This is a genomic window from Hymenobacter negativus, from assembly GCF_017571495.1.
Taxonomy (GTDB): domain Bacteria; phylum Bacteroidota; class Bacteroidia; order Cytophagales; family Hymenobacteraceae; genus Hymenobacter; species Hymenobacter negativus.
Map to the genome: position 1 here is coordinate 57,173 of NZ_JAGETZ010000011.1, position 187,022 is coordinate 244,194.

The 187,022-nt window shown below is 57.9% G+C and carries 161 protein-coding genes (1 of these 161 cut by a window edge); 97 read left to right on the top strand and 64 right to left on the bottom strand.

Annotated features, from left to right (window positions below):
* From J4E00_RS20200 to J4E00_RS20215, 4 genes are all read right to left on the bottom strand, one after another.
* Nucleotides 1-181, bottom strand: partial view of a DUF4266 domain-containing protein gene (locus J4E00_RS20200; protein WP_208177239.1) — the 5' portion only. Its footprint begins 2 nt before the window's first position; only the first 181 of its 183 coding nucleotides appear in the window; it begins with the start codon at nucleotides 179-181; its stop codon straddles the left edge of the window (only 1 of its three bases is visible, at nucleotide 1).
* A gap of 79 nt (nucleotides 182-260) precedes the next feature.
* On the bottom strand, nucleotides 261-1,313 hold the full coding sequence (locus J4E00_RS20205) for an FAD:protein FMN transferase (protein WP_208177082.1): 1,053 nt from the start codon (nucleotides 1,311-1,313) through the stop codon (nucleotides 261-263).
* 52 nt (nucleotides 1,314-1,365) lie between these two features.
* Nucleotides 1,366-1,992: a thioredoxin family protein gene (locus J4E00_RS20210; RefSeq protein ID WP_208177083.1), complete on the bottom strand. Its 627-nt coding sequence runs from the start codon at nucleotides 1,990-1,992 to the stop codon at nucleotides 1,366-1,368.
* Nucleotides 1,993-2,191: 199 nt separating this feature from the next.
* The gene (locus tag J4E00_RS20215) at nucleotides 2,192-2,500 is read right to left on the bottom strand and encodes a lipocalin family protein (protein ID WP_236049979.1); all 309 of its coding nucleotides are present in this window, start codon (nucleotides 2,498-2,500) and stop codon (nucleotides 2,192-2,194) included.
* Nucleotides 2,501-2,744: 244 nt separating this feature from the next.
* Between J4E00_RS20215 and J4E00_RS20220 the strand changes: the two genes are divergently transcribed.
* The 4 genes from J4E00_RS20220 (at nucleotide 2,745) to J4E00_RS20235 (ending at nucleotide 8,441) form a co-directional block, all read left to right on the top strand.
* Nucleotides 2,745-4,481 carry a helix-hairpin-helix domain-containing protein gene (locus J4E00_RS20220; RefSeq protein ID WP_208177085.1) on the top strand — a complete coding sequence of 579 codons (1,737 nt, stop codon included), beginning with the start codon at nucleotides 2,745-2,747 and terminating at the stop codon, nucleotides 4,479-4,481.
* A gap of 111 nt (nucleotides 4,482-4,592) precedes the next feature.
* Nucleotides 4,593-5,576, top strand: a complete 984-nt coding sequence (locus J4E00_RS20225; RefSeq protein WP_208177086.1) for a glycosyltransferase family 9 protein — start codon at nucleotides 4,593-4,595, stop codon at nucleotides 5,574-5,576.
* A gap of 568 nt (nucleotides 5,577-6,144) precedes the next feature.
* The gene (locus J4E00_RS20230) at nucleotides 6,145-8,025 is read left to right on the top strand and encodes a serine hydrolase domain-containing protein (RefSeq protein WP_208177087.1); all 1,881 of its coding nucleotides are present in this window, start codon (nucleotides 6,145-6,147) and stop codon (nucleotides 8,023-8,025) included.
* 149 nt (nucleotides 8,026-8,174) lie between these two features.
* A complete protein-coding gene (locus J4E00_RS20235; RefSeq protein ID WP_208177088.1) occupies nucleotides 8,175-8,441 on the top strand; it encodes a UBP-type zinc finger domain-containing protein in 267 nt (88 codons plus the stop codon).
* Nucleotides 8,442-8,618: 177 nt separating this feature from the next.
* On the opposite strand, the gene serS is transcribed toward J4E00_RS20235, so the two are convergent.
* Nucleotides 8,619-9,890 (bottom strand): serine--tRNA ligase, encoded by a 1,272-nt coding sequence (gene serS, locus J4E00_RS20240; protein ID WP_208177089.1) that lies wholly within the window; start codon nucleotides 9,888-9,890, stop codon nucleotides 8,619-8,621.
* A gap of 445 nt (nucleotides 9,891-10,335) precedes the next feature.
* Between serS and rho the strand changes: the two genes are divergently transcribed.
* On the top strand, nucleotides 10,336-12,576 hold the full coding sequence (gene rho / locus J4E00_RS20245) for a transcription termination factor Rho (RefSeq protein ID WP_208177090.1): 2,241 nt from the start codon (nucleotides 10,336-10,338) through the stop codon (nucleotides 12,574-12,576).
* Between the two features lie 219 nt (nucleotides 12,577-12,795).
* Complete coding sequence (locus J4E00_RS20250) at nucleotides 12,796-13,461, top strand: DsbA family protein (RefSeq protein WP_208177091.1); 666 nt, start codon at nucleotides 12,796-12,798, stop codon at nucleotides 13,459-13,461.
* A gap of 18 nt (nucleotides 13,462-13,479) precedes the next feature.
* Here the strand turns inward: J4E00_RS20250 and J4E00_RS20255 are convergent, their stop codons facing one another.
* From J4E00_RS20255 to J4E00_RS20270, 4 genes are all read right to left on the bottom strand, one after another.
* Nucleotides 13,480-14,109, bottom strand: a complete 630-nt coding sequence (locus tag J4E00_RS20255) for a hypothetical protein (protein ID WP_208177092.1) — start codon at nucleotides 14,107-14,109, stop codon at nucleotides 13,480-13,482.
* An 83-nt stretch (nucleotides 14,110-14,192) separates the two neighbouring features.
* Nucleotides 14,193-15,068, bottom strand: a complete 876-nt coding sequence (locus J4E00_RS20260) for a UbiA family prenyltransferase (protein WP_236049981.1) — start codon at nucleotides 15,066-15,068, stop codon at nucleotides 14,193-14,195.
* Nucleotides 15,069-15,125: 57 nt separating this feature from the next.
* Complete coding sequence (locus J4E00_RS20265) at nucleotides 15,126-15,929, bottom strand: class I SAM-dependent methyltransferase (protein WP_208177093.1); 804 nt, start codon at nucleotides 15,927-15,929, stop codon at nucleotides 15,126-15,128.
* Between the two features lie 69 nt (nucleotides 15,930-15,998).
* Entirely contained in the window at nucleotides 15,999-16,478 is a 480-nt protein-coding gene (locus tag J4E00_RS20270) for a hypothetical protein (protein ID WP_208177094.1), read from the bottom strand.
* A 708-nt stretch (nucleotides 16,479-17,186) separates the two neighbouring features.
* Here J4E00_RS20270 and J4E00_RS20275 point away from each other — a divergent pair.
* From J4E00_RS20275 to J4E00_RS20320, 11 genes are all read left to right on the top strand, one after another.
* Nucleotides 17,187-17,849, top strand: a complete 663-nt coding sequence (locus tag J4E00_RS20275; RefSeq protein WP_208177095.1) for a hypothetical protein — start codon at nucleotides 17,187-17,189, stop codon at nucleotides 17,847-17,849.
* A 17-nt stretch (nucleotides 17,850-17,866) separates the two neighbouring features.
* Nucleotides 17,867-18,160 carry a winged helix-turn-helix domain-containing protein gene (locus J4E00_RS20280; RefSeq protein WP_208177096.1) on the top strand — a complete coding sequence of 98 codons (294 nt, stop codon included), beginning with the start codon at nucleotides 17,867-17,869 and terminating at the stop codon, nucleotides 18,158-18,160.
* Between the two features lie 40 nt (nucleotides 18,161-18,200).
* Nucleotides 18,201-18,860, top strand: coding sequence for a hypothetical protein (locus tag J4E00_RS20285; protein ID WP_208177097.1), 660 nt, complete (start codon nucleotides 18,201-18,203; stop codon nucleotides 18,858-18,860).
* A 179-nt stretch (nucleotides 18,861-19,039) separates the two neighbouring features.
* On the top strand, nucleotides 19,040-20,659 hold the full coding sequence (locus tag J4E00_RS20290; RefSeq protein WP_208177098.1) for a DUF4173 domain-containing protein: 1,620 nt from the start codon (nucleotides 19,040-19,042) through the stop codon (nucleotides 20,657-20,659).
* A 93-nt stretch (nucleotides 20,660-20,752) separates the two neighbouring features.
* Nucleotides 20,753-21,022: a hypothetical protein gene (locus tag J4E00_RS20295; protein ID WP_208177099.1), complete on the top strand. Its 270-nt coding sequence runs from the start codon at nucleotides 20,753-20,755 to the stop codon at nucleotides 21,020-21,022.
* Between the two features lie 45 nt (nucleotides 21,023-21,067).
* Nucleotides 21,068-21,289 carry a hypothetical protein gene (locus J4E00_RS20300; RefSeq protein WP_208177100.1) on the top strand — a complete coding sequence of 74 codons (222 nt, stop codon included), beginning with the start codon at nucleotides 21,068-21,070 and terminating at the stop codon, nucleotides 21,287-21,289.
* Nucleotides 21,290-21,321: 32 nt separating this feature from the next.
* Complete coding sequence (locus J4E00_RS20305; protein WP_208177101.1) at nucleotides 21,322-21,762, top strand: hypothetical protein; 441 nt, start codon at nucleotides 21,322-21,324, stop codon at nucleotides 21,760-21,762.
* Between the two features lie 80 nt (nucleotides 21,763-21,842).
* Nucleotides 21,843-21,971: a hypothetical protein gene (locus J4E00_RS29875; protein WP_262898444.1), complete on the top strand. Its 129-nt coding sequence runs from the start codon at nucleotides 21,843-21,845 to the stop codon at nucleotides 21,969-21,971.
* Between the two features lie 412 nt (nucleotides 21,972-22,383).
* Entirely contained in the window at nucleotides 22,384-22,776 is a 393-nt protein-coding gene (locus J4E00_RS20310) for a hypothetical protein (RefSeq protein ID WP_208177102.1), read from the top strand.
* 54 nt (nucleotides 22,777-22,830) lie between these two features.
* Nucleotides 22,831-23,301 (top strand): hypothetical protein, encoded by a 471-nt coding sequence (locus J4E00_RS20315; RefSeq protein ID WP_208177103.1) that lies wholly within the window; start codon nucleotides 22,831-22,833, stop codon nucleotides 23,299-23,301.
* Between the two features lie 127 nt (nucleotides 23,302-23,428).
* Entirely contained in the window at nucleotides 23,429-25,828 is a 2,400-nt protein-coding gene (locus J4E00_RS20320; RefSeq protein WP_208177104.1) for a transglycosylase domain-containing protein, read from the top strand.
* Nucleotides 25,829-26,076: 248 nt separating this feature from the next.
* Here J4E00_RS20320 and J4E00_RS20325 read toward each other — a convergent pair whose 3' ends face one another.
* The 4 genes from J4E00_RS20325 to J4E00_RS20340 form a co-directional block, all read right to left on the bottom strand.
* Nucleotides 26,077-26,415: a DUF4274 domain-containing protein gene (locus J4E00_RS20325; RefSeq protein WP_208177105.1), complete on the bottom strand. Its 339-nt coding sequence runs from the start codon at nucleotides 26,413-26,415 to the stop codon at nucleotides 26,077-26,079.
* A gap of 379 nt (nucleotides 26,416-26,794) precedes the next feature.
* On the bottom strand, nucleotides 26,795-27,709 hold the full coding sequence (locus tag J4E00_RS20330; RefSeq protein ID WP_208177106.1) for a TIGR01777 family oxidoreductase: 915 nt from the start codon (nucleotides 27,707-27,709) through the stop codon (nucleotides 26,795-26,797).
* Nucleotides 27,710-27,806: 97 nt separating this feature from the next.
* On the bottom strand, nucleotides 27,807-28,466 hold the full coding sequence (gene folE, locus J4E00_RS20335; protein WP_208177107.1) for a GTP cyclohydrolase I FolE: 660 nt from the start codon (nucleotides 28,464-28,466) through the stop codon (nucleotides 27,807-27,809).
* Complete coding sequence (locus J4E00_RS20340; protein ID WP_208177108.1) at nucleotides 28,459-28,866, bottom strand: 6-pyruvoyl trahydropterin synthase family protein; 408 nt, start codon at nucleotides 28,864-28,866, stop codon at nucleotides 28,459-28,461. The genes folE and J4E00_RS20340 overlap by 8 nt, the downstream gene beginning before the upstream one ends.
* Before the next feature lie 268 nt (nucleotides 28,867-29,134).
* Here J4E00_RS20340 and J4E00_RS20345 point away from each other — a divergent pair, with 268 nt between their 5' ends.
* Together J4E00_RS20345 and J4E00_RS20350 are read left to right on the top strand one after the other, a co-directional pair.
* Complete coding sequence (locus J4E00_RS20345) at nucleotides 29,135-29,842, top strand: DNA repair ATPase (protein ID WP_208177109.1); 708 nt, start codon at nucleotides 29,135-29,137, stop codon at nucleotides 29,840-29,842.
* Nucleotides 29,843-29,987: 145 nt separating this feature from the next.
* Nucleotides 29,988-30,398, top strand: coding sequence for a hypothetical protein (locus J4E00_RS20350; protein WP_208177110.1), 411 nt, complete (start codon nucleotides 29,988-29,990; stop codon nucleotides 30,396-30,398).
* Nucleotides 30,399-30,501: 103 nt separating this feature from the next.
* Here the strand turns inward: J4E00_RS20350 and rplS are convergent, their stop codons facing one another.
* From rplS to J4E00_RS20370, 4 genes are all read right to left on the bottom strand, one after another.
* Nucleotides 30,502-30,882 (bottom strand): 50S ribosomal protein L19, encoded by a 381-nt coding sequence (rplS, locus tag J4E00_RS20355; RefSeq protein ID WP_208177111.1) that lies wholly within the window; start codon nucleotides 30,880-30,882, stop codon nucleotides 30,502-30,504.
* Nucleotides 30,883-31,050: 168 nt separating this feature from the next.
* Nucleotides 31,051-31,725, bottom strand: a complete 675-nt coding sequence (trmD, locus tag J4E00_RS20360) for a tRNA (guanosine(37)-N1)-methyltransferase TrmD (protein ID WP_208177112.1) — start codon at nucleotides 31,723-31,725, stop codon at nucleotides 31,051-31,053.
* Nucleotides 31,726-31,817: 92 nt separating this feature from the next.
* Entirely contained in the window at nucleotides 31,818-32,390 is a 573-nt protein-coding gene (gene rimM / locus J4E00_RS20365; RefSeq protein ID WP_208177113.1) for a ribosome maturation factor RimM, read from the bottom strand.
* A 91-nt stretch (nucleotides 32,391-32,481) separates the two neighbouring features.
* A complete protein-coding gene (locus tag J4E00_RS20370) occupies nucleotides 32,482-33,024 on the bottom strand; it encodes a 30S ribosomal protein S16 (protein ID WP_208177114.1) in 543 nt (180 codons plus the stop codon).
* Nucleotides 33,025-33,295: 271 nt separating this feature from the next.
* Here J4E00_RS20370 and J4E00_RS20375 point away from each other — a divergent pair, with 271 nt between their 5' ends.
* A complete protein-coding gene (locus J4E00_RS20375) occupies nucleotides 33,296-34,357 on the top strand; it encodes a T9SS type A sorting domain-containing protein (RefSeq protein ID WP_208177115.1) in 1,062 nt (353 codons plus the stop codon).
* A gap of 76 nt (nucleotides 34,358-34,433) precedes the next feature.
* Here J4E00_RS20375 and J4E00_RS20380 read toward each other — a convergent pair whose 3' ends face one another.
* The 5 genes from J4E00_RS20380 to J4E00_RS20400 all read right to left on the bottom strand — a co-directional run bounded on the left by J4E00_RS20380 (nucleotide 34,434) and on the right by J4E00_RS20400 (nucleotide 42,450).
* Nucleotides 34,434-35,222, bottom strand: coding sequence for an acyl-CoA desaturase (locus J4E00_RS20380; RefSeq protein WP_208177116.1), 789 nt, complete (start codon nucleotides 35,220-35,222; stop codon nucleotides 34,434-34,436).
* A 247-nt stretch (nucleotides 35,223-35,469) separates the two neighbouring features.
* A complete protein-coding gene (locus J4E00_RS20385; protein WP_208177117.1) occupies nucleotides 35,470-36,180 on the bottom strand; it encodes an RluA family pseudouridine synthase in 711 nt (236 codons plus the stop codon).
* A gap of 172 nt (nucleotides 36,181-36,352) precedes the next feature.
* The gene (gene creD, locus J4E00_RS20390) at nucleotides 36,353-37,831 is read right to left on the bottom strand and encodes a cell envelope integrity protein CreD (RefSeq protein ID WP_208177118.1); all 1,479 of its coding nucleotides are present in this window, start codon (nucleotides 37,829-37,831) and stop codon (nucleotides 36,353-36,355) included.
* A 156-nt stretch (nucleotides 37,832-37,987) separates the two neighbouring features.
* The gene (panB, locus tag J4E00_RS20395) at nucleotides 37,988-38,803 is read right to left on the bottom strand and encodes a 3-methyl-2-oxobutanoate hydroxymethyltransferase (protein WP_208177119.1); all 816 of its coding nucleotides are present in this window, start codon (nucleotides 38,801-38,803) and stop codon (nucleotides 37,988-37,990) included.
* 449 nt (nucleotides 38,804-39,252) lie between these two features.
* The gene (locus tag J4E00_RS20400; protein ID WP_208177120.1) at nucleotides 39,253-42,450 is read right to left on the bottom strand and encodes a putative LPS assembly protein LptD; all 3,198 of its coding nucleotides are present in this window, start codon (nucleotides 42,448-42,450) and stop codon (nucleotides 39,253-39,255) included.
* Between the two features lie 226 nt (nucleotides 42,451-42,676).
* Here J4E00_RS20400 and J4E00_RS20405 point away from each other — a divergent pair, with 226 nt between their 5' ends.
* The 18 genes from J4E00_RS20405 (at nucleotide 42,677) to J4E00_RS20490 (ending at nucleotide 59,039) form a co-directional block, all read left to right on the top strand.
* Entirely contained in the window at nucleotides 42,677-43,369 is a 693-nt protein-coding gene (locus J4E00_RS20405; protein WP_236049987.1) for an N-acetylmuramoyl-L-alanine amidase, read from the top strand.
* A gap of 117 nt (nucleotides 43,370-43,486) precedes the next feature.
* The gene (locus tag J4E00_RS20410; protein WP_208177121.1) at nucleotides 43,487-44,491 is read left to right on the top strand and encodes an MlaD family protein; all 1,005 of its coding nucleotides are present in this window, start codon (nucleotides 43,487-43,489) and stop codon (nucleotides 44,489-44,491) included.
* A 149-nt stretch (nucleotides 44,492-44,640) separates the two neighbouring features.
* Complete coding sequence (locus J4E00_RS20415; RefSeq protein WP_208177122.1) at nucleotides 44,641-46,269, top strand: acyl-CoA carboxylase subunit beta; 1,629 nt, start codon at nucleotides 44,641-44,643, stop codon at nucleotides 46,267-46,269.
* A gap of 3 nt (nucleotides 46,270-46,272) precedes the next feature.
* Nucleotides 46,273-46,836 (top strand): hypothetical protein, encoded by a 564-nt coding sequence (locus J4E00_RS20420; protein WP_208177123.1) that lies wholly within the window; start codon nucleotides 46,273-46,275, stop codon nucleotides 46,834-46,836.
* Nucleotides 46,837-46,974: 138 nt separating this feature from the next.
* On the top strand, nucleotides 46,975-47,676 hold the full coding sequence (locus tag J4E00_RS20425) for a hypothetical protein (protein WP_208177124.1): 702 nt from the start codon (nucleotides 46,975-46,977) through the stop codon (nucleotides 47,674-47,676).
* A gap of 52 nt (nucleotides 47,677-47,728) precedes the next feature.
* Entirely contained in the window at nucleotides 47,729-48,199 is a 471-nt protein-coding gene (locus J4E00_RS20430; RefSeq protein ID WP_208177125.1) for a hypothetical protein, read from the top strand.
* Between the two features lie 238 nt (nucleotides 48,200-48,437).
* A complete protein-coding gene (locus J4E00_RS20435) occupies nucleotides 48,438-49,769 on the top strand; it encodes a hypothetical protein (RefSeq protein WP_208177126.1) in 1,332 nt (443 codons plus the stop codon).
* Nucleotides 49,770-49,930: 161 nt separating this feature from the next.
* Nucleotides 49,931-50,842 carry a helix-turn-helix domain-containing protein gene (locus J4E00_RS20440; protein ID WP_208177127.1) on the top strand — a complete coding sequence of 304 codons (912 nt, stop codon included), beginning with the start codon at nucleotides 49,931-49,933 and terminating at the stop codon, nucleotides 50,840-50,842.
* A gap of 70 nt (nucleotides 50,843-50,912) precedes the next feature.
* Nucleotides 50,913-51,374: a hypothetical protein gene (locus J4E00_RS20445; RefSeq protein ID WP_208177128.1), complete on the top strand. Its 462-nt coding sequence runs from the start codon at nucleotides 50,913-50,915 to the stop codon at nucleotides 51,372-51,374.
* 3 nt (nucleotides 51,375-51,377) lie between these two features.
* The gene (locus J4E00_RS20450; protein ID WP_208177129.1) at nucleotides 51,378-51,692 is read left to right on the top strand and encodes a DUF3817 domain-containing protein; all 315 of its coding nucleotides are present in this window, start codon (nucleotides 51,378-51,380) and stop codon (nucleotides 51,690-51,692) included.
* 167 nt (nucleotides 51,693-51,859) lie between these two features.
* A complete protein-coding gene (locus J4E00_RS20455) occupies nucleotides 51,860-52,717 on the top strand; it encodes an ATP-binding cassette domain-containing protein (protein ID WP_208177130.1) in 858 nt (285 codons plus the stop codon).
* The gene (locus J4E00_RS20460) at nucleotides 52,701-53,480 is read left to right on the top strand and encodes a hypothetical protein (RefSeq protein ID WP_208177131.1); all 780 of its coding nucleotides are present in this window, start codon (nucleotides 52,701-52,703) and stop codon (nucleotides 53,478-53,480) included. The genes J4E00_RS20455 and J4E00_RS20460 overlap by 17 nt, the downstream gene beginning before the upstream one ends.
* Nucleotides 53,481-53,495: 15 nt before the next feature.
* On the top strand, nucleotides 53,496-53,879 hold the full coding sequence (locus tag J4E00_RS20465) for a GntR family transcriptional regulator (RefSeq protein WP_208177132.1): 384 nt from the start codon (nucleotides 53,496-53,498) through the stop codon (nucleotides 53,877-53,879).
* Nucleotides 53,879-54,595 (top strand): hypothetical protein, encoded by a 717-nt coding sequence (locus J4E00_RS20470; protein WP_208177133.1) that lies wholly within the window; start codon nucleotides 53,879-53,881, stop codon nucleotides 54,593-54,595. Before J4E00_RS20465 ends, J4E00_RS20470 begins: the two co-directional genes overlap by 1 nt.
* Before the next feature lie 97 nt (nucleotides 54,596-54,692).
* The gene (locus J4E00_RS20475; RefSeq protein WP_208177134.1) at nucleotides 54,693-55,316 is read left to right on the top strand and encodes a hypothetical protein; all 624 of its coding nucleotides are present in this window, start codon (nucleotides 54,693-54,695) and stop codon (nucleotides 55,314-55,316) included.
* Between the two features lie 106 nt (nucleotides 55,317-55,422).
* Nucleotides 55,423-56,214, top strand: a complete 792-nt coding sequence (locus J4E00_RS20480; RefSeq protein WP_208177135.1) for a DUF2490 domain-containing protein — start codon at nucleotides 55,423-55,425, stop codon at nucleotides 56,212-56,214.
* A 102-nt stretch (nucleotides 56,215-56,316) separates the two neighbouring features.
* A complete protein-coding gene (gene poxB, locus J4E00_RS20485; RefSeq protein ID WP_208177136.1) occupies nucleotides 56,317-58,044 on the top strand; it encodes a ubiquinone-dependent pyruvate dehydrogenase in 1,728 nt (575 codons plus the stop codon).
* 161 nt (nucleotides 58,045-58,205) lie between these two features.
* Nucleotides 58,206-59,039 (top strand): transglutaminase-like domain-containing protein, encoded by an 834-nt coding sequence (locus J4E00_RS20490; protein ID WP_208177137.1) that lies wholly within the window; start codon nucleotides 58,206-58,208, stop codon nucleotides 59,037-59,039.
* 53 nt (nucleotides 59,040-59,092) lie between these two features.
* On the opposite strand, the gene J4E00_RS20495 is transcribed toward J4E00_RS20490, so the two are convergent.
* Both J4E00_RS20495 and J4E00_RS20500 read right to left on the bottom strand, forming a co-directional pair.
* Entirely contained in the window at nucleotides 59,093-59,674 is a 582-nt protein-coding gene (locus tag J4E00_RS20495) for a redoxin domain-containing protein (protein ID WP_208177138.1), read from the bottom strand.
* Nucleotides 59,675-59,713: 39 nt separating this feature from the next.
* Entirely contained in the window at nucleotides 59,714-60,391 is a 678-nt protein-coding gene (locus tag J4E00_RS20500) for a 4'-phosphopantetheinyl transferase superfamily protein (protein WP_208177139.1), read from the bottom strand.
* 168 nt (nucleotides 60,392-60,559) lie between these two features.
* On the opposite strand from J4E00_RS20500, the gene J4E00_RS20505 reads away from it, so the two are divergent.
* The 5 genes from J4E00_RS20505 (at nucleotide 60,560) to J4E00_RS20525 (ending at nucleotide 65,771) form a co-directional block, all read left to right on the top strand.
* Nucleotides 60,560-61,486, top strand: coding sequence for a WD40 repeat domain-containing protein (locus tag J4E00_RS20505; RefSeq protein ID WP_208177140.1), 927 nt, complete (start codon nucleotides 60,560-60,562; stop codon nucleotides 61,484-61,486).
* A gap of 95 nt (nucleotides 61,487-61,581) precedes the next feature.
* On the top strand, nucleotides 61,582-62,649 hold the full coding sequence (locus J4E00_RS20510) for a DivIVA domain-containing protein (RefSeq protein ID WP_208177141.1): 1,068 nt from the start codon (nucleotides 61,582-61,584) through the stop codon (nucleotides 62,647-62,649).
* A gap of 187 nt (nucleotides 62,650-62,836) precedes the next feature.
* Nucleotides 62,837-63,820: an aldo/keto reductase gene (locus J4E00_RS20515; RefSeq protein WP_208177142.1), complete on the top strand. Its 984-nt coding sequence runs from the start codon at nucleotides 62,837-62,839 to the stop codon at nucleotides 63,818-63,820.
* An 80-nt stretch (nucleotides 63,821-63,900) separates the two neighbouring features.
* On the top strand, nucleotides 63,901-64,833 hold the full coding sequence (locus tag J4E00_RS20520; RefSeq protein WP_208177143.1) for a helix-turn-helix domain-containing protein: 933 nt from the start codon (nucleotides 63,901-63,903) through the stop codon (nucleotides 64,831-64,833).
* Nucleotides 64,834-64,895: 62 nt separating this feature from the next.
* Nucleotides 64,896-65,771: an alpha/beta hydrolase family protein gene (locus tag J4E00_RS20525; RefSeq protein WP_208177144.1), complete on the top strand. Its 876-nt coding sequence runs from the start codon at nucleotides 64,896-64,898 to the stop codon at nucleotides 65,769-65,771.
* 32 nt (nucleotides 65,772-65,803) lie between these two features.
* On the opposite strand, the gene J4E00_RS20530 is transcribed toward J4E00_RS20525, so the two are convergent.
* Nucleotides 65,804-66,853 (bottom strand): aldo/keto reductase, encoded by a 1,050-nt coding sequence (locus J4E00_RS20530; protein ID WP_208177145.1) that lies wholly within the window; start codon nucleotides 66,851-66,853, stop codon nucleotides 65,804-65,806.
* A 194-nt stretch (nucleotides 66,854-67,047) separates the two neighbouring features.
* Here J4E00_RS20530 and folB point away from each other — a divergent pair, with 194 nt between their 5' ends.
* The 4 genes from folB (at nucleotide 67,048) to J4E00_RS20550 (ending at nucleotide 73,866) form a co-directional block, all read left to right on the top strand.
* On the top strand, nucleotides 67,048-67,419 hold the full coding sequence (gene folB, locus J4E00_RS20535) for a dihydroneopterin aldolase (protein WP_208177146.1): 372 nt from the start codon (nucleotides 67,048-67,050) through the stop codon (nucleotides 67,417-67,419).
* Between the two features lie 185 nt (nucleotides 67,420-67,604).
* Nucleotides 67,605-68,030, top strand: a complete 426-nt coding sequence (locus J4E00_RS20540) for a BlaI/MecI/CopY family transcriptional regulator (RefSeq protein WP_208177147.1) — start codon at nucleotides 67,605-67,607, stop codon at nucleotides 68,028-68,030.
* A complete protein-coding gene (locus tag J4E00_RS29880) occupies nucleotides 68,017-70,959 on the top strand; it encodes a M56 family metallopeptidase (RefSeq protein ID WP_208177148.1) in 2,943 nt (980 codons plus the stop codon). Before J4E00_RS20540 ends, J4E00_RS29880 begins: the two co-directional genes overlap by 14 nt.
* A 306-nt stretch (nucleotides 70,960-71,265) precedes the next feature.
* Complete coding sequence (locus tag J4E00_RS20550) at nucleotides 71,266-73,866, top strand: DUF5916 domain-containing protein (RefSeq protein ID WP_208177149.1); 2,601 nt, start codon at nucleotides 71,266-71,268, stop codon at nucleotides 73,864-73,866.
* 6 nt (nucleotides 73,867-73,872) lie between these two features.
* On the opposite strand, the gene J4E00_RS20555 is transcribed toward J4E00_RS20550, so the two are convergent.
* Together J4E00_RS20555 and J4E00_RS20560 are read right to left on the bottom strand one after the other, a co-directional pair.
* A complete protein-coding gene (locus J4E00_RS20555; RefSeq protein ID WP_208177150.1) occupies nucleotides 73,873-74,484 on the bottom strand; it encodes a S1 RNA-binding domain-containing protein in 612 nt (203 codons plus the stop codon).
* Between the two features lie 28 nt (nucleotides 74,485-74,512).
* Nucleotides 74,513-75,106 (bottom strand): YdeI/OmpD-associated family protein, encoded by a 594-nt coding sequence (locus J4E00_RS20560; RefSeq protein WP_208177151.1) that lies wholly within the window; start codon nucleotides 75,104-75,106, stop codon nucleotides 74,513-74,515.
* 246 nt (nucleotides 75,107-75,352) lie between these two features.
* Here J4E00_RS20560 and J4E00_RS20565 point away from each other — a divergent pair, with 246 nt between their 5' ends.
* A complete protein-coding gene (locus J4E00_RS20565) occupies nucleotides 75,353-75,784 on the top strand; it encodes a hypothetical protein (protein WP_208177152.1) in 432 nt (143 codons plus the stop codon).
* An 86-nt stretch (nucleotides 75,785-75,870) separates the two neighbouring features.
* On the top strand, nucleotides 75,871-77,265 hold the full coding sequence (locus J4E00_RS20570) for a chloride channel protein (protein WP_208177153.1): 1,395 nt from the start codon (nucleotides 75,871-75,873) through the stop codon (nucleotides 77,263-77,265).
* A 162-nt stretch (nucleotides 77,266-77,427) separates the two neighbouring features.
* On the opposite strand, the gene J4E00_RS20575 is transcribed toward J4E00_RS20570, so the two are convergent.
* Nucleotides 77,428-79,041, bottom strand: coding sequence for a S8 family serine peptidase (locus tag J4E00_RS20575; RefSeq protein ID WP_208177154.1), 1,614 nt, complete (start codon nucleotides 79,039-79,041; stop codon nucleotides 77,428-77,430).
* 363 nt (nucleotides 79,042-79,404) lie between these two features.
* Here J4E00_RS20575 and J4E00_RS20580 point away from each other — a divergent pair, with 363 nt between their 5' ends.
* The 5 genes from J4E00_RS20580 to J4E00_RS20600 all read left to right on the top strand — a co-directional run bounded on the left by J4E00_RS20580 (nucleotide 79,405) and on the right by J4E00_RS20600 (nucleotide 82,915).
* Entirely contained in the window at nucleotides 79,405-79,872 is a 468-nt protein-coding gene (locus tag J4E00_RS20580) for a hypothetical protein (RefSeq protein WP_208177155.1), read from the top strand.
* 204 nt (nucleotides 79,873-80,076) lie between these two features.
* Entirely contained in the window at nucleotides 80,077-80,298 is a 222-nt protein-coding gene (locus tag J4E00_RS20585) for a hypothetical protein (protein WP_208177156.1), read from the top strand.
* Between the two features lie 71 nt (nucleotides 80,299-80,369).
* On the top strand, nucleotides 80,370-81,386 hold the full coding sequence (locus J4E00_RS20590) for an NAD-dependent epimerase/dehydratase family protein (protein ID WP_208177157.1): 1,017 nt from the start codon (nucleotides 80,370-80,372) through the stop codon (nucleotides 81,384-81,386).
* Nucleotides 81,387-81,393: 7 nt separating this feature from the next.
* Nucleotides 81,394-82,212 (top strand): XrtA system polysaccharide deacetylase, encoded by an 819-nt coding sequence (locus tag J4E00_RS20595; protein WP_208177158.1) that lies wholly within the window; start codon nucleotides 81,394-81,396, stop codon nucleotides 82,210-82,212.
* Nucleotides 82,196-82,915: a sugar transferase gene (locus J4E00_RS20600; protein ID WP_208177159.1), complete on the top strand. Its 720-nt coding sequence runs from the start codon at nucleotides 82,196-82,198 to the stop codon at nucleotides 82,913-82,915. Before J4E00_RS20595 ends, J4E00_RS20600 begins: the two co-directional genes overlap by 17 nt.
* A 37-nt stretch (nucleotides 82,916-82,952) precedes the next feature.
* On the opposite strand, the gene meaB is transcribed toward J4E00_RS20600, so the two are convergent.
* On the bottom strand, nucleotides 82,953-83,936 hold the full coding sequence (gene meaB, locus J4E00_RS20605; RefSeq protein WP_208177160.1) for a methylmalonyl Co-A mutase-associated GTPase MeaB: 984 nt from the start codon (nucleotides 83,934-83,936) through the stop codon (nucleotides 82,953-82,955).
* 199 nt (nucleotides 83,937-84,135) lie between these two features.
* Between meaB and J4E00_RS20610 the strand changes: the two genes are divergently transcribed.
* Nucleotides 84,136-85,569 carry a DUF5723 family protein gene (locus J4E00_RS20610; RefSeq protein ID WP_208177161.1) on the top strand — a complete coding sequence of 478 codons (1,434 nt, stop codon included), beginning with the start codon at nucleotides 84,136-84,138 and terminating at the stop codon, nucleotides 85,567-85,569.
* A 186-nt stretch (nucleotides 85,570-85,755) separates the two neighbouring features.
* Here the strand turns inward: J4E00_RS20610 and J4E00_RS20615 are convergent, their stop codons facing one another.
* From J4E00_RS20615 to J4E00_RS20625, 3 genes are all read right to left on the bottom strand, one after another.
* A complete protein-coding gene (locus J4E00_RS20615; protein WP_208177162.1) occupies nucleotides 85,756-86,850 on the bottom strand; it encodes a PD40 domain-containing protein in 1,095 nt (364 codons plus the stop codon).
* Between the two features lie 105 nt (nucleotides 86,851-86,955).
* The gene (locus J4E00_RS20620) at nucleotides 86,956-88,206 is read right to left on the bottom strand and encodes a glycosyltransferase family 87 protein (RefSeq protein ID WP_208177163.1); all 1,251 of its coding nucleotides are present in this window, start codon (nucleotides 88,204-88,206) and stop codon (nucleotides 86,956-86,958) included.
* A gap of 81 nt (nucleotides 88,207-88,287) precedes the next feature.
* Nucleotides 88,288-89,037, bottom strand: a complete 750-nt coding sequence (locus J4E00_RS20625; protein WP_208177164.1) for a murein L,D-transpeptidase family protein — start codon at nucleotides 89,035-89,037, stop codon at nucleotides 88,288-88,290.
* A 178-nt stretch (nucleotides 89,038-89,215) separates the two neighbouring features.
* Here J4E00_RS20625 and J4E00_RS20630 point away from each other — a divergent pair, with 178 nt between their 5' ends.
* The 4 genes from J4E00_RS20630 (at nucleotide 89,216) to J4E00_RS20645 (ending at nucleotide 94,352) form a co-directional block, all read left to right on the top strand.
* Nucleotides 89,216-91,693, top strand: a complete 2,478-nt coding sequence (locus J4E00_RS20630; protein WP_208177165.1) for a bifunctional YncE family protein/alkaline phosphatase family protein — start codon at nucleotides 89,216-89,218, stop codon at nucleotides 91,691-91,693.
* A 239-nt stretch (nucleotides 91,694-91,932) separates the two neighbouring features.
* Nucleotides 91,933-92,895: a zinc-binding alcohol dehydrogenase family protein gene (locus J4E00_RS20635; RefSeq protein ID WP_208177166.1), complete on the top strand. Its 963-nt coding sequence runs from the start codon at nucleotides 91,933-91,935 to the stop codon at nucleotides 92,893-92,895.
* Nucleotides 92,896-93,045: 150 nt separating this feature from the next.
* On the top strand, nucleotides 93,046-93,603 hold the full coding sequence (locus J4E00_RS20640) for a Crp/Fnr family transcriptional regulator (RefSeq protein WP_208177167.1): 558 nt from the start codon (nucleotides 93,046-93,048) through the stop codon (nucleotides 93,601-93,603).
* An 83-nt stretch (nucleotides 93,604-93,686) separates the two neighbouring features.
* The gene (locus J4E00_RS20645; protein ID WP_208177168.1) at nucleotides 93,687-94,352 is read left to right on the top strand and encodes a DUF2461 domain-containing protein; all 666 of its coding nucleotides are present in this window, start codon (nucleotides 93,687-93,689) and stop codon (nucleotides 94,350-94,352) included.
* A gap of 37 nt (nucleotides 94,353-94,389) precedes the next feature.
* Here J4E00_RS20645 and J4E00_RS20650 read toward each other — a convergent pair whose 3' ends face one another.
* From J4E00_RS20650 to J4E00_RS20675, 6 genes are all read right to left on the bottom strand, one after another.
* Nucleotides 94,390-94,893, bottom strand: coding sequence for a DUF6702 family protein (locus J4E00_RS20650; protein ID WP_208177169.1), 504 nt, complete (start codon nucleotides 94,891-94,893; stop codon nucleotides 94,390-94,392).
* A 165-nt stretch (nucleotides 94,894-95,058) separates the two neighbouring features.
* Nucleotides 95,059-96,399 carry an RIP metalloprotease RseP gene (gene rseP / locus J4E00_RS20655; protein WP_236049982.1) on the bottom strand — a complete coding sequence of 447 codons (1,341 nt, stop codon included), beginning with the start codon at nucleotides 96,397-96,399 and terminating at the stop codon, nucleotides 95,059-95,061.
* A gap of 131 nt (nucleotides 96,400-96,530) precedes the next feature.
* Entirely contained in the window at nucleotides 96,531-97,697 is a 1,167-nt protein-coding gene (locus J4E00_RS20660; protein WP_208177170.1) for a 1-deoxy-D-xylulose-5-phosphate reductoisomerase, read from the bottom strand.
* A gap of 48 nt (nucleotides 97,698-97,745) precedes the next feature.
* Complete coding sequence (locus tag J4E00_RS20665; RefSeq protein WP_208177171.1) at nucleotides 97,746-98,456, bottom strand: GAF domain-containing protein; 711 nt, start codon at nucleotides 98,454-98,456, stop codon at nucleotides 97,746-97,748.
* Nucleotides 98,457-98,676: 220 nt separating this feature from the next.
* Nucleotides 98,677-99,393, bottom strand: a complete 717-nt coding sequence (locus J4E00_RS20670; RefSeq protein ID WP_208177172.1) for a GAF domain-containing protein — start codon at nucleotides 99,391-99,393, stop codon at nucleotides 98,677-98,679.
* Between the two features lie 188 nt (nucleotides 99,394-99,581).
* Nucleotides 99,582-101,795, bottom strand: a complete 2,214-nt coding sequence (locus tag J4E00_RS20675; protein WP_208177173.1) for a glycoside hydrolase family 44 protein — start codon at nucleotides 101,793-101,795, stop codon at nucleotides 99,582-99,584.
* 313 nt (nucleotides 101,796-102,108) lie between these two features.
* Here J4E00_RS20675 and J4E00_RS20680 point away from each other — a divergent pair, with 313 nt between their 5' ends.
* From J4E00_RS20680 to J4E00_RS20705, 6 genes are all read left to right on the top strand, one after another.
* Nucleotides 102,109-103,263: a geranylgeranyl reductase family protein gene (locus tag J4E00_RS20680; protein WP_208177174.1), complete on the top strand. Its 1,155-nt coding sequence runs from the start codon at nucleotides 102,109-102,111 to the stop codon at nucleotides 103,261-103,263.
* Between the two features lie 24 nt (nucleotides 103,264-103,287).
* The gene (locus J4E00_RS20685; RefSeq protein WP_208177175.1) at nucleotides 103,288-104,046 is read left to right on the top strand and encodes a helix-turn-helix domain-containing protein; all 759 of its coding nucleotides are present in this window, start codon (nucleotides 103,288-103,290) and stop codon (nucleotides 104,044-104,046) included.
* Between the two features lie 32 nt (nucleotides 104,047-104,078).
* Nucleotides 104,079-105,251, top strand: coding sequence for an FAD-dependent oxidoreductase (locus J4E00_RS20690; RefSeq protein ID WP_208177176.1), 1,173 nt, complete (start codon nucleotides 104,079-104,081; stop codon nucleotides 105,249-105,251).
* Nucleotides 105,252-105,586: 335 nt separating this feature from the next.
* Nucleotides 105,587-106,600 (top strand): SMP-30/gluconolactonase/LRE family protein, encoded by a 1,014-nt coding sequence (locus tag J4E00_RS20695; protein ID WP_208177177.1) that lies wholly within the window; start codon nucleotides 105,587-105,589, stop codon nucleotides 106,598-106,600.
* Nucleotides 106,601-106,870: 270 nt separating this feature from the next.
* Nucleotides 106,871-108,415 carry a SulP family inorganic anion transporter gene (locus tag J4E00_RS20700; protein ID WP_208177178.1) on the top strand — a complete coding sequence of 515 codons (1,545 nt, stop codon included), beginning with the start codon at nucleotides 106,871-106,873 and terminating at the stop codon, nucleotides 108,413-108,415.
* Between the two features lie 67 nt (nucleotides 108,416-108,482).
* Nucleotides 108,483-109,043, top strand: coding sequence for a hypothetical protein (locus J4E00_RS20705; protein ID WP_208177179.1), 561 nt, complete (start codon nucleotides 108,483-108,485; stop codon nucleotides 109,041-109,043).
* A gap of 56 nt (nucleotides 109,044-109,099) precedes the next feature.
* Here the strand turns inward: J4E00_RS20705 and J4E00_RS20710 are convergent, their stop codons facing one another.
* Complete coding sequence (locus J4E00_RS20710) at nucleotides 109,100-110,569, bottom strand: glutamate synthase subunit beta (protein ID WP_208177180.1); 1,470 nt, start codon at nucleotides 110,567-110,569, stop codon at nucleotides 109,100-109,102.
* A gap of 157 nt (nucleotides 110,570-110,726) precedes the next feature.
* Nucleotides 110,727-115,268, bottom strand: coding sequence for a glutamate synthase large subunit (gltB, locus tag J4E00_RS20715; RefSeq protein WP_208177181.1), 4,542 nt, complete (start codon nucleotides 115,266-115,268; stop codon nucleotides 110,727-110,729).
* A gap of 644 nt (nucleotides 115,269-115,912) precedes the next feature.
* Here gltB and J4E00_RS20720 point away from each other — a divergent pair.
* The 6 genes from J4E00_RS20720 (at nucleotide 115,913) to ureG (ending at nucleotide 121,322) form a co-directional block, all read left to right on the top strand.
* Nucleotides 115,913-116,443, top strand: coding sequence for an urease accessory protein (locus J4E00_RS20720; RefSeq protein ID WP_208177182.1), 531 nt, complete (start codon nucleotides 115,913-115,915; stop codon nucleotides 116,441-116,443).
* 201 nt (nucleotides 116,444-116,644) lie between these two features.
* Nucleotides 116,645-117,379: an urease subunit beta gene (locus J4E00_RS20725; protein WP_208177183.1), complete on the top strand. Its 735-nt coding sequence runs from the start codon at nucleotides 116,645-116,647 to the stop codon at nucleotides 117,377-117,379.
* A 44-nt stretch (nucleotides 117,380-117,423) separates the two neighbouring features.
* Nucleotides 117,424-117,945 (top strand): hypothetical protein, encoded by a 522-nt coding sequence (locus J4E00_RS20730; RefSeq protein WP_208177184.1) that lies wholly within the window; start codon nucleotides 117,424-117,426, stop codon nucleotides 117,943-117,945.
* A gap of 51 nt (nucleotides 117,946-117,996) precedes the next feature.
* Complete coding sequence (ureC, locus tag J4E00_RS20735) at nucleotides 117,997-119,712, top strand: urease subunit alpha (RefSeq protein WP_208177185.1); 1,716 nt, start codon at nucleotides 117,997-117,999, stop codon at nucleotides 119,710-119,712.
* Between the two features lie 106 nt (nucleotides 119,713-119,818).
* Nucleotides 119,819-120,490, top strand: a complete 672-nt coding sequence (locus tag J4E00_RS20740) for an urease accessory protein UreF (RefSeq protein ID WP_208177186.1) — start codon at nucleotides 119,819-119,821, stop codon at nucleotides 120,488-120,490.
* 79 nt (nucleotides 120,491-120,569) lie between these two features.
* A complete protein-coding gene (ureG, locus tag J4E00_RS20745) occupies nucleotides 120,570-121,322 on the top strand; it encodes an urease accessory protein UreG (RefSeq protein WP_208177187.1) in 753 nt (250 codons plus the stop codon).
* A 31-nt stretch (nucleotides 121,323-121,353) separates the two neighbouring features.
* Here ureG and J4E00_RS20750 read toward each other — a convergent pair whose 3' ends face one another.
* Both J4E00_RS20750 and J4E00_RS20755 read right to left on the bottom strand, forming a co-directional pair.
* Nucleotides 121,354-122,100, bottom strand: coding sequence for a LytR/AlgR family response regulator transcription factor (locus J4E00_RS20750; RefSeq protein ID WP_208177188.1), 747 nt, complete (start codon nucleotides 122,098-122,100; stop codon nucleotides 121,354-121,356).
* A 118-nt stretch (nucleotides 122,101-122,218) separates the two neighbouring features.
* A complete protein-coding gene (locus J4E00_RS20755) occupies nucleotides 122,219-123,244 on the bottom strand; it encodes a sensor histidine kinase (protein WP_208177189.1) in 1,026 nt (341 codons plus the stop codon).
* Between the two features lie 209 nt (nucleotides 123,245-123,453).
* On the opposite strand from J4E00_RS20755, the gene J4E00_RS20760 reads away from it, so the two are divergent.
* The 4 genes from J4E00_RS20760 to J4E00_RS20775 all read left to right on the top strand — a co-directional run bounded on the left by J4E00_RS20760 (nucleotide 123,454) and on the right by J4E00_RS20775 (nucleotide 127,830).
* The gene (locus J4E00_RS20760; RefSeq protein WP_208177190.1) at nucleotides 123,454-125,871 is read left to right on the top strand and encodes a TonB-dependent receptor domain-containing protein; all 2,418 of its coding nucleotides are present in this window, start codon (nucleotides 123,454-123,456) and stop codon (nucleotides 125,869-125,871) included.
* A gap of 153 nt (nucleotides 125,872-126,024) precedes the next feature.
* Nucleotides 126,025-126,468 carry a helix-turn-helix domain-containing protein gene (locus J4E00_RS20765; RefSeq protein ID WP_208177191.1) on the top strand — a complete coding sequence of 148 codons (444 nt, stop codon included), beginning with the start codon at nucleotides 126,025-126,027 and terminating at the stop codon, nucleotides 126,466-126,468.
* 199 nt (nucleotides 126,469-126,667) lie between these two features.
* Complete coding sequence (locus J4E00_RS20770; protein ID WP_208177192.1) at nucleotides 126,668-127,120, top strand: ester cyclase; 453 nt, start codon at nucleotides 126,668-126,670, stop codon at nucleotides 127,118-127,120.
* 47 nt (nucleotides 127,121-127,167) lie between these two features.
* On the top strand, nucleotides 127,168-127,830 hold the full coding sequence (locus J4E00_RS20775) for an SDR family NAD(P)-dependent oxidoreductase (protein ID WP_208177193.1): 663 nt from the start codon (nucleotides 127,168-127,170) through the stop codon (nucleotides 127,828-127,830).
* An 82-nt stretch (nucleotides 127,831-127,912) separates the two neighbouring features.
* Here J4E00_RS20775 and J4E00_RS20780 read toward each other — a convergent pair whose 3' ends face one another.
* On the bottom strand, nucleotides 127,913-128,815 hold the full coding sequence (locus tag J4E00_RS20780; protein ID WP_208177194.1) for an urease accessory protein UreD: 903 nt from the start codon (nucleotides 128,813-128,815) through the stop codon (nucleotides 127,913-127,915).
* Between the two features lie 166 nt (nucleotides 128,816-128,981).
* Between J4E00_RS20780 and J4E00_RS20785 the strand changes: the two genes are divergently transcribed.
* Nucleotides 128,982-129,734, top strand: a complete 753-nt coding sequence (locus J4E00_RS20785; RefSeq protein ID WP_208177195.1) for a J domain-containing protein — start codon at nucleotides 128,982-128,984, stop codon at nucleotides 129,732-129,734.
* Between the two features lie 101 nt (nucleotides 129,735-129,835).
* Nucleotides 129,836-130,330 (top strand): ankyrin repeat domain-containing protein, encoded by a 495-nt coding sequence (locus J4E00_RS20790; protein ID WP_208177196.1) that lies wholly within the window; start codon nucleotides 129,836-129,838, stop codon nucleotides 130,328-130,330.
* Nucleotides 130,331-130,407: 77 nt separating this feature from the next.
* On the opposite strand, the gene ygiD is transcribed toward J4E00_RS20790, so the two are convergent.
* A complete protein-coding gene (ygiD, locus tag J4E00_RS20795) occupies nucleotides 130,408-131,295 on the bottom strand; it encodes a 4,5-DOPA dioxygenase extradiol (RefSeq protein ID WP_208177197.1) in 888 nt (295 codons plus the stop codon).
* 186 nt (nucleotides 131,296-131,481) lie between these two features.
* Between ygiD and J4E00_RS20800 the strand changes: the two genes are divergently transcribed.
* Nucleotides 131,482-132,078, top strand: coding sequence for a Crp/Fnr family transcriptional regulator (locus tag J4E00_RS20800; RefSeq protein ID WP_208177198.1), 597 nt, complete (start codon nucleotides 131,482-131,484; stop codon nucleotides 132,076-132,078).
* A gap of 96 nt (nucleotides 132,079-132,174) precedes the next feature.
* On the opposite strand, the gene J4E00_RS20805 is transcribed toward J4E00_RS20800, so the two are convergent.
* The gene (locus J4E00_RS20805; RefSeq protein WP_208177199.1) at nucleotides 132,175-132,966 is read right to left on the bottom strand and encodes an SDR family NAD(P)-dependent oxidoreductase; all 792 of its coding nucleotides are present in this window, start codon (nucleotides 132,964-132,966) and stop codon (nucleotides 132,175-132,177) included.
* 536 nt (nucleotides 132,967-133,502) lie between these two features.
* Between J4E00_RS20805 and J4E00_RS20810 the strand changes: the two genes are divergently transcribed.
* Nucleotides 133,503-134,231 (top strand): TonB family protein, encoded by a 729-nt coding sequence (locus tag J4E00_RS20810; protein ID WP_208177200.1) that lies wholly within the window; start codon nucleotides 133,503-133,505, stop codon nucleotides 134,229-134,231.
* Between the two features lie 183 nt (nucleotides 134,232-134,414).
* Here J4E00_RS20810 and J4E00_RS20815 read toward each other — a convergent pair whose 3' ends face one another.
* Genes J4E00_RS20815 through J4E00_RS20825 form a run of 3 tightly spaced genes read right to left on the bottom strand, consistent with a single transcriptional unit; the run spans nucleotide 134,415 to nucleotide 136,565 of the window.
* Nucleotides 134,415-134,819 (bottom strand): hypothetical protein, encoded by a 405-nt coding sequence (locus J4E00_RS20815; RefSeq protein WP_208177201.1) that lies wholly within the window; start codon nucleotides 134,817-134,819, stop codon nucleotides 134,415-134,417.
* A 36-nt stretch (nucleotides 134,820-134,855) separates the two neighbouring features.
* Nucleotides 134,856-135,218, bottom strand: a complete 363-nt coding sequence (locus tag J4E00_RS20820) for a DUF1304 domain-containing protein (RefSeq protein WP_208177202.1) — start codon at nucleotides 135,216-135,218, stop codon at nucleotides 134,856-134,858.
* Between the two features lie 9 nt (nucleotides 135,219-135,227).
* On the bottom strand, nucleotides 135,228-136,565 hold the full coding sequence (locus J4E00_RS20825) for a Fic family protein (protein ID WP_208177203.1): 1,338 nt from the start codon (nucleotides 136,563-136,565) through the stop codon (nucleotides 135,228-135,230).
* Between the two features lie 186 nt (nucleotides 136,566-136,751).
* Between J4E00_RS20825 and J4E00_RS20830 the strand changes: the two genes are divergently transcribed.
* From J4E00_RS20830 to J4E00_RS20840, 3 genes are all read left to right on the top strand, one after another.
* Nucleotides 136,752-138,326, top strand: coding sequence for a hypothetical protein (locus tag J4E00_RS20830; protein WP_208177204.1), 1,575 nt, complete (start codon nucleotides 136,752-136,754; stop codon nucleotides 138,324-138,326).
* Nucleotides 138,327-138,500: 174 nt separating this feature from the next.
* Complete coding sequence (locus J4E00_RS20835; protein WP_208177205.1) at nucleotides 138,501-140,171, top strand: hypothetical protein; 1,671 nt, start codon at nucleotides 138,501-138,503, stop codon at nucleotides 140,169-140,171.
* 57 nt (nucleotides 140,172-140,228) lie between these two features.
* Nucleotides 140,229-140,657, top strand: coding sequence for a nuclear transport factor 2 family protein (locus tag J4E00_RS20840; RefSeq protein ID WP_208177206.1), 429 nt, complete (start codon nucleotides 140,229-140,231; stop codon nucleotides 140,655-140,657).
* 90 nt (nucleotides 140,658-140,747) lie between these two features.
* Here J4E00_RS20840 and J4E00_RS20845 read toward each other — a convergent pair whose 3' ends face one another.
* Together J4E00_RS20845 and J4E00_RS20850 are read right to left on the bottom strand one after the other, a co-directional pair.
* The gene (locus J4E00_RS20845; protein WP_208177207.1) at nucleotides 140,748-141,719 is read right to left on the bottom strand and encodes a hypothetical protein; all 972 of its coding nucleotides are present in this window, start codon (nucleotides 141,717-141,719) and stop codon (nucleotides 140,748-140,750) included.
* A 296-nt stretch (nucleotides 141,720-142,015) separates the two neighbouring features.
* Nucleotides 142,016-143,380, bottom strand: a complete 1,365-nt coding sequence (locus tag J4E00_RS20850) for a Fic family protein (RefSeq protein WP_208177208.1) — start codon at nucleotides 143,378-143,380, stop codon at nucleotides 142,016-142,018.
* 531 nt (nucleotides 143,381-143,911) lie between these two features.
* Between J4E00_RS20850 and J4E00_RS20855 the strand changes: the two genes are divergently transcribed.
* Nucleotides 143,912-145,015 (top strand): polysaccharide lyase family 7 protein, encoded by a 1,104-nt coding sequence (locus J4E00_RS20855; RefSeq protein ID WP_208177209.1) that lies wholly within the window; start codon nucleotides 143,912-143,914, stop codon nucleotides 145,013-145,015.
* 122 nt (nucleotides 145,016-145,137) lie between these two features.
* Here the strand turns inward: J4E00_RS20855 and J4E00_RS20860 are convergent, their stop codons facing one another.
* The 3 genes from J4E00_RS20860 to J4E00_RS20870 all read right to left on the bottom strand — a co-directional run bounded on the left by J4E00_RS20860 (nucleotide 145,138) and on the right by J4E00_RS20870 (nucleotide 149,764).
* Nucleotides 145,138-145,551, bottom strand: a complete 414-nt coding sequence (locus J4E00_RS20860) for a hypothetical protein (RefSeq protein ID WP_208177210.1) — start codon at nucleotides 145,549-145,551, stop codon at nucleotides 145,138-145,140.
* Between the two features lie 45 nt (nucleotides 145,552-145,596).
* Nucleotides 145,597-147,756: a methylmalonyl-CoA mutase gene (gene scpA, locus J4E00_RS20865; RefSeq protein ID WP_208177211.1), complete on the bottom strand. Its 2,160-nt coding sequence runs from the start codon at nucleotides 147,754-147,756 to the stop codon at nucleotides 145,597-145,599.
* 226 nt (nucleotides 147,757-147,982) lie between these two features.
* Nucleotides 147,983-149,764 (bottom strand): methylmalonyl-CoA mutase family protein, encoded by a 1,782-nt coding sequence (locus J4E00_RS20870; RefSeq protein WP_208177212.1) that lies wholly within the window; start codon nucleotides 149,762-149,764, stop codon nucleotides 147,983-147,985.
* Between the two features lie 191 nt (nucleotides 149,765-149,955).
* Between J4E00_RS20870 and J4E00_RS20875 the strand changes: the two genes are divergently transcribed.
* The 4 genes from J4E00_RS20875 to J4E00_RS20890 all read left to right on the top strand — a co-directional run bounded on the left by J4E00_RS20875 (nucleotide 149,956) and on the right by J4E00_RS20890 (nucleotide 154,185).
* Nucleotides 149,956-150,723 carry a 5'-nucleotidase C-terminal domain-containing protein gene (locus J4E00_RS20875; RefSeq protein ID WP_208177213.1) on the top strand — a complete coding sequence of 256 codons (768 nt, stop codon included), beginning with the start codon at nucleotides 149,956-149,958 and terminating at the stop codon, nucleotides 150,721-150,723.
* 87 nt (nucleotides 150,724-150,810) lie between these two features.
* Nucleotides 150,811-151,749 (top strand): bifunctional metallophosphatase/5'-nucleotidase, encoded by a 939-nt coding sequence (locus tag J4E00_RS20880; RefSeq protein ID WP_208177214.1) that lies wholly within the window; start codon nucleotides 150,811-150,813, stop codon nucleotides 151,747-151,749.
* Between the two features lie 343 nt (nucleotides 151,750-152,092).
* Nucleotides 152,093-153,658 (top strand): chromosomal replication initiator protein DnaA, encoded by a 1,566-nt coding sequence (gene dnaA / locus J4E00_RS20885; RefSeq protein WP_208177215.1) that lies wholly within the window; start codon nucleotides 152,093-152,095, stop codon nucleotides 153,656-153,658.
* A 71-nt stretch (nucleotides 153,659-153,729) separates the two neighbouring features.
* Nucleotides 153,730-154,185 (top strand): Uma2 family endonuclease, encoded by a 456-nt coding sequence (locus J4E00_RS20890; RefSeq protein ID WP_317196654.1) that lies wholly within the window; start codon nucleotides 153,730-153,732, stop codon nucleotides 154,183-154,185.
* A 2-nt stretch (nucleotides 154,186-154,187) separates the two neighbouring features.
* Here the strand turns inward: J4E00_RS20890 and J4E00_RS20895 are convergent, their stop codons facing one another.
* Together J4E00_RS20895 and J4E00_RS20900 are read right to left on the bottom strand one after the other, a co-directional pair.
* Nucleotides 154,188-154,682 carry a hypothetical protein gene (locus tag J4E00_RS20895; RefSeq protein ID WP_208177216.1) on the bottom strand — a complete coding sequence of 165 codons (495 nt, stop codon included), beginning with the start codon at nucleotides 154,680-154,682 and terminating at the stop codon, nucleotides 154,188-154,190.
* A gap of 129 nt (nucleotides 154,683-154,811) precedes the next feature.
* Nucleotides 154,812-155,246 (bottom strand): OsmC family peroxiredoxin, encoded by a 435-nt coding sequence (locus J4E00_RS20900; RefSeq protein WP_208177217.1) that lies wholly within the window; start codon nucleotides 155,244-155,246, stop codon nucleotides 154,812-154,814.
* Between the two features lie 135 nt (nucleotides 155,247-155,381).
* On the opposite strand from J4E00_RS20900, the gene J4E00_RS20905 reads away from it, so the two are divergent.
* Genes J4E00_RS20905 through J4E00_RS20925 form a run of 5 tightly spaced genes read left to right on the top strand, consistent with a single transcriptional unit; the run spans nucleotide 155,382 to nucleotide 158,551 of the window.
* The gene (locus J4E00_RS20905) at nucleotides 155,382-156,890 is read left to right on the top strand and encodes a GH3 auxin-responsive promoter family protein (protein ID WP_208177218.1); all 1,509 of its coding nucleotides are present in this window, start codon (nucleotides 155,382-155,384) and stop codon (nucleotides 156,888-156,890) included.
* Nucleotides 156,891-156,894: 4 nt separating this feature from the next.
* On the top strand, nucleotides 156,895-157,209 hold the full coding sequence (locus tag J4E00_RS20910; protein WP_208177219.1) for a hypothetical protein: 315 nt from the start codon (nucleotides 156,895-156,897) through the stop codon (nucleotides 157,207-157,209).
* A 3-nt stretch (nucleotides 157,210-157,212) separates the two neighbouring features.
* Nucleotides 157,213-157,767 carry a hypothetical protein gene (locus J4E00_RS20915; protein ID WP_208177220.1) on the top strand — a complete coding sequence of 185 codons (555 nt, stop codon included), beginning with the start codon at nucleotides 157,213-157,215 and terminating at the stop codon, nucleotides 157,765-157,767.
* A 29-nt stretch (nucleotides 157,768-157,796) separates the two neighbouring features.
* Nucleotides 157,797-158,111, top strand: coding sequence for a hypothetical protein (locus J4E00_RS20920; protein ID WP_208177221.1), 315 nt, complete (start codon nucleotides 157,797-157,799; stop codon nucleotides 158,109-158,111).
* A complete protein-coding gene (locus J4E00_RS20925; RefSeq protein ID WP_208177222.1) occupies nucleotides 158,096-158,551 on the top strand; it encodes a 3-oxoacyl-ACP synthase in 456 nt (151 codons plus the stop codon). Before J4E00_RS20920 ends, J4E00_RS20925 begins: the two co-directional genes overlap by 16 nt.
* 528 nt (nucleotides 158,552-159,079) lie before the next feature.
* On the opposite strand, the gene J4E00_RS20930 is transcribed toward J4E00_RS20925, so the two are convergent.
* Both J4E00_RS20930 and J4E00_RS20935 read right to left on the bottom strand, forming a co-directional pair.
* Nucleotides 159,080-159,304: a hypothetical protein gene (locus J4E00_RS20930; RefSeq protein ID WP_208177223.1), complete on the bottom strand. Its 225-nt coding sequence runs from the start codon at nucleotides 159,302-159,304 to the stop codon at nucleotides 159,080-159,082.
* 12 nt (nucleotides 159,305-159,316) lie between these two features.
* Nucleotides 159,317-161,461 carry an OmpA family protein gene (locus J4E00_RS20935; RefSeq protein WP_208177224.1) on the bottom strand — a complete coding sequence of 715 codons (2,145 nt, stop codon included), beginning with the start codon at nucleotides 161,459-161,461 and terminating at the stop codon, nucleotides 159,317-159,319.
* 275 nt (nucleotides 161,462-161,736) lie between these two features.
* Between J4E00_RS20935 and lon the strand changes: the two genes are divergently transcribed.
* From lon to hslU, 3 genes are all read left to right on the top strand, one after another.
* On the top strand, nucleotides 161,737-164,199 hold the full coding sequence (gene lon / locus J4E00_RS20940; RefSeq protein WP_208177225.1) for an endopeptidase La: 2,463 nt from the start codon (nucleotides 161,737-161,739) through the stop codon (nucleotides 164,197-164,199).
* A 279-nt stretch (nucleotides 164,200-164,478) separates the two neighbouring features.
* Nucleotides 164,479-165,546, top strand: a complete 1,068-nt coding sequence (gene porQ / locus J4E00_RS20945) for a type IX secretion system protein PorQ (protein ID WP_236049983.1) — start codon at nucleotides 164,479-164,481, stop codon at nucleotides 165,544-165,546.
* A 123-nt stretch (nucleotides 165,547-165,669) separates the two neighbouring features.
* A complete protein-coding gene (gene hslU, locus J4E00_RS20950; RefSeq protein ID WP_208177226.1) occupies nucleotides 165,670-167,073 on the top strand; it encodes an ATP-dependent protease ATPase subunit HslU in 1,404 nt (467 codons plus the stop codon).
* Nucleotides 167,074-167,162: 89 nt separating this feature from the next.
* On the opposite strand, the gene J4E00_RS20955 is transcribed toward hslU, so the two are convergent.
* From J4E00_RS20955 to J4E00_RS20980, 6 genes are all read right to left on the bottom strand, one after another.
* Nucleotides 167,163-168,236: a fasciclin domain-containing protein gene (locus tag J4E00_RS20955; RefSeq protein ID WP_208177227.1), complete on the bottom strand. Its 1,074-nt coding sequence runs from the start codon at nucleotides 168,234-168,236 to the stop codon at nucleotides 167,163-167,165.
* A gap of 72 nt (nucleotides 168,237-168,308) precedes the next feature.
* On the bottom strand, nucleotides 168,309-169,763 hold the full coding sequence (locus tag J4E00_RS20960; protein ID WP_208177228.1) for a RagB/SusD family nutrient uptake outer membrane protein: 1,455 nt from the start codon (nucleotides 169,761-169,763) through the stop codon (nucleotides 168,309-168,311).
* A gap of 19 nt (nucleotides 169,764-169,782) precedes the next feature.
* Entirely contained in the window at nucleotides 169,783-172,998 is a 3,216-nt protein-coding gene (locus tag J4E00_RS20965) for a SusC/RagA family TonB-linked outer membrane protein (protein WP_208177229.1), read from the bottom strand.
* Nucleotides 172,999-173,348: 350 nt separating this feature from the next.
* Nucleotides 173,349-173,975, bottom strand: a complete 627-nt coding sequence (locus J4E00_RS20970; protein WP_208177230.1) for a hypothetical protein — start codon at nucleotides 173,973-173,975, stop codon at nucleotides 173,349-173,351.
* Between the two features lie 44 nt (nucleotides 173,976-174,019).
* Complete coding sequence (locus tag J4E00_RS20975) at nucleotides 174,020-175,648, bottom strand: SusD/RagB family nutrient-binding outer membrane lipoprotein (RefSeq protein WP_208177231.1); 1,629 nt, start codon at nucleotides 175,646-175,648, stop codon at nucleotides 174,020-174,022.
* 35 nt (nucleotides 175,649-175,683) lie between these two features.
* Complete coding sequence (locus J4E00_RS20980) at nucleotides 175,684-178,938, bottom strand: SusC/RagA family TonB-linked outer membrane protein (protein WP_208177232.1); 3,255 nt, start codon at nucleotides 178,936-178,938, stop codon at nucleotides 175,684-175,686.
* Nucleotides 178,939-180,701: 1,763 nt separating this feature from the next.
* Here J4E00_RS20980 and J4E00_RS20985 point away from each other — a divergent pair.
* Complete coding sequence (locus J4E00_RS20985; protein ID WP_208177233.1) at nucleotides 180,702-183,980, top strand: SusC/RagA family TonB-linked outer membrane protein; 3,279 nt, start codon at nucleotides 180,702-180,704, stop codon at nucleotides 183,978-183,980.
* 13 nt (nucleotides 183,981-183,993) lie between these two features.
* Entirely contained in the window at nucleotides 183,994-185,670 is a 1,677-nt protein-coding gene (locus J4E00_RS20990; RefSeq protein WP_208177234.1) for a SusD/RagB family nutrient-binding outer membrane lipoprotein, read from the top strand.
* 80 nt (nucleotides 185,671-185,750) lie between these two features.
* Here the strand turns inward: J4E00_RS20990 and prfB are convergent.
* Nucleotides 185,751-186,828, bottom strand: a protein-coding gene (gene prfB, locus J4E00_RS20995; protein ID WP_208177235.1) for a peptide chain release factor 2 whose coding sequence is annotated in 2 segments (ribosomal slippage) — nucleotides 185,751-186,767 and nucleotides 186,769-186,828 — 1,077 coding nt in all. Because the reading frame shifts where the segments join, the coding sequence is not laid out codon by codon here.
* Nucleotides 186,829-187,022: the final 194 nt, after the last annotated feature.

The following is a 187,022-nucleotide window of genomic DNA, read 5'->3' on the forward strand; positions in this document are numbered from 1 at the left end:
AATTACACCCGCAGCCGCCGCCCACTTTGCCACCGTTGGCGCCGCCGGCACCTTCGCGGTAGCTCTCAAAATTGGTTTCGGGCGTTTCCACTGGCTTGCTGGCCAGTTTCATATCCTCATCGTTGAGGTATACTTTCTGGTAAGCTTTCACCGACACGCAGCTGGGCAAGGCGGCGGACATGGGCAGCAGCAGCAGCGCCAGCACGAGACGGGAGTGGATGGATAATGGGAGCTTTCTCACAATAATCGGTTACGGAAAATCAGGGGTGGGTGGTCGGGGCGGGGCCGTGGTAATAGTTCAGCGTCATGCCCCGGGAAGTCAGCGTTTTATTGTCGTCGGTTATCAGTGTGCAATCCACCCCTTTCAGGCTGTTGATGAAGGCCAGGCCGGCAGTTGGGCCTTTCACAAATACGACTTCATCCAGGCCATCGGCCAGTTCCACATCAGGGCAAAGGATGGTGACCGAGCGCAGGCCAATGGACGGGTAGCCGGTGTGCGGGTTGATGATATGCCCGTACACCTGCTGGCCCACCGTGAAGTACTGCTCATAGTTGCCGGCCGTCACCACGGCCATATCTGTTATGTCGACCCAGGCGGCCACGCTGTTTGGGTGGTCGGGGTCGCCGATGGCCACGCGCCAGAGCGAGCCGTCGGCCTGTCGGCCCCAGCAGTAGATGTCGCCCGAACCGTTCATCAGCCCGCCTTTGATGCCCAACTGGTCGAGTACCAGTTTGGCCCGGCGCAGGCCGTAGCCTTGCAGAATGCCCGCCAAGTTGATGCGCATGCCCTTTTCGGGCAGGAAAACCGTGTGCGCGGCGGCATCCAGCTTAATTTTTTGCCAGCCGATGCGGCGCACAGAAGCCCGGATGGCGGCCGAGTCGGGCAGGTTGGCGTGGGACTGACGGTCAAATTTATACAGCTTGTCGGCGCTGGCGAATGTTATGTCAAAGGCGCCGTCGCTGAGTTTGGAAAGGCGCAGGGTGCGGCTTATCAAATCAAACGTTTCGGCCGATACAGCCACCGGCTGCATGCCTGCCATGCGGTTGATGCGCACCACTTCGGAAGTTGAATCCCAGAACGACATCAGTCGGTCGATGCGCCTCACTTCGCCCAGCCCGGCCCGCAGGGCACGCTGCCCGGCCGAGTCATTATCGGCTACCACCGTGAAGGTGAAGTGTGAGCCCATGAGGTGGGCACTGCGCGTGAAAGTGTGGCGCTGTGCTAGTGGGGCCTGGGCTTGAGCCAGCCCCGCTGTCAGCAGTGCCAGCAACAGCCACAGGCTTAACCCAGATTTCCAACTCTTTCGCGTCATGCTCCTACTGTCCAAAAACCAAGCAAGGCTACTGCCCAATTCTAAAGATTTTCTAGAGGCTGGGGACCACCTTTTTCAAATAAGCTTCAAAGGCAGCAGGACCGCCGGCGATGTAGCCAGTCTTGGCCAGTACCTTGCCATCGGGGGCAATAACGACGGCCAGCGGGAAGTCGCCCTCGCGGTTGAGTTGGGCCGCAGCGGCTTCGTTCAGCTTTAGCTGGGCCGCGCTGGGCTGATTTTTTTTCAAGCGCGGAAAGTCGAAATGGGCCAGCACCAGCTTATCCTTGGCATACTCAGCAAACTCGGGCTTGGCGAAAACTTCCTGCTCGTACATAATGCAGGGCTTGCACCAGTCTGAACCAGAAAAAACAGCCACAATGGGCCGGTTGGCAGCTTTGGCCTGGGCTTGCGCCGCGCCAAGGTCGGTAAGCCAGCCAGTCAGGCCCTCGGCCGGAACAACGCCGGGCGTAGCATCCATAATGACCTGTGGAGCGGACGCCACCGGCGAAACCGGCTGCGGCTCGTTGGAAACCGCTACGGCTTTGTCCTTGGCCACCGCCGTGCTGCTGGTGGCGGTCGTTTTGGTTTTGGCCTTCTCACTTTTGACGTTGGCGGCCTTTTGAGCCCGCGCCGGACCGAAGCAGGTAATCGTAAGGCCCAGCAGGATAAAAGCCCGCAAAAGGCGTGGTAATGAGGAAAAATGCATGGCTTGGGAAAAGACTGATGTGAAGAACTGTGACAACAGCACCGCTGGCGGCGGGAGTTCTACGGCGGTCACCGGCAGGGGTTAAAACAACCAGTGAAGCCGGTAAAAGAATTGTTTCAGAGGCCTCGCCAATACATGAACTACGGTGCTAATCCACTGGCCTGCGAAAACCTTATCGGCGGCGTAGCTGCAGAACCTTTTTTTTGAGGGAAATGATTTCGAGGGTGTAATTGGGCATTTGGCCGTCGGCAAGGTGGATGAGCAGGCGCGACGAGTTGCCATCGGCCGTCCAGGTGCCTTCGCGGCCAGTCAGACCATCGGTGGGGGCGATGTCGAACTGCTCGAACCGCCCGAAAGGCTTGATGGCGAAACCGGTGCGGCCCCGCGCCGGTGGAAACTTGTAAGTATTGGGCCGGTACACCAGCGTGTCGCCGTGGTCTTCCTCCCGCGAAGAAAGCCAGGTGCCTTCCAGTTGCTTCATAGAAGCTGGGGAAGACGTAACCACGGCCGGCTTATTAGGCTGACAAGCAGCAGCCAGCAGGAGCGAGAACGGCAGGAGCCGTAAAAAAAAAGAGGGTTTTAGCATCAGGTTTAACAAAATGAGCGGTTAATAAAGGGTAGCCGATGACCTATTTACAGAGTTTGGAACAGGCCCGGCCGCTGGGAGCCAAGCCACGTAAGCACTTGGGTAAGCTACATTCGTGCCCACAAAAAAACGTTGACCCGTGGATAATCGCGCCCTCACCCGTGCCTTCAAGCTGGCTGCCCAGCTGATGGAGCTGCACGACGAAAATCCCTTTAAAATTCGTGCCATCGAAGGCACGGCCAATGCCCTCGATTCACTCAGCTTCCCCGTGTCGGAAGTGGAGCGCGCCGGCCTGCCCGACCGCACCGGCCTGAGCAAAACGGCCGCCGCCAAAGTAGCCGAGCTGCTCGATACCGGCACGTTTTCGGACTTACAGCGCCTGCTGGATATCACACCGCCCGGCGTGGTTGAGATGCTGGGCATCAAAGGCATTGGTCCCAAAAAAATACGTGCCCTGTGGCGCGAGTTGGGCATTGAAAGCACTGAGCAACTGCGCGAAGCCGCCGAAAGTGACCAGGTGAGCAAGCTGAAGGGCTTCGGTAAGAAGACCCAGGAATCCATTCTGGAATCCTTGGAATTTTCCGGCCAGAGCAAGGGCAAGCTGCTCTACCCGCAGGCCGAACAACTGGCCGAAGACCTCGCCCGACACCTGCGCGAAACCCTCAACACTGAGCAGGTAGCTGTAGCCGGTGAAATCCGCCGCCGCCTCGAAACCGTGGAAACCGTGCGCTTGGTAGCGGCCACCGACAAGCCGGCGCAGGCCCACCAGCTGCTCAACGGTATGGCCGGCCTCACACCCGACCCGCGCCGTTCCGGTCCTTTCGCCTGGCGCGGTAAGGCTACAGAATCGGGCGTGCAGGTAGAAGTGTTGCTGACGTCCACTGAAGATTTTGTGACGGAAGTTTTCCTGAATTCCGCTGCCGAAAGCCATTTGGCAGAGACCCTGGCTACTTCGGGGACGCTACGTCAGTGGGCACGTCGCGAGAAATTTCAGCAGGAAGAAGCGCTGTATGAAAAAGCCGGCCTGCAATTCATCGTGCCCGAGTTGCGAGAGGGCCTGGGCGAAATTGCCCTCGCTGCCGAAAAAAAACTGCCGCACCTGCTCGAAGACGGCGACCTACGAGGCTCCCTGCACAACCACAGCACCTGGTCCGACGGCAACCACAGCATTCGCGAGATGGCCACCTGGCTGCGCGACCATAATTACCAATACCTCGGCCTATGCGACCACAGCCAGGCCGCGCACTATGCCAATGGCCTCAGCGTGGAGCGCGTGCGCCAGCAGCACAAGGAAATCGACCAGTTGAATGCAGAGCTGGCTCCGTTCCGCATCTTCAAAGGCATCGAAAGCGACATCCTCAGCGACGGCTCGCTTGACTATCCCAGTGAGGTGCTGGCCAGCTTCGATTTCATCGTAGCCAGCATCCATTCCAACCTGAAAATGGACGAGCGCAAAGCCACCGACCGCCTGCTGCGCGCTATTGAAAACCCTTACACCACCATGCTGGGCCACCCCACCGGCCGCCTGCTGCTGCGCCGCCAGGGCTACCCCATCGACTACAAAGCCGTTATCGATGCCTGTGCCAAGCACCAGGTCATCATCGAAATCAATGCCAACCCCTGGCGGCTCGACCTTGACTGGCGCTGGGTGCGCTATGCCCTGGACCAGGGCGTGATGCTCAGCATCAACCCCGACGCCCATCACACCAACGGCTACGAAGACATGCGCTACGGCGTGCTGATGGGCCGCAAGGGATTGTTGACCAAAGAAATGACCTTCAACGCGAAGACGGCAGACGAAGTAGCAGCCTATTTTGAAGCCCGCAAGGCCAACATCACCCCGCCTTTGGAATATAAGAAGTCGTTGTTCGAGTAACGCGAAATTTCATTTCGCCACGCGCGTAGCGAATTCGTTGCCGTGGCGGTTTTTATGCTGTTCCATTACTCGCTACGCTTGTGGCGAAATGAAATTTCGCGGTACACGTTCATGAAAATCCTCGTTCTCCGCTTTTCCTCTATCGGCGACATTGTGCTGACTACGCCCGTGTTGCGGGCGCTGGCGCAGCAGGTGCCGGGCGCGGAGGTGCACGTTGCCACCAAGCCCGGCTACCGCGGCCTGCTGGAACCCAACCCTTACGTTGCCAAAGTGCACTGCCTGACCGGCAACTTGGGCGAGCTTGTGCAGCAGCTGCAGGCTGAGCGGTTCGATTACATCATCGACCTGCACAACAACCTGCGCACCCGCCTCATCAAGCTGCGGCTGGGTGTGAAGTCAAGCAGCTTCGACAAGCTGAACTGGCAGAAGTGGCTGCTGGTCAACTTCAAAATCAATAGGCTGCCCGACGTGCACATCGTGCAGCGCTACCTGGCTGCCGCCGCGCCATTGGGCGTGAAAGACGACGGCCAGGGCCTCGATTATTTCATTCCCGCAGGCCAGGAAGTGGCCCTGAATACGCTGCCGCAAGCTTTTCAGCGTGGTTACGTGGCCGTGGCCATTGGCGCGCAGCACGCTACCAAGCGCCTGCCATTGGAAAAGCTGGTGGAGCTGTGTCAGCACCTGGCCCCGCGACCCGTTATGCTGCTAGGTGGCCCGGAAGATGCCCCCGTGGCCGAGGCCATTATTAGCGCGCTAGCACAAGCAGTCAATAAGTTACTCATTGAAAACGGCTGTGGGCGCTACTCACTGCATCAATCGGCTTCGTTGCTGCGCCAGTCCGCTTTTGTGGTGAGCCACGACACCGGGCTGATGCACATCGCGGCGGCTTTCGGCAAGCAAATTTTCAGCGTGTGGGGCAACACCGTGCCGGAGTTTGGGATGTATCCCTACCGGACGGAATTTAAAAAGCTGGAAGTGAACGGGCTGAGCTGCCGACCATGCTCCAAAATTGGCTACGCCAAATGCCCGCAAGGCCATTTCAAGTGCATGCGCGAGCAGGTGCTGGAATTAGATTATATGGGGGTACCGGACTAACAGCTTATTATCCTCGCCCTCTGGGGCGTGCGCGTGCAGTTTGGTGCCATAAGTGGCGTACTGCAGGAACCTTTGAGCCGCCCGCTGCCTCTCGTAAACCAGCTTTGGATTGATTGAGTGCTCCCATGGCGGCTTGCACTGGAAGCCAGTCGTGAGCTACGCGCAGGGTCCTTTTCACCGCGCCATGTGCGCGCAGCAGCGTCCACTTACTAGCTCGAGCTCAACCGCGTTGAAATCCTCTGGCCGCTCCTCAAGCGCTAGCTGGCTAACCCTACCCGATTACCATTCCCTCAGCGCTTTGTACCAAGAGTTGCAATATATACTCGGTTGAATAGGTGATGTCTACGCAATTGATTGTGAATCAATATTTAATATTTTGTAAATCTGGCTGGTAACCTGTAGCTATGGGTGTGCTTGGATACAGCGGAACGGGCAAGCAGTGCCATCATAAGTGTGCTTGGATACAGTGGAACAAGACTGGAAACGAGGGGCGAGATATTTATTGCTCCGCTTGCAACTGCTGCTGTAAGGCGCTTCATATCTTTCACTTAGCTGTTGTTTTACACCCATGCACAGCCGCCTGAGTCTGCTTCTGTTAGTTTGGCTATTCAGTAATTTCCCTGCATCAGCCCAGCTACGTCACTCCTCCGTCAAACTGCCAACCCTACTTGCTGAAATCAAAAAGGTAATGCAGCAGGAACATATGCCGGGACTGATGCTGTCCGTTGTCGCCGGGGACTCAATTATATTTTCGGGTGGTCTGGGGGTTGCCAATGTGAAAACCGGGCAAAAAATAGATGGAAAAACGCTATTTCATTTGAATTCTATCACCAAGATGTTTATCGCCCTGGGCATCCTCAAACTGGTGGCGGAGCACAAGCTGCATCTGGAGGATAAGCTGAGTGACATTGCGCCAGAAGTGAAGTACCAAAACCCTTGGGAGAGCTCGCATCCCGTGCGGGTGATACACCTGTTGGAGCACTCAACCGGATTTGACGACGTGCACCTGAACATGGTTTGCAATGCCACCTCCACCGATTTGACCGGGGTGGCGGCGGTTCAGTTTTATCAAACCTGTCTGGTAGCCAGGTGGCAACCCGGTCTGGCCAGTTCGTACGCTAGTCCTAACTACACCATTCTGGGGTACATCATAGAGAAATCCACGCGCATGCCCTGGAGTCAGTACCTTCAACAGGCACTACTTGGCCCATTGGGCATGCGGTATTCTGATTTTGACCTGCGAATCAAAGGGGACCAGCGGTATGCCCGTGGGTACCGACTGGCAAATGGTGCGTACATCCCATTCCCGTTCTTTGTGCCGACCGGCAACGGGGCGCCCGGGGCGTTGCACTCCTGTGCCGATGACATGAGCTGTTATCTGCGCTTTTTTCTCAACAACTGGAAGATTGATGGCCAGCCGTGGGTCGATTCCTCCTACCTAACCACAATGGAGACCATCCATAGCACTGCGGCGGCCAAAGGCGGCCTGCAGATGGGATATGCTCTGGGCAACCTGACATTCTTCCATCATGCAAAAGCTGATTTCAGAGGGCATGCTGGCTTGGGCGATGGGTTTGCTTCGCTAATCAATTATGACCGTCGCCGCCGCGTTGGGTATGCCATTTCGAACAATAGTGGTCAAGGCATGTGGCGCGTATCCGAGCTGATTGAAGACTTTCTGACCCAAGAGCTGCCGCCGATTACTCCCGCAACAGCCCGCCAGGTACCACTGTCAATGCTGGAAGCTTATCAGGGGTACTACAAGCCGGTGAATGTTTGGAACGAGCAATGGGACTTCCTCCAACGCATTACTGGGGGCCTCCACGTTACCCAATACCAGGGCAAGCTTATTCTCAAGCCCCTGTTTGGACGGGCAGATACTGTCAGTTGGTTTGCAGAGGGATTATTTCGCCAAGCCAAGAAACACCACGCTTCGGTCGTGCTTGGAAAATTGGAAGATGGCACTAGCTTTTTGCAGGCCCACAACACCCATCAGCTCTATAAAAAGACTGCCTATTGGCCGGTGTTGCTCCAGCAGCTCGGCCTGGGCTTATCGGTACTGGCAATGGGACTATCCTTACTATGGGCATTGGTCTGGTCGCTTTTAGCGGTGTTTAACAGCGCAATACGGCAGCGGTTGCTCGTCGGCTTACTGCCTGGGCTGGCGGTTTGCAGCGGCCTCATGGCGCTTCGGGTTATGACGATTACAGACTCTGAAAACAAAATTGCTTTCAATTCCATCAACCCGACTTCGCTGGCGATATTCTTTGCTTCGTTATTCTTTGGCGTATTCGCCATGGCAGGCGTTATGCTGCTGGTCCGGCAGTGGTCCCAGTTGAGCCCGGCCTGGGCCAGGGGCGTGATGGCTTTTAATGCGTTGTTTCTGAATTGCCTGGTTGTTTTGCTGTGGGCGCACGGCTGGGTTGGGCTTCGGACCTGGGCACTGTAAATCCACCAAGCAGAGGGCTGGAATTAAGGCTAGCTGATAGATTTGCGTTGACCATTGCGCCGTTGAAACCATGAAAAAGTGGTAACAAGCTTTTTTTGCCTTTCGCGACTACTCGTCGATTATTCCCCGGCCGTTCTTACTTTCAACCCATGTCCGAACCTTGCCAACACCTCCGCGCCCTCACCGACCTCAAAACCGCTCCTCAGCACATTTGCCCCGAATGCACCGCGCTCGGCGATACGTGGGTGCACCTGCGCGTCTGCCAGGATTGCGGTCATGTGGGCTGCTGCGACCAGTCTAAGAACAAGCACGCCACCAAGCACTTCCACGCCACGCAGCACTCCGTCATCTCCTCCGCAGAGCGCGGTGAGCGGTGGCTCTGGTGCTACGTGCACGAGGAAATGGCAGAGTATTAAGTTCACTTGCCTAGCATTGCGAGCATAGCAAAGCAATCCGTCCTCTCATGGGACCAACCTTTTATAATAACACAAAGCCCCGACTCTAGGGAGAGCCGGGGCTTTGTTACAGTAAGTTAAGATGTAAGATGGTTGCTATGAAGATGGATTGCTTCGGTGCGCTCGCAATGACAGGCGTTACCCAATCTTGCTGAATCCGCAGTAGCTGTGCAGCACCTCCGGCAGCTCGATGCCATCGGCTGTCTGGTTGTTTTCCAGCAGGGCGGCCACGATGCGTGGTAATGCCAGGGCCGAGCCGTTGAGCGTGTGCAGGAGTTGGGTTTTGCCTTCTACTTTATAGCGGCACTTGAGGCGGTTGGCTTGGTAGGTTTCGAAGTTCGAGGCCGAGCTCACTTCCAGCCAGCGGCCCTGAGCGGCGCTCCATACTTCGAGGTCGTAGGTGAGGGCGCTGGTGAAGCCCATGTCGCCGCCGCAGAGGCGCAGCACGCGGTAGGGGAGGCCCAGCTTTTGAAGCAGGTTTTCGATGTGGGCCACCATGGTGTCGAGGGCGGCGTAGCTGTGTTCCGGTTCCGTGATTTGCACGATTTCCACCTTGTCGAACTGGTGCAAACGGTTGAGGCCGCGCACGTCGGCGCCCCAGGAGCCAGCCTCGCGGCGGAAGCAGGGGGTATGGCCGGTGATGCGGATGGGCAGTTTGTCCGTTGGAATAATCTCGTCGCGGTAGATGTTAGTCAGCGGCACTTCGGCCGTGGGGATGAGGTACAAGTCATCCTTGGCATCGTGGTACATCTGGCCTTCCTTGTCGGGCAGCTGGCCGGTGCCGTAGCCGCTGGCCTCGTTCACCAGAATGGGCGGCTGCATTTCGGTGTAGCCGGCCGCCCGGGCCTCATCAAGGAAAAAGTTGATAAGCGCCCGCTGGAGCCGGGCGCCTTGGCCTTTATACACCGGAAAGCCCGCACCGGTGATTTTATTGCCCAGCTCGAAGTCAATGATGTCGTACTTCTTAATCAGGTCCCAGTGCGGCTGCGCATTGGCGCCCAACTCGGGCTTGGCGCCGTGTTCGCGCACCACTTCGTTGTCGGCGGCCGAGCGGCCTTCGGGCACGCTGGCGTGGGGCAGGTTGGGCAGCTTGTAGAGCAACTGCTTTTGGCCTTCTTCCACCTGGGCCAGCTCGGCGGCGGCGGCCTGGGTGTGCTGCTTCAGCTCAGCGGTGCGGAGCTTCAGGGTTTCGGCGCCGGCTTTATCACCGGATTTCATCAGGGCGCCGATTTGGCGGGCCAGTTCGTTGGCTTCGGCTTGGGAGGCGTCGTGGCTGGTTTGGAGGGCGCGGCGGCGCTGGTCGAGGTCGAGGATGGCGGCCACGTCGGCTTCGGCGGTGGCGTAGCGTTTTTTGGCGAGGCCGGCCAGCACAAGGTCGGTCTGGTCGCGGAGAACGGAAAGTTGCAGCATAGAGCAGGTTGGGGGATGCCGGGCAAAGGTCGTAAGTAAAAACGACCGGCACCACAAGCGGCCGAAATGGCTTTCTGTGGCCGGCACGCAACTTAATTACAGCCCTGCGGTGTTTAAACCTCAACTAGCCTGTATCCGATTTGGCAGTTTGTTCGTAATGCGCTAACATTGCGCTAGCAACCGGCCGCCGTGGCTGGGTCAGCGGGTCGTAGTGCCCGCCTCCGGCCCGTCTTTGCTGATTCTCCAGCGGCCCCATTCTGCACCTCATTTTCCTGATTGTTCATTACGCGCCGCGTTGCTATTGCTGATAGCCCGCGCCTTCTGCGAATGTTATTCCTGCGGCCTTGCCGCCCTCTTCCCATAGCTGGCTTTTCGAACCCCTTCCGGGCCAGTATGGGCATTTAGCCTCACGCATCCCGCCAGATATTTCCCACTAACTCCCTCTATGCACACCCTCAACGAGTTGAAGGACCGGCTGCTGTCCGACCTCAAAGAAATTGCCGAGCAACTGAACGTCGGCAACTTTAAACGGCTCAGCAAGCAGGATTTGATTTACAAAATCCTCGACCAGCAGGCCCTCAACCCCGGCCCGACCGAGCCCGCTGCACCCGCCCCAGCTCCCACTGCCGCCGCACCCGCAGCCCCAGCTGCTCCCGCCGCAAAACCAGCGGCCGCCCCGCGCACTCCCAAAGCTGCTACTCGACGCCCGGCCCCCAGCACGGCCGAGCAGCCATTCTCCGACGTAGCACCGCCCGCCAAGCCGCAGAACAGCCGCCCGCCCCGCGAGCCGCGCCGCGAAGCCGTTGTGGCCGTAGCTACTCCACCGGCCGCCGCCACAGCCACGGCCCCAGCTCCCACCGATACCGTTGAGATTCTCGACCCACTCGAAGGCCTCGCTTTGGTGCCAGCCAGTGAAGCCAGCGGTGCGGTCCTGGCCGATGCTCCTGCCGCTGAGGCAGTGCCCGCTACAGATGGTGCCAATCCAGAAGCTGCTGCTCCTGCAACTGAAACGCCTGCTGCCGATACTAGCAACACTACCCGCCCCGAGCGGCCACGCCGTGAGCGTGTGGACCGGGCCGGCCGCCCCATCACCGAGGAGCGCGCTGCGGAAATGGCTGCCCAAAAAGCTGCCGAAGCTGCCGCTGCCGCCGAAGCTGCGGCCAAACCCGCTGAAAACGGCACCGATAATCGTGAGGGCAGCCGCGACAACCGCCGCGAATTTGGCGGAAATGGGTTTGCCGACCGCCGCGAAAACCGGGCCGACCGTTTCGAGCGCGACAACCGGGAAGTACGGGACAACCGCGACCAGCGCCCCGCCCGCGACAACCAGCAGCCGCGCAACGACCAGCCCCGCGAAAACCGCAACGACCAGCCCCGCGATGGCCAGCCCCGTGATAACAACAACCGCAACCTGACCCGCGAGGAGCGCTACGCCCTGCGCGACCAGCAGCGCCAACAGCGCCAGCAAAACCCTGACGGTACGCCTCGTCCCGAGCAGGCCCAGGGCCAGAACCAAGGACAAAACCAAAATCAAAACCAGCAACAGCAGCGCCCCCCGCGTCAGGACTTGGATTTGGTGGTGCCCGGTGGTGGCACGTTTGAGCTGATGCCCGACGGTGGCTACGGCTTCCTGCGCTCGCCATACTACAATTACCTATCCTCGCCCGACGACATTTATGTGTCGCCGCAGCAGGTGAAGCAATTTGCCATGAAGCCCGGCGACACGGTGGTGTGCACCATCCGGCCGCCGCGCGAGGGCGAGAAATACTTCGCCTTGGTAGGCGTGGAGAGCATGAATGGCCGCACCATTGAGGAAGTCCGCGACCGGGTACCTTTTAGCCACCTCACCCCACTTTTCGCCGATTCCAAATTCAAGCTGAGCACCAAGCCTTCGCAAATCAGCACCCGCGTGCTTGATTTGTTTGCGCCCATCGGCAAGGGCCAGCGTGGCCTGATTGTGGCCCAGCCCAAGACTGGTAAGACTGTTCTGCTCCAGGAGGTAGCCAATTCCATCGCCGAAAACCACCCCGAGGTGTACCTCATGGTGCTGCTCATCGACGAGCGCCCCGAGGAAGTGACCGACATGGCCCGCACCGTGAAAGCCGAAGTGCTCAGCTCAACCTTCGACGAAACCGCCGACCGCCACGTGAAAATCGCCGAAATGGCCCTCGACAAAGCCCGGCGCCTGGTCGAGTGTGGCCACGATGTGGTGATTCTGCTTGACTCCATCACCCGCTTGGCCCGGGCCTACAACACGGTGCAACCCAGCTCATCGCGCATCCTATCGGGTGGTATCGATGCGGGCGCGCTGCAAAAGCCTAAGCGCTTCTTCGGTGCAGCCCGCAACGTGGAGGGCGGCGGCTCGCTCACCATCATCGCCACGGCCCTGATTGAAACCGGCTCGAAGATGGACGAAGTAATTTTCGAAGAATTCAAAGGCACCGGCAACATGGAACTGCAGTTGGACCGCAAGCTGGCCAACAAGCGCGTGTTCCCGGCCATCGACATCCCGGCTTCCGGTACCCGCCGCGAAGACCTGCTAATGAGCAAGGACGAACTGAACCGCGTGTGGGTACTCCGCAAATTCATGTCGGACATGACCGCCACCGAAGCCATGGAGTTTCTCAAGGACCGCATCAAAGGCACCAAGGACAACGAAGAATTCCTGCTGGCCATGAACGGCTAAGCGTTATAATAGAAACGAAAAAGGCCCGCTGCAGCATTGCAGCGGGCCTTTTTTATATAATACAACTACCTCAGAATAGCAATCGGATAACCTAGCACTGAGCAAACCAGTGGACTGGCAGATTAATTCATGCCCAGCCAAAAAAGTAGGCCCAATGGAAACAACAGTGCCTCCATCGCTGTCAGAGCTACTTTTACAACCAGCTTCCTATCAGAATTTATGACGCCCACGCCCGCCGCCAACCTGCCCGAACTGCTCTACATCCAAGACCCACTCTGCGGCTGGAGCTATGGCATGAGTCCGGTTATCAACCGTATTCAGCAGGAGTTTGCAGGGCGGGTTGAGGTATCAGTATTGTGCGGTGGCATGGTGAAGGGCGAGGACGTAGAGCCAATTTCCGATACTTGGGAATACCTGGTACAGTCGTTGGCCGAAGTTGAAAAAGTAACTGGTGTGCAGTTCGGCGAGGCTTTTACTGCCCTGGGCGAGGCCGGCGAATACCGCTACGATTCTGAGCCACCCAGCCGGGCTATTGCCACTTTTCGCCAGATAACCCAAGACCCGGCGCGTGCCGTAGCCTTCGCCCACGCCGTGCAAGCAGCGCTGTTTCGTGATGGCCACGACCTGAACGACCCAACGACCTACAATGCACTGCTCGCCCCATTTGGGGTGGATGTGGTTGATTTCCAGCAGCGCTTTGCCACCCCTGAAACGGCACGGGCAACGCAACAGGAGTTTGCCGCCGTGGCCCGTATTGGCGTAGAGGGCTTCCCCACGACCATAGTGCGAATTGGCGAACAGGGCTACGTATTGGCGCGGGGCTACCAGGCCTATGAGCAACTGCGGACAGGGTTGGAGCAACTGCTGGAGCAGGAGGGCGCCTAAAACCGCAGACAGGCAGTTCTACATCACCCGGACCACTTGCTTTTTGAGGGGCGACCAGGTGACACCACGATGGTCTTCCTTGCCTTTCAGATAGTCGAAGCGGATGGCGTCAGGGCGCTGTTGCAGGTCGGTCCAAGTGGCTTGGTCCAGGTTTTCGATGTTGGTTGGGAAAGCGGATTTTTTGTCTACTGCGGGCGTATGAAACTGCGACGACTGGAAAAACTGGTCGATGCGCTTTAATACGAAGGCTTCGCGCTCGGCCCGGGTAGCAGTAGGATTTTTCATTTCGTACACCAAAGAGGCTTCGAGGTCGGGCTCAGTTAGCATTTCGCGGAAGATGACCTGCCCGCTGGCATCGGTGATGGTAAATTCTCCGGTGCCTTCGAGTACGGATGGCCCGCGAAAAACCAGCTTGAATGCATCGGCCGGACCTTTGGGGCTGCTGAAATTGTGTCTGGCGCGTGCTACCCGCAGGGTATCGCTCACGGCCGAGACGGCTTTGGTGTGCGAGGTGTCGGGTGCAGGCAGGGCAGAAGTATCGGGTGTGGAGCGGTCGGTCATACCCGAAACCGTTCCTTCGTTCACAGCGGAAGGGGTGGAGTTGCAGGCCGCTAACAGCGGCAACAGGGCAAGCCAGAAAAGGCGCATCAGCAGGGAGAGTTAGAGAGTGAATACCTTGCTACTACGCGCCTCATGGCCTGGTAAGTTGTCGCAACCGCCCGCTAGCTGCTTCAGTGCCACAGAAGCATGGCAATAAAGGCGGCGCTTAAGCACAGCGAGGACACCTGGTTCATGCGCATGGTGTGCTCAAAGTCAGCGGCCGCCTCGTCGTGCCATACCGCCCAGGCCCAGCGGCTGAATAGCGCCACGACTGGTCCGGTTGCGACCAAAAAAATCAGCAGCGGCCGGATTTCCTGCCGTAGCCAGTAGGCCAGGCCCAGAGCCGCTGCGCCCGTCAGCAGGCCAATGGCCGCAAAAATAAATGTGCCCCGAATGCCGAGCCGCAAGCTCAGGGTGCGGTCGCCGCGCCGGGCATCTTCTTCGTGCTGGTACACCTGCGTGAGGGGGTAGGAGCCGCACAAAAACAAGGTGCTGACCAGCGCCAGCAGCAAGTTGGTCTTCTCAAAAAGCTGCTCTGGAGTAGCACCCACGCCCACCTGTGTCATCAGCAGCGTGAAAGCGCCCTGAAAAATCACCACCACCAGCGTGCTCAGCAGCGGGTATTTCTTCAGACGTATACCCTCGTAGCTGTAGGCCTTCGATACCAGCAGATACACCACCACCAAGACTGCGAACGGCCGCGAAAGCAGGACCGCGCCGACTACGGCCAACGCATCGAACAGCCACACCAGATGCAACAGCTCGGGCGTCACCTTGGGGGGGACTTTCAGGCCGCCGATGCTGCCTTCATCCTTATCGTAATAAGAGTTATAGCCATTGGAAGCCGGGTAGGCCAGCAAATGCAGCACCACAAACACCCCCGCCGCTCGCCAGCTACTCCAAGGACCACGCAAGGCGCTCAGCCCAAACCAGAATACCGGCATGAGGTACACAGAAAACGGAATGCGCAGCAGCGGCAGTGCCCGGCGATAATTATCAATTATCAATGAAGGATGAGGAATGAAGGATGAGGAATCGTGACAAATGTCGGTTAAGTAAATTCCTCATCCCTCACTAAGCGAAGTGTCAGGCCAGCCAATCAGATAAGTTACTTCCGGCCCCCACCAATGTCGCTCTTTGCCGACATGCCAGACAAACCGGCGTTCCGGGTCGGCGGCGTGGGCCAGAGCCAGGAGTTCGGTGGTGGAGTACATGCGCAGCAGCGAAACTGAGCCATCCCAGATAGTGCACAGGGGGATGAGCGGAATGAGGTAAGTGAACACCAGTCGGCTCAGCCGAAAGGGCCGAAAAAACGGTGTGAGTAGTAGCTGTGCCACCGGCAGCACCGTCCAGGCTAGCAGCAGTTCGGCCCAATGCTTGCCCGCGCCCTCAAATACGCCAATGCCGGTATTGGCCCGCACAGCGTCGCGCAGCATGGCTTCGGCTGCTGCGGGAGGGAAATGATGAAATGCTGAAAAGATGGCACGGAAGCCGGGCAGATGCGCAGGCACGGCCAGCGCATTCACTGAAGTGGGCTCGTAGCCGATGGCACCTTGGGTTTGCCGGGCAATGTCGGCCCAGGCGGCGGGTTGCGGGTAGAGGTCGGTAAGGGTGATGGTGGTGTCGGGCTGGCCATGCGTACGGAGCGTTGCCAGCACGGTTTCGGTGCCGCCACCCGCGCCGGCGCCCAGCTCCAGCACGCGGGTTTGGCCGGTGCGGGCAAGACCCTCGGCCAGGAGCGGCGTAATGGGTCGATAGGTGCCCAAGGTCGAAATCATGAACCGCAGGTAGTCCATCATCCCGGCTCGAATGATGGCCGGAAACCACGGCAAATCCTCAAACTCGAACAACCGGAGGCGAAGGCGCATGCCCGTTTCTTACGCACCAATGCCAAGGACGGTCAGAAGGAAGCGTAAAAACTGGCGGAATGCCCAAGCTTAATAGTTCATGCCAGAGAGCTTGATGGGCACACGCCGGGTGACGTGAGCAGACTGGGGCGGCCAAGCCAGCGACTGTTTGGCAGCTGGCCGGGGGCGATACACCCACATTACGGCCAACACTGTTGCCACCAAGTAGGGCTTTGATATGCTTAATAGGCTGCTGACCGGACCGATAGGCAGCATATTAATCAGTAGATAATTGCCAATAGCAAAGCTCAGTAGCACCACCACCAGCGCCGTGAGCCGGCAGCGCCAGCCTGTGCAATAGGCCTGCGCTAGCGCAAAGAAGGGAATGGCTAATGGTACGCCTATCAGCGAAATGATGGCTGCTACCAGGCCAATAATGAGAGGGACCGCAGCGTCGGTGGGGGATTCGCGGCAAAAATCTATCACCAGCCAAGTAGTGCCGCCCAAGTTGGTCAGGAACCAGATGGCAAGCGTGCGGGCTGTAGCCGAAGTTCGAGTAGCAGTTGACATACACTAAAGGGGTTACGATGTGGCGTCCCTCTCGATTACGCTGGAGTTGCTGTCCTCCGCGCAATCAACAGAACTTGACCGAGCTACGAAGCATTGTAAATGAATGGTTTGTGAGAGCTGTGATTATATTTCTGGGAAATTTGGTCTCAAATTGGTACTGCGAATTAGTCTATGCACCATCTGGTTAGCCAGTTGATTTTGAAGGGGCTTTAAATTGAAAATGTCTGGATGAAATATTCTATTACGCACTTCCTGTCTTGGTTTGAGACGAACAGAAGGCGTATAGATTGACCAAATTCAGCAGATTCTTATGTATTATCCCAGCCATGAGTAGCGCTGCTAGGCTTCAGGGCCGGCTGCTACCCGACTTCAGCTACTTCTCAGGTTCGTCATCCTGGATAGCGCTAGTGTGCCGCTCAGAAGTTGCAGCTAGCGAATCCACGCCCACCAAGCCAGTGCACTGCTGGCCAAAACCTGGAGCAATAACCTATTCGAGTTTGCAAATAGACCTGATATAGTGTTCGAATAAATCAGTATGCCAAACCACAAAATGGCCCCGAGTGAATTGGTGTAAAGCCATATGTTCTAGTACTTGAGGTTCCAAGTTCGTTGGATGAATTTTTGGACCGTCATAAGATTTCTGGATAATGCATGGCAAGCATACCAATCTTTTTTCTCAACTTTGCACCACAAAGCACTTCGATACCTATGAAGCCCGCCGCCGCTCCCGACCCGCTCGCCCAGCTCACCGAAATCCGCGCTATCATGGAGCGTAGCTCGCGCTTTTTGTCGCTCTCGGGCCTGAGCGGGGTGGGAGCAGGCGTGGTAGCGCTGCTGGGCTCGGCCGCCGGGCATTTCTACCTGCAAAGCGAATTTCCCGACGGCTACCTGCGCCTGATGAAGGCGTCAGAGGCCGAGCGGCAGGCGGCGCTGCCATTTCTGCTGCTGCTGGCCGGCGGCATGATTGGTGCGGCGCTGTTGGTGGCATTTTTCTTCACACGTCGGCGCACCCACCGCGCCGGCCAAACGCTGTGGAGCAGCCCAGCCCGGCGCTTGGCCGTGGCCCTGGCCGTGCCGCTGGTGGCGGGCGGTCTGTTTTGCCTGCGCCTGTACCTGGGCGGCGATGCCGGCATGGTAGTACCTGGCCTACTGGTGTTTTATGGCCTCGCGCTGCTCAACGCCAGTAAGTACACACTGGACGAAATCCGCTGGCTGGGCCTTACCCAGATTGTACTGGGGCTGCTGGCCATGCTGCAACCCGGCTGGGGCTTGATTTACTTTGCACTCGGCTTTGGCCTGGGCCACATCGGCTACGGCTTGCTGATGTATAACCGCTACGAGCGGCCGGGCGCGGCTGGTGCGTCGGCCTAACCCCGCAGTAACTCGTCGTGAAGCACCTCATCCACACCCTCAACAAAGCCTTCGACCATCGTGTGCGCCTCGGCGTGATGGCCGTGCTGCTGGCTAACGAGTCGGTGAGCTTCAATGACCTCAAAGAAGCCCTCGACCTCACCGATGGCAACCTCGCCAGCCACGTCGCCGCTCTTGAAAAGGCCGAATATGTGCTGGTTAGTAAGCAATTCATTGGTAAAAAGCCCAATACTACTTACACTGCCACCGCCGCTGGCAAAGTCGCATTCCAGCAGCACTTAGAAACCCTGGAGAAACTGCTGCGAGGGTAGGGCAGCTACTGTTTTGTATTCAATAGCGCTTATTGCAATTATGTCGCTGCTCGCTCACTTTCCTCATCGTTCGCGCCGCTGGTTACGCTGGTTGGCCGGCCTGATGATGACTGTGCTGGTCACCGGGGGCGTGCTGTTTGTAGTGGGCGACTTTGGAATTGTGCAGCGGCTGTTGAATGGCGTTGAAAGTCGGGCCATTATGGGCCGGTCTACCCGCGCTGACCGGTGGGGGCTGCAACTGCTCTACAGTATCCTCCAGTTGGGCGGCCGGGTGGCATATCCACGAGCCGCGGAAATGCTGGATTATTACTGCGCTGGCCTCGGCGATACGCTGCGTTTCGATGCGCAACCCTTGTTGCGGCACCCGGAGGTTAAGCAGGCCCTGCGGTTGCACAAGCCGGGCATTACGTTCCGGCATCAGGCAAGTGCAGGACCGTTTTACATTGTCCAGCATACCGATTGGGACCTTTATTATGCGTTTGATTTGCTGTACATCCGTTGGGAGCCTAGTGGAGTAGTGTTTCATGATAACTACTTTTTTCAGCCCCTTGCGCGCCACTCTTACACCCGCTTTCACTTTGGCCGCATGCGGTGCAAGCTCAACGACGGCCTTATTAGAGTAGCATACCCGAAGGCTAAGGCATTCATTGCTTATAGTAAAGTGTCAGCGCCGCTAGAAATCCATCCCATTCCTGATTAAAGCAACTGTTTTCTCCATATTCTCTTTTTTTACGTATTAACTTTGAATTACAAAGTTCTTTATATTGATGTTGGGTGCTAGGATGGCGGCTGGCAATAAGAACAATTAATAAGTCGAATAGGCTCTTTTTTTGGTTATCCACTTTGAAAAAAAAAGTACTTTAATAAATTAACAAAATCATGAATCCTACTGCCGAATCTGCGGAGCAGTGGCCCCTGAACCACGCCGCCTTTGCCCAACCTGCACTCACGCCCCTCACAGCGGCTCAAAAGCTGCTGCTGCCGCTGGGCGTGGTCCTGTTCGACTGGCTGTTCTGGCGCGAGAATGGGGGCGTCAACATATTGGTGTTTACCATTTTCATCATTGGGTCGCAGCTGCTGATGCTGCCGCGGCACGCGCCCGCCCGCCGTTCGGGCTACCTCTGGCTGATGGTAGGAGGGAGCCTGTTTGCCGGCATGATGATGGCCGTCTACGGCTCTGGGGTAGCTGCGCTGGCCTGCACGGTATCCCTGCTGCTGATGCTGGGCTACATCAATCAGCCGCATTTGAAGCTGGTGCTCTATGCCTTGCTCACGGCTGCCAACAGTGTGGCGCAGGCCTGGCTGCGGGTACTGCGCAACGTGCGGGCCCCGCGTAATACCGGCGCAGGCGCCCGCCGCAGCTGGTTCTACGGCCGCTTGCTGCTGGTGCCGCTAGTGATTCTGGGTGCGTTTCACCTGCTGTTTGCAGTGGCCAACCCGCGCTATGAGGAGCTGAGCAGCCGGGCGCTGGCAGCGTTGGGCAACTGGCTGGCGATGCTGCTGCCGGACATCTCCTTCGCGCACTTCCTGTTTTTCCTGCTGGGTTTTGTGGTCACGGCCGGAGCCATCGTGACGGTGCCGGTGTACGTGTTTGCCGACCACGAATCGCGCTTTGGTGAGTTCATCCGGCGGCAGCGCGACCGGTTAGCATCATTCGGAGTGCGCCGGCCGGACTTCCGCTGGAAAAACACGCGTACACTCGATTTGCGCAAGGAGTTTCTGGCTGCCGCCGCCGTTTTCGGGCTGGTAAACGTGCTGCTGCTGGCCGTTAACGCCATCGACATCAACTGGCTGTGGTTCGGCTTCGTGCCGGCGAAAGGGTTCGACCTGGCTCAATTTGTACACGAAGGCACGTATGTGCTCATCTTCAGCATCCTGCTGGCCATGGGCATTGTGCTGTGGTTCTTCCGCCGCAACCTCAATTTCTACCAGCCCGGCCTGCCCTGGCTGCGCTGGGGCGCCACGGTGTGGGTGCTGCAAAACGCCATCCTGGCCGTGTCGGTGGGCCTGCGCAACTACTACTACATCCTCAACAGCGGCATTGCCTACAAGCGGATTGGCGTGTGCTTTTTCCTGTTGCTTACTTTCTTCGGCTTGGTCACGGTGCTCCTCAAAATCTGGCAGCGCCGTTCGGCCTATAGCCTCATCCGGCTCAATGCGCTGGCTGTGTACGCGGTGCTGCTCATGCTGGCCGCCGGCAATTGGGAGGTCTGGATGGCCCGCTACAACCTCCAGCCACGCTTTCGCAACATCGATATCGGCTTTCTACTCGCTATGCCCGGCCGTGTGCTGCCCGAGCTGGTGGCTCATCGTGCCCAACTGGCCCAAGTTCCTAGCCTCACCATTGAGGACGAATACGGACAGGCTAAATCCATTGCGGCCTTTGATGCCCAGGCCCGCATTGATGCAGCCGTGGCAGCCTGGAAAATCCAGTATTCTATCAATTCCGACTGGCAGGGCCTCACTTATGCCGACTGGGAAACTTACCAGGAGCTGTAAGCACAACGCGCCCTGATGGAAGCTACACAATTAGCTAGGGAGATACGTGCCAGCGTTTCATGGTTCGCCGGCTTATTAGCCGGCTGCTCGGCAATGGTCTGGCTCATCCTCGACACCTGGCCGGACGATGCGGAGCTGCTTTGGCTGGTGCGGGGCCTTGTATTGGGTACGCACTTGCTCATCTGGCAGCATTCGGTGAGCCCGCTGCACGACGTGCCCTCCACCGGCAAGCTGCCCGGCTGGCTGGTCACGGCCCACACGACTTGGTTTGGCCTGCTGCTGCTGTTTCAGGCCGCCTGCATATTCTGCCTGCCCATCATCGATATTCTGGGTTCGCTGATACGGGAAACTGATTTCCACTAACGCTTTCAAAAAGCCTTCAATCCACTCCATTTACCTTTTTTAGCCATGACTGGACTTCCCCAATTCGCGCTCACTTTCCTCGGCATTCTGTTCTGCATCGGCGATGTGGCTGCGCTGGGCCTGCTACTCACCTGGCAGGAGCGGGCCCCGTCGCCCGACGTGCGCTGGCGGCGGCTGGTGCGCGGCGTGCTGCCGGCCACGGCCATTTTGCTGGGCCTGCTGCTACTGGCCTTTACCCAGATTATGCTGCTATGGGCTCAGCAATAATTTGCCGTTTTCGTCTCAAACATAAGCGCATCATGCATTTAACCAAAGAGGGCCCGACCCAGGAAATCGCCCCTCCAGACCAAACCTCCGTCGAAGCCAGTAGCCAGTCTCAGCGCTGGCTGGCTATTGCTCAACAAGTGAAGGACAGCATTACCATCGTGCTGATGTTATCAACGGGCATGCTCATTTTCGGCGTCTTGTTCGGAATTGCTATTCCAGGTTTGGCGCTCTACTGCCTGCGCTGGAAGCTGGTGCCCGAAGGTGCCCGTCAGGTCAGCAGCGGCTGGCTCTGGCTGCTCACGCTGGTGCACGAGCTTATTTGTGCTGTGGGTTTCTACAGCCTTGGTCCACCCGAAGATGATTTCATCGTCGGCCATTTGGACATTGGCTACGGGCTGGGAGCGTTGGTGAGCTTGTTTGCGCTGCGCAGTTCGGGCTGGCTTACTCCGGGCAAACCACAATGGCGCGCATGAGTGGTAACGCATCCCTGCGCTGGAAACTGCCGTGGCCAGTGGTACCACCCCGACTCTGGGGCACGGCCGCTGCTACTGCCATGGCCATCACCAGCCTGATTTTCAACCAGGAACTTTGGCCGCATCATCCGCAAGCCCGGCAATGGAGTTGGATATTACTGGCCATGCTGCTCCAAGCAGGCGCGTTTCAGTTAATTCTGGTTTTATAGGAGTGGCCCAGCGCTTTTTCCGGTCCTAGCTGGGTGCGGTGGTTGCTGCACCTCATGGTAGTATCTGCCATTGCCTGCATTGGGTTGGGGCAGGTATGCCTGTTTGCCATCAGCTACTTTATGGTAGTCAGTAGCTAACTGCAATAGTGCAGAGTAGAATTGGGACAGAGCAACTCCTTTTAGGTAGCAGTTATTTTTCAATATAAAACTAGATTATTTTAATTAGTGTGATATCGATGCCAAGAGCTATTTTAAGTCAAATAGCATTCTGTATCAGTATGTAAAAGGTGCTGAACCATAATAGTGTATTACAGAAAATGATGGATTATCAAGTTAATTGTTTAGTTTGGTGCCCCATAAGGCTTCCCAGATATGGAAAAGCCTGTGACAATCTATTAATTGCTTGTCCCGCATGGCTCGTACGCTACTCCTGGTTGTGCTTTTCATTGCCCTGCTCCTCGAGTTAGTGCTTACGGGTGGTGCGTTTTTCGCCCCAGTCCTTACCCTCACCCAGTTTGGGGTGAAATACGGCCCAGACACGGTTTTTCTAACGTACATCATGGGCTGGCTGCTGGGTTTTGTGTCACTGGTTGCGTTGGTGGCCCTGCTGCAGGTGTGGCAGCGGCAGCGCGGCTACATGGCCTGGTGCTACCTATTGGGAGTATGGTGGATAGGTATCGGCATTGGCATCTACTACACCTTTGGCAAACCCGACAACCTGCTGCTCGATTCCGTAAAAGGACTCCTCATTGTGGTGCTCACCTGGCGCTGTCAGGCCACCCGCGTGATGGCGCGCCGTTACTAGCCATTCCGTCAGTATCTTGGCGCTTCCTGGATTCCCACCGCTTCTGCCTGCGCTATGCCGACTTCGCACCTGCACCCTCTCCCCGTCATTCCAAAAATCTCGCGCTTTGGCCGGGCCCTGGCCGCCGTGCAGGTACTCAAGGAAACGCTGAGCATTATTTTTCTGGGGTTGCCGTTGGTGCAGGAGCTGGCGCAGGAGGCTCCCCTGATTTTGCTGTCGGCTTTGCCCGGCGTGGTGCTCTACCTCCTGCATTGGCAGTTGGCGCTGGGCCGTGTGGGGCGTATATTTGCGGCGGTAGTGTGGGGCATCACGTTGCTCGATGAGCTCTGGGGCTGGCTGCTGTTTCGGGAGTTGGAAGCGCCTACCCACGGGCAGGTACTGATGCTGCGCTGGAGCTATTTTCTGGGGTTGGGCTTTATCCTGCTGGCCCTGGGCGAACTGGCCTGGCGCTGGCAGCGCCGCCACGCCAAAGGCCAGCGCAACGTGCACCACAAGGCTATACTGGCGGGCCGGCAGCGGCAGTAGGGTACGGGTAAGCGGTGTAGCCTTTTGGTATAGCGGGCTGCGGAGCTGCCTTTTTGGGCGGTAGGCTTGGTATATTTGCCGTTCTTCGTGCTGGGGCAAAGGCCCTGCTTTCTCCTTGCTGCCTCGCATGGCCGACCTCAAAACGACTCCTTCTGCCCCTTCTTCCGGCTCAAAACCAAAAGCGTCGCGTCGTCGCTGGCCCGTGCGGCTAGCCAGTTGGGCCTGGGTACTGTTCGGCTTCGTGGTCATTCTGTTTTTGGTATACCCGTTTCTGGTGAGCACCAACTTCATGTTCCTGTTTGGCAAGTCGCCTAGCTTGTCCGACCTGGAGAACCCCAAAGTGGAGCAAGCCTCGGAAATCTATACTTCCGACGGCGTGCTCATCGGCAAGTACTTCCGCGAAAACCGCTCGCCGGTGCCGCTCAGCAAGATGTCGCCCGTACTCATCAAGGCCCTCATTGCCACCGAGGACGTGCGTTTCTACGAGCACTCTGGCATCGACCTGCAAGCTGTGATTGGCGGGGTCTTCTCGTCGGTGCGCGGCGAAAAGCGCGGCGGCTCCACCATCACCCAGCAGCTGGCCAAAAACCTTTACAAAATCCGCCGGCAGCAGAGCCGCGGCGCGCTGGGCTACATTCCGGTGGTGAGCACCATCGTGGCCAAAACCAAGGAGTGGCTCACGGCCGTGGACCTGGAAAAGCGCTACACCAAGGAAGAAATTCTGCGGATGTACCTCAACACCGTGGAGTATGGTTCCAGCGCCTTTGGCATCAAGGTAGCGGCCAAAACCTTCTTCAACACCTCGCCCGACAGCCTCCGTCCCGAGCAGGCAGCTGTGCTGGTGGGCGTGCTCAACAACCCCACAGCTTACAACCCTAAGTTCCACCCCGCTGCCGCCCTGCGCCGCCGCAACGTGGTGCTCGACCGCATGGCCCAGGCCAAGGTGCTTCCCGCCGCCGAAATAAAAGCCCTCAAAGCCACGCCTATTGTGCTCGACTACCACGTCGAAAAGCACATTGACGGTCCCGATACCTATTTCCGCAGCGCTATTAGCCAGTACGTGGATGCTTGGTGCGACAGCACTGGCCACGACATGTACCGCGACGGCCTCAAAATCTACCTCACCATCGACTCGCGTATGCAGGCCCACGCCGAACAGGCCCTGCACGAGCGCATGAAAGCGCTTCAGCGTAGCTTCGACAACTTCTGGCGCAACAAGGGCAAAAACCCCTGGGTGGACGAGCACGGCGATGAAATTCCTGACTTCATTCTGACCCAAATGAAGCGCACCGAGAGCTACAAAAGCCTCGCCAACCACTATAAAAACCAGCCCCAGCGCCTCGACTCCGCCCTGAATGCCAAGCGAGCCATGAAAGTCTTTACCTGGAAGCACGACGACAACGACACCACGCTCGTGATGTCGCCACTCGATTCGCTGGCCTACTACAAGCACTTCCTGCAGTCGGGCATGATGACAATGGACCCCTTCACCGGCCAGATTAAGGCCTGGGTGGGCGGGCTCGACTATCGTTTCTTCAAGTACGACCATGTGAAGCAGGGCAAGCGCCAGGCCGGCTCCACCTTCAAGCCCTTCGTGTACCTCACGGCCCTCGACAACGGCTACACGCCCTGCGACCGCATCCGCGACCAGCGCGTGACCATCAACTACGTCGAAAATGGCAAGCCCATGGAGTGGAAGCCCGACAACGTGACCCGCGAATACACCGGCATCAACATGACGCTGCGCCACGCCATGGCCCGCTCCGTCAATTCCGTGACTGCCCAGCTGACCGAGAAAGTAGGCTGGGAAAACGTGGCCAAATACGCCCACAAGGTCGGCATCACCTCGCCCTTGCTGCCGGTGCCCAGTATCGGCCTCGGCTCGGCCGGCGACGTGAGCGTGTACGAAATGGTGGACGCCTACAGCACCTTCATGAACTCCGGCTTTCGCTCCGACCCACGCCTCGTCACCCGCATTGAGGACCGTAACGGCAACGTCATCCAGCAGTTTGACCCTGTACAGCACCGCGCCATCCCGGCCGAAACCGCCTGGCTCATGACCTACATGCTGCGCGGCGGTATGGAAGAGCCGGGCGGCACCTCCCAGGCCCTCTGGGACTACCCCGACCTCTGGCACAACGACAACCAAATCGGCGGCAAAACCGGGACCACCTCCAACTATTCCGACGGCTGGTATATGGGCATGACCAAGGACCTGATGACCGGCGTGTGGGTGGGCGGCGAAGACCGCAGCATCCACTTCACCGGCTCGCAGCAGGGCGAAGGCGGCCGCACGGCCCTGCCCATCTTCGGCAAATTCATGGAAAAGGTGTATAAGGACAAAGACCTCGGTTACACCTACGGCCATTTCCCGCAGCCTGCCAACAAAATCAGCAAGAAGTATAGCTGCATTTCGGAATCAGAGCCGCGCCGCCGCGCCGAAGCCGTCGATACCATTGCCGCCGACAACCTGCTGGAGCAGATGAACAGCGGCGGCAAGGTGCCCGATAGCCTGCGCGGGCGTTAATTCAAGGGAAAGGGTTTGCCGGGGGTTGGCTTAATCAGATAAGCGGGAATTGGCCATTTGCGCCTGGGGTTGTGCTCATAAAGGGCTTCAGCCCCAGGGTCCTCGTTGCGGTCGTAGGCAATCTGGGCGCGCCGATAAAAGCCTTGCTGCCAGTGCTGCATAATACGCTGGAGCAGCGGGAGCACGCCGTCTGGTGAGTCCATTTTGGACTCTTCGTTGTACTGCGTGTAAAAATCGGGCTGGGAGCGCTAGAATATCATCGCCGACGTCCCCCGGTCACAATAAGGGCTATCAATTATCCACCCCAGCACTTCCGGTCCATCGTCCCAATTGTAGATGTGAGCCATATAATGCAGCTCAGTCGGGCTGGTGATGGTGTCGAATAATGTCCGGTCAGGCTCTCTTTCTTCAAAGCTGAATTGAAAAAAGTTGGCTTCAAGGAAATTAGCGCGTTCCTGGGAAATAGCGTGCGCCATATTGAGTTGCTGAGCTAGGTTGGTTTTTAAACGAAAGGCAACATAAACAGCTGCTTGGACTGCGTTGCGTAGCCACCGTTTGAGCTTTCGTAACCATCTCTTGTACCTCATGGGTACGAATTAACAGGAATACGCAGTAGTACAAGCGCATCATGCATCTGCTCTGAACTTACTCAAGACCATCAGACGCCCTTCTAGGGGTATCGGACGTGCTTCCGAAGCCAGCGGCTGACTCGCAGAGCCGTTGGAACGATTTTCAGAGCCATTGGCTGACTTGCGGAGCCATTGGAATGATTTCCGGAATCATTGGACGCACTTCCGGGTGCGTTGACTGCCTTGCGGAACCATTGGAATGGTTTCCGGACGCGTTGGAAGCCATTCCGGAGCCGTTGACTGACTTGCGGAACCATTGGACGCACTTCCGGACGCGTTGAATGAGTTGCGGACCCGTTGAATGGCCTTCCGGACGCGTTGAACGACTGCAACCGGGCTACCCCGCCCCGTACAGCGCCTCCAGCGCCCCGCGCAGCTGCGGGTACTCAAACGCAAAGCCCTGCGCCAGCACCTTCTTGGCACTCACATTCTGCGAAGCCAGCACAATGTCGCTCATCTCTCCCATGGCCAGCTTCAGACCGAAAGCGGGCACTTTAGGCAGAATCAGCGGCCGGTGCAGCACTTCGGCCAGCACCTCGGTGAATGCCTGGTTGGTGACCGGATAAGGCGCCACCGCATTGTAGGTGCCCCGCCAGGCTGGGTCTTCCAGCATGGCGATGAATAAGCGGCATAAGTCGTCCAAGTGAATCCAGGACATGTATTGCTTGCCGCTGCCCAGCGCCGCGCCCGCGCCCAGCTTCACCGGCTTAGCAATCTGGGGCAGTGCCCCACCCGCCGTGCTCAGCACCACACCAATGCGCGGAATCACCGTTCGAATGCCCAGCGCCGCAATGGGTGCCGCTGCCAGTTCCCACTGGTGCGATACATCGGCCAGAAAGTCGTGGGTCGGTAGCGCCGGCGGCGTTTCCTCATCCACTAGCTTCTCGCCAGCATCGCCATAAATCCCCACTGCCGAAGCCGAAATGACTGCTTGCACATGGTGGCCCGGCTTGGCCAGTTCGCGGCTCAGCAGCGCCAGGCCGCCCAGCCGGCTGGTCATAATGTCACGCTTGCGCTCATCGGTCCATTTGCCATCGGCCACGCTCGCCCCGGCCAGGCTCACAATGTAATCGGCATAGGGAATGGCCGCCTCATCAATCGTGCCCGCCTTCGGGTCCCAGCGAAAGCTCTGAAAATGGCCACTCTTGGCTGGTTCCCGGCTTAGCAGCGCCACTTCGTAGCCACTATCAATCAGCATTTCGGCCAGGCGTGTACCAATAAGACCAGTGCCACCGGTGATGAGAACCTTCATATCTTTTAGCTAGTAGCTAACAGCCATTAGCTGTTAGCCTTTCAGTTGAAATATCAGGCTGCTAAAAAACTATCAGCTATTAGCTAACAGCTAAAAACTATTTGCCAATTTGGCGCAAAAACTCGCGCCGCAGCGCTTCATCCGTTGCAAACCGTCCGCTGTATTCGCTGGTCAGCGTCGAACTGCTGGTATCATTCACCCCACGGCTCATCACGCACAAGTGGTCGGCTTCGATAAGTACCGCCACATCATCGGTGCCGAGGCTCTGCTTCAGCTCCTCCGATACTTGGCGGGTGAGTCGTTCCTGCACCTGCGGGCGGCGAGCATAGTACTGCACCACCCGGTTCAGTTTGCTCAGGCCCACCACGTGGCTGCCCGGCAAATACGCCACATGCGCCTTCCCAATAATGGGCACGAAGTGGTGCTCGCAGCACGAAAACAGCGTAATGTCGCGCTCCACCAGCAGCTGGTGGTAATCATACCGATTCTCAAACAGGCGCACATCGGGCCGGTTCTTCGGGTCCAGGCCCTTAAACCATTCCTGCACATACATCTTGGCCACGCGGCGTGGCGTGCCTGCCAGACTGTCGTCCGTCAGGTCAAGCCCCAGCTCACGCATAATGGCCTCAAAGTGGCCACTGATGGCCGTTATTTTTTCCTCATCGCTACGCAGGAATGCATCGCTCCGAAGAGGCGTGCGCAAGCCCGCAGGCAAGTGAGCATCGGTACCCGTAGCCGGGCCGGAAGGGTTATCCATGGTATTCTACAAAGTTGCGGTCCGTCTCATATAACGTAACCGAAAGAGCAAGGCCAGCATCCAGGTGTGGGCGCAGGCGCCGCCAAATTACCACGGCAATATTTTCGGCCGTGGGGTTGAGGTTTTGAAAATCCTCGGTGTCCAGATTCAGGTTGCGATGGTCGTAGCGGTCCAGCACCTCACGCTTGATAAGGTCACTCAATCGTTTGAGGTCGTACACATACCCGGTTTCAGGCTGAATTTCCCCTGTCAGGCGTACAGTCAAATTATAATTATGACCGTGGTAGTTCAGATTATTGCACTTGCCAAACACGCGTTGGTTTTCTGCATCGTCCCAGGCAGGGTTGTGCAAACGGTGGGCGGCATTAAAGTGCTCGACACGGCAAACTGTTACTTGCATAGGCGGCTACAACCTGTTCTGTGGCTGCTTTGTTGCGTTCAACAGTACAAAAGACTGAATCACTATAATCAGCCGATAAAAAATTTGTGGAACTTAAAAATGGGATAATTGGACTAAATCAACAAAAATGGGGTTATTCCGAAAAAAAATTAGTAGAGGCAGAAGTTGGATAGAATAAAGGTCCTAAATTTGAAAAGCCGGACAGCAGGAGCCTTTCCAACGGCATCTCATACGCATTCTCTTAAAGTTCTCATTAGTTGTTATTACCATGAAACGTAGTTTACTCATCCTACTTCTAGTATGCCTGGCATCCTTGGGCGTCTATGCACAGAAATCGCCTGTTGATGAGGCGGATAAGTCCATCAACAGCATACCCCGTAAAGGGCAGCAAGTGAGCATGCAGCTCGATAACCGCAAGGTGGAAACCGCTTGGCTGAAGATGCTCGGCGACAAGTTTGGCAGCAAGCTGAAGAATAACAAAGGCGTAGTGACTCTAGACGGGGTTGTCATTGAAGAAATTGCACCTAACCCTATCCGCGTCATCAGCAAAGTAGATGCTACCCCCACCGGTACCACCGTATGGTGGAGCATCGACCTTGGCAACGCCTACCTCGGTAAGGATGCCACCCCCGTGCAGTGGAAATCAGCTGAGAAGTACCTCAAAGACTTCGCTCGTATGATGTACCGCGAAGACTTGGTATCACAGATTTCCGAAGCTGAGCGTGCCTTGGTAGCCTCGCAAAACAACCACATGGCGGTTATCGAAAAAGCCAACAACATCAAGAAGGACATTGAAAAGAACAAGGCGCGCAAAATCGAAATTCAGCAGATGCTGGCCGCCAACGCTGCTGAACTGCAGCAGTTCAATAACCTCGTCGACCTTAACCTGAAGGAGCAGGAAGCTGCTCGCGGCGACATTGTGAACATGCGCGTGGCCCTGGAGGCCGTAAAAGACCGTATGAACAAAATTGAGTAGTCGAACCCAGTTCGGTTGAAAACAAAAAGCTCCACCTAAACAGGTGGGGCTTTTTGTTTGGTCTTTGGTGCCAACCCAATGAGGTGAAACTACGTTGGCTAGAGCGACGGCAAACACAACCGCCATTAGCTAATAAAACCCACCCATGGAAAAGAAAGAAACCCAGCACCAAGTGCACCTCGATAGCGCTATTGGCCTGCTCACCGGCGACCTTACTCAACTGACCGAACGCGCTGGTCTCGACAATCAGCTTCAGCGTTGGATTGAGGACTTGAAAGATGCCAATAACCCCGCGTTCCATCAGTCAATTGTGGACCTGCAAGCACTGAAAGCGCACTTCGGCAGCGGAGCCCTTGATTTGAACGTGATTGCACCCCTCCTGGCCCGCTTGGGTACGCAAACTACCCAAGCTGCCAACTTTGCTGAAAACGTAAATACGGCCACGCGCGTGACCAAACTGGGCGAAGTGCTCACCGCTGTTGCGCAACAACTGCAAGGTGGTGGCACAGTAGAAGTTGACGGCAGTCTGCCGCAGGACTTTTCATCGCACAGCTAGGCTCCTAACATAGCGCTACTTAGCCAGCGCACAAACCTAAAAAAGCCGGCTCCACATGTGGAGCCGGCTTTTTCTATAAGCAACCGTAAGGCTGCGGCAGTTATTAAGCGGTAGCCTTGGCTACCTGGTTCAAGCGACGCTCTTTGATACGAGCTTGCTTGCCCGACAGGCCGCGCAGGTAGAACAGACGAGCACGACGCACTTTACCACGACGGATTACCTCGATTTTGTCGATGTTAGGCGACAGGAGGGGGAAGATACGCTCGGTGCCGATTTGGTTAGAAATCTTGCGGACGGTGAAGGTTTCGCCGTTCGAGCTAGGGTTGCGGCGCTGCAGCACTACACCCTGGAATTGCTGAATGCGCTCCTTATTGCCCTCGCGGATTTTCACGTGCACGTTAATGGTGTCGCCGGCGGCAAAGTCGGGGAAGCTGGCGCGGCGCTCCTGCGATTCGGCCTGGATAAAGTCAAGTAGTACGCTCATGGCTGAGAAATTGCGAAAGACGGCGCCGCCGTCGGGAATTAGTATTTTGTCGAAACGGAGCGCAAAGATAGCGCTTTCCGCCGAGGTTAGCAAGTGATTTGCAGAACATATGTTAGCTTGTTCACTGATTTGCTGTTAATTCGAAGCAGGAACAGGCGGAAACATGTTTTAGAGGAGCAAATCGGGTCGCCGCTGTTGGGTACGGGCCAATGCCTGCTCGTGCCGCCACTCCTCAATTTTGGGCGTATTGCCGGACAACAGAACCGCTGGTACGGCCTGCCCGCGCCATTCGGCGGGACGCGTGTACACGGGTGGAGCCAGCAAGTCGTCCTGAAAAGAATCAGACAATGCCGATTCCTCATTGCCCAGCACGCCAGGCAGCAGTCGTACCACGGCATCGACCAAGATGGCTGCGCCCAACTCGCCACCGCTCAACACGTAGTCGCCCACACTGATTTCGTGGGTAATGTAAGTTTGACGAATGCGCTCGTCGATGCCCTTGTAGTGGCCGCAGAGCATGATGATGTTCTGGAACAGCGATAGACGGTTGGCCAGTGGCTGGCGCAGGGTTTCGCCGTCAGGGGTGAGGTAAATGACGGCGTCGTACTCCCGTTCGGCCTGCAAGGTGTCCATCCAGGCGGCGATGGGCTCCACCCGCAGCACCATTCCCGCGCCGCCGCCAAACACATAGTCGTCAATCTGACCATGCTTGTTGACGGCGTGCTTGCGAAGGTCGTGCACATGAATTTCGGCTAAACCCTTGTCCTGCGCCCGCTTCACAATGGAGTGCGCGAAAGGACTGACCAGCAACTCCGGCAAGCAAGTGAGGATATCGATGCGCATGTTCTAACTGTTAGCTAAGAGCTTAGGGCTAGTAGCTTGTTATTGATTCTCTGAATGCCCTAGCCGCTCAGCTGGTGGCCAGCCGCTGATTTTTACGCTTCGTCAGCTTCGTCCTCCTGGCGGGTACTAGGCTTGAGGTACACATCGAGCAGGCCGTCGGGCAGATTCACGTAAATCTCTTTTTTCTCCTGATTGGCGTGGCTCACCAGCTCATCAACCACCGGAATCAGGACTTCCTGGCCTTCGTAGCGCATGGCCAGCATGTCCTGCTGGGGTAGCTCGTAGAAGTTCTCTACGGTACCCAACGGGCCCAGATTTTCATCAACCACCGTGAAGCCGATGACATCGTGGAAGTAGAACTGGTCGTCTTCCAGCTCCGGCAGTTGGGCCAGGGGCAGGTGGAGTTGAGAACCTCGCAGAGGCTCAGCCTCCTCAATGCGGTCGATGCCGTGTAGCTTGAGCAGCACGCGGGCCCCAGGCTGGGGCTGCACTTTTTCAATTTTGTGCTCCACCAGCTTGGCAGGAGTGCCGGGCAGGGCCAGATACACTGTTTTAAGCTTGAGGTAAGCGGCAGTGTCGTCCACATCGAAATGAGCTACGACATGGCCGCGCAGGCCGTGCGTCTTGAGGATGTAGCCGAGCTGATAAGTTTCGTCGAGGGTCATAGCAGGAGGAAGGAACGAAAAAGAGTTTGAGGGTTGCCAGCCGGTCCGGCTCACAACTCCCAAACTCTTTCGATTTTTAGGTGCCTGAAAACTACTCGGCAGCAGCTTCGGTAGCTTCTTCGGCGGGAGCCTCAGTAGCTACCTCAGTAGGAGCGGGAGCGTTGGCAGCCAGCAGCGCAGCAGCTTTCTGACGCTGGGCTTCGGCGCGGGCTTCTTTTACCTTGGTTTCAGCATCGAAAGCAGCTTTCTTGGCGGTTGCCTTAGCATCATCGAGGCCGGTACGCTTGCCTTCGATTTTGGCGTCCTTCTCTTCTTTCCAAGCGCTGAAACGCTGGTCTGCAACTTCCTGGGTGATTGCACCCTTATCAACACCCAACTGGAGGTGACGACGGTAGAGCACGCCGCGGTAGCTGAGCATGGCCCGAACAGTGTCGGTCGGCTGTGCACCGGTCATCATCCAGTAGAACGCACGGTCGGCGTCGTAGTTGATGGTGGCGGGGTTGGTTTGGGGGTTGTAGGTACCGAGCTTCTCGATGAAACGGCCGTCGCGGGGAGCGCGGGCGTCAGCTACTACGATGTCGTAAGTCGCGGCCTTTTTGCGGCCACGGCGGGCGAGGCGGATTTTAACTGCCATAAACCGGTGGGGTTGTGTGACGGAACTCGTCCGTCGGGTGAGGGTTTCCCGAAATTGGGAGTGCAAAGGTAAGGACTCTTCGGGCAGTATCCAAGCAGTGACTACCTTAAAAACAAGGTGATTGGCCGTGGGCAAGGACTCTATCAAACAAGCCATTTATGGCCGTAAGATTAATTGTTCAGGGTGTGTAAGGTACGCAGTTGCTGCTCGTCTGTGAGGAAGAAAACAGGGCCGTCGGACAGTCTGAATGCCTTAGTTGCCGCTCAACCCAATGAAAATACGCCGACTCCCTTCTTCGCCTAGCATTTTTAGTAGCTTAACAAGTACGCGGGCCGGGGTACTCGGCACGTTGGCGAGCCTGCTGGGTACCATAGCGCAGGCTCAGCAAGTACCCAAAACGGTGCTGGTTGAGCATTTCACCAACACCGTGTGCAGTATTTGTGCAAGCCGAAATCCGGGGTTTTACCTCAACCTGCGGCAGCAGGTGGGAACGTTGCACATTGCCTACCATCCCAGCTCACCGTACCGGGCCTGCATGTTTAGCCAGCAAAACGTGGGGGAAAATGATGCCAGAACCAACTTTTATGGTGTGTATGGCGGCACCCCACGCCTCGTGCTCAACGGCAGCGTACTGCCGGCCGGACAAGACTATGCTGCCCCGTCCCTGTTTATTCCTTATCAGGCGCAAACCAGCCCTTTTGCCGTCGCAGTTGCTATCCGGCCCTCAGGCACCGACTCCCTGACGGCCACTGTGCGGCTAACCACACAGGCAGCGCACAGCTACAGCGGGCTGACGCTTTATGTAGCGCTGGTGCAGGATACGGTTTTTTACGCTGCGCCAAATGGGGAGCAACGGCACTACGACGTATTTCGCAAGTCGTTCACGGGTGCAAATGCGCTGGCTGTGGTTCCGGCTGCAGCTGTGGGCGGGAGCGTGATGATGGTAAAAACGGTATATAAAGACCCGAGTTGGACAGCTAGCCGGCTTTATGCTGTGGCCATTGTGCAGGATGCAGCCCGTCAAGTGGTGCAAGCCAGCGCTTCACAACACTTTGGCAGCATAGTAACCGGGGTGCGTACCACGGTGGGCAGCCCAGCCTTAAGGGCCTACCCAAATCCAACATCCGGCAAGCTGCAGTTGGATGTAGATGCCGCGTTACGAGGTAAAAGTGTGTTGATTTACAACGGGGTGGGTCAAATAGTGCGGCAGCAAATAATGCGCGAGCCCACGGAGTCCCTCGACGTGAGTACGCTGCCAACCGGGACTTACCTTGTGCGCATTGCCAAGGATGATGGCCAGCAAGCATCGGCGCGTTTTGTGAAGGCTGACTGATATGCTACCCTGACGCAAAAGAGTCCCACGTCGATGTCGGCGCGGGACTCTTTTGCGTCAGGGTAACGACGAATTTCTATGCCGCCATGGCTTCGCGCTTGGGCTTGGCCTGCTTGGAAATCGTGTTCAGGTTCATGTTTTTACGCTTCACCTTGATGATGCCTACTTTGTCGAGGCCCCAGATGGCGACGTAGGTTGGGTCGAATTCCCACCACTTCACACCGAAGTTGACACGCATGGGCAGCTTGTGGTGATTGTTCTGAAACAGCTCGCCAAAAGCCAGAAAATCAAGGGCCAGCGTGTTACGGGATTTGTCGCGGTTGTCGAAGTTCTGGTAGCCGTACTTGTGGCCGCCCCAGTTCACGATAGCGCCGTGGATGGGACCCATCAGGAAGTGGATGGGCAGCAGCAGGTATTGCCACCAGGCCGTGGCGAAGTTGATGTAGAACAGCACGTAGGCCGTGCCCCAGGCCAGCCGCGAATACACGGTGCCACCGAATTTATCGAGCCAGCTCCACTCCGGAATGTCGCCCTCAAAACGCTTCGCGCCCTCGTGGTTGTTATTAACCACATCGTTGTAAATCACCTTCGTCTTCCACATCATGTCGAACGCGTTGTTCGAAAAGTGCGGCGAGTGCGGGTCCAGCTCGGTATCGGAATAAGCGTGGTGCATGCGGTGCAACAGCGCATAGGCCCGGGGCGAAAGGAAGCTGCTACCCTGGCAGATATAGGTGAAGAGGAAGAAGAATTTCTCCCAAAACTTGTTCATTGTAAACATTTTGTGCGCCGCATAGCGGTGCAGGTAAAACGTCTGTGTGAACAGCGATAAGTAATAATGGGCAACGAAGAAAACGAGAATAGCCATAAAGGGTGCTTAGCCTGAACTGACCGCACAAGCAAAACGCCGACGCTTAGGTTCAGTGGAGTTAACGCAAAATTACGGCCAGCAAGAAGGCAGGAGGATATTCAGTATCAGAAGGCCAAAATCTTGCACATGGCTCGAGTACTGTGCAACTGCGCTTCAGCCCGCGTTTAGTTCTCACACTAAAGAATGAGTTACTTGCGCTGACGTGAGGCAAGACAGCGCTTCGCGTTACCCGAGCCTGACGGCGCTATTTGGAATACTCGCGGGCAGTATCCCAGTGCGGGGCATCGGGCAGGGGCGCGGTAAAGGTCATGGCCTCCTTGGTGACGGGGTGCTGCAATTCCAACTGGCGGGCGTGCAGGGCAATGCTCACATCGGGCAGCGGGGCGATAAAGCCGTACTTCACGTCGCCCACGATGGGCGTGTTGAGGCCGGTAGCCAACTGGGTGCGAATCTGGTGCGGGCGGCCCGTCACGGGGTTCACCTGGAGCAGGTAGCGGTTGCCGGCGGGGCCCAACAACTCGTACTTCAACTCGGAGCGCAGGCCCTGGCCGTGGGCCGTGGGGTAGGCTTTGGTGACGTTGCGCACGGTGTCCTTCACCAGCCAGTGTATTAGGGTGCCGGTTTCCGGGACGGGCGGCTTGCCGGTAAGGGCCCAGTAGGTTTTATGAATCTTGTCGTCGCGAAACATCTCGTTCAGCCGGCTCAGCGCTTTGCTGGTTTTGGCCAGAATGACGATGCCCGAAACCGGCCGGTCGATGCGGTGGCACACGCCTACGAAGGCCTCGCCGGGCTTCTTATACTTGAAGCGCAGGTACTCGGCGGCTTTTTTGGAGAGAGGCTCGTCGCCGGTGGCGTCGCCCTGCACGAGGATGCCAGCGGGCTTGTTGATGACGAGAAGGTGGTTGTCTTCAAACAGAATTTCTCTGCCTTCGGACCACAGATTGGGACGATTCACGCGAAAATGCGGGCGGGGTTGAGTGTCAGCAAGAGCGGGCCAGGGCCCACTCGGGGGCTACCGCACGTCATCAGACCACACTCACCGGGTGCTCCGCTCTTGCCATTGTGGAAGCGAAGATACGAACCCGCGCGGGAGCGTAATCAGACTGCCGCCTGGGCTTACCTGGGGCCTAGGCCGCTGCTGGCTCCTGCGGCAGCTCGGGGGCGGGGTTATACCAATCCACGTTGCGCGAGAGGAACATCACCGTACCCAACACAAACACCAGCCCGAGGCTGCCCACCAGCAACGCATAGTCCTGCAGCTGGAGTACCACAAACAGGAAGCCGTAGACCAGCGAGAGCACACCGGCCGTCACCAGCGTGAGGCGGCGGTGCCGGAAGCTGGCCGCGGCATAGGCCGTCACCAGCCCCACGATAACCAGCGCCGAGAGTGCATACGCTGCATTGAACGGCATCTGCTCGGCCAGTGCCAGCAGCAGAACGTAGAAAATGACCAGCGCTAATCCCACCAAAATGTACTGGAATGGATGGAAGCGCCGCCGGTTGAGCACCTCCACGAAAAAGAAAATGAGGAAGGTAAGCGTGAGCGGCAGCAGAGCATATTTGGCGGCGCGCATGGTTTTCTGGTACTCGTTCACCGGCACCAGCAGGCGCACGCCAAAGGTGGATTCATCCACGGCGGGGCGGTCGGTGTCGCTGCGCCAGTGCTGCGGGAAGTTGCGGTTGAGGTGGAGTACCTGCCAGTCGGCGGTGAACTGCTGGGCGCTGAGGTTGCGGCGCACGGGTAAGAAGGCCCCGATAAAGCTGGGGTCGGCCCAGGGCGCGCTCAGGTGCAGGGTGGTTTGGCGACCGAGGGGAGCCAGCAGCAGCCCGGTGCTGCCGTTGAGGGTAAGGTCAAAGGAAAAGGTGTGACGGCGGCGAAGCGCGTCTTCATCGGGCATCGGGATGGCCACGCTGAGGCCATTGGTCGATTGCCCTTGGCTTTGGTCATCGTCACCGTCGCCCATGTATTTCGAGTAACGTCGGCGCTCGTTCAGCACCGTGTTGAACTGCGTGGTGACTGTCGGCGCGGTGCCGGAAGGCAGTACTTCGGCGCTGGGTACACCGGGCTCGAACGGATGGCTCCGGCCGTCCCAATTCAGAGCCAAGCCGTTGCGTATGCCTTTCATATCAGAAATGCCCACAGATACAAAGGCTTCGGACCAGCGTACCGCCTCGTTTGGCACGCCCAGGTCGGCGAGTGGCGGGGCCTGAAACGCCCCCTGCACGTGAAGGCCCGCTTGGTACACCACCGCCTCGTAGATGCCGCGGTGTCGACGCTCGGGGGCCAGCGTGCCGGTGGTGGCCAGCGTATCGGGCAAGAGACTGAGGTAGCGGGTTACTTCGCTGACTTCGCCTTTTTCGCCTACTGTTCGGGCTGTGTAGGGTAATACCAGTACGGGGCCTAGCACCAGTTGAGGCCCACCCCACTGGCTGCTGATTTCAGCCGTGGCAGCGTCGCGGTTTTCGGCCCGCTCCGTAATGAGGCCCTCCACCATGCTAGACGGAATGAGCAGGAGCCCCAACAGCACCGCAATGATGATGAGCTTGATGGTAATCGACCAACTCACCGAGGAAGTGAGGCGCGAAGCGGGGGTGGAAGGACCCATAAGGAAGGCATTGAAGCACGTTGCGGGGCGAAGCTAGTGAGGCAGCCCGCAAAGCGGATACGCCTTCGTTCAGAAAAAATAAATCAGGCCGGGCCTCGGGCACGCTTCTGCGCCCGAGGCCCGGCCTGTAGGTAATGGCCAGCGCCTGATGCGGTGCTAGTAGCCTTCCTCTTTGCTGGGAAACTCGCGGCTTTTTACATCGGACACGTAGTGCTGCACGGCCTCGGTCATGATGTCGTGCAGCTCGGCGTAGCGACGCAGGAAGCGCGGCTTAAACTCTTTGGTGATGCCCAGCAGGTCGTGCACCACCAGCACCTGGCCATCCACGTCGGGACCGGCCCCGATGCCAATGACGGGGATGGTCAGCTCCTCGGCCACCTGCTTGGCCAGCGAGGCGGGAATCTTTTCCAGCACCAGGGCAAAACAGCCGATGTCCTGCAGAATGCGGGCGTCTTCGAGCAGCTTCTGGGCTTCGGCTTCTTCCTTGGCGCGCACGCTGTAGGTGCCGAACTTGTAGATGGATTGGGGCGTGAGGCCCAGGTGGCCCATCACCGGAATGCCGGCGGTGAGGATGCGCGTCACGCTGTCCTTAATTTCGGCACCGCCTTCTACTTTAATGCCGTGCCCACCCGATTCTTTCATGATGCGGATGGCCGAGCGCAGGGCCTCGCTGGAGTTGCCCTGGTAGGAGCCAAACGGCAAATCGACCACCACGAAGGCGCGCTTCACGGCGCGCACCACGCTTTGGGCGTGGTAAATCATCTGGTCGAGGGTGATGGGCAGGGTGGTTTCGTGGCCGGCCATGACGTTGGACGCCGAGTCGCCCACGAGCAGCACGTCGACGCCCGCGCCGTCCAGAATCTGGGCCATCGAGTAGTCGTAAGCCGTGAGCATGGAAATTTTTTCCCCCCGCTGCTTCATGGCCAGCATCTGGTGGGTGGTAACGAGTTTGACTTCCTTGTGCTGGGACATGGGGCGGGGGAGCAGGTTTGCAGATGGAGGTGCCGTTTGGCAGGGCAAAGCTGGCAACAATTTCGTTATCCAGCGGTGCCGGCCTTCTGGCAGAGGCCGCAAAAAGCCCCTGGCCGAAGCGCAGGGGCTTTTTTTATACAGGTAACATTCGCCCAAAATCGGTTCGAAATCAGCCGCCGCAGTAAGTTTTGCCGGGCACGCCCCTATGGCACTTTGGGCCTTACCTATGGCACAACATGCCGTAGGTAAGAGCTAAACCGTCTTAGGTAAGGCCCAAATCGTCTTAGGAAAGAGCTAAACCGTCTTAAGTAAGGCCCAAAGAGGCCTAGGTAAGAGCAAAAATGCCGTAGGTAAGGCCCAACATGCTATAGGTATGCCCCAAAGTGCCATAGGTAAGGTCCAAGGCCCGGTAGGTAGGCCGCCCGATGACGCCCCGGTCCGCAATTACCCTATTGGTACTGGGCGTAGCGGTTGCGATTCAGCTTCAGGTCCTGGAGCAGGCTGCTCTTGGCCGCGATGGTGAAATTGTAGCCCTTGGTGATGCCAAACGGAATCCAAGTCGCATTCACCTGCCAGCAGTGCAGGTCGCGGAAAATGCTGAGGTTGGGATAGGTGACAGTCTGCGATACGAAGTCGTAGCCCAGATTATAGGTCAGGCGCAGGTTGTCGGTGAGTTTTACTGAGCCGGTGGCGCCCACGGTGTTGAGGGCCAGCAGTGGAACTGGCGCATCGCCAGGCTTGCGGGGCACGGTGGCGGTGGTATAGCCCGCCGCGTATGTCAGCGAAAGCTCCCAGGGAATATCGAAATCCACGTAGTCGGCGTAGTAGTTAGGGCCACCCACGGTGCCCAGGGTGGGGTCGTTGCTGGGAGCTACGGCGCGCTTCACCACGCTTTTCTTCTTACCAGTAGTGGGGTTGAAGGCATAAGTAGCGCCGAAGCTGGCATTGGCTAGGCGCAGGAACTTGCGCGGGTCTGCCTCAAACAAATATTTATTGATGATGCGGCCAGTGGCATCGCGCTGGTAGGGTTCGAAGCTAGCGGTGCTGTTGAGGTTGAGCTTGCGGGCTACCTGGGTACGGAAGTTGACTCCGAGTGGCGAGAGGCGTAGCGATTCGGCCGCGAAGTTGTAGCCGATATTGAAATCGAGGCCATCAATCAGGCTGGATTTTTTGAATGGATTAAGGCCCGTGGTGTCCTGCGAGTCGCGGATTTTCATCTCCACCGAGTTTTGCAGGCTGAACGAAATCTGGCTCTGCTTGGCTCCACCGGGCGCGCCGTAAATGAAGTTATTGTAGCTGTTGAAGGCGTAGCGGTTAAGAATGGCGGCGTCAGCAGCTGTAACTCTGCCCTCACTATCGCGAATAACTCCGATGGGTATGCCGAACTGGTCATTCAGGCCCGGGAGGATGTCTTGGCCCTGCGGGTATACATCGGCTCGTTTGGTAAAATCGGGCGAAACGCTGTAGGTAAGGCTAGGCGTGACCTTGTGCCGAATGGCCTGAATCTTATGCACGCCCTTGCGCACCACCGTGCCGTAGAAGGCGGTATTCACACTCACCGCCGCCGCGTAGCTGCTGATGCTGTTGAAGCCGTAGGTAGTATCAATGCGCACGGCTTGGGCTGCGGGACTGAAGCGGTAGTCCAGCCGCTTTGCATACAGCACATTGCTATACGAAACCGAAGGATTGATTTTGAAATGCTGCGCCAGGGTGTAAGAGCCCAGCCCGATACCAAACTGATTCTGAATGCCGTTCCGAGAATTGCGCAGCAACTGACCAATGTTGCTGAAGTTGAAAGGAATGCGAACCTGGTCGGTAGTGCCGCCGAGCAGCGGCAGGCCATTGCTTAGGGAGCGGGGCGCAATCACATTCGACAGTTCGTTGCGGGCCGTGAGGTTATAGCTGATGGTGAACTGCTCGTAGGTGCTGGCTCCCAGCTTGCCACCCGCGCCCGGCTGAATGCCGAACCACTGATAGGGGTACTGCCGCGCCACGCCCACGCTGATGTCGGGCAGCACAAACGTCATGGTACCATCGGTGCCCTGGCTCTGGCTAACCTTGATGTCGTAGTTGATGGGCGAGTTGCGAATCTGCTTCGAGTAGCCAATGCTGGAGCTGAACTGTGTGGACAGGTAGCGCCGGGCATCGAGGCTGTTGATTTTGTTGTAGCTGCTGGTACCAGCGTTCACGCTGGCCGTGAAGCGGCCACCGCCGGGCTTGGCCACGGGCGTGTGGTTCCAGGTTACCCAGAAGGAGTTCTGGTCGGGTGGCTGAATGGAGGGTACGCCCACGCCCACGGATTCACCGTTGTAGGTGGGGCTAACGGGGCGGTTAGTGAAGCGGAAGTTGAAATTACCCTGGAAAGTGTAGCGCTTCAGGTAGGTGACGTCGGCCGTGGCGCCAAAACCGCCGAATTTCTGGGCATTGCCGGCGTAGACGTCGCCCGTGAGGCGCACGCCGATGTAGTCGTTGGGCGCAAAGTAGTAGCCGCCATTGGTGAGGTAGTAGCCGCGGTCGGCCGCCTGTCCAAAGGTCGGAATCAGGATGCCCGAGCCCCGGCTCCGGGTGGGCATCGGGAAGAAGCCGAACAGGAAACCCAGCGGCGTCGGAATGTCGCCAATAACCAGGTTGAACGGCCCCGTTACCACTTTCTCGCCCGGAATCACCTTCATTTTCTTCGACTGAATGTAGAAGTGTGGGTGTTCCAGGTTGCAGGTCGTATAGCGGCCGTATAAGCCATTAATTTCGCCACTAGGCAGCCGCTTGATGACGTTGGCCCCCACGTAGGCGTCGCCCTGAGTGGTTACGGCATCGGTTACCTTGGCTTTTTTGCTCTTGAAATTGTAGGCAATGCTGCCGGCCTCATAGGTGGAGCCTTTGTCAACCAGCACCGGCCGTCCTATCACTTTATGCTTCACCGAATCGGTTCGGCTGTTGGCCTGCATGGTGTTGTTGCCATAGTTCACCGTGATGAGGGCCGCTTTTAGGTCGGTATCACCGTATTTCACGGCGGCATTCTCATAGAGGCGCGCCACCTTTTGCGTCACATCGAACTGGATGGAATCCTTGGCCGCGTAGGTAATAGTGGTCGTAATCTGGCCCTTGGGTTTGGCCGCTATCTGCAAGGAGTCCTTCGAGCCGCTCACACCATTTACCAGGCCAGTGGTATCAACGGCAAGGTTGCCCGACGGGCCGGCGGGAGCCAGGGTGTCGGGTACAGCCTTGCGCGAGGCCCCGGGAATGCGCGACTGGCCGGTGTTGCGCACACCGGGCGGGGGCGGTCCCACGGGGTCGCGCGGGTCTGGCGAGATGTTGCGGACCGGTGGGGTGGGGGCGCTGCCGGCGCGTTGGCCGGGCTTGGCCACCGGTATCGGCTGGGCAGGTCTGGTAACGGAAGCCGTGTCGGGCCGGGTGGGCACCGCCCGGATGGCCTTCGCCCGCGCTTTGCGGGCCGCAACTTTGGCCTTGCGGGTGGTTTTAGCTTTGGGCGCAGGCGTCACAGTCTGGCCCCAGGCCGCATTTGCTGCGCTGAAAAGCAGTAGAAAAACGAAGAGCGCCGGCAGGCCGGAGCAAGCCCCCGTCCGTTTCGGGCGGGGCGTTCGGGGCCGGAACCCGGCTTCGGAACGAAGGCCAAACCAAACAGGCAAAGTATAGTAGCAGTTAAATCGTTTACTTTTGGGGCTTCTACAAAGGTAGCAGGTCGCTACCGCCCCTTCAACGAACAACGTGCGGATTATTGTCACCTGGGCCAGTGTGGCCTTGCTTTTGTTGGGCGCCGGCAGCGGAAAGCGCGACGCGGCGGCCCAAACTGCGAACGATTCCACTCAGCTCAGTGCCGATTCGGCCGGTACGGCGTCGCCGTATCGCTACCATTTGCGCACCGTGGTACTCGACGCCGGCCACGGCGGCAAGGACCGAGGCTGCTCCGGCGCCAAGGCCCGCGAGGCCGACGTAGCACTGGCCCTCATTCTGGCCCTCGGCAAGCAGATTAAGGAGAACATGCCCGACGTGAAGGTGATTTACACTCGCAAAACCGACGTGTTTGTGGAACTGGATGAACGGGCCGCCATTGCCAATCGCAACCACGCCGACCTGTTTATCTCTATTCATTGCAACGCGGGCCCCAGCCAAAGCCACGGCACCGAAGTGTGGACCATGGGCCTGCACAAAACCACCGCCAACCTAGGCGTGGCACAGCGCGAAAACTCGGTAATCCTGCAGGAAAAGGACTATCAGAAGCGCTACGACGGTTTCGACCCCCGCTCGCCTCAAAGCCATATTCTGTTTTCGCTGTTTCAGTCGGCTTACATCACCAACAGCCTGCGCTTTGCCCAACGCGTCGACAAGCAGCTACGCACCAGCGTGAGCCGCCCCAGCCGCGGTGTAAAACAAGCGGGCTTCATTGTGCTTTGGAAGTCTACCATGCCCTCCGTACTCATTGAATCCGGCTTCCTCACCAACCCCAAGGAAGAAAAGTACCTCAACGATAAAGCCAATCAATCGTATATGGCCGCAGGTATCTACCGTGCCTTCCGCGAGTATAAGCGCGAGCTGGAGGGCGGCTAACTGCTAATTATCTAGCTGTTTCAGCTGCTGGGCGACTATCTTCCGCTCTTTTCTCGTAAGCTCTGTTCTGTATCCTTCGCTCCGCAGGCTCCATTCAAATTCCAATCTCCCATTCTCGTGTCTAAAGAAATAAAAGTTGCGCTACTGGCCATCGTAGCCATCGCCTCGCTCATTATTGGCTACAATTTCCTGCGCGGCAGCAACGTCCTGTCCTCTGACCATACTTACTACGCTACCTACCCTCGGGTCGATGGCCTGAACGTGGGTGCTCTCGTGGCCCTCAACGGCATTAAAGTGGGGCAGGTAAAGAGCATGGAATTGCAGCCCGAAAAAGGCAACAGCGTGCGCGTAGCCCTGGAACTCGACAAGAACGTGGTGGTTGGCGACTCCACCACAGCCAGCTTAGGCGGTTCGCTGCTAGGCTCGAAAGCCATCACCCTCACGCTGGGCCGAAATTCGAAGAACTATAGCGGCGGCGAGGAAATTCGCACCGTGACGCCGTCCAGCATTGCCGATGCCTTCCAGGCCAAGGCCCTACCCGTGCTCGACACGGTGAGCGCCACGCTAGCCCACATCAACGGCTTCCTGAACAAGGATGCCCAGACCAACATTCAGGGCACGCTGGTGGGGGCACGCCAGAGCACCGAAGCCTTGCAAAAGCTCATTGTGGCCAACCAGGCCAACATCGCCCTCATTACCCGTAACCTAGCTCAGATGAGTTCTGCCTTAAATAAGACTACCGGCAAGCTCGATAAAATTGCGGTGAACTTTGGCCAGCTGTCCGACTCGCTGAAGTCGGCCCCAGTAGGCCCAGCCCTGCGCCGCCTCAACGCCACCTTGGCCGATGCCCAGGTGACTGTTCAAAGCTTCAATACTGCCCTCAGCGACCAGAAAGGCTCAATGGGCAAGCTGCTACACGATTCTACGCTATATAACAACTTGGCCGCTACCACGGCGAGCTCCAACGAATTGCTCACCGACCTTAAGGCTAACCCCAAGCGCTACGTGCACTTCTCGGTATTTGGCGGCGGAGGCAGCAAGAAGAAAACCGAGGTAGAAACCACCACGACCAAGCCTAACGGCAGCGTAGTGGAAACGGAAAAGAAAACGACGATTAAGTAGCGCGAACTTTTAGTTCGCGTCCTCCGAGCCGTTATAATCCTTCGGGGACGCGAACTAAAAGTTCGCGCTACAATCGCCGTACCTTTGAAATCCGCCCCCGGGCGGATTTTTTTGTGCCCATCCCACCAAAATCCCACCCCGCATTTCTTATGAACGTCGAGTTCAACCGCAACGAAGACCAACTCAAGCAACTCAGCTTCAACCTCACCCAAAAGCTCCAACGCGTGGCCCTCGGCGGTGGACAGAAGCGCATTGAAGCCCATAAGGCCAAGGGCAAGCTCACCGCCCGCGAGCGGATAGCCTACCTGCTGGATAAAGGCGCGGCCCAAGTGGAAATCGGGGCCTTTGCGGGCGAAGGGATGTACAAAGAGGAAGGCGGCTGCCCAGGCGGCGGCGTGGTCGTCGTCATCGGCTACGTGGCTGGGCGGCAGTGCGTAGTAGTAGCCAACGACGCCACCGTGAAGGCGGGTGCCTGGTTTCCCATCACGGCTAAAAAGAACCTGCGGGCTCAGGAAATCAGCATCGAGAACAAGCTGCCGATTATCTACCTCGTGGACTCGGCGGGGGTGTACTTGCCTATGCAGGACGAGATTTTCCCGGATAAGGAGCACTTCGGTCGCATCTTCCGCAACAATGCGGTGATGAGTAGCATGGGCATCGTGCAGATTTCAGCCATTATGGGCCCCTGCGTGGCGGGTGGTGCCTATTTGCCCATTATGTCCGACGAGGCCATGATTGTGAACGGCACCGGTTCGGTGTTCCTGGCCGGCTCGTATCTGGTGAAGTCTGCCATTGGCGAAACCATCGACAACGAGGCACTGGGCGGCGCGAGCATGCACTCCGAAATCTCGGGTGTGACGGACTACAAGTTCGACACCGACGAGGAGTGTCTGGAGCACATCCGCAACATTTTCGACAAGATGGGCGGACAGGCCACGGCCGGTTTCAGCCGCGCAGCCCCCGCCAAGCCGGCGCAGGACGAGCAGGAAATATACGGCCTGCTGCCATCGGACCGAGTGAAGCCTTACGACATGATGGACATCATCAACCGCCTAGTCGACAACTCGGAATTTGAGCCCTACAAGGACCTGTACGGTCAAACGCTCATCTGCGGGCTGGCGCGCATTGATGGCTGGGCGGTAGGCATCGTGGCCAACCAGCGCAAAATCGTGAAGAGCAAGAAAACCGGCATGCAGATGGGCGGCGTCATCTACTCCGACTCAGCCGACAAGGCGGCGCGCTTCATCATGAACTGCAACCAGAAGCGCATTCCGCTGGTGTTTCTGCACGACGTGTCGGGCTTCATGGTGGGCAGCCAGAGCGAGCAGGGCGGCATTATTAAGGACGGCGCTAAGATGGTAAATGCCATGAGCAACTCGGTGGTGCCCAAGTTCACGGTCATCGTGGGCAATAGCTACGGTGCCGGCAACTACGCCATGTGTGGCAAGGCCTACGACCCGCGCCTCATCGTGGCCTGGCCCACGGCCCAGCTGGCCGTCATGAGCGGTGCCGCAGCTGCCAACACCCTGCTGCAAATCCAGGTTGCCTCCCTCAAAGCCAAGGGCGAAGTCATTACCCCCGAAGCTGAAAAAGAGCTGCTCGACCGCATCAAGGCTCGTTACGAGGAGCAGCTTTCGCCCTATTACGCCGCCGCTCGCCTCTGGGTCGATGCCGTGATTGACCCACTGGAAACCCGCAAGGTGATTTCCGAAGGCATCGCAGCGGCCAACCACGCGCCGATTGAGAAGGCGTACAACGTGGGGGTTATTCAAGTGTGAGGTATGAACTATAACTTCTTAGCGACTGGAATTGATAAAATTCAGGTCTTTGAGTTCATTTTTGAGCACACGGACTTGCAGGTTTTCGACTTGTCGTCTGAATTTGGTCAGGAGGCATGTTGGTACAAAAAAGCCTCTGAAATAGCTGCGAAATTTGATTTAGAGAACGGTGGGCAGTTTGCCATAACGCTGCAATTATGGAGTCCTCGTTTTGGCGGGGCAGTCGCTTTTAGAAGAATTAATTTGAACCCAGAGCGTTGCGGAGGCCATACTTTTCGCTATGCAACAGGCGGATGGGGACTGATTCAATTATACTTGGGTGGGTGCCAAAGAAATAACCTTCATCATTCTAACATTGGCCACTTCAATGAAAGGGGGGCCTTAGGAAGAGCAGATGATGATAAAGAGTTGGCAGAGGTGAAACGTTGGAACTGGAAAGAAATAGTATCAACTCCTGGACGATTGAGACGACAGATTAGTAAAATGGCCGTCAGGAAGTTTGATGGTATGGATGTGTTGCCCGGAGCTGATGCTTTGAGTAAAAGCGGAGTAGCATTACGATACTAAGTCCGTAAAACCATTTATCTCCTGCTCACCAATAACGGCGCGGGTAAAACCACCCACCTACGTCCTGCTGCCCAACCGCGGCGAGTTCGCGAATGTCGCCCAAACCTCGTTCGTGCTTAACTTATCATAACTGCAGTCATGTTAAGGACCCTTGTGCTTTTTGCCTTATTGTTTGGTTTTGGTTTTGCGCACGGGCAACAGCTTCTGCGCCAAGAGTACAGTTTCATTGGGAGGGGGCTGGGTGTGACGAAGCTGCGCCAAAGTCACGACACCCTCTATTTTTTTCAAGCCTATCCGGCTGGGTTGACGGGGCCTGGCATCGCGAAAGCGAAAGCCCTTCGAGTAGGCGACCATTTTAAAATCATTGCCGCTTCCAGAACAGGCAAATTTGATGTGTTAAAAGTTGAGAAACTGGATACCCTTAAACTTACTTCTACGCCTTATCCCGAAACCAGGTACTTGCTCGTCATCCTAAACCGCCAGAGCGATAATGCCATCGGCTTTCTACCCCAACGGCTTGGCTCGACCAAAGCCCAGATTGACACTGCGAAAGTCAGCGATGAAGTGATGCGCAAAAGCTTTTATTTCACGTACTTCAGCGATGCTTACATGAAAAAGCTGGCAGAATTGAAACGGGTTTCAACCAAAGAACAGGCTCAGCAGATTTTGGATGAAATGAAAAGTGCCGAATGGAAGGTTGTGATAGAAAAATACCAGAAGACAAATCCACCAGACTTTTATGGCTCGGGCTTTATCTCGGAGTTCATTAATCTGACTTGCATCAAGAGTGGCTATAGCCCAATAGGGGCCCAGATGGCAATCAATGCCCTGCTGAAATGAATGCACTGCCACCGGTCACCCGTAAGCTGGCGAAATAGCCGCGCCCGCACTCATGACCACCGCCGAACTCTCCCGCCGCCTGTTGGCCGAAGGCTGCAACCCCAGCAACTACGCCATCAACACGCGCAGCTACGACGGCTTCTGCCTGATGCAGCAGGGGCAGCAGTGGACTGTGTTTTACTCCGAGCGTGGCGACGACCAGGCCCCTGTTTTCACCTCGATAGATGAGGCAGTGGCCTGCCAGTACTTCTTCGACTTCGTGATGAAGATGGAGCACCGGCACCTGGTGGGCGTGCTACGGAGCGAGCCGGCGGCGCAGGCCCTGCGGGCGCGGCTGGAATCTCAAGGCATTGCCACGCACGCCTACCGGCTACATTACGCCCAAAACGATTACCGTCAGGTCATCAGCGTGGTGGGGAAGGATGTGTTCCGGGCTCGGGCGCTGCTGGGCAAGTTGCCACTGGAAGACGACCAAGACGGCAGCTCCGGTTTCTGGGCGCGGCTGTGGCAGCATTTCGCCTGATGCGAAACGCCTGTGTGCGCTGTTTTTATTGATGGTGGCATATCTGCCTGATGCTTCGTCATACTCTGCTTGCCGTATAGTTTAATTGCCTAGACTTTCTAAACAGCCTGTGCTCAAAAGAACCCTTGGTGCCTTACCAAGGGCTCTTTTTATTTCATCAGGCGCAAGTCGGCGCCGCAGCTGGAAAAACCGATGGAGCGCGCCGGGTCATCTTTGCATTTATTTCCGTCGCAATTCTATGAAGTTGAAAAATTACCACCTGCCTTATGCCTTGATACTGGCCGCTCTACCAGTCTTGGCTTCTGCCCAAACGTTGAAAGATGGCAAGCTGACGCTGAACCCCGACGGCAGCCACTATGTCAAATTCACGCTCTTTAACCAGGTGTGGGCGCGTTACAACCAAAGCAACCCTGGCACGCTGGTGAACGGCTACGCCAAGCCCAACACCTTCGACGTGGGCATTCGGCGGTTCCGCATTCAGTTCTTTGGCCAGCTGACGGACCGCGTGTTCGTCTACTCGCAGATTGGCATCAACAATTTCGGCTATGACTCGGCGCCGAAAACCGGCTTTTTCCTGCACGATGCCGTGGGCGAATACGCCGTCGTGAAAAAGCACCTCTCGCTGGGCGCCGGCCTGGGGGCCTGGAACGGCCTTTCGCGCCTCACGGCCTCGTCGGTGGGCAGCATCATGGGCATCGACCTGCCGCTGGTGGCCGAAACCACTAACGACGTGAACGACCAGTTTGGCCGCAAGCTGAGCCTCTACGCCAAGGGCAAGCTGGGCCAACTCGACTACCGTGTGGCCCTGTCCGACCCGCTGCTGGTGGCCAATGCCCCCATCAACACCTTCGCCACGTTTTCGGGCCGCCCGCCCAAGGCCCAATACCAGGGCTATTTCATGTACCAGTTCAAAGACCAGGAGAGCAACCTCACGGCCTACAACGCCGGCACCTACCTGGGCCAGAAAAACGTGCTGAATGTGGGTGCCGGCTTCATTGTACAGCCCGAGGCCATGTGGTACCGCAACACCGGTAGCCCCGACACCCTTACTCAGGCCATGAAGCAGGTGGCCGTCGACTTGTTCTACGACGCTCCCCTCGACACGGCCAAAGGTGCGGCCAGCATCAGCTTCTACGCCGTCGCCATGCACCTCGACTACGGCCCGGGCTACCTCCGCTACACCGGCCCCATGAATCCCGCCAACGGTATCAGTACCAAAGCGGCTAGCACGCAGGTGCCCGGCGCGGGCAATACCTTCGGCAATGCCGTGCCACTCTTCGGTACCGGCAACGTCCTCTACGGGCAGCTGGGCTACAAATTCCGGGAAAACCTACTGGGCAGCACCACCTTCATGCCCTATGTGAGCTACCAGTACGCCTCCTACAAACGCCTCGCCGACAACATGCACTACTTCGACGCCGGCGTGAACTGGTTGCTCAACGGCCAAGGCTCCAAGCTCACCGTCAGCTACCAGAACCGCCCCGTATACAGCTTCCACGCCGACGGCACCAACCGCGTCGATACTCGCAACAGCGCCGTGGTTGTGCAGTACCAGGTATTTTTCAATTAGCTATTATGCCGTAGAGACGTAATGTTTTGCGTCTCGTTAGCCGAGCCGTTTGGCTGTTATGCGGGCTTCATTTGTCGGGCCCTTCAACGAAGAGACGCAAAACATTACGTCTCTATACCGTCTGAGCCACCTGAAAATCTGGCTTAGATTACTTTTAAAACATGCTGCCGTCCATTCCAACGCGCGATACTAAGGCCTTCCACCGCGCCCATGTGCGGCCCGAGCCGGCCTTACAAGCACTGCTACGGACGGGTTTTGAGCAGTTTTTTGTGGTGCGGCTGGAAGAAATGTACCGGCTGATGCGGCTGCCGGTGCCGCCTACGCGCACCAGTTCGCACCTGCTGGTGATGCTGACCGAAGGCGCAGGCCGCATGAGTGTGGGCAGCGAAAACTACCCGCTGGCGCCCGGCGACTGCCTGCTGGTGCCAGCCGGGCAAGTGTTTGCCTTTGGTGAAGCTAGCCCGCATCGGGGCTACCTATGCAGCTTCCACCCCAGCTTTTTTCAGGGCCGCGTGGTGAACAGTGCCCTGGCGCTGGAATTCGATTTTCTGCGCATCTGGGGCATGCCTTTCTTTCCCCACAAGGCAGGCGTGGCCGAATTTGTCCGAATGCTGCTGGAGCGGCTGCGGATGGAGTATGCGGCCACTGGCCTAGCCTCGCGGGGCCTGCTGCAAGCCTACCTGGCAGCATTGCTTTGCGAGCTGAACCAAGCATATCAGCCGGCTGCCGTTGGGCACAGCGGGCGAGCTACGCAGCTGGCCAATAAGTTTCGGGAGCTACTGCTAGCACACTTCAAAACCCAGCAGCTTGTGGCTGATTATGCGACTCAGTTGTGCGTGTCGCCCAACCACCTCAACAAAGCGGTGAAGGCCGCTACCGGGAAGTCGCCCACCAAATGGATAGCCGAAGCTATTGTACTCGAAGCCAAAGTGCTGCTGCACCAAAGCGGGTTGCCGGTGGGGGAGGTGGCCGCCGAAGTAGGCCTGACCGACGCTTCCTACTTCAGCCGGCTCTTCAAAAAGCACCAAGGCCTCACGCCGCTGGAATTTCGCCGCCGGATTGAAAAGTCCTGAAACCGGCCGTATCCATCCTAGCCGGCACACTGTCCGTGCCCTGACCTTTGCTTCATCCATTTTTACAACGATGTACGCAACGGTTCTCACGCTTCATTCGGCCTTCCGCTGGCTGGTGTTGGGTAGCTTGTGTTATGCCCTTTTGCGGGCGTACCTGGGATATACTTCCAACCAATCTTTCACCAAAACCGATGATGCCGTGCGGCACTGGACGGCCACTATTGCCCACGTGCAGCTATTGTTGGGCATGGGGCTCTACTTCAGCAGCCCCGTGGTAAAGGCCGGTTTTGCTAGCCTCCGGCAAACGGGCTTCGCGCTGAACGAAGCCTTTTTTACCGTGCTGCACCCGCTGCTCATGCTGGTTTCGGTGGTGTTCATCACCATCGGCTCGGCGCTGGCCAAGCGGCGGCCCAACGCCCGGGAGCAGTTTCACACCATGCTGTGGTGGTACGGCGCAGCCTTGCTGAATATCTTCTTATTCATCCCCTGGCCATTTTCACCGCTGGCGAGCCGGGCCTTTTTTCGTTTCTGATATATGGCAAGTTTTTTCCAAGACAACGTGCGCCAGCTGCGCCTTATAGGCCTGCTGGAGGGCATTTCGTTGCTGATGCTACTCGGCGTGGCCACTCCCCTGAAGCACTTTTACGGCAACCCTGCGCTGGTTCGCATTTTGGGCCCCATTCACGGCTTGCTTTTCCTACTGTTCGTTATCAAGGCGTTGAGCGTAGGCGTAGAGCAGCGCTGGAAGTTCAGCGAAACCACTTGGAAGGTGCTGCTGGCCTGTCTGGTGCCGTTTGGCACCTTTTACGTCGATAGCCGAATTTTGAGCAAGATTCCGCCACTAGTGTAAAGACGCGGAGTGTCGTGCCTCTAGACCGTTCAAGAGCCTTAAAGCCGTCCATATGGGCGGCTTTTTTCGTGTCCAAAAAATAAATTTTCCAACCTGCATACAACCAATAAAAACCTGGCTTACGTTTGTGGTGTACTAGAACAATAATACACTAGAGCAACACGCAAATGGTCCGCATCCGTAACCTCCACTTTGGGTACTCCCGCAAGCGCCCACTCTTCCAAAACCTCGACCTGACGCTGGAGCGCGGGCATATCTACGGTCTGCTGGGTAAGAACGGCGCGGGCAAGTCCACGCTGCTCAAGAACATTGTAGGGCTGGCGTTTCCGCAGGCAGGCACCTGTGAGGTGCTGGGGCAGCCGGCTGCCAAACGCTTGCCGGCCGTGCTCGCCGACCTATTCTTCCTACCCGAAGAAGTTCACGTGCCGACCGTGACGGCGGCAAAATTTGTGGCGCACACGGCTGGCTTCTACCCCAAGTTCGACCACGACGCGCTGGCCCATTACCTCAGCGAGTTTGAGGTGCCAGCCGAGGCGGTGCTCACGTCCCTCAGCTACGGGCAGCAGAAAAAGTTCATGATTGCCTTCGCGCTGGCCGCCAATACCAGCCTGCTGGTGATGGACGAACCCACCAACGGCCTCGACATTCCAAGCAAGGCGCAGTTTCGCAAACTCCTGGCCTCGTCGCTCACCGACGAGCGTTGCCTTATCATCTCCACCCACCAGGTGCGCGATTTGGAAAGCCTGATTGATACCGTGCTGGTGGTGCATGACCGACGCATCGTGCTCAATGCCGACCTGGGCGAACTGGCCGAGCGCCTGACTTTCGCCACCGTAGCCGAACCCGACGGCCTGGACCTCTACACCGAAGAGTCATTGCGCGGCGCGCAGGTCATCCGGCCCAACCGCAACGGCGTGCCGGGCCGCGTCGACCTCGAATTGCTCTTTAACGCCTTGGTGGGCCAGGCGCCTGCCCTCACTCAATACCTCGCCAACAACCAGCCCACTCATGAGCCAGCACTTTAGTCTTTCGCGTTTCGCACGCTTGTTTAGCAAGCACACGGCCGAGTACGGCGGCGGCTACCTGCTAGCCACTGGCGTGCTGATTGGGGGCATCGCGTTGGTGCTTGGCTTCATCGCCTTCATGGGCGGCGGGCCGTTGGTACCCGATGTTCAAGGCGTCATTTTTGTGATGGGCCTGCTGGCGGCGGGAGCATTTTTCACCAGCACGGTGTTTGCTCCGCTCGGCGACAAGCGCCAAGCCACGGCCGCGCTTATGTTGCCTGCCTCGCACTGGGAGAAGTACGTGGTGGGCTGGCTATACGCGGTGCCCATTTACCTGGCGGTGTACATTGGTTGCTTTTTCCTGGTGGATGCATTGGTGCTGCAGGTGGAAGGGAAGTTTGGGCCAAAGGCGCCACTGGTGGTGCTATTCTCGAACGAAACACACCTCTATTTTTCGCTGCTGGTGTATTTGGTGGTGAGTGCGGTGTTTTTGTGGGGCAGTATCTTCTTCGTGAAGCAGCAGTTTGTGCGCACCGCATTTGCCGTGCTGATAATAGTGGTGGCGCTGGCGGTGCTGAATATGCAGCTAGTGCAGACGTTGCTCGGGCGCGAGGTAAGCAACGCGGTGCCATTGAGTGGCATGAGTTTTCAGGACGGCCAGAACTGGTATTCCGTCAACCTATCGCCGGCCCAGAATAGCTTGTTTATGGAGATAATGCTGGGCGGCTTGCTGCTGTTGGGCTGGGTGGGGGCCTACGTGCGCCTCACCGAAAAAGAAGTTTAATCGGGACGTATACCTATGGAATTCAAAGACAACGAAGCCATCTACCTGCAAATAGCCGGGTACGTGAGCGAGCTGATACTGCGCGGCAAGTGGCCGCCCGATAGCAAGATTCCGTCGGTGCGCGAGCTGGCCGGCGACTTGCAGGTGAACCCCAACACGGTGATGCGCACCTACGAGTTGCTGCAAAGCCAGGAGGTGCTGTATAACAAGCGCGGCATCGGCTTTTTTGTGGGGCCGGCCGCCGTGCAGCAGGTGCAGGCCGCCCGCCGCGAGCGGTTTCTGAGCCAGGAGCTGCCGGAGGTATTCGGCACCATGCTGCTGCTCGGCATCGGGCTGCCCGAAGTGCAGCGCCGCTACGAAGAATTTAAAACTGCCCAACCCATTCCCGTCGTTTCCTGATGAAAACCAGCAATAAACTTCTCGTGGCCGCCCTGGCCCTCGTGCTCGGCACTGTGGCCAGCTACGACGTGGCCCTGCGCGCCGAGTACCTCACCGGCCGCTACAAAGACCCTTTGCAGAACTACACCAAGCAGCCCAACACTGGTTTCGATGCGGTGGAAGTGCCCGCCGGGCTCTATTTCAAAGTCAGGATTGAGGCCGGGCCGGCCGGCGTGTGGGTGAATAAAGATGCGGCCGAATACGTGCGCTTCCGCCAAAACGGCCGCACGCTGGCCGTAACGCTGGCCCAGCCTGAGGAAGAACATTTCTTGGGTGGCCGGGAGGCCGTGGTCATCCACTGCCCGCAGCTGCAGCAGCTTACCACGGATTCGCCCTACTCAGCGGCTCGGCGCAAAGCGCACCAGGGCCAGCCCAGCGGTGAAGTGCTGGTGCGCAATTTCAACCAGGACAGCCTGCGTGTGGACCAGCGCTGGGCCGGCACCGTGAAGCTGGAAAGCAACAACCTACGACAGCTTCGCGCCGTGGCCGGTGCCTCTGTTGGTAGCGCGCCCGCACTGGAAGTGGCGGGCAGTAATAACATCCAGGGTGCTGACCTGGCCATCAACCACCAAAGCCGCCTCGACTTGAAAACCCAGATTCCGCAGCTGCGCTACCACTTCTCAGACAGCGCCACGGTCACTTTCGGCGGGACCGCCGCATCAGCCCTGACGCGTTAGAGACGCATAATTGCATCTCGTCGTTGAACGATAGTGACCCCAAATGACGCATACAACGAGACGCAAATAGGCGCCTTCATATCCTCCCCAATTCACTATGACCCGCCAATCCCTAAAACAGTCGCTGCTGTTGCAGCTAGCCGTCATCTACACCCGATACCTGATTGGCGGTGCCTTCGTCTTCGCTAGCCTGATTAAAATCAAGGGCCAGCGCTTCACGCAGATACCCGACGATGGCGGGCATAGCGTCGGTCATTTTTTCGAGATGATGTACCAGTCGGGGCTGTACTGGCAGTTTTTGGGTTGGGCGCAACTGGTAGCGGGGTTGCTGCTGCTCACGCAACGCTACGCCATGTTGGGCGCGGTGATGTTTGCGGGCATTATTGGCAACATCTTCGTTATCACCCTGTCCTATGATTTTGGCTACACGCCCATCATCACCGGGCTGATGTTACTGGCCACGGTGGCGCTACTGCTCTGGGACTGGAACCGGCTGCGGGTGATGCTGAACCTGCCGCCCCGGGAGGAAGCTACCTCGTCGCTGTTCGAGAGCCCACTGTGGGCGGTGGTGGGCGCGGTGCTATTCGCTTTCACTGCCGGCTACCGTCTATTCATCGACCAGTATAACTTTCTGCTGTGGGCCGGTGGGTGCGTAGGAGTGGGGGTAATGGCCCTGCTGGTAGCCTGGCGGCAAAGTAGAGTCTTAAGAATGGAGCGATAGGAGCTTCGCTATGTTACCATTGTGTTAAGCCAAAGTTACCTAACTGCCAGTGAGGGTAACTTTGGGGCAACGGCTGACTACATAAGTCGGGCCCTCGGCTTACCGAATGAACAAGCATCTTCTGGCTGGCGCGCTGCTGGCTACTGCGATGGGTGCGGCGCCTGCCGCCCACGCCCAAACCCCTCTCAACCCTGTGCAGCCCTGGGGCTCCTGGTTTATCGCCACGGTGCAGCTGCCAGGCAGTGCCGAGCACAAATGGGGCGGGTTTGCCGAGATTCAGGCCCGCACCAACGGTCTGTTCAAAGAGTACTTCTACAACGAGTTGAAGGCTGGGGTGAGCTATGACCTCGACCCCAATTTTACGGTGGCCGTGGCCGGTGGGCGCTACTCTACCTCCGACTACAAGGACCTCGAAGCCGGCCCGCTAAATACCGAAAAGCGCCTTTGGGAACAGCTGATTCTTACCCAATATTCGCACCGCCTCAAGCTGGAACATCGCTACCGCATTGAGCAGCGCTGGTTTAGTTTTCGCGATGATAGCACGGCGTTTCGCCAGCGTTACCGCTACCGCCTCAACGCCTTTTTTCCGCTTAATAAGAACACCATCACGGCCGGCACGATTTTCCTGGCGGCCTACGATGAAATTTTTCTCAACCCCAAAGGCCCCGTGTTCGAGCGCAACCGGGTGTATGGCGGCGTAGGCTACCAGCTCAACAAGCACTTTGTAGTGCAGGTGGGCTACGTCAACCAAGCCAACTACAACTACACGGCCCAGCAGGGCCAGTTCGTGCTGCAAAATACGGCGGCCAAGAATAACGTAGTCATGGCCTTTACCTACAAGTTCTCGCACCGCGCCGTGCCGGCGGGCCAGGAGCAGCTGCCCACGCAGCAGGACTGATTAAGTTGCACATCAACACCCTTTTCTGCAAACAAAGGCCCGGCAACCATTGCCGGGCCTTTTGTTTTCGCGTACACCCCCTCGACTCTAACCTATGAAAGCATGTCCAAAAAATCCGTAGCTGAAATCATTGTCGATACCCTCGTCGCAGCCGGCGTCAAGCGGGTCTTCGGCGTGGTCGGTGATTCCCTGAATGGCATTACCGACAACATTCGCACCCGCGACAACATCGAATTCATTGCTGTGCGACACGAGGAAGGCGGAGCCTTTGCCGCCGGGGCTGAAGCTCACCTCACCGGCGATTTGGCCGTGTGCGCCGGCTCGTGCGGGCCCGGCAACACCCACCTCATCAACGGCCTGTTCGACTGCCACCGCAGCCGCGTGCCGGTGTTGGCCCTGGCCGCCCAGATTCCCAGCGTGGAAATCGGGACCGGCTACTTTCAGGAAACCCACCCCGAGCGTCTATTCCAGGACTGCAGCCACTTCTGCGAGCTGGTTTCAACCCCCGAACAGGCCGTACGGACCATCGAAAGCGCCGTGGCCGCCGCCTTGGGCCAGCGCGGCGTGGCTGTGGTCGTAATACCCGGCGACGTGGCCTACCTCGAAGCCGAAGCGCCCAAAGTCCTGCTTCCCACTCGCGGCCGCCGTAGTACCCTGCGCCCCGCCGATGCCGACATCCGCCAGGCCGCCGAGGTGCTGAACAACGGCACCAAAGTCACCATTCTGGCTGGCATTGGTTGCGCCGAAGCCCACGCCGAACTGCTGCAAGTGGCGGAGCTGCTACAATCCCCCGTGGTGCACGCCCTGCGCGGCAAGGAGTACGTAGAACCCAACAACCCCTACGACGTGGGCCTGACCGGCCTGCTGGGCATGCCCGCCGCCTACCACGCCGTGATGGATGCCGACGTGCTTCTGATGCTGGGCACCGACTTTCCCTACCGCCAGTTTTACCCCGAAGATGCCCGCGTAATTCAGGTCGACGTCCGGCCCGAACACATCGGCCGGCGCACCCGGGTCGAAATCGGGTTGGTGGGTGATGTGGCTGAAACCCTGCGCCAGCTGCTGCAATACCTCGTGGCCCATCCCGATTCATCTCACCTCGAAGCCGCCCAGGAGCGCCACCGCGACGACGACGCCCACCTCGCCGAACTGGCTACCGGTGACGCTGGCGACACCAGCCTGCACCCTCAGCACGTGGCCCGTTTGCTGGACGAAATGGCGGCCGAAAACGCTATTTTCACTTGCGACGTGGGCACGCCTACCATCTGGGCCGCCCGCTATTTGCACATGAATGGCCAGCGCCGGCTCATCGGCTCCTTCGTGCACGGCAGCATGGCCAATGCCGTATCGCAGGCCTACGGTGCGGCGCTGGTCGAGCCCGGCCGCCAGGTCATCGCCATGTGCGGGGACGGCGGCCTAGCCATGCTCCTGAGCGAGCTACTAACCATTCGCCAGCACAAAATCCCGGTCAAAATCATCGTCTTCAACAACTCCGCCCTCAGCTTTGTGGAGCTGGAAATGAAGGCCGCCGGCATCATCGAGTACGGCACCGAGCTGGACAATCCCGATTTTGGCGCTGTAGCCGAAGCCGCTGGCTTGAAAGGGTTCCGCGTGAGCGACCCCGCCAATCTGGAAAGCGTGCTGCGCGAAGCCCTGGCCCACGACGGACCCGCGCTGGTCGACGCTGTGGTGAAGCGTCAGGAGTTGAGCATGCCGCCCAGCATTGAGCTGAAGCAGGCCCAGGGCTTCGGCCTATATGCGTTGAAAGCGCTAATGAATGGCAAAGGCAGCGAGCTGCTGGAGCTGGCGAAGACGAACCTATTTCGGTAGAATAGTAGCGCCGACTTTGTAGGCCGCGTCTCCGCGCTGGTCGCAGTTGTTCGGATTTCCATCGGGGACGCGAACTACAAAGTCCGCGCTACAGAAACCCAAAAGGCCTTTCCGCGTGTTAAATTCGGCCCCGCAACCCTTGCGGCGGCCGTTTCGCATCCATGACCAACAAAGAAATCAAAGCCCTTATCTCGCTGCTCGATGACCCGGAAATCGCGCCGCAAATCCAGGACAAAATTCAGAATCTGGGCGAAAGCATCATTCCCTTTCTGGAAGAATCCTGGGAAGAGACCCTCGACGGCCAGCAGCAGCAGCGGCTCGAAGACCTCATTCACCACCTGCAGTTTGAGGGGCTTCAGCAGCGCCTTAAAGTATGGCGCGAAGCCGGAGCCACCGACCTGCTCGAGGGAATGTGGCTGCTCAATACCTACCAATACCCCGATGCCGACTACCAGGCTCTGAACCGCGCCATCGAGCAGCTCCGCTTTGAAGCCTGGACCGCCCTGCGCCCCGAAATGCACCCCGCCGACCAGGTGCAAACCCTGAACTATGTGATGTTCAAACAGCACAAGTTCGCGGCCAACACCCAGCATTTCCACTCGCCGGCCAACTCCATGCTCCAGCGCGTGATTGAAACCAAGCGCGGCAACCCGCTCACACTCTGCGTGATTTACCTGCTGGTTTCCCAGCGCCTGAACCTCCCTGTTTTTGGTGTGAACCTGCCCAATCTGTTCGTGCTCACCTTTCGCCCCGAGCTGCGAGGTGCCGAGCCGTTCTACATCAACTGCTACAACCGCGGCCTCGTCCTCTCCCGCACCGATATTGAGCATTACGTTTCGCAGCTCAACATCAATTCCAACCCTATTTTTTACGAGCCCTGCTCTAACCTCGACATCGTGCGCCGTGCCATGCGCAACCTGCAGCTTAGCTTCGAGAAGCTGCAAGAGCCCGTGAAAGCTGCGGAAGTGGCGCTGCTGCTAAGCATTTTGGAGTAGCAGGATGGCAGGCAGTACCCCCGAACCTTCATTTCGGAGGTACTGCCTGCCATCTATCTTTTAATCAAACAGCCAGCGGCGCGTTTATCGGCCACGCCGGCCGGGCGGCCAGCCAGTACATTGTCCAGCACCTGTTTTAGGTACGGCTGCTGCACGCTGCTGGCCACTTGGGGGTTGTCGTCGATGGCGCCACGGTAGCGGATGGCAAAGCCACCAGCTGCTGGCTCTAGGACCACGGCTTCGGCGGTTTTGCTTACGCCCAGCATCCCGGCCACTTGCTGGCTGGCATCGGTGAGGGTGGGCAATTCGACTTCGCCGGGAGCAGCAGTACCGGGCGCGTCGAGGTTAATAGGCACGTTGACGAACAGAAACTGCACGCCCCGGCCCCGGTAGGTGCTGCTGAGCGAAGCCAGTCGCTCCTGGTAGAGCCGCGAGAAAGCGCAGGCAGGGTTTAAGAATACCACCACCACGGCTTTGTTGCCGGCGTAGCTTTTTAGGGCTACATCGGCATTGGCGGCTGTTTTGAGAGTGAAATCGGTGACGGTGCCACCGCCTTGGGCGCGGGCCACACCCACGGCCAGCGTGAGGGCCAGCAGCGCAACGGCGGCAACAATGGAGATGCGGCGGAATGACATGGCAGGAAGGTAAGGGAAAAGTAACGAAAGCATCATCGGCTAAGCGGCTGGTTCGTGGCAGTAAGTGAGGACGTAGCCGGGTGCCGGCTGAGAATAGCAAATGCAGTGCCGCGTCTTAATACCTTCCAGGACCAACGTAGCCGGGATTTCGCCGGATTGCTGCGGGACAAAGGAACCCAATAAAAGCTGGGTTTTGAAGATGATGCCGCGCTGAGCCGCCAGCTTGTACAGCGTTTCTTTGGCGCTCCAGAGCAAGCTGTAGTGGGTGTGGCTATCGGCGGCGGCCGCTTGGGCAGCGGCCCACTCATCGGCGGCCAGAAACTTGCTGGCCAGCCGCTGAGCTTTGTCACGGATGATTTCGATATCTACTCCAACCTGGCCGCCTTGGCTCAGCACCGCTGCTGCCCAAGCGCCGGAATGCGACAGCGATACGGTGAGATTATGCGCTGTACCCGGCAGCCAGGGCCGCCCGGTGGCATCGTTGTGCACCACCAGATTGGTGGGTGGGACGGCCATTATTTCCAGCGAAAGTGCATGGATGAGCACCCGCCCGGCCAGCCACTGTGCCTGGCGGACGGCATCGGCCGTGGCCGGCATCAGGGGCAGGTAGGCCTCTTGCCAGGGCAGCAGGCGCCACAGCTCCTCCGGCGTTTCGCTGAGGTGCCAAAGGCCCAGCACGGCGGTAGGGGAGAGGCGCTGGATGGAGTGCAACGGCATGTTTTTTAGTGATTAACGGTTGGTGGTTAACGGGGAATGAACGTTGGGGCGGGTTTGCACCGAGGGCTACTTTATGGTTGGAAATGCCCCGTCGGGTTGTATCGGGCCATTAATCATTAACTGCTAATCATTAACCATTAAACACGAAGCTACCTTTGCGGCGTTACTATGTCTGAAATTTTCCGCCCGCCCGTTACCCGAATTGCCACCCTCGCCGGCCACCGCGACGCAGTATATGCCATGACGGGTGGCGCGGACGACACCATTTATTCCGGCAGTGCCGATGGTATGGTGGTGAGCTGGAACGCCGCCGAGCCAGGCCGTGATGGCGAGCTGCTGGCCCGCGTCGAGAACTCGGTATATGCCCTGCGACATTTGCCAGCACTGGATATGCTGGTGCTGGGGCACAATTTTCAGGGTATTCAGGCCATTGATTTGGCGAAGCGCCAGCTGGCCCACGCCACAGCGTTGCCCCCGGTGGCCATCTTCGAAATAGTGGTTTCGCAGAGTCGGCAGCGGCTGTACGTGGCGCTGGGCGACGGTACGCTGGCCGTGCTGACGCTGCCCGATTTCCGGCTGGAGAAGCTCCTGCGCCTCGCCGATAAAAGCCTGCGCTGCCTTGCGCTGCACGAAGACCGCCACGAACTGGCCGTGGGCAGTTCCGACACCTTCACGCGCATCCTCGACCTGGATTCGCTGACCACAAAATACACGCTGGGCGAAAGCACGAACTCGGTGTTTTCGGTGGCGTATTCGCCCGATGGCACGCGCCTGCTCACGGCTGGGCGCGATGCCCAGGTTAGGACCTGGGACGTGCCTGCAGGCTACTCATTGGCTGGTACCGTGCCGGCTCACATGTACACCATCAACAACCTGGCCTTTAGCCCCGATGGGCAATACCTGGCCTCGTGCAGCCTCGATAAAAGCATCAAGCTCTGGGACGCGGCCACGCTTACGCTGCTGCGCGTGCTCGACCGCGCCCGCGCCGCTGGCCATGGCACGTCGGTGAACCGGCTGGTTTGGCCGGGCAACCAAAACCGGCTAGTTTCGTGTAGCGACGACCGTAGCCTGGCCGTATGGCAAATAGAAGCATAGTTGTCAGCTGTTCGCTATCAGTTTTCAGGGAAAAACCTGCCTGATTTCCATCTGCGACCCGAACAACTGGCAACAAACAACTGACAACTAAAAAAATGAAACTCACCGCCCTCGATATCCGCCAGAAAACGTTTGAAAAATCCTTTCGGGGGGTTGATAAAGACGAGGTGCAGGCTTTCCTGACCACAATTTCGCAGCAGTGGGAGCGTATGGGCGACGAAAACCGCGAGCTGCGCCTCAAGCTCGAACACGCCCAGCACGATGTGCAAAAGATGCGCGAAGTGGAAAGCAGCCTCTACCGCACCCTGAAAACCGCCGAAGACACTGGCAATAACATCACCGAGCAAGCCCAGCGCGATGCGGACCTGCGCATCCGCGAAGCCCAGTTTCAGGCCGAAAGCATCATCAGCGAAGCCCGGCAGCGAGCCCGCGAAGTGATGGATGGCGCCTACCAGCAGGCCGAAAAAACCGTGACTGATATGCAGCGCGAAGTATCCGGCCTCGGCCAGGAATGCCAGCGCCTGGAGCAGCAGCTCGATACGCTGGTGCGCGACCTGCACCACCTCGCCTCCGATGCTCTCGACAAGGTGGAGAAAGCCCGCAACCGGCCCAAGGGCGGCACGGCAGCCATCCTTTCCCGCGCCGCCCGCGTACAGGTAGAACGGCCGAAAGAACCGGTCGTGGAACCCATCCCCGAGCCCATGCAAGTCACTGCCACTTCCGCTGTTTCGTCCGTAGCTGCCGTAGCCGCCGCCACGCCGACTTCTTTCCACCAATCGGCCCGCGCCCGTTCAGAAGAACAGTTAGAGCGCACCCTCGAAACTACCGGCTACAACCCCAAGCCCGGCCAGCAACCCGACCCCGGAGCGCCCGCCGAAGCCCCTCGCCCCGACATTGAGCGCCCCGGCGCCCCGGCCGAAAACCCTGGTATTTCGCCCGCGCCCCACATCGACCCACCTGCTCCCTCCCAGGTGCCCGAGCCGAACCCGCCTTATGTGCAGCCCGCTGCACCTGATATTCAGCCGGTAAGCCCCAACCATCCCGAAATTAACCAGCCCTCACCGGTCACGCATCCCGGCCAGCCGGGCATGGCTGCCGCGGCGGCCTTCGTTGCGCCCGCTGAAGCAGCGGTCAGCGAGAAATCGTTTTTTGACGAAATCTAAACCACAGATTAGTCGGATTCTGTAGCCGGCATTTTGAGAAAGCCTGCCTTTTGGCGGGCTTTCTTGTTTTATGGATTAGGCAGCGTTTTGTATTGCAGAAGGTGCATTTTGTATAAAGGGGAGCGGCCGGGGTGGCGGGACCTTTGTGACGTAAATCAAGTGATTTACTTTACTTCACAAATTGAGAATGAGCACCATCAAAAAAGTAGCCTTGGGCAGCCAGGGCCTGGAAGTACCCATCGAAGGATTGGGCTGCATGGGCATGACGACCCTGGCCGGCATGAGCGTGTATGGTACCGCCGACGAAACCGAAAGCATTGCCACCATCCACCGCGCCTTGGAGCTGGGTGTGAACCTGCTGGATACCGCCGACCTCTACGGCCCGCTGCTGAACGAGCGGCTGGTGGGCAAGGCCATTGCCGGCCAGCGCGATAAGTATTTAATCGCCACTAAATTTGGCTTCGAAGTCGATGATAACGAGGCGCTGACCTGGGGCTACAATGGCAAGCCCGAGTATGTGCGCAAGGCCATCGAACGCTCGCTCCAAAACCTGGGCACCGATTATGTGGACCTCTACTACCTGCATCGCCTCGACCCCAACACGCCCATCGAGGAAACCGTAGGTGCCATGAGCCGGCTGGTGGAAGAAGGCAAAGTCCGCTACATTGGCCTGTCCGAAGTCTCGGCCGAAATCATTCGCCGGGCGCACCAGGTGCATCCCATTACGGCCCTGCAAACCGAATATTCGCTCTTTGACCGGGGTGTGGAAGAGGATGGGGTACTGCAGGCCACGCGCGATATGGGCATTGGTTTTGTGGGTTATTCGCCGCTGGGACGGGGCTTTTTATCGGGCGATATTACGAAGTTTGAGGACTTTGAAGCCACCGATATCCGGCGCAACCTGCCGCGCTATCAGGGCGAGAATTTTACCAAAAACCTGGCTTTGGTAGAGAAAGTGAAAGCCCTGGCCACGGCTAAAGGTATTTCGGCTTCGCAGCTGGCGCTGGCCTGGGTGCTGGCGCAGGGCGTGGTGGCCATTCCTGGCACCAAGCGCCGCAAATACCTGGAAGAGAACGTGGCCGCCGCCAGCTTCCAGTTGAGTCCAGCCGAGCTGACCGAACTGGAAGCCGTTATGCCCGTGGGCAGCGCTGCCGGTGCGGCTTATGCGTAAGCTCTGAAGTTTATGAATGATAAAAGCCATGCTGCTCGCAGCATGGCTTTTATCGGATAATATATCTGCTGCCCCAACCCATGAAAAATGCCTCCAAGGATTTCCACGTACTAAACACCGTGACGGACTACACGCGGTTTTTCGGACTGCCCGCGCCCGCGCATCCGCTGCTCACTATTATCGATTTGGCAGAGGCCTGTGGCTGGGCCCGCGACCATAATATTCCTCCGGTGACGACGCCCGTGGTGCAGCAGTTCTACACCATTGCGCTGAAACGTGGGCTGAAAGGAGAGCTTTATTACGGGCACCAGTCTTACGATTTTAGCGACGGAGTGCTGTTTTTTCTGGCTCCGGGCCAGGTTTTTGCCGCCGATGCCTCGCTGGATACTTCGGAGGTGAGCGGCTGGCTGCTGGTATTCCATCCCGACCTGCTGCACAAATATCCGCTGGGCCAGAAAATAGCCACCTACGGTTTCTTTTCCTACGAAGTGCACGAAGCCCTGCATCTGTCCGAGCGGGAAGAAGGTGTGCTCAATGGCCTGATGCAGACCATCCAGGACGAGTACGAACGGCCCATCGATGCTTTCAGCCAGGATGTGCTGATTTCCCAGCTCGAAGTGTTGCTCAACTACGCCAACCGCTTCTACCATCGCCAGTTCCTTACCCGCCGTACGGCCGAACACGACCTGCTGAGCCGTTTCGAAGCCCTGCTCAACGCCTACTTCACCGAGGCTGCTGAAAAGCCGCTGCCCACCGTGCAGTATTTCGCCGATGCCCTGCACGTTTCGCCAGCCTATCTCAGCGACATGCTGCGTACCCTCACCGGCCAGAATACCCAGCAGCACATTCACCACGCCCTTATTGAGAAGGCCAAAAGCTTGCTGCTCAGTACCTCACTTACCATCAATGAAACGGCGTTTCGGCTGGGGTTTGAGTACCCGCAGTATTTCACGCGCCTTTTCAAAAGCAAGACTGGGCAAACGCCCGCGGCCTTCCGCTTCTCGGCGCATTGAGAGGGCGCGGGTTCGGCTTATTCTTGCTGCGGTACGTTCTTGCGCCTTGAAACCGGAACCCGATGTATGACTTTGCCGGCTACCACGAGGTAGTTCTGACCGACCATGAACTGGGCGTGAGCTTTCCGCTGGTGGTTTTTTACCCAACCCAAGCCATCGGACAGGATGATGCCGTGGGCCCTTACCAGTTGGTGGTGGCGCGGGATGCGCCGGTGGCCGAGGGCATATTTCCGCTGGTGGTTATTTCGCACGGGCGGGGGAGCTCGCCATTTGTGTACCGCACGCTGGCCCATTATTTGGCGCGGCAGGGGTTCGTCGTGGGCTTGCCGGAGCACCCGGGCAACAACCGCCGCGACAACACCTGGGAAGGTACCACCCAAAACCTCGTGGCCCGGCCGTCTCACCTGCGGTTAGCCATTCAGCAGCTCTTCAAGAATCAGCTGTTTGCCCGCGTGCTAAAGCCAGATGGGATAGGGGTTATCGGCCATTCTATGGGTGGCTACACTGCGCTGGCGCTGGCTGGCGGTACACCCACTGCGTTTCCGCACGAAACAGTAGATGGGCAGGAGCAGCTTATTGCAGTAGTGGCCGATACCCGCATCAAGGCGCTGGTGCTGCTGGCACCCGCTACAGTTTGGTTCAGGGCGCAGGGGGCCCTGCACGGGGTCGACGTGCCCATGCTGCTGCTGACTGCAGAGAAGGACGAGTACACGCCTTTCTTCCACTCGCAAATTGTGCTGGAAGGCGTGGCCGATAAGCACAAAATTGAACATCGAATTATTGAAAACGCGGGGCACTATTCTTTTCTAAGCCCGTTTCCAGCTTCGATGCAGAGCCCCACCTTTCTGCCTTCGCAAGAGCCGCCAGGATTCAACCGAGTACGGTTTCAGGAAGGCTTGCACGCTGAAATAGCCGCTTTCCTGCGCCAGAAACTGTAGCATTTGGGTAATGCTGCATCGCGCCAACGCCGCTATAGCCATCCCTGTACCGAATGACCGCCAAAAATTCCCCGGTTGACTCCTGGCGTGAAGATGCCGTAAGGGAAGGCTGGCTCAAGCGCGCTGGCTTCGTCCAGCCGTTGGAGTTGTTCTGGGACGAGGCGTAGCTCCAGCGCGGCCAGGTTGTCGTGCAGCTGCGCTGTTTTGCTGACCCCAATGATAGGTGATGTCACGCCCGGCTGCGCCAGCACCCAGGCCAGTGCCACCTGCGACAGGGGCCGCCCGACTTGTTCAGCCACGCCCCGGAGCGCGTCGAGAATGCGCCAGTTGCGGTCCGTGAACAGCGTATCGCCGAATGGGTTGGGGCCGCTCAATCGGCCTTCGCCACTGGCTCCGCCCTCGGCGCGCTGGTACTTACCGGCCAGGAAGCCCGCCGCCAATGGGCTCCACGGTGTGACGCCCAGGCCACACTCGCGGGCTGCTGGCATGTGTTCGCGCTCAATGCTGCGCTCCACCAGCGAATAGGCCACCTGCATGGCAATAGGGCCAGGTGCGGCGTGGGTCTGAGCCAGTGTGGCGGCTTTGGCGGTGTACCAGGCAGGCATGTCAGAAAAGCCGAAATAGCGGATTTTGCCGGCTCGCACGAGGTCACCCAGCGTTTGGAGCACCTCTTCCACGGGCGTCACCATATCCCAGACGTGCAGCCAGTACATGTCCACATAATCGGTTTTGAGGCGTCGGAGAGAGCCTTCGAGGGCACGGTGAATATTTTTGCGGCCATTGCCGCCGCCATTAGGGTTACCGGTCTGGCCGCTGAACCCAAATTTGGTGGCCAGCACCAGCTTATCGCGCAGGCGGCTGGCGGCAATGTATTGGCCTACCAACTCTTCACTCCGTCCGCCGGCGTACACGTCGGCCGTGTCAATAAAATTGCCGCCCGCATCTACGTAGGCATTGAAAATGGCCTCTGATACGTCGTCGGGTGAGCCCCAGCGTGGGGTGCCGAAGGTCATGGCACCCAGGGCGAGTGGGCTAACGATGAGGCCGGAGCGGCCGAGGGTGCGAAAGGCGGTGAGCGACATAAAAGGGCGGATTGAGCAGGTGTTTTTGATGGGTTTGGTGCAACAGTATTACCCTGCAAAGGTCCTGGCCGACACAGCGGGGTGAGCTATACAAACCGCCGCTTTTGCAACACAAAACCGGTGCGGCCTGCCGTCACATGGTTTTCGCCTACTTTTGTTCGGCTATCCCTTTCACTTATTCAACACCCCGTCGCATGGGCCAAATTGCACTCGAAGGACTAGAGTTTTTCGCCTTCCATGGCTACTACGACGAAGAGCAGAAAATCGGGAATAAGTACGGCGTCGACTTGTATATCAAAACCGACCTGCTGGCGGCCGGCGAATCGGATAAGCTCACGCAGACGGTAAACTACGAAATCCTCTACCGACTGGTAGCCGAGGAAATGCGCGCTCCCGCCCGGCTACTGGAGCATGTGGCCCACCGCGTGCTGGACCGTATCATGGCCGAGCTGCCGCACGTGCGCAAGGTGCGCATCAGCGTCAGCAAGTTCAACCCGCCGCTGGGCGGCATCTGTCAGCGGGCGCGGGTGACGCTGGTGAAGCGCCGGCAGCTGGAAGCTGCTTAGAAAAGCAGTAATCACAGGAATATAGCCGTTAGGCTAAAAATATACCATTGTAAGATAGCGGGTTATGCGCAAAATGGTGCTTTATACGAAGCAATTCGTAGTTATGACTTGCAACTACGAATTGCTTCGTAGCATCTTTGCCATATCCTACGAAATAATTCGTAGTAACCTCACGTTTTCGCAGCATGAGCAAAGCACCGCCCCCCAAACCTACGGATTCCGAACTGGAAATCCTGCACGTGCTCTGGCAGCACGGGCCCGCCACCGTGCGGGCCATCAACGACCACCTAAGCCAGCGCCGACAGGCGGAGGTAGGCTACACTACCACGCTCAAAATATGTCAGCTGATGCTGGAGAAGGGGCTGGTGCGGCGTGATGATGCCGACCGCAGCCACGTGTACCGGGCCGCAGTGCGCGAGCAGGAAACCCAGAACCTGCTCCTCGACAAGTTCGTGGATGCCACCTTCGGCGGTTCGGCCCTGAAGCTGGTGATGCAGGCCCTGGGCAGCCGCCAGACGTCGGCCGACGAGCTGGCGCAAATTCGCCGCCTGCTCAATGACATTGAAATCCAAAACTCCACTTCAACTTCCGACGACGATGACCACGCTTGAGAACTTCGTTTCGCCCGCCCTAACGCGGGCTTTGGGTTGGACCTTGTTGCACTCGCTGTGGCAGGGCGCACTGGTGGCGGCCGTGCTGGCTGGCGCGTTGCTGCTGCTGCGCCGGCAGCGGGCTGAGGTGCGCTACGTGGCGTCGGCCGGGGCGCTGGGCATGGTGGTGGCGTTGGCCGGCATCACGTTCGGGCTGTACTTCAATTCGACGGCTGAAAAAGCGCCACGGCTGGGTTCTGGAGCGGTACTGACCGAGCAGTCGGGCGGGCTGAAGCAGGCCGATGCAGCTAAAACCAGCACTGCAACGGTTGCGAAGAAAGCGGTGGTCGTAACTGCATCACAGGCCAACACCCTGCCCCAAAGCCACGCCGTGGCAGCTTCTCCGGCGGCCCCGGCCACCCAGAAAGCAGCGCTGAATTGGTTGACCGCTGGCCTACAGTATTTCGACAAGCACCTGCCGCTGCTGGTGGTGGCCTGGCTTTTGGGGCTGCTGGCCATGAGCCTGCGCATGCTGGGCGGCCTGCTGTATGTACAGCGCCTGCGCAACTACCGCGTGCGGCCCCTCAGTGCCGCCTGGCAGGAGCGCCTGGCTGCGCTGGCCGCGCGGAGTGGTGTGCGCCGGCCGGTGGCGCTGTTGGAGTCGGCGCTGGTGCAGGTGCCGCTGGTGGTGGGCCATTGGCGGCCCGTAATTCTGCTGCCGCTGGGCACGGTGGCCGGCCTTACGCCGGCGTACCTGGAAGCCATTCTGGCGCATGAACTGGCGCACGTGCTGCGCCGCGACTACCTCGTGAACCTGCTCCAAACGGTAGCTGAGGTGCTGTTTTTCTATCACCCTGCCGTGTGGTTTGTGGCTAACTGCGTGCGCACCGAGCGCGAAAACTGCTGCGACGATACCGCTACGGCCCTTGTAGGCGGCGACTCCATGCGCCTGGCCCGCGCCCTCACCGCCCTGGCCGAGTGGAGCCACAGCGCGGTGGTGCCTACTGCCCCGCGCCTGGCCCTGGCGGCCATGGGCAAGCGTGGCGCTTTGCTAAACCGGGTGCGCCGCCTGGTGCAGCGTCGCCCGGCCGCACCCACGCTGGCCGAAGGCATTATGGCCAGTGCGCTGGTGCTGGGTGGGCTGGGCCTGCTGGGTGGCAGCGTGGCATTGGCCGGGCCGCTCCAGGTGCCGGCTACGGAAAAGCCGGCGGCATTTGACTGGCAAACCGGACCGGCGCAGACGGCTTCAAAACCAACTGCTTCTGACACTACTAAGCGCGCAACCAACAGTAAACCAGTTACAACAACCTCGGCGGCCCCAATGCCTGCCTTACCATCCCCGCCTGCACCACCCGAGCCGCCGCAGGAAATCAGCCGTGAAGGAGTGGTGAAAGAAGGCACGAACATGGACGATAACCCCAGCCAAGACCAGCCTCGTCCGACGCATAAGATGCGCCGTGTTATCGTCAATGGCCGCGAAATGGAGCCGGGTAATTTCCCTGGCAACCCTGGCACAGTGGTTATCACGAAGGATAAAAAAGGCCGCGTGACCGACCTCGTGGTAAATGGCCAGCGCGTAGAGACGGAAACCCGCAAGGGCAAGCTCAAAATCAAGGACAAAGGCAAAAAAGACAAGGACGACCAGCAGGTCGAAATCATCCAGGTGATGCCCCAGATGGCACCTGATGCGCGCACTTTCGTGTACCGCAGCGATGGCCTGAAACAGCGGGAAATTGAGCGAGACGTACGCCGCGAAGTTGAGCGCGAGCTTCGGCGCAATTCCAATAGCAACTTCGATTTTCAATCCGATTTCCCGAACCAGAACCTGCGCATAGCTCAGGGGTTCCGGGTTTCGCCGAAGTTACAGCTAGGGCGGAGCTACCAACTGCAACGGCTCACCGTCGACCCCAACCTCAACACCCACAGAGCAGACCTGGACGCCTTGCGCGGAGCCGAGCGAGGCTTGCGTACCGCTGCTTCGGCCAAGGGCCTGAGCACCGAGCAACGCAAGCGCATCAACAAAGAACTGGAGAATGTGCGCACCCAGCTGCACAAGGCCGAAAGCGAAGCATCGTCGCTGCATAAGCTGCGCAACGGCGGCGAGATGGACGACGAACTGCGCGACCGCCAACAGGAGCTGCGCGACCGCCAACAGGAGTTGCTGGACCGCCGCCAGGAACTGCAGGAACGCATTCGCGAGTCGCAGCAGGAGTTGCGGGACCTGGAGCAAGGCCGGGCCACCCGCGACCGCGAGCAAGCCGACCGTGACCGTGCGCAAGCCGACCGCGACCGTGCGCAAGCCGACCGCGACCGGGAACAGGCCAACCGCGACCGCCAGCGCGCTGACCGTGACCGGGAGCGTGCCGACCTTGACCGCAAACGGGCCGACCGCGACCGGGAGCAGCACGAAGCACTGGTAAACCAGCTGCAAAAAGATGGCCTGATACAGGACCGCGACAACTTTCAGCTCAAGCTTACGGCCAAAAGCCTGACGGTGAACGGCAAGGAGCAACCAGCCAAAACGCACCAGAAATACCTGAAGCTGTACGAAGCCAACAGCGGCCGCAAAATGAGCTCCAGCGGCGCAATGGTTATCAGCCGCAATGGCAGCACCAGCACAAACATCAGCCGGAGCGATATGCCTGAGCCGCCGCGTCCGCCCCGGGCTCCGCGCGCGCCGCTAGCACCCATGATGGACGCGCCGATGTCGCCGGTGGCCCCGCCTGCTCCGCCCACGCCGCCCCAAATTGACACGGAAAGCCTGCGCGATGAGCTGCGCAAAGACGGCGTGATTGGCGCTGGCGAGAAGGAGTTTCAGTTCCAGCTCAACAGCTCGGGTCTGACGGTGAACGGTAAGAAGCAGTCGGAAGAGCTGGCGCAGAAGTACCGCAAGATGACCGGTCACGACAACGGCAAGAAGTTTAATGTGACGATTTCGACCCAGGAATAGCAACGGGTACCAACGAGCGAAGGCCGGTTTTCTTAATAGGAAACCGGCCTTTTTCGTGGCGAAGCCGCTGTTCGACGCTGCCAGCAGTGGCCTAGGAGCGCTTTGCCCCGGTAGCCAGTTGGCGAAAATAAAGTTTTTGCCTTCGGTAACGAATGAGCAGTAGCGCGGTATTCCTCACCGAGAATATTTGGTTCGCTCACGACCGGCCGTTTAAAATCTGTGAAATCACCCCAGCCCACGCAACGGTTGGGTGCCCGCTCGCATCTCTTGGCCCCTCCGAAAGCCTTATTTATTCGGACAAACACTATGCGTCGATTTCTACTGCTTGGTTGGCTGATTCTATATACCGGGGCGGCCTGGGGCCAGGCGCCGGCTACGGTGTCGGCGGCGGCCGATGCCGCCAAGGTGGCGCCCAAGCGCAAGCTGCAGGCCACGCGCATCAGCACGCCCCTCAAGCTCGACGGCGCGCTTGATGAAGCTGCCTGGCAGGCCGCGCCCATTGCCACGCAGTTTTATGAATACGAGCCCACGCCGGGTCCCATCGAAAAGCACCCGACGGAGGTGCGCGTGCTCTACGACGACAACGCCATTTACATCGGGGCCATCATGCACGATGTGTCGCAGGATTCCATTTTGCGCGAGCTGAGTGCCCGCGACAATATTGGCAATTCGGACTGGTTTGGGGTGTTTTTCGATACCTACAACGACCACCTGAACGCCTATGAGTTCATCGTGACCTCGGGTGGCGTGCAGTTCGACGCCCGGCAGTCGCCCACCAACGGCGAGGACGGCAACTGGAACGCCGTGTGGGACTCGCACACCGCCCTGCGCGGCACCGATTGGGTGGCCGAAATCCGGATTCCTTACTCCGCCATTCGCTTCAGCAAGGCCACGGAGCAGGTGTGGGGGCTAAACTTCGGGCGGCAGCGGCGCAGCTCGCGCCAGAAGTTTTTCTGGAACGAGGTGAAGCCCGCCGTGTCGGGCTTTGTGAACCAGTGGGGCGAACTAACGGGCCTGAAAGACCTGCAGCCACCGCTGCGCCTCTCGCTCACGCCCTACGTCTCGGCCTACGTCAACCACTACCCCTACAACGAGCAGGGCAAGCAGAACATGACCACCAGCTTCAACGGCGGGGCCGACGTGAAATGGGGCATCAACGAAAGCTTTACGCTGGATGCCACACTGGTACCCGATTTTGGGCAGGTGCAGAGCGACAACCAAGTGCTCAACCTTTCGCCCTTTGAGGTGCAGTACAACGAAAACCGGCAGTTTTTCACCGAGGGCACCGAGCTATTCAACAAGGGCGGCCTGTTCTATTCGCGCCGGGTGGGGGCCACCCCGCTGGGTTTTGGCGGAGTGGAAGACCAACTGCGCGCCGGTTACCAGAACGACGACGGCAGCCGCCACCGGGGCGAATTCATCGTGCAAAACCCTGGCGTGACGCGCCTGCTAAATGCCACCAAAGTATCGGGCCGCACCAGCAAGGGCCTGGGCATCGGCGTATTTAACGCCATCAGCAACGACGTGTACGCCACCGTGCAGGACAGCACCAGCGGGGCCCGCCGCGACGTGCTGACCCAGCCGCTGAGCAACTACAACATCGTGGTGCTCGACCAGAGCCTGAAGAACAACTCCTACGTCTCGCTCATTAACACCAACGTAACCCGCGCCGGCTCTACCTACGACGCCAACGTGACCGGCGGCCTCTTCCGCTTCGCCAACAAGGCCAACTCCTACGCCCTCGACGGCCGCGTGGTGTACTCTAACCGGCGCGGCAAAGCCTTTGGGAAAGAGGACGACGTAACGGACCAGGACGGCTACAAGTATTACCTGTCCTTCAACAAAATATCAGGCAAATTCACCTGGGGCGTCGACCACGGCATCGAGTCGCATAGCTACAATCCCAACGACCTGGGCCTGCTCTTCGCTAACAACAACATCTCGCAGAGCCTCTACGCCAACTACAACATTTACAAGCCTTTTTGGAAACTCAATAAGCTCAGTACCTACGCCAGTCTCTCGTACTCGCTGCTAGAGCAGCCGCGGCTCTACCAGGACCTGGGCTTCTACACGGGCGGCAACACCACCATCACCAAAAACTTTCTCACCGTTGGGTTCGACTACTCGCTCATTCCCGTCACCCGCGACTACTTCGACCCGCGCCGGACGCCCCTGGGCAAGTACTACGTGCGCAAGCCCGCCAACACCGGCCTGAGCGGCTTTATTTCCTCCGACTACCGCAAGAAATTCGCCTACGACCTCAACGGCGGCGTCCGGCTATTTGCGGCTGATGGCGACCGCACCGGCCGCACTTCCGCCTCACTCTCCATCAGCCCACGCTACCGCGTCAGCAACCAGCTCAGCTTCGTGTATGCGCTGAGCGTGGAGCGCAACCAGAACCAGATTGGCTACGCCGGTGGCCTCGACAGCAGCTTGCCCTACGACAACGGCTTTCTCACCAGCTTCGGCGGCGACGAGGGCGACGTGCTCCTAGGCCGCCGCAACGTCACCACCTTCACCAACACGACTACGGCCACCTACACCTTCACCAACCGCATGTCGTTCAACATCCGGCTGCGGCACTATGTGAGCAACGTGCACTACCGCGACTTCTCGCGCCTGCATCCCAACGGCATCGAAACCCCCGAACCGGCCTATGAGCGCAACCGCGACAACACCTTCAACGCCTTCAACATCGACGCTGTATACTCGTGGTGGTTCGCGCCCGGCTCGCAGGTCAGCATTGTCTGGAAAAACGCCGGTTCTTCCTTTTTCGAAGCCAACGCCGCCACCCCGCTCTACTTCGACAACCTTAGCAACACCATCAACACCCCGCACAATAACAACGTGTCGATAAAGGTGCTGTATTACCTGGATTATCTGGCGTTGCGGCCCCGGCGGGGGTAGGAAGAATTACAGTCCATTTTTGCTGCTTGCATAACTACTATCTGACAGCCAGTTCAGTGCGATTTGCTTTTCATGAAATCGGAACCCAAGGATTTTGCAAGTAATAATATCTCCTGCTTGAGGCCAAGCTGAATTATCATAGGGCAGTTTCTCGCACTCTTCAGCAGTAGGGTAGCCTATGTCTATCAACCCACAAATACCCTGTGGGAGCTTTACGAAAACCCCGAACGGTACCACTTTAGCTACTTTGCCGGTTATGACTGTGCCTTCATTTAGGCTTTCTACTATTTCGTAGAATTCCACAAAGCCAGCTATTCGGGTTGGTGTTATATCATTTGGTGATGCACTCAAATAGAGGGTGCCATCAACATAATTCATGATTACCATCTCAATGCTAACGCCTGATGCTGGTATTAATGATTCATCGAAAGTAGTAAAATCATAGTTGTCAAATAAATTATGGTAAGGAAGTATTGACTTAAACACCGATTCGGTTTGCATCTGAATATCACACGATATAAAGCCGGGAGCATGATTATATATTTTATGCCCAGTCACGATGCCTGAGATAGGGTGTCCTACTTTATGGGTGTTTTTTAGAACTTCGTATTGGTCCATTTTAGGCCTTTAAAATCTGATAAACTTATTACTCGTTCAGCCCCTTGCCACTCAAAATATGCGGCATCCATTTCTCAACTCGGGCCTCCCGGGTTTTGGCTTGCTTAGGGCTGGAAAAATGGAGCAAATATCCCCGTTGCCGGCCCGGCGTCAGAGCTTCGAAAGCGGCTTGTAGGGCTGGGTTTTCGTTTAGCTTGCGCTGAAATTCTGCTGAAACAGCGAATTCGGAGGTGGACTTGAGTCGAACTTGCAAGCCGAGGTTTTCTATCTCGATAGCTTCGTAGAGGTAGGCTCTCAACGTAGGTTCCAACGCCACTATTTCTGACATGCTGGCAAAGCGGATTTGACGTTGGGCCTGCGTATTCTCCGTTTGCTGCACCAAAATACCGCTGGCGTCCTGCAGCAAGACGCCTTTCAGAAACAGCAAGGCACAGTACTGTTTCATCGCGTGGATGAGCACCACGTTGCCCTGCTGAATATTGTAGCACGGTACCCCCCATTTCAATTCCTCAATCAGCCCGCAGTCGAGGACTAGTCGGCGTAGGGCAAGCTGCTCCTTCTGCCATTTTTCGGCTTTGTCGAAATAAAAATCGACGTCAGGATTAGGGGTATACTGGTTCATTGCAGGCGGCTGTGGAGTTTAGGGTGGTCGTTGGGCAGGGTTACCACCAACTTGTGCTGCTGCTGGAAAGCTAGGCAAATAGCACCAGAAACATGAGCCTGACCTAGGGCCTATGCTAAACTATTCCAAGGTTCTGTTTTCGGCCGTAGCGCAAGGCCTTACGTTAAAGAAGCTCCGAAACCGGCTCAACCGCTCCCTAGCCGAATCCACTGGCCGAGGGGCGCTGCTGATTATTAGTTTGTTTTCATGCTTTCCACCCAATATTATTTCTCCAACGCCGTGGGCTCGGTGCTGTTTGTGCCCGACTCTTTTGTGTACCTGCATTTTACGGGCGAGCCCATGAGCAGCATCGAGTTGCGTGCCCTCTACGTGCATGCCGCCAACCTGCTGGCGCGCTACTCGCTGGGAGGCATCCTCGCCGACCACCGCGCCATGCCCGCCGCTTTTGCTAAGGAAGACCAGGACTGGCTGCTGACCCACTGGCTGCCCCAAACCGTCAGCCCGCCTCCGCCGCCTGTCTTCTATGCTGTGCTGCCCAACTCACACCCGGCTCGCCGCCTGCACACCGACGACGTGCTCCAAGATTTGCGCCGCCACGTAACCGTGGGTGTATTTGAAGAGCTGGAGCACGCCGCCGACTGGTTGAAAAGGCAGGAAAGCGGCCCCGTTGCCGACTAGTGGCCCGGCGGGCTCATTTCCGCTATTCACCAAAACCACAGGCTGCCGGCCCGACCTTGCAGACAATTTCCACCTAATCCTTCCTGATGCCCGAAGCCCCGTCCGTTTACGAACAAACCCTTGCCTGGCTCGACCAGCACCTCATTCGCAAATTCTACACGGAGCAGGTGCGGCGGGTTATTCTGCAAAGCCTGCCGTTCTGGCTGGCTTCGTTTCTGGTGGGGGTGATGGCGGTGGGCTACGAAAAACTATTCGGCTGGGCCGAGCAGATGAGCTTCGCGTGGCTGCGGCAAAATCCATTGCTGGCCTTCGTGCTCACTCCAGTGGCCTTCCTGCTGGCCTGGATAGTAGTGCGGCAGCTGGCCCCCGCCGCCCGAGGCAGCGGCATCCCGCAAGTCATGGCCGGCATCGAGCTTTCCAACCCCGTGCATCATACCCGAACAGTGCACCTGTTGGGCCTGCGCGTGGCTGCCGTCAAGGTTTTTAGCAGTGTGGTGCTGCTATTGGGTGGTGGCGTTATCGGCCGGGAAGGGCCTACCATTCAGATTTCGGCGGCCATTTTTCGAGCCATCAACCGCTTGCAGCCCAAGGGTTGGCCCCAGCTTTCACGCCAGATTGCGCTGGTGACCGGCGGCGCGGCCGGCTTGGCGGCGGCCTTCAATACGCCGCTCGGCGGCATCGTGTTCGTGGTAGAGGAGCTGACTCAGATTCACCTCAGCCGGTTCCGTATGGCTGTTTTCACAGCTGTCATCATCGCGGGGCTCACGGCGCAGGAATTCCTAGGGCCTTACCTCTACTTGGGCTACCCCAAAATCACGTCGCCGGGCGGCTGGTTCACGGCCACCATCATGCTGGTGGCCATCATTTGCGGGCTGGCCGGGGCATTTTTTGCCAAAACACTGCTCTTGCTCAATGCTTTCCGCAAGCGTTTCACCACGCTGCCCGCGCAAGCGGCTTGGGTATTAGGCTGCGGCCTGCTGATGGCTGCGCTGGCCTACGCCGTGGGCACGGAAGGCGTAGGCACCGGCAAGCCCATCATCAACCGCTTGCTATTTCAGAACGATGGCCTTACGCCGTGGTATCTCTTCCCGGTGCGCTTTGTGGGCATGGCCCTGAGCTACAGCAGCGGCGCGGCGGGTGGCGTATTCGCCACCTCGCTCAGCGCGGGCGCCTTGCTCGGCGACGGCTTGGCCCAGCTCGCCAACGTGCCCGTAGCCGACCGCAACCTGCTCATCCTGGTCAGCATGGTGAGCTTTCTCACCGGAGTGGTGCGATCACCCTTTACGGCGGCAATTCTGGTGCTCGAAATGACGGACCGCCACGGTGCAATCTTCCAACTGCTACTCAGTGGCCTGCTGGCCCAGGGCATTGCCGCGTTGGTTGATAAGCACTCGCTCTATGAGCACCTCAAGGCCGGCTTCGTCCGCGAGACGCTGGAGCAGCGCCGGGAGCCAGCTACTTCGGTGTTCTACGAGATTTGAGTAGCTGGAACCTCACGTCCTGACCCTCGCTTCGCTTAATGCACGAAGCCTTAAGGGAAAGCGGAGCACTGGTTATGCTTTGCTTAACCCTAAACTGACGTGTAGTTCCTCCTGTCATGAGAGAAGGGCCGGAAGTGAGGCCCCGCGTGGGCCAAGAAAAACCTACTTCGCTGCCATCTGCTGGTCGGCCAGCTTCATGGCTTCATATAGATTCACGATGCCGCCGGACCGGGACAGCGTGGTGAAATCAACCAGCTTCTTCGTGCCCGGTTTCTGCACACTCAGGTGGTACTTCACCGCCGATTGCATGATAATCTGCTTCATCTGAGCCGGGGTGAGTTGCGGGTAATACGATTTGAGGACTGCCGCCACGCCCGCTACCACCGGCGCGGCCATGCTGGTGCCGCTGTAAGTGGCGTAGGTATTGCCCGGCGTGGCCGAATAGATATCGACGCCGGGCGCAAATACATCCACCGTTTGCTGGCCGTAGTTTGAGAACGTGGCCACCAGTTCTGCTGTGTTGAGGCGGCTGCTGGCTCCTACCGTAATCTGGTTCGGAATGTCCTGGCCGTTGAGGTAGCGGGCCGAGGGGTAATTCTCTTCTTTGTCGGTGTCGAGGGCGCTGTTGCCGGCGGCGTGTACCAGCAGCACGCCCTTCTGGTCGGCGTACTGCATGGCGGCATCCACCACGGCCTTGTCCGGCGAGAAGTCTTTGCCAAAGCTCATGCTGATAATCTGAGCACCGTTGTCGACGGCGTAGCGAATGGCGTTGGCCACGTCCTTGTCGCGCTCGTCGCCGCTGGGCGTAGAGCGCACGCTCATGATGCGCACGGTAGGCCCGGCCACGCCATCGGCTCCGAGCTGGTTGCCCCGCACTCCCGCGATAATGCCCGCACAGTGGGTGCCGTGGTGGGCATCGGGGCCCTGTGAGTCAGGGTTGCCGTAGCCGGTTTCGGCGAGATTGGCCAGGTCGTCGCCCACGATGGTGCGCGGGTTGTAGGCCGGGTTGAAGCTTTTTTCCACCCGGTCACGCGAGTGGGCGATGGCTTCATCCAGGGCCTTCAGTTCATCATCGGTGGTGCTAAAATGGGTGCGCTTCAGGTACGCGTATAGGGAAGAGGCGCTTGTCACATCCGGCCGCGAAATCATGGCCTGCCGCAGTATGGCCGTGTCGAGTACGGTCACATTTAGTGCCTGCTTCACCCGCCCAAACGAGGCAGAATTGCTGGCGTAGGCCTCTTTCAGGTAAGCCAGCTGCCTGTTTTCCTCGTCCACGCCTTTTTCAAATACCTTCCTCGCCCGCTCGTACATATCAAACGTAGCCTGGTCGGCTGCCGGCAGCTTCTTGCGCTTCACGCCTTCAAACCGAGAGCGGTACTGGGAGCTGATGCGAGTTTGCTCCAGGGTTTCCACGGCAATGTTCCGGCCATTCTTGCCGCCCAGGAAATTCCAGCCAATAACGTCATCCACGTAGCCATTGTGGTCGTCATCGAGGCCATTACCAGGGATTTCGGTGGTCTTGCGCCACAGCACAGGCTTCAGGTCAACATGGGCGGAGTCTATACCCGAATCGAGTACTGCCACCAGCACGGGCGTAGCCTTACGGCCAGCCAGCAGTTCACGGTACGCCTTATCAGCGCTGATGCCGGGCACGCCGTCGGCTTTCAGGTCGAGGTGCTGCCAGCGGCGCACGGCAGCAGGCGAGGTTTGAGCACCAGCGGTGAGGGAAGCAAAAGCCAGGAGCCCCAGTAAAGCCAGGCGCGTAGAAATCAGCATAAAAGCAGCGGAAAGGAAGTGTAAAAGAAAACGGGTTGAAATGAAGGGACGAAGCTATTTAAAAGATACGAATCCGGCCAACCCTGCCACAGATGCAACGATAGAGCGGATTCGGGCTGGTAGCTGCGGGCATACGCCACTTGGCCAACCACAACCGGACAGTTGCCCAAAATTGAACATCTTTTTAGGCAGGAGATTATTTGGTTTTAGTTATAAATGTCTGTTGAATAACATATTATAAGAATGGCACGCTAATGGAGCCACTCCCTACAGCCCCACTGTGCAATCGGCCAATTCCGGACACGAGCCGCACTAGGCCTTGCTGCAAAAACCTGTTTTCCATCCTTTTTTTCTGTTACACCCATGAAAACCATTTTCAACACCTGCCTCGCTCAAGGCTCGTCGCAACCAGCCGATGCCTCCCAACATGCCCGCCCCGTGCTGCTGAGCGCCCTGGCACTGCTTGCAAGCGCCTTTGCGCTGCCCGCTCAGGCCCAGCAGCCCCAGCCCGTGCAAATGACCCAGCCCGATGCCAGCAGTCTGCGCCTGCGCTTCAACAACCCCACCCAGCGCCCTGCTCTCCTTACCGTGCTCGATATTACGCGTAGCTACACACTTCTCAATGAATCTCACCGCGAGCCCGCCTACGGCACTCTGTTGAAATTTAACACGCTGCCTAGCGGGCGCTATGTGGTGGCCCTGCACATCGGTGCCAACCGCTACCGCTACACCGTGCAGGTCGATGCCAAAGCACCCGGCGGCACTACCATTGCCGTGCGCGAAACCACCACCCACCGCGTAGAAAGCGGTTTGGCGACAGCCGCACTGTAGCCACTGCTCCCGCATTCAACTGCAACTACTAGTGCTGAACGATTTTGATGCTGTCAATAATCGGACTTACATAGTCGACTAAGCGCAAGGTGTTGATGGTTAGGTATTAACATCAGGAAAAAATAAGTCAACGCCACAATGCGGCGGCACTTTTCATCAGCGAAAGTGCCGCCGCATTGTGGCGTTGACTTATTAATTAACTATATGAAATTCAATAATACTCATGGCTTTTGTCAGCCGGGTGATAACTCAGATGAGTTGCAGGATTTTCCCCGGCCACGGAAGCGAAATCAGATGAAAGCCTTTGTGGCAGCCGATAATGCGATTGGAGAGGTATTCGGGGTGCAATATGCTGATAAAGAGCAGTTAGTATTCGCGCCTAACCGGCTAGGTATTTTATTTTTGAATATTCTTCTATCAAAATGAGTTTTGGATAGTGATGATGCAATTTAAAGTAGCCATATTGACATTATAATTGCATCATTCAGCTATTTTTTATGATTGTTAACATACATTCAAACGGAAAACATGCACTCAGACAGCGCTATTTTGTGACCGGTGGTGCTGGTTTCATCGGCTCGAATGTGGTGGATGCTTTGCTGAGACAAGGGCACGAGGTCTATACGATTGACGACTTGAGCACAGGCTCTTTTGAGAACCTGACGGCCGCTAATCGGAGCAGGTATCATTATTTCTTTGAGCAAAACGTGCTCGATTTTGACTGGGACGGCTACCTGAAAGCCGGCGACCACATCATTCACCTAGCCGCTGCTGTGGGGGTCGACTACGTAGCGAAGGACTCGCTATTCACCTCGCACAACAACTTAAACGTAACGCAGCACGTGCTGGAGAAATGCCGGCAGTACCGCTGCAGTCTGCTGTTTACCAGCACTTCGGAGGTTTATGGTAATCACGACCGGCATTTTTCTTCGGAAGACGACCATTTGTGTATGCACGTTACCCATGGCGGCCGAAGTGCATATACATTATCTAAATTATATGGGGAATTCCTGTGTCAGGAATATGCTCAAAAATATCATTTGCAGATAACAGTATTGCGGCTTTTTAATACGATAGGAAGCCGGCAGAGCAATAGTTTTGGCATGGTTGTGCCCCGCTTTATTCAGCATGCACTCCGAAATGAGTGCATTGCCGTGTACGGTGCGGGTGACCAGACCCGTTCTTTCTGCCATGTGTCGGATACAGTGCGGGCCATTTGCGAATTAAGCAAATCCAGCAGCAGCCGGGGCGAAATTTACAATGTGGGCAATGACGTATCCATTACGGTACTGGAGTTAGCGCAGTATATCAAGGACATTACAAACAGTTCTTCTGAAATTAAACTGAGCCCATTTCCCGAAGCAAGGCAAGGCGATAAGGATATCAAAAACCGTAAGCCGGATATTTCTAAAATTCTGAAGGATTTTGGCTGGCAGCCCGAGGTGAGTTGGCAGGAGGCAATATTCGAAATAGTAGAAAGTATGAAACAGCAAAACGTTATGAAATTTGCTTAATAATTTTATGCACGCTTTCACAATCGACCTGGAAGAATGGTTCTGCACCCATAATTTTCAGGGAATTATTGCCTATGAAGATTGGGATAAGTTGGAATCAAGAATAGGTGGTCAAACCGAACAGCTTCTGGAACTGCTGGATAAATACCATGTAAAAGCAACTTTCTTTGTGTTGGGCTGGGTAGCTGAAAGGCATCCGGAGCTACTGCAAAGTATTACCCGCGCCGGTCATGAAATTGGCTCGCACGGTTTCAGCCACCAACTTACCTGGCAGCACTCGCGGGAAAGCTTTAAGCAAGACCTAGCGCTTTCTACGGCAGCCATCCAAGCTGTTCTCGGTAGCCGGCCCACTGCTTTTCGGGCGCCTGCCTTTTCGGTTATTAAGCAGACGGATTGGGCAATTGATGTGCTAAAAGAGTCAGGATATGAAACAGATAGCTCTGTGTATCCGGTGTCGGTGCATCCGGAATATGGAATTGGGGATGCGCCGCTAGCTCCCTATCGGTGGGCCAACGGAATGGCGGAAATACCACTTTCCTGTGTGCAGTATTATAATAAACGGATTCCCATCAGCGGCGGCGCTTACTTCCGCTTTATGGCTTACCCACTGTACCGTAAGCTGGTAAAGCAACTGGAAAAGGAAGCGCGAAAATTAAATTTTTATATACATCCGTGGGAAATAGATGGCGACATTCCCAAAGTAAAAGGGTTGTCTTATCAGCGGCGTTTGCGGCACTACACGGGTTTAGCGCAGGTAAAACCCAAGCTGGAGAGAATCCTTGGTGATTTTGAGTTTACAACCTTGAGCAATGCTTTCCAATCCTGATAGGTCCATCGTGTTAACGTCTGCGCAGCAACGCTATCTGGTGTATAAAAACCTGTATGACGTTGGATTAGCTCTCGTGGTATTAGTACTATGCGCGCCATTACTACTGGTGCTAATGGCTTGGGTTAAACTGGATAGCAGGGGAGGAGTATTTTATCTGCAAAAAAGACCGGGAAGAAATAACCGACTTTTTACGTTGATTAAATTCCGCAGCATGACGGTTCCTGAAGAAGGCGATGCATTTTTACTTACGCAAGCAAATGATGCCCGCCTGACAACAGCCGGGAAATGGTTGAGAAAACTGCATATGGATGAATTGCCACAGCTTATTAATGTTTTGCTGGGCCATATGAGCCTGGTTGGACCTCGCCCATTGCCTGAACCACTTTACGCAGCATATCAACAAGCTATTCCTGATTATAACCTGCGCCATGTTATAAAGCCAGGGATAACGGGGTTTGCGCAAATTTGGCAGGGCTATACCAATACAATGGAAGAAGAAACGCTAAAATGGAAATACGATATGTATTATATCCAGCGTATTTCTCTGAAAAACGATTTAATGATTTTGAGAGAAACTATCTTCGGTAAGCGTTCCAGAAATATTGCCGAGCGGGAAGCGCAGCGAAAAATAGTTATTGCGAATAACAGTCCGGAAATAACAGCGCAAAGCCAGCGCATAAAAATTACGGCCCTTGGCTGATTGTGGTGAGTTGAACCGCCCGAACGCCCTCAAGTGCCTAGGCTAAGCCAAGCAGCTGAGCGGCGGCGGCAAAGGGCGTAAGCTGCCCCGCTGCTACTGCCTGCTGCATTGCCGGCAGCTGCTGACGTACTGTTCCGGTGGTGTAGAAACGGCTTTCCAAGGCCTGCACGATGCTTTGGTGCAGCCATTGAAGCTGTTGCTGTCGGCGGCGCTGCTCAAAATAGCCGTTCTGGCGCGTGGCAGCGGCGTAGTTTTCGATGACCTCCCACACTTCGGCCAGGCCGGTGCCGGCCACGGCGGAGGTGAGCAGCACCGGAGTGGTTTGCCCCGAGGGTGAGGCCGGAAACAGGTGCAGCGCGTTCTGATAGTCGACGCGGGCGCGCCGGGCGGCCTGCTCGTTGCCGTGGTCGGCCTTGGTGATGCACAGGGCGTCAGCCATTTCCATGATGCCGCGTTTCATGCCTTGGAGTTCGTCGCCGGCTCCGGCCAGCATCAGCAGCAGAAAGAAGTCTACCATGCCGTGTACGGTGGTTTCGGACTGGCCAACGCCCACAGTTTCCACAAAAATGACATCGTGGCCCGCTGCTTCACATAAAAGTAATGCCTCGCGCGTGGCCCGCGCTACCCCGCCCAGGCTGTTGCCGGCGGGGGAAGGGCGGATGAAGGCCGCCGGGTGGGCCGAGAGCCAAGGCATCCGGGTTTTGTCGCCGAGGATGCTGCCGCCGCCGCGCTGGCTGCTAGGGTCCACGGCCAGCACTGCCAGCCGATGGCCCTTTTCTTCGACCAAAAAACGTCCCAGTGCTTCAATAAAGGTGCTTTTGCCCACGCCGGGTACTCCCGTGATGCCTACGCGCAGGCTGTGCCCGGTGTGGGGCAGCACGGCCTGCAATACTTCCTGGGCCAGGGCCTGGTCGGTGGGCAGAGTGCTTTCGACCAGCGTGATGGCGCGGCCCAGCACCGTGCGGGATCCGGCCCGGATGCCGGCAGTGTACTCTTGGACGGAAAGACGTTTGGGAGGCAATATATTGATGCGGCGGCGTTAGCTTGCGGGTGCAAAGAACGGGCGTTTTGGATACGGACGCCATCTGCAGGCAAAAAATGGTCGTGGCAAACGCGCCATTGGGCGACTGCGGCTGGTACGGGCGGCCGGGGCGGGGTTCTTTGCTTCCCATCTTCCCCTCCCACCCACTATCCATCCGTTCACCCATTATTACTGCTGCATGAAAGCACCATTTTACCCCTTAATGCTGGCCACGGGGTTGGCGCTGCCCACCGTTGCGCTCGCCCAAAACGAGCTGAGTAACTTCTCCGCTACCGGCCGGGGCGGCGTTATCAATACGTTTGCCTCCGATTATCAAGCCATTGGCATCAATCCGGCCAACCTAGGTCGGACTACCAACTTCAAGGTGGCCTTCACCATTGGGGAAGTTGGGGCGGGTATTGGCTCGCAATCGCTCAGCAAAACCACGTTCAAGCACATCTTTTACGATGGCAAACAGAGCATTGGCGCGGCTGAGAAAGCGACGCTGGTCAGCCAGCTATCGGGCGACAACGTGCTGAACCTGAACGTCGATACCAACCTGTTTGGCCTGGCCGTAACGCTGCCCAACGGCCTGGGCGGCATTGCCTTCAGCAGCCGGCAACGCATTGCCGGCCACCTGGCCATGAACCGCAACGCGGCCGACATCATCATCAACGGGCAAAATGCCGACATTATCCGGCAGTATTACCCTACGCCCAACAACACGGGCATGCCGACGCCAACTAACCCGAGTGCGCCGATGATTTCGACGGTACTCGATGGCACTAGCATTCAGGCGGCCGTTACGAATGAATTCAACATTGCCTACGGGGTGCAGGTGCTCGACAAAACGGGGTTCAAGCTGTCGGCGGGACTGGGCTACCGCTACATTCAGGGCATTGGCATTGCCGACATCCGGGCCACGGGTGGCAACCTGACGGCCTACACGTCACTCGCGCCGGTGTTTGATGTGAACTACGGTGCACTGGTCAGCAGCCCCACGTTCAACTACGAGTCGGGCTCCGACCTAAAACCGGTGGGCAAGGGCAATGGCTTTGATTTCGGGCTATCAGCGGAAGTGGGCAAAATGGTCCGCCTCGGCGCTTCGGTTACTGATGTGGGCTCGATGACTTGGACTGGCAACGTGCTGGAAGCTAGCGACCAAAAGCTCCAGCAAACATCATCGAACGGGGTGTCAACCTACGACGTGCTCACCGAAATAAGCAAGCAGTTCGACACCGACAACAAAAACCTGTTCACTTATACTACGGCTAAAGAGCGTAAGGCCGACCTGCCCACTAAGCTGCGCTTGGGGGGAGGCGTGCGCATCAGCAAGTTTTTCGAGGCTGGCCTCGACGTGACCATGCCGCTCAACAAAGTGGCCGGCAACCTCACCACCACCTTCGTGGGCGTGGGCGTCGATTACCGCCCCATCAACTGGCTGAAGCTGAGCAGCGGCTTCACCGGTGGGGCAGGCTACGGCAAAAGCCTGCCTCTCGGCCTCACGTTCGTTACGCCCCTGTGGGAGGCCGGCATCAGCACCCGCGACGTAGTGGGTCTGTTCAATGAAAGCTCGCCTTATAGCTCGGTGGCCTTCGGCCTGCTGCGCTTCAAGATTGGCAGCAGCGAGTAAAAGGTTGTCATTGCGAGGCCCAGCCGCAGCAATCCGTCCTGTTCTCAGCAACTAACCCGATAATGTGAAAAGCCCCGGCACTGTGCAGTGCCGGGGCTTTTCTGTAAAGGTCTTGTCACTTCTCAAGGCTGATGGCGTTGGGAGGCCGCAGTGCTTGGGCTGCGCCTCACAATGGCAGCCGTCCCGCTATTCTGGCACTACCACAAACATGGGAAGGCCCAGCTTGCTGCGACGGCCGCCCAGCTTCAGGCCTTCGTCTACGTATTTGCAGTCTTTGCCCAGGGTGTTGGGATTTTCGATGATGCCGAGGTTGGGGTTGTCTTCGCGGGCCACGTAAATACGGCCATCGGGGCCGAGCTGAAGGGCACCGATTTTGCGGTTGGCCGACTTGCCCACCAGCACCGGGGCACTGGCTTTTTTGGCGAGGTCGAACTGCCAGATTTGGGTTTCGCCGCCGCCCACTCCATTGCAGGTGCCGTAGAGCTTGGTGCCATCGGGTGAGAATTCTACTCCGTAGGCTTCGGCGTAAGGCCCAAAGCTGCGCGGGTTGCTCACTTTGCCGGTGCTGCGGTCGAAATCGTAGATTTCAAACTTATTGGTTTCGCGCCAGAGCGCCGCCGCCAGGTGCTTGCCATCGGGCGAGAACTTGAGGGCCCCGATGGCGTTGCGACCGGGTCCGGCGTTCATGCTGCCTACGTTGCTCATGATGGGCTTGCCGGCCACGCCATCGGCCGTGACGAGGTAGCTCACAAAGGCGTTGGAATTCCAGCGGTGGGCCAGCACCCACACGTCGTGGCCGTTGGCGTGGCGCACGGCGGCCAGCTTTTCGGCCACCGGCTGAATGAGCAGCGCGTTCACGCGGGGCAGGTCGCCGAGGCCGTCGGCGCGGGTCATGTCCACGGTGGAGTAGCGCAGGCCCTGAGGCGTGCCCTGGGGCGCGACGGTGAAAATGTAGAAAATATTGCCCGAACCGGGGTCGGGCACGATGAGGGCCGATTGGGTGCTGCTGCCGCTGCCCATCAGCTTGGTGCCGTTGGGCATGGGCTTGTGCTCGCGGTTCCATACGGTTTCGCCGTTGGTGTAGAAGAGTAGCTCGCCGCGGGAGGTGGTGGCCACGGCGCTGCCCTCGTAGGTGCTCATTTTGCCATCGTTCAGGGGCTTGGGCGTGCCATCGGCGAAGCTGAGGCCCGCTTGCTGACCGAAGTACCAGATGTCGTTGGTGTGCTGGGCATGGGCTGCGAAAGTCAGCAGCGGGAACAGCGCAAGAAAAAGACGTTTCATGGATAAAAAAGCAGTTGTTTGAGCAGCTTAACGAAAAAACCGTGCCGGGTGGCTCGCGCAGGCTTTCGCAAGGTTAAGAGTGATTTCGTCATGCCTACTTTAACGTCAACCTTGCGAAACCTTATGCTCTGGGCCTTTGCTGCTGTCGGCCAGCAACATTCCCAGCACTCCCAGCAAAGCCAGCGGCATCAGAAAATATAGCCCGTGCAGCGCTGCCGGATTCCCCAGCGCCAGCGCGAAGCCATTGAGCGGCAATAGCAACGGCAGCACCAGCGCCGCCAGTAGCCATCGCTGCCGCCCTGCCGCCTGGTACCCAAAAGCCAGCAGCGGCAACAGCAATACCGCATCGTAGTACAGATGATACGTGGTGAGCAGCGTAAGCGTGCTCACCACCAGAAACAGATGCCAATCGGCCAGTGGCCCGTATTGCCAACGCCGCCACCACAACCGAAGGCTCGCCGCCAGCCATAGCGCGCCGTGCAGGAGCATATGCCACCGGCTGCTGCCGGGCCACAACCACTCCAGCACATTGCCCAACTCAAGCCGCAACGTCATGCCTTGGGTAAGGGGATAGTCGGGGTCAGTAGGGTCGAAAGACTGGGCTCGCACCTGGGCCACCAACTGTTGGTAAGTGGGCAGCAAGTTGTGCGGGAATGCAGCCCAACTCCACGCCACCGCGCTGAGCAGCCCTACCGTAGCGGCCGCCACAGCCAGCGGTAGCCACTGTTTTTTCCACAGAAACCACGCAGCAAACGGCAGCAGCAGCGTCACCTTGAACGCGGCCAGTCCCAGCAGCACACCCGCCAGCACTTGCCTCACAGGGCGCTGGTCCGAATTATGGCTCACAGCCAGCGCCCCCACACCCAACGCCAGCGCCGCAAATGTCGGCTGACCCGTGAGCAAGGCCGGTACGGTACCTTTCAGGGCCACAGCTAGCAGCAGAAACTGCCACCACGGCACGGAAGTGCAGCGAGCTAATATCCTTGCCCACAGCCACGCCACCGCCGCTAGGCTCAGCACGGCCAGCACATACCACAGGGGCCAGGCTACGGCATACGGCACCCGGCCCACTGTGAGGCCAAAGAGCGCCGCCGCCCACGGCGGATACAGAAATGGCAGGTTGGGCAAGCCCGGCTGGGTACGGCTATTGAAACCTTCGTGCTGAATAATGTGCTGCCAGCCAGCTTTTAGGGTGGCGTCGTCGTAGGGTGTTTGGCCCTGACGCAGCACGGCTTGGCCCACGTAGCAGGTTCGGAAATCCATGGGCCGGTCGGCGTCGGGGCGGGGCTCCCGCACGATGCGGCTGAGGTTGAAAAGGGCGATGAGCGCCAGGAAAAGCAGGAGAAAACGCGGCACGGCCGCAAAGTAGCGCGAACTTTTAGTTCGTAGCCCCGCGCCGTTTGACTGCCCTCCTAGGCCGCGAACTAAAAGTTCGCGCTATTTCGCCGTCAGCTGGACTGGTTCCATCACTTCATGCTGCTTTTCGAAGTAGGCATAGCCCGGCATCAGGCCCCGCCAAAAAGCTTGGTGTGGGCTGTTGAGGTGTTTGGCCAGTTCCGGTTCAGTGAGGGGAAAGGGAAAGATATGCACCGGGATAACGGTCTGTCCGGCAGCCCGCGCCATCACGGCCAGCAGGTACACTTCCTCAATGCCCGCATCGGTGATGGGCAGGCAGCCGATGGAGGCCGCGCCGCCGTGGATGAAAATGTCGCCGCCGGGGTCAGGCTCGCCCAGGGCGCGGTCGGCGGTGTTGGGGTAGTTGAGGCCCAGTGAGAGGTGGAAGTTGCTGTTGGGGTTGAAGCGGTCGATTTCGTAGAAGCCCTCTGGCACCTGGTAGTCGCCGGCGCGGCGTTTGGGACCCAGGCTTCCCGACTTAGCCGACAGCGGGTAGGAGTGGAGCAACTCAAAAGGGCCGCCGTTTTGGTTGCGGGCCCACACCTCCACCTCAGCGCTGGTTTTAATCATTCGGATGAAAATTTCCAGTCGGTTCGGGTCGAGGACTTTGGTGTGCAAACGGTTGGCTACCACTGGGCCCGTGTTTGCCTCGGCCGCCCGTACCCGCGGGAACTGGCGCTGCTGCTGCCAGAATGCCGCCTGGCTCGAATCTTTCGGCGTGGTGCAGCTCTGGGCCAGCAGCTGGCAAACGGGCAATAGGAACAGGACGCAGCAGGACAACCGACGCAGCATAAATAACAGACAAAATAAAGACGAATGTAGCCACAACGGCATTCAGTATTTTCTATTTTATGTCGGCTATAAAAAACGCAGCTCTTGCATCGGTAACACCTGCATAATGCCCGCTACCACACTCAAGAGCTACCTTCGCGGCAGTCGGCGGGTGGTTACTGCTCCCGTCTGCCTGCCTATGAATCCCTGCTTTCTCCTCTACCGCTTGGGCCCTGCACTGCCGCTGCTGGCGCTGCTGAGCTGCTCCGGCAACCCCAGCACCAAGGCGACCCCCGAGGCGCCCGGTGTACTGCCCGGCCCCATTGCGGGCACCAGCCAAACCCAGCTTTCCAACGGCTGGAAGCTCAGCCCCGCTGGTACCGCTACCCCGCTCGGCGACCTGCCCCTGAACCTGCAAATCAGTCCCGATGGCCGCCTGGCCGCCGTCATAAATGCCGGTTGGGGCAAAAATTCGGTACAGCTCCTGGACGTGGCCACCGGCCAGGTGCTCGATACCAAGGTGGTGCCCGCCGCTTGGGCCGGCCTGGCTTTCGCACCCGATGGGCGTACCATTTATGCCTCTGGTGGCCAGCACAACCGCATTCACAGCTTCCGCGTCGAAGGCCAGGAGCTGCAGCCCGACAGTGCCTTTGTATTGGGTGCGAAGTGGCCCAAGCAAAAAATCGGCGTGGCCGGCGTGGCCGTCGATGGCCCGCGCCAGCAGCTCTACGCCGTGACGCGCGAGGACAATTCGCTCTACACCTTCGAACTGAAAACGCACCGCGTCCTGCGTATCCTCAAGCTGCCCGCTGAAGCCTATGGCGTCGTGCTCAGCTCCGACGGTGCCCGGCTCTACATCAGCCTCTGGGGCGGCCACGCCGTGGCGGTGGTCGATGCGGAGAAGCAGCAATTGCTGAACAGTATCACTGTAGAAAGCCACCCCAACGACTTGGTGCTGACGCGAGACGGCCGCCGTCTGTTTGTGGCCAATGCCAACAGCAATTCCGTGTCCATCATCGATACCCGCCTCGGGCAGGTGACGGAAACGCTCAATACGGCCCTGTTTCCCGCCTCGCCGGCCGGCAGCACGCCCGACGGTGTGGCCTTGAGCAATGACGAATCTCAACTCTTTATTGCCAACGCCGACAACAACTGCCTGGCCGTGTTCGATGTGCGCGAGCCGCGGGCGAGCAAGCCGCTGGGTTTCGTGCCGACTGGCTGGTACCCCACGGCCGTGCGCATAGCTGGCAATCAGCTGCTGGTGCTCAACGGCAAAGGCAGCACCTCCAAGCCCAACCCCAACGGTCCCAACCCCGTGCGCGATGAGGGCGAGAAGGGCGCCGGCTACATAGGGGGGCTGCTGACGGGCTCGCTCTCGCGCCTGCCCGTGCCCGATGAGAAGGCCCTGGCTGCTTTCTCGGCCCAGGTGTACGCCAACACGCCCTTCACCAAAAACCGAGAAGCCAGTCCGGACGTGCCGGTCGGCAGCCCCGTGCCCCGGCACGTGGGCGACGCCTCGCCCATCAAGCACGTCTTCTATATCATCAAGGAAAACCGCACCTACGACCAGGTGCTTGGCGACTTGCCCGCCGGCAACGGCGACGCCAGCCTCTGCCTCTTCCCCGAAAAGGTGACGCCCAACCACCACGCCCTCACCCGGGAGTTTGTGCTGCTCGATAATTTTTACGTGGATGCCGAGGTGAGCGCCGACGGCCACAACTGGAGTACGGCTGCCTACGCTACCGATTTTGTGGAGAAAAGCTGGCCCAGCAACTACAGCGGCCGGGGCGGCGAGTACGATTTTGAGGGCCGCCGTGGCGAAGTGGCCGAGCCCAAAGACGGCTTCCTGTGGGACTACTGTCGACGCGCCGGCCGCAGCTACCGCTCCTACGGCGAGTTCGTGTACAAGGGCAAAGCCAGCGTGCCAGCCATCGAAGGCCACTTTTGCGAGACTTACCCCAGCTTCGACCTCAAGGTAAAGGACGTAGACCGCGAAAAAGTATGGGAGCAGGATTTCGACCGCCTCGTGGCCGCCGGCCAGCTGCCTGACCTCAGCATCATCCGCCTGCCCAATGACCACACCTACGGCGCCCGCAAAGGCGAGCTCAGCCCGCTGAGCTACGCCGCCGACAACGACCTGGCCCTCGGCCGACTCATCGAGCACCTCTCGCACAGCCCCGTCTGGAAGGAGTCAGTGGTGATGATAGTGGAAGACGATGCCCAAAACGGCCCCGACCACATTGATGCGCACCGCTCCACCGCCTACCTCGTGGGGCCCTACATCCGGCGCAATGCCGTGGTGCACACCGCCTACACTACCTCCGGCATGCTGCGCACGCTGGAGCTCATCCTTGGCCTGCCGCCCATGAGCCAGTACGATGCCGCCGCGCCGCCGCTCTGGGCCTGCTTCACGGCCCGGCCCAACTTCAAGCCCTACACTCTGCGCCCCGCCACTACCCCGCAGGACGTGCGCAACACGGCATTCAACGGTCCCGCCCGCCGCTCCCTCCAGTTCGACATGAGCCGCGAAGACGCCGCGCCCGACCTGGCTTTCAATGAAAATATCTGGCAAGCCATCCGCGGCGAGCACAGCGTGATGCCGGCCCCGCGCCGCGCTGCTTTTCTGCGCGAAGCAAAAACGGAGCATGAGGAAGAAGAGGAGGGCGACGACGACTGAAAACAAAGGAACAGTTAGGGCCGTCATGCCGAGCGCAGCCGAGGCGTCTCGCGTGCAGCAGTAAATTATTCAAGTGCATTGCTACCCGCGCGAGATGCCCTCAACAGCACCTGACATGGCGGTCTAGCTGTTCGTTATGGTGCCCGAAGCACCGCTGTGCTTTTCATAACAAATGTTATCGTCTGACGCTGGAGCAGGTGCCCAATTTTGCAGCGTCAACCACACGAAACCATTTGATTATGAAAGCCGCCATCATGCATCCGCAGAGGAAATTGCCACAGTATGCCGACGTGCCCGAGCCCGTAGCCCAAGCCCCCGACCAGCTCCTGCTCACCGTGCACGCCGCTGCCATTAAGCAGCTCGACCGAAGCCAGGCGAGGGGCACCCATTATTCCTCCGCCGGGCAGGAGGCCCGTATGATTGGGGGCGATGCCGTGGGCACGCTGCCCAATGGCATCCGGGTGTATGCCGTGGGGAGCGGCACCCTGGCCGAGCGCACACTTATCGACCCGCGGCGCATGGTAGCCCTGCCCACCGGCCTCGACGATGCTACGGCTGCCGCCCTGCCCAATGCCGTGATTGGCGCAGGCATGGCCCTACGGTTCCGGGCAGCCCTGCAACCCGGCGAAACAGTGCTCATCAACGGCGCTACCGGGGTCACGGGGCGCGTGGCCGTGCAATTGGCTAAGCGCTACGGCGCTGGCCGGGTCATCGCCACGGGCCGCAACGCCGAGTCGCTGCAAGACCTGCTAGCCCTCGGGGCCGATGAGGTAATCCACTTGCAGCAAGCCGATGAGGTGCTGATGGAGCAACTGCGGGTGCTACACGCCGCCACGCCCATCGATGTAATTGTGGACTACCTCTGGGGCCCTTCGGCCGAGCTGCTGCTACGGACCCTGCGCGGCACCGGCGGGTTCACTCACCGGGTACGTTTTGTGTCAGTCGGGACGATGGCGGGCGATGACGTGCGGCTTTCCGGGGCCACGCTGCGTAGCGTCGATTTGCAGCTCTCGGGTTCAGGGCTAGGCAGTTGGCCGCGCGAGCAGGTGGCGCACATCGTCTCCGATATGCTGCCAGAAGCTTTCCAATGGGCCGTTGAGGGCCACCTGCACGTTGAGACGGTGACCATTAATCTGTCCGACATCGAGCGCGTCTGGGACCTGAACGTGCCCGCCGGCAAGCGGCTGGTTGCGTTGGTTTGAGGCCATTGATTTTCCGCAGTACCATGCGCCTCACCAAGCAGCCCACCGCCGTGGTCTACTGGCTAGCCACTGGCCAGCTGGCCCTGACTGACGCGAAGAAGCTGCCCTGACGTACTTTGCGGGGCGTTTTCATCGATATTTCAAGCGCTTATGCTGGAATGGCTGCGTGCCCAGTTTTCTCTCAGCGCCGAGCAGTGGCAGCGGTATGCTCCCGGCTTCACCCGCCTCGAAGTGCCGGCCCGTACCCTGCTGCTGCGTGAAAACGATATCGCCAAGCGGGCCTTTTTCATCGAAAAGGGCTGCCTGCGGGTGTGGTTCAATAACCAAGGCAAGGACACCACGTTCCAGTTTTTCTTTGAACACCAATCGGTGTCGTCCTTCGAGAGCTTCCGCCAGCATACCCCAAGCCTGTTTTCCATCGAAACCATTGAGCCCTGCGTGGTGTGGTGGCTGGCTCGGGAAGACGCCTACCGTCTGCTGGCTGAGTTGAGTGAGTTGCCCGAGATGCGCGAAAAGCTGGCCGGGATGATGTTCGACCGAATTCGGCATTATTCCGAGCATTGCCTGTCCTTCATTCGCGACACGCCCAAGCAGCGCTACCAGCAACTGCTTGCCAAGAATCCGCAAGTGGTGCTGCGGGTGCCCCAGCACTACATTGCGTCGTATCTGGGCATCAGCACCGTGCACCTCAGCCGCATCAAAAGGTAGCATTGGGAGCTGCGTAATGGGCTATTGAAAGTCCGGCTTCCTTATAATCGGGCTATTTTTGCTTGACGATTCTTCTCCGCCTCATGCAGCTCAAACCCCTTTTCACCTTTCTCACCGCGCTCACCAAGAACAACGACCGGTCCTGGTTCCAGGAGCGCAAGGCCACCTACGACCAACTCCGCAAGCAGTTTGAGGAAGACGCCGAATTCTGGTTTCAGGAGCTGAAGCAGCTCGACCCCACCATAGCCGGGCCCGAAGGCCGCAAGAGCATCTTCCGCATCTACCGCGACGTGCGCTTCAGCAACAACAAGGACCCGTACAAGACGCACTTCTCATCCTACTTCACCGCCAGCGGCAAGGACATTGAAACGCCCGGCTACTACGTCCAGATTGGCCCGAATGGCAACACGCTCATCGGCGGGGGGCTCTACATGCCCGAGAAGAACCAGCTGGCTGCCATCCGGCAGGAAATCGATTACAACGCCGACCAGCTAAAAGCCATTATCGCCGCGCCCGATTTCCAGCGCCACTTCGGCGGCATGGGCGGCGAGAAGCTCAAAAAATCTCCCGCCGCCTACTCCGTCGACCACCCCGAAATCGAGCTGCTCAAGCACAAGTCCTTCATCGCCTCGCACCAGATGACCGACGCCGAAGTGCTGAGCCATCAGGATTTCCGGACCCACGTAGTGGAAGTATTCCGGGCCATGGTCCCGTTCAGCCACTTCCTACGCGGAGCCCTGGAGGCCTAGCACGGGTACCGCAAAATTTCATTTCGCGGTACCCGTGCTACCAATTCACTACTTCCTGCTCGTGGCCGGCACGGAACAAGGCACTCTGTTTCTTGCCGTTGGCTTCGATGTTCACAATGTTCATCTGGTCGGGAAAGGCATCGAGCAGCACGGTTTGGCGCAGTTTAACGCCGGTTACCGGGCCGGGGAGTGCCACCTTGCAGTAAAACCAATAGCCGTCGTTTTCGGCCTGCATGCCCAGGAGCTGCAACGGCAGCCGCGTTCCGGCCGTGGTGCTGATTTGCAGCGTGCGCTGGAAGTAAGCGTCGGCCGTCACCAGCGGACGCGGGCCGGTTTCCGTCAGGCTCACCGGCTTGGGCTGGCCCTGCGAAAGAGCCTTTTCGAAGTCATCGGTGAACACTTTCACCGATAGCTCCAGCTGCTTTTTGGTCGCGTTGTAGCGCAGCTCCGTGATGGTGGAGTGGTAGGCGTGCAGCGCCGGGCCTGCCCCAACCAATGGCAGCAGCAGTAGTACAGTAGCAAAAGCAGCGAGCAAGCGCATAGGAGTTGGGGTAAGTGGGAAGGAAGTAAATAACAACGTCATGCTGAACGGAGCCGAAGCATCCCGCGTGCCATAGTAACTCCATCGATTGGCTTACTACAACACGCGGGATGCTTCGGCTCCGCTCAGCATGACGTTATCTGCTGATTTGGCAATAAGCCAGCTTTAAAACAGCTTCATCACCTGCTTGATGACGATGACGTAGGCCATCAACGCCAGAATCAGGACTGTGCCTACACGCTGGGCGCCTTCCAGGAAAGCATCCGATGGCTTGCGACGCATAATCATCTCATAAAGCAGGAACACCACGTGGCCACCATCGAGGGCAGGCACGGGCAGCAGGTTCATGAAGGCCAGCACCATGCTCAGAATGCCGGCCAGGCTCCAGAAGTGCTGCCAGTCCCAGATGCCGCCGAACTGCTGCGCAATTTCCACCGGGCCACCCAGGTTTTTGGCCGAAGCCTTGCCGGTGAAGATTTTGCCAAAGGCGCGGGCCTGCACCCACACAATGGAAAAGGCCTTTTTGGTGCCCACGGGCAGGGCTTCGGCCAGTGAGTAGTGGCGCGTCCCGAACGTAAGCGTCGATTTGCGCTCGAAGCCGATGTGGCCGTCGGCATCCACGGCTACGTTCAGCGTTGTGGGTTGGCCGGCGCGCTCCACGTCGATGGGTACGGTTTTGCCCTTGTTGGCCAGCAAAGTGCCTTGCAGCTCATCAAAGAACTGAACCGGCCGGCCAGCTACGGTCTTAATAACGTCGCCTACTTTCAGGCCGGCTTTGGCGGCGTTGCCGCCGGGCGTCACACGCTCCACGGCAAAGGTTTCGCGGGGGCGCAGCAGCACGCTGTCTTCGGTTTGCTTGCCCGAAAGGTCGAGGAAGTTGGCGGGCAGTTTCACATCAGCGAGCTGGCCGTTGCGCTCCACCGTGAAGTAGGTGTTGTCGCCGAGCAGCACGTCCGGCTTGTAGATGTCGTCGAACTCGGTGAAGGGCCGGCCGTTGATTTTTACCACTTTGTCGCCGGTCTGGAAGCCTACCTGACGTGCCAGCCCATTGGGTAGCACGCCGTACCGCACCGCCGAGGCCGGCAGGTAGGTTTCGCCGTAGTGCGCGGTCATCACCGTAAAAATCACGATGCCCAGGATGACGTTCATGATGATGCCGCCCAGCATCACCAGCAGGCGCTGCCAGGCCGGCTTGCCCCGAAACTCATCGGGCTGCGGCGGGCCGGCTAGGGTCGAGGCATCCTGCGTCTCGTCAATCATGCCGTGAATCTGAACGTAGCCGCCCAGCGGGAACCAGCCGATGCCGTATTCCGTCTCGCCAATCTTCTTCTTCAGCAGCGCGAAATTCAGCACGCTGGGCATTGGGAACAGAAAGTCGAAGAAGATGTAGAACTTATCGACCCGAATTTTAAAGAGCTTGGCGAAGGCAAAGTGGCCAAATTCGTGCAAGCCAACCAGTATGGAGAGGGCCAGCACCAGCTGGCCAATCATGGTGAGAATTTCCAAGGAATGGTGTAGTTAGTCGGTCATCCTGAGCGCAGCGAAGGACCTTATCACGCGTGCGCCGTAGGAATTTAGGTGATTCGGACGAAGACTACCGTGATAAGATGCCGTCTTCGTCAGCATGACAATAATTTTTAGAAAAGTGTTGCTGCCACGCGGCGCGTTTCCGCATCGGTCGCCACCAAGTCGGCCAGCAACGGCTCTGCAAGGTACGATACCCGCGCCAGGCACTCGGCCACCACGTCCGACATTTGGCGGAAGCCCACTTGCTCGCGCAAAAACGCGGCCACGGCAATTTCATTGGCCGCGTTGAGCACGCAGGGCGCATTGCCGCCCCGTCGCATGGCTCCAAAGGCCAACTCCAAGTTGGGAAATGCTACCCGGTCGGGCGCTTCAAACGTGAGCGTCGGGTAGTCGAGAAAGGAGAAGCGCGGAAAGGTGTTGGCCAGCCGCTGCGGATAGCCCAGCGCGTATTGAATAGGAAGCTTCATGTCGGGCAAACCCAATTGGGCCTTCAGCGAGCCGTCCTGAAACTGCACCAGCGAGTGTACGATGCTTTGCGGATGCACCACCACGTCAATCTGCTCATTGGTCAGCCCGAACAGCCATTTGGCCTCAATCACCTCCAGGCCCTTGTTCATGAGCGAAGCTGAGTCGATGGTGATTTTGGCGCCCATATCCCAGTTGGGATGCTTCAGGGCCTGGGCCTTGGTTACGGCCTCCATCTCGCTGGCTGAGCGGCCCCGGAACGGCCCACCCGACGCCGTGAGAATGATTTTCTCGACCGGATTCTGCTCTTCGCCCACCAGGCACTGGAAAATGGCCGAATGCTCCGAGTCGACGGGCAGCAGGCGCACGTTGTGCTGCTTTATCAGGCCAGTAATCAGCTCGCCGGCCACTACCAGGGTTTCCTTGTTGGCGAGGGCAATGTCTTTGCCGGCCCGGATGGCAGCCACCGTGGGCAGCAGCCCGGCGTAGCCCATCAGCCCCGTGAGCACAATGTCGATTTCGGGCCGGGTCACGACCTCGGCCAGGGCCGCGGGGCCGGCGAGTACCTGCGTTTCGGGCTGGCCAGCCAGGGCGGCTTTCAGGGGTTGGTAAAAGGCATCATCGCCAATTACCACCACGGCGGGCCGGAATTCCTGCGCCTGCCGGGCCAGCAATTCCCACTGGCGCTGGGCGCTCAGCACCGCCACCCGGAAGCGGCCGGGCTGCTGCCGCACCACTTCCAGAGCCTGCGTGCCAATGGAGCCCGTGGCTCCGAGCAAAGCCAACGTTTTTACTTCTTTCTTTTCAAGCATAAAGCGACGAACACGGAAACGGCGCAAAAGTACGCCGTCCTTGCCCGCTTATACCCGCTTGAGCGCGGCTGTCACAAACTGGTCGATGACGCCGACAATGGCTCCGGCCTCCTGAGCAACAGCGGGGGTAAGCTCCGTGGGTGGGCCGGTGGGTGAAACGCGCTCGACCAAGGCCGTGAGGCGGGCCATCTGGGCGCCCACGGCGCGGTACACCGGCTCCCAGAGTACGGCGGTGGCTTCGGCATGGGCTCCTAAGATGCGGCGCAGCTCCAGCAGGTGCATAACCAAGCCGGCTAGCTGGGCCAGCAATTCACGTTCGGCAGAGGCAAAAGGGCGGGGGAGGCCATTGTACAGGCATAGCGAGCCAAGGTTGAAGCCATCGGGCGTGCGCAGGTTGTGACCAGCGTAGAAATTCAGGCCTAGTTGCTGGAGCAGCGAAATGTCGACGCCGGGGGCACTGGTTTTGGTCAGGTCCTCAAACACAGCCGTGTCGTCCTGCAAAATGGTGGCCGAGCACATGCTTTGATTGCGCGGCACGCGCTCAACTGCTATTGGCAGGTTGTAGGGGGCTTTTACCAGCACCTCATCTTTTTCGATGATGGATAGCATGGCGTTGGACACCCCAAACAAGCGAGCGGTGGCCGCAACTACCTCATCAAGCACTTTTTCGCTGCGTGCATCCAGCAGCTGGTAGCTTTCAAGCGCACGCAAACGGTCGGCATCATTGGCCGGAATCAGGGAAGTAGGAATATCAGTCAAAATGAAGAAAGCGCCGGCAACCGATAAGGCCGAGCTGTGGACGCTGGTATAGTACACCGCGCCCGGCCTAAGAGTTGCCAGCCGGGCGCACTTTCGGGGAGGCTGTACGGTAGCGGGACCGTTTAGCTTGAATCTGGGCGCCCACTACAAATCGGTGAAACGGCGCAGGGACGCGAGCTAAACTCCCCCGTTCCAGTCACCCATTGGCCCGGAAGCAGTTCTAAGCGCGCCGTAGCGTGGCCGCCACAAACTGGTCGAGGCTGGCAACAATGGCTCCTGCCTCCCGGGCTCCGGCGGGCGTGAGCTGGATGGGACCAGCGGAGGGCACAGCCTCTTCGGCCAGCGCCGTGAGGTAGGCCAGCTGCTCGCTCATCGACTTATAAATGGCGCCCCACAGCATGGCCGTAAGGCCGGAATGCGGCCCTAGGGTGCGGCGCAGCTCCAGCAGGTGCATAACCAGGCCCGCCAGCTGGCCCAGGAGATGGCGTTCGGCGGGGGGGAAGTGGCGGGGCGGGCCGTCGAGCAGGCAAAGCGTACCAATGTTGTGGCCATCGGCGGTGCGCAGGTTGTGGCCGGCGTAGAAGTGCAGCCCCAGTTGCAGCACAAGCGAAATATCGACGCCTGGCGCGTTGTTTTTCTCAATGTCTTCAAACACCACCGTTTCGTTCTGCAAAATCGTGGCTGAGCACAGACTCTGCTCTCGCGGGATGCGTTCAATATCAACGCCTTCGGGCAGGTTGTAAGGTGATTTTACCAGCACTTCGCTTTCTTCCACAATGGAAAGCATGGCGTTGGAAACCCGGAACAAGCGGGCCGTGGCGGCCACTACGTCGTCGAGAATCTGTTCGCGGCGGGCGTCCAGCAGCTGGTAGCGCTCGAGGGCTTTGAGCCGGTCTGCATCATTGGCTGGCAGGAGGGAGATGGGTAGAGCCGTCATAATCGGGGAGAATTAGACTTGTGGCGAACGAAGAAAGCAGCGCTGGCCGGCGCTACTGCCGCTGGAGTCGGGCTTATCCGGGAAGGGGCGGACCAAACTAAGCCTCGACAATTTACTGGATTCTGCGCAAAGTCCTACGGACTTGAACAGGCCGGCGAGTGTAAAAGGCGACCAGGCCTGCAAGCCGTTTATTCTACTGCCACTTTTTGCCGTATCACCGCACCATTGGCGCTTCGTAGGGTGAGTAAATAAAGGCCGCGGGGCCAAACGGCGGCTTCCGGCAATTGCATGACGGTGGACCCCGCAGGCAAAGACACTGTTTTGCCTAGCACCATGCGCCCCAGGGCGTCGGTCAGGTGCAGGTAGGCCGATTGATGAGGGCCGGTGTTTTGTACGGCTAGCTGCGCTGGGCTACCCGCCGGCACGGGATTGGGCAGGGCGGCCAGGGTGATGGTGGGTACGGCAGCAGTTGGCCTGCTCAGGGTTATAACCGGTGAAAAGGTGGCGCTGCCATCCAAATCGAGCAAGCGCAGGCGGTAATAAAGGGATGGTCCGGCGGGGTTAGCCGGCGCGTTTCGGTCGAGCATGGAATAGCTGTGGGCCGTGGCCGTGTTGGTCGCCAGCACGCGGGAAACCGGGCGAAACTCGTGCCCATCGGGGCTACGCTGCACTTCGAAGGCGGCAGCTTTGTGCTCGCTGGCTGTGCGCCAGCGCAGCAGGTTGCTGTCATCGGCTTGGGCCAGGCCAGTGAATTCGATGAGGGTAACGGGCAGCGGCGAGTTGGCTGTGAGTTCGATGGTAGTGGCCGACAGAGCTGGCACGGTGTAGCTAAATCCGTCCCCATTGGCATTGAGCGTGGGGACGGGGCGGGCCACTAGCGTGGGGCTGCTCTGGCCGAAGCCCCAGGCGCGGGCAGTGGCGTAGTGCGCGCCGCTGCTCAGGGCAAAGGTGCCCTGCACCGCTTGGCTGCTTTTGTTGAGGACCACGAGCGTGAGCTGGGTTTCGCTGCTGCCCTGAATGGCGGCGTACACAGAGGTATTGGTCGCATCGGAGGTGCTGGCTGCTACGCCCGTGCTGCCGAAATGCGCCCCCAGGCCGTCGTAGTTGGTATAGAGGCGGAAGGCGGGCGAAATGTAGGAACGGGAGCCTGCGCCGCAGTCGTCCCACCAGTCGGCATTATATACGCCGTTTTTCCCGAAAATGCCCAGCACATCGGCTTGCGCCAGGCCGCCCGAAATGTCGCCGCAGCCCCCGTAGCAATATTCCGAAATGCTGAGCTTGGTGCCCGGGTAGCGGGTATTGATGGAGTTCTGCAGGCTAGGCAGCAACGGCAGGAACTGGCTGAAGTATTGGGCTATCCAGCTGGTTTCGCGGTAGCCGGCTTGCCACAGGGAGCGGGGAGCCTGCAGCCGGGCCTGCTGCACCGCACTCGATACATTGTCGCCCGTGATGCGCACCGGGTTGCCATTGTCGAGGCCGGTGGCTTCGGGATACCAATGCACGTCGAGCACATCGAGCAGGCGGCGGCCGGCCGTGGTGGAAGCGCCCCGCATCTTGGCCAGGTAATAATCCACGTACCACGGGTAGCCCGCGCCCTCGCTGGCCCAGTCGGGGGCATCCTGCTCGTTCAGGTATTCAGCAAAGCCGTAGAACACGCCCCCAAAAACCTCGGCCGACGGGTCCACATCTTTCACCGCCGCCGCGAGGTCGCGCGACTTCAGCCACAGTTCGGCCGCACCCACCGCCGTGGGGTGAATGCGCGGGTGCGTGCTGGTCCACAGCGCGGGCTCATTGTCAAGGAAGTAGCCTTTCACGCCCCCATTGGCCGCCGTGCCGAAGGTAGAAGTGAGGAAATGCACTTCCTCATCCATGTACACGGCGTTGTCGGTCAGGTTGGGCGGGTAGGCAAATACGCCGCCGGGCTTGCGGGCCACCACCGGCTTCCAGCGGGCCGAGGGTGCAGTTTCGGCCACGCTCACGGAGGTGTTGTTCTTGTCGGCGGCCACGTAGCCGGCCATTTGCAGGGTGGGCAGGGCCGCGGGGCTACCGGGCAGGGCCTGTACGCTCTGCACAAAGCTCTTCACCACTTGGCCGGGCACGGCGCAGCCAGCATTGGAGAGGCCGGCCGTGTAGCAGAGGTAGTCGTCGCTTTGGTGAATGTAGTCCTGGCCCGCATTGGAGGCGTTGTTTTCCCAGTTGTAGCCGGTGGTGCGGTTGCCGCCCAGCCGAACCGAGCCATAATTGTCGGCGGGTTGCTGGGGCTGGTTAGTGCCGTAAATGAGTGGGCTAATAGCTTGTCGGTTAGCTGCCGCCGTGCTGATGGTGAAGGTGACGGGCAACTGCGCGGCAACGGGTAGCGCCAGGCCCAGCCAGGCCGCGGCAGTGGTACAAAGGTTTTTCATAGCAGAAGAAAGAACAGGTGAAGTAGCAAGGTGAAAATGACGACTGGCGGGGGAGAGTGCTATTCATTTAGCCAGTAAGCCAATTATAAGTGGTTGTCTTGCCACAAGTTAGGTCATCACGCGCTATGAAAAACCATCGGGCTTATCTAGGTGCTCGATGAAAGCAGCAACTGGTCAGGATAACAGCAATGCTGGTGCAGCTAGCGCAGTTCTCCATTGGGGTACTGGCCTGGTAGGTCCAGAAAATGGACCCTAGCGGAGGATTGCGCTAATTCAGCTCTTCCTCCCTGGCGGCTCTACCTTCGCTGCGTCTATGCCAACCTCTTTCGATTACGACATTGCCATCATCGGTGCGGGCCCGGCCGGCACGGCCTGCGCCCTGGCTTTGCGCCACAGCGGCCTGCGCGTGGCGCTGCTGGACAAGGCCCGGTTTCCGCGCGACAAGGTGTGCGGTGATGCCATTCCCGGCCACGCCCTCAAAGCCCTGCGCCAGCTCGACCCGGCCTTTGCTGAAGGGCTCTGGCAGCTCCAGCCACTCGACGCCGTGCGCCAGTCGCGCCTCGTCGCGCCCAACGGCGGTAGCCTCTGGATGCGCTGGAAGCTACCCAGCTTCAACAGCCCCCGCGAAACCTTCGATGCTGCACTGCTGAATCTGGTCCGGCAGCATTCGGCCACCGAAATTCTGGAAAACACCGCCCTCAAGAATTTGCAGATTGAAGCCGGCCAGGTGCGTCTGACCACCACAGCCGGCACGGAAATAGCCTGCCAGCTCGTCATCGGCTGCGATGGGGCCAACTCCGTGGTGCGCCGCCAGCTGCTGCCTGCTCCGCTCGACCGCGCCCATCACTGCGCCGGCGTGCGAGCGTATTTCGAAAATATCAAGGGGGCCGAGGATGGCCTGACCGAATACTTCTTCACCAAAGACTACCTGCAGGGCTACCTCTGGATTTTCCCCGTGGGCCAGGGCCGGTATAATGTGGGCCTGGGCATGCTTTCCGAAACCGTAGCCAAGCACAAAGTCGACTTAAAGCAGGTGATGCCCAAATTGTTGGCTCGGCATCCGGCCCTGGCCGGCCGCTTCGACAATGCCCGACAGCTCGGCACTATTCAGGGCTTTGGGCTGCCGTTGGGTGGTGGGCGCACCGTGCCCATGAGCGGCGCGCGCTTTTTGTTGTGCGGCGACGCGGCCTCGCTCATCGACCCCATTCAGGGCCACGGCATCGATACAGCCATGCAAAGCGGCATACTGGCGGCCGCGCAGGCCCTGGCGGCGTTTGAAAAGCAGGATTTCAGCGCCGGATTTATGCTGCAATACGATGCGCAGGTAGCCCATAAAATCAGCCGCAAGCTGGCCAAGAGCTACCGTCTAATGCGTTTCCTCAGCAACAAGCCATGGCTGGTGAATGCGGGCGTGCGGCTGGCCCGGGTGCCGGGCCTAAAGCCCTGGGTGCAGAAGGCGATAGGATAGGAGCGTAGCTAAATGCAGTAGAATATGGCCTTCAGCGACATCGAATACCGGGAAATGAAGCCGCCGCAGGCGCTGGCGGAGCTTGTCGAAAGCTTCTGGATGCTCGTCAATCCTTCAGACGAGGAGCAACCGATGGTGCTCATTCCCGATGGCCGCGTTGATACCTTTTTCTCACACTCGGCTACGGAGCCCTACCACGTGCTGCTGCGCGGGCTGGATATCCGGCCGGGACCCCAGGTCATTGCGGCGCGAATGACCACGTTCGCCATTAGCTGGAAGCTGCTGGCGGTGGAATACCTGCTGCCGGTGCGGCTGGCCGCCTTGCTGGATGGCGGCTGCTACCTGCCGCCGGACTATCTGGGTATTACGGAAGCTGACCTGAGCAACTTTGAGACCTTTTGCGCCAAAGCTGCTGCGTGTATCGAACAGCAGTTGCCCGCCGAAATCGACGTTCGCAAACGCCGGCTGTTCAACTCGCTCTACGCCTCCGAGGGTGCCCTGACAGTGGAGGCGCTAGCCACCGCGGCGGGCTGGAGCAGCCGGCAAATCAATCGGTACTTCACCCGCATGTTCGGCCTTTCGCTCAAGGCCTACGCCAATATTCTGCGGTTCCGGGCCTCTTTGCCGCACCTCAAAGCCGGCCGGCTTTTCCCCGAGGAAAACTTCACCGACCAGGCTCATTTCATTCGGGAAATCAAGAAATATGCGGGCGTAGTGCCCAAGGAACTGGCCCGAAATCAGGACGACCGATTTATACAATTATCCGCTTTGCCGAAGGAATAATTTTGTTCTGAATCTTACTTATCAGAACAACCATGTTGCTTCAAAACAAACAGATAGCCATTGTGGGCGGCGGCCCCGGCGGCCTCACCCTGGCCCGCCTGCTCCAGCAAAGCGGCGCTACCGTGAAGGTGTACGAGCGCGACCTCAACCGCCACGTGCGCGTGCAGGGCGCCACCCTCGACCTGCATGACGAATCGGGCCTGGCGGCCCTCCGTGCGGCGGGCCTGCTCGAAGAATTTAAGGCGCACTACCGCCCCGGCGCCGACAAGCTGCGCCTGACCGATAAGCACGCTACCATTGTGCTCGACCAGCACGCCGAAGCGCAAGCGGACACCTTTGGCGACGCCTCCTTTCGTCCGGAAATCGACCGCGGCCCCTTGCGTAACATTCTGCTCGATTCCTTGCACCCCAATACCGTGGCCTGGAACAGCCAGCTGGCTTCGATGCAGCCTGCGGGCGCCGGCTGGCAGCTCACGTTTCAGAGCGGCGCAATGGCTAAGGCTGATATCGTCATCGGGGCTGACGGGGCCAATTCTAAAATCCGACCGCTGCTGACGCCCATCCGGCCGTTCTACTCCGGCGTGACGGTGGTGGAGGGCAGTTTATACGATTCGGCGCAAAACGCGCCCCGTATCCACGAGCTGATGCAGGGCGGGAAAATATTCGCGATGGATGACTCGAAAACGTTGGTCGTAAGCGCAAAAGGGGATGGCAGCCTGGCCTTCTATACTGGTTGCAAAACTGCCGAAACCTGGGCCCGCGATAGTGGCATCAACTTCTCAGAAGTCGCGCAGGTACTGGCTTGGTTTAGGCAGGAATTTGCAGGTTGGGATGACATCTGGCAGGAGCTTTTTGCTGCCGAAACGACTCATTGCGTGCCCCGCCCACAATACTGCATGCCCCTCGACCAAACCTGGCTAGCCCAGCCCAACCTTACCCTCCTTGGCGATGCTGCCCACCTCATGCCACCCTACGCCGGCGAGGGCGTGAACATGGCCATGCTCGACGCTCTGGAGCTAAGCAACTGCCTCGCCAGCGACCAGTTTTCGAACATGCAGGCCGCCATCGCGCACTACGAAGCCCAGATGCGCCAGCGCGCTTCAGCCGTAGCTGGAGAAACATTAGCGCAGACCGAAGCGCTGCATTCGCCGCACGCGCTGGCGCACTTGGTAGACCTGTTTGCCGGCAACGAAACCGCCCGCTAACCCAAGCGAACTAGCTACATAGCAGCAGCATGTTTGTAACCTAAAAGCGTTTAGGAAGATGAAAGCCGTGTAGCGGTGCCAGATTGCCGGCAGGTTCTGTCACCGCTACGCGGCTTTTTACCTTGGGCCAGGGGTTGCTACAAACCTGTCGCCGCTACACGGCTATGTGATGCAATGAAACGGGATGCAGAAGTGGCTGCGCCATTGGTGAGCCCTTGACCCAGCTTATTAGAAGCCCGCATTTTAACGTGCTTTTAATCTTGGTTTTGGTGGCTTTCCTTCCAGCAGTACGTACAAGCAGGTAGTTCATTCAATGGCTTTTAACCTTGCTTCTTATGCTGTTTTCATTTATCACGTCCCCAACCGGTCCGGCGCGCCGGCCAAACGTTATTCGGCTGACGGCACTGGCCGCTGGGCTTCTGGGCCTGCTGCCCGGCTGTTCCAAAGACGACGAACCGACTACTCCAACAGTCCCGAACCCCAGTCGAATCAGCGTGCCCCAGGCAGCCTTTCACCCCGAAGGCATCCAATACGACGAAGCCAATAAGCGTTTTATCGTGAGCTCGCGTACCAAAGGCGTCGTCAGCACCGTGCGCGACGACAGCACCTTTGCCCAACTCGCCGACGACCCCCGCCTGATTTCCACCATCGGCGTCAACCTCGACGCTGGCCGCAACCGCGTGCTGGTAGCCGTGTCCGATAACGGGGCCAACACCACCCGCACCAGCGCCACCACCTTGCGCAAGCGGGCCGCGCTGGCCATCTTCAACAACACCAGTGGCGCTCTGCTCAACTATGTGGACCTGGGCGGCCTGCGTCCTGCTCTCAACCACTTTGCCAACGATATTGCTGTGGACGCGGCCGGCAACGCCTATGTCACCGATAGCAACGCGCCCATCATCTACAAAGTCGACCCGCAGGGCGTGGCATCGGTGTTCTTGGAAAATGCGCAGTTCGACGCCGGTACTGCCTTTGGCCTGAATGGCATCGTGTACCACCCCGACGGCTACCTGATTGTTGCCAAGGCCAATACCGGTACCCTCTACAAAGTGCCCATCGCCAACCCCGCCAGCTTCACCGCCGTCACCAATGCCACCGGCCTCACCCTGACTGGTGCCGACGGCCTGCTCCTCACCGACCCGCAAACCCTGCTGCTGGTATCCGGCAGCCAAAGCACCGTGTACCGCCTCAGCAGCACCGATGCCTGGGCCAATGTGCGGTCTACGGGCACGTTTGCCACGGGTGCCGTGAGCCCCACCACCATTACCAAGCGCGGCTCCGATGCCTATGTGCTTTATCCATACACAGCCACTTCGCCGCGATTTAAGATTGTGAAGGTGAGCTTTTAGATATATTATCGAAGCGTGTCATCCTGAGCGCAGCGAAGGACCTTCTCCCGTTCAGACGATGGTTCTGGTGTGATAAGGTCCTTCGCTGCGCTCAGGATGACACACTTTATACTTACAAAGGGGGCGCCCGTACCTTTGTGGGCAGTCATGCCATCTGTCCCCACAATAAATTTCAAGCTCACCCCACCCTGAGAATAGGCCCGAAACCCTCGTGCCGCCGCTTCCTGCCGGGAGCGTGCGGCTTTTCTTTTGCCTTTTTCTCCGTTATTAATGTCTTCGATTCCCGCTTATTTCTCGCAGTATAAAGTCAACGCTAAAAACGAAATTCTGGCCGGCCTGACTACCGCGCTGGCCCTGGTGCCGGAGGTGGTGGCCTTCGCGCTGCTGGCCCACATTAGCCCACTGGTGGGCATTGGGTCAGCCTTTATCATCTGCCTAATCACGAGTGTATTCGGCGGCCGACCGGGCATGATTTCCGGCGCGGCCGGCTCGGTAGCCGTGGTTATCGTAGCGCTGGTAGAGCAGCACGGCGCTGAGTATCTATTTCTCGCAGTGGCCCTGATGGGCCTGATTCAGGTCGGTATAGGCTTGCTGAAGCTGGGCAAGTTCATCCGGCTGGTGCCGCAGCCGGTGGTGTATGGCTTCGTGAATGGCCTGGCCGTCATCATCTTCATGGCGCAGTTAGAGCAGTTCAAGGTGCGCGACGCGGCCGGAGCCGAGCACTGGCTCACCGGCAACGCGCTGTTGCTGATGGCCGGGCTGGTGGCCCTCACAATGTCTATTGTCTACTTCCTGCCGAAGCTCACAAAGGCGGTGCCGGCCTCGCTGGTGGCTATTGTGACGGTATCGGCGCTGGTGATTTTCGGCGGTCTGCAAACCAAGGCGGTGGGCGACATTGCCTCCATCGCAGGCGGACTGCCCACGCTGCACCTGCCGCAGGTGCCGCTGAGCTGGGCCACGTTCGCGCTGGTGCTGCCCTACGCCTTCATCATGGCGCTGGTGGGCCTTACCGAAAGCCTGCTCACCCTCACGGTGGTGGATGAAATGACCGATACTCGCGGCCGCGGCAACCAGGACTGCGTGGCCCAGGGCCTGGCCAACATCGCCTCCGGCCTGACGGGCGGCATGGGCGGCTGCGCCATGATTGGGCAGACGATGGTCAACCTCGAATCCCGCGGGCGCGGACGGCTGTCGGGCGTGGTGGCAGCCGTGGCGTTAGCCCTGTTTGTGGTGGTGGGCGCACCTGTTATTGAGCGGCTGCCGCTGGCCGCGCTGGTGGGTGTAATGTTTATGGTCGTCATCGGCACGTTTGAGTGGGCCAGTCTGCGCATTTTAAGCCGAATGCCCCGCACCGACGTGTTAGTAATGCTGCTCGTTACGCTCGTCACGGCCATCTCGCAGAATCTGGCGCTGGCCGTACTGCTGGGCGTCATCGTGTCGGCCCTGGCCTTTGCCTGGGAAAATGCCAAGCGCATCCGCGCCCGCCACTACCTCGACGCGGCCGGCGCCAAGCACTACGAAATCTACGGCCCGCTCTTCTTCGGCTCCGTCCAGGCCTTCGGCGAGAAGTTCGACGTAGCCGCCGACCCCGCTGTAGTCATCATCGACTTCCGCGAAAGCCGCGTGGCCGATATGTCGGCCATCGACGCCCTTCACAAGCTGACCGAGCGCTACCACCGCGCCGGCAAAACCCTGCACCTGCGCCACCTCAGTACCGATTGCCGCCAACTGCTGAGCAACGCCGAGGCGCTGATTGAGGTGAACGTGGAAGAAGACCCGCAGTACGCCGTGGTGGGGGAGGAGCAGGGGATGTAAGGTGAACTGTTGCTAGGTGCTATGTTTGGGCCGACGACACTTACACTACAACTCTGCTACCATGGGAATGGATTACTACATCATACCAGAAGAGGAAACCACTTGTGAAGACAGTTTTCCAGATGGGCTCTCATTCTTTTTCGAACAAGTAGGTGGCTATGGCGAGGCGGCTGAAGTGGAGCAGGTCAGTCGAATACTGCAAATTGATTTGTCGGTGTTTCAAGAAATAAGTTTTGAGGAAGACGAGGCATATGATGCCGACGAATTGGATGAAGACGAGCAGCCAGAAGAAGCATCCATCATTTGGCATGACGTCGACAAAGTCACGGCGGTAGTTGATTCGTTTTTGACTAAGATTGAAGCATTTCCTGATTACCACAAGCAAGTCTTGCACAACCCAAACCGCAATCAGGACCTTGAATCATTGCTGCAGATAACTACCATCGGAGACGAGGCCGAAATGGTCCGGCAGTTTCAAGAGTTGGAAAATCAGCCACTCTTTGCCTACCCTCCCGACCATGGCTACCTGAGCCAAGGGAAAATTGTAGAGGACTTGAAAAACCTCCGTCAAACGCTAGCATGCTATAAAAGCAGCGGCGTTTCTCAATTTAAACTGCTTTATATGTAGCCAACTGAAGAGGCCTGGAATTAATCAATTTCGGGCCTCTTCAGTTAATGCGGCGTCTACGCAAACATCCCCAATGCATTCTTGCTCGGTAGCGCCGTCTTCCCGGTTAGCAGCAAATCCACCTGCCGGGCGGCTTCGCGGCCTTCCGAGATGGCCCAGACGACTAGCGACTGGCCGCGGCGCATGTCGCCGGCCACGAAGATGTTGGACTGGTTCGTGACGAAGGTTTTGTCGTCTGCCAGCACGTTGCCGCGCGGGTCGAGGTCGATTTCCAGCTCGTTTACGAGGCCGTCCACGCGGGGGCCGGTGAAGCCCAGGGCCAGCAACACGCGCTGGCAAGGGATTTCGCGGTCGGAATCGGGCACTTCCTCGAAGCGGATGCGGCGGCCCAGCACGTCGGTTTCCCAGGTCACGTCGCTCACGCGCAGGGCACGGAGGCGGCCAGCCTCATCGGCCAAAAACGCCTTCGTGTTGATGCCCCAGTAGCGTTGGCAGCCTTCTTCATGCGAGGTGCTGCTGCGGAAGATGTGCGGCTCCAGCGGCCAGGGCGTGTGGGCGGGGCGCTCAGCGCCGGGCTGGTGCATGAGGGCAAACTGCGTGACGCTCTGGGCCCGCTGGCGGTTGGCCGTGCCTACGCAGTCGGAGCCCGTGTCGCCGCTACCAATCACCACCACGTCCTCGCCTTCCACCCAGATGGGTGCGTCGGTGAGGTCCAGCTCGCCTACCCGGCGGTTGTGCTGGGTGAGGTAGTCCATGGCGAAGTGGATGCCGGGCAGTTCGCGGCCGGGAATATTCAGGTCGCGCGGTACGCTGGCCCCGCCGGCCAGCACCACGGCGTCGAAGTCACGGGTGAGCTGTGTAAAAGGCAGGTCGCGGCCGATTTCCGTGTTGCAGCGGAAGCTGATGCCGTCCTCCTTCAGCAAGTCGATGCGGCGGTCAATTACCCACTTATCCAGCTTGAAATCCGGAATACCGTAGCGGAGCAGGCCGCCGGGCCGGTCGTCGCGCTCGAATACCGTGACGGTGTGGCCGGCTTTGGCCAGCTGCGCCGCCGCCGCCAGCCCGGCCGGGCCGGAGCCCACCACGGCAACCGTTTTGCCCGATTTCAGCACTGGGGAAGTTGGTTGCACGTAGCCCTTCGAGAAGGCGATTTCAATGATGTGCTTCTCAATTTCCTCAATAGCCACCGGGCTGCTGTGGATGCTGAGCACGCACGCCGCCTCGCACGGCGCGGGGCAAATACGGCCGGTGAACTCCGGAAAGTTGTTGGTGGCGCTGAGAATCTGGTAAGCGTCTTCCCATTTCTCCTCGCGCACGGCGTCGTTGAATTCGGGGATGATATTGCCTAACGGGCAGCCCGAATGGCAGAACGGAATGCCGCAATCCATGCAGCGGGCCGCCTGCTGGGTGAGCTGCCCTTCGGAGTAGGTGCCGACGAATTCATGATTGTGGGCCACGCGCTCCTGCGGGGCCGCTTTAGGTGGCAGCTCGCGGGTGAATTCTTTGAAACCGGTGGGATTAGGCATGATGTTGCTATGGTCGTTCCAAACCGTTATGCTGAGCGCAGCCGAAGCATCTATACTGCACAAGTAATCAATGGCAAATGCAACGAAGCGGTAGAGATGCTTCGGCTGCACTCAGCATGACGGTCAATGTTATTTCAGTTATCGTTCGGACTATTTACTAATGCACCTCCGCGTACCGTGCCTTTTGCAGCACCTTCTTGTATTCGCTCGGAAATACCTTCACGAACTTCCCGGCCTCCTCATTCCAGTTCCCCAGCAGGAAGGCTGCAACCTGACTGCCCGTCAGCTCTACATGTTTCCTAAGCAACTCCTGAATCTGGTCCTCGTCGTCAGCATCGAGCGGGTCTAATTCCACCATTTCGGGGTTACAATTGGAGGGGAAGGTATCGTTGGGGTCATACACCCAGGCGATGCCGCCGCTCATGCCGGCGGCGAAGTTGCGGCCTGTCTGCCCCAGGATAAGGGCGCGGCCGCCGGTCATGTACTCGCAACCGTGGTCGCCCACGCCTTCCACCACGGCGGTGGCGCCAGAGTTGCGGACAGCAAACCGCTCGCCGGCTTGGCCGCGCACGAACAATGCGCCCGAGGTGGCACCGTACAGCGCCACGTTGCCAATGATGATGTTTTGCTCGGGCACGAAGTGAGCGGCGGGGGAGGGAAAAATGGCTAGCTGCGCGCCGCTCAGGCCCTTGCCCACGTAGTCGTTGGCCTCGCCTTCGAGCTTGAACGACAGGCCCGCCACGCTGAACGCGCCGAAGCTCTGCCCCGCCGAGCCGCGGAAGCGGTAGTTGATGGTGTTGTCGGGCAGGCCGGCGGCGTGATAGCGCTTGGCAATCTCGTTGGAAAGCAGCGTGCCGATGGTGCGGTCGATGTTCTGCACCTCGAACTCGGCAAATACTGGCGTCTGCTCATTCAGGGCCGGTTGGGCGTGTTCGAGCAGCTGCCAGTCGAGGATGCCGCGAATGCCGTGGTCCTGCTGTTCACTGTTGTAGAGGGTACCGCCGGAGATGTTCACGGCGGGGTGCAGCATGTCGGTGAGGTCGAGGTGGCGAGCTTTCCAGTGGGTGATGCCCTCGCGCACTTTCAGGAATTCGGGCCGGCCCACCATCTCGTTGATGGTGCGGAAACCCAGCTCAGCCATGATTTCACGCAATTCCTCGGCCAGGAAGCGGAAGAGGTTCACGATGTGCTCGGGCTGGCCGGTGAAGAGCTTGCGCAGCTCGGGGTCTTGCGTGGCGACGCCCACGGGGCAGGTGTTGAGGTGGCATTTGCGCATCATTACGCAGCCGCCGGCTACCAGCGCCGCCGTAGCTACCCCCCATTCTTCGGCCCCTAACAGGGCGGCTACGGCCAGGTCGCGGCCGGTTTTCAGTTGGCCATCGGCTTGCAGCACCACGCGGCTGCGGAGCTGGTTTCGCACCAGTGTCTGGTGAGCTTCGGCCAAGCCCAGCTCCCAGGGAAGGCCGGCGTGCTTGATGGAGCTGATGGGCGACGCGCCCGTGCCGCCATCGTAGCCGGCAATCAAAATCACGTCGGCGTGGGCCTTGGCGACCCCGGCCGCGATGGTGCCCACGCCCGCCTTGCTCACCAGCTTCACATTGATGCGGGCGGCGCGGTTGGCGTTTTTCAGGTCGAAGATGAGCTGGGCTAGATCTTCGATGGAGTAGATGTCGTGGTGGGGCGGGGGCGAAATCAGGCCCACGCCGGGCGTGGCGTGGCGCACTTTGGCAATCCACTCGTCCACCTTGTGGCCGGGCAGCTGGCCGCCCTCGCCGGGCTTGGCGCCCTGGGCCATCTTGATTTGCAGCTCGTCGGCGTTGGTGAGGTAGTGGGCCGTGACGCCGAAGCGCGCCGACGCCACCTGCTTGATGGCCGAGCGCATGGAATCACCGTTGGGCATCACCTCGTAGCGTAGCGGGTCTTCGCCGCCCTCGCCGGTGTTGCTCTTGCCGCCGATGCGGTTCATGGCAATGGCCAGAGTGCTGTGCGCCTCGTGCGAAATCGACCCAAACGACATAGCCCCGGTCGCAAACCGCCGCATAATGCCCTCGGCCGGCTCCACTTCCTCCAGCGGAATGGCGTCGCGGTGATGCGCAAAATCCAGTAGGCCGCGTAGCGTGAACATGCGCTCCGGCTGCTCATTCACCAGCTTGGTGTAGCGCTGGTAGGTAGCGTAGTTGTTGGTGCGCGTGGCCAGCTGCAGCAGGTGCACGGTTTCGGGGTTAAACATGTGCGCCTCGCCTCGCCGCCGCCAGTGGTAGAGGCCGCCGTCAGGGAGCAGGACTTGCTCCTCGGGCGTCGTGCTCTTGAAGCCCTGGAAGTGCTTATAGAGTGTTTCGCGGGCAATTTCATCCAGCCCCAGCCCGCCAATGCGCGTGACCGCGCCGCAGAAATAGGCATCCACCACGGCTTGGTTCAGGCCCAGAATCTCAAAAACCTGCGCGCCGTGGTAGCTCTGCAGGGTCGAAATCCCCATCTTCGAGAAAATCTTCAGCAGGCCATCGCACACCGCTTTTATGTAATTGTAGGTCAGCTGTGCGTGGTCCAGGTTCGTTTTGAACTGGCCGGCCTCGTGCATGGTCCGGATGGTGGCCAGCGCCAGGTAGGGGTTGATGGCCGTGGCCCCAAACGACAGCAGACAGGCGAAATGGTGCACTTCCCACACGTCGCCGGCCTCTACCACCAGGCCCACCGTGCCCCGACAGCCGAGCTTGATGAGGTGGTGATGCACAGCCGAAACGGCGAGCAGCGACGGAATGGGTGCGTGCAGTGAATCCACGCCGCGGTCCGACAAAATCAGCACTTCGTAACCGTCGTTCACTGCGTCTTCGGCATAGCGGCAGAGGCGTTCCAGACCGCGTTCCAGCGCGCCGGGCTGTTCGTCGGCTTTGAAGTAGGTCAGTAGCGTCTTGGCATTAAATAAGCCCGTATCAATACTGCGCAGCTTTTCCAACTCCAGATTATTGAGAATGGGCTGGCGCAGGGCTACGCAGTGGCAGTGGTGCTTGTCTTCGTCAAGAATGTTGCCGTTGTTGCCCAGGAAAGTGGCCAGGCTCATCACCAGCCGCTCCCGAATGGGGTCGATAGGCGGGTTCGTCACCTGCGCGAAAAACTGCTTGAAGTAGCTGCTCAGGTGTTGCGGCTGGTCGGAAAGCACCGCCAGCGGCACGTCCACGCCCATCGAGCCGATGGGTTCCTTAGCTTCCAGCGCCATCGGGGTGATGAGCACGTCGATGTCTTCGCGGGTGTAGCCAAACACCTGATGGTACTTGAACACCGAATCGGCGGCCAACTCCGTGAATACCTGACGCGGCTCGGGCAATTCCTCCAGCCGAATCTGGTATTCATTGAGCCACGCGCCGTAGGGCTGGCGGCCGGCGGCCTGGGCCTTCAATTCCTCATCGGTAATGATGCGGCCGGCCACGGTGTCCACCAGCAGCATTTTGCCGGGCTGGAGGCGGCCTTTCCGCACTACGGTAGCGGGGTCGATGTGGAGCACGCCGGCTTCGGAGGCCACTAGCACGCGGCCGTCAGCGGTTTCGAGGTATCGTAGGGGGCGCAGGCCGTTGCGGTCGAGCATGGCCCCGATAAGCTTGCCATCGGTGAAGAGCAGGGCGGCCGGGCCATCCCAAGGCTCCATAAATGTGGCGTGGAACTCGTAGAAGGCCTTTTTGAGCGGGTCCATCTGGGTGTTGCCGTCCCAGGCTTCGGGCACCAGCATCATCATCACGTGCGGCAGCGGGCGTCCCGAGTGCAACAGGATTTCCACCACGTTGTCGAGGCAGGCGGAGTCCGACTGCCCGGCATCGACCACCGGCAGCAGCATGTCCATTTCCTCGGCCGAGAAGTAAGGTGACACGTAGCTGCGCAAGCCGGCATAAAACCAGTTCAGGTTCCCTCGCAGCGTGTTGATTTCGCCATTGTGCGCCAAAAACCGGAAGGGCTGCGCCAGTTTCCAGCTTGGAAATGTGTTGGTTGAAAACCGTGAATGCACCAGCCCAAACACCGACGTCACCCGCTCGTCGCTGAGGTCGGGGAAGTAACCGCGCACCTGATAAGTAGTCAACTGGCCTTTGTAGACGATGGTTTTGCAGGAGAGCGAGGCGAAGTAGAACACCTCCATCGCGGCCGGCACGGTTTCGCGCACCGTCTTGAAAATCAGCCGACGCAGCACGTACAGCTTGCGCTCGAAGTCATCCGGATTGGTAATGCCGGCCGGTCGGCCGAAAAACACCTGCTCCATCACCGGCTCAGCGGCCAGCGCCGTGGGGCCGATGCCGGTCGGGTTCACCGGCACGGGCCGGTAACCCAGCAGTGGGAACCCCAGCCGCGCCGCCGCACCATTAATGACCCCATGGCAGGCGGCGCGCAGCTTCTCGTCCTTAGGCAAGTAGGCAAAGCCCACACCGTAGCTGCCCGGCTCAGGCAAGCGAATGTCTAGGCGCACGCACTCTTCCAGCAGGAACCAGTGCGGAATCTGGATGAGCAGGCCGGCTCCGTCGCCGGAGTCGGAATCGCAGCCGCAGGCGCCGCGGTGCTCCATGTTTTCCAGCATGGTCAGCGCGTCGGTGATGGTCTGGTGCGTTTTGCGGCCGTTGAGGTAGGTAATGAAACCAGTTCCGCAGGCATCGTGCTCAAATTCGGGCCGGTAGAGGCCTTGAGCGTTGTCGGTGGATGGTATCGGGGCGTTGAAAGTCATAAGGGAGGGGACGTTAGCGAGCGGCAGGATGAAATCAGCCGGCTACCCACAGTTATTTAAAGAAACGGTCCGGCGTTTGGGAGTAAAATGGTCGTATCGTCCGCTTTACTATTTCTAATTCGAGGTATTGATTGGCATAGCATTGATGATGAATGCATTGTGGGTAAGGGTTGTACGATGTCAAACGTGTCGTTCAGATGGGGCCTCACCCCCTGACTCTTTCTTCAAAAGAGAGGGGATACTGGATTTGCACGGTTTAGCATTGTTAAGCTCCCCTTCTTTGGGCTTCGCGCTTCAAGCGAACCGGGGCCGGCATTGAGGTTGCCTGCGCCAGGTGGCACATGCGAGATGCTTCGCTACACTTCGCATGAAGTTCTGTAGGCCTTATAAATCAATATCTTGCTGTACCAATCCGTCAGTAAGAAAGACCAAGTTACAAGCGCTTTTCCTGGATTCAGCAGCGAATGCGAAAAGTTTGGATTACTTTTTCAATAAATTTCAGCTTGTACCAGAATTTAGAGGCCCTAAATGCTTTCAGTGACCTCAATTGTTATTTACCCTCTTAAATGCAAGGCCTATTGCCCATTTTATTTGCTTCTATAGCCGGAATGGGCCATGCATTTGAACCCGACCACCTGTTAGCTGTGGGTAATCTCATTTCCCGCCGCGATACGTTGGCCCAAGCCCTGCGCGATGGCATCTATTGGGGCTTGGGCCATACCACCACGCTGGTAGTCGTGGGCAGCATCATCCTCTTGGGCCGTGTCACCTTTCTCACGTCTGGTTACTTCGAAGCCGCTGTAGGTTTGATGCTCATCGTCATGGGTATCAGCCGCCTGCTTGACCAGCGCCGTGAAGCCGCCAAGGTGCGCCCCGGTGTGGCGCCATCCCGCGCCGCTTACGCCGTGGGGCTGCTCCACGGCCTGGCCGGCAGCGGTGCGCTGGTGCTGCTGGTGATGAGTGAAATCCGCGACCCGTGGCTGAGTGTGCTCTACTTTATGGTGTTTGGTATCGGTTCCATCCTGGGCATGTTCATCGTGGCCGTGCTGTGTAGCGTGCCATTCACGAAGCGCATGAAAATCAGCCGGATATTGAAGGCCAGCACTGTCACTTTATCCTCGCTGCTGTGCATCGGCTACGGCGGCTGGATGATTTATGGGAATGTGCGATGGTGAAATCGTGCTCCCGTCAACCTCACCCCCTGACCCCCTCTCCCGCGGAGAGGGGGCACCGGTTATGCTTCACTTGTGAATCGTCAGGCTCCCCTCTCCGCGGGAGAGGGGCCGGGGTGAGGTTCCTTGCGTCAGGCAACGCGGGCGAGATGCCTCGGCTACGCTCGGTATGACGTTCTTTAATCCCGATAGCTCTTTTCCCAAATGCACCTCGCCCCCAAAGACCTCGACAAGCTCATCCTCCACCAGGCCGGTTTCGTGGCGCAGAAGCGCTTCGCCCGTGGTCTGCTCCTGAACTACCCCGAAGCCCTGGCCCTCATCGCCACGCAGCTGCTGGAGTTCATCCGCGACGGCGAGCGGGTGGCCGTGCTCATGGACAAGGGCAAGCAACTGCTGGGCCTGGCCGACGTGCTGCCCGGCGTGGCCGACCTGCTCCACGAAGTCCAAATCGAAGGCACCTTCCCCGACGGCACCAAGCTCGTGACCGTGCACCACCCCATCTGCCGCGAAACCGGCGATGCCGCGCTGGCCCTCTACGGCTCCGGCCTGACCCGCGCCACCGCCCCGGCCGCCGCGCCCGCCAGCCCCCCGCCGCCCGGCGAATACCTGCTGGCCGACGGCGACATCATCCTCAACGAAACCCGCGCCACGGTGACGGTAGACGTCGTGAACATGGGCGACCGGCCCGTGCAGGTCGGCTCGCACTACCCCTTTTTCGAAACCAACGCCGCGCTGCACTTCGACCGCGCGGCGGCCTACGGGTTCCGCCTCAACATCCCGGCCGGCACGGCAGTACGCTTCGAGCCCGGCGAACGCAAGCGCGTGACCTTAGTGGCCCTCAGCGGCGAGCGCATCGTGTACGGCGGCAATGGCTGGATTGATGGCCCGCTGGATGAGGCTGGAAAGAAGCAGCAGGCGCTGGAGAAACTAGAGTTATAGTAGTTTTAGAAAGTAATAGGTCTCTGTCGTAAACCAGATTCGATATGTATCAGCCGACTGAAAACTTCAACTTTGGTATGTATCAAGGTATGCCCATATGGACTGTGGCATTATGTGACCCAAGCTACATAAAGTGGTGTATTAAAACCGTTGAGAGTTTTGCTATAGATGGCTTTGATGAATTGCGACAATTACCATTGTTTGATGTTGATAGAGCAGATTCGTTTGAAGGAACATGCCTTTTATCCAAGCTTCATGCTGAAATGGATAAAGAACCAGCTAGATATAAATGCAGCTTGCCCGGCTCGTTTGAGATGACAGCTTACTTAAAGGATAAGGGTTATGAATTTTATCTAGAGTTTTTTAAGCCATATATGATAAGACGATACGAATATGATGAGTCAATTATTGAATTAAATGAAAGTCGTTTAAAGGCGCAGAAAAACCGAAATGCATCTCAGGATTTACCATATGATACATGGGAACCAAGTGAGAAATACACATTTGATGATACAATAAATGATGCATTCGAAGGTGATTCCAGTAACTACTGGAACATTGATTAATTCCGCTTTTCAAAGCTGAAAATTCGAAAGCAAACGAAATCACTGCTCAACATGTCCCTCCCCATCTCCCGCCGCGCGTATGCCGACATGTACGGCCCCACCACCGGCGACCGGGTGCGCCTCGGCGATACCGACCTGCTGATTCAGGTAGAAAAAGACTACTGCGTGTACGGCGAAGAATGCAAGTTCGGCGGCGGCAAGGTGCTGCGCGACGGCATGGGCCAGGCTGCCGGCATCGGGCCGACCGATGCGCTGGACCTCGTGATTACCAACGCGCTGGTGGTCGACTATACCGGCATTTACAAGGCTGACATCGGCATCAAGGGCGGGCGCATCGTGGGCATCGGCAAGGCTGGTAACCCGCACCTCATGCCCGGGGTGACGCCCGGCATGGTGGTGGGCGTCACTACCGAAGTCATTGCCGGCGAAGGCCAGCTGCTCACGGCTGGCGGCATCGACTGCCACATCCATTTCATCAGCCCCCAGCAGATTCCGGAGGCGCTGGCCTCGGGCGTCACCACCATGATTGGGGGCGGTACCGGGCCGGCCGCGGGCACCAACGCCACCACCTGCACGCCCGGCGCCTTCTACCTCGAAACCATGCTGAAGGCCACCGAGGCCTACCCGCTCAACTTCGGGTTCCTGGGCAAGGGCAACGCCTCGAAGCCGGAGGGCCTGCGCGAACAGGCCGAGGCCGGGGCGCTGGGCTTCAAGCTGCACGAGGACTGGGGCACCACGCCGGCCGCCATCGACCAGTGCCTGACCATTGCCGAGGAATACGACGTGCAAGTCTGCATCCACACCGATACGCTGAACGAGAGCGGCTTCGTGGAAACGAGCACGGCGGCGTTCAAGGGCCGCACCATCCACTCCTACCACACCGAAGGGGCGGGCGGCGGCCATGCGCCCGACATCATCAAAATCTGCGGCGAGCCGAACGTGATTCCCTCGTCCACGAACCCCACGCGGCCCTTCACGGTGAACACCATCGACGAGCACCTCGACATGCTCATGGTCTGCCACCACCTCGACCGCAACATCCCCGAAGACGTGGCCTTCGCCGAAAGCCGCATCCGGGGCGAAACCATCGCCGCCGAAGACATCCTGCACGACCTGGGCGCGCTGAGCATCATCTCCTCCGATTCGCAAGCCATGGGCCGGGTGGGCGAGGTCATCACCCGCACCTGGCAAACGGCCCACAAAATGAAGCAGCAGCGCGGCACCCTGCCCGAAGACGCCCACCAGCAGGCCGACAACTTCCGGGTGCGCCGCTACGTGGCCAAGTACACCATCAACCCGGCCCGCGCCCACGGCATCTCGCACGAAGTCGGCTCTATCGAAATCGGCAAGCTGGCCGATTTGGTGCTCTGGAAACCCGCCTTCTTCGGCTCTCGCCCCGAGATGATACTCAAAGGCGGCATCATCGCCCAATCCCAGATGGGCGACGCCAACGCCTCCATTCCCACGCCGCAGCCCTCGTTCTCGCGTCCCATGTTCGGCGCGCTGGGCGGGGCCATCGGACGGAGTTCGATGGTGTTTGTGTCAGGTGCTTCGGTTGAAAAAGTGCGGGCTGAATATGGCCTGACGAAGCAGGTGGTGGCGGTGAAGAACTGCCGCAACATCGGCAAAAAGGACATGGCGCTGAATGACTATTTGCCCAACATTTCTGTCGACCCGGAGACTTATAGAGTGGTGGTGGACGGCGTGCATTTGACGTGCGAGCCGGCCGAGACGCTGCCGCTGGCGCAGCTGTATAACTTGTTTTAACCCCACCCCCGGCCCCTCCCCTCCGGGAGAGGGGAGACAACGAACTCAATCGCCCGCGTCTGGCACCCCTCCCCCGGAGGGGAGGGGCCGGGGGTGGGGTTCCAATATGCACTTCGCCCGCCTCCTGCACCTCGTCGATTCGGCTATTCCCACCGGCTCGTTCGCCTATTCCTACGGGTTGGAAAGTAGCCTCACCTTCGGGCTGGTGAACACGCCATTCGACTTGCGCAACCACCTGTATTCCTACCTGCAGCAAGCCGGCAGCGCCGAATTGCCCTTCATCCATTCCACCTTCCATCTCACCGAGAAAAGCCCCGAATTTCAAACCATCGCCGAAGAATACGACGCCCAACTGCTAGTGCCTGCGCTCTACAAAGCCAGCGCCGTGCAGGGCCGCAACTGGCTGAAGCTGCTCGCCACCTTCTATCCCGAAGCTGCTTTGGAAACCATTACGCAATGGTTCGAAACCCGGCAGATTCCCCCGCATTTCACGCTGGTTTTCACGCTGGCCTTGCAGCGGGTCGGCTTTGGATTGGAGGAGTTGCAAGCCATGTACCTGCACATGCTGCTGCGCGACCAGCTCAGCGCCGCCATTCGCCTTGGGTTTCTGGGGCCGCTGGAGGGGCACCAGTTGCAGCACGATTTCTACGCGGTGTTCGAGCATATTCTGGCGGCGCAGGAAGGAAAGGGGTATGGCGAGGCTACCCGTTCTGCCTTCTTGCTGGATGCAGCCCAGGTGCTGCACGAAGACATTTATTCCAAGCTTTTCCAGAACTAAGTAGCGCGGACTTTTAGTCCGCGAATTCAACGATTCAATACATTCATAATTCGCGGACTAAAAGTCCGCGTTACTACTCATGGCTTTTGTCGAAAAACTCGCCCTTCTGCTCCACGGTCACCAGCACGAAGCCTACGAATCCCCAGGGGACTTCAACGAGCGTGAAACCCGACGCTTGCCCAGCTACCGCAACTTCCGCAAGCGTGCCTTCACCGTGGGCATTGGCGGGCCGGTGGGCACGGGCAAAACCGCGCTACTCAAAGCCCTGTGCGAGCGAATGCGCCACGAGTTCGAGTTGGGCGTGGTCACTAACGACATTTTCACCCGCGAAGACGCCGAGTTTCTCATCCGCAACAGTGCGCTGGATGAAAACCGCATCGTGGGCGTCGAAACCGGCGGCTGCCCACACGCTGCCATCCGCGAGGATATTTCTCTGAACATGGACGCGCTCGAAGGCCTCATGCAGCGCTTCGACTACGGCTTGGATTACCTCTTTGTGGAGAGCGGCGGCGACAACCTGGCCGCCCACTTCAGCCGCGAGCTGGTCGACTATTCCATCTACGTCATCGACGTATCGGGCGGCGATAAAATCCCGCGCAAGGGCGGACCCGGTATCACTCAATCGGACCTGCTCATTATCAACAAAATCGACCTCAAAGACCTCATCAAGGCCGACCTCGGCGTGATGGAGCGCGACTCGAAAAAGATGCGCGGCGAAGGCCCGTTCCTGTTTGCCCGCGCCATCGACGGGCATGGGCTAGATGATATTATCTCGCACATCAAAGCCGCTAAGGCGCGGGCGCTAGCCGCCGTGCGCGAGGACCGGCGGTAGGGTAGCGTGGACTCTGCGAGTCCGCGCTACATTACTGCTCCCGAATCAGCTTGTACAGCTGCTCCCGGTAGGTGTCGCTCACCGGAATCTCCTTGTCTAGGATGTAAATCGTGTTGCCGTCGACCATCCGAATCTTGTCGAGCGACACGATAAATGACTTGTGCACCCGCAGAAACGGCGGTTGCGGCAGCGTCTCGGCCAGTTCCTTGAGCGTTTGGTACGTCACCACCCGCTGCGCCGGCAGGTGGATGGACACGTAGTTGCTCAGCCCTTCAATGTAGAGAATATCAGCGTAGTTGACACGTAGAAACTTGTTCTTACTCTCGCCCTTTACGAACATGTGGCCAGCGGCTGGCGGTGCGGCGGCAATAACGGGTGCGGCGGTCGGAGCCGGAGCAGCCATGGGCGCGGGGGGCGTCGCACCGGGCAGCAATGCCAGCGCCTTTTGGGCGGCTTTAAAGAAGCGCTCGAAGGAAATGGGCTTGAGCAGGTAGTCCACCACGTCGTTTTCGTAGCCTTCGAGGGCGTATTCGGGGTAGGCGGTAGTGAGGACGACCTTGCACTTGTTGCCGGCCAGCTTGAGGAACTGCAGGCCGGTGAGCTTGGGCATCTGAATATCCAGAAACACTAAATCGACCTGGCCCTGCTGCACCATCGTCAGCGCCTCGATGGGATTGGTAGTGGTACCTATCAATTCAAGGAAGGGAAGCTGGCTGATGTAATCGGCCAAGATGAGTAGGGCCGGGGCTTCATCATCGACGGCAAGGCAGCGAATCATGGGCTAAGGGATGTAGAGACGCATATTTGCGTCTCGTCGTTGGACGGTTGAAGTTGCGTCGGTGTCGGGTTGTTGTTCAACGACGAGACACAAATATGTGTCTCTATGCCGTTCTGGCTTAGGCTGCCAGCCGCAATGACGTCACAAAATGCTCCCCATCCAGCCCCGCGTGCAACTCATGCCGCTCCGGATACAGCAGCTCCAGACGGCGGCACAGGTTGGGCAGCCCGATGCCGGTGGTGGCATCCTTCTGGTCGTCGCTGCGCTGGTTTTGAACCCGGAAAAACAGCCCGTCGTCTTTTACATCAAGCTGAATAATAATGGGATGCGCGGGGTCATCCAGCACGCCGTGCTTGATGGCGTTTTCTACGAAGGGGATGAGGACGAGCGGGGCTATGCGGCGGCCGGCCGGGTCACCAGTCACGTTAAAATCGACGTGGAAGCTGTCGGGGAAACGGAGACGATAGAGGGCCAGGTAATTGTGCAGGTACTCGATTTCTTTTTCTAAATCAACCTGACCGTCGGGGCTTTCGTGCAGCATGTAGCGCATCAGCTCCGAGAGTTTCAGGATGGCGTTGGCCACGGGCTTCGCCACTGGGTAAGCCATGCTGAAGAGCATGTTGAGGGTGTTGTAGAGGAAGTGCGGGTTGATTTGGGTTTTGAGGAAGGCCACTTCGGCGGCGCGCTTTTCTTCACGGAGCTGGCGGTTTTCGCGCTCGCGGCGCAGGGCCGTCTGGGCGCTCCATACGGCGGCGCTGAGCACTATCATCGGGCTGCCGAAGAAGATGTTGTCGAAAATGTAGTACGTCACCGTCGTGTCGGGCGAGTAGTTGTGGAAGCCCAGCAGCGCCGGGTAAATGGCCTCCTCAATCAGCGCCCGCAGGCCGATGTAAAGCGCTAACACGCCCGCCAGCGCGCCTACCAACTGCGGCCCCCGGCCCGAGCGCAGCAGGCGCGGGTACACCACGAGGTAGCACAGGTAAAACTCAATAAACCGAATGACTAAAATGGATGCCGTGAGCCACAAGCTGATGCGTAGGTGCCCTCTGTCGTGCAGAAACACGCCCAGGAATTCGTAGCCGCCATACAGCAGCCAGCCCAGAATGTGCCAGCGGAGGGCGGATTTGGTCAGCAGATTGGCCATGATAGGGCAGGGATTAATGCAGGACCAAAACTACCGCCCCCCGCCAGCACCCGCACCTTTTTTATGCGAAAGCCCGGTTTTAGGATGCGAAACCGGAAAACGCCCAAAAGGCCCGATAACAGCAGGTTTTGGGGCGTTGGAATAATGTTTTTTACCCCGGAAATGGGCCAGCTCACCTTTGAGCCATCAAACCGCCAACGCCCTTTCCCATGAACACCTTTACCTGCTTCCGCCGCCTTTTCACCCTCGCCCTACTGGCCCTGCCAATGCTCTCGCAATGGGCCGCCGCCCAGGCCACCGCCACCGGCTCCGTGCTCGATAAAGCCGGCCAGCCACTGGGCTTCGCCACCGCCATGTTGCTGGCTCTGCCCGATTCCAGCATCGCCAATTCGCAAACCACCACCGAACTGGGCGCCTACACCTTCGGCGGCGTGAAGCCCGGCCGCTACTGCGTGAAGGCAATGATGATGAGCTACACCACCGCTCTTAGCGCCGCCTTTGTCGTGAGTAAAGATGCTATCACGGTGCCGGCTCTGCGCCTGGCGCCGGCTACCACGGCCCTGAAAGAAGTGACCGTAGTGGGCACCACGCCCATGCTGGAGCAGCACGCCGACCGCACCGTGGTGAACGTGGACCGCCTGAATACGGCCGGCGAAACCGCCCTCGACATTCTGCGCAAAGCCCCTGGCGTAACTCTTGACAAAGACGACAACATCCTGTACCGCGGCAGCGCCGGCGTCAACGTCATGATTGATGGCAAGCTCACCTACATGAGCGGCGCGGCCCTGAGTAGCTACCTCAAGTCCTTGCCCGCCTCGGCCATCAGCCAGATTGAGCTCATGCCCAACCCACCCGCCTCGATGGACGCCGCCGGCACGGCCGGGGTGCTCAACATCAAGCTGAAGCGCAGCCAGTTGCCCGGCCTGAGCGGCACCTACACCCTCGGCCTCGGCCAGGGCCGCTACGAGAAAAGCTGGGCCGGCACCAACCTGGCCTACAACGTGGGCGAGGTGCGCCTCTTCGCCCGCGTCGACGCCGGCCGCTACAACTCTTTCAACCGCCTCACCATGATTCGCACCATCGGCGATAGCCTTTTCAACCAGGAAAACGTGTGGCGCCCGCTCACCTACGCCGGTACCTACAGCACCGGCGCCGACGTGGCCCTGACCGCAAAGCAAAGCCTGGGTATCCAGCTGCGCGGTGGCTTTGACCAGACCGATGCCGTGAGCACCAGCAACTCCGTGACCACCGACCTGGACGGCAACTGCGGCGGCGGCCGCCAGATGACCAACCCCAAAAACAGCACCGGCAACAACCAGGCCCTGAACCTCTACTACAAATACGCCCTCGACAGCACCGGCCGCGAGCTGAGCGCTACCGCCGACTTCGTGCACTACGCCAACACCAACGACCAGCGCTTCAACAACGTAATCTTCGCTTCCAACTCCGAGCAGGGCCGCCCGGCCGAGCAACTGCGAAGCGCCGCGTCGGCCGAAACCACCATCCGGGCTGCCAAAATCGACTACGTGCACCCCTTCGCCGGCACCAAATGGCGGGCCGAAACCGGCGTCAAAACCAGCTGGGTGACCTCGCGCAGCGCCATCCAACTCGATAAGCTGATGGACAGCGGCTGGCAAACCGATGCCCTGCGCACCAACCAGTTTGCCTACGACGAGCACATCACCGCCGGCTATGTGAGCGTGAACACCACCCTCCACCGCTGGGAGCTGAAAGCCGGCCTGCGCGGCGAGCTCACCCAAACTACCGGCACGCCCGCCATCGGCGCGGTTATATCCCGCAACTACTTTCAGCTGTTTCCCAGCGCTTTTGCCAACTACAGAATGGATGAGAACAACCAGGTGAGCGCCTCCGTGAGCCGCCGCATCACCCGCCCCGCCTACCAAAACCTGAACCCCTTCCTCAACTATACTGACTTCTACACTGCCCAGCAGGGCAACCCCTTCCTGGCGCCCTCGCTCTCGCAGTCCTTCGTGCTGAACTACCTGCACAAAGACTTCCAAGTGCTGAGTCTGAGCTATCTGCACGAAACCAACTCGGTGAACGAAGTCATCAGCCAGAACGACGTCACCAAGGTATCGACTAGCACGCCCCAAAACCTGGCCCAGACTAGCACCATCACCCTGAGCTCGGGCGGCCACACTGACATCACCAAAGCCTGGGGCGTCGATAACCAGCTGAGCGGCAGCTACACTCAGGTAAGCACCACCATTCAGGACCAGCCCGTGCGGCTGGCCAGCTACAACTGGGAAGCCAGCTCCAACCACACCTTCATCCTGCCCCGCAACTACAAGCTAATGGTGGGCGGCGAATACAGCTCGCCCGGCGTGATGGGCCTGTTCCACACCAAGGCCAGCGGCTCGGTGAACCTGGGCTTGAAAAAGCAAGTGTGGGCCGAGCGCGCCACCTTTAGCCTGCGTGTGGCCGACGTCTTCAACACCAGCCGCTTCCGCAGCACGCTCAACTACGCCAACGTGAACCAAACCTGGAACAACCAGTGGGAAAGCCGCCGCGTCACGCTCACCTTCACCTGCAAAATCGGCAGCGGCAAAACCCAGGCCCGCCGCGCCGCCGCCAGCGCCGACGAGGAGGGCCGCGTGGGGAACTAGGAAAGCGTTGGCAATAGCCAGCAGGCCGCAAAATGAACCATCCAAGCACTACCTCGTCCGAACGGGTGGCGCAAAAACTTAAATCATCACCAGCATAACTGGCTAAAGAATGGGGAAATTTGCGGCTGCATTCACGCCTTATTTTTCCTGAACATGGCTACTAAAATCCCTCAAGCGTACCTGAGCCGCCAAGCGGAAATCACGCAGCTTTTTCAGCAGGTGATGAATGCGCACATGGACGATTTTATGGCCGGGCGGGCGCCGGAAATGGTGCACATCCGCGAGCTGGCCAGCCGCATGTGCCTGCATCCGGTGCACGTCAGCAGCGTTATCAAGCTGCATACGGGGTTTCACCCGTGCTATTTCTACGAACTGCGGATTGTGGAGGAAGCCCGAAACCTGCTGGCCGACTTCAGCCTGGCGGTGGGCGAGGTGGCCAGCCGCCTGACGTACGACACCTCCAACTTCACCAAGTTCTTCAAAACCTACGCCGGCCTCACGCCCACCGAATACCGCAAAAAGCTGAGCGGCGCACCCGCCCTCGTAGCAGCCGGAGCCGCGCCGGAGCTACCGCAGCCGTTGCGTCTCGTCGCCTAAGCAGCGACCCACACCGAGTGAGGCCGAACGATAAAATCGTTCGGCCTTTTTGCGTTGGATACCCTGCATTTGGTGGCGCATGAACACGGTTGAGGCCACTTGGGAGAATTACTTAAATCTTCACCAATAGTCCTTAAATCCTCACCAAAGCCCCGGTTACCGCTGGTCAGACCTTTGTTTCAACCATTTGAGCGAAGCAATGACAACCCCAAAAGAACCCGCCGCGCTGGTGCCGGCCCTAACGGCCGCCGAGCGCCACGCCATCACAACCTTCTACGGTGCCTGGAAGCTAAACCAGCCCGATTTAATTGACGAAGCCTGCGCGCCCGATTGGCAGGACATTCCGCTGGGACCCGGCCAAGTGGCCGGCCCGCAGGGCATGAAGGACATCATTCGCCACTTCGTGGACATTCTGCCCGATGTGGAAATCAACGTGCTCGAACTGTTCGGCACGCACGAGCGGGCCGGAGTGCGGGCCGAAATCGCCTTCACCCACAGCCACGAAGTGCTAGGCATCCCGGCCACGGGCAGAAAAGTGGCTATTCCTCTGCACGAATTCCATTATCTGAAAGCGGGCAAAATCACCCACACCTGGCACCTGGAAGATTGGTTTGGCCTGCTGACGCAAAGCGCCGCGTGGCCTATCAAATAACGCGTTTCAATTAATACATTTTAATCGAGCTATCCATGAGTAATTCCATGAAAACCGCCGTTGTAACCGGTGTCAGCAGCGGCATTGGCCGGGCTCTGGCGCAAAAGCTGCTGGCCGAAGGCTACCAGGTAATTGGTACCACGCGCACCGGCCAAGCCGAGGGGCTAAGCCATCCCAACCTGCAACTGGTGGCATTGGAGGCTACCAGCGAAGCCAGCGTGCAACAGGCCGCCGGTCAAATTGCGGCCCTCACCACCGGCATTGACTTGCTGGTGAACAACGCGGGCACGGCCCCCGATGTGTTTGCGGTAGCACCAGAACGAGCCGCCTTCACCCAAACGCTGACCACGAATGTCACTGGTCCGGTGTTCTTTACCGAGGCGCTGCTGCCTTACCTGAACAGTGGTGGGCAAGTCATCTTTGTGTCGAGCAACATGGGGCTGCCCCGCAACGCCGCCCCGAATGGCCCTGGCTACCGGCTGTCGAAGGCGTCCATCAACATGTACGCAGCCATGCTGGCGCAGCGCCTTGCCGAGCGGCAGATTCGGGTGACGCCCATGCACCCCGGCTGGGTGCAGACCCGGCTGGGCGGCAGCAAGGCCCCACTCACGCCCGAGCAAGCCGCCGAAGGCCTTTACCAAGGCATCGTGACCAATACCGAAAGCGGCCAGTTTTGGAATGCCGCCGTGGGCGTGCTAGAAGCCTTTTAGCGTAGCGTGCCAGAGCCATCAGGATGAATAAAAGGAGCCATACCATCTGCCGCCCGCGCCGGATGGTATGGCTTCTTTTGCGCTAATACTTCCTCACCAGCGGGTTATACCCCAGCAGCCGCTCATCTGCCAGCCCGGCCAGCAGCGCGTCGCACAGCGGCTGCAGCGCCATCCGGCTCTGCGCCGCCGCCCGCAGCACCCACACGTTCTCTCTAGCTTGCGCCACCGAAACCACGTATGGCTGGCTGCTGATGCGAAAATGCGGCCCCGTGCTGCCCGCCATTTTCAGCCCTTCCAACACTTGGGTCAAAAACCGGTACCGCGCATCATCGGGGCTGCCGACCAGAAAAACGGAGAAGAAGGTTTGATACTGGGCGAAGTTGGCCGGCGAGGTGGCAATATTTTCCTCGGGGCGGAAAGCAAACCTGTCCAGCACCACCAGCCGGCCTGCCACCCGCACCCGCAGCTCCGACTGCAGCGCGTGGAAGGCAAACTGCTCGCCCTGGTCCATGCGGCCGGAGTGAAACCAATCGACCAGAAACAGCAGCGATGTGGGCTGCAGGTGCCACTCCTGCACCTGTCGGTAGCGGCTTTCGGCTTGCAGTACCACCGGGTCGGGGAATATGACGGCCAAGGCGTTTTCGCTTAACTCGCCCACCGTGTGCTGCTCCGCTACGGACCCATCAATGGACCGAAAAATCTTGGTGCTGGCCTGGGTGCTGAGGATGAGCCGCCCATCGGCCTGCACCGTGATGCGCAGCCGGATAATGTCGCCCGCCACCATGCCGCCGCCGTAACTGCTCAGTACCACGTGCACGGCGCGGCCGTGCGAGGCTGGTTGCAGCAGCTTCAGCGGCTGGATGTTTTTGCAGGCCACCAGACGCGAGCGGCCGCGCACCTCGGCCACCTCCAACACGCTCCAGGCAGGTGCGGCGGGTGGCGGAGGGGCAACAGGCAGGGGAGGGGCAGCCGAATCAATGTTCATCGTACTGCGAAGTACGGGCGTGATATTCGTCAATTGTGCACGGCTGCTTGGGCAATTTCGGCTTCGGGTGTCGGGCTTATTGTTGCGGGCGCAATAGCTGGCAGCTTATCTGCGTTTTGAAATAAGCCGTCTGCCTGTATTTTAGGGCCTTGCCGTGCTATCCCTTATGCAGAATTATTACCGCTTGCTGGGCGTCGAGCCCACGGCCACCGCGCAGGAAATTGTTCAGGGCTACTTACGCCAGCGCAACCGCCTCAAGCGCCTCGCCGCCCATGACCCTGCCATGAAGTCTCGCCTGGCCGAAGTGGAGGCTGGCTACGGCATCCTGGCCCACCCGCGCCGCCGTGTAGCCTACGATGTGCTGCTGGCCGAAGAACCCGCTGCGCCGGCTTTGCCCTCGGCCCGCCGCTCTGCTGATGAGCGCATGGCCCGCTATGCCCAGTGGGCCCGCCGCCTCAACCTGGCGTTGCTGGCAGGCTGTCTGCTGCTGGTACTCGACTGGGCCCTGCCCCAGCGCCAGTATCCGCACGAAACCATCCTTAGCCGCTTTCCCGTGTCCGTGTCGGCGGCGCTTTCCGACCCGCAGCTGGCTTACCGCGTGCACACCGAGCACACCACTTTCCGGCTGCCCAGCGCCATCAGCCACCGGGCGCGGTCGGGCCAGCACCTGGTGGTGTGGCAAACGCCGCTGCTGCGCGAGGTGCAGCGCATCAGCATTTCCGATGCCGGAGCCGACCCAACGCCGTTTCAGCCCTACGGCGGCACTATTTACGGCACCTTTTTCCTGCTGCCGCTGCTGATGGGAGCCGTGGCAGCGGTGGGCGTGTGGCCCGGTCGCTCCCCCGAAACCGTAGTCAATACCGCCGCAGTAGGCAGCCTTCTGGCCATTCTGGTATTGGTGATAATGCTCTCTTTTTAAGTCGCAAGGTTGGGGTAACACGAATAATCTGCGTTGCCGCCCCAACCTTTGCGCCCGCTAGCCGATTACCAACGCACGTTTTACCACTCCAAGCCGATTTCATGGATTTTACTTCCGCCCGCCCCGAAGACCTGCTATTCGACGCTGCCCGCCGCGGCGACGTGGCCGGCCTCAAAGAGTTGCTCGCCAACGGCCTCGACATCAACTCGACCAATGCCAAGGGCTTCACTGCGCTCACCCTCACCACCTACGACGACCACCTCGACGCTGCCAATTTCCTGCTCGAAGCCGGCGCCGACCCCAATATCCAGGACGTCACCGGCAATTCGGCGCTTATGGGCGTCAGCTTCAAAGGATATCCTGAAATTGCCCGCGCCCTCATCCAGCACGGCGCCGACCTCAACCTGCAAAATGGCAACGGCGGCACTGCCCTCATGTTTGCCACCATGTTCGGCCGCAACAACCTCGTCAAGCTCCTGCTCGAAGCCGGCGCCGACCCTTCCATCCAGGACAACCGCGGCTTCAGCGCCCTGCACCTGGCCGGCCAGCAAGGCAACGAAGAGGCCTGGGCCTTGCTCGGCGGTGCTTCAGAGTAAATATTAGGGCTAAGTTTAGAGGGTTGAATGCTGCTTGCAAGAGTGTCCTTTTCAATTCAGCATTCAACCCTCGAGACTCAACCCACCATAAATGTCCGCATGCTCATGCCGCCGAAGCTTACTTCTTCAAACAGCTGCTGCATGGGCTCGTTTTTGCCAGCAAGGCCCAGGGTGTAGAGGGTGGGCAGGTAATGGTCGAGTGTAGGGACGGCCAGCGGGCCGCTGCTGCCAGCTTTGGTGTAGTCGGCCAGGGCGCGGTAGTTGCCTGAAACCAGATGACCCTTGAACCACTCGTCGAACTCCACGGCCCAGTCATAAGGAGTTGCGTCGTTGGTCATGAACCTGGGCATGCTCTGGCGTAGGTTGTGCACCACGTTGCCGCTACCTACAATGAGCACACCCCGCTCCCGCAGAAACTGCAGTTGCTTCGCGAAGTCGAAGTGCCAGTCCAACGACTTGGTGGCGTCTATGCTAAGCTGAAACACCGGTACATCGGCGGCCGGGAAGAGGTGGTGCAGCACCGTCCAGGTGCCGTGGTCGAGGCCCCATTCATCGGTGCCGTGCACATCGGGCACCTGCGCAATGAGGTCGCGCACCAAAGCCGGCGCCCCGGGTGCCGGGTACTGTATATCGAACAGCGCCTGCGGAAAGCCCCCAAAGTCGTGAATCGTTTTGGGCCGCTCGTTCTGCGTGGCAAAGGTGCCCCGCGTAAGCCAGTGCGCCGATACCACCAGAATGGCCTGGGGCGGCCGGTTGCGGCGCAGGTCTTCGCCCACCCGCCGCAGCTGGCGCGTGAAGGCATTGTCTTCAAGGGCATTCATCGGCGAGCCGTGGCCTACGAAGAGCACGGGCATGGGCGCCGTTTTGGCAAACGTGGAAGCAGTGGCGTGGAGCGAGGCAAGGTTCATGGCAGCAGGAGCAAGAGACAGCACGCCCAGGGTTTTCAGCAAATGGCGGCGTTCCATGAGAGTTGATAGGAAAGAGTTACACTGCAAATTTCCGCTTCCCGCCGCCGCTGTGCCTTGAGGTATGGTAAGAAATGAAGTAGTGCGAACCGAAGACGGCGGAGCCAACTTTGCAATTCGCTTCCCCGCACCGTTCCCGCAATCACAAGATGGCCTGTGGATGGAAACTGCAAAGCTCACGCTACTGTGAAAACCGACCCCTACACCGCCTTACGCACCTATTTTGAACAGCGCACGGCGCTCAGCGAAGCTGAATTTGGAGTGTTGCGCGAGTTGTTTCGTCCGCGCACGCTGCGGCGGCACGAGGTGCTGCACACCGCCGGTGAGGTAGCCCGTCACGGCGCTTTCGTGGCGCAGGGTTGCCTGCGGGCATTCGTAGTTGATGCGCAGGGCAAAGAGCACATCCTGCAATTTGCCCCCGAACAGTGGTGGATTGCCGACCAGCACAGCCTGAGCCACCACGCGCCCGCACTCTTCGCCATTGATGCGGTGGAGGATTCGGAAGTGCTGCTCTACGATGAACTGTTCTACCATCACCCCAATCTGCCGGCGGTGCGCGACTCCGAAATGTCCCTCACCATGCTCACCAACCGCATCTATGCCATGCAGCAGCGGCTGGTGCTCCTGCTCAGTGCTCCGGCCAAGGTGCGCTACCTCGATTTTATCCATACGTACCCCACGCTGGCCCAACGCCTGCCGCTACGCCTCATTGCCGCCTATCTGGGCATCACGCCCGAGTCGTTGAGCCGCGTGCGGCACGAACTCGCCCACGAGCGGCCCTAAAGCCCGAGTACCCCGGATTTCCAATTCGACCCACGCAGGAATTACCTGCTCAATTCGGCCCGAATTGAAAATCCGGGGTACTCGGGTAATCTGGCGCTATCCAATGCTGCGAATCACGCCGCCATCTACGCGGACGGAGGCACCGTTGGTAGCTGCCGCCAGCGGGCTGGCCAGGTAGGCCACCATGTTGGCAATCTCATCGGTGGTGATGAAGCGCTGGAGTAGCGACGACGGCCGGTCGTTCTGGAAAAAATCGTGCTCTGCTTCTTCTTTCGATTTACCCTGACCTGCCATTTGTTTGATGAATTCGTCCACGCCTTCTGAGGCGGTGGGACCGGGCAGTACCGAGTTTACAGTCACGCCGGTGCCCTTCGTGAGCTCGGCTAGGCCCCGCGCCACGCCCAGTTGAGCTGTTTTGGTAGTGCCGTAGTGTATCATCTCCTGCGGAATCTGGAGGCCCGACTCGCTGCTGATAAAGAGGATGCGGCCCCAGTCCTTGGCCAGCATCAGCGGGAAGTACTGGCGCGAGAGGCGCACGCCACTTAGCACGTTCACCTCAAAAAAGCGCGTCCAGTCCTCATCGGAAATATCGACGAAGGGTTTGGGCTCAAAAATGCCCACGTTGTTGACCAGGATATCTACTGTTGGTACTTCGCGCAGCAGATGCGCCACCTCGTCGGCCTTGCCAAAATCGACGGCCACACCGCGCACCTTGGCGGCGGGCGTTTCGGCCCGAATCGTGGCCGTTGCTTCCGCAATGCGGGCCTCGGTACGGCCGGTGATAATGACTTCGGCCCCTTCGGCCACCAGGCGGCGGGCAATGGCCAAGCCGATGCCCGCCGTGGAACCCGTTACCAGGGCGAGCTTATTGTTGAGTTGTAAATCCATGGGAGGATGTGCGGTAAAGCAAGTGGAATGATGTGCTAAACCAATTACCACTGGTTTTGTCTGTTCCGGACTACATAAAGCAGATGAGCTACTGGCTCGACACCTGCGGCCAGCCGCTTGCCTAATCGTGAAAATCAGGCTTGTGGCCGAGATGGAAGTGTGTAATTACTCACATTTGAAAAGTGCATTTGCCGTGTGTTTCAGTGGGTGAGTGAGAATAATATCGATTAGTAAACAATAGGAGTATGCATAGTTGATGAAATTGCTTTTATTTGCAGGTAATATTCTGATAAATAACATAGCAATGGCTTTTTAAGCACTGCTCACATATTTCAAAAATCATTATTTATTGAATTTTGCCATGTTCGTCTTTTTTATAAGTATCAAAGTAAGTTTATATACAGGCTGATTTAAAGCCAAGTTTTGCGTTTGTTTTTGCAATCGTTTGCTGAGTTCAACTGCCCAGCTATTACCGGACCAGTAAATCCGTTTTCCCCTCGTTCATCCCCTCATTCCATCCCTAAACCCACCATTCTATGCTATTTTCCTCTACGCTCTTGCTCGTTGCCCATGTGCTAGCCGGAGGGCCTCACGTTGTTTCTGCGCCAGTTGCTCGGCCGGCTAGCCTTGCGGTAGCACCCGTTGTGGCTGGCCGGGTTATCAATGAGCAGGGCCAGCCACTACCCGGAGTGGTAGTAGCGGTGCAAGGCTCGGCTCAGCTCACAAGCACCAACTCCGATGGCGATTTCCTGCTGACGCTCAACACCCCGAAAACGGTGCTGGTGTTTAAGTGCCAGGGCTACCGCGAGCAGTCATTGCCCGTATCCGTGGGCAATGCCCTGACGGTGAAAATGTACTCCCTCAAAACAGCCGCCCCTTCCACCTTGGGTGCTAATGCGGCCGAAGCGGCTGCAGTCGCGGAAGGAGCCGCCAGCAAGCCCCAAGTGCTCAACTTTTCTGAGGTCCTGCCCACCTTTCCGGGCGGCGACGTGGCCTACCGGGCCTACATGCGCCAGAATGCTCACTTCCCGGAGGAGGCCCAAACCAAACGTGCCTCGGGAACGGTGTATGTGGGGTTTGTGGTTGATGAGCAAGGCCGCATTGTAGACGCCGAAGTAGTGCGCGGTGTTGGTTTTGGCTTCGACCAGGAAGCGCTGCGCCTCATTCGCCTCATGCCTTGGTGGAACCCCGGCACGGTAGGCGGCAAGCCCGTACGGGTGACGCGCACCCTGGGCGTACCTTTCGTGTTCCGGGAAAAGGAATAAGACACAATTAACATGTCTAAAACGGGCCCCGCTAAAGCTGCCGGACCATCCGGCGGCCCTAGCGGGGCCCGTTGGTTATTCAGAATTAACAGTAATAGCGATAAATTTCGGTCAGACGGCACAAGCACGCTCGATGAACCAACGGCAGCTGGTTGGAGGGCTGCGCTGTAGGACCGGAACTTGCTATGCTTCCCGCAGCCAGCTGTCGGCAGCGGTTTCGTCGTCGAAATAGCGGTAGCGCAAGGTTGTCTTCTGACCGCTGCCCACGGCGTGAGCGGCTAGCCGGCTCAGCGGCATTTCGGCCTGCACAATGGCGCAGCGGCCATAGCCCACCGTGGCCACTGCCCGCGGAATCCACTCCTGGGTGAGCCAGGTTTGCACCTCCGCCGACATGGGTGGGCGCCGGTTGTGCACCGTCATCAGGGTAGGAGAGCGGTGGTGAATCATGGCCCGCAGCACATGCTCATAAATGGCGCGTAGCTCGGGCGCCGTTGCGGGCGCGGCCTGCCAGTCGAGGCGGATGTAGCCGGCTGGTGCGTAGGAGATAACCGCCGCGGCGTTGCTGAAATAATGCTGTAGCGAAGACACAATGTAAAAGTATAAGCCGGTGAAGTTGCCGGTGCATCAGGCCAGCCACACGGCGGCCAGGGCCAGCAGCGCCGGCACCGTTTGGACGAAGAGAATGCGCGGGCCCGCCGTGGCGGCTCCGTATAGCCCCGCCACGGCCACGCAGCCCAGGAAAAAGCTGGCCACATTGCGCGACCAGGCCGGGTCCGTAATCAGCAGGGCCCAGATGAGACCAGCGGCCAGAAAGCCATTGTACAGCCCTTGGTTGGCAGCCAGCACTTTGGTGGGCTCAAACAAATCGGCCCGCAGCGAGCGGAAGGTTTTGGGGCCCCGGGTGGTCCAGGCGAACATCTCCAGCCACACAATGTATAGGTGAATGAGGACAACGAAGCCGATGAGCAGTTTGGCGAGCAGGGGCATGGCGGGTGGTTAAGAGGTGAAAACAGCGTCGGAGGTAGCCAGGCGGGCGGCTACAAAATCGTAGAGGCGGGAGGCCAGCTGGTGGTTGATTTCGTGGAAGTGCGCGTGCTCGTAGCTGGGCAGGTAGGCCGAGCTGAATACTTCCTCCTGCCAGTTTGCCTCGGGCCCGGCGGTGCTGCGCTGGCTGAACAGCGTGTGCCGCACCGTGAAGTGGTCGGGGTAGAAGTGGAAGGCTACGGTCACGCCCACATCGAAGCCGTTGTGGCGCTGCCGGAAATGCAGCCACTTTTTGGCAAAGCGCACCGTTTCGATTTCGGCCCGCGTGCCCACTACGGCCGCCATCAGCAGTGCCTCGAAGGCATACCAGTCGCCTTCTTCCTCCAGCACCAGCGGCGGTGCGCCCGCCGCGGCCACGCCGCCGCTGTAGCCCCGGCTCATAAATAGCTCGTCGAAGCCCTGGGTTTGCAGCTGCGCATTGGTGAGCCAGGGCCGGAGCAGCACATCGTACACCGTGGCCTGCAGTTCCTGATTCCAGAGCGTGGCCACAGCATCTTCCCGGGTCAGCACCTGCTGCTTGAGCAGTGCCAGCTTCGTTTGTAAATCGTCGGGGTCGTAGCCGGGCTCGCCCTTGGCGGCGCGCAGCTGCTGTCGCAGCGTGGTGGCCACGGCCTCGGCCACGAAGCGTTGCAAGGCTTCCGGCTCGCCTACATCGGCCGCGGCGAGGGCGGCTTGGTAACGCTCCCAATCGGTGGGCTTGATGAGAGCGGCCGGGTAGCCGTGGCGCCGGAGCACCAGCCCAAGCAGCAGGCGTGCCAGCCGGCCGTTGCCCACTTCAAAAGGACTGATGCGCAAAAACCGGTGGTGGAAGGTGGCCGCTACCGCTACCGGGTGCTGGGTGGTGGCCCGTTGGTACCAGGCCAGCAGGTCGGCCAGGCGGGCCGGTACATCATCGGGGCGGGCGCAGTAGCGCACGGTGCCGGCGGCCGTCAGCACATCATTGGGCTGGGTTTTGTAGGCGCTGCGGGTGCTGGCGGGCAGGCCCAGCAGCAGCGCATGCAATTCGCCGATGACCTCCTCCGTGAGGGCCTGCGCACTGCGCGCCACTGTTTCGAGGTGCTGCACGGCGGCGTGATGCTGCCGCAGCGCCAGCTGCTCGTGCCAGGGCTTGCCGGCGGCCGTGAGGCCGTGCCGCAGCAGGGCATCGGTCTCTGGCAGGGTGAGGGTGTGGCCCACGGAGCCCGCGTGGAAGGTCCAGGCTACCTGCGCTTGCTGGGCCTGCTCAGCGGTCAAAGGGCCCGAAGCATCGAGGGTGGCTTTGAGACGAGTGATGGCGGCGAAATCGGGCATGAGTGGGAACGGCTGGACTACAAAAGTGCGGATAAAAAAGCCGCCGGGGCATCCCTACACCAGAAGTATATTTGAAAGCAAAAGCCTTTTCACCAATTCACCGTTTTCCTCAGCAATATGCTTGTTTCTACTCCTGCTCATTGGGCTAGCTGGCCTCGTCTTGTGGTGCTTTGGGTGGCCTGTTTCATGCTGGCTACCCCTATGGTCCGGGCCCAAACGGCCCCCACCTGGGCCAGTGTGCGGCGCCTGCCTGCGGCTACCAGCGTTGGCCAGAGCCGCGCCGAAAGCATTGCCCTTGCCACCGACGGCAGCCAGTACGTGGTTGGCCGTTTCACGGGCACCCTGGTGCTGGGCAACATCACGCTGACAGAGGGTGCCGGCAGCGGGCACCTGTATCTGGCCAAGTACAGTGCCGCGGGCGTGGCGCTGTGGGCCACCAAGCTCGATGCCAACGGCTCCTCGGTGCATGCCAAGGTGGCTGTTGATGCCGCTGGCAACGCCTACTTAGCCGGCGATTTTGATACGTTTCTCACCCTGGGTAGCACCACCCTCACCGCCACTACCGTTGCCGGCACCCCCAACGACGCGTTTTTGGTGAAGTACGACAGCCAGGGCGTGCAGCAATGGGTGCGGCAGGCCGTGGCGGGCGGTGCGGGCAACACGGGCTCTGCTTTCCTCTACGGGGTGGCCACCGATGCCAGCGGCAACGTCACCATTGCCGGCGACTTCCTCAACTCCGTTTCGTTTGGCGGCACGCCCTTCACGGGCGCTGGCGTCTACCTCTACCGCTTTTCGCCTACCGGTACCCTGCTGCTGAGCAAGCAGGTGAGCGACGATGGCTTTGCCGATGACCTGGTGCTCGACGCGGCCGGCAATGCCTACATCACCGGCGGCTTTTACAATAACACCACGTTTGGCACCACCACGCTGCCCAACGCCGGCAATGCCGACCTGTTCCTGTGCAAGCTCAACGCCGCCGGCACCCTGCAGTGGGTGCAAACCGCTGGTGGCCCCGACGAAGACGCCGGTACTGCCCTGGCCCTCGATGCGGCCGGGAATGCCGTGGTCTGTGGCTACTATGGCAACGCCAAGTACCTGGTGCGCGTCACGAACCAGGGCGCTTTGGGCTGGACGCGCGTGCTTGCTTCCGGCTCATTGGGGTATTCGCCATTCAATGCCGTGGTCTACGACGGGCGCGGCGGCTTCTTTGTGGCGGGGCGCTTTTCTGGCTCGCTCATCCTGGGCAACACCACCCTCACCGCCACCGGCCTCAGCGCCTGCGTGGCGCGCTACGACGGCCAGGGCACGGCCGTGTGGGCCAGCCAGGCCGTGAGTACGGGCACCCCCGCCGGCTCCGGTGCCGACGGCCTGGCCACCGATGCCGCCGGTACCATCTACCTCGCGGGCTATGCCCTCAGCAGCACGCAGTTTGGCAGCTTGCCCGTGAGCACCGGCGGCTCCGATGCCCTCGTGGCCACCCTCACGGCGGGCAGCGTGCTGGCTACTCATGCGGCTAGCCCCGCCCTCGCCCTGGCTGCCTATCCCAACCCGGCCAGCGGCCGTGTCACCCTCACGCTGCCCGTGGGCGGCGGGCAGCTGGAGCTGCTCGATGCCCTGGGCCGCCGGGTGCGCCAGCTGGCCCTGCCCGCCACGGCCGGGCCTTGCGCCGTGCCCCTGGCCGGGCTGGCACCCGGCCTCTACCAGCTGCGCGCCACCCTGGGCAATGGCCAGCCGGCCCAGGCCACGCTGCAAGTGCAGTAGCCTTGCCAAACCGACATAAAAAGCGCCCAGGGAGTGCTATGATTCGCTACGTTTATGAGCAATGGACTGTCGTAGCCCAGCACATTGCTTGCATCGAGCGAAAGAAGTTGTGGTGCGTTAGGCAGGATTATTGCGAGGAGCGCCAGCGGTTCCTTCTTTTCCCTCTTAACGCTTATGGGTCTTTCTACATTCGTTCGCCAGCTGCTTGGGCTGGCACTAATAGCAATGCTGCTGGCCGCCCACGGCCACGCCCAAACGGCCCCCGCCTGGGCCGGGGTGGTTTCTGCCCGGTCCGTGAGCATCAGAAGGCCGGCAATCAACGGCAGCATCGGCCAAAGCATTGGCGTCGATGCGGCCGGCAACCGCTACGTAGCCGGTGCTTTTTACGGCACCATTCAGTTGGATACCGTCACCATCACGGCCGGAACCGGCGACACGCACGCCTACTTGGCCAAATACAACCCCAGCGGCGCGGTGCTGTGGGCCCGCACGCTGGAAACCGGCCTCAACGCAACGGCTTCCGAGATAGCCGTCGATGCCGCTGGCAATGTCTACTGGGCGGGTTCCTACCGAACGTACCTCACCGCCGGCAGTGTGGCTTTTTCGGGCGATTACGGGGCCTTTCTCCTCAAATACAACGCCCAGGGCGTGCAACAATGGGCCTTGGATGGCGGCCTCTATACCGAAGCTGGCGGCATTGCATCCGACGCCACCGGCAATATCACCATTGCTGGGCGCTTCAGAAATACCGTGGCCTTTGGGGGGAGTTCCCTCACCGGCGGCGGGCAATATTGCTACCGTTTGTCGCCCGCCGGAGTGGTGCAGCAAGCCATCCGGACCAGTGCCGACCCCCTGAGCTTGGTTGCTTCGACCACCCTGTGCATCGACGCGGCTGGCAATGCCTACATAGGCGGCGGCCTGATAGGCAGTGCCACCTATGGCACCACCACCCTGAGCAGCCCCACCAACTACGAGATGTTTCTCTACAAGCTCACGCCCGCTGGCACCGTGGCTTGGGCCACCCTCATTCCCGGCGGCATTTACACCGACTGGGTTCAGGGGCTGGCTACCGATGCCGGTGGCAACGTCCTGGTCAGTGGTTGCACCGACCTACACTCTGCCCCCGGCAGCTTGTTTTCTTCGGGTATGTACGTGGGCCTGTTCAGCCCCCAGGGCACTCCACGCTGGCAACATACTTACCCCGCCAGCCTCGATGGCGTTCCCGTCGATACTGACGTGGCCTCCGACGGCCGGGGCGGCTACTGGCTCTCGGGTACCTTTTACCTGTCCACCGTGGTCATTGGCGCTACCACGCTCCGTGGGGCGCCATGTGCCCTGGTGGTGCGCTACGATGGCCAAGGCACACCTGTGTGGGTTAGCCAGGGCGTCATCGTCCGGCCCTCCTCTACAGGGCTCAACACCTTCAGCTCCAGTGCTCCTTCCATCGTCGCCGATGCCAATGGTAATATGTCCCTGACCGGTGGGGTGGCCGGGCAGAACGCTTTCGGCTCGTTCATCACTACCAGCAACGGCGACAACGTCGACTCCTATCTGGCCACTATTGCGGCAGGCAGCATCCTCACCGCCAGCCGTCCTGCTGCCGCGGGCCTCGCCCTGGCCGCCTACCCCAACCCCGCCAGCGGCCGTGTCACGCTCACGCTGCCCGTGGGCGGCGGGCAGTTGGAGCTGCTCGATGCCTTGGGCCGCCGGGTGCGCCAGCTGGCCCTGCCCGCCACGGCCGGGCCTTGCGCCGTGCCCCTGGCCGGGCTGGCGCCCGGCCTCTACCAGCTGCGCGCCACCTTGGGCAATGGCCAGCCGGCCCAGGCCACGCTGCAAGTAGAATAAACTGGCCCAGCAGTCGTAACGGATGCTATATTTAGGCTTTTACATGCATTTCTTGCCATGTCCAAGGCATTTTTGATAGCGGCAATGCTACTTGCCGGGGCTACTGCCCAAGCCCAGACGGCTCCTTCGGCTCCGGCCAAACCGGCTGCTGCCGAAACGCCCGAGCAGCTGGTGCAGCGGCAGGTGGATGCCTACAACGCCGGCAGCGCCGCCCGTTTTGTGGCCACCTACGCCGAAAACGCGGAACTGCTGGATTTCCCCAGCAAGCCCCAGCTCACCGGCCGGACCAAACTAACGGAGTTCTACAACAAGTTCTTCACCTGGGCCCCGCATGTCCACTGCGATGTTGTGAGCCGGACGGTGCTGGGCAATAAAATCATCGACCATGAGCGCGTGACGGGCCTGCCTAACGGCAAAACCGTGGACGCTGTGGCCATCTACGAAGTCGAAAATGGGCTGATTCGCCGGGTGACGTTCATTGAGTAGCCCGTTGCCGGGAGGCGCGCCAGGTAACGATAACACAACAGCGGCCCGGAAGTGATTCCGGGCCGCTGTTCGTATGGAGGATGGCAGGGATTAGCCCAGCACCGTGATTTCGACGTGCACCGCTGCGGGGCTGCCGTTTTGCACCAGCACGTACTGGCCGGATGCGCCCAGGGCGGCGGCCGTCACGTCCAGCTCGCTAACCTCCTGGGTGAGCGTTACAAAGGTGAATATCTTGCTGCCGGGAGCCACCGCCCGGCCCACCACGGCCTCCTGGTGCGGCGCGGGCACGGCCAGGCGCAGGTGCAGCTTGGTAGTGGCCAGCAGCGGCGTGCTGAGAAGCACGCTGCCGGTGTCTTCGGGGGCTACGGTCAGCTCGTGGGTTTCGTGGGCGGCCGGGGCGGGGCCGCTCAGGCGGAAGAGCTTGAGGGTGGCGGCATCGGCGGCAAAGAGCACCTTGGCCGCCGCGCTCACCTCCTGCCCGTAGCCGTAAGCCAGGTTTTGCACGGTCACGTAGTGGTCGCGGCCTTCGGTGTTGGTGCCTTTGGTCACTTCCTGGGTGGTGTTGGTGTCGGCCAGCTCGGTCACGAGGGTGCCCAGCGCAGCCAGCTGCGCGGCGGTGTAGCCTTTGGCAGCCAGCGCGGCGTGGTCGCGAGTGGCCGAGGTGAAGGCCGTTTGCAGCAGGCTGCGCATCTGGTCGTGCTGCTTGCGGGCGGCTTCGTAGCTGCTGCGGCCGTAGGTGGCCATGCGGCCGGCGTTGTGCGGAAACGCCCGGCCCACGTAGTAAAACAAGGTTTGCACGCCAGCCCGGGCGCGGTCCATCACGTCTGTTACTTCGGCGGTGTCTTCCATCAGCTCGCCGGTGCGCACGGTGTGGTCGGGCTCGGCATCGGCCGCGTCGATGGCCGCCAGCCAATCGGTGCCAAACGCCGCATCAAACTCGGGGTTGAAAGCCTGAAACGCGGCCGCGTGGCTGGCGTAGTGTTCGTGCATGGTGCGCATGTCCTGGCGCATGGTAGCGTCGGCAATGGTGTAGTGCCGCTTAATCGGGGTAGCAGTCTGCATGTTGTTGAAAATGAAAGGTGAACGATAGGCGTACAATGTACTGCTATAGTCAGCTATTTCCGACTTCCATCTGCTGGTTTCCGCCTCCCAGTTGCCAATTTCCGCCGGCGGAAACGCCCAACTGGGAGGCGGAAACCCACAGCTACGGTTCGGAAACCCGCAACTGCCATCCGAAACCTCCCATCTCCCGCCCGGAAACCGCTGCCTAAGGTTCGGAAAGCCATAGCCGCGCAGCGGAAAGCCCCGGCTAGTTGCCGGGGCACGCAAAAGGCCCGCCGGGTGGGGCGGGCCTGGGGTTAGGCGGGGGGCGTATCGGCCTCGGCTACTTTGGCGGCAATGAAGTCGTAGACTTTGTTGGCGAGCTGGTAGTTGAGGTCGTGGATGCGGGCGTGGTCGTATTCGCTTTTGTAAAGCGAAGAGAATATGGGTTCCTCATTATCACTCGTGGAGAGAGGTAGTGTACCTATTAATAAAGAGACAATGAATCCAGTTTTATTAAAGGCAAATGATAGGCGTACTATTAAACTAAAAGTATTGTTAAGTTGCCGAAACTCTTTTAGAGAAAACCAGATGTATGCACTTTTAAGAAGCACTTCATTATCAAATGCTAGTTGAGGACTAACACCATGAATACCTTCTGGTATACCTTCAGCATGAACGCCAACAGCAGATTCATTATGTAAAAAGAAGGCATAGAATCGCTCCATCTGCTGTGTAAAGTCAAACTGCCAAAAGCTAAATACTAGATTGTAAAATTCTGATTGGGTTTCCTTAGACCAGATATTTGTAATGGCGTCCTCGCGGCTCAGCACCTGCTTCTTCAGCAGTGCGAGCTTCTTATCCAAATCATCCGGCTCATCAATGGATTCACCTTTCGCGGCGCGAATCATTAGCTGCAAGCCAGCTTCCACGTTTTCGATGATGAAACGGAGGAAGGGTTCGGGGTCGCCGGCATCGGCGGCGGAGAGGGCGGCGAGGTAGCGGTTGCGGTCAGTGGCTTTGATGACGGTCATGGGGTAGCCGTGGCGCAGCAGAATCAGGTTCATCAGCAGGCGCGACATGCGGCCGTTGCCGTCGTCGAAGGGGTGGATGCGGACGAAGCGGTAGTGAAACTCGGCGGCCAGGGCTACGGGGTGCATCGTGGGAGCGGTTTCTTCCTGGCGGTACCAGTCCACGAGGTCGCGCATTTGGGCCGGGGTGTCTTCGGGGCTAGCGAAGTAGAACATCTCGCCGGTGGCCGTGAGCACGTTGTTGGGCTGCTGCTTGTACTGGCCGGGCACAATCATCTTGCGGGTGGGCTGGCCGGTGGCGGTTTGGGCGGAGGTGTAGTAGGCCTCGCCCAGCAGCACCTCGTGCATGCCCCGGATGAACTGCTCGGTGAGGGGCCGCTCGTCGCGCACGAAATCCTCCAGCCACAGCACCGCCTCGTTGTGCCCCTTGATGTCGAGGTGGTCGCGCATGGGCTTGCCGGCCGCCGTGAGGCCGTGCAGCAGCAGCGAGCGGGTTTCGCCCAGCGTGAGGGAGTTGCCCTCAATGGCGTTGGAGTTGTAGTTCCATTCGAGCCGAAACTTTTGCAGCACCCGTTGCTCCTGTTCGGGCGCGAGGGGGCGCAGGCCGTCGAGGTCGGCTTTGAGGCGGTTGATTTCGGTGAAGAGGGGCATGGCGTAGGCGGACGGTGAAGGGTACAAAAATGGGTATAAATAATGGCAGGCCGTTAGGTAGAACACGCGCTAGAAGGGCTGGTACGGGGCAGTATGCCTTGCCGAGCAGGTTCATTTGCTGACTACTAATCGGTCGTGCCTGTTGCGCCCGTCTTCATCGAGTAGGCAGGTGCTGAAGTATTAGCTGTAAGCATGCGGATAAGTTATTTTTCCAAGACAACGTTACCGGAAACGTTGTCTTGGAAATCGAGGCATAAGATTATGGCATTTGCTTGACTGTGAAGGGTGGCGGCCTGTACCATTGCGTACTGTCTGCGGCGTGAGCAGGGAAATAGGGGAGGCCGTAGGTCGGTAGAGAAATTGCATTTTAAAGCGCCGTGGCACTGGCGTGTTTGGTCCGCTTTGTTGCCTTGTTGTTGCGTTCGTTTTACTGCTATCCAAGCAGCGGCTGGGCCCTGCGTGCCCAAGCGCTGGCCCGGCCAAGTTTCCGTCCTTCTGTCTTTCCATTCCCACCCAACTCATCATTGCCTGATGAAAAAGTTTACGCTCCTGGCCATTGGCCTGGCGTGTGGCCTGGCGGCCTCCGCCCAAACGCTCACCCCCCAGCAAGTCCTGGTCGATTTGTCGCCGTGGAAGCTCACGCTGCCCGTCGACGACACCGGCGGTACCGCTGGCAAGGCCGCCAGCGTCTCGTCGGCAAAGCTGGTGGCGGGCTACTCTAACCCCAGCTACTTCCACACCATTGCGCTGGGCAGCACCAACCACGTCGAGTTCTGGTGCCCCAGCAACGGGGCCACCACCTCGCCCGGCACCGGTTCCGACCACCCACGCACCGAGCTGCTGGAAGCCAACGGCTGGCGCATCAGCCGGGGCGGCACCCTGTTTGCCCGCGCCCAGGTGCTGCAATACCCGCCGAGCACCGGCGACATCATCATCGGGCAAATCCACGGCGGGGCCGTGACCGAAAACGGTGTGACCACTAGCTACGCCAGCGCCCCGTTTGTGATGCTGCACGTCCGGAACGGGCAAATGTTTATCGTGGTGAAAGGCACGACCAGCGGCAACACCGGCACCGTGCAAAAAACACTGTTCACCAACGTGGCCCTCAATCAGAAAATCGTGTACAAGCTGCGCACCGACGGCACCCGCATCTACGTGGCAGCCAGCTGCGCCAACGCCACCCCCGACCCCTCGCTCACGCCCACGGCCAGCGGCACCGTGAGCTGGTCGGTGCTGGTGCCCACACCGTGGCAGGGGCTGCCCGTGCGCTTTGCCGCCGGGGCCTACGTGCAAGACGTGAGCTCCAGCAGCACCGACGGCGGCCGCATGGCCTTCTCGGAGCTGACCCTCACCAACTCCGCTGCCGGCCGCTCGGCGCTACTCGCCGCCGCCCCAGCCAGCACGCTCACCCCCGATTTCCAGCTGTATCCCACCACCGTCAGCACCCAGCTGGCCGTGGCCGGCCCCACCGGCAGCTCCCTCACCATTGCCGATGCCCTGGGCCGCGTGGCCCTGCGCCACACCCTGGCCCAAGCCGAAACCACCGTGCCCGTGGCCTCGCTGCCGGCCGGCATCTACTACGCCACCCTGCTCACGCCCACCGGCCGCCAGGTGCAGCGCTTTGTGAAGGAGTAAGGACCCTATAGGTACTACGAAAAAAGCCCGGCCATTTGGCCGGGCTTTTTGGGGTTGGGGTGTAGCGGAGGGGGAATGAAAATGCTAGTAGGAAAGGAGCGATTTACTGCCGACAACACTGGCTAGTTAGCAGGAAGCTCTATCCACCGGTGTTCAAGGAATAGGCTGATACCTATCGTCACGAGGCAATAGCTGAATAACATCAGCAAATACTCGGGCTGCATTACCACAACAAAGCCTACGACCGGCAGCAACACGCCGGGGGCCAGCACGCAGCAGAGGATATCGTAACCGATGGCCCGCCACCGCAGCAATCGATAGTAGTTTTTGGCGCTTGGTGCCGTTGTTAGTTCTACTTTACAAAGCCGGCCTACACGTGCCAGCGTCGCACAGATGAGTACCAGGTAGCCCCAGTCCTCTTCGGCCCACATCTTGTATTCCAGCAGATAGAAATACCGAAAGCCTTGGTAGAGCAGAAAAAATACCAGCAGCGGGAGCACCGTAACGAGTAAGCTTCTGGAAGTGTAGTTTCTCATGGACCTGCTGGCTTAAAGTAGCTTCAGTTTGGTAGCCGCCATTCACTACTCCCCCAGCTTCCCCAGAATCTCCAGCGCGGCGGTGGCGATGACCGTGCCGGGGCCGTACACGCCGGCCACGCCGGCATCGTAGAGGAACTGGTAGTCCTGGGCCGGAATCACGCCGCCGGCAATCACCAGAATGTCTTCGCGGCCGAGCTGCTGTAGCTCCTGCAGCAGCTGGGGGAGCAGGGTTTTGTGGCCGGCGGCGAGGCTGCTCACGCCCACCACGTGCACGTCGTTGTCGGCGGCCTGGCGTGCCACTTCGGCGGGCGTTTGGAAGAGGGGGGCCAGGTCCACGTCGAAGCCCACATCGGCGAAGCTGGTGGCAATGATTTTGGCGCCGCGGTCGTGGCCGTCCTGGCCCATTTTGGCCACCAGCATGCGGGGGCGGCGGCCCTCCTGAGTGGCAAAGGCATCAGCTGCCGCCCGGGCTTGCTCGAAGGCTTCGTTGTGCGACATTTCCTGGGAATACACGCCCGCTACGGTGCGCGTGGTGGCCTGGTGCCGGCCAAACTGGGCTTCGAGGGCATCGGAGATTTCGCCGAGGGTGGCACGGGCACGGGCGGCCGACACGGCCAGGGCGAGGAGGTTGTGGGCTTCTTTGTTGGCGTCGGCGGCCAGGTCGTTCAGGCGCACGCCAGCGGCTTCGGTGAGGGCGGCCAGGGCCACCTTCACGGCGATGGGGTCGCGGTCGGCGCGCACTTGCTTGAGGCGGGCAATCTGGCTGGTGCGCACGGCGTCGTTGTCGATGTCGAGCACCTCGACGTCGGTTTTCTCCGTGGTCTGGTACTTGTTCACGCCCACGATGATTTCCTTGCCCGAGTCGATGCGCGCCTGCTTGCGGGCAGCGGCTTCCTCGATGCGTAGCTTGGGCAGGCCGGTTTCGATGGCCTTGGCCATGCCGCCGAGGGCTTCAACTTCCTGAATGAGCGCCCAGGCCTTATCGGCCAGCTCGTGGGTGAGGGTCTCGACGTAGTAGGAGCCGCCCCAGGGGTCCACTACCTTGGTGATGTCGGTTTCGTGCTGCAGGTAGAGCTGGGTGTTGCGGGCAATGCGGGCCGAGAAGTCGGTGGGCAGGGCAATGGCCTCGTCGAGGGCATTGGTGTGCAGGCTTTGGGTGCCGCCGAGGGCTGCAGCCAGCGCCTCGATGGCCGTGCGGGCCACGTTGTTGTAGGGGTCCTGCTCGGTGAGGGAGTAGCCCGAGGTCTGGCAGTGGGTGCGCAGGGCCAGGCTCTTGGGGTTGGTGGGGTTGAACTGCTGGAGGAGCTTGGCCCAGAGCAGGCGGCCGGCCCGCAGCTTGGCAATCTCCATGAAGTGGTTCATGCCAATGGCCCAGAAGAAGCTCAGGCGCGGAGCAAACTCGTCAATCTTCATCCCGGCGGCCAGGCCGGCGCGCACGTATTCCAGGCCGTCGGCCAGGGTGTAGGCCAGCTCCAAATCGGCGGTGGCACCAGCCTCCTGCATGTGGTAGCCCGAGATGCTGATGCTGTTGAACTTGGGCATGTGCGCCGCCGTGTAGCTGAAAATATCGGCGATGATGCGCATGCTTGGCGCGGGCGGGTAGATATAGGTGTTGCGCACCATGAATTCCTTCAGAATGTCGTTCTGAATGGTGCCGGACAGCTTTTCGGGCGTCACGCCCTGCTCCTCAGCCGCCACAATGTAGAAGGCCAGCACCGGCAGCACCGCCCCGTTCATGGTCATCGACACCGACATCTGGTCGAGCGGAATCTGGTCGAAGAGGATTTTCATGTCCTCCACCGAGTCGATGGCCACGCCGGCCTTGCCCACGTCGCCCTGCACCCGGGGGTGGTCGGAGTCGTAGCCCCGGTGGGTGGCCAGGTCGAAGGCCACGCTCAGCCCTTTTTGCCCACCGGCCAGGTTGCGGCGGTAGAAGGCATTACTGGCCTCCGCCGTGGAGAAGCCCGCATATTGCCGGACCGTCCACGGATTCTGCACATACATGCTGGCGTAGGGTCCGCGCAGGTACGGCGCCTGCCCCGCGCCAAAGCCCAGGTGGTCGAGGCCCGCCACATCAGCGGCCGTGTACACGGGTTTGATGGCAATGCCCTCCGGCGTGGCAGTAGCAGCAGTTTCGGGCGCAACGGGCGCAGCTGGAGCAGTGGCGGCGTTGTAGGGAATGGTGGAGAAGTCGGGCTTCATGGGTGGGAGGGATGGCGAAGAGGCATCGGTCATTGCGAGTGGAGCGCAGCGCAACGCGGCAATCCGTTCTCCCAACGCGCAAAGCCCTGAGATGTGAGAAGCGTTTTTGAGGGAGTGCTTCTATGATATGGCTTAAGAGGTCTGCTTTGTGAAGGCGTTTGTCACATTATATGAGTTGGTCGCATTGGCGGACGGATTGCTTCGTGCAGCGTCCTCGCGATGCCAATTACCGGCCCTGCAAACGCGCCAGCACTTCTTCGGTGGTGTAGCCCTGCACCTTCATTTCCTGGAAGCCGAACACGCGCACCGCTTCGTGCAGCGTAGCCATGTCGGAGCTGAGCAGGGCGGGCGGGATAAAGTGCTGCTTCTCGGCCGGAATCTGGTAGATGAAGCGGGCGAATTTCTGAAACTGCTCGGGGGTGGCATACATCAGCGTCGCTTCTTCGGGTGAGGAGTAAAGCACCGACAGCGTACCCAGCGGGTGGCTGGCCGCTATTTCGGGTCGCTCGTGCGGCAGCAGCATCTGCACGAAGGTGTCCATAATTACCTGGTTGGTATTGGTGCCCAGCAGCACCACGGCGGCGCGCTTGCTTTTTTTCTCACGGCGCTCGAAGTGCATGGCTGTGGCCAACCGCAGCACTTCGGTCGGGTAGGCGGCCCGCGTCACATCAAAGGCCGACGAACGCAGCAGCTTTTTGGGGTGGAAGCTGAATTGCTCCTTTGCATTCTGAAAGCGGTTGGTGCCCACAATTACCTGCTGGCCGCTGGCAATGCGACGGAAGGTTTCGGTGGTCACGGCCTTGATGTCATCCAATACTTTGCCGCGCACAGCGGGCAGCCCACCAGCGGCTTCGGTTTGCTGAAAGAGTGTCCAGGCCTCTTGAGCCAGCTGGTCGGTGAGGGTTTCGAGGTAATAGGAACCGGCGGCGGGGTCCTGCACCTTGCCCAACCCGGACTCTTCGCGCAGCAGCACGGAGAGGTTGCGCGCTAGGCGGCCAGAAAAGTCGTTGGCCTCGGCAAATAAGGCATCGAATGGTGCTACGCTTAGTGAGTCGGCGCCACCCAGCACGGCGCTCATGGCCTCGGTGGTGTGGCGCAGCAGGTTGGTGTGTGGGTCCAGCGTGGTCATCGTCCAGGAAGCCGTGGCGGCGTGGATGCGCAGGCTGGCATTGAGGCTGGCAGGCAGGCCGAAGCCGTGCAGCAGCGTGGCCCACAGCCGGCGCAGGGCGCGCAGCTTGGCAATCTCGGGGAAGTAGCTGGGTGCGATGGCCACGTGCACGTGCAGCGTGCCGGCTACTTCGGCGGCGGTCGTTTCGGCATCGGGCAGCTCGGCTAGCAGCGCCGTGGCCGTGCTGATGGTATAGGCAATCTGCTGGGTAATGGTCGCGCCCCGGTTTCCAAAAAAAGCTCCATTCACGGCCAGGGCCCGGAAGTCGGGCATGGCTGTGGTCAGGCGCACGCAGCGGCGCAGGGCCGTGCGGTAGTCGGCCAGTTCGGCTCCTTCGGGCACCGGGCCGGGGGCAAAGCGCAAGAAGCCGCGTAGTGCTGTGCCCGGCGCGGCATCTACCAGCTGGCTGAGCAGCACGTCGGGCTTTTCGGTAACCGTGTAGCCGACGAAGGTGCGGGCCAGCGGCAGCTGCTCGGCCAGGTAGTGCACGGCAAAGGTCGAGGCATCGGCCAGCACGAAGTGAATGCCGTCGGCACCGTTGGCAAGCGCGGCGGCCGCCTGGTCGATTTCGGGACGGCCGTCGCCGGTGGGCACTTGCAGCGCAGGCACGTTCAGCCAGGGGCTAACGGGGTGGGGCAGGGGCATCGGTGGGCCACCCAGGGCCGCCAGGGCCTCACGGTGGTAGAAGGGCTCAACCGCGAAGCCATCGGGCAAGGGCCAGCGTAGGGTAGCTGGGTCCTGGCCTTTGAGGTCGCGGGACAGGCGGGCCAGCCACTCGGCAGTGGTCACGGATGGGAATTCGGCGAAGGAAACGGGCGTGGCCGTGGGGGTGTCGGACATAAGAGTAAGCCGTTTTGGGCACTACTATCAGGGTAGGTGCTGCAACTACGCAACCTGCCTAAAACAGGCCGAAAGATACCGCGCCGGGCCCGAAGCTGTGCCCATTGCTCATGAGCCGGTCGGGTTCGCATCGTAGCTTTGCTTATAATAGCCTTCGGCTGCGTTTGCATCCGGCCCGCCTATCTGAATACATGCTGCACAATCCAATTCGCGTTACGCTCGCCGCGTTGTTGCTCGGCCTCGTTATCACTCCCGGCTGCCAGCGCGCCGCCTACGTGCCTACGGCCCGCTTTGCACCCGTTACGAGCCAGCCGGTAGCCAAAACCCAGGCCGAGGACCCGGCCATTGCGGCCCTCATCGCGCCGTACCACGACAAGGTGACGGCCCAGATGGCCGAAGTGCTGGGCACCGCTCCGGCTCCGCTCACCAAAGCGCCCGGCGAAAACCCTTTGTCCAACTTCGTGGCCGACTTGCAGCGCGAGCGCGCCAGTAAGGAGTTGAAAGAGCCCATTGCGCTGGGCGTGATGACCAACGGCGGCCTGCGCGCCGGCTTCGCGGCGGGCCCCGTCACGCTGGGCTCGGTGTTTGAGCTGATGCCGTTTGAGAATGAGCTAGTGGTGCTTGACGCGCCCGGCCCGGTGATAGAAGACCTGTTTGAGTATGCGGCCCACATCAAAATGGCCGTGTCGGGTGCTACTTACACCGTCACCTTCGATGGTCAGCCCAAGGATATTCGCATCGGTGGGCAGCTGTTCGACGTGAACCAGGACCGAACCTACACCATTGCCATTTCCGACTACCTCGCCACCGGCGGCGACAACCTGTCGTTCTTCAAAGCCCTTACACCCCGCCACACCAACGTGCTGCTCCGCACCGCTATTGCCGACCACATCCGCGACCTCACCAAAGCCGGCCAGCCAATTTCGGCCCGGGTTGAAGGCCGGGTAAAAGCCAATTAGCAGTTATTCGATTAGCAGGGAGCAATCGACCACGTTGTTCCTGTTAAAATGGATAACTGTTCACTGATAACTGTTTACTAAATAAAAATGCAGCGCCGCGAATTCCTCCGCAACTCCCTTCTGGGCACCGCCGGCCTCACCGTGCTGGGCGGTCTGGCCAATTCGGCCGAAGCCGCTAAGGCTCCCATCAAGCTCACCATCCTGCATACCAACGACATGCACTCGCGCATCGAGCCCTTCCCTGACAATGGCGGGCAGTGGGCCGGGCTGGGCGGCATGGCGCGGCGGGCGGCCCTCATCAAAGACATTCGCGCCAAAGAAGCCAACGTGCTGCTCCTCGATTCGGGCGACATCTTCCAGGGCACGCCGTATTTCAACTTCTTCGGTGGCGAGCTCGAATACAAGCTCATGAGCCAGATGGGCTACGACGCCAGCACCCTGGGCAACCACGACTTCGACAACGGCCTCGAAGGCCTTCAGCGCCAGTTGCCCAACGCCACTTTCCCCTTCCTCATCGCCAACTACGACTTCTCGAAAACGCCGCTGGCCGGCCGCTTCGCTCCTTACAAGGTGTTCGAGAAGCAAGGTATTCGCATTGGCGTATTTGGTCTCGGTATTGAATTGGCGGGCCTGGTAGCCGATAAAAACTTCGGCCAGACCGTGTACCTCGACCCCGTGGCTAAGGCCCGGGAAATGGCGGCCCAGCTGCGCGGCCCCGAAAAGTGCGACCTCGTTATCTGCCTCTCGCACCTCGGCTACAAGTTCGACAGCTCGCCCACCAAAATTGAAGACCGCAAGCTGGCCGCCCAGGTGGCGGGCATCGACCTGATTCTGGGTGGCCACACCCACACCTTCATGGATGCGCCCGAGCCCATTGCCGGCCCCAGTGGCCACACCACGCTTATCAACCAAGTAGGCTGGTCGGGCATCAACCTTGGCCGGCTCGACTACGAGTTTGCCCACGGCACCAAGCGCGGTGGGCTGGCGCAGGCCTCGGTGCTGCCGGTCCGCGAAATAATTGGCTAGCCGGGAATCATTTTTAGACGCCGCTTACGTTAAAGGGCACTTCGGCAATCGGTCGAAGGGCCCTTTTTCCATTCGGCCGGATTGTCCGGCGCTGTCATCTGCCGGGCGGGGCTTCACCAAGTCCAGCTATTCTTTTGGTGGGTTTGACAGGGAAAAAATAACATTGACCGAATGGTTTACTGTCCTGCTAGAACTTGCGAAAAAGCAAGGGCGAATGGGCTTTTTTTCTCGCTAAGTTTTCCACAATTTTGTCCCCCTCTAAAAAATAATGCGGCTTTAAGCCCGTCAATTACCATCCTTTTTTTGCTGCCGATTTGCAGCCGATTGTTGCCTAATTAGTCTCATGCTCAAGGATTTTCGTACGGTTTGGGCAGGCTGCTTGCGCAGCATCTCGGCGGAAATCGGGGAGCAGAGCTTTAGGACCTGGTTTCAGCCCATCGTGCCCGTCGAGCTAAAGGGCAACGTGCTGACCATTCAGGTGCCCAGCGCCTACTTCTACGACTGGCTGGAGGAACATTATGTTGACGAGCTTCGGCGCGCCCTCTACCAGCAACTAGGGCCCGAAGGCCGCCTCGAATACAGCGTGGTGGTGGACCAAGGCAACGAGCAGGCTCCACCCCGTGCCCTGCACCTGCCGCCCACCCGCAAGCAGGCTGCACCCGACCCGCGCGATACGCCCCAGCCGATGCCCAGCGCGCAGCCCGTAGGCAACCCGTTGGCCGGCAGCGCCCGCGCCGGCTCGGCCCGCTATGTGGCTTCGGGTGCGGTGCGGTCGGCTCAGCGCAGCAACTTCGGCACCAACACTCTGGCGGGCGTCGAAACCGTGGCCCTGCCACGCAACCCCTTCGAGCAGGCCCGGCCTATGGACGGCAACCTGGTGCCTTCGCAGCTCAACGGCTCTTATACCTTCGACAACTACATTGAGGGCGACTGCAACCGCCTGGCCCGCTCCGCTGGCCTCGCGGTGGCTAATAAGCCTGGCACCACCAGCTTCAACCCGCTGATGGTGTACGGGGGCGTGGGCCTGGGCAAAACGCACCTCGTGCAAGCCATTGGTAACCACATCAAGGCCACGTCACCGGAGCGGTTCGTGCTCTACGTCTCAGCCGAGAAGTTTACCAACCAGTTCATCGACAGCGTGCAGCGTGCGCAGGTGCAGGACTTTGCGAATTTCTATTTGCAGGTTGATGCCCTGATTCTGGACGATGTACAGTTTCTGGCCAACAAGGGCAAGACACAGGAGATGTTTTTCCACATCTTCAACCACTTGCACCAGTCAGGTAAGCAGATTGTGATGACTTCTGACCGGCCGCCCAAAGACCTGCAAGGCCTGGAAGACCGGCTGTTGAACCGCTTCAAATGGGGCCTGACCGCCGACGTGCAAAGCCCCGACTTCGAAACGCGGGTGGCCATCATCCGCAACAAAATGGAGCAGGATGGCATCGATATTCCGCCGGACCACGTGGTGGACTACCTCGCCAACTCGGTGCATACCAACGTGCGCGAGTTGGAGGGCGTTATCGCCTCGCTGGTGGCCCAAAGCAGCCTGAGCCGCCGCGACATCGACTTGGAAATGGTGAAGCAAGCCCTGCGCCACATCATTGAGGAAGTGGAGGCCGAAGTTAACCTCGACTTCATCCAGAAGACCGTGGCCGCCTACTTCAGCATCTCAGTAGAGCTGCTGAAGGACAAGACCCGCAAAAAAGAAGTGGTGACCGCCCGTCAGGTGGCCATGTATTTCGCCAAGCACCACACTTCGCACACGCTGAAAACCATTGGTTTCCACTTCGGTGGCCGCGACCATACCACCGTGATGCACTCGGTACAAACCGTGTCGGACCTAGTGGATTCAGATAAGAAATTTCGCGACCAAGTGGACGAGCTGCGCAAGAAGTTCGCCAAGAAATAAGGCACCTATTTCCGGGCCAGTGTCGTTACATTTGGGAAAGCCCTTGCCCCATTCAAACCACACTGGTTGAAATCTCAGACTACGAGCTTGAGCGCGGAAAGCCCATACCCAGCGAAAATCACGGGAGCATTCAACTCAATGTTGGATTCGAGCTTAAATTACGATATCGTGAATCATTCCGGTTCAGGTCGGAAGTGAATGTGGCTATTGGTGAGCGGGTGATAGTGCCTGATGTTGCCATTTTTCCCTACGAACCAATCAATTTGAGCAGCGACAGTATTGTGTCGCAGCAACTGCCGCTTACCACCATTGAGATTTTGTCTCAGACTCAAGCATTGAGCGACCTAATAGCGAAGGCCAATGCCTATTTCCAGGCCGGGGTAAAATCCTGCTGGATTGTGCTCCCGGAAGTCAGTGGGATTTTTGTGTACAGTGCGCTAGGCAAGTACACTTTTTTCCACGATGGCGAAACGCTCACCGATGTGGCCACGGGAATTGAACTGCCACTCGCGCCCTTGTTCGAATAAAGTTAAACCGCTGCCGCTGGGCTGATTTCCTGCAAGGGCAGGTTATGCTTGGCAGCGAAGTCGCGCACCTGCTCGCGGAAGCTCATCTTGCGCATTTTGCCTTTCACTTCCCGCAGGTTGAGGGCATAGATTTCGCCGTCTTTCTGGCGGACGCGCAGCACCAACGGTTTCAGCTCCAGCGCCGAGATGTTTTCGGCGGCAAATACCTGCTTGGGGCGAAACAAGCCGTTTTTGTGCACAATGTAGCCGGGCGTGAACTCCAGATAGCTCTGGGTGCCAAAAATGGGCGCATTGTTCACCAGCACGTAGCCGAGGTAAACCAGCGTGAACACCAAGAAAACCCAGTGCAGGAAATGGTAGTCCTGGGCACCGGTATTGCTAAACATGCCGAACAGCACGTAGGCCAGCCAGAAAAAACCAATGGCCATTTGGCCCCAGAACGGGACGCGAGAGTTGTTGGCGGGGCGAAGGCGGATGCGAGTAGTACCAGTGGGCATGAGGCAAATTTAGGACGAAGATTTTAACTGATGCTGTAAACATAGAACGTCAAGCTGAGCGGAGTCGAAGCAACTCCACCGCTTCGACTCCGCTCAGCTTGACGTTTCATAGGTCAGCTTTAAAGCAAACTACCCAACAAACTTCGCTTCCAGCGTCATTTTGGGCACGGCACTCAGCACTTTCGAAACGGGGCAGTTGGCTTTGGCGTCTTCGGCGTGCTTCTGGAAATCCTCGGCAGTAATGTTGCCGCCCGTGACATGGCCTTCGGTGCTGAGGTGGATGTGCTCGATGATGGGCTGGCCGTTGTTGGGGTTCATCGTCACGGTGCTGGTCGTGGTGATGCTTTCCACCGTGTGGCCGTGCTTGGTGAGCACACTGGTGAGGTACATGGTGTAGCAGCCGGCGTGCGCTGCGCCAATGAGTTCTTCGGGATTGGTACCGGGCTTGCCTTCGAAGCGGCTGCCTACGGAGTAGGGTGCGTTGAGAAGGCCGCTGTCGGTGGTGAGGGTGCCGCTGCCTTTGATGTCGCCGTTCCAGACGGCTTTGCCTGCATGGTCTGCCATGATGGGAAATTAGTTAAAAAGTGAAATGTTGAGTTTACCTAACGGCCGCAAGTTAGCCGGGTTGCTCCGCCCGCTGGCACCTATCCTCGCCAACGTACCTTCGCAGCCCCTCAATTGGCGTTTACCTTCGGATTTATGGGATTGAAATCTGCCCTGAGCCGGCCGCTGGCCCGCTACATTGCCCGACGCTACCAGCGCTGGCAGCACCGCCCCGAAACTACCCAGCGCGAGTTGCTGACGAAACTGGTCGCCACAGCTGCTGGCACTGCTTTCGGCCGCGCCCATGAGCTAGACCGCGTCCGCACCCCCGCCGACCTGGTCCGCCAAGTGCCCGTGCGCGACTATGAGGCCCTCAAGCCCTGGTTCGACCGCACCCAGGCCGGCGAGGCCGATGTGCTCTGGCCTGGCCGGCCGCTATACCTGGCCAAAACCAGCGGCACCACCTCCGGTACCAAGTACATCCCGATTACCAAGGACAGCATCTCGAATCACATCGATGGCGCTAAAGATGCCCTGCTTTATTACATCTACCGCACCGGCCGCAGCCAGTTTCTGGATGGCAAGCTGATATTCCTGTCAGGCTCGCCGGAATTGGAACTGCACCACGGCATTCGCACCGGCCGGCTCTCGGGCATAGCCAACCACCACGTGCCCGCTTACCTGCGCCGCAACCAACTGCCCACCTACGAAACTAACGTTATCGAAGACTGGGAAACCAAGTTAGAGCGCATCGTGGATGAGACCCTGGGGGAAAAGATGACGCTCATATCCGGTATTCCGCCTTGGGTGCAGATGTATTTCGACCGTCTCACCGCTCGGACCGGCCGACCGATTAAGGATATTTTCCCCGATTTTAATCTGTTTGTGTACGGGGGCGTCAACTTCGAGCCCTATCGTGCCAAGCTCTTCGAAAGCATCGGCCGGCCGGTGGATAGCATCGAGCTGTTTCCAGCTTCCGAGGGCTTCCTGGCTTTCCAGGACGAGCCCGGCAACCCGGGGCTGTTGCTGCTGCTGAATAGCGGCATCTTCTTCGAATTTGTGCCCGCCGAGCGATTCTTCGAGCCTGCTGCGCCCCGCCTCACCATCGCCGATGTGGAATTGGATAAGCAGTACGCCGTGGTGCTCACTTCCAACGCTGGCCTGTGGAGCTACAGCATCGGCGACACGGTGCGCTTCGTGAGCTTGCGGCCGCACCGCGTAGTGGTCACGGGCCGTATCAAGCACTTTCTGTCGGCCTTTGGCGAGCACGTAATAGGGGAGGAGGTAGAGCAGGCCCTGCGCGAAACCATGGTGCAGTTTCCAGAAGTGGAAGTCATCGAATTCACCGTGGCTCCGCTCGTGAGCGACGACCCCGCCACGCCTTCGCGCCACGAGTGGCTGGCGGAATTTGCTCGCCCCCCGCAGGATGCCACCGCTTTCGCCGCCGCGCTGGATACGGCCCTGCGCCATCGCAATACCTATTACGACGACTTACGCAGCGGCAACATTCTGGTGCCGCTGCTTCTCACCTCTCTGCCGCCCGGGGCCTTCCAGCGCTACATGAAAAGCCTGGGTAAGCTGGGCGGGCAGAACAAGGTGCCGCGGTTGGGTAATGATAGAAAGGTAGCGGAGGGGTTATTAACGGCATCTAACCAAAGTATTTAGAGGCGTGACTACTGTCAATTACATCGTTGCAATTACCCTAGGGTTGGCTACGGCAGCTGTGGCCGCCTTCTTATTCTTAGGCTCTTCTGAGGAGCATGCCTTGCTAGTAAAGCAGCATCTGTGGCAGGGGTTTGGGTGGCGCTTCTATGGATTTGGTGTGCTTGGTTTGATTGCAGCGGCCTGCTGGTGGGGGCTGAATGTGGCGCTGCTCAAAACAGGCGTTATAAAAGGAGTAAGCCTTGGCCGGACTGCGGTTGTGTTGGCAGCAGGGCCGATAGTAGGGGCTTTCTTAGGTACAGTGGTTTTCTGTTTCGTTTAAACCATGCGCATTGCTTTTGACCTCGACAATACCCTCATCCGCTGCGGTCACGACTTCCCGTTGGAGCAGCCCCAACGCCGCCTCTGGGCGAAGCTGCTGCGCCACGAGCCGCTTCGCCAAGGCATCAAGGAGTTGACGGACTATTGTCGTCAGCGCGGCTGGCAGGTCTGGGTATACACTACTTCCTACCGCAGTGCCTGGCGCATCCGGCAGTTGTTTTGGCTGCACGGCATCCGGCTCGATGGCGTGGTGAACCAGCAGCGGCACGACCGGGAAGTGCGAGCCCGCTCCACCAAGCACCCACCTAGCTTCGGCATCGATTTGCTGATTGATGACTCCGAAGGCGTACGCATAGAGGGGGAACGGCACGGTTTCCGCGTGCTGGTGGTGGTACCAGCGGATGAGGAGTGGGCAGAGAAGGTCAAGGCCGCGTTGGATTCTTCTAACTTAGCCTCACATCCAAGCATCTTCTGCTTCTTGGCTGCTAATCATTCTTTCCGAACCAACGGATTATGTGGAGTCCTCATTACGACTACTATGAAATCAGGTCACCAATAAATTATGACCTGACTGCCACTAGCAAAAATATGGTGGACCTACTCGATACCCTACCGGAAATAGAGCGGGTCGGACTAATGAATTACAAGAATGTTAACGGATTTCCTTGGATAGATTTGACTCTGGCGAAAGGCCAGGCGGGCAATTTTCATTGTTTTGACAATACATGGCACGAGGAGTTCAACCTGATTTCAGTTGTCTGCTCAAAAACGGAAAATGAGGCAGTGCCAGCTGCTCAAATCATTTTCTTGATTGAGCTAGCCAAAAAGCTTGGCTGGGAGTTGGTAAAAGAAGAGAATGATTCTTCGGAGGAGACTGATATTGTAATATGGAAGCCGTTGTAAGCCTCAAACCCACCCTCCACGCCGCCTGCCAGGCCTTCATCGAGCAGCGCATTGCCGCCGCCCGCACCGCTATGCAGGCCGCCCAGGAATCCTCCTCCTCCGAAACCAAGAGCAGTGCCGGCGATAAGTATGAAACCGGCCGCGAAATGGCCAACGCCGAGCGCGACCGCAACGCCGCCCACATGCAGCAAGCCCAGCAGCTGCAAGCCGAGCTAGCCCGTATCAACCCCGAACTGCCCTGCGACACCGCGCGCCCCGGCGCCTTGGTCAGCACCAGCATGGGCCGCTTCTACATCAGCATTAGCGCCGGACAGCTGGCAGGCCATGATGTCTTCGCTGTATCTGCTGCTGCGCCGGTGGCGGTGGCTCTCAAAGGGCTGCGAGCCGGCGAAGAGACTTCCTTCAATGGTAAGACGGTGCGGGTGCTGGCGGTCTGCTAAGATGCCAGGAAGTCGTAGGGGGTAAAAAGCCGTCCGGGTGGTGGCTTAGATAAAATGCCGAAATGCTGCAGCTGCTCAATGTGATGCGCCTTGCACACGCCGCTAAACCTGATGGTTGCCTGCTGACAGCCCGCTACCTTACACGACTTGTCGCCCGGCTCAAAGGTGTTTTTAGCCAGGTAGTCCTCCATCATTGCGCTATAAGTCAAACAAGCCGCCGGTTGTATGTAGGCCGCTGCCAGCCACTCTTCGCGGCTGATTTCGGGGACCTGAAACACATATTCAGCATTCTGGAAATTCCACTCCCGACCCGTTTGCCAAAACTGCCCACATTCTGGGCACTGCAATAGCTTTAGCGACGACAGCTCTTCTTCGGCGATGAGAACAAGTGCATTGGTGATGGCTGATGAAGCTTTTATTCGCTTGTTAATGCTTTTGCGGGTGAGTTCCAGCGGCGAGTATTAGGCGCAGGTGCATGGCATATATTTCCGAAAGTACGCCCTAGGAAAATAGTGAATAGCCGTAAGCTCACCTTAATGGCTCCGCAGGACATGTAGCCAGCCGAAGGGTGTTGGAGCCGGCTACTACCTGGTTTTCCTGCACCTGTACGGTTTGGCCCAGCAGGCTCACTACGCTGATTTTCACCGTTTGCGCAGCCGGGGCCAGATAGGTAATCATGACGTCGCCGGAGCCGAGATTGGGAGCTAGTATGATGCCGACGTCCGAAGTTGCGAGGGCGCTGGCGGGGGCCACGGCCGGAATCTGTTACTTCCAGGCCCCCCCGCCATCAGCGGGCTTGTCGTCGGTTTCGGGTTTCATGAGCTTGAACTCGACTCGGCGGTTCACTTTGGCATCGGCCTCCGATACTTCGTCTTTCAGGGGCTTGCTGGAACCGTAGCCGAAACTTTCGATACGGTTGGGGGCCAGCTTGCCCTTGCGCTCGATGTAGCGGCGAATGGCTTCGGCGCGGTCCTGCGATAGTTTCTCGTTTACATCGGGGTCGCCGCTGGTGTCGGTGTGGCCTGCAATGCTGAGCCGGAACGAGGGATGGTCCACCATAAACAGCGCAATGCGGTCTAGGGTGGTTTGCATTGCGGGCAGCACGGCGGCTTTGCCCTGCTCAAACTCCAGGTTCTTAAAAATCAGTGGCAGCTTATAGTCAATGCTGTTGGTGAGCAGAGTCATCACCGTGTCGCCTTTCAACTCAAACTGCTTCTCAACGGAGAAAAAGTCGTTGCTCTGAATAAGCATGGCGTAGTGCGAACCCTCAATCAACTCGAAATCGAACGTGCCATCGGGCCGGATGAACTTGCTGGCCACCTCCACGCCGTTGTCGGTGTCGATAATGCTCACAATGCCTTTTAGCGGCTTGCTGCTCACCGAGTCGATGAGGGTTCCTTCTACTTTGGTGGTGGCCAGTGGCTGGGCCTCCATCGGTAGTGGAAAGGAATAGAGGTCCAGGTTATTCAGCTCCTGGGCCTCAGAACGGGCGTAGTAGAGGTTTTTGCTTTCGCGGTCGATGGTGAAGTAGTATTCCGAGCCCTTGCCATTCACCAGCGGGCCAATGTTTTTAGGTTCCTGCCAGCGGCCACCTACGCGGTAGGTTTTATAGATATCGAAGTCGCCGAAATTCAGCAACTGCCCCCGCGAGCTGAAGTACAGCACATGGTAGAGCGGGTGGTAAAAAGGACTCACCTCATTATCCCGTGTGTTAATCACCGGACCCACATTCTCAGCCGGGCTCCATTGCCCATTTTTCAGCTTGTGGGTGAAATAAATATCCGACAGTCCAAATCCGCCCAACCGGTCAGAGGCGAAATACAGCGTGTCTTCGCCCTGCGAGAGGGTAGGCTGCGAGTCCCAGCCCAGCGAATTCACCAGCGGGCCCAAGCTTTTGGGGGCGGTCCACTTGCCGTCTTTACCACGGGTCGCGGTGTACAGGTCGCAGTTGCCGTGGCAGGTGGTGCACTCGCAGCGGGCGAAGAAAATGGTTTTGCCATCCTTGCTCAGACAGGCCGAGCCTTCGTTATTGGGCGAGTTGATGGGCTTAGGCAGGGGTTCGGCATCGGTCCAACTGATGCCTTCCTTATGCGAGGTGTACAGGTCCTCGTCCACCACGCCGGTTAGGCCACGCCGCTTGCGCTTACTGCTGAAAATCAAGAGTGAATCGTTACCGCCCAGTGCCGGCCCGTAGTCGGGCGTCTTGCTGTTGATGGCATCGCCCATGCTCGTGTACACACCCTTGGGTGGGTGGAAGGTGTTGAGGTTCTTGCGGTACTCCACCAGGTCATAGTACGTTTTGAGGGGCACATACAGCTCCTGGTTTTTCTCTTCGAGCGAGTCGTAGTAGAGCTGCACCTTTTTGATGTCGGAACGACTGTGTTTGAGGGCCAGACGGTAATACGCCTTGGCTTTTATAGCCTGGCTGTCGCGCTCCAGCAACTGGCCCAAACGCCAGAGCATGTCGGCGTTCTTTTCAAAGTTGACGGGCCCAAACTTGGCCACGTAGTCTTCAAGCAGCAGGCGGGTCTGGTGGTACTGGCGGCGTTTTTCCGATTTCGAAATGGCTTTTAGCGCTTTCTTATCCTCATAAAAGGGGTAACGGTTGATGAACACGAAGTCAGGAGTGCCGTCGGGGCGCAGACGCAGCTTGCGGCTCACGCGGCTGTTGAGGCCCCGCACCCGGTAGGTGCCGGGCGCAATGGCCGGTTTGGCAGCGGCGGACGCAGGTTTGATGGTAGATTTCTTTGGCGCGGCCGAAGCCCCCCCACTGGTAGTGTCGGCCGAAGGAGAGGCGGCGGCTGGAATGCGCTTGGTAGGCCGCCGCTGGGCAAAAGCACGCGGCGCGGCGGCTATTCCCAGCAGCAGAAGCAGGAAAAGGAACGAGCCCCGACGCAATAAAACGAGCATTCGTAGATTATTGAAATAATAAGTTGCGCAAGTTGCCACCAAATTAACGATTTACGTAGCTGCGAGCATCACTACGGGCGACACCGTGCGCCGCTTTGGCGGTTTTGTTGCCCCTGGCACGGCCCTTGAAGCCCAAACGCACCAGGAAGCCGTACCTTGTACCCTCCCACTCCAAACGCCGCAAGCTGCCAATCTGGCACCTGCGGACCTTGCTTTGCTTTATCTTCTTCATGCATTTGGTACCTTTTTCCTCTGCTTTCGCGGCTCCCGTTCGCATGCTGAGCGACTCTAACTCTCAACCTGAAGCCATCGCCATTATGGCCGCCGACCCCGACCACCTCCTGCGCGGCGACGATGCCCCGCCCACACTGCCCATTCTGCCCGTTCGCAACACCGTGTTGTTTCCGGGGGTAGTGCTGCCCGTAACCGTGACCCGCAAGAAAAGCGTGAAATTGGTGCGCAAGGCCTATGCCGCCGACAAGCTCCTCGGCGTAGTGGCCCAGCTCAACCCTGATGCCGACGAACCCGCTGCTGACGAGCTGCACGCGGTGGGCACACTGGCCCGCATCCTCAAGCTGCTGGAACAGCCCGACGGTCAGATTACCATCATTCTGCAAGGGCAGGTACGCTTTGCAGTAGAAGAGCAAATCAGCTTTACGCCACTGGTAGCGCGGGTTAGCTACTTCTCGGAGGTAGCGTTGAACCCCGACATTCCCAGCGAGTTTGCCCTGTTACAAGCCTTGCGCGAAGCCGCTACCAAGGTGCTGGAGCTCACGCCCGAAATCCCCATGGAAGCCCGGGCCATGCTCGACGGCATTCAGTCGCCGGCTTTTCTCACTCATTTCCTGTCCAGCAACGTGCAGCTCGACCTGCCCGCCAAGCAGAAGTTACTGGAACTGGCCGACCCCGAAGCCCAGGCCCGCCAGCTGCTTGAAGCCCTCCTCAGCCAAGCCGAGCTGCTCGAAATCAAGCAGGACATTCGCTCTAAAACCCACACTGGCATCGATGCCCAGCAGCGCGAATACTTCCTGCGCCAGCAGCTCAAAACCTTGCAGGATGAGTTAGGTCAGGACGGAGCCGAAGAAGACGTACACCGCCTGAAGGCCCGCGCCGAAACCAAAAAATGGCCCGAAGCGGTGGCTGCCCATTTCAAAAAAGAAATGGAAAAGCTGACGCGCACAAATCCCATGGCCCCGGATTATTCGGTAAGCCTGAACTACGTCGAGTTCCTGCTCGACCTACCTTGGGGCGAGTTCACGAAAGACAAATTCAACCTCAAGCAAACCAAGAAAATTCTCGACGCCGACCACTTCGGCATCGAGAAAGTGAAAGAGCGCATCCTTGAATACCTGGCCGTCCTCAAGCTGAAGCAGGATTTGAAAGCGCCCATTCTGTGCCTGTATGGTCCTCCCGGCGTGGGCAAAACGTCGCTGGGCCGCAGCATTGCCACGGCCTTGGGCCGCAAGTATATCCGCATGAGTCTGGGCGGCGTGCGCGATGAAGCCGAAATTCGCGGGCATCGTAAGACATATGTGGGAGCCATGCCCGGCCGCATCATTTCGCAGATTAAAAAGGTGGGCGTGTCGAACCCTGTCATCATCCTCGATGAGATTGACAAGGTGAGCAGCGACTTCCGCGGCGACCCAAGTTCGGCCCTGCTCGAAGTTCTCGACCCCGAGCAAAATGCCACCTTCACCGATAACTACTTGGAGGTAGAATACGACCTGAGCAAGGTCCTGTTCATTGCCACTGCCAACTCGCTCGATACCATCCAGCCTGCGTTGCGCGACCGCATGGAAATCATCGACCTCACCGGCTATACCCAGGAGGAAAAGGTTCAGATTGCCCGCAAGCATCTATGGCCCAAGCAACTCAAGGAGCACGGCTTGGGCGAGGCGGAGGTGAAAATTACCGATGCGGCCCTGCACCGCGTGGCCGACGACTACACCCGCGAAAGCGGCGTGCGCGGCCTGGAACGCAAACTAGCCGCCGTGACGCGCAACTTGGCCCGCCGCAAAGCTGGCAAGGAAGTGTTGCCGCCCGTGATGGAGCCCGCCGAAATCCGCAAAATCTTGGGCGCGGCCATTTTCGACCGCGACCAATACCAAGACAACGACACCGCCGGCGTGGTAACGGGCCTGGCCTGGACGTCGGTAGGCGGTGATATCCTGTTTGTAGAAAGCCTGCTGAGCCGGGGGCGTGGCAAACTCACCCTCTCGGGCCAACTGGGAGATGTGATGAAGGAGTCGGCTATTACGGCGCTGTCCTACCTGCGCTCGCGGGCCGATGAAATCGGTATCGACTACCGTCTGTTTGAGCAGTATGACCTACACATTCACTTTCCCGAAGGAGCCGTGCCGAAGGATGGACCCAGCGCAGGCATCGCCATTTTTACCAGCATGGCCTCGGCCTTCACGCAGCGTCGTATCCGGGCCAAGCTGGCCATGACCGGAGAAATTACCCTGCGCGGCAAGGTACTGCCGGTGGGCGGCATCAAGGAAAAGCTGCTGGCTGCCCGTCGTGCTGGCATGAAGGACATCATCCTCTGCCCCAAAAACCGCAAAGACATTGAGGAAATCCCGGAGGATTACCTCAAAGGCCTCACCATCCACTACGCCGACCGTGTAGACGATGTGCTACGCGTGGCGCTGCTCGATGAGTTGGTCCCGCATCCGCAAAAGCTGCCTGTACGCGACGAGCCTGTGCCCGCCGCCGGTCCCAGTGTGGAGGTGCAGTAGCATTCTCTGCAAGCCGTATCAGAAGACTGATGCAGCCAGAATTCTGCTTAAAAGGCCCTTTCGGCCCTCTTATGTCTCTTTAGGAAGGAAGTATTAGAGAGCCGAAAGGGCCTTTTAGATGTTCAGCAGGCGCAATAAGTCCTATAGAAAGGGATTTTAGGTTTCTCGAGGGACCTGTTGCGCTTTCACCAAGAGTAAAATGTATTGGCTAAGTACTTATTCCTGCCTCCTGTGCGTTAGGCTGCCAGCGGGGCGCAGGTTCCCCCTTATCTTAGCTATATGAAGCAGTTTTCCGCTGGCCGGGTCGCCGGGTTTTGCCTATTATTGGGGTTGATGGGGCTGCGGCCCGTGGCGGCGCAGCAGTTGGGCGGCCGCACGGTGTTTCCGTTTCTGGACCTGCCGCCGAGCGCTCACCTGGCCGCTTTGGGTGGCATGAACGTCTCGACCCGCACCGACGACCCCACCATGCTGTTCGGTAATCCGGCTCTGATTAACCCCGACATGGATGGCCGTTTAGCCTTGAGCTATGTAGCCTACGTGGCTGATATCAAGCAGAGCACCGCAGCCTATGTTTTTAATACGAAGAAGGCCGGGCGCTTCGGCATCGGTGTTACTTACCTCAACTACGGCGATTTCGAAAGCTACGACGCAGCTGGCAACAGCCTCGGTTCATTCGGCGTGAATGAGTACACGGTGGGCGCATCTGATGCCTTCACAAAGGGCAAATTCACTTTTGCCGCCACCACCAAGCTGGCTGTCAGCAGCATTGCGGGCAGCCGCTCCTTGGCTGGCGTCGGCGATGCAGGCATCGTCTACAAGCACTCCACATCCGACTTTACCGCCGGCCTGGCCGTAAAGAATGTCGGTTACCAGTTCATCACCTATCCGGGTACCGACCGGGGACCGCTGCCGCTCGACGTGCAAATGGGGGCCACCGTGAAGCCGGAGCACATGCCCGTACGGTTCTCGCTCACGGCCCACCACCTTCAGCAGTGGGATATCCAGTACCTCGACCCTAATGCCCGCGGCACCTTAGACGCCAGTGGTACCGAGAAAAAAGCTGCCAAAAGCTTTGGCGATAACCTAGCCCGCCATTTTACCGTGGGTGCAGCCCTGGTGCTGGGCCAGGGCCTGCAACTGCGGGTGGGCTACAATCACCTGCAGCGCCGTGAGCTGCGCCTCGATAACACCAGTGGCAGCGCTGGCCTTAGCTTCGGCGCAATGCTCAAAATCAGCACGTTCCAAATTGACTACACCCACGCTACTTTGCAGGCAGCTGGTTCCAGCGAGTACTTCACTATTTCGCGCAATATGGCTTCGTTGTTTAAGAAAAAAGAAGCTAAATAAATGTTCTGCGCAGGGTTTCGCAGTAGTAAAACGCAGTGTTCCGCAGTGGTTCTCATTTGAACAACACTGCGGAACACTGCGTTTTACCACTGCGAAACCCTGCGCGAAATCTCACTCTAACGCATGCTCAACCAAGATTTCCTGACCCCGGCTCAAATTGTGGCCGAACTCGATAAGTACATCATCGGCCAGCACGAAGCCAAGCGCCATGTCGCCATTGCTTTGCGCAACCGCTGGCGCCGTCTGCACGCTCCGGCCGAGATGCAGGCCGAAATTGTTCCCAATAACATCCTCATGATTGGCGCTACCGGCGTAGGCAAAACTGAAATTGCCCGCCGTCTGGCCCACCTCGCCGATGCGCCGTTTGTAAAAGTGGAAGCCAGCAAGTTCACCGAAGTAGGCTACGTGGGCCGCGACGTAGAAAGCATGGTGCGCGACTTGGCCGAGCAAAGTGTGAACCGTGTGAAAGCCCGCCGCCAGGAAGCCGTGAAAGCCCAGGCTGCTGATGCCGTTGAAGAAATCATCCTTGATGCCCTTATTCCCGCTATTAGCAAGCCTGCCAGCCTCAAAACTGACTTAGGTTTCGGCAGTGGGGGAGGGGGCGATGCTCCGCAGTCGGATGCCGAATTAAACGAACGCACCCGCGAGCGGTTTCGTCAGAAAATCAAAAACGGTGAGCTGGAAGACCGTAAAATCGAAATTCAGGTGGCCCAGCCCGGTCCCAGCATTGGCATCATGGGCACCCCGCCCGGCATGGACGAAGGCGCGCTGTCCGGCATTCAGGACATGCTGGGGAACATGATGCCTAAGAAGACCCGCAAGCGTAAAGTAACCGTGGCCGAAGCCCGTAAGCTCCTGCTCGATGAAGAGGCCGCCAAACTCATCGACATGGATGAGGTGAAGGATGAGGCTATTCGCCAATGCGAAAACGCTGGTATCATCTTCATCGATGAAATCGATAAAGTAGCCAGCAGCGGCAAAAGCGGTGGCGGAGGCCCCGATGTGAGCCGCCAGGGTGTGCAGCGCGACCTGTTGCCCATTGTGGAGGGCTCGGCCGTAAACACTAAGTTCGGCATCGTCAATACCGACCATATCCTGTTCATCGCGGCTGGCGCTTTCCACGTCTCTAAGCCTTCCGACCTTATCCCCGAACTGCAAGGCCGTTTCCCCATCCGCGTCGAATTGCAAAGCCTCACCAAAGCTGACTTTTTTCGCATCCTCAAAGACCCCAAAAATGCCCTCACCAAACAATACGAGGCTCTCCTAAAAGCGGAAGAAGTAGAACTAATCTTCGATGACGCCGCCTTGGAGCGCGTAGCTGAAATTGCCTCTGAAGTCAATGCTGAAGTGGAAAACATCGGTGCCCGCCGCCTGCACACCGTCATGAGCCGCCTGCTTAATGACATCCTATACGATGTGCCGGATAAGATTGGGCCCAACGCCCGCATCCTCATCACCGCCGAATTGGTCAACGAGCGCCTCAGCGACATGGTGAAGAACCGGGATTTGAGCCAGTATATTTTGTAAGATTTGGAAATGCAGTTTTGATTAAACAAAAAGAACCCCAGTAGATACTGGGGTTCTTTTTGTTTAATCAAAACTTTTGTAATCACCAACTAAGGTAGTAGAACTCGGTCGATAACGTAAACAACACCATTTGTTGTTAGCACGTTGGTCGTTAAAATATTGGCGGCATTAGCACCGTTTCCGCTGCTCCGAACCGTCAGGCCTGAAGGAGACGTACCCGTTCCAATAGTAATCGGTCCGTTGAGACTGGTCAGGGTTTGACCGGGTGTTAGGCTGTTAGCCAACAACCGAGAGTCGTTGACGATGTGCTTTTGCAGAATAGCCAATAGTATACGGGCTGGAACCTGTGCAAGGCTGGTGCGGCCAATGCTTGCCAACAACGCAGTAAAAGCAGCATCTGTGGGGGCAAATACCGTGATATTAGAATTGCCATTAGCCAAGGACCCTACACTGGTCGAAGTACCAAGCGCGGCTGCTACCGTATCACGTGCCAGCGCTTGGCGTAACAACGTAAATTGCGGGTTAGTTGTGGCCGTAGCTAGTGCCGTCACGTATTGCGAAACCGTCTGAGTAGGCTGCTGAATTACGGCATCGATGATATGTACTGTGCCATTTTGGGCGCTTAGCGCGTCGGGTGTCACTACACGGGCTGCGCCACCGTTAAGCACAGTGCTGTTGCCATTGCGGGTAACATAAAATGGGCTTTCGGCCGTACGAGGAGCAGCAGGAGCACGTTGCGATGCAACCGGACCATTGCTCAAATCGGCGATTTTGCGGTTTCCTGGAGTGATGTGATATAGCAGGATATTGCGGAGGTTCGTGATTTGTGCAATATCGGCGGTCGTGGCTGTAGGCAATGCCGCAATAGAGGCGGCTGAAACAAAAGGCGTCCCCGTCAAAGCAGCAAAGGCAGCATTGTTTGGCGCAAACACGGTGAAGGCGGCGTTGCTGCTCAGCATATAGCCGAGTCCGGTTTTTTGAACAGCTGCCACGAAGACCGTAAGTTCACTATTAGTTTTGATGACATCGGCAACCGATGGCGATGGCGCCACTACGGGAGCCGTGTTCTCAACGTCTTTTTTGCAGCTACTCAGAACAGTGGCTGCCAACGTTAGAACCGTTGCCACTCGAATGAGCGGCCGGGAAAAATTAAAATGGTTCATGGATTCGAAGGTTTGGATTATGGCATTCGGGCCGGTAAATAGGTGTTAGCACAAGGCTGTAACCTAAGCGGCTTAGTAGCCAGGGTTTTGCCGTAAGTTGGGGTTTTGCTGAATGTCAACTAACGGAATGGGTAATACGACCCGGTCGCTGCCATAATTGATGCGACCCGGATTGCGCTTGTAACGCAGTAGGTCATAATACCGATGGCCTTCGAACGCCAGTTCCAAACGCCGCTCTAACAGAATGGCTTCAATCAACGCTTGCTTATCAGTGAAACTGCTCACCGTGTATGAAGGCGAAGCGGCAGGCTTCGACCGGTCACGCACTTGGTTCAAAAGGGTGACAGCGGTGGCATTTACGCCAGTGCTGGTCTGGGCCAAGCCTTCAGCCTGAGTTAGCAATATTTCTGGATATCGTATAATGGGCACATAATCGGCTGAGGCATTGCTATACTTGCGTGTAAAGATGCGAGTAGCCGGGTCGGTAGGAACGGCCGACGGATTGAGAAGAGCGGTCCGACGTAAATCAGTTGCCGGGAACAAGCTGGTTGGAATCAGCGCATAAGGAGTTACCGTAATATCAGCACGCCGATTGGAGCCGTAGTGCTGACCCAGCGCGTTATTCGTGTTCGGATTGTCGGAGGAGTTCATGGCCACCGAGAATACAGATTCCGACGTGAGGTAGCTGCTGGCGCTGAATACAGTTGCCGGGCTGCTGTTCAGGCGGTGGCGGGTATTGGCCACCGCGCCTGCTGCTGCGGCAGCCGCCGCAAAATCGCCCTTATATAGAGCTACCCGTGATTGCAAGCCTCGAACAGCATCCTTAGTAGCACGAGTTACATCGGTAGCGTTAGGCGAAAGATTGGTCGCGTCCGGCGCGGTGCTTTCCGGCAGAACTGGCAGGGCTTCAGCTAAGTCCTTCTCAATCTGAGCATACACTTGAGCCACTGTGGAACGTGGTAATTGTTGCGTAGCTGAAAAAGCTTCATTTGCGTCGTTGGGAGCAGTAAGCTGCAGTACTACACCCGGGTGCGAAGCATCTGCCGTGAAGTTATAGGGCTGCGCAAACAAGTTAACCAGATGGAAATAAGTTAGTGCACGAATAAATTTCGCTTCACCGGCGAACTGTGCTTCTAATGCAGGAGTCGTTTTGCCAGTATTGGCGGCGAGGCGCTGCAAAAAGTAATTGGTCTGGTAAATGGTGCGATAGCCACCCGTCCAGGCATTGGTTGCCAGCACGCTATTGGCTTGTGCAGTAAAGGTGGAGATGTCGTTGAAGTACGAAGCAACGTCTTCGTCGTCGCTGCGCAAGTCGCTATAAATTAGAGCTCGACCGCCCAGAAACTCTGCATTTTGCAGTCCATCGTACATTCCAATGGCGTTCTTGGCAATCCGGTCGGCTGTCGCATATCCCTCGTCCGGGTCGAACGCCGTTGGCAATTCCTGGTTGAGTGGATTGCAGGCGGGAGCACCAGTCAGCACAAGGCCTAATGCCGCCAGCCATAACATTTTATGAGTACGATTCATATGAAAATCAATTTGGAAATTAGATACCAATGTTAACGCCGAAAGTGTAGCTGCGCGGCTGAGGCACTGAGCGGTTGTCGATACCAAAAGCAATGTTGCTGGTATTGGCACCGCCACCTGAGAAAGTGCGCGAGGTGTTCACTTCGGGGTCGGTACCCGTGTACTTAGTAAACGTATAGAGATTTTGTGCCAGAGCGTATACCCGGAAGCTGCTCATCCCAAAGCGGTTCAAGAATTCTTTGGGCAGCGAGTAGCTCAGGCTCAATTGGCGTAGGCGCAGGTAATTGCCACTTTCCAACCAGCGAGTTGAGTTTTGGGTAGAAACAGCATCACGCAATACCAGCTTCGGCACATTGGTCTCCTGACCAGGCGTAGTCCAGCGGTCTTTGATTTCTTCAATGTTGTTGTTGAGCGAATTGGTCATCAACCCCTGACGGGTCTGGTTCAAAATCAGGTTGCCACCGCTGTATTGCATGAAAACCCCCAACTCGATGCCTTTGTAACTAACTGTGTTGTCAAAACCACCAAACCAGGTAGGGATACCGCCTTTTTTCTGGTACTTGAAATCATCGGCACCAATGGGGGTTGTTACATCTCCACCCATTGTGAGCCAACGGCCCTGCGTTGTATTAGAGAGCGTCGTATAGGCAGCGTCGTATTGCTTAATGCTGCCATCGGCGGCGTAGAACATAGCGTTGCCGTTGGCCGGATTCACTCCGGCCCATTCGGCTAGGTTGTACACGCTTAGCGTACGGCCAATGCTGGCCCGCTGCACCCCCGAGATGATATCGGTCGGAGAGGCCAAAGCCGTAATCTCATTCTTAATCCACGAAGCATTTGCGCTTGTTGACCATTGAAAACCGCCAGGAGTGCGGACGTTCACGGTATTTACCGTCACTTCCACACCGTTGTTGGTCATCGACCCTACGTTGCTTGAAATTCCCGAATTGGTATTGGGCACACCCACGGTCCGGAGTACCGGGGCGGTAAGCACCAAGTTGCTGATGCGGTTGTTAAAATAATCAACAACCAGGCTGATGCGGTTTTCGAAGAAGCCAGCGTCCAAGCCAATATCGAGCTTACGACTAGATTCCCAGCCCAAATTGGGGTTACCTATCTGGGTGTTGGTAAAGCCATTCAGGTCGGCGTACTGTCCGCCCCCAATGAGGGTACGGGAAGCATAGGAACCAATGCCGTTCGAATTACCTACCAAGCCATACGAGGCGCGCAATTTCAGGTCGGTAAGACGGTTTGCCGAGTTTAGGTCTTTCAAGAAGCTTTCTTCCGAGATGCGCCAGCCGACTGAGCCGCCGGGAAAGAAACCGTAACGGTTGTCTACACCAAACACCGACGACCCATCGTAACGAGCCGAGAAAGTAGCATAGTACCGATTGGCAAAGTTATAGTTAGCACTGCCGTAGTACGAGCGGAATCCTTGCGAGAAGCGGGTGCCGCCGTTCGTGCTCTGGTAAGTGGACAGGCCGTCAAAACTACCCTTAAACTTAGGGTCGGCAAAATCACCTGCAAAGGTGTACACCTGGTTCTCCACAAATTCCTGATATTCTATGCCCGCCAATAAGCCAACGTTGTGGTTGGTGCCAAAGGTGCGGTCGTAGTTAGCGTAATTCTGCCAGTTGTACTGATTACGACGCAGGTCGTTGAGCTGCAACAAGCCCTGGCCCGCAGTCGTGGCGCGGCCCAAGCCGGAAAGAATCGGGTCGCTGTACTGGTCTTCCAGGTTTTGGGTGTAGTCAATCCCGTAGCGGGTTGTCAGCGACAAACCCTTAAGCGGAAGAATAGACAAATAGCCGTTAGTGATAATGCGTTGCGAGGTATTATCGTTACGCTGTAACTTAAGCACTCCAACCGCATTGCTGTAGTTGTTTGCTACATAGGTAATATTGTTGCCACCATTTCCTAGGTTGCCCGCGGGATTTAAGTAATAGGTGCCATCGGGATTATAAACCGGTACGTTTGGCGGCGAATTATAGCCCGCAACTGTAGCCCCGGCTAGATAGCCGTCCGTTAGTACGCCGTTGTTAAGTGCTTTGGAGTAGCTGGCGCTCAAGCCGGCTTTAAGCCACGTTTTCGGAGCCACATCGGTGTTTAAGCGGAACGAACCGCGGCGTAACCGGTTATTGTTAATGATACCTTTCTGGTCTGCCCAGTCACCCGAGGCATAGTAAGTAGCTTTTTCAGTACCACCCGACATGGAAACTTGGTAATTCTGCATCGTACCACGGCGGAATATTTCCTTTAGCCAATCAGTGCGGTCAGGCTGGCCATCGTTGTTAACGTCGATGTTGTCAGCAATGCCGACGGCTGGAATACTCACGTTGCCAATGTTATTGGCTGAACTACCCAAACGAGCGTTGAATGCTTTCTCGTTGTTGATGGCAATGAAGTCATCTCCATTCAACAGCCGTGGAAGACGTACAGCGTCTTGAAAACCCAAATAGGAGTTAACGTTGACATGGTTTTGTCCGGCCTTGCCCCGTTTTGTCGTAATAACGAGTACACCATTGGCTGCGCGCGAGCCATAGATTGCTGAAGCCGAAGCATCTTTCAGCACATCCACCGACTCGATGTCGTTAGGATTGATGTCCGCCAAGGGGTTGTAACGAGTACCATTGCCCGAATTGAAGACGTTGTTGTTTTCGCGTTGACTAATCGGCACACCGTCCACTACTATCAGTGGTTGCGAACTGTTGGAGATGGAGTTAACGCCACGGATGCGGATGGCCGTCTGGTCGGCCAGTGTGCCACCCCCGGAGTTAATCTGTACCCCAGCGGCACGGCCCTGCAAGGCCTGGTCAAAGCTCTGAACAGGCTGCTGTTGGAATTTGTCAGCTTTTACCTGCGAAATCGAACCAGTGAGGTCCTTCACTTCCTGCGACCCGCCATAGCCAGTCACAACGACTTCCGTCAGTTGCTTGGCATCTGTTGCCAAGGCTATATTGAATTGTGTGTTGGTGCCTATCTCGCTCTCTTGGGTCGTCATGCCAACAGAGCTAAATGTTAGCGTGCCACCTGATTCTGGTACACTCAGGCTGAAAGTGCCATCTGAATTGGTTGACACCCCATTAGTGGTGCCCTTCACAAGGACTGTTACGCCGGGTAGCCCGTCACCGGTTGCCCGGTCTGTTACCCGTCCCGAGACAGTGCGCGTTTGCGCCATCGCCCCATGCAGGAAACTAAATATGAGTACGAGACTCATCAGTAATGTTTTTTTCATGAAATGTGAGTGTGTGAATGAATTACGATTTCATAAAGATAGTATTACTAATCACACAGTCAAAATTTAAATAATGGATGACAACAGTAACCGTTTTGGTTTGTAATTAAAAATATATTAAATAAACAAAAGGAATATTAAACGGTGCTATTTAAATAGAGGAGTGGAAAAACAGTAGTCTGATAGCTATAAAAAGTCCGCTTCCCCAGTCTTCATTTTGAAAACCAGAGAAGCGGACCAACATAACTAGGCAACCTAACCCCAAGGTAGCCTATGAGTTAACAAATTGTCTAACGGGTTGCGAAGTGAGCATAAGCTGGCACTAATTTGGCAAACCGTTTCGAGCGGCGCTATGGCCTTGTTGCGAAGTAAGCATAGGCTGCCATTGGAGCTAACGACTGAGGACCCGTTGGAGCACCTATTGAACCTACCGTAGTTGACAATGGTGTGAGGGTTATTCGACGACCGTCTTTCATCACATACTCAAACGTGAAAACGACAGCATTGCCGTTAATGATTCGGTTTTGCAATGTCGGGCTAGCACCAAGAACAGCGATAGGATTCGGTATATCGGTGGTTGGGGTAGTTGGGAATAGGCCTTCTAATGCTTGTTGGCTATTAATCGAGACAGTTGCCGGAAAGCTAGTCAGGTCGATTACTTTGACCCGAGGACCTAGCGTGGAGCTAGCAGTGCGAAAAAAGCTTTTATACACTTCTACCGTTTGGATTTCAGAGTACCCCTGTGAAGGGTTGACAACGAATTCAAATACTGGCCGCGTCGCATTGGCGGTAGCCAGCGCGTTGATGGAATAACGGCTGGTAACAAGGTCAAAGTAAGATTTTTGCGGGTTGATTTCGGGGAAGATTATTGGGATGCTTTCATAGGCTGGTTCCGGCAGTCTACTGGTTTCGCGGCAGGACGACAGCGTAGTAGCTGCTGAAAGCAACAGCAGCAAGCTGGCAAAGTAATTTTTCATATAGCATTGAAAATGAAGTAAAACATTGAAGAAAGCCTTATAACCTAGCGGTCCCAGAAAATCGGGTCAGTAGGATTACGCTGTGACCGTGGCGAATTGGGATTCAGCGTTAGGTCATTGGTAGGGTAGTAAAGGCGTAATGGGAAAAAGCCTATGGATTGAGTGTTACCATCATCTGGGAGCAGGCCTGTATTGGGACTAGCATTAGCAGCTTGTGAGGAGACACGAATAAAGGGATGACCTGTACGTCGGAAGTCCGTGTAAATGTCCACGCCGTATCCGTAGCTGGCCACATATTTCTCGTACATAATAACCTCAAGCTTTGCATCATCCGTAGTCGCTGCATCATAACGGCCGAGAGCTGCGTTGATGTAGGTTGTGATGTTAGCTGCCGGAATTGTAGGGCTGCCATCAGCTGTAGCAATGACATTCACCTTAGTAAACGACGCTGCCAATGCATCTGCCAACGCAGTTCTTGCGGCAGCAGCGTTATTATATACGGTCAGGCGCAGTTCAGCTTCGGTGTATTTGCGGCTATAAAAAGTGAGCAGGCGCTGAGGTGCTTCAGCTTTAGCTGAAGTGGAGCTTACAGCTCCTCCTGTTCCAGTATCGTATTTGCCACCAACCGGATATAAGCCTTGCACTGTTTGTACGGTAGCCGTCGAAGCAGAGCTTGCAAATGGGCTGGTCGTGCCCGGGCGCACCGTTACGAAATTACCGTTGACATAGTCTTGATTAGTGGTAGTGCTTCCTCGTGCTATTTGATTGTAAAAATAATATGGCATTCGAGGGTCATTCAGCCTGAGCATCCCTTCGTAAAAGTAGCGGCCAATGCGGTTTTCAGGGTTCGCTGTATAATCATTTACATAGCCGGGGTTACGGTTGTCGGGGGTCACGATATTTGTGTATTTCAACTGAAAATCGTCGCCTTCACCTAGAAGGTTGCCTGATAGCAGAGGACCGACCAAGGCTTGTACCTCCGCGTTAGTTTTCGTCTTCCGAATTTGATTGTAGAGCTTTAGCTTCAATGTCCGGCCAAAACGGTCCCATTTGCCTAAGTCGCCAAAGTAAATCAGGTCAACTTGTGAAAGGAATGGTTTTGTTGGGGTGCTTGCTTTCGTCAAGTTATTCAGGCCTTCATCAATCAGCGAAAACAAGCCTTGAATAGAGCCGTTACCGTTGTAGATGTCCTCGTCCTTATCGAAGCGTGGGGACGTATTGTCTGGTGCTAGTAGAGCTTCTGAGTAAGGTATATCGCCCCATAGGTCTACCATTTGGCTATAGACGTAAGCTTTTTGAAGCTGAGCAATGCCCACGTAGTCCCAACGCCCTTCTGAAGTACCCTGCTTGATGATTTGCTCATTGTTGACAAGTGTTACACGATACAGAGTGGCCCAAGGCCCGCTGAAGGAATCACCCGTCTGTTGAAAGTTGCCGATACTGCGCGTATTATACAACTGCTGCATCAGGGCCATTGTGTACTGGCTCAAGCCACTTACGTTGTCCCCAAGACCCTCAGCCATGCTTACCTGGGTTACCGGTAGCAGCGAATACAATCCAACTTTAGTCGGGTTTAGCGGATTGACGTTGACGTCGAAGAAATCTTTGCAGCCAGGAGCTACTGCTAATATCCCGGCTGAAGCCAGGACTAGGCAAAATTTATGAAATTTCATAGATATTAGTAAGCCTATTCAGGCGTGATTCAAAGTTAAAAATTCACCCGCAGGTTAACACCAAAACGCTTGGTTGTTGGAGCATTGGTAAATTCATACCCCTGCTGATTACTAGCGCCATAGGTGCTGGTTTCAGGGTCAAAATTGCTATGCTTGGGCAGGTTGGGAGAGTACCACCAGATATTACGAGCCGATACCGAAATGTTGACAAGGCCGAACGGCGTTTTGCTAGTAATCGATTTAGGCAGGTCGTAACCCAAGCTTACTTCCCGCAAACGTACGGTTGTTGCATCGTAGATAGACTGCTCGTTGTAGCCGTTGGTAGCAGCACCGCCGCCTACACCGGCAGGGGAGAAATATAGGTCGTTAACTGTAATAGCTGTGGTATTGCGCATCGGCTGGCCATTACCATCCAGCAACGCGCCACCAGTAGCACGGTTGTAGGAAATGCCATTGAGGATAATGAGGCGATTACGGTCTTCTGTGTCTTTTGTCACACCACGCCCCAATTCTTCTTGGAGCGTAGTCGAATAAAGTGAGCCACCTTTACGGTAATCAACTAATACATTAAGCGTAAGTCCTTTGTAGGTGAATTGGTTGATGAAGCCCATCAGGAATTCAGGATTGGGGTTGCCAATAACTTTGTTCTTGGGCGAAGCAATCAAGCGGCCGTTAATGGGGTCAACATACAACTCGCCACTACCGTCTCGTAGTGGAGCAGTGCCGAACAGTACCCCATAAGGCTGGCCAGGAATAAAGAGCGACCGAATGCTGTTACCGGCAAAAGTACTGGCAAGAATAAGGGTATCACCACGGTCATTAGTCCGCTCAACAATATTGCGGTTGCGGGTAAAGTTGAACGTGCTGCTCCAGCGGAAGCCCGCAGCTTCAACCGGGACTACTGTCAAAGCCACCTCAAAGCCTTTGTTAGAAATTTCACCAAAGTTGGTTACCCGTGCGCCGTAGCCAGTGGCCGAAGGCTGAAGCAATGGAGCAATCTGATTTGTTGAGCGCTTGTCGTAGTACGTACCATTAAATGAAACGCGGTTGCGGAACATGGTCAGTTCAGTACCCAACTCCAACTCAGATGAGAATTCCGGCGTCAAAGCAGGATTATTAATCGTGCCACTGATGCCAATGCCAGCTACTGGAACTTTTGCAATACCTCCTGTAAATGGATAGGATTCGCCGGGGTTTGTTACATAGCCGGGGGCACCAGAGCTGTAAGGGGGAGCATCGCGGCCCACACGGCCGTAAGCCGCACGAACTTTGGCCAAGTCCAACCAACGATAGTCTAACTTAAAGGCTTCATTGAGTACCAACGCTACCGAAGCACTCGAGTAGAAGAACGAGCGACCTGTAGCGCCAACAACTCCATTCTTGTTGAGCGTAGACGAGAAGTCATTGCGGCCTGTTAGAGTCAAGAAGGCAAAGTTTTTGTAACCAACAGTCGCATTTCCCAGCAATCCCATTAGGCGACGCTCCGAATAGGCATATCCGTATGTGCTTTTGTTGGTCGTGTTTTCAATATTGTCGATGCCGAACGTAATGATGCCCGTACCGATGTAAGATTTTCCGTCGAACTTACGGGCGTTGATGTTCTGCCCAATGCTGGCGGTCAGACTAATGTCTTCGGTTAGGTTTTTGTTAAAGTTCAACAGCAGAGTTTGTTCCAATTCGGTATTCTGAAGATTGTCTTCAATAATCCGGCTCACACCAAAGTTGGCGAGGGAACCTGGCCGAATGGTGCTGGAGCGAGTGTCCGTGTAAGTGTTGAAGCCGCCAGTATAGGTTAGTGTCAGCCAATCCTTGAATGCATAAGATAAGCCTACACTACCTACTACGCGGTCTACCCGCGATTTATAAATAGCGTTTTCTACCGACCAAAGGGGGTTATCAGCTTGGTTCGTGAGCCATGCGAAAACAGGGCCATTGGTAACTGGATTCTGGTAGGGGAGGCCCTGCAGGTCGAGGCTACGTGGCAAAAACAGTGTGCGCGCAAATGCTGACGCATTACCTGCTAATAGGTTGTTGGCTCCCTGAATGGGGCCCTGCTGAGTAGTGTTCGTATAGGCAACGTTGCCGCTTACTGTGAGCTTGTTAAAGCGTCCTGACCCACCAGCGCTAGCGTTATTACGCACAAAGTAGGAGTTGGGAACAATACCTTGCTGGTCAGCTCTTGAGATAATCGTAGTGAAGGTAGAGTTATCAGAAGTAGCGTTGAGCGACAAGGAATTCTCAAACAGGTGTCCTGTATCGAAGAAGTCCTTGACATTGTTGGGATATGCTTGGTAAGGAATCTTGGCATCCGCAGGAATATTGGGGAAGTTAGGGTTACCTGCTTGGGGATGTGCGATGGTAGGAGGGGCAAATTGGTTCGCATTACCGAATTCCGGGCCCCAAGAGCCGTTGGAATCCTGATTGACGTACTGAGCGCCAGCACCATACTTGTTCTGATAGTCGGGTAAAGCAGCTACTTTTTCAATAGCATAGCCAGTCGAGTATCCTACCTGAATTCCTTTCGGGCCGCGCTGGCCACCACCACCGGTTTTGGTCGTAATTACGATAACCCCACCAGCAGCCCGCGACCCGTAAAGCGCTGCCGCGGCTGCACCTTTCAGCACGTTGATAGAGGCAATATTGTTGGGGTCTACGTCTGATGTACGGCTGGAATATGACGCGCCATTGGCCAACGGGCTATCTGATTCCGTCTGAGAGTTGTCATAAGGTACTCCATCTACTACAAATAGTGGCTGGTTATCGCCATAAAACGACGTGTTACCTCGAATAGTGATGCGTGAAGAAGCACCAGGTACACCACTCGAACTGAGAATATTTACGCCTGGTACCTTGCCTGAAAGCGTACGTAGTAGGTCTGGTTCTGACTTCTGAACGATTTGCTCAGCTTTTACTTCTGATACGGCAAAGCCTAAAGCCCGTTTCTCGCGCGATATACCCAGCGCCGTTACTGTTACTTCGTCCAGTTGCTTGCTATCAAGGGCTAAGGAAATATTTACCACTTCGGTAGCCCCTACGGCCTGTTCCGCCGTCACATACCCTAGAAACTTGAACTGCAGTGTAGCATTGTTGCCTGCTACATTCAGCGCATATCGCCCGTCAGCATCAGTGGCAGTGCCTGTTGTGGTACCCTTCACGATAACGCTTACCCCTGGTAAGCCCTCGTTCGTGCTTTTGTCAATAACGCGACCCGAAACCGGATGGCTTTGGGCCCAGCTCCGCCCTACTATGGTCAGTAGCAGAAGCAGGCTTAGTAGTAAGGTTTTCTTCATTGAGTTAAAAAAAGTGTGGGTGTGAGAAAAGGGGAGGAGTAAACAGGGTGGTAGCAGTTTAAAAGGTGAAAGTACAGCATTTGGCCAAAATTTCCGATTTCAAAGTTGTTTTTTGTTTTTTGTTTATGATTTATCGTATTGAATGTTGAATTTTTCTACTTTAGCTTTCTAGCCATTGATTGTTGATTGACTGATGCGTATTCATGCTAATTTACACACTGTAATATAACGTTTTAGAGCAATTTTGAGGTGTTAGAATAAAGACATATATTGATTAAGTGTCTGATTAACTATCATTTGGATTGGATGATAAGGCGCAAATAGATAATCAGATAAGTTCGGTTGAAAAGATAGTAGAGTTTAATCTTGATGGGGAATAGTGACATAAAATGAGATATAGGTGTTTGTCGTGATGGTGTTCGGGCTACTCACCCAGTTCAAAGCGTGCTTCGTTTAAGATAGCCAAAGTAGGTTCTGATGTAGTGCGGACAATTATCTCAGCCGACATAAGGCAGGAATAAAATGAAGTATTCCGAAGAAACTGCTGGCCGTTTTATCGGATAGTGTAGCCAGCCGGCGAAATTAGAGCGTCTGGAAAAGCCTCGACTTTGTCGCGGTCGCGGTATAAATTGTAGTAGTTAATACATAAGTTGCATGAGAGGGAATCACGACCTGCGCGCCAAGAGCTTTGACATTGGTCATTACAGAATTAGTGTCGTAGCTACTGTCAGTTAATCTTTTGCCCACGTCATGTGCACCGCACAGCAAGTCAGTGGCCCAGTAGCAGTCAGCCTACTGGCTGGGCCCAAGCACGAAGTGCAACGGGTTATCTAGCGTATCGAACAGCATATGCACTTTGTTGCTCAACTCGCTGCGGTTCAGGTTGAGGGTTTTGTTAATGACGCAGCTTTTCTCAGTTGCTCGCTACCCGACTATGCCCCACACCACACTTAAATCGGATATGGCTCAGTCTAGGTCCGGTTCCTGCATCTCCTCACCCAAGTGCGGCTCGATTCTCTTTTGCGCCAAGTCTCAGTTGCATCGCGTCCCTTGCTGGTCACCAAAGCGCGCCGATAGGCCGGTCAAGCGCAGCCGTGGCGCACTAACCAAAGCATATTCTTCAGAAACAAGAGGTTATAGGTATGCGTGTGACTCACATCGCCCGCTTTGCCTAATAGATGCGGTGCTGATTCGGGCCTCGCTCGGGCACTAAATTTTGTCATTACTACCCAAGAATGAAAAAAAAAGTATATGTATGTCTATATCGGAAAAATTGGACTTTTCTTATGGTGTTGCTGTTGTTAGGTTAAAGCGAGGCAACAAAAAACATTCTAGTAACAGTTGTTTAAAAAAAACATGTAATACATTGCCAAAGAAAAGACCAGGAAAGTAATGATTTTGCATGCGTTTTCGTAGTAATCAGGGCTTTTTTTATATAACTATACCTTTGAATCGCATGTTTCGTGCAAGCTTCGCAAAGAAGGGTACTTAAATCTTGCGTAGAGCAATGATTCTACACTTTATTAAAGAGGGAGTGATATGAAGTACTTGCTGGTCTGAATAATGGTAGCTTTTATGGTGACGCTAAAAGTCATAGCTATTACTTCGCTTGACAAGTACTAAGCAAAGAAAATCGGGAGATATTAAGTCTGCTTTGTTTAGACTTACACTTTCGCTTATGATTTGCCGTTGAAATCCCCCTTTCGCTTTTTCCATTTTCACTCACCTTTTTTTCCATTTTCACTCACCAAAAACCAAGTCAAATGAAAAAACTCTTATGCATGGTCATGTTGCTCATGGCCGGCCTGTTGCAGCAGGCTTATGCTCAAGACCGGTCGATTTCCGGTCGGGTCACAGATCGAACGAACGGTCAGGGCCTACCAGGTGCAACCATTCTAGTGAAAGGTACTACCGTAGGCGCTTCAACAAATGCTGATGGTAGTTTCTCACTGAGTGTGCCATCTACAGCTACAACTCTTACTATTAGCTCAATCGGGTACACTTCAGTAGACCAAGCTATTGGTGCAGCCGCTACTTACAATATTGCGCTGACTTCTGATGTCAAGCAGCTTGGTGAAGTAGTGGTGACTGGTGCACTTGGCATCCAGCGTCAGCAGCAGCAAGTTGGCTATGCTACCGCAACGCTCGACACCAAGGAACTAACTCAAGCCCGCGTTGCCAACGTTGCCAACGGCTTAGCAGGCAAGGTGTCAGGCCTGCAAATTCAGACCTTGAACGCTGGCGTTAACCCGTCCCCCCGAGTAACGCTACGAGGCAGCCGCTCCCTCACTGGTAATAATGAAGCCCTCATCGTTATTGACGGGGTTATCTCAACTAACGACGTACTAGGTGCGCTGAACCCCGATGACATTGCCTCTATCGACGTACTAAAGGGCGCTAACGCGGCAGCCCTTTACGGTTCACAAGCATCCAACGGTGCCTTGATTATTACGACGAAGAAGGGCTCTAACAATAGCTCGCAGGTTACGTTCTCACACACGTCGCAGGCCGAATCGATTTCGTTTCTGCCCAAGTTCCAGACCGAATTTGGTCCTGGTTCACCCGACTGGATTAATACATTGATTCGGGTCGATGGTGTAACGCCATTCAAGGAAGATGGTACGCCCGACGACAACTACGAGCACCAGTATCAAGGATTTGAAAACCAACAATATGGTCCTCGCTTTGATGGTTCGCTCCAGCCTTTTGGCCAGACTCTGGCTGATGGCAGTGTGCAGCGAATTGCCTACGAAGCACGTCCCGACGAAAAACGCAAGTTCTTTAACACAGGCTACCAGATGCAGAACGGCGTAACGTTCTCAGGTGGTAATGAGAAAACGAAGTTCTATACTTCGTACCAGAACCTGCACAACAATGGCATAGTGCCAAAGGACGTGTTTGACCGTAACTCTTTTCGTATCAATGCTTCACATGAGATCAATCGATTGACGATTGGTTTTAATCTTTCCTACTCGCAACAGAAAGCAAACGTAACCTCGAACCTGGACCGTAATACGTCGGTGTACTGGAATGTCTTCAACACGTCAGTGATGGCTCCTCTTACTCAGTATAAGGATTATCAAAACGATAAGTATTCTGACCCCAGCTTTGGATATTATAATGCTTATTACTTTAATCCGTATTTCATCATTGATGCTAACCGCACAATTGACCGGCGGAATACGATTCAGGGCAATATTGACCTGTCTTACAAGCTAACAGATTGGTTGAAGGCAAACTACCGCCTTGGTACTACTACGACTAGCCAGTCGAACGAGAACACACAGAACAAATTCACTTTGGCTCCCGGCTCGCCCAAGCAAATTGCCAGCTATACCGGTTTTGTGCAGGACCTGAGCAGCAACCTGACCCGTATCAACTCAGACTTGTTCCTGACCATGGACAAGACCTTTGGTGATATCTCTGTACAGGCTATTTTGGGCAACAACGTGCAGCAATTGGATAGTCGCTATGACTACGTAGCATCTACCGCTTTGGCCGTACCCGTAACCGAAACGGCAGGTGTATTCAACCTTCAGAATCGTATTGGTAATCTCGATGGCCGTGCTGCTCGTGCACAGACACGTTTATACGCATTCTATGCAGACTTGACTGTTGGCTACAAAGACTTTTTCTACCTGCATGGCTCCGGTCGTAACGACAACATTTCCATCCTTGACCCCGGTAACCGCAGCTACTTCTATCCTGCCGTTGATGCATCCTTCGTCTTCACCAACGCAATTCCTTCTTTAAAGGAAGTTTCCTTCTTGGATTACGGTAAGATTCGCGGTGGTATCTCAAAAGTGAGCCAAGTTAACTTGTCGAGCCTGACAACCAATGGTGTTTATGCTACTGGCGGGGCTTATCAAACGGCTTCAACTTATCCGCTGGCCTTGGGCTTCCCGTTCCCTTTACGTGCTTCTTTCACGACTGGTGGGCAACTTGTGCAGCCCAACCTGAAGCCAGAGAATACTGTGTCAACTGAAGCAGGTATCGAGCTTAGCTTCCTAAAGCGCCGGATTTCAGCTGCTGCTACTTACTATCTTCAGAATAGCACCAACCAGACGGTTAATACGAATATTTCAGGTGCCTCAGGCTACCAGAACTATCTCCTCAATGCTGGTGAGGTACAAAACCAAGGGGTTGAACTGGACCTGAATATCACGCCGATTCGTTTGGAGAATGGCTTGAGTGTTACAATTGGAGGCAACTTCAACTACAACAACAACAAAGTAATCTCGTTGCCGAACGACCTGCCCCAACTGGTATTGGCTGGCAGTGGTGCTACGGGTCAAACTACCAACGCTGATTTGTATGCTATCAAAGGCCAGCCTTTCCCATCGCTGGTTGGTACTTATTACCAGCGTACGGAAGATGGCCGAGTGAAAATGGGACTCGTAAGCGACCCCTGGGATGCGACAGCTGTTCGCTATGCTCCACTGATTGCTACAGATACCAAGAACTTTGGCAACACGCAGCCAAAATACCGATATGGTTTTAATGCCAATATCACTTATAAAGGCATAACATTGGCTGGCCAAGGCGAACTGCGCACTGGATATGTAGTGTACAATACCATTGGTGAAAACCTGGACTTTACTGGTGGTGGCCAGCGTAGTGCAGAGTTTGGTCGTCAGGATTTCGTTTATCCGAATTCGGCTATATCCACTGACGGTGGTGTAACCTACGTTCCCAACACTTCGGGTCTGACCCCTGGTGGGTCGGAGTTCTGGGCTAATACGCCTACTTGGAACTCCGGTGTGGCTGAGAACTATGTGACTTCGGGTAAATTCTTCAAAATCCGTGAGGTGTCGCTAAGCTATGCAATCCCGACGGCTTTGGCGACGAAAATTGGCTTTGTGAAAGGTGCTTCCGTGAATCTTTTTGGTCGGAATATTTTTACATGGGTGCCGAAAGAAAACATCTACACCGACCCGGAATTCAGCGGCACGGCTGTTGGTAGCAATGCTATCGGCATCAACACTGTTTTGCAAACTCCTCCTACCAAATTCTACGGGGCTTCTATCAACGTAACCCTCTAACCCGACTACTTATATGAAACCACTTTTTAAGGTTCTGTTTGCGGCGGCGCTAGCTACTGCAACTACTGGCTGCAAGGACTTCCTCGATATTAACGATAATCCAAACGTTGCCACTTCGGTGACCCCTGATGCTCTGCTGGCAAATGCCTTGGTTACCACGGCAGCTATTTATACGGGCGGTATATCAGCGGGTAGTAACTACAATAGTTACGCCAGTTTTGCCGCTGGATATTGGGGCAAGTCGGGTACGGTAAGTGGCTTCTCGCAAGAGCGCACATATATTTATTCCACCACCTACTATCAGGCACTGTGGAATAATACATACGATAACCTGAATGATTACCAGCAGATTCAGAACTTAGGCGGTACTACGTATCCTAATCATGCGGCCATTGCTCGCATAATGAAAGTGTACAACTATCTGTTGTTGGTAGATGAGTACGGAGACATCCCTTATACAAATGCGCTGAAAGGACTCGATAATACTAATCCCACTTACGACAAAGCCGCTGATATCTATAAAGATTTAGTGGTACAGTTGAAAGGCGCCGTAGCAGATATCAATACTGCTGCCGCTAATGATGATGCTCTTGTTGTTGGCAATGAGGATGTTGTGTTTGGTGGCGGTACCACCGGTATGCTTCGTTGGAAGCGCTTCGCTAATAGCCTACGCCTGCGTATTCTGTTGCGCGAGTCTTCTACCAATGATGCCGCATTAAACGCTTATGTAGCTACCGAAATGAATGCTTTGCGTACGGATGCTACGGACGGCTTCATCGACCGCGATGTGGTCGTACAACCGAGCTACACTGCTAATACCAACCAGCAGAACCCTTTTTACGACCGTTATGGCTTTGCTGCTGGTGCTACTCGTGCACAGTCAGAGTACAGCTATGTAATGCCAACGAACTACATTATCCGTCAATACCTGGACAATAATGACCCGCGTATTGCTCAATTGTATCGTCAGGGGCAAAAGCAAGATGCTAGTGGAACTACTGCTACAGCTGCTTACGTAGGCACCGATTTAGGTGAAGGTACTCCTCCTCAGTTTAACCCCGGAGATTGTGGTTGCGTGACAGTAGGTTCTCGTTTCCTGCAAGGTGGCACTTTCCTACGGAGCGCTACGGCCCCCACTGTGCTGATGCTGTTGTCTGAGCACTTATTTTCAAAGTCTGAAGCAGAAATTCGTGGTTTGTGGACTGGCACTCCCGATGATGCGTTGGCTCAAACAGATTATCAGAATGGCATCCTTGCCTCGTTTGTTACTACGTACCGGGATGGTAATACCGCCCCTGCTGCTCCAGTTGCTACCAATACAGCTCTGGCAGGAGTAACTCAGTACAATACGTATATGGCAGCTAATACATCCAACGGTTTGGTGAACTGGGCAGCAGTTTCCACCACCGTGCCTGAAGAAGCAGGGGCCAATGCAGGCGTTACGCCTCGTACAGTAAGCAAGACAGATAAAATTCTATACCAGAAGTATCTGGCTGAGAATACACTTGCTAGCGTAGAAGCTTGGGATGATTATCGCCGCACAGCTCAGCCAAAATTCAAGCGTGCACTAACCCCTAACCCGCTGCCAAACCGCTTGTTCTACCCGCAGACGGAAGTAAGCACCAACCTAGCTAATATCCCGACTGGTGTAACCTCTGCGTCTAAAATCTTCTGGGACGTACTCGATTAATCGAAATCATTCTCAAAAACAAAAAGGGCTGCCCAATTGGGCAGCCCTTTTTATTAATCCATTTCTAATCAAATCGAATACTAGCTCTGCATCAAAAAACCCTTGATATACTCATCCAAGTCCCCATCCAATACGTTTTGCACATCAGTGCGCTCGATGCCGGTGCGGAGGTCTTTGATGAGCTTGTAAGGGTGAAGGACATAGTTGCGAATCTGGGAGCCAAAGTCGATACGTTTCTTTGTGGCTTCCACCTTGTCGCGCTCGGCGTGGCGCTTGTCCATCTCAATTTGATAGAGGCGGGATTTGAGCATGCGTAGGGCGTGCTCTTTGTTCATGAGTTGGCTCCGCTCAATCTGGACGGCGATAATGATACCAGAAGGCGCGTGTGTGAGTCGTACCGCTGTTTCAACTTTGTTCACGTTTTGTCCTCCGGCGCCACCAGCCCGGAAGGTATCCCAAGAGATATCGGCCGGATTGATTTCGATGTTGATGGTATCATCAATGACCGGATAGGCAAAAACGGAGGCGAATGAGGTGTGACGCCTCCCACTGCTGTCGAATGGGGACATCCGCACGAGGCGGTGCACGCCAATCTCGCTTTTGAGGTAGCCGTAGGCGAAGTCACCATCAATTTCCAGCGATGCCGACTTGATGCCCGCACCCTCGCCGGGCTGGTAACTGACTTGCTTCACCCCAAACCCGTGGCTTTCGGCCCACATGATGTACATGCGCATCAGCATCTCGGCCCAGTCCTGGCTTTCGGTGCCGCCGGCACCAGGGTTAATATCGATGATGGCTGAGAGTTGGTCTTCCTCATCTGAAAGCATGCGCTTGAACTCCAGCGCTTCCACCTTTTTAAGGGTAGCGTCGTAGTCGGCTTGCATTTCTGCTTCCGGCACATCGCCCTCTTTATGAAAATCAAAAAGCACCTCGGTATCAGCCAGGGCTTGCTGCACGGCTTCGTAATCGTCGGTCCAGGTTTTGATGGCTTTGACTTCACGCAGGGTGGCTTCGGCAGCTTTCGAATCGTCCCAGAAGCCAGGAGCCGTAGTTTTTGCCTCGGCAGCAGCTATTTGTTCTTTGCGGGCATCGTAGTCAAAGATACCTCCTCAGGGCCTCAGCGCGGCCCTTCAAGTCCTTAATCTGGTCTTGGGTCATGGGTGGAGAAAAAGAGAATGAACGGCTAACAGCCGCAGCTGCTGAATTCAGCAACGTGTAAAATTACCGAATTATAGCCCAGAAGCTTCCGTACTGGGGCAATGTATCTTTGCCAGAACATGGATTAGGCTTCCATTCTCTATCTTGTGATAGGTTGCTAGGGGGCTGATACCAATCAAGTGCTGGTGCCTGAA

Excerpts from the sequence above, each read along its gene's own strand:
- J4E00_RS20880 (WP_208177214.1), top strand. The coding sequence starts at position 150,811 with ATGCAGCGCCGCGAATTCCTCCGCAACTCCCTTCTGGGCACCGCCGGC.
- J4E00_RS20680 (WP_208177174.1), top strand. The coding sequence starts at position 102,109 with ATGCCAACCTCTTTCGATTACGACATTGCCATCATCGGTGCGGGCCCG.
- J4E00_RS20825 (WP_208177203.1), bottom strand. The coding sequence starts at position 136,565 with ATGCCCGATTTCGCCGCCATCACTCGTCTCAAAGCCACCCTCGATGCT.
- J4E00_RS20855 (WP_208177209.1), top strand. The coding sequence starts at position 143,912 with ATGAAAAAGTTTACGCTCCTGGCCATTGGCCTGGCGTGTGGCCTGGCG.
- panB (WP_208177119.1), bottom strand. The coding sequence starts at position 38,803 with ATGTCCCAGCACAAGGAAGTCAAACTCGTTACCACCCACCAGATGCTG.
- J4E00_RS20415 (WP_208177122.1), top strand. The coding sequence starts at position 44,641 with ATGAACGTCGAGTTCAACCGCAACGAAGACCAACTCAAGCAACTCAGC.
- J4E00_RS20990 (WP_208177234.1), top strand. The coding sequence starts at position 183,994 with ATGAAACCACTTTTTAAGGTTCTGTTTGCGGCGGCGCTAGCTACTGCA.
- J4E00_RS20435 (WP_208177126.1), top strand. The coding sequence starts at position 48,438 with ATGAAGTTGAAAAATTACCACCTGCCTTATGCCTTGATACTGGCCGCT.
- ygiD (WP_208177197.1), bottom strand. The coding sequence starts at position 131,295 with ATGGAACGCCGCCATTTGCTGAAAACCCTGGGCGTGCTGTCTCTTGCT.
- J4E00_RS20315 (WP_208177103.1), top strand. The coding sequence starts at position 22,831 with ATGCCGACTTCGCACCTGCACCCTCTCCCCGTCATTCCAAAAATCTCG.
- J4E00_RS20640 (WP_208177167.1), top strand. The coding sequence starts at position 93,046 with ATGCTGGAATGGCTGCGTGCCCAGTTTTCTCTCAGCGCCGAGCAGTGG.
- J4E00_RS20645 (WP_208177168.1), top strand. The coding sequence starts at position 93,687 with ATGCAGCTCAAACCCCTTTTCACCTTTCTCACCGCGCTCACCAAGAAC.
- J4E00_RS20460 (WP_208177131.1), top strand. The coding sequence starts at position 52,701 with ATGAGCCAGCACTTTAGTCTTTCGCGTTTCGCACGCTTGTTTAGCAAG.
- J4E00_RS20270 (WP_208177094.1), bottom strand. The coding sequence starts at position 16,478 with ATGTCAACTGCTACTCGAACTTCGGCTACAGCCCGCACGCTTGCCATC.
- J4E00_RS20320 (WP_208177104.1), top strand. The coding sequence starts at position 23,429 with ATGGCCGACCTCAAAACGACTCCTTCTGCCCCTTCTTCCGGCTCAAAA.
- J4E00_RS20205 (WP_208177082.1), bottom strand. The coding sequence starts at position 1,313 with ATGACGCGAAAGAGTTGGAAATCTGGGTTAAGCCTGTGGCTGTTGCTG.
- J4E00_RS20695 (WP_208177177.1), top strand. The coding sequence starts at position 105,587 with ATGCTGTTTTCATTTATCACGTCCCCAACCGGTCCGGCGCGCCGGCCA.
- hslU (WP_208177226.1), top strand. The coding sequence starts at position 165,670 with ATGCTCAACCAAGATTTCCTGACCCCGGCTCAAATTGTGGCCGAACTC.
- J4E00_RS20780 (WP_208177194.1), bottom strand. The coding sequence starts at position 128,815 with ATGAACATTGATTCGGCTGCCCCTCCCCTGCCTGTTGCCCCTCCGCCA.
- J4E00_RS20690 (WP_208177176.1), top strand. The coding sequence starts at position 104,079 with ATGTTGCTTCAAAACAAACAGATAGCCATTGTGGGCGGCGGCCCCGGC.
- J4E00_RS20555 (WP_208177150.1), bottom strand. The coding sequence starts at position 74,484 with ATGGACCAATACGAAGTTCTAAAAAACACCCATAAAGTAGGACACCCT.
- J4E00_RS20505 (WP_208177140.1), top strand. The coding sequence starts at position 60,560 with ATGTCTGAAATTTTCCGCCCGCCCGTTACCCGAATTGCCACCCTCGCC.
- J4E00_RS20340 (WP_208177108.1), bottom strand. The coding sequence starts at position 28,866 with ATGCAAGTAACAGTTTGCCGTGTCGAGCACTTTAATGCCGCCCACCGT.
- J4E00_RS20230 (WP_208177087.1), top strand. The coding sequence starts at position 6,145 with ATGCACAGCCGCCTGAGTCTGCTTCTGTTAGTTTGGCTATTCAGTAAT.
- J4E00_RS20630 (WP_208177165.1), top strand. The coding sequence starts at position 89,216 with ATGAATCCCTGCTTTCTCCTCTACCGCTTGGGCCCTGCACTGCCGCTG.
- scpA (WP_208177211.1), bottom strand. The coding sequence starts at position 147,756 with ATGAAGCCCGACTTCTCCACCATTCCCTACAACGCCGCCACTGCTCCA.
- J4E00_RS20725 (WP_208177183.1), top strand. The coding sequence starts at position 116,645 with ATGCACCTCGCCCCCAAAGACCTCGACAAGCTCATCCTCCACCAGGCC.
- J4E00_RS20985 (WP_208177233.1), top strand. The coding sequence starts at position 180,702 with ATGAAAAAACTCTTATGCATGGTCATGTTGCTCATGGCCGGCCTGTTG.
- J4E00_RS20500 (WP_208177139.1), bottom strand. The coding sequence starts at position 60,391 with ATGCCGTTGCACTCCATCCAGCGCCTCTCCCCTACCGCCGTGCTGGGC.
- porQ (WP_236049983.1), top strand. The coding sequence starts at position 164,479 with ATGAAGCAGTTTTCCGCTGGCCGGGTCGCCGGGTTTTGCCTATTATTG.
- J4E00_RS20615 (WP_208177162.1), bottom strand. The coding sequence starts at position 86,850 with ATGAAACGTCTTTTTCTTGCGCTGTTCCCGCTGCTGACTTTCGCAGCC.
- J4E00_RS20420 (WP_208177123.1), top strand. The coding sequence starts at position 46,273 with ATGAACTATAACTTCTTAGCGACTGGAATTGATAAAATTCAGGTCTTT.
- J4E00_RS20810 (WP_208177200.1), top strand. The coding sequence starts at position 133,503 with ATGCTATTTTCCTCTACGCTCTTGCTCGTTGCCCATGTGCTAGCCGGA.
- J4E00_RS29875 (WP_262898444.1), top strand. The coding sequence starts at position 21,843 with ATGGCCATCACCAGCCTGATTTTCAACCAGGAACTTTGGCCGCATCAT.
- J4E00_RS20215 (WP_236049979.1), bottom strand. The coding sequence starts at position 2,500 with ATGAAGCAACTGGAAGGCACCTGGCTTTCTTCGCGGGAGGAAGACCAC.
- lon (WP_208177225.1), top strand. The coding sequence starts at position 161,737 with ATGCTGAGCGACTCTAACTCTCAACCTGAAGCCATCGCCATTATGGCC.
- J4E00_RS20425 (WP_208177124.1), top strand. The coding sequence starts at position 46,975 with ATGTTAAGGACCCTTGTGCTTTTTGCCTTATTGTTTGGTTTTGGTTTT.
- J4E00_RS20980 (WP_208177232.1), bottom strand. The coding sequence starts at position 178,938 with ATGAAGAAAACCTTACTACTAAGCCTGCTTCTGCTACTGACCATAGTA.
- J4E00_RS20565 (WP_208177152.1), top strand. The coding sequence starts at position 75,353 with ATGCTTTCCACCCAATATTATTTCTCCAACGCCGTGGGCTCGGTGCTG.
- J4E00_RS20840 (WP_208177206.1), top strand. The coding sequence starts at position 140,229 with ATGTCCAAGGCATTTTTGATAGCGGCAATGCTACTTGCCGGGGCTACT.
- J4E00_RS20760 (WP_208177190.1), top strand. The coding sequence starts at position 123,454 with ATGAACACCTTTACCTGCTTCCGCCGCCTTTTCACCCTCGCCCTACTG.
- J4E00_RS20580 (WP_208177155.1), top strand. The coding sequence starts at position 79,405 with ATGAAAACCATTTTCAACACCTGCCTCGCTCAAGGCTCGTCGCAACCA.
- J4E00_RS20540 (WP_208177147.1), top strand. The coding sequence starts at position 67,605 with ATGAGCAAAGCACCGCCCCCCAAACCTACGGATTCCGAACTGGAAATC.
- J4E00_RS20625 (WP_208177164.1), bottom strand. The coding sequence starts at position 89,037 with ATGCTGCGTCGGTTGTCCTGCTGCGTCCTGTTCCTATTGCCCGTTTGC.
- J4E00_RS20560 (WP_208177151.1), bottom strand. The coding sequence starts at position 75,106 with ATGAACCAGTATACCCCTAATCCTGACGTCGATTTTTATTTCGACAAA.
- J4E00_RS20860 (WP_208177210.1), bottom strand. The coding sequence starts at position 145,551 with ATGAGAAACTACACTTCCAGAAGCTTACTCGTTACGGTGCTCCCGCTG.
- J4E00_RS20235 (WP_208177088.1), top strand. The coding sequence starts at position 8,175 with ATGTCCGAACCTTGCCAACACCTCCGCGCCCTCACCGACCTCAAAACC.
- J4E00_RS20850 (WP_208177208.1), bottom strand. The coding sequence starts at position 143,380 with ATGCCCCTCTTCACCGAAATCAACCGCCTCAAAGCCGACCTCGACGGC.
- J4E00_RS20470 (WP_208177133.1), top strand. The coding sequence starts at position 53,879 with ATGAAAACCAGCAATAAACTTCTCGTGGCCGCCCTGGCCCTCGTGCTC.
- J4E00_RS20960 (WP_208177228.1), bottom strand. The coding sequence starts at position 169,763 with ATGAATCGTACTCATAAAATGTTATGGCTGGCGGCATTAGGCCTTGTG.
- J4E00_RS20650 (WP_208177169.1), bottom strand. The coding sequence starts at position 94,893 with ATGCGCTTGCTCGCTGCTTTTGCTACTGTACTACTGCTGCTGCCATTG.
- J4E00_RS20585 (WP_208177156.1), top strand. The coding sequence starts at position 80,077 with ATGAAATTCAATAATACTCATGGCTTTTGTCAGCCGGGTGATAACTCA.
- J4E00_RS20255 (WP_208177092.1), bottom strand. The coding sequence starts at position 14,109 with ATGCGCCTTTTCTGGCTTGCCCTGTTGCCGCTGTTAGCGGCCTGCAAC.
- J4E00_RS20660 (WP_208177170.1), bottom strand. The coding sequence starts at position 97,697 with ATGCTTGAAAAGAAAGAAGTAAAAACGTTGGCTTTGCTCGGAGCCACG.
- rho (WP_208177090.1), top strand. The coding sequence starts at position 10,336 with ATGCACACCCTCAACGAGTTGAAGGACCGGCTGCTGTCCGACCTCAAA.
- J4E00_RS20835 (WP_208177205.1), top strand. The coding sequence starts at position 138,501 with ATGGGTCTTTCTACATTCGTTCGCCAGCTGCTTGGGCTGGCACTAATA.
- J4E00_RS20590 (WP_208177157.1), top strand. The coding sequence starts at position 80,370 with ATGATTGTTAACATACATTCAAACGGAAAACATGCACTCAGACAGCGC.
- J4E00_RS20955 (WP_208177227.1), bottom strand. The coding sequence starts at position 168,236 with ATGAACCATTTTAATTTTTCCCGGCCGCTCATTCGAGTGGCAACGGTT.
- J4E00_RS20740 (WP_208177186.1), top strand. The coding sequence starts at position 119,819 with ATGCACTTCGCCCGCCTCCTGCACCTCGTCGATTCGGCTATTCCCACC.
- J4E00_RS20705 (WP_208177179.1), top strand. The coding sequence starts at position 108,483 with ATGGATTACTACATCATACCAGAAGAGGAAACCACTTGTGAAGACAGT.
- J4E00_RS20370 (WP_208177114.1), bottom strand. The coding sequence starts at position 33,024 with ATGGCAGTTAAAATCCGCCTCGCCCGCCGTGGCCGCAAAAAGGCCGCG.
- J4E00_RS20710 (WP_208177180.1), bottom strand. The coding sequence starts at position 110,569 with ATGCCTAATCCCACCGGTTTCAAAGAATTCACCCGCGAGCTGCCACCT.
- J4E00_RS20970 (WP_208177230.1), bottom strand. The coding sequence starts at position 173,975 with ATGAAAAATTACTTTGCCAGCTTGCTGCTGTTGCTTTCAGCAGCTACT.
- J4E00_RS20465 (WP_208177132.1), top strand. The coding sequence starts at position 53,496 with ATGGAATTCAAAGACAACGAAGCCATCTACCTGCAAATAGCCGGGTAC.
- J4E00_RS20575 (WP_208177154.1), bottom strand. The coding sequence starts at position 79,041 with ATGCTGATTTCTACGCGCCTGGCTTTACTGGGGCTCCTGGCTTTTGCT.
- J4E00_RS20635 (WP_208177166.1), top strand. The coding sequence starts at position 91,933 with ATGAAAGCCGCCATCATGCATCCGCAGAGGAAATTGCCACAGTATGCC.
- J4E00_RS20515 (WP_208177142.1), top strand. The coding sequence starts at position 62,837 with ATGAGCACCATCAAAAAAGTAGCCTTGGGCAGCCAGGGCCTGGAAGTA.
- J4E00_RS20965 (WP_208177229.1), bottom strand. The coding sequence starts at position 172,998 with ATGAAAAAAACATTACTGATGAGTCTCGTACTCATATTTAGTTTCCTG.
- J4E00_RS20755 (WP_208177189.1), bottom strand. The coding sequence starts at position 123,244 with ATGGCCAATCTGCTGACCAAATCCGCCCTCCGCTGGCACATTCTGGGC.
- J4E00_RS20900 (WP_208177217.1), bottom strand. The coding sequence starts at position 155,246 with ATGGCAGACCATGCAGGCAAAGCCGTCTGGAACGGCGACATCAAAGGC.
- J4E00_RS20455 (WP_208177130.1), top strand. The coding sequence starts at position 51,860 with ATGGTCCGCATCCGTAACCTCCACTTTGGGTACTCCCGCAAGCGCCCA.
- J4E00_RS20495 (WP_208177138.1), bottom strand. The coding sequence starts at position 59,674 with ATGTCATTCCGCCGCATCTCCATTGTTGCCGCCGTTGCGCTGCTGGCC.
- J4E00_RS20685 (WP_208177175.1), top strand. The coding sequence starts at position 103,288 with ATGGCCTTCAGCGACATCGAATACCGGGAAATGAAGCCGCCGCAGGCG.
- J4E00_RS20290 (WP_208177098.1), top strand. The coding sequence starts at position 19,040 with ATGAATCCTACTGCCGAATCTGCGGAGCAGTGGCCCCTGAACCACGCC.
- J4E00_RS20295 (WP_208177099.1), top strand. The coding sequence starts at position 20,753 with ATGGTCTGGCTCATCCTCGACACCTGGCCGGACGATGCGGAGCTGCTT.
- ureC (WP_208177185.1), top strand. The coding sequence starts at position 117,997 with ATGTCCCTCCCCATCTCCCGCCGCGCGTATGCCGACATGTACGGCCCC.
- J4E00_RS20550 (WP_208177149.1), top strand. The coding sequence starts at position 71,266 with ATGCGTCGATTTCTACTGCTTGGTTGGCTGATTCTATATACCGGGGCG.
- poxB (WP_208177136.1), top strand. The coding sequence starts at position 56,317 with ATGTCCAAAAAATCCGTAGCTGAAATCATTGTCGATACCCTCGTCGCA.
- J4E00_RS20895 (WP_208177216.1), bottom strand. The coding sequence starts at position 154,682 with ATGCCCACTGGTACTACTCGCATCCGCCTTCGCCCCGCCAACAACTCT.
- J4E00_RS20790 (WP_208177196.1), top strand. The coding sequence starts at position 129,836 with ATGGATTTTACTTCCGCCCGCCCCGAAGACCTGCTATTCGACGCTGCC.
- J4E00_RS20845 (WP_208177207.1), bottom strand. The coding sequence starts at position 141,719 with ATGCAGACTGCTACCCCGATTAAGCGGCACTACACCATTGCCGACGCT.
- J4E00_RS20785 (WP_208177195.1), top strand. The coding sequence starts at position 128,982 with ATGCAGAATTATTACCGCTTGCTGGGCGTCGAGCCCACGGCCACCGCG.
- J4E00_RS20265 (WP_208177093.1), bottom strand. The coding sequence starts at position 15,929 with ATGCGCCTTCGCCTCCGGTTGTTCGAGTTTGAGGATTTGCCGTGGTTT.
- J4E00_RS20480 (WP_208177135.1), top strand. The coding sequence starts at position 55,423 with ATGAACAAGCATCTTCTGGCTGGCGCGCTGCTGGCTACTGCGATGGGT.
- J4E00_RS20520 (WP_208177143.1), top strand. The coding sequence starts at position 63,901 with ATGAAAAATGCCTCCAAGGATTTCCACGTACTAAACACCGTGACGGAC.
- J4E00_RS20310 (WP_208177102.1), top strand. The coding sequence starts at position 22,384 with ATGGCTCGTACGCTACTCCTGGTTGTGCTTTTCATTGCCCTGCTCCTC.
- J4E00_RS20750 (WP_208177188.1), bottom strand. The coding sequence starts at position 122,100 with ATGATTCGCTGCCTTGCCGTCGATGATGAAGCCCCGGCCCTACTCATC.
- J4E00_RS20925 (WP_208177222.1), top strand. The coding sequence starts at position 158,096 with ATGGAAGCCGTTGTAAGCCTCAAACCCACCCTCCACGCCGCCTGCCAG.
- J4E00_RS20920 (WP_208177221.1), top strand. The coding sequence starts at position 157,797 with ATGGTGGACCTACTCGATACCCTACCGGAAATAGAGCGGGTCGGACTA.
- ureG (WP_208177187.1), top strand. The coding sequence starts at position 120,570 with ATGGCTTTTGTCGAAAAACTCGCCCTTCTGCTCCACGGTCACCAGCAC.
- J4E00_RS20450 (WP_208177129.1), top strand. The coding sequence starts at position 51,378 with ATGGCAAGTTTTTTCCAAGACAACGTGCGCCAGCTGCGCCTTATAGGC.
- J4E00_RS20510 (WP_208177141.1), top strand. The coding sequence starts at position 61,582 with ATGAAACTCACCGCCCTCGATATCCGCCAGAAAACGTTTGAAAAATCC.
- J4E00_RS20250 (WP_208177091.1), top strand. The coding sequence starts at position 12,796 with ATGACGCCCACGCCCGCCGCCAACCTGCCCGAACTGCTCTACATCCAA.
- creD (WP_208177118.1), bottom strand. The coding sequence starts at position 37,831 with ATGGGTCCTTCCACCCCCGCTTCGCGCCTCACTTCCTCGGTGAGTTGG.
- J4E00_RS20805 (WP_208177199.1), bottom strand. The coding sequence starts at position 132,966 with ATGGATTTACAACTCAACAATAAGCTCGCCCTGGTAACGGGTTCCACG.
- rimM (WP_208177113.1), bottom strand. The coding sequence starts at position 32,390 with ATGACCCTCGACGAAACTTATCAGCTCGGCTACATCCTCAAGACGCAC.
- J4E00_RS20430 (WP_208177125.1), top strand. The coding sequence starts at position 47,729 with ATGACCACCGCCGAACTCTCCCGCCGCCTGTTGGCCGAAGGCTGCAAC.
- J4E00_RS20765 (WP_208177191.1), top strand. The coding sequence starts at position 126,025 with ATGGCTACTAAAATCCCTCAAGCGTACCTGAGCCGCCAAGCGGAAATC.
- J4E00_RS20440 (WP_208177127.1), top strand. The coding sequence starts at position 49,931 with ATGCTGCCGTCCATTCCAACGCGCGATACTAAGGCCTTCCACCGCGCC.
- J4E00_RS20570 (WP_208177153.1), top strand. The coding sequence starts at position 75,871 with ATGCCCGAAGCCCCGTCCGTTTACGAACAAACCCTTGCCTGGCTCGAC.
- J4E00_RS20820 (WP_208177202.1), bottom strand. The coding sequence starts at position 135,218 with ATGCCCCTGCTCGCCAAACTGCTCATCGGCTTCGTTGTCCTCATTCAC.
- J4E00_RS20875 (WP_208177213.1), top strand. The coding sequence starts at position 149,956 with ATGCTGCACAATCCAATTCGCGTTACGCTCGCCGCGTTGTTGCTCGGC.
- J4E00_RS20305 (WP_208177101.1), top strand. The coding sequence starts at position 21,322 with ATGCATTTAACCAAAGAGGGCCCGACCCAGGAAATCGCCCCTCCAGAC.
- J4E00_RS20475 (WP_208177134.1), top strand. The coding sequence starts at position 54,693 with ATGACCCGCCAATCCCTAAAACAGTCGCTGCTGTTGCAGCTAGCCGTC.
- dnaA (WP_208177215.1), top strand. The coding sequence starts at position 152,093 with ATGCTCAAGGATTTTCGTACGGTTTGGGCAGGCTGCTTGCGCAGCATC.
- J4E00_RS20595 (WP_208177158.1), top strand. The coding sequence starts at position 81,394 with ATGCACGCTTTCACAATCGACCTGGAAGAATGGTTCTGCACCCATAAT.
- J4E00_RS20285 (WP_208177097.1), top strand. The coding sequence starts at position 18,201 with ATGTCGCTGCTCGCTCACTTTCCTCATCGTTCGCGCCGCTGGTTACGC.
- J4E00_RS20300 (WP_208177100.1), top strand. The coding sequence starts at position 21,068 with ATGACTGGACTTCCCCAATTCGCGCTCACTTTCCTCGGCATTCTGTTC.
- J4E00_RS20325 (WP_208177105.1), bottom strand. The coding sequence starts at position 26,415 with ATGAGGTACAAGAGATGGTTACGAAAGCTCAAACGGTGGCTACGCAAC.
- serS (WP_208177089.1), bottom strand. The coding sequence starts at position 9,890 with ATGCTGCAACTTTCCGTTCTCCGCGACCAGACCGACCTTGTGCTGGCC.
- J4E00_RS20380 (WP_208177116.1), bottom strand. The coding sequence starts at position 35,222 with ATGGCTATTCTCGTTTTCTTCGTTGCCCATTATTACTTATCGCTGTTC.
- J4E00_RS20670 (WP_208177172.1), bottom strand. The coding sequence starts at position 99,393 with ATGACGGCTCTACCCATCTCCCTCCTGCCAGCCAATGATGCAGACCGG.
- trmD (WP_208177112.1), bottom strand. The coding sequence starts at position 31,725 with ATGCGCATCGATATCCTCACTTGCTTGCCGGAGTTGCTGGTCAGTCCT.
- J4E00_RS20330 (WP_208177106.1), bottom strand. The coding sequence starts at position 27,709 with ATGAAGGTTCTCATCACCGGTGGCACTGGTCTTATTGGTACACGCCTG.
- J4E00_RS20730 (WP_208177184.1), top strand. The coding sequence starts at position 117,424 with ATGTATCAGCCGACTGAAAACTTCAACTTTGGTATGTATCAAGGTATG.
- J4E00_RS20775 (WP_208177193.1), top strand. The coding sequence starts at position 127,168 with ATGAAAACCGCCGTTGTAACCGGTGTCAGCAGCGGCATTGGCCGGGCT.
- J4E00_RS20915 (WP_208177220.1), top strand. The coding sequence starts at position 157,213 with ATGCGCATTGCTTTTGACCTCGACAATACCCTCATCCGCTGCGGTCAC.
- J4E00_RS20530 (WP_208177145.1), bottom strand. The coding sequence starts at position 66,853 with ATGTCGCTCACCGCCTTTCGCACCCTCGGCCGCTCCGGCCTCATCGTT.
- J4E00_RS29880 (WP_208177148.1), top strand. The coding sequence starts at position 68,017 with ATGACCACGCTTGAGAACTTCGTTTCGCCCGCCCTAACGCGGGCTTTG.
- J4E00_RS20225 (WP_208177086.1), top strand. The coding sequence starts at position 4,593 with ATGAAAATCCTCGTTCTCCGCTTTTCCTCTATCGGCGACATTGTGCTG.
- J4E00_RS20770 (WP_208177192.1), top strand. The coding sequence starts at position 126,668 with ATGACAACCCCAAAAGAACCCGCCGCGCTGGTGCCGGCCCTAACGGCC.
- J4E00_RS20275 (WP_208177095.1), top strand. The coding sequence starts at position 17,187 with ATGAAGCCCGCCGCCGCTCCCGACCCGCTCGCCCAGCTCACCGAAATC.
- J4E00_RS20610 (WP_208177161.1), top strand. The coding sequence starts at position 84,136 with ATGAAAGCACCATTTTACCCCTTAATGCTGGCCACGGGGTTGGCGCTG.
- J4E00_RS20600 (WP_208177159.1), top strand. The coding sequence starts at position 82,196 with ATGCTTTCCAATCCTGATAGGTCCATCGTGTTAACGTCTGCGCAGCAA.
- rplS (WP_208177111.1), bottom strand. The coding sequence starts at position 30,882 with ATGAGCGTACTACTTGACTTTATCCAGGCCGAATCGCAGGAGCGCCGC.
- J4E00_RS20375 (WP_208177115.1), top strand. The coding sequence starts at position 33,296 with ATGAAAATACGCCGACTCCCTTCTTCGCCTAGCATTTTTAGTAGCTTA.
- J4E00_RS20675 (WP_208177173.1), bottom strand. The coding sequence starts at position 101,795 with ATGAAAAACCTTTGTACCACTGCCGCGGCCTGGCTGGGCCTGGCGCTA.
- folB (WP_208177146.1), top strand. The coding sequence starts at position 67,048 with ATGGGCCAAATTGCACTCGAAGGACTAGAGTTTTTCGCCTTCCATGGC.
- J4E00_RS20350 (WP_208177110.1), top strand. The coding sequence starts at position 29,988 with ATGGAAAAGAAAGAAACCCAGCACCAAGTGCACCTCGATAGCGCTATT.
- folE (WP_208177107.1), bottom strand. The coding sequence starts at position 28,466 with ATGGATAACCCTTCCGGCCCGGCTACGGGTACCGATGCTCACTTGCCT.
- J4E00_RS20975 (WP_208177231.1), bottom strand. The coding sequence starts at position 175,648 with ATGAAATTTCATAAATTTTGCCTAGTCCTGGCTTCAGCCGGGATATTA.
- J4E00_RS20830 (WP_208177204.1), top strand. The coding sequence starts at position 136,752 with ATGCTGGCTACCCCTATGGTCCGGGCCCAAACGGCCCCCACCTGGGCC.
- J4E00_RS20345 (WP_208177109.1), top strand. The coding sequence starts at position 29,135 with ATGAAACGTAGTTTACTCATCCTACTTCTAGTATGCCTGGCATCCTTG.
- J4E00_RS20870 (WP_208177212.1), bottom strand. The coding sequence starts at position 149,764 with ATGTCCGACACCCCCACGGCCACGCCCGTTTCCTTCGCCGAATTCCCA.
- J4E00_RS20935 (WP_208177224.1), bottom strand. The coding sequence starts at position 161,461 with ATGCTCGTTTTATTGCGTCGGGGCTCGTTCCTTTTCCTGCTTCTGCTG.
- J4E00_RS20490 (WP_208177137.1), top strand. The coding sequence starts at position 58,206 with ATGACCAACAAAGAAATCAAAGCCCTTATCTCGCTGCTCGATGACCCG.
- J4E00_RS20905 (WP_208177218.1), top strand. The coding sequence starts at position 155,382 with ATGGGATTGAAATCTGCCCTGAGCCGGCCGCTGGCCCGCTACATTGCC.
- J4E00_RS20525 (WP_208177144.1), top strand. The coding sequence starts at position 64,896 with ATGTATGACTTTGCCGGCTACCACGAGGTAGTTCTGACCGACCATGAA.
- J4E00_RS20700 (WP_208177178.1), top strand. The coding sequence starts at position 106,871 with ATGTCTTCGATTCCCGCTTATTTCTCGCAGTATAAAGTCAACGCTAAA.
- gltB (WP_208177181.1), bottom strand. The coding sequence starts at position 115,268 with ATGACTTTCAACGCCCCGATACCATCCACCGACAACGCTCAAGGCCTC.
- J4E00_RS20445 (WP_208177128.1), top strand. The coding sequence starts at position 50,913 with ATGTACGCAACGGTTCTCACGCTTCATTCGGCCTTCCGCTGGCTGGTG.